The organism is Actinomyces weissii (assembly GCF_016598775.1).
GTDB classification, from domain to species: domain Bacteria; phylum Actinomycetota; class Actinomycetes; order Actinomycetales; family Actinomycetaceae; genus Actinomyces; species Actinomyces weissii.
In genome coordinates this window covers 2190506-2421191 of sequence record NZ_CP066802.1, presented here as the reverse complement: position 1 = coordinate 2421191, position 230686 = coordinate 2190506, and the positions used below count along the sequence as shown (strand labels likewise).

Sequence of the window (230686 nt, the reverse complement as noted above, 5' to 3'; positions counted from 1 at the left end):
GGGCGAGACTACGACCTCAGCATCGAGCCGCTGCGAGGCGGCCAGCCCCTGCCCGGCGGCCAGGTCATGGCCCTGCGCAGCAAGCTGCCCGACACCTGGGCCCGGCCCCTGCCGGCCACCGACGTGACGGTAGCGGACTCGCGTATGCGCCTGCGCTCTCCCAGCCCGGCGGACTGGCACCACCTGGCCGTCACCACGACGGCGGGCACGCCGGTCTTCTCCGCCACCCGCGGTGAGGGCGGGCTGGGGGTGCAGGCCACCAACGAGCGCCTGCAGGTCCCCTTCGACGTCTCCAGCCACCTGAGCGACGGCGCCGGCATCTTCGAGCTGCGCCTGACCGACTACGCCGGGAACGTCTCAGAGCCCACCGTGGTCACGGTGAAGGACGGCCAGGCCGTCCAGGTCACCCAGCCTGCCGACGTCGCCGAGCAGGGCTGCGTGCCGGGGGCAATCACCGACCCCGCCGACCCGGAGCCCACGCCGCGCCCCAGCCCGAGCGGCACGCCGTCGGCCCCCGCCCCCGGCGGACAGCCCGACCAGCCGCAGCCACCCACAGGCAGCATGCCCGCCTACGTGGCCCGCGTGCAGGAGACCGGCAAGGGCACCCTGCTCTTCGGCGACTGGGACGGCGACGGTCGGACGAGCTGGGCCGTGCGGGTAGGCAGCCGCGTGGTCTTCTACACCGAGAACACTGCCGACGCCCCCGTATACGCCTCGATCAGCCTGGGCCGCTCCACGGACGAGGTCTACGTGGGTGACTGGGACGGGGACGGCTACGCCACCCTGGCCCTGCGCCGCGGCAGCCGGGTCATGTACCAGTCCCAGCTGACCTCCACCGCCACCACCGTGGGCCAGGTGGACCCTAAGGCCAGGCTGGTGGTCACCAAGGTCGAGGGCAAGGACGTCCTGGTGGCCGGGTAGGAGACCAGGGACCCGCCGCCAGCCCGCTTCAGGGAGCGGGGTGGGCTGGTGCGGGCCCCGCCAAGCGGGCCGCGAGGAGCGGGCACGGCTCAGGCCGTGACCCGGGACGCGGCGGCCCACGTTTTTGCTAAGTTCAGCAGCACCGGCCCGGCTGCGACCGCCCGGGCAGGAGGTACAGGGTCGAGGAGGACTCATGGGACTGGGATGGTTTGGCGCCCCCGAGCACAACCGTTGGCTGGCGCAGGAGACGCACGCCCTGCTGCGTCTCGCCCGCGCCGCCAAGGTGCCCGCCGGATTCGGGTGGATCGGTGAGGACGGCCAGGTGGACACCAGCCACCCCGTGGAGACCTGGATCACCGGTCGCATGACCTTCGCCTTCAGCGTGGGCACGCTCCTGGGGGTGCCAGGCTGCCGCCGCTACGCGGACCACGGGGTGCGGGTGCTGCGCAACGTCCTGCGGGACCGGGTCAACGGCGGCTGGCACTCGGCGGTGCGCCACGAGCTGGACGAGCAGGGCGCCGGGGTGGCCGTCCAGGAGGGGGCCCGCAAGGAGTGCTACCAGCACGCCTTCGTGCTCTTCGCGGCGGCGGCGGCCACCGCGGCGGGGCGGCCCGGGGCGCACGACCTGCTGGTGGACGCCATGGAGGTGTACGAGCGCTACTGGTGGGACGAGGTGCGGGGCCTGCCGCTGGAGGCCTACAACACCGACTTCAGCAAGGCGGAGGACTACCGGGGCATCAACGCGGCCATGCACACGGTGGAGGCCTTCCTGGTCACCGCCGACGTCACCGGCGACCTCAAGTGGCTGGAGCGCGCCCTGCAGATCATCGACTTCGCCGTCAACCAGCAGGCTCGCGCCCACCAGTGGCGGCTGCCGGAGCACTACGACGCGCGCTGGCGGCCCGTGCTGGACTACAACCAGGACCGGCCCGCTGACCCCTTCCGCCCCTTCGGGGTGACCCCCGGGCACGGCCTGGAGTGGGCGCGGCTGACCGTGCAGGCCATGATGGCCCTCAAGGCCCGCGGCAAGGAGGCCCCCGAGTGGATGCTGGACGCCGCCGAGGCCCTGTTCGACCGGGCCCGCTCGGACGGCTGGCGGGTGGACGGCGCCCCCGGCTTCGTCTACACCACGGACTTCGAGGGGCAGCCGGTGGTGCACGAGCGCATGCACTGGGTGGTGTGCGAGGGCGTGTCCGCGGCGGCGGCCCTGCGCTGGGCCGCGCTGGAGCAGGGGCGCCAGGAGATCGAGCTGGAGCACTTTGAGCACTGCTACCGGGCCTGGCTGGACTACGCCGAGGAGTACCTGATCGCGGAGCCGGGCCGCTGGTGGCACGAGCTGGACCAGGACAACCGGCCCTCCACCCGCACCTGGAAGGGGCACCCGGACGTCTACCACGCCCTGCAGATGACCCTGCTGCCGCGCCTGCCTGTGTGGCCCGCTATCCCGCAGGCGGTGGCGGCCCGGAAGCTGGACGCGCCTGCGCCGGCCCGGCCCTCTGGGGCGCGCCAGGAGGGTGGCCGAAGCCGCCAGTGGGGGTTCTTCGGCTACTGAGCCGAGCAGTCGGGCGGGACCTAACAGCAGGCCGAGCAGGCCAGGTAGCTGGCGCCTGAGCTGAGCGTGCCGCGCGCGCCCGCCAGCGAGGTGCTTCAGGTGCTGACCTGAGTGCGCTGGCAGGTGCCGCCAGAGGGGTGCTTCAGGCCCTGACCTGCCTGTGCCGGGTGCGATCGCCAACGGGGTACCCGGTGGTCAAGCCGCGTGTGCCGCGCGCTGCCGCCTGGGGGCTGGTACAGTGCGGGACTGCTGCCGGGCCCGCCCGGCAGCCTGGGAGAGATGACAGAGCGGCCGAATGTGACGGTCTTGAAAACCGTTGTGCGCCTGGCGCACCGGGGGTTCGAATCCCCCTCTCTCCGCCCTTCTCTCGCGAGACCGGGACATCGGTACCGCGAGACCGGGACATCGGTACCGCGAGACCGGGACATATGGCTCGCGAGACCGGTAAGGACAGCCTTAGTCTGTGGACAACTTGGCTGCCGCTGAGAGGGCGGCGCGTTGGCGCGTGGTTATGCCGACGACGGCGTCCCGGTCCGCTGCTGCTCCGCCCTGCTGACGGCGACCTGTCTCGCTGTTGTCCCGTCTCGCTGCCGCCCCGCCGTCAGTTCACCAAAACTCTGACGAGACGGTAGCCCGTGCCGCATACTGTGACCTAGGTCCTACAGGCCTGAGGCCTGCACCCCGGTGCGGGCCGTTGAGCGAAGGGCTCCAACCAGCCGCCAACGACGTCGCGAGGTCCCCGGATGAGCACGCCCATCACACACGAGTCAACCAGCCACTCCACCGGCAACGAGGCCACCCCACCCACCGGCACCCAGCGCGGGCGCCGCCTGGTGGGCCTGCTGGGCGGCCTGCTGCTGGCAGTCTGCGCCTACTACCTGCTGCCCGCCGACGCCATCGACCAGGTCGTGGCCGCCGCCGGGCCCGAGAAGGCCAAGGGCATGACCGAGCACGGCCTGCGCCTGACCGCCGCCGCCGCGATCCTCATGGGTGCCTGGTGGATGACCGAGGCCATCCCCCTGGCCGCCACCGCCCTGGTGCCCCTGGTCATGTTCCCGCTGCTGCAGGTGGACAGCTTCAAGAACACCGCCGCCCCCTACGCCTCCGGCACGATCTTCCTGTTCATGGGCGGGTTCATGCTGGCCCTGGCCATGCAGCGCTGGAACCTGCACCGGCGCATCGCCCTGCTCACGGTCCTGGCGGTCGGGGTCAGGCCCCGGATGCTGGTGCTCGGCTTCATGGTGGCCACCGGCTTCCTGTCCATGTGGGTCTCCAACACCGCCACCGCCGTCATGATGCTGCCCATCGGCACCTCGATCCTCATGCTTACGGGACAGCTGGCCAAGGGTGGTGGCAAGCAGAACAACTTCGCCACCGGGCTGATGCTGGGCATCGCCTACGCCGCCTCTATCGGCTCGCTCGGCACGATCATCGGCACCCCGCCCAACACGCTGCTGATCGCCTACCTCAAGGAGAACCACGACATCACCATCGGCTTCGGCCAGTGGATGCTGGTGGGGGTGCCGCTGGCCGTCGTCTTCATGCTGCTGGCCTGGTGGCTGCTGACCTACGTGCTGTTCAAGCCCGAGCTGGACGAGATCCCGGGCGGCAAGGAGCTGATCCGCAACGAGCTGCGGGCGCTGGGGCGCTGGTCCAGCGGGGAGGTGGCCGTGGGGATCATCTTCGTGGGCGCCGCCCTGTCCTGGTCCCTGCTGCCCACGCTCCTGCCCGGCTCTGGCGTCAACGACGAGATCATCGCCATGGTGGTGGCGCTGCTGCTGTTCATCCTGCCTGCCCCCGGCCACCACGGTGTGCGTCTGCTGGACTGGGAGACCGCCAAGGACCTGCCCTGGGACGTGCTGCTGCTCTTCGGTGGGGGCCTGGCCCTGTCCTCCGAGTTCTCCAAGCAGGGGCTGAGCCTGTGGATCGGCGAGGGGGCCAAGTCCCTGTCCGCCCTGCCGGTGGTGCTGGTGGTCGCAGCGGTAGGGGTCATGGTGATCTTCCTGACTGAGCTGACCTCCAACACCGCCACCGCCGCCGCCTTCCTGCCCATCATGGGCGGGGTGGCTGTGGGGATCGGGGCGGACCCGCTGCTGCTGGTGGTGCCGGTGGCCCTGGCCGCCACCTGCGCCTTCATGCTGCCGGTGGCCACGCCCCCCAACGCCATCGCCTACGGCTCGGGATACGTGGAGATGGGTGCGATGATCCGCGCAGGTGTGTGGCTGAACCTGGCTGGAGTGGCGCTTATCACCTTGGCTGTCATGCTGCTGGGTGTGCCGGTGCTGGGAATCGCCCTCTAGCTGCTCGACGACGCCGCAGGCCGGTCCCGGGGCTGGTGCCCTGCGGCGCGGGGCGGCTGCGTGGCCCAGTGTGTCTGGGGCCGCACCCCGCCGCGTTTTGCCGTGGGGCGGCTGGACCGGTAGGCTGCTGCTGCTCATGCAGCGCAAGGAGACGTCGCATAGTGGCCTAGTGCGCCTTCCTGCTAAGAAGGTTGGGGATAAAACCCCTCGGGAGTTCGAATCTCCCCGTCTCCGCCAAACGTTGGAATCACAACGAGAATCACCCCAGATGGGGTCCGCTGAGTGAGGCCCCTGGTATCTGCGGCGGGCGCTAGGCTCGCGTCCGTGACTATGGTGGCCTACGGCGAGTAGGGCGTGCGGCGTCGTGGCGCTCCCTGAGCCGGTCGGGTGCGTTAGGTGGGGGTGTGTCGCTCCAGCACGCTTACGGCGCTAACGAGCCGCGTCTTTGGGGGCCGGACTCCCTAGGCGCCGCCGCCGGTCACCTGCCATAGTCCGGGCATAGCCTCATCTCCTGCGCCACCCCACCGCAGGACCGAAGAACGGACTGACATGACCCAGCTCCCCAAGCGGCCGCTCCGCTGCCTGGCAGCCAGCCTGCTCGCTGCCCTCCTGGTGGCGGGTTGCGCTGTCCAGCCCGCCACTGACGGCTCGGCCACCGCCTCCCCGACCGACGCCGGTCTGCCCGAGGCCCCCAGTGGCCAGGGCGACCAGGGCGCCGACGGGCCGCACGCCGCCCCTGACCGCGCCCCTGCGCCCTGGTCGGTCACCGACAGCGCGGACGGCAGGTCCAGCGTCATCGACGTCGACTTCGGCAACGTGACCGCTGGCAGCTACGCCGCCCCGGCACGCGGCCAGGTCATCACCCCCAAGGAAGCTGACGCCGCCACCCCCCTGGTGGTGGTCTCGCACCTGCGCGCGCCGAACTGTGCCGACGGCACCCTGGCCTACCCCTGCCCGGAGGGCGTGGCAGAGAACCGCTACGACCACGGCATGGGCTACCTGGGGGAGGCCCTGGCCGCCGCGGGATACACCGTGATCGTCCCGGACCTGGGCGGGTTGTTCATCGGCGCCGACACCGCCGCGCCCTACGACCAGAAGCAGATGTGGCGGGAGGTGGTCGGCCGGTTCGTGCAGGAGCTGACCGCCCCCGCCGCCGCCCAGGGCCTGGGCGTGGAGCTGCCCGCTGGGGTGGACACCCAGAACGTGGGCCTGGTGGTCCACTCCCGTTCGGGCCAGGTGGTGGCGCCCGCCCAGGAGCTCTTCGGGGCTGCCGCCCTCAAGGCGGTCCTGGCCTACGGTCCTGCATATGACACGGTAGAGCTCTCGGAGATCAGCCCCGCCCCCGCCGACGTCCCTTACCTGGCGGTCGTGGGTGAGGCCGACGCCGACGTCGGCGCCTCCGCCAACCTGTGGCTCGGCCACTACCTCAACCAGCCCCGCCAGCACCCGGCTGCCGTGGCCACCGTGCCCGGCCTGGGGCACATGTACGTCAACCGGACGGCCAGCAGCGCGGGTACGGACGACCGGCTCGGCTGCGACGAGCGGGACTGCCCTGACGCCGCAGCCCACGAGCGGTTGCTGGCCGCCGTCGCGCTGGACTGGCTGGCGGCCAACCTGCAGGGTGCCCAGACGGCCCTGCCCCGCCACTCCGACCAGCCGCTGCCCACCACCCTGGCTGACCTGCCGGTGCGCTGGCTGGCGGCCACCCCCGGGGCGCTGGCCTGGGTCGACGCCGCCCAGTTCACGGCCAGCGGCACTGACAGCGCCCTCCTGTGCACCCACGCTGACCCGATGGACCCCGAGCCCCCGGCCGACGCCTGCCCGGAGCCGGACAGCGGAGTCGTCCAGGTCCTCACGACGGTCAACCGGCTGACGGACGCCACCGCCTCCGTAGAGGTCAGTGGCGCGCGGGGCATGGCCCTGCACGTCTCGCCCTCCGGCACCTACCCCGGACCGGGCTCCGCGCTGACCGTCACGCTCGGGCTGGCCGACGGCGGCGAGTACGTGCAGGTGGTTGAGGCCACGGACCCGGCCTTGCGGAACCGGGCCACGCAGGCGGACAACGGCGTGTACCAGCTCGGCACGGTCCGCCTGGAGCTGCCTGAGCGCGTCACGGCCACGACGGTCACCAGCGTGCGGGTGCAGGCCCTCGATCACCCGGTGGAGCTGCGCGGCGTGGACTTCCGTGGCTAGAAGCGGGCGAGGCGGCGGCGTCGGCGGGCTGTGGGCGGGGGTGCACGACTGACGGTGGCGTGGGCCGTGAGCGCTTAGGGGGCTGGCCGGGGCCGCGGCTGGACAGGCCGTGCTGGGACTGGCCGGGGCCGCGGTCCGTCCCTAGGGCCGGAGGGCGAGCCGGGGCGGGTTTGTGCCACGGTTCACGGCCTGGCGGTTTGGTGGGAAACGTGGACGCGGGTAAAGTCTTCCGCGTCGGAAACGACATGCGCCAGTGGCTCAATGGATAGAGCATCTGACTACGGATCAGAAGGTTGGGGGTTCGAGTCCCTCCTGGCGCACCAACGCCCTGCTATCGGCTGCAACAGTCGGAAGCGGGGCGTTTTCCATTCTCCCGGCTGCTTAAGGCCCGCCAGCGGGTGCGGGTTCAGTCCCGTTGACGTGCTTTCTGGGGGTAGGCGCGGGTTCAGTCTTGCTGAAGCGGGCCGGTTGCGTGGGCGCGGAGTGCGTTGCGCCGATGTGGCTTCGGGCCGCGTCGGGAGCGTGAAACCCGGGCCCGGACCCGTGAAACCCGCGCTCGCACCGGTGAACCCGCGCTCGCACCGGTGAACCCGGGTTATCGGTGTGAATGTGTGTGGTTCGGGTGTGGTGGGGTCGTGCGGTCCGGTGTTGGCTGGGTCGGGTGGGCGTGGGCTGTCCCGGGGGCATTTTGTGGCGCCTGTCTTGGTCTGGTGGGTCTTGTGGTGCCTGGGTGGGCGCGTTTTGTCACTGGTGGAGGCTTAGAGCACTTCCCGGGTGCTGGGGTGGGGGAGTTTTTGGCTTGATTCCGCGGTGGTTGAAGGTTCAGTGGTCGGTGCCAGGGCTTCTAGCCCTCCGCCAGTGACAGCTCCCGCGCTGCCCAGCCCACCAGGGGCAGCCGGGGTCGTGCCCGTAGGACGAGCCGGAGCCGCATTCACCTGATACTGCCCACCTCTTGCAGTCAGGCCGCCCGGCGCTCTAGCCTGACCCCCATGCGCATGATGCTTGTCTTTGTCTGAAGGCGCTCCGGCACGTCCGGACCGCCGCCAACGCCCTCGCTGCCGCTAAGGCCGACGGCGTGACCTAAGCGCACCCCAGCCAGCTGAGCCCTGCTCGCGCCCGGGTGCGGAAAAGCCAAGGACCAGTAAGGACAGTTATGCCCGCCACCCCCGGAACAAGTACGCCCAAGACACCACCCGTGCCCCCGCAGGAGGACACTGCCACCGACGCCACCACGGCCGACGGCAAGACCAGCGCCGTCACTGACGGCAAGACCAACGCCACCGCCACGGGCCGCAGGGCCGCAACCACCGCCCCGGGCACCATGCTCGCCCGGGACTCCGCCCAGGTGCCTGCCGCCGTCGGAGCGTCCCCCGAAACCCCCGAGACCACCAGCGCCGCCACAACCTCCCCAGCCCCCACCGCTATCCCCCTGGCGTGGATGCCCAGCCGTTGGCCCGGCTTCCTGCTGGTGCCTGAGCAGCCCGTCCCGGCCCTGACCGCCGCCTTCGCCAACCGCCCCTCGGCCTGGTTGCGGGCGCTGCTGCGCGCCTCCGCCCCGACGCTGCTGGCCGCGGCCCTGATGAGTTCCTTGGGCTACCTGGTGGCGGCCTTCGTCCCACCCGTGCTGGGCTGGCTGGTGGACAACGGCCTGGCCCACGGCCTGAGCGCCCGGCTGTGGCCGGGCCTGGCCGCCCTGGTCGGGCTGATGCTCCTGGGCGTGCTGGCCAGCGCCTCCGGCGAGGTGCTGGGCATGGGTGCCTGGAACCAGGGCTGGCAGCCCACCGCCCGCGGGGTGGCCCACCGCCTGGGCCGTTACCCGCGTGCCGTCACCCGGCAGATCCCCAGCGGCGACGTCGTCTCCACGGCGGTCTCGGACTCGGACTGGCTGGGCGCGCTGCTGTTCTTCCTCATCAACGTCACCGGCTCCCTGGTCTCCACCGTGGTCGTCGGCGTCCTGATGATCCGCCTGGACCCGGCCCTGGGGGCGCTGGTGCTGCTGGGCCTGCCGCTGGTGCTGCTGGGGGTGGGGGCCCTGGTCCGGCCCCTGAACCGCCGCATGTCCGCCCAGCGTGAGGAGCAGGGGCGGCTCACCACCGTCACCACCGACGTCGTGGCCGGGCTGCGGGTGCTGCGTGGGATCGGCGGCGAGGACATCTACTCCCAGCGCTACGCCCAGCAGTCCGCCCGTGTGCGCGACGCGGGCTTCCAGGTGGCGCGTACCACGGCCGCCCTGGCGGCGATCCGCAGCGGCGCCCCGATGCTGCTGACCGCCGTGGTGGTGGGGGCCACCGCCCAGGCGGCGCTGAGCGGGCGCATCAGCGTGGGTGAGTTCGTGACCTTCTACGGCTACACCACCTTCCTGATCTGGCCGCTGGGGGCGCTAGCGGACCTGATGCAGTACATGACCCGCGCCTGGGTGGCCGCCAAGAAGACCACCCAGGTGGCCGCCGTGGAGCCCCTGGTCTCTGACGACGCCGTGCGGCCCGGCACCCGCCTGGACCCGCGCGGTGACCTGCTGGACGCCACCACGGGGGTGCGTCTGCGCGGCGGGCTGATGACCGCCCTGGTCTGTGCCCAGCCCGCGGTCTCTGCCGCCCTGGCGGAGCGCCTGGGCCGCCCCGACGACGAGGCCGCGGTCACCCTGGGCGGCACGGACCTGCGCCACGTGCCTCTGACGGAGGTGCGCTCCACGGTGCTGGTATCCGGGGCGCACGCGGAGGGCTTCGCCGGGCCGCTGGCCGCGGAGGTGCTGGGGGAGGCGGTGCCGCTCGCCCCGCAGCGGGAGCTGGCCACGCTGATCCCCCAGTACTGCGGGGCGGTGCGCGACGAGGCGGAACAGCTGCCGGTGGAGCTCACTGACAGCCAGCGGCAGACGGCGCAGCGTGCGCTGCACGTGGCCGCCGCCGGGGACGTGCTGGACTCCTTGGGGGGCCTGGAGGGGCAGCTCACGGAGAAGGCCCGCAACCTGTCCGGGGGGCAGCGCCAGCGCCTGGCCCTGGCCCGCGCGGTGGCCCGCCGCAGCCCGGTGCTGGTGCTGGTGGAGCCCACCAGCGCCTTGGACTCGCACACGGAGGACCTGGTGGCGCAGCGGCTGCGCGCGGAGCGGGCAGGGCTGACGACGGTGCTGGTCTCCACCTCCCCGCTGCTGCTGGGGCGCTGCGACGAGGTGGTGCTCCTGGAGCCGGGCGGGGAGGGGCCGCCCCGCGAGCTGGCGCGCGGCACCCACCACCAGCTGTCGGCCCTGGCGGCCTACACCGCGGTGGTGGGACGCGGGGCCGAGCCAAACCAGGCCGTTGCACCGCTTGAGGGAGGTCAGGCATGAGCACCAAGAGGCTGCCGGTGGCTGACGGCCCCGCCGTCCGCCGTCGTTTCCTGAGCCTGCTGGCGGAGCACCGGCGCGCCGTCGTCGTGGTGGCGCTGGTGCAGCTGGCGGCTGCGGTGACCGCGGTGGGGATCCCCCGCCTGCTGGGTGCCATGGTTGACGCCGTGTCCGCCGGTGGGGCGGGTGCCGCCAGCCAGCTGCGGGTCCTGATCGTCCTGGTGGTGGCCCTGGCAGCAGGCAACGCCGCCCTGACCGGCCTGGGGGAGTACCAGGCGCGGGTCCTGGGGGAGCGGTTGTTCTCGCAGATGCGTGAGCGGCTGGTCCACACGGTCATGCACCTGCCGCTGAGCGTGGTGGAGGCCGCTGGTACCGGTGACCTGCTAGGGCGCACCAGCCATGACCTGGACTCGATCCGCCGGGTGGTGCAGCGCGGGATCAGCCAGGTGGTGGTGATCGCCCTGACTATCGGCTCGGTGGTGGTGGCCGCGCTGCTCACCTCACCGCTGCTGGGGCTGGGCATGCTGACGGCGGCCTTGGCGGTGCCGGTGGTGCGCTGGTACCTGCGCCGCGCCGTGCCCGCCTACCAGGCCATGAACGCCCTGTGGGCGGAGGTCAACGGCGCGATCGCGGAGACCGGTGAGCAGGCGCAGACCGTGGACGCCCAGGACCTGGGGCGGCGTCGCAACCAGGTGACGGACCGCCTGATGGCGGAGGTCTGGCAGGCGGAGCGCTACACCATGTGGCTGCGCTGCCTGCTGCTGGGGGCCTTGGAGGTGGCCTCGGCCCTGCCGCTGCTGGCGACCCTGGTGTGGGGTGCCTGGCTGCACGGGCAGGGCCAGGTCAGCCTGGGGGCGGTCACTGCGGTGGCCCTGTACTCGGTGGCCCTGCGTGGGCCGGTGCACGAGCTGACCTTCTGGGTGGACTCCTTGCAGACTGCCTCGACGGCGCTGGCCCGCGTGGTGGGGGTGGAGCTGGTGGAGCCGGACCGGCAGCCCACCTGCGCGCACGCCCTGCCGGCGCCGCCGCGTCTGCGCGGGGTCTCCTACGCCTACCGGGAGGGACACGACGTGCTCCACCAGGTGGACCTGGAGCTGGTGCCGGGGGAGCGCCTGGCGGTGGTGGGGCCCTCAGGCTCAGGCAAGTCCACCCTGGGGCGGCTGCTGGCCGGGGTGCACCCGCCGACGGCGGGGCGGGTGACTGTGGGCGGTGGCTCTGCGGACGGTCCTGGCGCCGACGGCCAGGACGCGGGCGGCCAGGGCACAGGTGACCAGGGCACAGACGATCAGGGCGTGGACCTGACCTCCCTGACCGAGGCGGCGCTGCACCGGCAGGTAGCCCTGGTGACCCAGGAGCACCACGTCTTCGCGGGCACCTTGGCCGACAACCTGCGGGTGGCCTGCGCCACGGCCACGGATGAGCAGCTCAACGCGGCGCTGGACGCGGTGGGCGCGCTGCCCTGGGTGGCGGGGCTCTCGGACGGGCTGGAGACGCTGGTCGGGGCCGGGGGCGTGCCCCTGGACCCGGGCCAGGCCCAGCAGGTGGCGCTGGCCCGCATCGTGCTGCTGGACCCCGGCACCCTGGTTCTGGACGAGGCCACCAGCCTGCTGGACCCGGCGGTGGCCCGCTCGGCGGAACAGGCCCTGGACGCCGTGCTGGCGGGGCGCACCGTGGTGGCGATCGTCCACCGCCTGGACACCGCCGCGGCTGCCGACCGGGTGGCCGTGGTGATCGACGGGCGGATCGTGGAGGTGGGTACCCACGCCGAGCTGGTGGCCGCCCGGGGCGAGTACCACCAGCTGTGGGAGGCCTGGACCAGCCACTGAACGGTGGGCCGGTCCCTGGGCGCAGGGGTGCGTCAGGCGGGGCTGCAGGCGGGGTGGCAGGAAGGGGGGCCAGCTCTCCTTGCAGCCCCGCCTGCAAACCTTGCAGCGCATTGCAAAATTGACCGCCGTGACGTAGTCTCGGCTGATCCCTGGTAGTGAGAGGGCGCACACTCCCCGGTGCTTCCTCCTCTACCGGTTTCCCCGCGTTGTGACGAAGGAGTCCGAAGGCTTATGCGACGTTTGCGAACCCTCCTGTCCGGGCCTGCTCGGCGGCCAGGGCTGGCTCGTGCCAGCGCGCTGCTCAGCGCCGCCGCCCTGGCCCTGACCGGCGTCGTCACCTCCACCACGGCCACCAGCCCCGCCCGCGCTGAGGACGCCATCAGCTCGGTGACGCTGGTGGGCAGCCTGCAGAACGAGCTGGGCTGCGCGGAGGACTGGGCCCCCGCCTGCACCACCACAGCCATGACCGACCCCGACGGCGACGGCGTCTACAGCTACACCGCCGACGTTCCCGCCGGGAAGTACGAGATCAAGGTGGCCCTCAACGGCACCTGGGACCTGTCCTACGGCAGGAACGGCGCCGCAGGCGGGGAGAACATCCCCGTGACGCTGGCGGGCCCTGCCAAGCTGACCTTCACCTGGGACCGCACCAGCCACCGCCTGGGCCTGCGCGCCGCGGAGCCCACCGGCGCCTACACCGCCGCCGACGACGCCCTGGTGGCCGCCCCCGTGCGTCAGGGCATGAACGAGCACTTCTACTTCGTGCTCACCGACCGCTTCGCCAACGGCGACCCCAGCAACGACCAGGGCGGCCTGACCGGCGGGCCCGGCGTCACCGGCTTCGACCCCACTAACGAGGGCTACTACCACGGCGGCGACCTGCGCGGGATCATCGACAAGCTGGACTACATCCAGTCCCTGGGTACCACCGCCGTCTGGCTGACCCCCTCCTTCACCAACCAGCCGGTGCAGGGGGAGGGGGAGAACCAGTCCGCTGGCTACCACGGCTACTGGATCACCGACTTCACCAGCATCGACCCGCACCTGGGTGGCAACGCCGCCCTGGCCGAGCTGCGTGACGCCCTGCACGCCCGCGGCATGCGCCTCTACCTGGACATCGTCACCAACCACACCGCGGACCTGATCGACTACCAGGAGAAGACCTACACCTACGTAGACACCGCCACCAAGCCGTACAAGGACGCCTCCGGCCAGGTGGTGGACGTCTCCGCCCTGGCCAACACCGAGCCCTTCCCCACCCTGGACGCCGCCACCTCCTTCCCCTACACCCCGGTGCGCCGCGGCCAGGTCGTCCCCGAGGCCCTAAACGACGTCACCCTGTACCACAACCGGGGCGACTCCACCTGGGCGGGCGAGTCCGTGACCATGGGCGACTTCGTGGGCCTGGACGACCTCATGACCGAGAACCCCAAGGTGGAGCAGACCTTTGAGGAGGTCTACAAGGCCTGGATCGACTTCGGGGTGGACGGCTTCCGCATCGACACCGCCAAGCACGTGAACTTCGAGTTCTGGCAGCAGTGGACCAAGGCCATCGACGCCCACGCCGCCACCAAGAATCCCGGCTTCTTCACCTTCGGTGAGGTCTACGACGCCGACGCCACCAAGACCAGCCCCTACTCGCGCCGCACCGGCATGGACGCCACCCTGGACTTCGCCTTCCAGGCCAGCGCCCTGGGCTTCGCCAAGGGGCGGCCCACCAACAACCTGAGCAAGCTGTTCAGCACGGACGACTACTACACCACCGCCCACTCCTCCGTGTACGCCCAGCCCACCTTCCTGGGCAACCACGACATGGGCCGCATTGGCTACCTGCTGGCGGGCGGGGCCGGCTCCGCCGAGAACCTGCAGCGTGACCAGCTGGCCCACTCCCTCATGTACCTGACCCGCGGCCAGCCGGTCGTCTACTACGGCGACGAGCAGGGCTTCGCGGGCACCGGCGGCGACAAGGCCGCCCGCCAGGACATGTTCGCCACCCAGGTGGCCGCCTACGCCAACCAGCCCCTGGTGGACGGCAGCAACGCGGGCGCCACGGAGCGCTACTCCACCGCCACCCCGCTCTACCAGCACATCTCCGCCCTGGCTACGCTGCGCGCCAGCCACAAGGCCCTGGCCTCCGGCAGCCAGGTGGAGCTCTACGCCCACGACGACGCCGGGGTCTACGCCCTGGCCCGCGTGGACCGCACCGAGAAGACCGAGTACCTGGTGGCCCTGAACAACTCCACCGAGGCCGCCACCGCAACCTTCAGCACCCTGACCCCCGGCGCCACCTACACCGCGCTCCACGGTCGCAGCGAGAGCCTCAGCGCCGACGCCGCTGGCTCCGTGACCCTCACGGTCCCGGCCCTGTCCGCGGTGGTCCTCAAGGCGGACCGGCAGGTGGCCTCAGGCAGCCCGGAGGTCACCTTCACCACCCCGGCGGGCGCCGACCTATCCGGCCCCACCGCGGAGGTCGCCGCCACCACCACCGCCCACCGCTGGGCGGAGACCACCTTCTCCTACCGCCCCCTGGGCACCAGCCAGTGGACCACCATCGGCACCGCTGAGGACGACACCCCGCGCGTCTTCGCGGACCTGTCCGCCCTGGCCACCGGCACCGTCCTGGAGCTGCGGGCCGTGACCGTGGACGCCGCAGGCGGCAAGGCGGCCGTGTCCACCACCGCCGTCGTGGGTGCGGACCTCACCGGCGTGGCCCCACCGGCCCCGCCCGCCGCCCCCATCGACGGCCTGGAGGTGACCGTCCCCGGCAGCCACAACACCGAGATGGGCTGCGGCACCGACTGGGCCCCGGACTGCAAGGAGGCCCGCCTCACCCAGGACCCTGAGTCCAGGCTCTACACCGGCACCTTTGAGATCCCCGCCGGGGAGTGGGACTACAAGGTCGCTATCGGCGGCTCCTGGGACGAGAACTACGGCGCGAACGGCGTCGCGGGCGGCGAAAACATCCGCTACCGCTCCCCGGGCGGGAAGGTCACCTTCTTCTACGACGCCCGCAGCCACCGTGTGTGGAACAACGCCACCGACCCGGTCATCACCCTGCCGGGCTCCTTCCAGAAGGCCCTGGGCTGCACCCAGGGTGACGGCAACTGGCAGCCCGCCTGCCTGGCCAGCGTCATGACCCCTAACGGTGACGGCACCTGGACCTTCCGCACCGACCAGATCCCCTCCGGCTCCTACGAGGTCAAGGTGGCCCACAACCAGTCCTGGGACGAGAACTACGGGGTCGACGGCGTCAAGGGCGGCCAGAACTACTCCTTCTCCGTCACCGGCGGCAAGGAGGTCGTCTTCACCTACACGTTGGCCACCCACCTGCTCAAGATCGAGGCGGCTGACCCGCCGCTGCCCGGCGCCGGCGAGCAGCGCGCCTACTGGGTGGACGAGCAGACCCTGGCCTGGCCGGTCTCCCTCCTGCCGGAGGGCGTCACCCGCGAGCAGGCGGTAGCCTCCGGCAACGCCGGGCTGAGCTGGAAGCTGGTCGCCTCCAGCGACGCCAGTGCCGTCGCCACTCCGGAGGGGGTCACCGGCGAGGTCACCAGCACGGACCTGACCGTCACCGGCGACCTGCCGGAGGACGCCGTCAAGGCCCGCCCGAACCTGCTGGGCTACATCGCCCTGAGCACCGGTGGCGTCCTGGACCGGGCGGCCGTGGAGAAGGCCCTCAGCGGCCAGCTGCTGGTCACCCAGACCAAGGACGCCAAGGTCCAGGCCGTCACCGGCGTGCAGACCGCGCCCGTGCTTGACGCCCTGTACGCCCAGGCCGCGGGCCAGGCGCCCCTGGGAGTCACCTGGGACGGGGAGCGCCCGGACTTCGCCCTGTGGGCCCCGACCGCCCAGGCCGTCACCCTGCTGACCTGGGAGACGGGCCAGGCCACCGGCTCCGCCCCCCTGGCCGCCGGTGACGCCGTGCGCCACGAGGCCGTGCGCGGCCAGGACGGCCGCTGGACCGTGGCCAACACGGACGGCAAGATCACCGCTGGCAGCCAGTACCTGTGGGAGGTCAAGGTCTACGCCCCCACCACCGGCAAGGTTGAGGTCAACACCATCACCGACCCCTACTCGGTGGCCCTGACCGTGGACTCCACCCGCTCGGTGGCCGTGGACCTGGCCCACCCGGAGCTGGCCCCCGAGCAGTGGCGCAGCGCCCAGGCCCCCGCCGTCGTCAACGACTCCGCCCGCAGCATCTACGAGCTGCACGTGCGGGACTTCTCCGCCGGGGACCAGAGCGTCCCCCAGGAGGAGCGGGGCACCTACCTGGCCTTCACCCGCAGCGACTCCCAGGGCATGCAGCACCTGAAGGCGCTGGCGGAGGCCGGGATCAACACCGTGCACCTGCTGCCCACCTTCGACATCGCCACGGTGCGCGAGGACCGCAGCCAGCAGCAGACCGCCCAGGTGCCCCAGGCTGGTCCCGCCGACGAGGCCCAGCAGGCGGCGGTGGCCTCCACCGCGGAGACCGACGCCTACAACTGGGGCTACGACCCCTACCACTACTCCGCCCCGGAGGGCTCCTACGCCACCGACGGGCACCAGGACGGCGGGGACCGCACCTACCAGTTCCGCCAGATGGTGGGGGCGCTGCACGCCACCGGCCTGCAGGTGGTCCTGGATGAGGTCTACAACCACACCACCACCTCCGGGCAGGCGCCCACCGCGGTGCTGGACCGGGTGGTGCCCGGCTACTACCAGCGCCTCAACGCCAAGGGCGCGGTGGAGACCTCCACCTGCTGCTCCAACACCGCCACCGAGAACGCCCTCATGGAGCGGCTCATGGTGGACTCGGTGGTCCTGTGGGCCAAGCAGTACAAGGTGGACGGCTTCCGCTTTGACCTGATGGGCCACCACTCGGCAGGCACCATGCAGCGGGTGCGTGCCGCCCTGGACCAGTTGACCGTGGAGGCTGACGGCGTGGACGGCAAGGCCATCTACCTGTACGGCGAGGGCTGGAACTTCGGTGAGGTCAAGGACGACGCCCTGTTCCCGCAGGCCCGCCAGGGCCAGCTGGACGGCACCGGCATCGGGTCCTTCAACGACCGGCTGCGCGACGGCGTGCACGGGGGCGGCCCCTTCGACGCCGACCACCGCGTGAACCAGGGCTTCGGCACCGGCCAGTACACCGACCCCTCCGGCCTGTCCGGCCGCACCGAGGAGGAGGAGCGGGCGAGCCTGCTGCACAACACGGACCTGGTCAAGCTGGGCATGGCGGGCAACCTCAAGGACTACGAGCTGGTCACGGCTGACGGCTCGGTGAAGAAGGGCTCCGAGCTCGACTACAACGGCCAGAGCGCGGGCTACGCCAGCCAGCCGCAGGAGAGCGTCAACTACGTGGACGCCCACGACAACGAGACCCTCTACGACCTGGGGGTCTACAAGCTGCCGGTGGGCACCTCCATGGCCGACCGGGTTCGCATGAACACGGTCAGCCTGTCCACGGTGGCGCTGGGCCAGTCCCCGGCCTTCTGGGCGGCGGGCACCGAGATCCTGCGCTCCAAGTCCCTGGACCGGGACTCCTACAACTCCGGCGACTACTTCAACGCGATCGACTGGAGCGGCCAGGACAACGGCTTCGGCAAGGGGCTGCCGGTGGCGGGCCCGAACAAGGCCAAGTGGGAGCTCATGCGGCCCCTGCTGGCCGACCCGTCCCTCAAGCCCGGCCCGGCGGATATCGCGGCCTCCAAGGCCCAGGCGCTGGACCTGCTGCGCATCCGCAGGTCCACGCCGCTGTTCTCCCTGGGCTCGGCCGAGCTGGTCAAGGCCAAGGTGACCTTCCCCGGCTCCGGGAGCCACGCCCAGCCCGGCGTCATCAACATGCTGGTGGACGACCGGCCTACCGCAGAGCGCTCCGCTGACGGCGACGTCGACCCCAGGCTGGCGGGCGTGCTGACGGTGGTCAACGCCTCCGCCAAGGAGACCACCCAGACCCTGCCGGAGCTGGTGGGCCGCCGCTTCACCCTGCACACCGTGCAGCTGGAGGGCGCGGACGAGGTGGTCAGGTCCGCCACCTTCGACCTGGCCACCGGGACCGTGAGCGTGCCCGCGCGCACGACCGCCGTCTTCGTGGAGGTCCAGGAGGGTGGGCAGGCGGCCCCGCAGCCCACGCCCACCCCCACGCCGCTGGCCACCGCCCCCGGGACCCCGCTGGCCACCGCCCCGGCCACCCCAGGTGTGGGCGCCCCGGGCCAGTCCGGCAAGCCGGGTAAGGGGCTGCCGGTCACGGGTGCGAACGTGGTCGGGCTGCTGCTGGTGGCGGGTGGCCTGGTGGCCGCCGGGACGCTGGCGGTGCGACGGCGGCGCCGGGCCTGAGCCCAGGTCGGCGGTCCGCGGGCCGTCTGGTACGCCTCGGCGCGAGCAGGGTGGTTGGGAACCCTGCTCGCGCCGCGGTGTATATGTCGGCAAGGCTTATAGGTGCTTCAGGCACAGTCCTGTTTTGGCGCAGAACTATGCGGTTGTAACGAGTTACAGCTTGTTGCAGGCGGTGTTGCAGGGCGTTACCTTGTTGACGATCCCGTTACCCCAACGGGTTTGCACAAGGTAGTTCGAGGAGGAACTATGCCCTTGCCCGCTCCCAAACCGCCAGCAGGGTCCAGGCGACGCACCCGCGCCGTCAGTGGCCTGCTGGCTCTCTCCCTCAGCCTGCTGGGCGCCGTCGTCGTACCCGCGGCGCAGGCTCAGCCGGCAGCCTCCCCAGGGGCGACGGCGGTGGCCGCCACCCCGGAGGTCTCCCGCGCCGGAGGCGTGACCGCCACCCTGTTCCAGTGGCCGTGGAAGGACGTCGCCGCCCAGTGCACCAACGTGCTGGGCCCCGCTGGCTACGCCTACGTGCAGGTCTCCCCGCCCCAGGAGAACATCACCGGCTCCGAGTGGTGGACCAGCTACCAGACCGTCTCTTACAAGATCGGCAACAAGCTCGGCTCCGAGGAGGAGTTCAAGCAGATGGTCAACGCCTGCCACCAGGCGGGCGTGAAGGTCATGGCCGACGCCGTCATCAACCACATGACCGGCCGTGACATGGACAAGAACCGGGGCGGCAAAGGCACCCTGGGCAGCTCCTTCGAGTGGCACCGCTACCCCGGCATCTACGAGGCCGACGACGACTTCCACGCCTGCCGCCAGAACATCACCGACTACGGCAACAAGGAGAACGTCCAGAACTGCGACCTGGTGGGCCTGGCCGACCTCAACACCGGCAAGGAGTCCGTGCGCCAGCGCATTGCTGACTACCTCAACTACCTGACCGTCGACCTGGGGGTCGACGCCCTGCGCATCGACGCCGTCAAGCACGTCTCCGCCGAGGACATGGCCGCCATCACGGCCAAGCTGACCAGGCAGGACGTCTACATCCAGCAGGAGGTGATCGGGCACGCCGGGGAGGCCGTCTCAGACACCGAGTACACGGCTATCGGCAAGGTTGACGAGTTCGAGTACGGCCACCGCCTGCGCCACGCCTTCGCCGAGCGCCTGGCGGAGCTCAAGCACCTGACCGAGGGCGAGCAGATGCTCCCCGCCGAGCGGGCCCACGTCTTCATCGACAACTGGGACACCGAGCGCGACGGCGGCTCCACCATGACCTACCACTGGGAGAGCGTCTACACGCTGGGCAACGTCTTCATGCTCGCCCACCCCTACGGTGACGTGAACGTCTACTCCGGCTACCGCTTCAACAAGGACAACCAGGCGTCACGTGACCAGGGCGCCCCCCAGGACGGGCAGGGCAAGGTGCTCACCCCCCGCTGCCAGACCGAGGAGGGCGTCGGCTACGGTGACGGCGTCTTCACCTGCGTGCACAGCTGGCAGCCGGTCACCGGCATGGTCGGCTTTCGCAACGCCGTCGGTGACGCCCCCCTGCGCAACTGGTTCGACGACTCCAACCGCCTGGTGGCCTTCAGCCGCGGCGACCGGGGCTTCGTCGTCCTGAACAACTACGGCGAGGCCCGCACCCGCGAGCTGGCCACCGGCCTGCCCGACGGCACCTACTGCGACGTCGTCAGCGGCGGCGTGCGTGACGGCGCCTGCGTGGGCACCACCGTGGAGGTCAAGGCCGGTAAGGCCAGCCTCAACGTCCCGGCCCAGGGCGCCGTGGCCATCCACGTGGCCCCCGGCTCCCTGCTCAAGGCCGCCGACCCCGCGCCCGTGAGCACCATGCGGGTCTACCTGGAGGGCACCGGCTGGAGCGAGGCCAACATCCACTACCAGCTCCCTGGCGGCTGGACGGAGTCCCCCGGCCCGGCCATGACCGCCTCCGCCTGCACCGGCTCCTTCTACGCGGACGTCGCCAACAACGGCCAGGACGTCGTCGGCCTGTTCAACCGTGGAGGCCAGGACTGGTACAAGCAGAGCGGCGGCGGGGACTTCACCTGGCCCGCCACCGCCCGCTACATCACCGTCAAGGACGGTGTCGCCACCCCCTCCACCACCAGCCCCTGCGCCGCGGACCTGGCGGACGAGCCGCAGCCGCCAGCCACCGAGCCCCCGGCCGCGGAGGTCATCACGGTGGCGGGCAGCTTCCAGGCCCAGGCCGCCTGCCCCGACACCGTGGGCCAGGGCGGCAACTGGGAGCCCGGCTGCACCGCCACCCGCATGACCCAGGCCGCAGCTGACCCCGACACCTGGACCTACACCTCACCCGCCCTCAAGCAGGGCAGCTACCAGGCCAAGGTCACCCACGGCGGCAGCTGGGCCGAGAACTACGGGGTGGACGGCCAGGCCAACGGCAGGAACTACGAGTTCACCGTCCCCGAGGGGCGGACCGTCACCTTCACCTACCACCGCAGCACCCACCGGCTGGAGGTCACCGTGGAGGGCGTGGCCCCCGGCAACGGTGAGCTGCGCGCCTACTGGGTGGACGAGCAGACCCTGGCCTGGCCGGTCTCCCTCCTGCCGGAGGGCGTCAGCCGTGACCAGGCGGTCGCCGCCGGGAACGCGGGCCTGAGCTACCAGCTCGTGGCCTCCCCCGACGCCACCGCCCGCGTCGTCGGCGGCCAGGTGACGGGCACCGTCTCCACCACCGCCCTCACGGTCACCGGTGACCTGCCGGAGGCCGTCACCAGCGCCCGCCCCAACCTCAAGGGCTACGTCGCCCTGAGCACCGGCGGCTCCCTGGACCGGGCCGCCGTGGAGAAGGCCCTGAGCGGCCAGCTGACCCTCACCCAGGTCAGGGACGGCCAGGTCGTGGCCGCCACCGGTCTGCAGACCGCCCCGGTCCTGGACGCGCTCTACGCCCAGCAGGCCGCCCAGGCCCCCAAGGGCGTCAGCTTCACGCAGAGCCGGCCCTCCTTCGCGCTGTGGGCCCCCACCGCCCAGGAGGTCAGCCTGCTGAGCTGGGACGCTACTGGCGCCGGTGAGCCCACCAGCCACCCGGCCACCCGGCAGGCGGACGGCCGCTGGACCGTGGACAACGCCGACGGCGCCGTCGCGGCCGGCTCCCAGTACCTGTGGCGGGTCAAGGTCTACGCCCCCACCACCGGGCAGATCGAGACCAACGACGTCACCGACCCCTACTCCGTGGCCCTGACGCTGGACTCCCAGCGCTCCGTGGCCGCCGACCTGAGCAGCGCGGACCTGGCCCCCCAGCAGTGGCGGGACGCCCGCGCCCCCCAGGTGCGCAACGACTCCGCCCGCAGCATCTACGAGCTGCACGTGCGCGACTTCTCCATCGCGGACCAGACCGTCCCCGCTGAGGACCGCGGCACCTACAAGGCCTTCACCCACGCGGGATCCGCGGGCATGAAGCACCTGCAGGCCCTCGCCAAGGCGGGCATGAACACCATCCACCTGCTGCCGGTCAACGACATCGCCTCCATCCCGGAGAACCGTGCCGACCAGCGCAACCCGGAGGTGCCCCAGGCCGGTCCCGCCGACGAGGCGCAGCAGGCCGCCGTCACCGCCGTCGACACCCAGGACGGCTTCAACTGGGGCTACGACCCCTACCACTGGATGGCCCCGGAAGGCTCCTACGCCACCGCCGCCAACCAGGAGGGCGGCAAGCGCACCTACGAGATGCGCCAGATGGTGGGGGCGCTGCACGCCACCGGCTACCAGGTGGTCCTGGACCAGGTCTACAACCACACCTTCGCCGCCGGGCAGGACTCCAAGAGCGTCCTGGACCGGGTGGTGCCGGGCTACTACCAGCGCCTCAACGCCCAGGGTGCGGTGGAGACCTCCACCTGCTGCTCCAACACCGCCACCGAGAACCTCATGACCGAGCAGCTCATGATCGACTCGGTGCTGTGGTGGGCCAAGCAGTACAAGATCGATGGCTTCCGCTTTGACCTGATGGGCCACCACTCGGCAGGCACCATGCAGCGCCTGCGCGCCGCCCTGGACGCCCTGACCGTGGAGGCCGACGGCGTGGACGGCAAGGCCGTCTACCTGTACGGCGAGGGCTGGAACTTCGGGGAGGTCGCGAACAACTCGCTGTTCACCCAGGCCACCCAGGGCCAGCTGGACGGTACCGGCATCGGCACCTTCAACGACCGGCTGCGCGACGGCGTCCACCACGGGCTGCTGGCTGGCCGCCCCCAGGACGCCAGCTCCAAGGAGCTGATCGAGGTGGGCCTGACCGGCAACCTCAAGGACTACGAGTTCGTGGACGGGCCGCACCGCTGGACCGGTGGGCAGGTCCGCTACGGCGACGGCAAGGCCGGTTACGCCAGTCAGCCCCAGGAGAGCGTCAACTACGTGGACGCCCACGACAAGGAGACGCTGTACGACACGGCGGTGCGCCACCTGCCGGTGGACACCCCCATGGACCAGCGCATCCGGCTCAACACCCTGTCGCTGGCCACCACCGCCCTGGGCCAGTCCCCGGCCTTCTGGCACGCGGGCACGGACATCCTGCGCTCCAAGTCGCTGGACGTGGACTCCTACAACTCCGGTGACTGGTTCAACGCGATCGACTGGTCGCTGCAGGACAACGGGTTCGGCAAGGGCCTGCCGGTGGCGGGCAAGAACCAGCAGGACCACTGGGCCGCCCAGCGGCCGCTGCTGGCCAACCCGGCCCTCAAGCCCAACGGAGAGCAGATCCGCCAGGCCCACGCCCAGGCGCTGGACCTGCTCAGGATCCGTTCCACCACCCCGCTGCTGACCCTGGGCTCGGCCGACCTGGTCAAGGAGAAGGTCAGCTTTGTGAACCCCGGTCAGTCCCAGGCCAGCCCCGGAGTCATCACCATGCTGGTGGACGACACCAAGGGGAGTGACGTGGACGACACCACCAAGCGGGTCGTCGTGGTGCTCAACCTCAACGACCACCAGGTGACCCAGACGGTGGCGGGTGCTGCTGGTGGGGCCTTCGCCCTGCACGGGGTGCAGGCCGGTGGGGCCGATGCGGTGGTCAAGGCCGCCCGCTTCGACGCCGGGGCAGGCAGCTTCACGGTGCCCGCCCGCACGGCCGCCGTCTTCGTGGAGCGGCAGGAGCCCCCCCAGGCTGAGCCGGAGGGCACCAAGCCCGCCTACGTGGCCGCCGTCGAGGCCAAGGGCAACGGCAAGTTGCTCTATGGTGACTGGGACGGTGACGGCGACGACAGCTGGGCTGTGCGTGTGGGCACCCGCGTGGTGTTCTATGCGGACAACCGGGTGGACGCGCCGGTGTACGCCTCGATCTCGCTGGGGCGCAGCACCGACCAGGTGCTGGTTGGTGACTGGGACGGTGACGGGTATGACACCCTGGCGCTGCGCCGGGGGACCACGGTGCTGACCCAGAAGAAGCTGACGAGCACGTCCACCGAGCGGGTCAAGGTCGAGGGGATCACCCGGACCAGCCCCCTGCAGGTGGTCAAGCGGGTGCCCCCGGAGCAGGACACCATCGCGGTCAGGCCCTGAGCGGTTAGGACAGGTCGGGCCCCGGCAGTAGCGTTCTGCGCTGGCTGAGGTACAGGTCCGAGCCGGTTAGGGATGGGTCCCGTGCTGCTGTGCAGCACGGGACCCATCTCGTCGTGGTCCTGTGATGCTGCTGCGGGCGGGGCGTGATACGGCCTGGTGGCTGCCTGCTGCTTGGGTTTGTGTGTGTTTTCGATGGCTCTTGGTAGATGCGTACCGGTCTGGTGAGCCATATGTCCCGGTCTCGCGAGACCGGGACATCGGTACCGCGAGACCGGGACATATGCACCACGAGATCTGAAAGCACCGAACAGCCTGTGGACAACCATCCGCATACCATCTGGAGGAACCGCCCTCCCCTCCCGGCGAAGATGGGACTTTTCATCTATGGCGACTTGCTGTCAGGCATGTCACAGTTGAGTCATCCAAAAGAGAGGTGACCCATGTCCGGAGCCCGGTCCCAAGCAGTACCGCAGCACGCCACCGGAGGCGCCACCCCCTCCCCGGACACCCGGGCGCCCGCGCCCACCCCACCTCCCCAGCCCCTGGGCCACGCCCGCGCCATCTGGCTGGAGCCGGACCTGCTCGCCTGGCCGCGCCAGCACCTGCCCGCCCACCTGGCCCAGGCCACCGGCGCACAGCTCGCCCAGGCCCCCGACCTGGCCTTCTCCCTGCTAACCTCCCCCGACGGCGGCCTGTGCCTGAGCGCAGGAGTAGCGGTCCTGGACTACCAGGAGGCGGAGGTCCCCCTGCGGGTCACCGGCGACCTGCCCCCCGCCCAGCTGTCCCGCCACCCGCACCTGCAGGACTACCTGGCGCTAAGCCTTACCGACACCGACGGCACCCCACGCTTTGAGGTCGACGACGTGCGCAGCCTGCTCACCGGTCAGCTCGCCGTCGCCCTCCGCAGCCACCGGCCCCTGCCCGCAGGCGGGCAGACCATGCTCACCGGCGTGCAGATCTGGGCGCTGCTGGACCACTTCTACGGGGCCGCCGCGGACCGCCGTGAGCCGCTGGGGGTGACCTGGCACCAGGGGCGGCCAGCCTTCCACCTGTGGGCCCCCACCGCCCGCGCCGTCACCCTGCTCACCTGGGACACGGGCGACCCCACCGGCTCCGCGCTCCTGGTGCCCGGGGAGAGCGCCCGCACCCCCGCCACCTTGGGGGAGCACGGCATCTGGTCGGTCGCCGCCGGGGCCGCGGAGGCTGGCTGCCAGTACCTGTGGGAGCTGGAGCTGCACGTGCCCGCCACCGGCCGCACCGGCGTAAACCAGGTCACCGACCCCTACGCCCGCGCCCTGACCACCGACTCGCGCCGCTGCGTGGCCGTGGACCTCGACGCCGCCTCCGGCCCGCTGGTCCCAGAGGTCTGGGCCGCCACCCCCGCCCCTGCGGTCAACAACGACTCCGCCCGCGTGATCTACGAGCTGCACCTGCGTGACTTCTCCGCCGCCGACCGCACGGTCCCCGCGGAGCTGCGCGGCACCTACCGGGCCTTCAGCGTGGACAGCGCGGGCACCCGCCACCTGCGCGACCTGGTGGAGGCGGGCGTGGACACCGTCCACCTGCTGCCGGTCTTCGACTTCACCACGGTGCCCGAGGACCGTAGCGAGCAGCTGGTCGCGCGCGTGCCCGAGCACAGCTCACCCGCCACCCACCGGCCCCAGGGGGAGATCGGGCGCATCCGCCACCGGGACGCCTACAACTGGGGCTACGACCCGTGGCACTGGATGGCGCCGGAGGGCTCCTACGCCACCGCTGGCAACCAGGACGGCGGGGCGCGCGTGGCCGAGCTGCGGGAGGCCGTGGGGGCGCTGCACGCCCTGGGCCTGCAAGTGGTGCTGGACCAGGTCTACAACCACACGGCTGCCTGCGGGCAGAACCCCTACAGCGTCCTGGACCGGATCGTGCCCGGCTACTACCACCGCCTGGACGCCGACGGCGCCGTCTGCAACTCCGCCGCGGGAGCCAACGTCGCTACGGAGAACGCGCTGGCCGAGCGGCTCATGATCGACGCCGCCGTCGCCTGGGTGCGGGACTACCGGGTGGACGGCCTGCGCCTTGACCTCATGGGCTACCACAGCGTGGAGACCATGAGGCGGCTGCGCCAGGCCCTGGCGGAGGTGGAGCACCTGGTGGGCCACGAGGTGCTGGTCTACGGTGAGGGCTGGAACATGGGGGAGGTGGCGGACAACGCCCGCTTCACCCAGGCCACCCAGGGGCAGCTGCCCGGCCTGCGCATCGCCACCTTCAACGACCGGCTGCGTGACGCCGTGCACGGCGGCTTCATCGGCGACCGTGACCCGCGCACCCACCAGGGATTCGGCAGCGGGGAGCTCACCGACCCCAACGGCCACGACGAGCGCCCGGACGCCGTGGTACGCCGTGACCTGGCCTGGCGCACCGACCTGCTGCAGGCGGGTCTGGCCGGGAACCTGGCTGACTACCAGCTCACCGACGCCGCCGGGCGGCAGCGGCGGGCGGCCGACCTCGGCTACGGTGGCGGTCCGGCGGCCTACGGCACGGAGCCCTACGAGTCGCTGGCCTATGTCTCCTCCCACGACGACCACACGCTGTTCGACCTGCTGGCCTATAAGCTGCCGGTGGACACCCCCATGAGCGAGCGGGTGCGGATGAGCACCCTGAGCCTGGCCTGCGCCACCCTGTCCCAGTCGCCGGTGCTGTGGGCGGCGGGCTGCGAGCTGCTGCGCTCCAAGTCCCTGGACCGGGACTCCTACGACTCCGGGGACTGGTTCAACGCGATCGACTGGTCCGGCCAGGACAACGGCTGGGGCCGGGGCCTGCCTGGGGCCTGGCGCAACTTTGACCGCTGGCTCACCCAGGCTGAGCTGCTGATCGTCGAGGGGCTGCGCCCTGCGCCTGCCGATATCGCCGCCGCCCGGGCCGGGGCGCTGGAGCTGCTGCGCCTGCGTCGCTCCACCCCCCTGTTCAGCCTGGGCTCGGCCGCCCTGGTCCAGGAGCGGGTGTCCTTCCCCTGCGCCGGTCCGGAGGCGAGGCCGGGGGTGGTGGCCATGGTGATTGACGACGGTGCCGGGGAGGGGGACGTGGACCCGGCCCTGGACGGTGTGCTGGTGGTCTTCAACGCGACCCCCCAGACGGTGGAGCAGCGGGTGACGGCCCTGGTGGGGCGGCGTTTCACGCTCAGCCCGATCCAGGCCGAGGGGGCGGACGCGCGCGTGCGCCGTAGCAGCTTCGACCCGGAGACGGGAACCTTCTGCGTGCCCGCCCGCACCGTGGCCGTCATGCTTGAGCGCTGAGGCGGGCTGGGCCCTACGCTCGGGGCCCTACGCCCGGGGCTCCTGGGGCGGGACGCTCCAGGAGTGGTCCGCGCTCACAGCCGGGGCCCTGGGCCAGGCCGCCGGGCGGCTCAGTCCACGATGCCGTAGAGGCGGTCCCCGGCGTCGCCCAGGCCCGGCACGATATAGGCCTGCTCGTTGAGGCGCTCGTCCACGTGGGCGGTCACGATGGTGACGTTGGCGCGCTCACCAATGGCCTCCTCCAGGGTCTTGAGCCCCTCCGGTGCCGCGATCAGGCACAGGGCGGTCACGTCCCGCGCCCCCCGCTGCAGCAGGTACTCGATGGCGGCGACCAGGGTGTGCCCGGTGGCGAGCATGGGGTCCACGATGAAGCACTGGCGGCCGGAGAGGTCGTCTGGCAGGCGGTTCGCGTAGGTCTCCACCTCCAGGGTGTCCTCGTCACGCTTCATGCCCAGGAAGCCGACCTCGGCGGTCGGCAGCAGGCGCGTCATGCCCTCCAGCATGCCCAGGCCAGCGCGCAGGATCGGCACCAGGATGGGGCGGGGGGCAGCCAGGCGGCGGCAGTTGGCCACGGCCACGGGGGTCTTGATCTCCACCTCCTCGGTGCGTACCTCCCGGGTGGCCTCGTAGGCCAGGAGGGTGACGAGCTCGTCAACGAGCTGGCGGAAGACCGCGGAGGGGGTCTTCTCGTCGCGCAGGACGGAGAGCTTGTGGTCGATCAGCGGGTGGGAGGCAACGTGCAGGCGCATGGGACCAGACTACGGCGTCGCCACCGCCTCGGTCACGGTCGCCGCCCTTGGTGCTGCTTACACGTGGCACTCCCCCGCCGCGACGACGGCGCCGGGCGCTCCCGTCCAGCGCGCACAGCGGGCCGCTGGCGCACCCATCCACTACGCCGCCCCCGCCCCGGCCTGCCCCTAGGCGCTTACGGTGCTGCTGGTGGCCAGGTACTCCAGCCAGCGCTCGTAGTGGTCCAGGACGTCGTGGGCGACCTGGTCCGCGGACCAGTCCATGACGTCGTAGCCCTGGCCGCCGCGCAGCGGACGCACCTCCAGGCGCACGGACAGGTCGTCGGCCTCGTGCACCACCGCGCCGTAGGAGGGGGCGGGCACCTCCACCATCCGCACCACGTAGCGGAAGACGTGTATGCCGCTGGCCCGCTCCACCTGCTCGGTGACGGTACGCCCCTCCTGGGCGGCAGCCTGGGCGACGTCGGGGCTGGTGACCACCAGGGAGGCCCGCCCCAGGAACTGCCGCTCGTCGTCGGGGTCCTGGGCCTCAGGGCCCTCCACCAGCACCTCCGCGGTGAGGTCCTCCTTGCGCAGCTCGGCGGCCACCGCCTCCAGGGCGGGCACCACCCGGTTGTCCAGGGCCCGTTTGGCGCGGGCGGGGCTGACCAGGTCGAAGGTGTGGGACAGGCGGTCGCGCCAGGAGGTGCGGGCCCGCCCGGCCGCGGAGCCGGAGGCCGCCAGCAGCCGGTTGCGGTGGGCGGCCTTGCGGGCGTCCTCGTGGCGCAGCTCCGCCCGCAGGGCCTTCCACAGCCCCGCCATCACCGCCAGCACCACCAGGGAGAAGGGCAGGGCCATAACGATGGTGGCCTGCTGCAGGATCGGGATACCTCCCGCCACCAGCATGGCGACGGTCAGTGTGCCGGTGAGCGTCGCCCAGAACACCCGTAGCCAGGCGGCGGCGTCCTTGCGCTCCTGGCGGGCGCGGCTGCACAGGTTCGCCATGACCAGGGCCCCGGAGTCGGCGCTGGTCACGTAGAACAGGATCCCCACGAACAGGGCCAGCGCGATCAGCCCCGGCCCCCCGGGCAGGCGGCCCAGCAGCTCGTACAGGCCCTGCTCGGGGGCCTGGGTGGTGGCCTGCGCGAAGCCGGGGGCCTCCCCGGAGCGGATCAGGGCCAGGGCGGAGTTGCCAAAGATCGAGACCCACATGAGCACGTAGCTGAAGGGCAGCACCAGGGAGCCCAGCACGAACTCCCGGATGGTCCGCCCCCGGGAGATCCGGGCCAGGAACATGCCCACGAAGGCGGCCCAGGTGATCCACCAGGCCCAGAAGAACAGGGTCCAGGCCGCCAGCCACTCAGTGGGGCGGTCGTAGGGGTAGGTCTCCAGGGTCAGCTGGGGGAACTGGGTGGCGAAGTCCCCGATATTCGCTACCAGGGCGTCCAGCAGGAAGGCGGTGTCCCCGGTGAGCAGCACCCACAGGGCCAGTCCCACCGCCAGCAGCACGTTGATGTTGGACAGCGCCCGCACCCCCCGGTCCACGCCGGAGATGGCGGAGACGGTGGCCATCAGGACGCTCAAGGAGGTCAGGCCGATCTGGGTGGCGGTGCGCTGGGGCAGGCCCAGCAGGAGGCTCAGGGCCACGTTCAGCTGCACCACCCCCACACCCAGGGAGGCGGCGATCCCGAAGACCCCGCCGATCAGGGCGGCGGCGTCGACGGCGTCGCCCAGGCGGCCGTCCACCCGGTCACCCAGCAGCGGGCGCAGGGTGGAGCGGACGGCCAGCGGCTGCCGGTGGCGGTAGGCGGTGTAGCCCAGCGCCATCCCGACCAGCGAGTACAGGCCCCAGCCGGAGACTCCGTAGTGGAAGAGAGTGAGTACCACGGCCTGGCGGGCGGCCTGGCTGGTGCCGCCCTGGCCGGTGGGAGGGGCCAGGTACTGGGAGACGGGCTCAGCCACCGCGTAGAACATGATGGCGGTGCCCACGCCAGCCGCGAATAGCATGGCCGCCCAGGAGAAGGTGGAGTAGTCCGGGGTGGAGTTGTCCGGCCCCAGCCGGATCCGGCCGAAGCGTGACAGGGCCAGGACCACCACGAACACGAGCACCGCCGTCACCAGCAGGATGTAGAAGGAGCCGAACCAGCGGCTCGTCCAGTCCACCGCGTGGCCGAACAGTTCCTGCACGGTGCCGGGGGCGACGATCGCACCCACGGCCACCACCAGGATCACTGCGGCGGAAACCAGGAACACCGGCAGGTTCAACCCTTCCGGGGCGGGCGGTAAGGCGGGGGCGCTCGCGGGGCCTGAGGGGGCTGCGGGGCGCGCTGCGGGGCCGTCTGCCGCGCGGGGGCGGGCGGCGACGGCGGGGGCGGGGTGAGTCTCAGGGTTACTCATAAGGAACAGGTCCATCCTTCATTCAGGTCTCTTTGAGCCTTCCAGGAAGTTGGGGCGCTTGCAACAGGGGGTGGTGTGCGCCGGGGCTGGTGGAGAGCAGGATCGCCCTGTGCTGGCAGTGGTTCCGGGGTTCTCAGGCTGCTGTCCTGGTGGCGGTGCGTAGAGGCGGTGGGAGGGGAGGCTACGGGTGCTGGCCGGGTCGGGGACGCCTGCGGGCGCGTCGAGGGGGACGGGCGCTGCGGCTTGTGGCTGACGGTGTCGGGCGGGCACGCTGGGGAGGTGAGCACTGTTGAGCCGAACACTGCGCCGACCTCGGCGTCGGGCCTGGTGGCGGAGCGCTACGACCAGGCCATGAGGCGGGCGCTGGCGCTCGCGGCGCAGGCCGCCCGGGCGGGTGAGGTGCCGGTGGGGGCGCTGGTGCTGGGGCCTGACGGCACCGTGCTGGCGGAGGCTGCCAACTCCCGGGAGGCGGAGCACGACCCGACGGCGCACGCGGAGCTGCGGGCCCTGCGGGCGGCCGGGGCGGCGCTGGGCGACTCGCACCTGGACGGCTGTACCCTGGTGGTGAACCTGGAGCCTTGCACCATGTGCGCCGGGGCCCTGGTGCTGGCTCGGGTGGCGCGGGTGGTCTTCGGTGCCTGGGAGCCGCGGACCGGGGCCTGCGGGAGCGTGCGCGACGTGCTGCGCGATCCGCGTGCCAACCACCAGGTAGAGGTGCTCTCCGGGGTGCGTGCGAGCCAGAGCGAGGGGCTGCTGCGGGAGTTCTTCGGGAGACGGCGCTGAGGGGGCGCGGGTCCGGCTCCGGCAGGTGCGGGCGAGTGCGTGAGCGACCTCGCACAGCCTTGCGATTGGGCGGAATGCCGGGCGCCGTGTAACCTCGGTGGCTGAGGTAGCGTGTCCGAGCGGCCGAAGGTGCAGATCTCGAAAGTCTGTGTGGTTCATAGCCACCCTGGGTTCGAATCCCAGCGCTACCGCCAGGGCGAGGCCCGGTGCTCTATTGGGGCGCCGGGCCTCGCTGGTTGTGGGGCTGGTTGTTTGTCACTGGTGGAGGATTTCAACGGGGCTGGAGGTTGTGGGCGGTGGGGTGATTGTTGCAATCACGCGCTTTTCCTGGCTACGCCGTTGCTAGTGGGAGGGGTCTAGTCCTCCACCAGTGACAGCTTTGGTACTGAGGCTCCGGTAAGGCTGGTGACCGCCGAGCCTGGGGCCACCTGGACTCCTGCGCGCGGGTGGGGTGCGTCCAGCCCGTGACCCCCTGCCGATCCTTGGGGACTCCTGCGCGCGGGTGGAGCGGGTGAACCTGTCCTAGGTAGCGCGAACGCCGGGCCCTGTGTCGACACAGGGCCCGGCGTTCACGTCCGCACGGCACCGTGATGCGGGGGCCTGACTGGTGCCGCGCGCTCGCGGCTGCCTGGCACCTGACGTTGGCCGGGCTGAGGCTGGCTTGGGTGCGCCGCCCCGCCAGCCCTAAGGCACGACGTCGACCCGCCAAGGGCGTGGCCGTGAGGTAACCGCGTGCGGTAGCGCATACACGTGGGGCGTGGTGCTGGCTGACGCCGGTGCCCCGCCCCCGTCGCAGCCATGGCCGCGCGCAAGCACTTGCTGCCGCTGGCGCGGGCAGGCCTGGCATTGCAGGAGGCGCCTCCAAATGGGTACGCACGAACGCGTCCCCTTCCAGGCCGCCTTAGGGGCGTGGCTGGCCTGGGGAGCTGGTAGTGCTTTGGCCCGCCCCTAACCGCCCCCAGGGGGTGCCCCAAGCCAGAAAGGCCACCGGACCGCCGGGGAGGGCTGAAAAAGGTGCGCAGGGTTCAAAACTTTGAGGCGGTGGGTCGGGTCGACGTCGACATCCTCCAGCGTCCGGGTAAGGGCATGGAGAGGCGTCTCCGTCGTACTTTGGTGTTCGTTGAGTCGGGAGACTGGAGTCCGTTCCAGGGGTATCGGGCCTACTGTCCTACCGGGGAAATGGTGGGAGGAATAGGGTGCGAACTCCAGGTAGCGCGCCCTCGGCGGCTCTGCGTGCCCCAGTGTCCAAGGTGGCCGCTAGTCTCACTTCCATGACTGTGATGGCCTATGGCGATGAGAGCGTGCGGCGCCGTGGCGTGCCCGAACCTGTGTACCTAATGGGCGCCTACGTGCATGACACCAGCCAGGCGGACCCGGTTGCGGCCCTGTCCCGCTTCCAGCACACGCGCAAACTGCACTGGCGTGACGCCAAGCCCAAGGACAAGGTGGCGATCTGCCAGGTCATCGCCGCTCACGGCGGGAAACACCTAGTTATCGCGGCTGCGCCCCTGGAGGTGGGCGTGCGTGAGGAGCGCGCACGCCAACGGGCCCTGGGGATGTTGCTGGTCCTCTTGGAGCAGGACTATGGCGTCACCCGTTTGGTCCTTGAACGCCGTGACCGGGCGCAGGATGACAAAGACAGGGCAGTCTGCTCTGTGATGACGCGATCCGGAGCCGTGAGTGATGCGATGGTGCTGGAGCACGCCTACGGGGTCGCTGAGTCCCGCCTGTGGGTGCCGGATCAGGTGGTTGGGGCCTACGGTGACGCGCTGGCCGGAGACCGGTCCGCATGGAGCCACCTGGAGGCGCGCACCCGGGTGGAGCGTGTGAACCTGTCCTAGGTAGCGCGAACGCCGGGCCCTATGTCGACACAGGTACTCCGGCGTTTACTTCCGCACCGCACCTTGATGCGGGGGCCTTACGAGTATCACGCAGTAGCGGTTGGTGGGTCAAGAGCGACTACCGGCACATCTGGGCTTTTCGTTGGCGTGCCTGGGGCGGTGTAACGAAACCCGGTGCCCGCGAGCGCGCACAGGGCCACGGGCGGGCCTATGGGGTCCAGGCCGTGCCAGGTGCTGGCAGGGGCCCGTAGGTGCCTCCAGGGGGCGGGGCTGGCCGATAAAACAGACGGAAAACCCTGCACGCAGGGGCGGGGCTGCTATCCGGCGGTGGGGGGCTTAGGCGGGGTGGGGGAGTGCCCCCCAGGGGGTGGGTGGCGGTTGGGTCAACGTCGACGGCGCCGATGCGGTGGGTGAGGGCGGCGGTCCGGCACCCTCACTTGAACTGAGGGCACCGGGCTGCTTGTAGCCGGTTCAGGCTGAGAGGCCTCCTGTCGGTCTGGCTGGCAGGGTTGGTGTCTGCCCTTGTGCGGTTGTGGCCGGCGGGCAGGTTGGGTGCCGCCCGTTGTCACCCGGATAGGGGGTGCGGGGCAGGTGGCAGGTGGGACACCAATAGCCGGTGACCGCGATGACAGCCTGTGCCAGTGGTGTGCCTGGGGCGTCGTCGACGACGTAGGGCAGATGGTTGTAGTGGCCTCGGATCAGGTACGGGCTCATGCTGCGCCCCCGTCGAAGCCGTCGAACTCAGTCTCGGGGTGGGGTTTCGCCTCTCCCTCCCTATCAGGGGGTGAGGAAAGTGCGGAAAGTACGCAAACCGGGTGTGGGTGTCCCGGTTCCGTTTCCACAGTTTCCGCACTTTCCACACGCCCCTTAGGGGGAAGGTGTTGGCTTCGTAGAGGCCTCTGCCCACCTTCCTGACCCGCCCTTGCTCGGCGAGTCGCCCCAGCTGGGAGCCCACATACTTGGAGTTGTCTAGCCCAAGGGACTCGGCGACAGCCTTCGGCGTTAGGGGACGGTCCGCTTCCTCCAGCACACTGACGATGCTGATGGAATGCTCCCCAAGCTGCTCCCTCGCCTTCGCTGCCGTTGCAGCCTGGGCGGCACTGGCGAGGCTGCCCCCGGTAAGGTTCCATGGCCCACCTTCGGCCCTATGGACCGCACAGGTTCCGCCCGTCACGTCCCGGCCCGTAACCGAGATAGTGGCTTCGTTGGTCTCCCGATCAGCGAACAGGCCAAAGGTGAAGTCCGCAGCTCCGTTGACGCCGTTAGTTCCTGACGTTCCGTCCATCCAGTCTTGGGAGGCCATCTTGCGCACGTGGTGCACTGCCAGCAGCGTGCTTCCCGGATGCGCACCGGAAATGATTTTCAGGGCCCCACCAAAGCGGTAGTCCCTTTGAAACTCGCTCTCCCCGGTCGCTTCTCCGGCATGACTGTGCCCAGCGTGTCCAGGACAACCAGCGGCTTGAGGTGACCGTACTGGGACATCCAGCAGGGGATGATCTCGCCAATGACCTCCGGCCCCCTTTGCGTGTAGAGGTGCAGGTCTTTCGGGATCGGAATGCCCGCACCTAGCAGTGTGCGGCTGCGAGCCTGTAGACGTGACAGCCCAGCCTCTAGCGCCAGGTACAGCATGGGGCGTCTCGTAACTGGCATGCAGCCCAGCGCGATGCCGCCAGCGGCCACGGCCAGGGCGATCCCCAGCACGGTCCACGACTTGCCCACTTTCGGGCTGCCGATGAACAGGCCGTAACCCTCAGGGATCAGGCCCGGCACCGTCCACTCCAGTGGCGGGAACTCCATCGAGTCCAGGCGGTCGCCCGTGATGATGTTGGACAGGAGGTACTCGCGACGGTCATTCAGGTCATGCTCCGGCTGGTAGCTCTCGCTCACGCGACCACCTCCTGCCCCTTGGCCAGGGCGCGCGCCGCCTGGGCACGCCCCGGCTCACCACGCCGCTCACACAGCTCTGCATGAGACGGCCCAAGCCCCAGACTGATCAGGGCACGGTTGGCCTACTCCTGAAAGGTGGCCCAATGGGCCGCGAGCGCAGCCAGAGTCTCGGCCTGCGCCTGTGCGTAACCGGCGGCGTGACCTATGCGCTCTCCCATGGACAGGGTGCGTGAGACCTGATCCAGGGCTTCGGCGTTCATGGTGTCGGTGCGGCCAGCCCACTGCCGCCTGAGCCCTGGCCCAGTCGTCCGCCGGGCCTCTGGTAGCGAAGGTGCTTGGGGCGCTGATCCACTCCCCAACCTGCGGCGGCTCTACCCGTGGGTCCCGGTACCTGGCTCGCCATGACTTCGCTCAAGGCTTCGGGCTGTGCTCCGGGTCTGCCTTCCACGCCTTGTAGGCCTTGAGCGGATAGCGAGGTTCAACTTGCACGTTGAGTTTCCTGTGAGGTTGCAACGCTATCTCTCGCTTTCCGTGGGTACATGGTGGGTACATGAGGATGGGCTAGGGAAGGTTTTCATGGTACTTGGTGGGCTATCCTAGATGCGCGCCAACGAACACTTTTCAGCGGCACACCAACGAAAACCGCACATCGGCGGGGTAGAGCCCGGGAGCCCGAGAACACGTCGCCCCCGATTCGAATCCCAGCGCTACCGCCAGGGCGAGGCCCGGTGCTCTATTGGGGCGCCGGGCCTCGCTGGTTGTGGGGCTGGTTGTTTGTCACTGGTGGAGGATTTCAACGGGGCTGGAGGTTGTGGGCGGTGGGGTGATTGTTGCAATCACGCGCTTTTCCTGGCTACGCCGTTGCTAGTGGGAGGGGTCTAGTCCTCCACCAGTGACAGCTTTGGTACTGAGGCTCCGGTAAGGCTGGTGACCGCCGAGCCTGGGGCCACCTGGACTCCTGCGCGCGGGTGGGGTGCGTCCAGCCCGTGACCCCCTGCCGATCCTTGGGGACTCCTGCGCGCGGGTGGAGCGTGTGAACCTGTCCTAGGTAGCGCGAACGCCGGGCCCTGTGTCGACACAGGGCCCGGCGTTCACGTCCGCACGGCACCGTGATGCGGGGGCCTGACTGGTGCCGCGCGCTCGCCTCTGGTGGGGCAAAGGCCGCGACGGGGCTCACGAAGGCTGCCTGCGTAGGGCCTCCCGGGAAAGGGGCTCGGTGCCCCATGCAGGACTGTCCGCAAGATCAGCGGCAGGCAGTGGTCCTGGGAAGTGGGTCGTCTGTGGACGACTGCGCCCCGGCGCTGCATCCCGGTCTTGCACCCGGGCGTTACGGCCCAGTGCTGCCGCCTGGCACGGCAGCCGCCCACCGGCTGGCCGGGGTTACTGCACGCCCCGCAGGACGCCCTGCTTGTGCAGCGCGTCGGCGAGCTGGGGCCAGGTGTCGGCGTGGATGCCGTTGGACTTGTTCACGCCGATGGCTCCGCCCATGATCGCGGAGCCGACGGTGGAGGAGTAGGTGACCGTGCTGCCGCCGTCAGGGGTGTCGGCGAAGTCGACGTAGTGGGAGAGGTACAGGTTCTTACCCGCCATCGCGCCAAACAGGAAGCTCATGGTGCGGCTGCCGCGTTCCAGGCGGAGGTTGCCGTTGGTGTCAGCGGACACCCGCCAGCCGTTCTGGGAGAAGAACTGTGTGGCCCGGTCGCGGGCGGTTGGGGAGGGGACGCTTAGGGAAAGGGTCTTTGAAGCCATGCGAGAAGGCTAGTACCTGGCTCTCACAGGTCTATGGGGTGGCGTACCCATGAGACCTGAGAACCTGCTGCAGGACTGGCCGCGGTAACTTGGCGTGGAGGTCGCGTATGCGCATTACAGGCTCCCCACCTTGATGCCAGCCTCACGCAGTACGACGGCGATCTGCTGGCTGAGCTGGTCGTGGCTGCGGGACTCGCGCTCGGCCCCGTAGATGCCGCCACGGGTGATGGCCTGGGCCCCGGAGGTGGGGTAGTCGATGCGCGTGATAGTCGCAGTGACGGCGGAGCCGGGGGCCGCAGGGTTCCTGGTGGCGGGAGGGTTCTCAGTGGCCCCGCTGGCTCTGGTGCCCGTGCTGCTGGCAGCTGCGGTGGACGCAGGTTCCGGGGCGTCTGCAGAGGCTGCCGCCGTCCCGGGCTCCGGGCTGGTTCCTGGCCGGGCTGGAGCCAGCAGGGGCAGCCCGGCGCTCGGTTCCGCCACCGGTGTCAGGAGGAGGCGGTGGTGGAGGTAGAAGCTCTCCCCGGCGCCGCCACCTAGCAGGAGGGTCCGTAGCCTGCTGCCGCGCCGGGCACTGAGCCGCACCGCCTGCGGGCTGGTGCCCGCAGGGCTGGATACCACCTGCCAGCCCGCCTCGGTGAAGACCTGCGCCACCAGCGGCTGGACGACGTCGAGTGGTGCGTAGGCCAGGTAGGTGGTCAGCGTAGGCATGTGCTGAGCCTAGGCGCTGCCGCCACCCGGCCGCCTCGGCGTCACAGCGGCAAGGAGCCCTGGTGGAGGGCTCTTTACTGGCGCTGCGTGAGGCCAGGGGCCTGAGCCGGGCCCAGCCGGGCGCGGAGGTCGGCGTCTCCCGTCAGTGGAGCAACGCCATCGCGAGAGGGAGGTTACGCGCCTTCCCTGCCCCTAGCCATTGCCACGCCTGCTTCTTCGGGCGGGCTGTTGAGGAGGCCCTCCATCCCTGAGAACCACTACCGCAGGAAGGCCTGCTGCCAGGGCACGGCACGCACCCTCTGAGCAGGAAGCATCTCGGTTGCCTGCGCATTACTTGTGCCTGGCGGTTCTGTAAAGAAGCTGCCGATGGCGGGGTGGGTCCACGTGACGGCGCAGGTTACGCGCTAGGCTCGCTGCTGCGCATCATTCGCGAACCTGGCCGGGCCCCTAACAGGGTGAGCCTGTGGCTGTTTGCGCTGTGTGTCCTCCGCGCACGAGCGGGCGTCTTCTGGAGAGGTGGAGCAGGCATGACGTCTCATTCCCGGACCGTCTGGGAGGACGACCCTGACGGGGCCTCGATCCTCCTGGCCACCGGGCGTGCCCGCCACGACCTCCTGGTGGTGGCCGAGCCGGCCTTCCTGACCGAGGTCGACGCCGAGTGGGGCCGCCCCATGACCAGGGCCCGCCTCTCCTTCCTGCCGGGGGTCGCCGTGCCCGGGGTACGCGGCCAGGCCGACGACCTGCGCAGCTATGAGCGCGACGGCATGGGCATCCTGGTGGCCCGTGGCCGCAGCGCCATCTTTGAGGGCAAGTCCTCCCACCGCATCCTGGCCCTGGCCCGCCTGGCGGCCTCCGCCCGCGTGCGCGGCGCCCTGCTGGTCGGGCGGGCCACCTCCCTGGGGGAGCCCCGCGTCGGTGAGGTCCTGCCGGTGGCGGACCACGTGAACCTGACCGGCGCCCCCCTGTTCACCTCCAAGGGGCGCGTGCGCACCGGCTGGGACGAAGGCTGCCTGAAAGCCGTCTCCGGGATCGAGGGCATGGGCGCCCCCACCGGCGTCGCCCTGGTGCCCGGCCCCACCCTGCCCACCCCCCTGGAGGCCCGGGTGCTCTCCGGCCTGGGGGTGGACGCCGCTGTCACCGACTCCGTGGCCGAGGCTATGCTCCTGTGCTCCCGGGGCGCGCGGGTAGCGGGCCTGGCCATCGTGGACTCCCAGGTCTCCTCCTCGTCCGGGTACCGGGGCAAGCGGGCCTCGGTGCGGCCCGAGCGGGCGGAGACCGTCGCGGACCCCACGGTGCTGGTGCTGGCCGCGATCGAGGCCATGATGCGCAGTCTGCGCGAGCCGCAGGACTGAACAGCCTGCCCTGTCCGTGCCGGTGGCTGGGCTGCTGGGGGCAGGGGCCGTACAGGTTGCCCCTAGTGCTTGCCGCCGTCAACCGGCGCACCAGGCCCGGTCTGTGCTTTAGGCCTCGTCCCAGGTGCCAGTCCTGGTGCCAGCCTGCGTAGCGTCAGCCTGTCCGCCGCGCCAGCCCACGGCACCATCTTGTCCGCGAGCCTGAGCCGCCGCGCCAGCGCCCAGGCGCCTCATCCCAGCAGCAGCCGCGCCGTCGTCGCCAGGACCTGGCTGGTGCCGCCTTCAACCCGCAGGTCAGCGGCCTCGTCCACAGCCGTGGGGCCGCGGTTGACGACGGCGAGCCGCGCCCCCTGGGCCACCGCCTGGCGCACGATCCACAGGCCCGTGAGCACGGCCAGGCTCGTGCCCGCCACCAGCACCACGTCACAGCCCCCTGCGGCCTCCATGGCCAGGTCCATGGCGGGCGGCAGCCCCTCCCCGAAGAACACGATGTCCGGCTTGAGCAGGCCCCCGCAGTCCTCGCAGTACAGGGCCGTGAAATCGCAGGCGGCAGCCGCCACCGGGTCAGCCTCCGGCGTGATCTCCACCCGGCGTGGGTCGGTCTCCCGCGGGTAGCCGGGGTTGGCGGCCGTGAGGCGCTCGTCCAGGCGGGCGCGGCTGCTCGGCGCCCCGCACCCCAGGCACACCACCCGGTCGTAGGCCCCGTGCAGCTCCCAGACCGTGGCCTGCCCGGCCCGCGCGTGCAGCCGGTCCACGTTCTGGGTGGCCACGCCCGTGAGCAGGCCCGCCTCCTCCAGGGCGGCCAGGGCCCGGTGCCCGGGGGTGGGTGCCAACGGGTCCAGCAGCCGCCAGGTGGCGTGGTTGCGTGCCCACACCCACCGGTACCACAGGGGGTCGGCGGTGAACTGGCTGTAGCTCACCGGCGAGGTGGGTGTGGTGCCCACGCCCCGGTAGTCCGGTATCCCGGCGTCGGTGGACAGGCCCGCGCCGGTCACGGCCAGGGTGCGGCGCCCCCGCAGCAGCTCCGTCAGGGCCTGCGCCCCGGCCTGCTCCACCGCGCTGGGGCGGGGCGACGACGGCGTCGGCTGCCGCTGGCTCACGGTGGGGCCTCAGACGCGGGCGAAGTGCGTCACGAAGTTGCGGATGATCCGCCCGGCCTGGTGCTCGGTGGCGGTGCGGGCGGACTCGATCACGTCCTCCGTCAGGCCGGGGTAGCCGTAGCCGGCGTCGGCGTAGATGGAGGCGCGCTGCGCGAACTGGTGGCCGTCCAGCTCCGGGTTGAACTGGGTGCCGTAGACGGCGCGCCCCACCCGGACCATCTGCACCGGGCAGTCGGCGGAGGAGGCCAGCAGGGTGGCGTGCGGGGGCACGTCCACCGCGCCCTCGTGGTGACCCACCAGCACGGTGAAGGTCTGGGGCAGGCCCGCCAGCAGGGGGTCCTGGCGGCCCTCCTCGGTCAGGAACAGCTCGGTGGTACCCAGGTCCTCACCAAAGTCCGGGCTCATGGTGGCACCCAGGTAGGTGGCCAGCACCTCCAGGCCGAAGCCGGTGGCGAGCACCGGCACCCCCTCCTTGAGTCCCATGGCCAGGATCTCGCGGACCTCCTCCTCCACGAGCAGCTGGGTGCGGGTCTTGGAGCCGTCAGGGGTGGAGGTGTCATAGGGACTGCCCCCGATGATGACGCCGGAGACGTCCTGCGGGTGAAGGGGGGAGAGCACGTCCAGGTCGGTGATCTGGACGTGCTGCAGCTCCTCACGGCTCAGGCCACCCTGGTTCAGGAAGGACTCGAACTCCGCCTCTGCCGCCTCCTGCTCGGGGCGGGTGGACACCATGATGAAGGGCTTCATGGGCCCCAACGATACGGAATCGGGCTGGCAGATGCCTGGTACCTGGGCCAGGAGGGTTGTAGCGGAGCCGCTAGAGGTATATCAGCACCCAGACCCAGGCCCAGGCCACGGTGCTGGCCAGGCCCACCACCACGCCGGTCCAGGCCATGGACTCGCCGGTGGCCCAGCTGTTGCGCAGTCGCCGCAGCCCCCAGAACCCCAGCCCGGCGGCTACCAGGCCCACCAGGGGCGTGGGGGACAGGACCGCGGCCACGAGCGCGGCCACGCACACGGGGTCTGAACGCACCGGGGGAGGGGAGTACCCGGGGCCGGAGAACACGCTGGACGGGTCCAGGCTCTCTGTGCCCGGGAAGGGCGCAACGGCCCCGGTGCCTCCGGGGGCCTGGGTGCTGGGCGTCGTGGTCATGCGCCCATGATGCCGTGAGCGCCCCCACGCGCCCATCCTTCTGCCGTAGGAGTCCGGCGGCCGCGCTCCCTGCGCCCCTGCGCGCTCCACACCCACCGGGGGCCCATCGCACATTGAGTGCGACCTGGCTCCGGGTGAGTGCGCGTCACACCCACCGGGGGCCAATTGTTGCGGGGGAGTGAAGTGCGGACCTCCTACACTGGTGGCCTGGCAGGTTCTGCCAGGTTCTCCTCCAGGTCCTGCCGCGAGACGTCAGTGAGTTGTGGTTGGGGAGAAAGCCACTGCAAGGCACGGCGTCGCTCCCCAGTAACCCCACCGCGACAGGAGACCTTGTGCCCACCTCAACCTCCCCCGAGCGCACCGCCTGGAAGGGCTGGCGGCTCCACGGCGACGGCCGCTCCATCGCCCCCGGTGAGGTCGTCAGCCCAGACGAGCGCCTCACCTGGCCGCGCACCATCGGCATCGGTGTGCAGCACGTCGTCGCCATGTTCGGTGCCACCTTCCTGGTGCCGCTGCTGACCGGCTTCGACCCCGCCACCACCTTGTTCTTCACCGGCTTCGGCACCCTGCTGTTCCTGCTGGTGACCTCCGGGCGCCTGCCCTCCTACCTGGGGTCCTCCTTTGCCCTGATCGCCCCCATCGGCGCGGTCACTGGCTACGTGGCTGACGGCGGCGGGCCTATCGACTCCGCCAAGGCCTCCCTGGCGCAGGGCGGGGTGATCGCGGCCGGGGCGTCCCTGGCGCTGATCGGCGCGGTGGTCCACTTTGCAGGCACCCGCTGGATCGACGCCCTCATGCCCCCGGTGGTGACCGGCGCGATCGTCTCCCTGATCGGCTTCAACCTGGCCCCGGCAGCCTGGAACAACGTCAGGTCCGCGCCCGTGACCGCCGTGGTCACTATCGTGTCCATCCTGCTGATCACGGTGCTTTTCAAGGGCATCGTGGGGCGCCTGGCGATCCTGATCGGCGTGCTGATCGGCTACGCCACCGCCTGCCTGCGCGGCGAGGTGGACTTCTCCGCGATCTCCTCCGCCGGGTGGGTGGGGGTCCCGACCTTCCGTGCCCCCAGCTTTGACGTCTCGCTGCTGGGACTGTTCGTGCCGGTGGTGCTGGTGCTGGTGGCGGAGAACATCGGCCACGTGAAGTCCGTGGCGGCCATGACCGGCCAGAACCTGGACGACGTCACCGGGCGCGCCCTGCTCGCCGACGGCCTGTCCACGGCCCTGGCTGGTGCTGGCGGCGGCTCCGGCACCACCACCTACGCGGAGAACATCGGCGTCATGGCGGCCACCCGCGTGTACTCGACGGCGGCCTACGTCGTCGCCGCGCTCACCGCCCTGGGCCTGTCCATGCTGCCGAAGTTCGGGCAGGTGATCGCCACGATCCCCCCGGGTGTCCTGGGTGGGGCGGCCACGATCCTGTACGGCATGATCGGCATGCTGGGGGTGCGCATCTGGGTGCAGAACCGGGTGGACTTCGCCGACCCGGTGAACCTGAACACCGCCGCCGTCTCCATGGTGGTGGCTATCGCGAACTACACCCTGGTGTGGGGCGAGATGACCTTTACCGGGATCGCCCTGGGCTCCCTGGCCGCGATCGCCGTCTACCACGTGATGCGCTGGATCTCGAACCTGCGCGGCACCAACCTGGAGCAGGCCTCCCCGGCCTCCGCCCCGGCCGGCGCCGACCTGGACAGCCCCTCCTACCGGGAGCGTCACCGCAAGGTGGCGCCGCAGGAGTAGGTGGTTACCGCGCGCGACGGCGGGCCTGGCACCACGGGGTGCTGGGCCCGCTGGCGTTCTGGGCGGCTGCTGCGGCCGGGGCGGGTGCGCGGTGGGGCTGAGTGCAGTAGTGCAGGTAACGCGGTGTGGTGAGTGCGCGGCGGGGCTTCGCAGTGGTGCGGGTGCGTGGTGAGGCGGGGCACTGAGAGATGGTTCCAGCCGTCCGGAGGCGGTCTCCGGCGCAGGCTGCGGCTCTCAGGGCTCAGGGCTCAGGACTCGGACGGGGCGGCGGTGGGGACCGCGGGCGTGCAATTGTCCGGGGCCATGATCGGGTCCCCCGCCGGGATCGCGGCAATGGCCTCCTTGGTCTTGATGCTCTGGGAGTAGCTCTTGCCGAGCACCACGTTCACGGTGACGTCACCGGCGGCCACCGTAGGGTCCACCTCCACGTAGACCTCGGCGTCGAAGGCCTTGGCGATGGTGTAGGCGTTGGCCAGGCCGTCCACGCCGGTCGTGATGAGCACGTCGCCGTTGAAGGTGCCACGCGGCCAGTCGGCGGTGGTGGGCACGTTCAGGCCCGCGTCCTGGAGCCGGTCCGCCACGCCACCAGCCAGCCCGGCCAGGTCGGTGCCGTTGTAGACGTTGGCCTGGATCTGAGCGATGTTGGTGGTGACGGCGTCCTCCGGCGGGCAGGTACGCACCCGCTTCTGGGCCACGGGCGCGGGGGTGGAGAAGCCGGGCTCATAAGGTGCGGGCACCAGGCCTGTCCACACGGAGGTGCCCGCCAGCACGATCACGCCCATGGCGACCAGTACCGAGCCGATGACGGCGGTCTGACGGTGCTGCAGGCGACGGCGGTAGGCGGCGCGTGGATCAGAGGAGGTCACGCCCAGAGTTTAGTAGATGTGTCGAGCCCTGCACCCGGAAGCCGGTGCGCGCCCGCCGTCAACGCGCCTGCTGTGCCCGGTGCGTGCCCGCCGTCAACGCGCTTGCTGTGCCCGGTGTGCGCCTGCCGTCAACTGGCCTGCGAGGGCTGCCCTGCCCAGTGCGCCCAGCAGGACTGGCGCCCGGCAGCCGCCCAGCCGGTGTCAGCCGTGCCCACCTCCCCGGTGCGCGCCGACACCACCAGGGCTGCCAGGCTGGGCTCGTCGCGCGCCCGGCAGTCGTGGCCGAGCATCCACAGCAAGGGCCCCATGTGCCGGGGCAGCACCGCCCGGTCCAGGGCCTCGCTCAGCTCCCCGTAGGTGATGACCTCCCGGTGTGCCGCCACATCCACCAGGACCTCCCGGGCGGCGGCCACGGCCTCAGCCAGGCGGGGGCTGAGCCGCTGCATGCGGTCCTTGACGGGGTAGCGTTCGCCCACTGTGAGCGCCAGCACCGCATCGCGTCGTCGGCAATCAGTGTCGCTAAGGGCGGACTGTTTACACATGTGCTCAACCTATTGCTAGTGGTGGTTTGCGGCTGCCCTCTGGAGCAGGGCTGGCTGGCCGCCAGCACGTCCGGCAGTAGTATCCCGGATACTAGAAAAGCCTTGCCAATGCGGGAACGTGGTGCCCTCCTTCCCGCTGGCGTGCCGCCCGGACCGCGCTTTCGACACAGGTCGGTAACCACTGTGTCCGCTTTGACTCGCACCTGCAACAGCCGCGCGCACTAACCTCAACCGCAAGGTCATATCGCTCCGCTAGCCTTGCCTTATGAACCCTGAGGAAAAATTCGATGATGGCACCGAGTTGCCACCCCGTATACGTGCCACCGTCGCAGTCCTCACCTTCCACCGGCCTGACCAGATCCGCGAGACCGTGCGCCAGCTGCTCTCCCAGGCCATGGCCGCCCCCCGCTGGTGCGAGGTAGACGTCCTGGTCGTCGACAACGACCCCGCAGGCTCGGGACGCGACGCCGTCGAGTCCCTGGGGCGGGGCGGCGTGCGCTGCGTGATCGAGGCCACCCCCGGGATCGCCGCGGCACGCAACCGGGCGCTGGACGAGTGCCAGGCCGCGCAGCGCGACGTCCTGCTCTTCATGGACGACGACGGCCGCCCCGGCTCCGGCTGGGTGGTCCACCTGCTCAAGCGCTGGCGCAAGACTGGGGCCGCCGCCGTGGCCGGCTGGGTGGACACTCGCTACCTGGGGGAGCCCAGCCCCTGGATCCTGGCTGGCGGCTTCTTTGAGAGGCGCCGCTTTGCCGACGGCGTGGAGCGTCCCGCCGCCGCCTGCGGCAACCTCCTGCTGGACCTCAAGCAGGTGGGCTCCCTGCGCTTCGCGCGCAGCCTGGGGCTCAGTGGCGGGGAGGACACCCTCTTCACCCGCATGCTGGTGCAGCGGGGCGGGAGGATCGTCTTCGCACGGGACGCCGTGGTCGTGGACCAGGTGGCGGTGGACCGTGTCAGCCGTCGCTGGGTGCTGCAGCGCCAGCTCAGCCAGGGCAACAACGCGGGCCTGCTGGACCTCTACCTGGAGCCCGGGGCCGGCACCCGCGCCAAGGTGGTGGCGGGAGGGGCGGCGCGCACCGCCGTCGGCCTGGCCAAGGCAGGGGCCGGGCTGCTGTGCCACGACCTGACCAAGGACGCACGTGGCTGGCGCCTGGCCGCCCGCGGCGCTGGTATGACCCTGGCGGGCCTGGGGCTGTCCTGGAACGAGTACGCCCGGGGAGGCAGGCGGCTGGCCCGGGCACCACGCATCAAGGTGGAGGCTGGCCCGGTGCGCCGCAGCAGCCAGCCGGGTGCCCCGGCGGGGACGCCGCGACCGGGGGCGCGCGAGGCTGATGGCAGCAATGAGGGGCAGGCAGCGTGAGCGCCGTCGCCAGTGCGAAGCGGCTGCTGCGCCAGCCGGTAGACGCCGCCCTGGGGCCCGCCCTGGGCTCGGTGGTGCGAGTGCGGGGACTGGAGCGGCAGGTGGTGCTGACCTTCGACGACGGCCCCCTGCCCGGAGTGACCGAGACCCTGGCGCAGGTGCTGGGGGACCACTCGATGAGCGCGACCTTCTTCATGCTGCTCACGCGGGCCCGCCAGGTGCCCTCCCTGGTGCGGGACCTGGCGGCGGCGGGACACGAGGTGGCCCTGCACGGCCTGGACCACCGGCGCATGACCACCCTGCCGCGCCGGGAGGCGGCCGAGTGGCTGCGCCGAGGGCGGGAGGAGCTGGCGCAGATCGCCGGGCAGCCGGTGCGCTGGTTCCGGCCGCCGCACGGGGCCCAGACAGTGGGCAACCGGGTCACGGCCGGACGGCTGGGGCTGGCGCCGGTGCTGTGGTCGGGAACCACCTGGGACTGGAAGGACGTCAGCCACGAGCAGCGGGTGGCCAAGGCCCTGCAGGGGGCGGTGCCGGGCGCGATCCTGCTGGCGCACGACGGCGCCGCGGACAAGAGCGACCTGGCCTCGGTCCTGCCGGTCAGCGGCGTGGACAAGCCGCGCCTGCTGGAGGAGATCGCCTGCGGCCTGGAGGAGCGGGGGCTGGGTGCCTGCTCCTACGGTGCGGCGCTGGCCGCTGGCGGGGTGCCGGTGCGGCGCTTGAGCTTCGCGCGCTGAGGGGTGGGGCGGAGTTTTGTCACTGGTGGAGGATTAGGGAGGTTCTCAGGTCTGGTGGCGGGGGTGTGGTTGTTGGAATCACGCGGGTTGTGTGGTTTGGGGTGTGGGTGTTGGCTGCTCTAAGCCTCCGCCAGTGACAAACCGGGTGGGTTGGTGGGGGCCGGGGGTGCCTGGTGTGCCGCTGGTTGGGCCTTGCGTGAGGGGTCGGGCTGGTTCCTGGGTGCCGGTGCAGCGCTTGAGCTTCGCGCAGCGAAGGGGCTGACGCTGGGGGCCGGGAGGCAGGGACGAAAAAGCCCGGAACCTGGGCGGCTCCGGGCTGGTGGCGGAGGATGGGGGATTCGAACCCCCGAGGGCTTGCACCCAACACGCTTTCCAAGCGTGCGCCATAGGCCACTAGGCGAATCCTCCAGGCGCTCCACGTACACAGGCACGTGCAACGGAACGCGAATATATCGGAAGGGGGCCAGGTGGGGCCAGTCTGCCGGGGTGGCATCGGTCACGCGGGGGGAGTGGGGGCAGGCTGTGCTGGTTCCGGCGGGGTCTGGCGTCGGGTACACTCTCACCCGGCCCCTCGTGCGGCGTCATCCAGTGAATCCCCCAGGACCGGAAGGTAGCAAGGGTAAGCGGGCTCTGGCGGGTGCACGGGGGGTCCTTGCGTCTCGGGCCGGGTTGTGCCGGGGGGCGAGCCTCTGCGAGGCCGGTCGGTGGCCCGTGGTCCTCGGGCGCGGCGGTGTCAGGGTCCGGAGGCCCCGATACTGTTACTGCGGAACCGCGGCAGGCGGTGGTTCGCGTCGGCGCTCCCGTTTAGAGTCGGACTGTGACCACCGCGCTCTACCGTCGCTACCGCCCCGACACGTTCCAGGACGTGATCGGGCAGGACCACGTGACCTTCCCCCTGATGGCGGCCCTGCGCGGCGATCGCGTGACCCACGCCTACCTCTTCTCGGGCCCGCGCGGCTGTGGCAAGACCACCTCGGCCCGCATCCTGGCCCGCTGCCTGAACTGTGAGCAGGCCCCCACGGACACCCCCTGCGGCACCTGCGCCTCCTGCCGGGACCTGGCCACGGGCGGCCCCGGCAGCCTGGACGTGGTGGAGATCGACGCCGCCAGCCACAACGGTGTGGACGACGCCCGGGACCTGCGTGAGCGGGCGGTCTTCGCGCCCGCCCGGGACCGCTACAAGATCTTCATCCTGGACGAGGCGCATATGGTCACCCCGCAGGGCTTCAACGCCTTGCTGAAGCTGGTGGAGGAGCCTCCCGCGCACGTGAAGTTCATCTTCGCCACCACCGAGCCGGAGAAGGTCATTGGCACCATCCGCTCACGCACCCACCACTACCCCTTCCGCCTGGTGCCGCCGGACCTGCTGGAGGGCTACCTGGCCCAGCTGTGCCAGGCGGAGCGCGTGGAGGTGGGGCCGGGGGTCTTCCCCCTGGTGACGCGCGCGGGGGGCGGCTCGGTGCGGGACACCCTCTCAGTCATGGACCAGCTGATCGGCGGGGCGCTGGACGGCTCGGTGGACTACCAGCGCGCCGTGGCCCTGCTCGGCTACACGGACACCACCCTGCTGGACCAGTGCGTGGACGCGATCGCGGCGGCGGACGGCGCGGGCGTGTTCCGGGTGGTGGACCGGGTGGTCTCCTCAGGGCACGACCCGCGGCGGTTCGTGGAGGACCTGCTGCAGCGTCTGCGGGACCTGCTGGTCATCTCCTTGGCGGGGGAGCAGGCTGGTCCGGCGCTGGGCTCCTTGCCGGTCGATGAGCTCTCCCGCATGGAGGTGCAGGCCCGTACCCTGGGCGGGGTGGCGCTCTCGCGGGCGGCGGACGCCACGGCCACGGCCCTGGGGCAGATGGTGGGGGCTACCTCCCCGCGCCTGCAGCTGGAGCTGCTTATGGCACGTCTGCTGGTGCCGACGACGGCGGGCGGCGCCGTGGGAGGTGCTGCTGGTGCGGCACCGGTAGCCGGTGGGTCCGCAGGTGGCCCTGCGCGCGTGGTGGCGTCCTCGGAGGCGCGCCGGGAACCAGGCTCGCCCGCGGCTGGCGGTCCCGCGGGGACCTCGGCGGCTGCCGGCAGGTTATCCACGGCGCCAGCGGAAGGTAGCGAGGGAGGCTGGGAGCCCCGGCAGAGCACGGACGCAGCGCCCGCAGGCCAGGACGTCAGCCCAGTACGCACCGCTCCCGCAGGACGTGCCGCCGCAGGGGCGGCCGAGCGTCCGGGGTCCCCGGTAGCGCCCGCTGCTGCGGGGGCCTCAGACGGGTCTGCGGGCAGACCGGCAGCGGAGTCCCCGCAGTCTGCCGGACCCTCCCAGGGGAGCGGCACGGCGCGCTCCGGCGGGGAGCGGGCCGCCAGCAGCCGGGCGTCGTCGTCGATCCCGGGCAGGGCGGGTGGTGCCGGGCGCGGCCAAGGCTCGCCAGAGGGTGCTGCCCGGGCCCAGGCGGCGCCCGCAGGACCTAACCCCTTTATGCGTGAGTCCCGCGAGCCTGCCGCCGCGCCCGCTCCGGCAGCGTCCCCGGCCCCGGCTGGTGGGGCGGCGGAGGCGGAGATGATCCGCCAGCGCTGGGGCGAGGTGCTGGAGGTCATCAAGCGTGAGCGCCGCATGAGCTGGGCGCTGGTCAGCCCCTACGGGCAGCCCGGCACCTTGGAGGGGGGCGTGTTCTCCCTGCTGCTGCCCTCTGCCGGGCTGATCAACACCTTTGACCACGGTGGTCACGCGGAGGTGGTGGCTAGTGCCCTCTACCAGGCGCTTGGCGTGCAGGCGCAGGTGCGGGCAGTGCTCTCCGGCGGTGACGGCGGCCCGAGCGGTCCAGGAGGTGGTGACGGCGGTCAAGGTCCTGGCGGTGGTGGGCCCGGCGGGCAGGCCCCTCAGACAGACGGCGGCTGGGGAGGAGCGGCGACGGCGGGCTCGGCGTCCCCGACCGAAACAGCGCCTGCGGACGTGCAGGCTGACGGCGGCTCCGGCTGGCCCCCGCGTGCTGGCGTTCCAGGTGCCCCTGCCGAGTCAGCCGCAGGCCGTAAGGGAACGGCTCTCTCTGGGGCTCAGGCGGAACAGGGCCCCACCCGGCCCCCACAGCGACCGGAGGGCCAGGGTGCCGCTGGTGACTGGGAGGCAGCCCCGGACTGGAGCGGGACAGACGCCGTTCAGCCTCGGGCGGGCCGCGGGCCGGAGCGGTCCGAGAGTCAGCCTGGTGCTCAGCGGGCTGCTGGTGCCTCGGTGCCAGCACCAGACCGGGGCGGGGCAGGTGCCGCTGCCAACCGGAACGGGGCGGGGTACGTTGAGCACCAGACGGGCCGTGGCTCGGAGAGCTCCGGGCAGGGGCCTGCCAGCCACGCCGCCCGGCGCTCCCGTAGCCCGGCAGAAAGGGACGCGGTAGGTTCCAGGTCCTCGGCCCGCCCTGGCGGTACAGCGCTTTCGGGCAGGGATCACGTGGTCAGTGGCACCAGGGGCGCCCCCTCAAGTGAGCCGCACCTTCCTCGGTCACCCGTCCCAGAAGCGGAGCAGAATCCCTTTACGCGCCAAGCCGTGCGGGAGTCTCCGGGCAGGCTGGAGCCTGAACCTGAGCAGACTGCTGCTGTCCACGCTGAGTCCGGGGCCCGCACGGGAACCGGGCTCAGTCCTGCTATCCGGCCAGCAAGCCAGGCCGCAAACGGTAAGCCTCAGGCCGCGCCCCCTACCGCTTCGGCTGCTTCCCCGGGAGCCGTTGCGGGCGCAGTGCGCCAGGGCTCCCCCGCGAGGGCTTCCAGCCCGGCGCACGTCACGGCCCCAAGTGGTACTCCCAGCCCGGCGCACGCCGTCGGTCCTGCGCACGCCGCCAGCCCGGCCAGCCCGGCCAGCCCGTCCAGGTCTGCCAAGCCCCTGCGCGGGGGCGGGTCAGACCAGGGGGAGGCTCCCCTCGGGGCTGCCAGCGCCTCGGACGGCCTCACGTCCCCAAGCGTGTCTTCCAAGCCCCGTAGCAGCGCGGTCCACGGTGAGGACCCAGGCTTCAACCCCAGGTACGAGCAGGAGTCAGCCTGGGAGGCGCCGCCCCCACCAGAGGACTGGTTCGGTCCAGAGCACGACGCCGCCAGCCCCTGGTCGGGCAGCGAGCCTACTGGGGCTGCCTGGGAGGTGAGCCCGACAGGGCACGCGGTTTCACCAAGCACCTCCGACCGCCCCGGGCTGGACCAGGGCACAGCCCGACCAGTCCAAGACGGCCCTGGTACCGGTTCCGCCCGGAACAGACAGTCCGCAGGGAGTGCCACGGTCCTCCGCCCCACCCAGGGGACCGCAGGTTCCCGTCCTGGTCAGGACGCGGACGCGTCCTGGTCTGGGGGTGATGAGACAGCCGGGACTGGCTGGAGGGAGGGCAATGCCGGGCGCAAGGTCCCACCGGCTGACGCCGAGCCCCCGGTGGGTACCAGGTCAGCCGACCCGCCCCACCCGGATTCGCCGGACACCCCCGACCGCCCCACCCAGGGGACCACGGTGCCTCAGGCGGAGCCCGGCGCCCCAGGACCCAGCAGGGGGCCCGAGCCACAGCTGGCCAGCGTCCACCGCCTGCACGCCCTGCCGGACCTGCCCCCGGCCCACCCGGCCGTGCAGGCCGGTCGCCCGCACATCACGCTCGCCCACCGGGAGAGCCAGGCGGCCCAGCCACCCCGTTTCTCTCCCCTGGCGCCGGTCTCCTGGAACGACCCCGCCCAGCCCCCAGCCGCACCAGAGCCGGCAGGAACCGACGCCGCTTCTGGCCCCAGCAGCCCCGCCTCCGGCGCTCCCGCTCCCAGCTCCCCCAGCGCCGGTAGCCCCAGTCCGGCCTCCGCCCGCACCCCCCGCCCGGCTGCCGCCCGCACCGCCGCCCAGGTCCGGTCCCTGGCGGCACGCAAGCCAACGGTCTCCCTGGAGGAGGACCTGCCCAGCGAGGACGACGAGGACGCCGAGGAGGCGGGCGCCGTCGGCATCGAGGTCGTAAAGCGCCTGCTGGGTGCCGTCGTGATAGAAGAGGTCGTCGTGACCCAGGAAGGCAGCTGATACATGCCCGCTATCTACGAAGGTGCCGTACAGGACCTTATCGACGAGCTTGGCAGCCTGCCCAGCATCGGCCCCAAGTCCGCCCAGCGGCTCGCGTTCCACATCCTGTCCATGGACTCCGCCGACGTCGAGCGTCTGGTACAGGCCCTGCACGCCGTCAAGGCCAAGGTCCGCTTCTGCGAGACCTGCGGCAACATCGCCGAGTCCTCCCAGTGCCCCATCTGCCGCGACCCCCGCCGCGACCAGGCCGTCATCTGCGTGGTGGAGGAGCCCAAGGACGTGGTGGCGGTCGAACGCACCCGCGAGTACCGGGGCCTCTACCACGTGCTCGGTGGAGCCATAAACCCCCTGGCCGGAGTGGGGCCGGACGACCTGCGCATCAGGCAGCTCTTAGCCCGCCTGGGCGGCGGGGTGGAGGAGGTCATCCTGGCCACCGACCCCGACGTCGAGGGGGAGGCAACCGCCGCCTACCTCACCCGCATGCTCTCCACCCTGGAGGTGCCCGTCACCCGCCTGGCCTCCGGCCTGCCCATGGGCAGCGACCTGGAGTACGCCGACGAGGTCACGCTAGGCCGCGCCTTTGAAGGACGCCGCCGCGTAGACGCCTAGGCGCCTAAGGGGCACACCTCCCGCAGGGACGCCTCAGGGGCGTAGCAACGGTAGTCACCTAAGCGTCCGGGAGGCACCGTGTCCAGGGCGGCGCAGGCACAACCGCCCTCACAGCCCTCGACCGGAGCCTGTGAGCCCCTGCTAGCGCAGCCCAGGATGCGCGGTACCAGCCAAGCAGAACCAGGCGCACAGCTGCGCACGCACCCATGCTCTACATGGCGCCCCGCCGCCTGCCCGGCTCAGGCCACCCGGGTGCCACGGTGCAGCCTACGCACCGGGGTGCGCAGGGAGCGGGAGGCAGAGACCGTGGACCACAGGGCCAGCACCAGCATCACCGCCAGCGTGGCCGGCCAGAACCGCAGGTGCGGTTCCGCCTCCGCCACCGTGGCGGCCTCAGCCACCTGCAGGCCCTGCGGGTCGCAAGGATTGACCACCACCTGCTCCGGCTCGTCGCGGCGCAGGTCGTTGACCGTCACCCCCGCAACCGTTAGCGGGGACCAGCTCAGCCAGGTCGAGCCCGCCGCAGGCCCGGGAGCCCGCAGGGAGATGTCCCCCAGGGCCATGAAGGGGTTCGCGGCCAGTACCCACCAGACCCGGTCCTCGTGCATGATCTGCGAGGTCGTGACCTCCGGGTCGGGCAGGCACACCTGCCGTTGGCTCGTGGAGCTCGCGTAGTCCAGCTTGTAAGTGACCTGCTGCTGCTCACTGCGCACCAGTGGGGAGGCCACCGCCAGGGCCAGCGGTGTCCCCACCACCAGCACCGCGACCACCAGGTAGGTGAGCACCGTGGAAGAGGAGGGGCGCGCCGTCGCCGCCGAGCAGCCCAGGCCGACGGCGCAGACCGCCCCCAGCGTCACCACCAGGACGATCACGTGCGCCAGCAGGGCGCGCCGGGAGGTGCCGCCGTAGACCATCAAGGTCACCAGGAACGGCATGGCGATCGCCAGGAATGCCAGGACCGCCAGCCAGGCCGCCACCAGCTTGCCGACCACGATCTCCCGGGAGCGCAGGGCCGTGGCCTGCAGCAGCGCCAGGGTGGCGTCAGCCCGGTCTCCGTTGATGGCTGAGGCGGACAGGGTAGGGGCTACCACCAGGCCGATGCCCAGCACGAAGCACACCACCAGGTCGTACAGGAGCGGGGCGAAGTTACCGGCCCCGTCGTCGTAGGCGCCTGCCAGATAGCTGAGTCCCCCGGTCACCAGCATCAGGACGATCGCCCAGACCACCAGCATGACCCGCCAGCGCGTGGAGCGGACACGTTGACGCAGCTCCAGCACCGCCACGGTAAATATCGCGGACAGGCTCATCGGCGCTCCCCCTCAATAGACAGGTAGATCTCTTCCAGGCTTCCGCCCACCGGCCCGAATGACACCACGTGCACCCCGGCCTCCACGGCCTCACGCAGCAGGCGGGAGGCCGTGACGTTGTCCGGCACGTCCAGCCGCAGGGAGCCGTCCGGGCCTGTACCGGTCTCCACCTCCAAGGTCGCGGCCCAGGAGGCCAGCCGCTGCGCGTTGAGGGCCTTCATCCCCCACTGCGGGTGGACCAGGCTGGAGAGCTCCTGCTCGTGCGGGTCAGGGAGGTGCGGGTCGCCTACAGAGGTCGCGTCGTTGTCGGTGCCTTCATCGGAGTCGTGGACATGCTTGCCCTTCTCCCTGCTGGTGAACGGCTTCGCTGGCTTGCCCTCGGACATGAACACTACGCCGTCCACCATCTGCTCCAGCTCGGCGAGGATGTGGCTGGAGATGAGTACGGTGACGCCGTCGTCCGCCAGGTCCCGTAGGAGGTTACGCAGGTCGGCGCGAGAGCGGGGGTCCATGCCTGCGGCAGGCTCGTCCAGCAGCAGCACCTGGGGGCTGTGGATCAGGGCGCGGGCCAGGCCGAGGCGCTGCTTCTGGCCGCGGGACAGCACTCGGGCGGTGGTGCGGGCCATGTCGTCCAGGTGCACGGTGGAGAGCATCTCCTCGGTGCGGGCCCTGGCGGTGGCGCGGTCCAGCCCCTGGGCGGCGGCGAAGGTGTGCAGGATCTCCGTGCAGGTCAGGGTGTCCCAGGTACCGAAGGTGTCCGGCATCCAGCCGACGGCGCGGTGCACCTGCCGGGCCTGGGTCACCGGGTCAAGTCCCGCCACCTGTATCTCGCCCGTGTCGGGTGCCAGCAGGGCCGCCAGCATCAGCAGCAGGGTGGTCTTGCCTGCACCGTTGGGCCCGACCAGGCCGGTTATCGTGCCTGCGGGCACAGACATGTCCATCTGCCAGACGGCACGGGTGGAGCCGAAGAACCTGGTGACTCCGCTGACCTCGATGCTCATTCGGCCATGTTACGAAATCGCGGCCTTGCGATCCCGTAGGCTAGCTCGGCGGTTTGTGGTGGTGCGTGCTGAGTCTATGCCACCGGCAAGTTAATGTACCTGGGGTTGCTATGCCCGGGGTGAGGCAGGTGTCCTGCGGACGACGGCGCGCCCACCGCGGTCCCGAAGGACCTTGGTGGGCGCACCGTCTCAGGCGGTTGCGTAACGCCGCGATGCGTCTCAGCGCTTAGCTGCCTGACGACGGCGGGAGATGATGAACCAACCGGTTCCCGCCAGTGAGATAGCCAGGACGCTCAGGAGACCTGCTCCGGTACCGGTGCTGGCGAGTGAGCGCATCTTCTCGACAGTGGACCCAGGGGTGCTCTTCTTGGGCTGCTCCGGTCCAGTGCCGGTGCCTGGACCGGCCTGTGACTGCGAGCTGTTGCCGGGGGTGCCGGGCTGGCCGCTGTCACCACCGGGGGCGCCGGGAGCACCGGGCTGGCCGCTGTCACCACCGGGGGCGCCGGGGGTGCCGGGCTGGCCGCTGTTGTCACCGGGCTTACCGGGAGCACCAGGCTTGCCATCGTCACCACCAGGGGCACCGGGGTTGCCGGGCTTACCGGGAGCACCGGGCTGGCCGTCGTCACCACCGGGGGCACCGGGGTTGCCGGGCTGGCCGCTGTTGTCATCGGGCTTACCGGGAGCACCAGGCTTGCCATCGTCACCACCAGGGGCACCGGGGGTGCCGGGCTTACCGGGAGCACCGGGCTGGCCGTCGTTGTCACCACCGGGGGCACCGGGGGTGCCGGGCTTACCGGGAGCACCGGGCTGGCCGTCGTCACCACCGGGGGCACCGGGGTTGCCGGGCTCGCCATCGTCACCACCAGGGGCACCGGGGTTGTCGGGCTTACCGGGAGCGCTGGGCTGGCCGTCGTTGTCACCACCGGGGGCACCGGGGTTGCCGGGCTGGCCGTCGTTGTCACCAGGGGCACCGGGGTTGTCGGGCTTACCGGGAGCGCTGGGCTGGCCGTCGTCACCACCGGGAGTGTCGGGCTTACCGGGGCTGCTGGGCTGGCCGTCGTTGTCACCAGGGGCACCGGGGATGCCGGGCTTACCGCAGCCTGCCTCAGGAGCCTTAGGGGTAGCTGGAGCCTCAGGCTTGTCGCAGTCTGTGGCCGGAGCCTCAGGGGCAGGGGCAGGGGCCGGGGCTGACTGGTTCTGGCCTGCGCCAGCCTCGCTACCGTCGGAAGAGCCTTGGTCCTTACCCACGTTACCTAGGATGCCTCGGCTGACAGGCACACCGGCGTCGTAGCCAACAGCCTTCGCTACGTGTTCGGGTAGGGGCGCTCCAGTGCCATCCGCCGGGCCGCCCGGCTGCGCCCGCAGGTTGTAGTCGTTCCAGGCGGTGGGATCAGCGGGCTCGTTCACCACGACCGTGTTCTTAGAGCTTGAGGCAGTCAGGTCCAGCCCGTTGCCCTCACGGCCCGCGACAGTGACGTGCTCACTGCTGGTGAACTCCTGCAAGCTTGACGCCTTGAGCACCTGGGAGGACAAGTCCGGCCCGAAGTGCCACAGGATAGCGAAGGAGGGGTTGGAAGAGGACTGCCGGTAGTAGACGTTGTGGTCGATACCAGAGACCTCGTCGTTGGCGTACAGCGCGGAGGATCCATCGTGGTCCTCACCGCCGAGGACGTTCAGCATAGCTGCGTCGGTCTGCTGCTCTGAGGAGAAGATGTTGTTGTAGATCCGGGTGTTCGTCAGGTCCCAGGCGAGACCGTTTTTGATTGACCACTCCTCGGAGGCGACGCACTCACCGGAGGAAGAGCGGTGGTTGCAACCGAATGAGCGCTTGTCCTCATAGAGGTGGAGGCTGGTGCGGGCGTGGCTGACGCTGTTGTTCCAGACCTCGGTGTCGGTGGAGCCTGCCACCTGAATGCCTATACCGCCCCCGATCACCTCGTTGGAAGCGATTACTGAACGGCTGGAGAGCTCATCGAACACGGCGATCGGCACGTTGATGAACTTGGAACCCACGATCTGCGAGTCCATGACACCCTCGTCGAACCATATGCCGGAAGCACGGTTCTGTTCCCAGGACTCTGTGGTCGCGTGATCGGTGCTGCTAGCCGAGTAGTCCACCGTGTTGTGGGCATACCTGAGGGACCGAGAGTGGGTCACCTTCATGTCGGCAATACCGCAGTAGGCGCCGCAGGAGGTGGTGTTGAAGCCCTCAGTATTGTTGTTGGCAAAGTAGTTGCGCTCCACGACGACGCCGGTGCTCTGGTTGGCCCCCAGCCCCGTGCCGCCGTTGTCGGAGACCGTGTTGCCGGTGACGGTGGCATTGGTGGAGGATGCCAGGAACAGGGCGGCTCCTGCGGAGGAGTAGCGGAAGGTCGAGTTGGTGACCTTCATGTTGTCGCCCTGGACGAATACCATGGCGGCACCGGTGTTGTAGTGGATCTCCGGGTCCGGGTAGTCCCACCGCTGGACCGGAGCGTACTTCTCAACCGTGATCCCGTTGAGTGTGGTGCCACTGGCCAGGAGGCTCAGTGCACGTGAGTGCTGCACCACCTCGATCTCGTGTGCGGACGGGTTGGCGCCGATCACGTAGCGGGCGCCACGGTGGTCCTTGACCCTGTACCCCGCTGAGCGGTTGCCTTCCTGCTTCAGGGAGACCGGATCAGGATCCTCCACGAAGAAGGTGTCAGCCGTGACCTCTGCGCGTGAGAGCACCTGCCGCAGGGGCTTGCCGTCCACGAACACCTGCTCGGGGTAGGCGGCAATGCCCTCCACTGAGGGGTCGTTGTTGGTGGTGCACTTGTCGCAGAAGCGCACCATGCTGCCCCCGCTAGACCAGGTGCCGTCACTGTTGGCGGTCCAGGAGCGCGGGGTCTGGGCGCCGTTGAGCACGGGCTTGGCCCCTGGAGCTGCTGTGATGGTCACCCGCCTGGTGACGTCAAGATTGCCTTCGCGGTAGATGCCGTTGGCCAGCTCGATCGTGTCGCCGTCCTTAGCGGCTCCTAGCGCATCGGCCAAGGAGTTGTAAGGCGCGTTGGCCGACCCGTTCCCCCCGCTCGCAGGAGCCGAGGCGTTCACGTGGATCGTGTTCCCGGTCTCAGCTGCTGCTGCGGGAGCCGTTACCGTTGCTAGCGCAGGTAACGCTGGTATCAGGGTCAGTGCTGCTGCGGTCATGGCGGAGAGTGTTGAAGCGCGCATGACTTATAGCCCTTTCTTCGGTTTCAGGGACAGCTGCACCGTAATGAGGTTCACTTAAAGATCCATAGGTTTTACGCATAGAGCGAAGGGCTCAGGAGTGGGGTGCTTGGAAGCTCGGGGCGGGTTTCGGGCAGGCTGGCGGGGGTTTCGGGGTTCCCTGCGGGGTGGGAGCCTTCGCGGTGGGTGTCGCTGGAACGCGGGTGCTTTAAGGGGGCAGGGAGGTGCTCTGCCCCGCCGCCCGGGACCGTGGGCGTCTCGGCATAGGGGACCGCCCGCGCCTGGCGGGCGGGTGCGGCCTATGCTGGTGACGATGTCACGTCTCCGCGTGGCCCAGGGTGCGGCCGCACCCCGCCGCAGCCAGGAACGTGACCCCTAAGGTCGCCGTCGAGCCCCGCACGCCCTCCCCTGCGTGTGGCCGCCTCCCTAACGGGGCGGGAGCCCGCCGGGGCCCCGATCAGGAGGAGCTCAAGCTATGGCACTGGTGGTGCAGAAGTACGGCGGCTCGTCGGTCTCCGACGTCGAGGCCATGCGGCGCGTCGCCAAGCGGGTCGTGGCCACCCGCAACGCGGGCAACACCGTCGTCGTCGTGGTCTCCGCCATGGGTGACGCCACCGACGAGCTGCTGGACATGGCTGACGCCCTCACCACCGACCCCCCAGGCCGGGAGATGGACATCCTCCTGTCTGCCGGGGAGCGCATCTCCATGGCCCTGCTGGCCATGGCCATCAACGAGCTGGGGGTGCCCGCCCGCGCCTACACCGGTGCGCAGGCCGGGGTGCTGACCGACTCCCACTACGGCCGGGCCTCGATCGTCGGCGTGCTGCCTGAGCGGGTGGCCCGCGCCGTCCAGGAGGGGGCGGTGGCGGTGGTCGCCGGGTTCCAGGGCCTCAACGAGGTCGAGGACGTCACCACCCTGGGGCGGGGCGGCTCCGACACCACCGCCGTGGCCCTGGCCGCTGCCCTGAACGCGGACGTGTGTGAGATCTACACCGACGTGGACGGCCTGTTCTCCGCCGACCCGCGCATCGTCCCCACCGCCCGCCGCATCGAGGCCCTCTCCAGCGAGGAGACCCTGGAGCTGGCCGCCCACGGCGCCAAGATCCTGCACCTGCGGGCTGTGGAGTACGCGCGGCGCTTCGGGGTGCCGATCCACGTGCGCTCCTCCTTCTCGGACAAGACCGGCACCTGGATCTACGACGGCTCCCGGGGCGAGGGCTTCACCCTGCCCGCCGTGGCCAAGCACCTGGACGAGGTGGTGGACGCCGACAACGAGGCCCACCCCGCCGACTCCCGCCCGCGCGCCGCCGCCCAGCCTGGCGCTGCCGCCCAGCCTGGCGCCGCCGTCCGGCCTGGTGTGGCTCAGCCCAGCCCCGCCAGCTCCCTGGACACCCTGGGACCAGCCAGCATGGACGCCGTCACCGGGGCCGTGGTGGCCCCCGCGGACGCGGAGCAGCCCAACCTGCGTAACGTGGACGCCGCCCACCAGACAGCTATCGCCGCCCGCGCGGGCGCCCGCGCCCGCAAGCCAGCCAAGGAGAACAATGTGGAAGCCCCGGTAATCTCTGGAATCGCCCACGACCGCAGCCAGGACAAGATCACCCTGGTGGGGGTGCCGGACGTGCCCGGGGCCGCCGCCCGCATCTTCGCGATCGTGGCCAGCGCGGGCACCAACATCGACATGATCGTCCAGGACGTCTCCGCCGAGGGGACCGGCCTGACCAACATCTCCTTCACCTGCCCCGACGGCGACTCCGCCGCTGCCTGCACGGCCCTGGAGCAGGCGCAGCCCGAGCTGGGCTTCAAGTCCCTGCACTTCAACCCCAGCATCGGCAAGCTCTCCCTGGTGGGGGCGGGCATGCGCTCCCACCCGGGCGTCTCTGCCCGGCTCTTCTCGGCCCTGTCCGAGGCGGGGATCAACATCCACATGATCTCCACCTCCGAGATCCGCCTGTCCGTGGTGGTGGACGACGCCGTGCTGGACGAGGCCGTGCGCGCCGTCCACTCCGCCTTCGGCCTGGACGCCGACACCGCCGAGGCCGTCGTCTACGGCGGCACCGGACGCTGAGCCCACCGCCACGGCCTAGCCAGGCCCGGCCCGGTGGTGAAGCCCGCCACCCAGGACGCCAGCGGCACAGGCCCACAGACGACGGCCCCGCCGTCTGCGCCACCACCGCCTCCGGCACCACCGGCAGGCGCCGGACACCAGCCAGACCAGAGCAGTTACAGCCCACCAGCCGCAGAGCACAGACCGCTAGGAGCATCCCATGAGCAACGCCTCCGTCAACGAGTACCAGGGACCAGCCGACGGCGTCGTCGTCGCCGTGGTGGGCGCCACCGGCCAGGTGGGCCGCGTTATGCGCACCATGCTGGAGGAGCGGAGCTTCCCCGCTCGGGCCGTGCGCTTCTTCTCCTCCGCCCGTTCCGCCGGCACCGTGCTGGAGTTCCGCGGCGCCAAGGTTGAGGTGGAGGACGTGGCCAGCGCGGACCTGGCGGGCATTGACGTGGCCATCTTCTCCGCGGGTGGGGCCGCCTCCAAGGAGCACGCCCCCAGGTTCGCGGCCGCGGGGGCCGTGGTGGTGGACAACTCCTCCGCCTGGCGCAAGGACCCCGAGGTGCCGCTGGTGGTGGCGGAGGTGAACCCGGAGGCGCTGGCGCGGCGGCCCAAGGGCATCATCGCCAACCCCAACTGCACCACCATGACGATCATGCCTGCGCTCAAGGTGCTGCACGACGAGGCGGGGCTCAAGCGCCTGGTGGCCTCCACCTACCAGGCGGTCTCCGGCTCCGGGCGGGCGGGCGTGGCCGAGCTGGCGGGGCAGGTGCGGGCCGTGGTTGACCAGGACCTGGAGGGGCTGGCGCTGGACGGGCGGGCGGTGAGCTTCCCGGACAAGCAGGTCTACGTGGACACGATCGCGTTCAACGCGGTGGCCTGGGCCGGGGGTGACGCGGGGGACGGCTCCGGGGAGACCGACGAGGAGCAGAAGCTGCGCCACGAGTCGCGCAAGATCCTGGGGATCCCGGACCTGCTGGTGAGCGGCACCTGTGTGCGCGTGCCGGTGTTCAGCGGGCACGGGGTGAGTGTCTCGGCGGAGTTCGAGCGGGAGGTCAGCGCGGAGCGGGCCCGTGAGCTGCTGCGCGGGGCCCCGGGTGTGACCTGCGAGGAGGTGCCCAGCCCCTTGCGGAGCGCTGGGCGGGACGGCACCTTCGTGGGGCGGGTGCGTGCGGACCAGGCCTATGAGCCGGGCCGCGGGATCGCCCTGTTCGCGGTGGGGGACAACCTGCGCAAGGGGGCGGCGCTCAACGCCGTGCAGATCGCCGAGCTGGTGGCCGCTGAGCTGCGGGCCTGAAGGCGGCCTGAACTGCCTGCCTGACGGCGGTGTTGGCCACGGCGCTGCAGGTGGTTGTCTTGCGTGGGTTTCTGCTGGGGCTTTCGGGTGCGCTGCTGACGGCGCTGCTCACCGTCTCCTTCTGACCGATCCTTCCGACCGGTCTCGTGGTGCATATGTACCGGTCTCGTGAGCCGTATGTCCCGGTCTCGCGAGACCGGGACATACGGCTCACGAGACCGGTAAGGTAAACCTTAGTCCGTGGATAGTTTTTGGGTTGAGTGAGGGCGGTAAGTAAGTGGGTGCTGGTGGTGTGAGTGTGTTGGCGCCCTTGACTGGTCCGGTGTGGGCTGGGAGCTATGCGCGGGATGTTTTGTAGCGGGTTGGTTCTGATATTCATCGGGTGTTTCCTGAGGGTGTGGTGGCTGCTTGGGAGGTGGGTGAGGTGGTGGTGGACCAGCCCCACCGGCTCTCTCTTAGGAAGGGTGTTCTGGAGCCGCTCGTGGGTGGGTGGTGGGAGTCGCGGTGGCGGCGGGTGTTCCCGGTTGGTTTTGATGCGTGGTTCTCTCCGGAGCGGGCGGGGGCGTGAGCGTGGGGGTGTGGCCCTCTTTCCTGCAGGGGCCGGTGCCGGTGTCGGAGCATGTTCCGGTTCAGTGACCTGGAGGCCTTGGACGCTTTGGTGGGGCCGGTGCGCTTGGATGAGCTGGAATACGGAGCGCACCTCGCGGGTTGGCCTGGCTGTCACGCCATCGTTTTGAAAGGACCACTCATGGCTACCATCAACCTCACTGGGGAGCAGTTCAACGAGACCGTGCGCGGTGAGGGCATCACCATCGTGGACTTCTGGGCCACCTGGTGCGGCCCGTGCCAGCGCTTCAGCCCCGTGTTCGAGAAGGCCTCCGAGGCCAACCCGGACATCACCTTCGCCAAGGTGGACACCGAGGCCGAGCAGGGACTCGCCACGGCCCTGGGCATCTCCTCGATCCCCACGCTGATGGTCTTCCGTGACGACGTCCTGGTCTACCGTGAGGCTGGCGCCCTGCCCGCCAAGGCCCTGGACGCCCTGATCACCCAGGTGCGCGAGCTCGACATGGACGAGGTCAAGGCCAAGGTCGCCGCCCAGGAGTCCTGAACCCAGTCCTGAGCCTGCAGGCTGCCCCAGCAGCAGCCACCACGACGCCGACGGGCGCCACCCCGCATCCCACCGGGGGTGGCGCCCGTCGCGCGTCTTCCGGGCCACGGCGCGGCGACGCCGTCGCCCGGCCACCTGGTGCCAGGCAGTCAGTCGGCGTCAGGCATGAGGATCCAGGCCACCACGTACGCGACCCACATGGGGCCGGGCAGCAGGGCCAGCAGGACGGCCGCCAGACGGACCAGCGTGGGACTGATCCCGTTAGCCTCGGCGATACCGCCACAGACACCAGCGATCAGGCGCTGGCGGGAGCGGGGCGGCAGACCGGAACGGAAGGACTCGGTGCGCTGCGAGAAGGAGCCAGATGGGTACTGCTGTGTCATGAGACCAGCATGGGCCCACGGCGGGCGCGCCGGTATCCGTGGGCACCCTGATCCGCCCCTGAACGCCGCCCCCTCAGCCCCTGAGGCCCCGCCGTGCCGCTAGGCCTGCGCCGCGCCTACATCCACTGCCGTCGTGCCCGCGCTGACCGCCGCCTGGCCCGCACGCCGCTCGCGCCACCGCACCACCAGCAGCACCGTCAGCAGCACCAGGGCGTCCACCACCGCCATGGTCGACGCCGTCGCCAGGTCCAGCACGTAGGCGGTCCAGAAGCCCAGCAGCCCCGCGAAGGCCGCCACGCCCAGGCTCACCGCGATCATCTGCGGCAGGGAGCGGGCCACCAGCCAGGCCGTGGACGGCGGGATCACCATCAGCGCCACCACCAGCACCGCCCCCACCGTGTCAAAGCCCACCACCACGGTCAGGGACACCAGGGCCATCAGCCCCAGGTCCACCGCGCGCACCGGAAGGCCCAGGGTGCGGGCCGTGGTCGGGTCAAAGGTCGAGAGCTTCAGCACCGGGAAGCACGCCACCAGGTAGAGCGCCGTAAGGGCAAGCACACCCAGCAGCCGCCACATGGTGGCCGGCCCCAGGTCCACCGCCCCGTCCAGCACCAGCACGTGCTCCGGGGCCAGCGCCCGCAGGTTCAGGTCACCCGTGAGCACCGTGTCCTCGCTGATGTGCACGTTAGCCAAGGTGGTGGACAGCAGGATCACCCCCAGGGCAAAGAGCACGGGGAAGATCAGCCCCTGGTCGGCGTCTCCCGCGATCAGCCCGGTGGCCCGCAGACGGTCCGAGCCGATAACCACAACCAGGCCCATCAGGCAGGCCGCCACGATCATCAGCGGTGAGTGGGTGGTCCCTGACAGGATCGCCCCCACCACGATCCCCGGCAGCACCGCGTGGCTCATGGCGTCAATCAGCATGGACTGGTGCCGCAGCACCAGGAAGGTCCCCGGCAGGGCACAGGTCACGGAGGTCACCACCGCCAGCAGGGCCACAGCAGTCAGGAAAGGCATCAGGCTACCTCCTCCACCTCAGCGAGCAGCCGACGGCGCTGCGCCGCCCGGGCTCGACGTCGTTGCAGCAAGGACCGGTCCGGCGCGGCCAGCAAGGACACCGCCAGCACCAAGAACAGGACGATCACCACCACCGGGCCGGTAGGCACCTTGCCCAGGTTCACGGCCAGGTAGGAGCCTCCCAGGCCCCCGATCCCCCCGAAGGCGGCTGACAGCCCCACCATGGACCACAGGTGCCCCGTCCACTGGCGGGCGGCCGCCGCCGGCATGATCGCGAAGGCGATCATCAGGATCAGCCCCACCGCCTTGATCCCGATAACGATGGCCAAGGTGGCCGTCCCCAGCAGCAGGGGGCTCAGCAGACGCGGCGAGAAGCCGGAGGTGGCAGCCAGCACCGGGTCGAAGGTGTAGACCTTCAGCTCCTTCCAGAACACCAGCATCAGCGCCAGCGCCAGCGCCCCCAGGACCGCGATGGTGACCATGTCGTCAGTGGTCAGCGTGGCGGCGTTGCCGAACATGTACTTGTCGATGCCCCCACGGTTGCGCAGGTTGGAGTGCACGATCACCCGGAACAGCACGATCCCGCCGCCGTAGAACAGGGCCAGGCAGGTGGCCATAGCAGCGTCCACCCCCACCCGGGAGCTGCGGGCGATCCAGTTGGCCAGCAGTACCGCGGCGGTGGAGGCGATCACCGAGCCGATGGTCAGCACCAGCATGGAGCGCCCGTCGATCCCCAGCACGGCGGTAGCCACGATAAAGGCCCCAGTGACCCCCAGGGCGGCGCTGTGCCCGATCACGTCCGAGACCAGCGACTGCTTGTGCAGGTACAGGAAGGCCCCTAGCGCCCCGGAGGTGGTGCCCACCGCGGTCGTGCCCACCGCCATCGTCCGGTACGTGTAGGTGCTCAGGAAGTCGGCAGGTGAGACCAGGGTGGGGGCAGCGGGCAGGCTGCCGACGGCCAGGTGGTGCACGGCGTCACCTAGGAGGGTGACGCTCAGGCCGGGAAAGGCTGCGGGCAGCACCGCCAGCTCCTGCCCGAGACCGGCTGCGGCAGCGGCGACGACGTCGAGCAGGCCTGGCCCCAGCAGGCTGGAGGTTGCCAGCGCCGTCAGCAAGGCTAGGGCCGCGACCACCCCGCTCATGAGCGCCCCCCTAGGCCCGCGTGGGTCCGGTCCTGGGGATGGGCACCACCCAGGGTCTCCTCGGTCAGGCCGTAGGCACGGTGCAGGTTGTCATGGGTGAAGGACTCCTCCAGAGGGCCGCAAGCCACCAGCTCGCCCTGGTTCAGGATGGTGGCCCAGGTGCAGAAGCTGCGCACCGTGGCCAGGTCGTGGTGCACCACCACCACGGTCTTGCCAGCAGCCCGCAGGTTCGTGAGCACCTTGGTTATGGCCTTCTCAGAGGCCACGTCCACACCCGCGAAAGGCTCGTCCATGATGTACAGCTCCGGGTCCTGCACCAGGGTGCGTGCCACGAAGGCCCGCTGCTTCTGCCCCCCGGACAGGTGCGAGATCTGCCGGTCCGCCAGGTCGGTGATGCCCGCGGCCTCCAGGGCGGCGTCCACCGCCTCCCGCTCCCTTGCCCCCGGGCGGCGGAACCAGCCCAGGCGCCCGTAGGTGCCCATGGTGACGACGTCGCGCACGGTGGTGGGGAAGTCCCAGTCCACCTCTGCGGCCTGGGGCATGTAGGCCACCTTGCGGCGCGCCTCGTCCAGGGAGGTACCAAAGAAGCTCACCTGGCCGGTGAGGGCAGGCACCAGCCCCATGGCGGCCTTAACCAGGGTGGACTTGCCGGCGCCGTTAGGGCCGATAACCGCCATGGTGTGCCCGGCAGGCACGTGCACGTCCACCCGTTTCAGGGCTAGACGGTCCTGGTAGGCGACGGACAGGCCGGTTACCTGCAGGGGATAGGAGTTGCTGGCAGTGTTTAGCACGGCGCTCCTTGGGGCTTGCTAGATGGTCGGGACAGGAGGAACGGGGCAGGGCGGACCTGGAGGCTGGGCCTGGTGGCCTGGTGGCCTGGTGGCTGACCAGGGTGGCGCGTGACCAGCAGGCGAGGCCAGGTGCCCGTGTCCCGAGGCGGATGCTGAGGCTGCGGGCACCAGGGGCTGGACCAGGAGACCGGAGCGCCCGAGCCTGGCGGGACCGGCGTGGCGGCCGGGCGCCGTCGTCGGCCGGAAAGCGCCCCGCCCCGCTGCGCGACGGGAAGGGTGCCGAAGCAGCGGGGCGAGGCAAGATGGCGCTCCCGGAGAGAACAGGATGCTGCCGGTCTGGTCAGGCCTTCGGGGTGAGGGCCTCGGCGATGGCCTGCGCGTTGTACTCGAAGACCCCCAGGTAGGTGTCCACCGGGGCGGCCTCGCCCAGGGAGTCGGCGTACAGCGGCTTGTCGGAGACCTCCACGTCCCAGCCCTTGGCCTTGACGGCGTCCTTGACGTGGTTGATGGCCTCGGGGTTCTTCAGGTTGTCCTGGAAGATCACGGGGATCTTCTTCTCGGCGATCAGGGTGGCCAGCTCCTCGATGTCCTCGGCGCTCATCTCGGAGTCGGAGGAGACGAAGTCAGTGGCCTTGATCTTGATGTCGTAGGTCTTGCCCAGGTAGTTGAAGGCGTCGTGGCCGGTGACCAGGTAGCGGTTCTCGGCGGGGATCGGCTCCAGGACCTTGCGGGCGGCCTCCTTGGCCTCGTCGATCTTCTTGTTGTAGGCCTCCGCGTTGGCGGTGTAGGTGGCGGCGTTGCCCGGGTCGATCTCGGCGATCTTCTTGGCGCAGGCGGTGACGACGTGCTTCCAGTTGTCGGGGGAGTTCCACACGTGCGGGTCGAAGCCCTCCACCTTGCCGTCCTCCTCCCAGGGCAGCAGGTCGGACTCGGGGATGGCCTCTGCGGCGGGGACCTGCTTGCTGCCGAGCTTGTCCAGCTGGTCGCGCATGTGGTGCTCCATGTCGTGGCTGGTCCACAGCACGACGTCGGCGCTGCCGAGCTTCTCAGTGTCCTTGGTGCTGAGCTCCTGGGTGTGCGGGTCGCCGCCGGGGCCCACCAGGACGGTGATCTCGGCGTCGGGGGCGATGTTCTTGGCGGCGTCGCCCAGGTAGCCGGTGGTGGCGACGATGGTGAGCTTGCCGGACTTCGTGGCGCCGCTGCTGGCGTCCGCGGCGGGGGTGGCGTCGGTCTTCTTGCCGGTGGCGCAGGCGGCCAGGGTGACGGCCAGGGCGGCTGAGCCGGAGATCAGGGCGGAACGGCGGGAGATCAGCATGGGAACCTCAAGCTTTGCGTAGGGAAGCCTAACTTTGGGAAGCCTAAGCGGAGGTGGGGTGGGTTCTCAACTGGTGTGACAAAGTGTCGTGAAAGCTGGTCTGGTTGGGGGCCGGTGGGTGGTACGGCTGGTGCGGGCGGGCCGGGGTTCGGTGGGGGCTCAGGGGGTGGGGTGGATCGAGGGAGAGGCGGTCTGGGAGGACGGTGCCAGCTTGGGCTCGATGTGGGGTCAGGTTGGGCTCGACGCGGTAGCACGCCTGCCTCCACCCCCCTCTCGCGAGACCGGGACATATGCACCGCGAGACCGGGACATATGCACCGCGAGACCGGTAAGGATTGCCTTAGTCATGGATTGTTCGTGCGTGCTTGATGGTGCCTGGCAGGTCTCGGCTGGGCCGGGACCTGCTGGCGGTGCTGCCTGTGGGTGCTGGCTGGCCGAGACCCCGCTGGCTCGAGCGTGAGGGCTGGGGCGGGTGCGGGCGCGAGGCAGCGAGCGGCCTTGAAGGGGTAGTTGAACGGCTGGGCTAGGGGGCCCTTGTGCTGGGGCTGGGGAGCTGATTGCACACATGCAAGGAGCGCGCCCGGGTCCTGCTCTGGCTCTCGCTGTAACTACAGGTAATGTCCTGAGAAACCTTTTGGCCTAGCTGGTCGCTCGACCTGGCTGAATGTGCAAGGACGACGCCGTTGCGCACCTCGCGCCGCCTTCGTGTCATCTGGAAGCCAGAAACGGTGGAGTCCCGGCACTGACCTTGTTCTAGTGTGTGCAAAAGGGGCCCGCTGCCTTGTCGGGCTCGCTGGCGACGGGTTGCCGACGGCTGGGACAGCAATGGTTAGCGTGACGTGCTGTCTCTGCCGACGCAAAGGTGACGGGCGCTTTCGTCCACCGTCACAGTCATCCCCTCCAGGGCGCCACCAGCCCACAGGTTGTCCACAGCTAAGGCAAGCCTTGCCGGTCTCGTGAGCCATATGTCCCGGTCTCGCGGTACCGATGTCCCGGTCTCGCGAATATGACAGGGGTTAGCGGCGGGGGAGGCCTAGCTGGCGCTCTGCGATGAGCGGCATTATCAGTCCCAGGCTGACCAGGGCCAGCGGAGTCACCAGGTTCAGCGCCAGCTTGCCCCACCAGGAAGCCGTCCCGAAAGGCACGTTGACCGGAATCATCCCCAGCAAGCAGGCCAGCACCGTGAACACGAAGCACCACGCCCCCATGGCCACCGCCAACCGGTCGGAGCGCACCAGGCGCGTGTCAGGCCCCAGGGCGGGGCGCCGCACCAGCCTGCGCATGGCGATAAACGCCACGAACACGAACAGGTAGCGCATGGGCATAACCACGGCGTTAAGGTCCAGCAGGTCCGTGAACAGCTCCGTCAGGCTGTCCACCCCCAAGACGGGCAGCAGTAGCAGCGGCGCGACCAGCGCCGCCGTCAGCAGGTAGCCGTTGACCGGGGCACCGTGCTCATTGAGCCTACGCAGCGCCTGTGGCACGTGCCGCTCATCGGCCTCGGCCAGCATCATCCGCAGCGGTGCGTCGATCGAGATCAGCAGGATCGCCGCGTGCACCACCAGGTTCGCCGTCGCCTGCGCCACCATAAAGGCGTTGCCGACGCCGTAGTACTGCCCGAGCTTCTGGAAAGCCAGGTACTGGCCGTTGGTCTTGAAGTCGGCCAGCGTCTTAGCATCCATGTGGTTGACGTCAAACATCATGCCCATGGCCAGGGAGCCCAGCACCGCTGAGAAGGCCACCAGCATGGCCATCGCGATCAGCCCCTGGGGGAAACCTCGGCGGGAGTCCCGCATGCTGGCCGCGTAGGGGGAGAGCTTCTCGGCGCCACCCACGGCCACCACCAGCAGGGCGATGCTCGTGAAGTAGCTCAGGTCCAGGTGCGGTAGGTAGGTGGATAGGGAGGTCATGCGTGGGGTCGCCACCTGCGCGCTACGCAGGGCAGGCGCGGCAAGCATCAGCAGGATGTACAGCAGGCCCATCAGGAAGGAGGCGGCCCCGGCGGCGGTCCCCAGCACCTTCACGGGGCGGATGCCTCTGGTGGCCAGCCAGATGAAACCCAGAAGCACCAGCAGCGCCGCCAGCTGCACGCCCCACACCGGATAGCGTGCAAGCGTGCCGCCCGCGCCCTGGGTCGCCCAGTCCGCCGCCACCAGCAGGGACAGTGGCTTGTACGCCAGGTAGGGAATGTGTACCACCCAATAAGTCCATCCGCACAGATAGGCCCATCCGGAGCCTAGGGTGGAACGGATCCAGGCCGCCACCCCGGACCTGGCCTCCGGGAACCCTGCGCCCATCTCGCCGACCATCAGCGTGTAGGGCAGGAAGTATGCCGCCATAATGATGATCCAGGAGAAAATGACCGACAGTCCCTGGTTGGCAAAGTTGGTGACGACGTTGCTGAATCCCCAGACCACAGCAAAGCTCATCAGGGCCAGGTGCTGCCAGGCCAGCGCCCGCGGGCTTGCTGGCGTGTGGTCTGTGCCCACGGTGTGTACGGGGGCTTTGTGGGCAGCGGTCTGGATAGTCATCGCTGATCCGTCCTCCTACAGGGATGGCGTCGGGATCTTGTGCAGCCTCAGGGCTAGGGGCACTTGTGAATGCTATTTGTAGCAAATGCGTGCTTTGATAGGTAATCCAGGAGAATGTCGGATTTGCCTGGAACTCCAGGTAGATTTCCGGGCCGTTGCGGGTTTGTGCCTGGTTTCCAGGCAAGCGGCTATCTGATGTGTCGTGGGCCTCAGGTGATAGTGTGGCCAATAACTCACCCGGAGCAGGCGGCTCCGGCCGCGGCGGCTGCTCGTGCTGCCACCGGTGCCGCCAAAGATATCCGCTCCAGCTCCTGCTCGCCGTGGGCCGCGGACAGGAACCAGGCCTCGAACACGGAAGGCGGCAGAGCCACCCCCGCCTCCCTGAAGGCATGGAAGAACGGGCTGAACCGCCAGGTCTCCTGCGCCTTGGCCTGCTCGTAGTCCCGCACCCCGACGGCGGCCGCCTGCTCCCCCAGCATCACGGAGAACAAGGACCCGGCCCGCTGCACCCGGTGGGGTACGCCCGCAGAGGCCAGTGCCGCCCCCACCAGGTCGCCCACTGCCTGGGCCTGACCGGCGACCTGCGCGTACACGGAGTCGTCAGCCAGCTCCAGGGTGGCCAGGCCGGCCGCCGTCGCCAAGGGGTTGCCGGAGAGTGTTCCCGCCTGGTAGACGGGCCCCGACGGTGCCAGCAGCTCCATGACCTCCGAGCGCCCGCCCAGGGCCGCCAGCGGCATCCCCCCGCCCACCACCTTCCCGAAGGTGAACAGGTCCGGCACCCAGGCGGCCCGCTCCCGCCAGTCCGCCGTCGGCCAGCTGGGGGCGGCGGCCAGGCGTGCTGCGTCAGGGTGCTCGCTGGACCAGCCGTCCAGCGCCTCCAGCCCCCAGAACCCGGCCGGCCCCACCCGGAATCCCGTAAGTACCTCGTCAGCGATCATCAAGGCGCCGTACCGGGAGGTGGTACGCCGGATCGCCGCGTTGAAACCAGGCGCAGGCGGCACGATCCCCATGTTGGCTGGGGCAGGCTCGGTGATCACGGCGGCGATCCGCTCCCCCTGCTGCGCGAAGCAGTCCTCCAAGGCGGGCACGTCGTTGTACGGCAGGACCACCGTGCAGGAGGTGACGGCGGCAGGCACTCCTGCGCTGGCAGGCAGCCCCCCGGTGGCCAGTCCCGAGCCCGCAGCGGCCAGCAGGCCGTCAGAGTGCCCGTGGTAGCAGCCCGCGAACTTCACCACCAGGTCCCGGCCGGTCGCCCCCCGGGCCAGCCGGATAGCCGTCATGGTGGCCTCCGTGCCCGTGGACACGAAACGCACCCGCTCGGCGGCAGGCACCCGACGGCGTACCAGCCGGGCCAGTTCCGTCTCCGCCGCGGTGGGGGCCCCGTAGGACAGGCCGCGTGAGGCCGCCTGCTGCACCGCCTGCACCACGGTGGGGTGGGCGTGTCCCAGCAGGGCCGGGCCCCAGGAGCCCACCAGGTCCACGTAGCTGCGGCCCTCCACGTCCGTGACCTGGGCGCCCCGGGCCGAGGCGATAAAGGAGGGGGTGCCGCCCACCGCGCCGAAGGCGCGCACCGGGGAGTCCACACCCCCCGGGATGACGCGGCGGGCGGCGTCGAACAGCTCGGCGTTGCTCTGCTTGCTCATGGCTCCTCCAGTAGGCGCTCGGAGAAAAAGGACAGCGGTGGGGCTAGCAGGCCCGCAGGCGCTCGGCGAGCTCACGGGCCCAGTAGGTCAGCACGCTGTCCGCCCCGGCCCGCACGATCCCGGTCACGGACTCCATGATGACGCGCTCGCGGTCCACCCACCCGCGTTCGGCGGCGGCCTCCACCATCGCGTACTCGCCACTGACCTGGTAGGCGGCCACCGGCACCGGGCTGTGGGCGGCGACCTCAGCCAGCACGTCCAGGTAGGGGCCGGCAGGCTTGACCATCACGATGTCGGCCCCCTCAGCCACGTCCAGCAGCGCCTCGCGCAGGCCCTCCCGACGGTTGGCCGGGTCCTGCTGGTAGCTGCGCCGGTCCCCCTGCAATGTGGAGCCCACCGCCTCCCGGAAGGGGCCGAAGTAGGCGGAGGCGTACTTGGCGGAGTAGGCCAGGATGCTGACGTCCTCGTGCCCGGTGGCGTCCAGGGCCGTCCGGATCGCCGCGACCTGCCCGTCCATCATCCCCGAGGGGGACACCATGTGCGCCCCGGCCTCCGCCTGCGCCACCGCCATGGCCTGGTACAGGGGCAGGGTGGCGTCGTTGTCCACCTCCCCGGCGCGCGGGCCGCCCGCGGGCCGCAGCACGCCGCAGTGCCCGTGGCTGGTGAACTCGTCCAGGCAGGTGTCCGCGCACACCACCAGTGCGTCACCCACCTCCGCCCGCACCGCCGCCACCGCCCGGTTCAGGATCCCCTCCTGCGCCCAGGCCCCCGAGCCGACGGCGTCCCGGGTGGCTGGCACCCCGAACAGGTCGATCGCCCCCACCCCGGCGGCAGCGCAGGCGGCCGCCTCCCGGCGGATGGAGTCCAGGGTGTGCTGGAGCTGGCCAGGCATCGCCGCTATGGGCTGCGGCTCCGTGATGTCCTCACGCACGAAGGCTGGGTAGATCAGCTGCCCGGGCCGCACCTGCGTCTCCGAAACCAGGCCCCGCAGGGCCGGGGTGGCGCGCAGGCGGCGGGGCCGCACGGTGGGGGCCGCCGGTGCGGGCACGCCCCGGTCCTGCAGGAAGCTTGCGGCGGTGGAAGGGATCTGGCTCATTGCTGCTCTCCTGGTTGGTGGACGGCGGCTACAGCCGCCACGAGCGAATCGGGGGTGGGCTGCTGGGCCACCGCCGTCGGAGGGACCGGCAGCCCCAGGGCCCGGGCGGCCTGCGCGCTAGGCTCACCGAGCGTAGCCAGCACCGTGCCCGCCGGTGGGGCGCCCAGCAGCGCCAGGAGCGCCTGCGCCCCTGAGCCAGCGGTGACCACCACGACGTCGTAGCCACCCGCCCGGTAGCGCCGGGCCAGCCCGGTAGGCAGCTCCGTCGGCGGCAGGGTCTGCGTGGTGTACAAGGGCAGCACCTCCACCCGCCAGCCCCTTTCCCGCAGCCCCTGGGCCAGGTGGGGGCCGGAGAGGGCGGAGCCCGGCAGCAGCACCTGACGGCTTGTGCCCGGTCCGCCTGCCAGCGGCTCCGCCAGCTCTGCGGCTGCTAGCAGGGAGGACGCGCTTCCACCAGCCACCAGGTCGACGGGGCGCCCCAGGGCGGCCTGGGCCGCCTGGGACGTGGCCTCACCCACGGCCCCCACCCGCGTGCGCGGGTGCAGGGCCCCCAGGTCCAGGTGCGCCACCGTGCGGGCGGAGGTGAGCAGCAGCCAGGCGGCCTCACCGGCGGCCAGGTGCGCCTGCGCCCGTTCCCGCACGGGGCCGGGGAGGCTGACCGTGCGGGTCAGGGCCACCGTCTCCACCTGGGCCCCTGCCTGGCGCAGCGCCCGGGCCAGGCGGTCTGGTGCCCGGCGGCGGGTCAGCAGCACCCGGCAGCCGCTGAGCGGCCCGCTCACGCCCGCCCCCGGGGGTCCTGGTGCCGCGGCGTCCTCGTGGCCTGCAGGTCCGCTACCTGAGCGGCCCCCTGCGCCAGCAGCGCCGCCGCCGCCCGGGCCCCTAGGGTGGCCGCCTGCGCGGCTGGGCCCTGCTCCCTGACGGTCACCCGCCGGGCCCCGTCCAGGGAGACGACGGCCGCCTCCAGGTCCAGCCGTTGCCCCTCCACCTGTGCCAGCGCCCCCACCGGGGCGGCGCAGCCCGCCTGCAGGCCAGCCAGCACCGCCCGCTCCGCGATGGCCGCCGCCCGGGCCGCTGGATCGTCCAGGGCCGCGAGCGCCGTAGCCAGGGCAGGGAGCGTCTCGGCCACGTCCGTGCGGGTCTCCACAGCCAGAGCGCCTTGGGCGGGGGCGGGGAGCATGAGCGGGGCCCCCGTGGTGGCGGCCTGCTGCGTGGTGCCCGCCAGTACCAGGCTGGCCCAGCCTTCCAGGCGCAGACGGCGCAGCCCCGCCAGGGCCAGCACCACGGCGTCCAGGTCCGGCTCTTGCACGGCTCCCAGGCTGCCGTCCGCGCTGAGCGCGGGGCCGAGCACCCGGGACAGGCGGGTGGGCACGTTGCCTCGTAGGTCCACTACCTGCAGGTCGGGGCGCGCGGCCAGCAGCTGTGCGGCCCGGCGCGGGGAGCCGGTGCCGACGCGCGCCCCCGGGGGCAGCAGGCCCAGGCCGGGGGCGGGTCCGGCAGGCTCCGAGAGGCCCGGTACGGCGCGGCCCCCAGGCTCCGGGGCGGCGCGGCCCGCCAGGTCGGGCCGGGCGCACAGGGCGTCGCGCGGGTCCTGGCGCAGGGGCACGGCGGCGACCGTCAGGCCGGGTACGGGCGCGGTAGGCAGGTCCTTGAAGGAGTGGACGGCCAGGTCGCAGCCACCTGCCAGCAGGGCCTCGCGCAGGGCCGCCGCGAACACCCCGGTACCACCCAGCCGGGACAGGGAGGTGGGGTCGACGTCGCCGCGTGTGCGCACCGGCACCAGCTCCACCTGCAGCGGCACCTCGGCGCGGGCGGCTGCGGCCTCCAGGTCGCGAGCCACCATCTGGGACTGGGCGGTGGCCAGGGCGGAGGAGCGGGTCCCCAGCCTGACCGTCAGCGTGGGGGTCACGGCTCCTCCTTGATGCTGCTGGTGCCCGCTTCCGGTGGGCGCGATTCATAGGTTGCTGCCAGACGGGCCGCCTGGGCGCGTGCGTGCGCCACCACCGAGGCTATGCCGCTGCCAGCCACCCAGGCCCCGGTCAGCCCCAGCCCGGGCCGGGCCTCGGCCTGGCCGACGACGGCCCGCGCCTGTTCCAGGTAGCTGGCGCTGATCGGCGGCAGGGTGCCGTCCCAGCGCACCAGCTTGTGGTCCACCACCTGCTCCGGGCTGATCCGCACCCCGGTCAAGGCCTCCACGTCCGTCAGGGCCTGGACGAGGCTGACCTCCGGCCGGGGCTGGCCGGGCCGCCCGTAGGACAGGCGCAAGGCATGGGTGTGCGGTCCGTGCAGACGACGCAGCTCCCGCCCCACCCAGGGCCATTTCCGGCTCAGGTGCGACAGGGCCTTGGCCGCTACCGGAGGGGTTCCTGCGGAGACCGGGGCCACCAGCAGTCCCGAGCCCACCGGGGCGGCGTCCAGGCCCGGGCTGCGGGCCACCAGGGTGAGGCGGGCGATGGGGGAGCCTTCCGGCACCGACAGGTCCGCCGCCACCCCGGCCCCCCGCAGCAGGCGCTGTGCGGCCTCGGCGGAGCAGGCCACCACTACCAGGGGGGTGCTCACCAGCTCGGGGCCGCCGGTGGGCACGGGCTCCGCCGAGGGGGTGGGGCCCGGTCCGGTGGGAGTGAGCTCGAGCTCCCAGCCGCCGCTGGCCGCTGGCCGCAGCACCTGCGCGCCGGTGCGGGTGCGGACCTGCCCGCCAGCTTCCTGGACGGCGGTACGCATGGCCTGGGTCAGGGCGGAGAGGCCGCCCACGGTGGTCACGTCCACGGTGCGTCCGCCCTGGCGGGCGCGTCGCTGCGCCAGCAGCTCGGCCACGGCCGCCTGCAGGCTGCCCAGACGGCGGGTGGCGTCCCGCAGTCCGGGGGCCACGTTGTCCGCAGCCAGGTCGGCGGGGTCCGCCGTGTGTATGCCCGCCACTATGGGGCGTACCAGCCGCTCCAGCACCGCCTGCCCCATGCGGGCGCGCACGAACGCGGCCAGGTCGGCAGGGTCCTGCGGGCCGGTGCCCACCAGGGGGCCCAGCCGGGCGTCCTGGGCGGCCCGGCGCGCCCCGTGGGGTCCGAGCACCTGGCGTACGTCGGCTGCCTGCGGATCGGCAGGGACCCCCAGGAAGGAGTCTGCGGGGAAGGGGTGCAGCTCCCAGCCGCCTGCCGGGTGCCTGTGGGGCGCACGGGTCGCGCCGGGCAGGGGCGGGAGGAACAGGTGGGCGCCGCCGCCGCTGGGGGGCACGACCTCCAGCCCGCAGGCCTGCGCGATCTCGCTGACCGCGGTGCCACGCAGCACGAAGCCCTCCGCCCCCAGGTCCAGCGCCACCCCGGCCACCTCTCCCCGTGCCACCAGGCCGCCGGTGTAGCCACGGGCCTCCACCAGCAGGGGGCGCAGGCCGTGCTGGCACAGCTCCCAGGCGGCTGCCAGGCCAGCGGCGCCACCACCGACGACGACGGCGTCGTGGTGCACGGGGCGGGCGCGGCCCCCGGGGTCCTGGGGGGTGTGGGTGCTGTCTGTCAGGCGGGGGGACGGGCTCAGGACCATGGGCGGGGCTCCCAGGTCTGTGCGGCCAGCTCCTGCCACTGCGGGTCCTGGTGCGCCTGGGCCACCACGCGGGTGAGCACGGACGGGTCGGTGCCGGGCGGTACCCCGTGGCCCAGGTTGAGGACGTGCCCAGGGGCGGTCCGGCCCGCCTCCACGCAGGCGGTCACCGCCTGGCGCAGCGGTCCGGGGCCGGCAGCCAGCAGGGCGGGGTCCAGGTTGCCCTGCACGGGGCAGGGGCCGGAGCGGGCGCGGGCGAGGGCCTCCAGGGCCTCGGCCAGGCTGGTGCGGTCGTCCACCCCCACGGCCTGCGCCCCGGCGTCACGCATGTCGGCCAGGATCCGGGCGGTGCCGGTGCCGAAGTGGATCAGGGGGGCGGGGGCCCCGGTGGTGGGGGAGACGGCCCGGCGGGCCCGCTCGATGGCCAGCGCCGAGTAGGGGGCCACCCGGCTGCGGTAGTCCTGGGGGGACAAGGCCCCGGCCCAGGAGTCAAAGAGCTGGGCGGCGCTGGCCCCGGCCTCCACCTGGGTGGCGATGAACTCTCCCGTGACCTGGGCGCACCAGGTCAGCAGCCGCTCCCAGGAGGCGGGGTCGGCGTGCATGAGGCTACGGGTGGTCAGGTGGTCGCGGCTGGGACGGCCTTCAACCAGGTAGGCGGCCAGGGTGAAGGGGGCTCCGCCGAAGCCCAGCACGGGGGTCCACCCGGCGTTACCGGCACTGTGGCGCAGGCCGGCCAGCTCCCGCTCACTGAGCGCGCGCCCCAGGGGGGTGGTGGCTGCGTCGCTGGCTGAGGCTCCGGGGGAGGAGGGGCCGCCCAGCTCGCGCACGGCCTGGGTCACGGCCTGGGCTACGGCCTGCACGCCGTCGGCCCAGCGGCCCTGGCCGTAGCCCTGGGAGGTCAGCCGGGAGACGGCGGCGGCGTCGCGCACCGGGTTGGTGACCACGGGGCCCAGGCCGGGCTCAATGCGCACGTCCACCCCGGCCAGGAGCAGCGGCACCATGATGTCGGAGAACAGCACGGCGGCGTCCACGCCGTGGCGGCGCACGGGCTGGAGGGTGGCCTCGGCGGCCAGCTCGGGGCGCAGGCAGACGTCCAGCATGGGGAGGGCGGCCTGCTCCCGCAGCGCCCGGTACTCGGGCAGGGAGCGTCCGGCCTGACGCATGAACCAGACCGGGGTGCGCTCGGGACGCTCTGCGTCCAGGGCGCTCAGCAGTGCCGGGCGGGGGGATTTAGGTGCGACCATGCTTGCGGAATACCTCATGAATGCCGATAAACTGACAGGGTGTACTGATAAATGATGTTGTGTAAGGGCTCCGTCCCTGACGTCTCGTGCCTGGCGGCTGTCCGGAAAGGCCCTTGAGCCCGCAGGCGCAGCGGTGCCCGCCGCCGTCCCCCGGCCGGAGGATCACGACACCATGTCCACAAAACCCTTGGGGCAGCTGGACTCTATTGTGCCCTGCCCGGCGGCGGGTGCTTGAATGCACGCGCTGTGATCCACCTGCTCTCCGCCGACCACCGTACCCACGGGCTGGACCTCGTCGCCCACCTGGGGGCTGCCAGTGCGCGCCTCGGACCCGACCTGTGCGCCGCCCTGCCCGCAGTGCGCGGCGCCATCGTCCTGGCCACCTGCAACCGCCTGGCGCTCCTGCTGGACGCCGACGACGCAGCCGGTCCCAGCCTGCGCCAGCAGGTCACCGCCTTCCTGGAGCAGCGCGCCCGCCGCACCTCCGGTACCCAGCACCCACAGGACGCTGGCCCGCCCCCCTACCCCCGCCTGAGCCACTGGGGCGGGCAGGAGGCGGTCGCCGAGCTCTTCGCCACCGCCGCCGGGCTGGAGTCCATGGTCGTAGGGGAGCGGGAGATAGCCGGGCAGCTGCGCCGCGCCCACCTCCGGGCCCTCCAGGAGGGCACCACCACCGGTGAGCTCACCCGCGCCGTCGAGCACGCCTCGGCCACCTCCCGGCGCGTGTCCACCAGCACCAGCCTGGCGGGCAACGGACGCAGCGTGGTCGCCGTCGGCCTGGACCTGGCGGCCGCGCAGCTACCCGCCCTGGAACGCTGCCGGGTGCTGCTGGTGGGCACCGGTGCCTACGCCGGAGCCACCGCCACCACCCTGCGCGAGCGCGGAGTCCAGGAGGTAGAGGTCTACTCCCGCTCTGAACGGGCCGCAGCCTTCGCCGCCGGGCACGGGCTGCGGGCGCTGCCTGCCGACGCCCTGCCCGCCGCCCTGGCCCGCGCCGACCTGGTCATCACCTGCCGGGGGCTGGGGGTGCCCGTCATCAGCCCCGACCTCGTGGCCGAGGCCACCCGGCTGCGCCAGCCGCAGGCCCTGCACAAGGTCCCTGTGCAGGACGCTGGCGCCGCCCCCTACCCCGCCACCGGGCGCCCCCTGGTGATCCTGGACCTCGCCCTGCAGCGCGACGTCGACACCCAGGTCGCCGCCCTGCCGGGCGTGACCCTCATAGACCTGGCCGCCGTGCAGCAGGCCGTGCCCGCCGCCGAGGCCGCCCAGGTCCGTGCTGCCCGCGCCGTGGTGGCCCAGGAGACGCAGGCCTACGCCCGCGCCCAGCAAGGACGACGCATGGGCCCTGTGATACGGGAGCTGCGCCAGCACGTGGACGCCGTCGTGCAGGACGAGGTCTCCCGCCTGCGCCCGCGCGACGGACTGGTGGACGCCCAGGACGCCGAGCGGGCCCTGCACCACCTGGCCGCCCGTCTTCTGCACCACCCCAGCGTGGCCGCCCGGGAGGCCGGGCGGGCCGGACGCCAGGACGAGTACCTGGCCGCCCTCAGCCTGGTGCTCGGCCTGGAGCTGGACCCGCAGCCGGGCACCGCGGCCCCCGACCCCGCAGGCTGCCCCGACCTGCCCACCAGCCCAGGGACCCGCCCGACGCTGCCCGCCGTGCAGCCACCGGTACCCGGCCCCTGCCCCGTCCGCACCCGCACCCCGGAGCCCCAAGGAGCCGCCCGATGACCCAGACCGACCCCCTGGCCCCCTACGACGCGGTCCTGGTCCTGTCCTACGGCGGCCCACAGGGCCCCGAGGACGTGCTGCCCTTCATGCGTAACGCCACCGCCGGGCGCGGCGTGCCCGATGCACGGCTCCTGGAGGTATCCGGCCACTACGCAGGCTTCGGCGGCGTCTCCCCGATCAACGCCCGCAACGCCGAGATGCTCACCGCCCTGCGCGCCGAGCTGGCCCGCCGTGGCTCCCGCCTGCCGGTGGTGATCGGCAACCGCAACTGGCACCCCTTCGTCTCCGAGTCGCTGCGCTCACTGGCCGAGGCCGGGGCCCGCCGCGTCCTGAGCATGACCACCGCCGCCTACGGCTCCTACTCCGGCTGCCGCCAGTACCGGGAGGACACCGCCGCCGCCCTGGCCCAGCTGGCCGCAGGCACCGACGGCAGCACCGGCCAGGGCCGTGAGGCCGACGCCGCCGCCCGCGTGGGCGGAGCCGGGGGTGAGCCGGTCAGCCTCACGGTGGACAAGACCCGCCCCTTCTACAACACCCCCGGCATGCTCACCGCCAACGTGGACGCGATCGTGGCGGCCTTCTCGGAGCTGGAGGCCCAGGGCGTGCCCGCTGCCGGGGTCCGCCTGGTGCTCGTGACCCACTCCGTGCCCGTCGCCATGGAGGAAGGCTCGTCCCCCGGAGCCCTGGGGGCTGCCCGCGCAGGCGTGCCCGGGCTGGTGGAAGCACCGGAAGGAACCAGCGGCGCCGATAGTAGCCAAGGCCACTGCCTCCAGGCCTCCGGGCCTGAGACGGTGCCGCCCGAGCCGGGCGTCGCGGCGGACCTGTCCACGGAGATCAGCTACGTCGAGCAGCACCAGCGGCTCATCGAGGTGCTGGTACCAGAGGTCACCCGGCGTCTCGGCCTGGACCACCCACCCCACCACGACCTCGTCTACTGCTCCCGCTCCGGCCCCCCGCAGGCCCGCTGGCTGGAGCCCGACGTCAACGACCACCTGGAGGCGCTGGCGGCAGGACGCCTGGTGGACGGCAGCCCGACGCCGGTGCCCGCAGGCGTCGTCGTCGCCCCTGTCGGCTTTGTGGCAGACCACATGGAGGTGGTCTACGACCTGGACACCGAGGCCAAGGACACCGCCGCCCGCCTGGGCCTGCCCTACGCGCGAGCCGCTACCGCCGGCAGCCACCCGGCCTTCATCACCTCCCTGGCGGACCTGCTGCTGGAGCGCGCCGCCGTCGCCCGGGGAGAGACGGTCACCCCCGCCTCCACCACCGGCACCGGCCCCTTCCACACCGTCTGCCCACAGGGCTGCTGCCGCCCCGCAGCCAGCCAGGCAGCCCACCAGCCCAGCAGCGCCCGTCCCGGGCAGCCGCACCACCCCGCAGAACCAGCCGCTCACCCACGCAACGGAGGTAAACCCATGACCGAGCACCCCAACCAGCCCTCTGGCCACCACGCTGCTGGCGCCACCCACCCCCACGCCCCTGCCCCGGAAGGCACCGGCCCCGACGCCGCCGGCATCCACCGCTTCAACGACGAGGTCCGCCGCCCCCACCACGACCCGCGCGACGCCACCGACGTGGACTTCGACGCCGTCAACAACCAGAAGCACTACGCCCTCTACACGGTCTTCCGCCTCCAGCGGCCCCTGCCCTCCCTGGAGGACGTGCGCCGCAAGCTGGTCGGGGAGTCCACCTACTTCGTCGAGCAGTCCGAGGTGACCACCCGCGGCTGGTACGACGTGGCCGGGCTCCGCTCCGACGCCGACCTGCTCATCTGGTGGCTGGACGACGACCCCGAGAAGCTCCTGGACGCCAACCACCGCCTGCGAGCCTCCGCACTGGGACGCTACCTGGAGCCCGTGTGGTCCTGCATGGGCCTGCACACCCCCGCCGAGTTCAACGCCAAGCACATCCCAGCCTGCTTCGGGGGAGTGGCCCCCCGCGACTGGCTGATGGTCTACCCCTTCGTGCGCTCCTACGACTGGTACCTGCTGCCCGCTGAGGAGCGCTCGCGGATCATGGCCGCCCACGGCCGCAACGGCTTCTCCCGGTACCCGGACGTCAAGGGCTCCACCCTGGCGGCCTTCGGCATGAGCGACTACGAGTGGGTCCTGGGATTCGAGGCGGACAGCCTGGACCGGCTGGAAGGGGTCATCCACCACCAGCGCTACACCGAGGCCCGCCTGCACGTGCGCGTGGACACCCCCTTCTACACCGGGGTGCGTGTCAGCCCCGCCGAGTGGGCGGAGCGCCAGCCCCGGTCCTGAGCTCGCCGCCGCCTGCCGCCGGGTGCCCGCAGGGCCCTTCCAGCACCTGCCGGGCACCCGGCTCCGGGCAGGGAAACCGCCTCTGCCCCAGGGGCCAGCCTGACCCCGAGGCGTACCAGGGGCCTTAACGCCCCAGCTGCACCGCCGTCGGGTCCGCCAGCCAGGCTAGCGCCGCCGCGACCCGCCCCCGGGAGGACTCCTGCAAGGGCTCCGGCAGGGCGTCAGGAGGGAACCAGCCCACCTCGGTGGACTCCTCGTCGCCTACGCGGGTGGCCGCCACCTGCTCCTGGCTGGCGCGGGCCACCAGGGTGATGTCCATGAAGGTGCAGCGGTCCCCGTTGGGGAAGGTGATCTCCCTCCCCGCCGTCACCCCGGCCAGCCCCAGCACCTGCGGCTCCACGCCGGTCTCCTCCAGGCACTCGCGCCGGGCACAGGCCGCGGGCTGCTCACCGGGCTCGGGGATGCCGGAGACCACCGCCCAGCAGCCGGTGTCGCTGCGGCGCCCCAGCAGCAGCCGACCCTGCCCGTCCAGCACCACCACGCTCACGCCCGGCAGCCACAGGGGGTCGTGCCCGATCTTCTCTCGTAGCGACAGGATGAACTCAGGAGTTGGCACGGGCCCACCCTAGCCCGCGCGGGCGTCAGGTACGTGACGAGGGCGCCCGTAAGCGGCTGAGCCGGGGCGTGCTTGGGTCCGCCAGGCACGCGGCGGCCCGGCGCCCTGCATCCAACGCGCCCGCGCCCCCGCGCCCCCGCAGCCCGGCACCCAGCTCCCCGCGTTCCGCAGCCAGGCCGCCTAACGCGGACGGGAGGCAGCCACCTCGCGAGCCCGCTGCGTCATCGTGGCCAGGTCCACCGGGGCGGACGGCGCCAGCACGTCCAGGGGCGCCGGGTCCCAGGTGCCGCCACCGTGCCGCACCGCCCGCTCCAGCAGCCAGTCCGCCACCGCCGGGTTCTTAGGCAGCAGGGAGCCGTGCAGGTAGGTGCCGATCACCTGGTGGACGCGCGCCCCCTCCGTGCCGTCCTCACCGTTATTGCCCTCGCCGCTGCGCACGTGCCCGAAAGGCCGGGTGCCAGCCCCCAGGCGGGTCACCCCCGAGTGGTTCTCATAACCCACCACCTGGCCGAAGTCCTCCGACTCCAGCACGATGTTGCCGATCATGCGGTGCGCGCCCCCCACGGTCTCGGCGTCAAACAGCCCGATCCCAGGTATCACGGAGCCCTCCGCAGTGACGAAGCGGTGCCCGAACAGCTGGTACAGGCCGCAGATCACCAGCATCGGCACCTCCGCCTGCGCCCACTCGCGCAGCCGGGGCCCCACCGCCACCAGGTCGTCCTTGATGCGCTCCTGCCCGGAGTCCTGGCCGCCGCCACCTACCACCAGGTCCACGGCCGTGGGCAGCTCGCTGCCCATGTCGTAGGAGTACAGCTCCACGTCGTAACCGGCCCAGCCGGCCCGCCGCAGCAGGGTCAGTGTGTTGCCCCAGTCGCCGTAGATGTTCATGTCGCGCGGGTAGAGCTGCAGCAGGCGCAGACGGCCCCGCGCGCCGCCGTCGATCTGGGTGGGGTACAGGACCGGGGCGCTCACTTCATGACCTCCTCGACGTCGGTGAGCTCACCAAGGCGGGCGCGCAGGGCGAGCATGGCGGTGTAGGTGGTGAACACCCGCACGGGCCGGTCCTGGGCGGCGGCCCGCTCCCGCAGCCGCTCCAGGGCCCGGTTCAGGTCCGGTTCCACCACCTCCACGGGCACGCCGTCGTAGCGCAGGCGCAGGGCCATGTCCCAGCAGCGCACGCCGGTCACCACAGCCACCCCCTCCTGGCGCAGGGCGGAGAAGTCCACGTCCCACAGCCAGGACATGTCCCGGCCGTCGGCGTACTCGTCGTTGACGGCCACCATCACGGTCTCCGCGCCGCCGGAGCGCACCGCCTGCTCCGCAGTCAGCAGCCCCATGCGGAAGCCCGCCGGGTTCTTGACCAGGGAGAGCTCCACGTCCCGGTCGTCCAGGCGCAGCACCTCGCCGCGACCGAAGGCCGCCTCCACCCGGGCCAGGGCGGACAGCAGGGGCTCCAGCCGTGCCTGCTCACCAAGCACCTCCAGCACCAGGGCCAGGGCGGCGCAGGCGTTGAGCTGGTTGTGCACGCCCGGGATCGCGAAGGACACCTTGTGGCGGGCGCCGTCGACGCTCACGACGGCATCGCGGCCCTGCAGGGACTCCAGGCGCACGCGCGGGGCCGGGCAGAGGCGGGTACGCCTGGCGGTGGGGTCCGTCTCGGCGGTGCTGCGGGCGGCGGCCGCCTTCGCCTCCGCCTCCGGGTCCACCGGGGCGTGCGGGTCGGTCAGGCAGGCGGAGCCGACGCGCAGGTCGTCGTCGGAGAGGAAGAGGTCCCGCAGCTCCTCCCCGACGCCGAAGGAGGTGACGCGGGCGGTCAGGTGGCGCAGGAAGCGGTTGGCGGACAGGCGCGGGTCGTCGGCGTTGACCACCACCGCGTCGCTGGTGGAGCGGGCCACCTTGTACAGCAGGGAGGCGGTGTAGTCGATCTCCCCGAAGCGGTCCAGCTGGTCGCGCATGACGTTGAGCAGCAGGGCGGCGCGGGGGCGGACCCGCTGGATGAAGCGTACGGCGTGGGCCTCGTCCAGCTCGAGCACGGCGACGTCGGCGTCCACCCGGCCGCTGGCGTCCACCTCCATGAGCAGGGAGGCGAGCACGCCGCGCACGAAGTTGGAGCCGGTGCGGTTGGTCAGGACCTTCAGGCCCTGGCTGCTGAGCAGCTCCACGACCATCTTGGTGGTGGTGGTCTTGCCGTTGGTGCCGGAGACCACCACCACGCCCAGGGGCAGCTGGTCCAGGGTGCGCTTGAGGAAGCCGGGATCGGTGCGCTCCATGACCAGGCCGGGCAGGGCGGTGCCACCGGTGCCGCCTGACCGTAGGCGTACGGCGGTGCGGGCCGCCCGGCCTAGGGCGACGGTCAGGCCCGAGCGCAGGGACGCGGCTGCGGACAGTGTCATGGCGGCTCTCCTGGCGACGACGACGGAACAGCCCCAAGTCTATGGCCCCACCGCCCCTTTCTCGCGAGACCGGGACATATGGCTCGCGAGACCGGTAAGGGTGCCCTTAGCTGGGGGTGGTTCGGATGCGCTTGGCGGCTGCTGGTGCTCTCGACGACGACGGCGCTCGCTGGGCGCGCTGTAGGTAGGGGACGGCCTGGTGCCGTGCAGGGTGCGGCGGCTGGGCGTCATGGAACGGGGACCGGGGCGCCCCCAGGGCGTGCAAGGCGCGGTTGCACACACGGTGAGGAGCGGCCCAAAGGTCGGAGAGGCGCCTTGCTCTGAAGTTACAGGGAATACTCCCTGGAGTATTCCAGCTTGGCTGCTTCCTGGGCCTGGGTTGAATGTGCGACGACGACACTGTTGCGCACCTCATGCCGCCCTGCCCACCACCGGCTAGCCAGAGATGTTGGAATCCCAGTACCGGCCTGGTCCCAATGTGTGCGAAAAGCACCTGGGCGGCAAGCTCCCGCCCGCTCCCTGGGGCGCTGGGCTCCAGTGCGGGGATCTGGGGCTCCGGGGTGCAAGGGTCCCGCCCAGCCTTCGGCCGTGCTGACATCTAGTGCCCCTGCGCCCTCTTGGACGCTCGGGCCGCGAGGCCCGAGGCCCCGAGGCCCGGTCCCCGAGGCCCCAGACCGCCAGAGGTCTATGGCCCTGGGGCGCCCACGGAACCCAGTCGTCCCAGCGAGAGCGTCATCTGTGTCAGGTAAGGGGTGGGCTGAGCCGCAGTGCCTGCAGCCACGTCTCCTAGTGACCGGCCCCCCAGTTATCCACAGCCAAGGTCATCCTTACCGAACTCGCGGTACATATGTCCCGGTCTCGCGGTGAGAGAGCGGGGTTACTGGGGGACGATGACTCGCAGGGTGCCAGGCTCCACCTCTACCTCCAGCCGACGCACCTGCCCGGCGGTGTCGCCGTCGATCTCGAAAGGCACTGGCTCGTCGGCCTCGATCACCACCCGGCGCGCGCTCGCCAGGGTGAAGCCCTCCAGCTCACGGCCCGTGAGTATCTGCGCCCCCAGCCTGGCCCAGTCCGTGACCCGCTCCGGGCTGGCCAGCAGCAGGTCCACCCGCCCGTCATCCGGCTCGGCCTGTGGGAAGAGCGTCATCCCGCCGGTGATGGTCCCGACGTTCCCGAGCAGCGCCATCACCACCTCCTGCTCCTGGGCGGGCTCGTCATCCAGGCTCACCCGGGCCTTGAACGGGTCGGGCACCGCGTTGGCGACGGCGGCCACCGCGTAGGCCCCCGAGCGGATGACCTTCTTCAGGTCGTCGTCGGTGTCCTCCATGATCTTGGCGTCCAGCCCCATGCCGGCCATCACCACGAAGCGCTCCTCGGTCTCCCGGCCCTGCTCGTCCTGGGCCCGCAGGCGCACGACGTCAACGGGGCGACTGCGCCCGTGCAGGGCCAGCCGCAGGGCCGAGTCGGTGTCCAGGGGCACCATCAGGTTCCGTGCCAGCAGGTTGCCTGTGCCCGCAGGCACCAGGGCGACGGCGGTGCCGGTGCCCGCCAGGGTGGTGCACACGGCACGCACGGTGCCGTCCCCGCCAACCACCATGACCAGGTCCACGCCCTCCTCCAGGGCCCGGGTGGCCGCCTGGGCACCCGCGTCCTGCGGGGTGGTCTCCAGCCACAGCGTCGGCTCCCAGCCCGCGCGCAGGACCTCAGACTCCACCCGACGGCGCAGCAGGGACAGGTCGTCGACCTTGGTTGGGTTGAGCACCACCGCCGCACGCTTGCCGGTGCGTTCCTCGGGCAGGCCGAAATGTGCCCAGCCGGACAGGATCGTCTCAATGCCCCCTATGAACAGGCCCAGGTTGGCTACTGCCGTGCCGAGCAGCACCCCGCCCAGCAGGTCGCTGGTGCGGGCCATGCCGGTGGACCACTGGGCCAGGCCGGTCAGGGCCACCGCCCCCGCCGCCAGCAGCGTCCGCCCCAGCACCCAGGTCTGGGGACGGCGGTGCGCCCGCGTCAGGGTGACCAGCACCCAGCTGCCTAGCAGTACCGCGGTGACGTGCCCGTTGGGGAAGGAGCCGGGCAGGTAGAAGGAGACTGAGTCCGCGAAGTGCGTCTGCGGGCGGGGCCGGTCGATCCAGGCGGCTAGCAGCAGCTGCAGGGGAATGCCGCTGGCGGTGATGGCCAGGGCCACGGTCAGACGGCGCATCCGCTGCTTGAAGCTCAGGGCCGTGGCCACCAGGATCGCCGCGAGCATGACCAGCGGGTGGGTCAGCAGGCTCAGGGCCTCGGCCACCTGGCCCCAGGCGGAGCGGGGGGTGAACAGGACCTGGCGGGAGCCGACATCGAGCTCGTGGGACTGGCCGGAGACGATGAACCAGGTGAGAGCCGCGAAGGCGACTGTGCTCGACACCACGAGCGCCGCCTCGAGGCGCGGGCGACGCATCCGGGCGCGTGAGCTGCTTGGTGCGGTTCCTGTCATGCTGGCGGTGGGTTCCTGGGGCTGGTACTGGCGTTGTAGCAGGACCAGGGTAGTGCGGTGGGGCGCTGGGCAGGCGGACCCGACGTCGGCGGTGCGGCTGGGACGGCTTGCGCGGGGGTTGTCACTGGCGGAGGGATAGAAGCCCTCGCAAGGGTTGCTGATGCTTCAACTACCGCGGAATCAAGCCAGAATCTTCTTGGGCGTAGTGTCGGGGGGCTGTTCTAGTCTTCCACCAGTGACAGAACGTTCCTGCTCAGGTGGGGAGGGGGCGCGCTTCCTGTCCCGCTGCGCCTGGCGCAGGAGGAACGTGCCTGCTCTGGCGGGGAGGGGGTCCGCAGACAGGCGGATCGCCAGAGCAGACGGAACACCAAGCGTCCGGACCAGTCGGTACTGCCGTGGACACCAAGCTAAAGGGTGCCCATGAGCTTGCTCATGGGCACCCTCCTGGTTGGGGTACTCGACCGGACGGTCTCTTAGACCTTCCTCCTCGGAGGTCTCACGAGCAAGCTCGCGGACTTCCTCATCGTCGGGGTGGCGGGATTTGAACCCACGACCTCTTCGTCCCGAACGAAGCGCGCTACCAAACTGCGCCACACCCCGTGTGCAGCGGTGGCAACTATAGCCACTGGCGCGCGCCCAAGGAAATCCAGGTCGGTGAGTACTGCGTCACCTAGCGGCCTCGGAGGTGGGGCGCGGTCCCGGGCCGGTCCCTCAGGACGTAGCCCGACGGCGGCCCGGTTTCCCGGTGGCGTACCCGCCTTGCCTTGTGTCTGTACGGCTCCGTGGGGCTGTCGCCGTCCAGCGTCCCAGAGGGGTCGGCTGGTGGGCCCCTGCCCCTGTGCCCGCCCACTAGGGCCGGCTGGTGCGAGGTTCGGCTGTGCTACCGGGGCCGTCTGGACCGGCACCTGTCCGGCGGCGGGCCTGGACTCAGCAGCCGTCCCGTGCCTGTCCGGCAGCCGGGTGCAGGACGCTCAGCCGCCCCCGGGCCGCTCAGCCAACCTTCCCGGTCACTGCGGGGCGGCCACCAGGGTCAGCAGGGTGGCCTCAGGGCGGCAGGCCAGGCGCACCGGCGTGAACGGGCTGGTGCCCAGCCCCGCGCTCACGTGCAGCAGCAGCGACTCCGGCCCGGCCACGCCCTCACCAGGCGCCCCCGCCTGCAGGTGCTCCGGCCAGGCCGAGACCCCGGAGGCCCGCGAGCGGTCCAGGTCGCAGTTGGTCACCAGCGCCCCGAATCGCGGCAGGCACAGCTGTCCACCGTGGGTGTGGCCCGCCAGCAGCAGGTCGACGCCGTCCTGACGCATGGCCTCCAGCACCCGCAGGTAGGGGGCGTGCGCCAGGCCCAGGCGCAGGGGACGCCCGCTGACTGACAGCACCGTCTCGCCGTCCTCCGCCGGGGCGCTGGGCCCTGCCCCGGTGGCAGCGGCTGGGGGGAACACGTCCCGGTCCACGTGGGCGTCGTCAACCCCCACCAGCTCCAGACGGCGCCCACCCGTGACCAGGTGCCCCCGGGTGTTGGTCAGCTCCACCCAGCCCGCCCGCGCCTGCAGGTCACGGATCTCCTCCCAGGGCAGGACCTCCTGGGCAGCCAGCTGCTCGGGGTCGTCGGCGGTGCGGGGGTCGGCCCGCAGGTAGCGCGTGGGGGACTTGAAGACGGTGGTGTGGTAGTCGTGGTCTCCCAGCACGAAGGCCCCCGGGAAGGCCGTCAGGGGCTCCAGGGCCTCCCGCAGGGGCTCCAGGCCGTCCGCCAGGGCCAGGTTGTCCCCGGTGTTCACGACGACGTCGGGCCGCAGGCGCGCCAGGTCCCGCACCCACTCCACCAGCCAGGTGCTGTAGGAGGACAGGTGCAGGTCGGAGACGTGCAGGATCCGCAGGGGGGCCTGCCCGGGCGCCAGGCAGGCTATCTCTACCTGCCGCAGCACCGGCCGGCGGGCCTCCAGCAGGGACCAGCCCAGGACTCCCAGGCCCAGGCCGGTCAGGGCGCCCGCAGTACGCAGCAGGCTCCGGGGGCGGGGGCTCAACGCTCGTCCTCCTTGCGGTTCTGGAGGCTGAGGCTGGAGGTGCTGCCCGTGGAAGCGCCCTGGGAGCCTCCTGGCCCGCTGGCGTTCGCCTGGGCCGGGGTGCTGGAGGTGCCGGGGCTGGCGGGTGCCTGCCCGGAGGCGTCCTGCTTCTTCTTCGGGGGGGCAGGCGCCGGCGCGGGCTTGTTGCCCAGGCTGACCTGGTTGAACTGCTGCACCTCAGAGTTGGCCAGGGCGGTGGCCATGTAGTCACGCCACATGGGGGCGGCGATGGTGTTGCCGTAGACCTGACCGTAGTAGCGGCCGCCGATCATCTGGTGGCTCAGCGAGTAGTCGCCGTCGGAGTGCCCCACCCAGGCGGCGCTGGACAGCTGCGGGGTGTACCCGACCATCCAGATGTTGTTGGCGTAATCGGTGGTGCCGGTCTTGCCTGCGGCGGGACGCCCGGGCAGTGCGGAGTTCGCAGCGGTACCGCCTCGGGCGAACACGGAGGTGAGGGTCATAGTCACCTGGTCGGCGACCTTCGGGTCGATCACCTGGCTGCAGTCGCTGCTGGGGACCTCCAGCGAGCTCCCGGACTTGTCCGTGATGGAGGTGATCGCGACCGGCTTGCAGTAGACGCCGTGGGCGGCGAAGGTGGCGTAGGCGTTGGCCATGGCCAGAGGCGGGGTGTTCATGACGCCCAGGATGATGGAGGGCAGCGGGTCCAGCTCGCTGCCGTCCGGCTTGGTGACCCCCATGGTGGAGGCCAGCTTGGAGACGTCGCAGATGTCCAGCCGGGTGAGCATCTCCGCGAAGCCCACGTTGATGGACTGGCTGGCGGTGTCGTAGACGCTGCGCCTGCCGTTCTCGCTGGGGTCTGAGTTCTGCACCGGCCAGGGCTCTACGGTGCCGGGGCCGCCACAGATCCGCCACTCGCGGTCGGTGAAGGTCCGGGGGTTGGTGTTGACCACCTCGTAGGCGGAGCGCCCTTGGCGGAACCACTCTGCCAGCACGAAGGTCTTGAACACCGAGCCGGGCTGGAAGCCGTTGGAGGTGGTGCCCTCGTGGGCGGCGTCGGCGCTGAAGGAGATCTGGGTGGAGGTGTCGCCTGGCTGTGTCGGGTCACCGAAGCTGGTGTTCTGGGCCATGGCCGTGATCCGGCCGCTGCCGGGCTCGACTGAGACGACGGCGGCCTTGGCGTTGGAGGGGTCCCCGGTGGGCACCCAGGACTCCACCGCCCCCTGGGCCGCCTGCTGGTGCTCCATGTTCAGGGTGGTGGTGATGGTCAGTCCGCCCCGCAGCAGCAGCTGCTTGCGGGTGGCCTTGTCCTGGCCGTAGAGCTCGGAGCTGAGGATCTCGGAGGCCACGTAGTTGCAGAAGTAGGCGGCGGAGCCAGCCGCCCCGCAGCCGCCGACGGTCTTGGTGACGTTGAGCAGCTGGTCGATGGGGGTGGCCTTGGCCTCGTCGTACTGGGCCTGGTCGATGAACTGCTCGTGCAGCATCTTGTCCAGCACCCACTGCATACGGTTCGCGGCCTGCTCAGGCTGGGTCACGGGGTCGTAGGCGGCGGGCGCGTTCGTCAGCCCCGCCAGCAGCGCCGCCTCCGCCACCGTCATCTCCTTGGCGGAGTGGGAGAAGTAGTGCTGGGCGGAGGCCTCCACGCCGTAGGTGGAGGGGCTGAAGGCGGCCAGGTTCAGGTAGCCCTCCAGGATCTTCTGCTTGGGCAGCTGCTTCTCCAGGGTCAGGGCGTACTTGATCTCCTTGAGCTTGCGCGTGAACGTGCCAGCGCGGGCGGCGGTGATGGCGGAGTCGTCGCCGGACTGCAGGCCCGCCTCGATCAGCACGTTGCGCACGTACTGCTGGGTCAGGGTGGAGGCGCCCTGGGTGGACTCGGTGGAGGCGTTCTTGACCAGGGCGCGCACCATGCCGACGGGGTCCACTCCCTTGTGCTGGAAGAACCGCCGGTCCTCCACGGCCACTACCGCGTTCTGCATGTTCGGGCTGATCTCGCTCAGCGGCACCACGATGCGGTTCTCGGCGTAGAAGGTGGCGATCTGGGTGCCGTCCGCGGCCTTGATGACTGAGACCTCGCTGGGTTCCAGGACGTTGAAGTCGCTGGGGAGCTCGTCGAACATGGCCTGGCTGGCCTTGGTGAAGGCGGAGGCCGCCCCTACCAGGGGCATCGCGAATCCTGCTGAGAGCACGCCACCGGCTGCGGCGACCAGGGTGAAGACCAGCAGCATGGAGATGATCTGGGAGGGCTCTAGGGACCTTCCGCGGGAGGGTGCAGACGGCAACATGCACCCAGCGTACGTGCAAGTGCGTGAAATGGCTTGTGGCGTCTGCCGGTTTGCGCCGCTAGCGTGCGTGGATCGCCTGGGTAGCACGCACCGTTTTGATAATCGGGCCGCTATGGCTTACGGTTCTGGTGTGACGTGGACGACAACGATGTTGCCCGCCGACCAGCGATGGAGTTGAGACATGACGGACACTGCGGACCAGACTTGGGCCGCCCGGGCAGCATGTGCCCAGGTGGCGCCGGACCGGCTCTTCGGCAAAGGCGCCGAGCAGCGGGACGCCCGGAGTCTGTGCTTCTCCTGCCCGGTACGTATGGAGTGCCTGGCGGAGGCCCTGGACTCGGAGTCCTCCTTCGGGGTCTGGGGAGGGCTCACGGAGCGTGAGCGCCGGGCCCTGCTGCGCCGCTTCCCGGAGGTCACGGACTGGGGGGCCTGGCTGGAGCGGGAGGATGACGAGCTGGTCGCGGAGATCCACGCCCGCCGGGCGCCGCGAATCCTGGCGCGGGTGCGTTGAGCGACCGCGGTCCTCTAGGCTCGCGCCATGACTAAATGGGAGTACGCCACGATTCCGCTCATCACCCACGCCACCAAGCAGATCCTGGACCAGTGGGGGGCTGACGGCTGGGAGCTGGTGCAGGTGGTGCCCGGCCCGGCGGGCTCGGACAACCTGGTCGCCTACCTCAAGCGCCCGGTCAGCGCCTGAGTCCTGCCCCGCCTGCGGGCGGCGGCGGTTCCAGGAAGGCAGGCTGTCTCGGCGCTGGCGACGGCGTCCACGCCGCTGGTGCTGGCCTGGGCCGTGCCGGTAGCGGTAGTCGGGCTGCGGCTGACCACGTGCCGCAGCCTGTGCCGTCTCGGCGGCTGGTGGCTTCCGGTCGGCTCTGCTGGTGCGCCGGGACGCAGGTCTGCTGCCTCTGCGGGGCGGATTAGCAGGACGGGGCGCCTGGCCACCAGCTGGTGGCCAGGCGCCCCGTCTCCTGTCTGTGCTGGCGCTCGCCGTAGGCTCAGCGGGCGCGACGGCGCAGCCGGTCCACGTCCAGCAGCGTCACGGCTCGCCCCTCCAGGCGGATCCAGCCGCGGGAGACGAACTCGGCCAGCGACTTGTTCACGGTCTCGCGGGAGGCGCCCACCAGCTGGGCCAGCTCCTCCTGGGTGAGGTCGTGCGGGACGTGCACGCCGTCCTCGGTGGTGGAGCCGAAACGGTCCGCCAGGTCCAGCAGGGCCTTGGCCACGCGGCCCGGCACGTCAGAGAACACCAGGTCCGCCAGGGCCGTGTTGGTGCGGCGCAGGCGCTGGGCCAGGGCCCGCAGCATGTCCTTGGCCAGGGCCGGGTGCGTCTCGATGAAGCTCATGAGCTGGCCGTGCTCCAGGCTGAGCAGGTCCGTGGGGGCCACGGCGGTGGCCGTGGTGGAGCGGGGGCCCGGGTCGAACAGGGTGAGCTCGCCGACGACCTCGCCGGGGCCCAGCACCGCCAGCAGGTTCTCGCGCCCGTCGACAGCAGCGTGCCCCAGCTTGACCTTGCCGGAGAGAAGAATGTAGAGCCGGTCCCCGGCGTCGCCCTCGTTGAAGAGGATCTCGCCACGGCGCAGGGTGGTCTGCGACATCATGGCGCGCAGCTCCTCCTGCTCCTCGGGACCCATGCCCTCAAAGAGGGGGATCTTGCCGATGATGCTGTCTTCCACGTGGGTCCTCCTGCTCTGGGTTACTGAAGCCATTCAAGCACTATCCTGCCACGTCTTGTGACCTGTGGCACGCAGTCGGGCATTGTAGTCTCTACAATGTGATGGTCAAATCCGTAAAGTCGCTGGCAGCGAGCGGAAAACCTGCAGGACGAGCCAAGGCTGCCGCGGCGGCCTCCTCCTCGACGGCGGGCGCGGCGGCCCCGCCGTCGACCAGTCCCAGCAGGACGGCAGACCAGGCTGAGCCCTCCCAGCGGGCCTGCGCCGTCGACGACCTCCTGACCCGCCTGTACCCCGACGCCGCCTGCGCGCTCGTGCACGAAGGCCCCTTCCAGCTGCTGGTGGCCACCGTCCTGTCCGCCCAGACCACCGACGCCCGCGTGAACACGGTGACCCCCACGCTCTTTGCCACCTTCCCGGACCCGGCCGCCCTGGCGGGCGCGGACCTCAAGGAGCTGGAGTCCCTGCTGCGCCCCCTGGGGATGCAACGCACCCGCGCCGAGAGGCTGATCGGGCTGGGGGCCGCACTGGCCGCCCACCACGGCGGGCAGGTCCCCCGTGAGCGCACCGCCCTGACCGCCCTGCCTGGCGTGGGGCGCAAGACGGCGAACGTGGTGCTGGGTAACGCCTTTGGGGTGCCTGCGATCACCGTGGACACCCACGTGGGGCGCCTCTCCCGCCGTCTGGGCTGGACCACCCGCACTGACCCGCTGGGGGCGGAGCGGGACATTGCTGCCCTGCTGCCGCCGGAGCGCTGGACCGACGGCTGCCACCGGCTGATCGAGCACGGGCGGGCGGTGTGCCGGGCCCGATCCCCACAGTGCGGCCAGTGCGCCGTGCTGGAGGCCGGGCTGTGCCCGCAGGTGGGGGTCTGAGCGGCAGACGGCACTGGCCCCGGGGCTCAGGCGTTCTCCGCCAGGAAAGGCAGCAAGGCCGCCACCAGCGCCTCCGGCTCCTCCTCCTGCGGGAAGTGCCCGGCCCCCCGGACCGTCACCTGCTGCAGGCGCCCCGCCGTGTAGCGCGAGTCGCGGGCGTGGGCCTGGGCTGGCTGCACCGGGTCCAGCTCGCCCAGCACCGCCAGCACCGGGTCGTGCACCGGCTTGCTCAAGGCGGACACCTCCCTGCGCGACAACCGGCCCCGGCGCAGGTGGTGCAAGGCGGTGGCGGCAGCACCCGGCCGGGACAGCAGCTCCGCGTAGAAACCCGCCTGCGCGCCGACTAGGTCGCGATGGCGTGGCGCGGCCCAGGAGCGCAGCAGCGCCTCCATCCCGCCCGGGGTGGCCAGGGAGCGCTCAGGCAGCACCGGCACCCGCAGGGACAGGCGCTGCAAGGCGGAGCCGGACAGCAGCCGGCCCCGCAGGGAACGCACCGCCAAGGGGTGCGGGGAGCCCACCGGCACGATCGCCTCCGTCAGGGTGGGGGCCACCCGCGCCATGGCCCAGGCGACCTCGCCTCCCAGGCCGTTGCCCACCACCACCGCCTTCTCGTGGCCCAGCCCGCGCACCACCGCGGTCACGTCCGCGGCCAGGGTCACCAGGTCGTAGCCCGTGGGCGGGCGGTCCGAGCCGCCGAAGCCCCGCAGGTCCACCGCCGCCACGCGGTGCCCGGCCTGCGCCAGCGCGGGCAGCACGTGCCGCCAGGTCCACCAGCACTGCGGGAAGCCGTGCAGCAGCACCACCAGGGGGCCAGCCGCCTCCTGCGGGGACTCCGGGCCCGCCAGGGCCGCGTGGAAGCGGGTGCCGCGGGCGGAGACGTCGCGGTGGGTCCAGGGGCCGGGCTGGTTGACATTCACAGGCACCGGCCCAGGCTACCGGCGGCACCCCCGGAGTACCCCGGAACTGGGGCACCAGCCGGGGCGTGGCCGCCGTAGCCAGACGCCCCCGCCCGGCCGCCGTGGCGGGCGGCGTGGTCGGGCAGGGGCGTCTGGACCGGGGCAGGCAGGCGGTTCAGCGCTTGGCGCGCGCCATGATTTCCCGCTCGCGGCGTCCGGCCCGGCGGGTGGAGTGGGCCACCACGCCCACGGTGACCATCACCAGGCCGAGCAGGATGAAGGTCCCGGTGTAGCCGTCCATGATGAAGAAGCGCACCAGGTTGGCCCCGATGGTGGACTGGTCGGTCAGGCGGGTGGCCAGGGGGGCCAGGAAGTCCCAGGTGGCCCCGGGAGCCACCAGGAAAGGCACGCCCAGCAGCACGGAGACCAGCCCCACCAGGAAGGGGCCGGAGGCGGACTTACGGGCCACCAGCAGGGCCAGCAGCAGCGCCAGCAGGCCCCCGCCAAGCTCAACCAGGCCGACGACGTCTAGCCCCGGGGTGAAGGTGCCCCCAGGGGTGGGCAGGTTGTCCGCCAGGCGCTCCTTGCCCGCGTGGCACAGGTACCAGGCGAAGGGGAACAGCAGCAGGGCCAGCAGCGCCCCGCCCCAGTGCCAGGCGGCCCGGGAGGCGGGCTGGCCGATCACCGAGGAGCCCTCCAGGAGCACGTCGGAGTCGTTACGGCGCTCCTTGGCGGGCACGGTCTCCGTGACCCCTGGCCAGGCGGGACGCTCGCCAGGCTGGCTCGGGAAGCCGCCCGGAGCGGCCACCGGCGGATGGCCCGCGGCGGCTGCGGACGGCAGGGGGGCCGGGAATACGGGTGCCGCGCCCTCCACGCTCGTACCAGCACCAGTACCGGCGCCCGTACCACTGCCGGTGCTGGGGGGCGCCGTAGTACCGGCACCGCCGCTGCCCGGCAGGCCCCAGGAGGAGCCCGCAGCAGCCTCGCTGGCGGGTCCAGGGGCGGGCGGGGCGGCCGGACCGGGGGACGACGTGCCCAGCAGGTGCTCAGTCGGGCCGGTACCCGGCTGCTCCACGGCGGACTGCGCCGTCTGGGGGGAGACCTGCACCGTCTGCGCAGCCGCCCCCCAGCGGGGCTCCTCCGTGGCCGGGGCGGCCGCCACCGGCTCCGGGGATGGAGCAGGCGCCAGGTTCGCCCCCGGCGGGACCACCTCCGGGCGCTGTAGGGACAGGTTCACGGTGGCCTGCTCGCTGGACGGGTAGGCCGCCTCCAGCGGGAACAGGGCACGGCGCGGCGAGGCGGGCGTCTCCAGGGACTGGGTCTCCTGGGCCGCGTGCAGCACCTGCGGGTTCACGGCCACGGTCTGGGCGCTGGGGTCGGAGCTCAGGGAAGGGATCTCCAGGGACTGGGCCAGCTCCTCCAGGTCCGCGCCCCGGGGCAGGACCATCTCCTCCGGGAGCACCAAGGGCTCGTCCTGGGGCGCCTCAGACGCAGCGCCTGCCACGACGTCGTGCTCGGGTACGGTCCCAGCCGGGGACTGCCCCTCGGGGGACTGGCCGTCCAGGTCCGGGTCTTCCGCTGGGCGGGGGTGGTTGTCTGTGCTCACGTGGACCTCCTTCATCCTCCAAGGTAGCGGGGTGGTGTCGACGCCGAGTGGAGGCGTGCCGCAAGGAGGCTCAGCCAGTCACGGCCAGCCGGCGTCCAGGTCCACACCCGCGTGCGTGCGTCCCTGCTTCCGGGCCAGGTGCAGGCCCCAGCCCAGGGCTCCCAGCACACAGGCCAGGGCCACGGCCACCACCGGGCTCAGGCCGGGCAGCGCCAGGGCCAGCAGCTGGTGGCCGGGCACGCCGTCTCCCCCCAGGGCGGGCAGGGCCAGCACCCCTAGGGTGAGCGCCGTGGCCCGGGCCCCCAGGGAGGACCAGGCGGAGGCGGCGGCCGCCACCAGCAGCAGCGCGAAACAGCCTGCCACCAGCACCGCGTTGGCGGAACCAGGGGCCTGCGGCTCCACCAGCAGCCGGTACTGCCCCGGCAGGACCCGCAGCACCCCCCAGGTCACAGCCAGCATCAGGAACAAGGTGAACAGGTGGGCCCCCCGGCGGGAAGGCGGCGGCTCCGGGACGCTGCCAGGGTCCTCGTCAGCCTGAGCCAGCGCAGCCTGGGCCCGGGCCTCCGCCCGTCCCGCCCGCCGCGCCAGCCGCATGGCCCACGAGCCGCCCAGGAACCAGGCGGCCAGCACCAGCAGGGCCCCCGAGGGCAGCACCTGGCGCGCCCAGCCGTAGGGGAGGCTGCCGACGCCGTCGGGCGCCACCAGCACCAGGACCTGCGCCACCAGCGCCACCAGCCCAGCCACCAGGTTCCCCAGGCTGGAGCAGTAGGCGAAGCACGCCTGAGCCAGCACCGACACCCCCAGCAGCACCGCCAGGAGCAGCCAGCCCCAGCCGGGCCCCTGCTCCGCCCCGCCGCTCAGGGCCAGACCGGTCAGGAACAGGGTCGCAGGCGGCAGCCCGGCACCCACCAGGCTGACCAGCAGGTGCGCCCGTCGACGCCCGGGGGGCGCCGCCTCAGCAGGGAAGGTGGCGTCTGGGGTAAGGGAGCTGCTGGCTGGGGTGCCGACGCCGGGGACCGGCGTGGAGGGGAGAACCTCGCCAGGGTCGTTGCTTGTCACAGGAAAGACTGTAACCGGGAAGGGTCCCGGCGCAGGCCCGCTAGCCGCAGCCGCCCCGGCTAGAGTGCCCGGATGACCCCCACCACCGTGCCTCTGAGCCCGGGCAGCCCCGGGCCTGCCCCACGCCCCCGGCCGACCGACCCGGCGCTGCTGGCCGTGCTGCGCCGGCTGGACGCCGACCCGCGGGTGCAGGCGGCGAGCGCGGCACTGCGAGAGGCCAGTGCCGAGCTGCGCTGGAGCCAGGTGCTGCGCCGCCGCTGGCGGGAGGCCCGGGCGGAGGCGAACCTGTGCTGCGCCGTCGCCTCCGGGGCCGTGGAGGGGGCGGTGGTGCCGCTCGGGCTGCTGCGGGAGCGGGTGGCCCGGGCCGAGCTCACCCAGGCCGCCAGCGGGGACCCCGCCCTGGACGCCGTCACCGCCCTGTGGCGGGCAGGCACCCACCTGAACGAGCTCATGCCCGACCTGGGGGGTGCCGGTGGCGGGCGGCGGGTGCCCTCCCGGGAGCTGCTGGCAGGCCTGCACCGCGACCTCGTGGCCCCGCTGGTGGCCAGCGGGCAGCTCACCCAGCGGCAGGTGGCAGCCCCCCGCCGGGACGGTGAGGAGCCCCTGGAGGGAGGTCCCGGGCAGGCCCCCCAGGGGTTGGAGCTGCGAGCACGCCTGGAGGGGCTGCTTGACCTGCTGGACCTGCCGCAGGCACCGGCCCTGGTGCGGGCGGCCCTGGTGCACGCCGAGCTGGTGACCGCCCGCCCTTTCGCCGCCGGGAACGCCGCCCTGGGGCGCCTGCTGGTGCGCCACCTGGTGGTGCGCGACGGCCTGGAGCCCACCGGCACGGCCGTGGCGGAGGCATACCCGGCCCGTGCCCCTCAGGCGTACCGGGAGGCGGCCAGCGCCTACGCCAGCGCAGACCCCGACGGCGTCGCCGCCTGGGTGGTGTGGCAGGCGGAGGCGCTGCTGGTGGGCCTGGAGGAGGCCCAGGTGCTGCTGCGCCGGGTGCAGGCGGGCCGCAGCCGGTGAGGGCTGGCGGTCGGTCGGTACGTGCTGCGGCGCGCCGCTGCGCCAGCCCGCAGGTCAGGACGGCGTCGGCCGTCCGGCCCGCGGCGGGCCTCGTCTGCCTCTGCTGGCTCAGGGGCGCTTTGGCAGGCGGTGGGTTAGCAGGTACCCCGCCGTCGCCGCCCCCGCCAGCAGCAGGCCGCCGGCCACCAGCGGGACCACCGGGGCCACCGGCACCTGCGGCCGCCTGACCGCAGGCAGCGAGGGGGCGCTCAGCCGCGGGTGCGGCAGACGGCGTCGGGCGGACGGACGCCGGAAGTCCCGCACCGGCCAGCCGCGGCGCTGCGCCTCCGCGCGCAGCTCCCGGTCCGGGTTGGTGGCCACCGGGTGCCCCACCGCCTCCAGCATGGGCAGGTCCGAGACCGAGTCCGAGTAGGCCCAGGAGCGCGACAGGTCCACGCCGTGGCGGCGCGCGTCCTCCTGCAGCGCCACGACCTTCTCCGAGTGCAGCAGGCAGCGCTCTATGCGGCCGGTGTAGAGGCCGTCCACCGTCTCCATGCGGGTGGCCACGAAACGGTCCGCCCCTACCAGGCGGGCCACCGGCTCCACCATCTCCTCGATGGAGGCGGAGACCACCACGACGTCGTGGCCGGCCCGGTGGTGGCCGGAGACGATGTCCAGGGCCTCGGTGTAGAAGGCGGGCTCGACCGCGGTGGGCAGGGCCTCACGCACCACCTCCAGCACCCGGCTGCGCTCCACCCCCGCACACATGGCGGCGACCCGGTTCATCAGGCGGATGGTCTGCTCCTCGTCCGCGCCGACCAGCAGGTAGGGCAGCTGGGCGACGATGCCGCGCACCATGGTGGAGGCGGAGATCACGCCGTGACGGCGCATGGGGGTGGACAGGGCCATGGTGGTGGAGGTGGCCAGGAGGGTCTTGTCCAGGTCGAAGTAGGCGGCCACGCGCGGGGGCTGGGGTGTCTGTGGCAATTGGGGTCTCCCTCCTCGGAGGGGCTGTGGGGGCTTTCCCCGAGCCTACCGACTTAGCCGCCTACGCGCCCTAGAAAGACCTTAGGCGGCTGGGCTTTCTCCGACACCTACCGACTGGCCGGCTGGCGCGGGGCCTGTGCGTGGGGGAGCTCTGCCAGACCAGTTCGCTCCGGGTGGGGTGGGATGAGCCGGCGGTGACACTTATCCGCTCCGAGAAGGCCGGTCCGCCCCGGGTGGGGTGGGAGCGTGCCCTTGTGGGCCGCCAGCCGCTAGCCCTGCCTAGCCGTGCGCCTCCGTGCCGGGGCCTCCCAGCCGCCGCTGGCAGGCTCGCGCGTCCCCGCGTCCTGGGGCTGCTCCGGACTCCTCCGCTTTCGCGGCTCGCGCGTCCCCGCGTCCTGGGGCTGCTCCAGCTGGGGAACTCCACAGGTCCTCAGGTGCCAGGGGTGTCCACCACGGAGCAGCCGCCGGGGGCTGGGGGCGGCAGCCTGGGGGCAGCCTGGATGCCCGCCCACCGTCACCGCGCCCGGCAGGCGTGCGGAGCCAGCAGTGGCGGCCCAGAGGCAGGCAGCCGCCTGAGCCGGGCCCGCTGGACCGCGCCCCCCTCCACGCGGTGCGGCCGGGCACGCAGGTTTCAGCAAGCAGGAGGTGCCAGGTGGTGCACAGGCAGTCGGGCGGCAGGCGTACCCAGCCGCCCTGTTCTCCCGTCGGTTCTCCCGTCGGTGAGGGCCAGGCGGTAGCGCCCCGCGTCCAGGGCGTGCTCCAGCAGGGGGAGGGCCCCTGGTGGCAGGAGGTGGGGCGGGTCCTGGAGGACTGCACCGGCTCCCCCTGCTGGAGCCTGGACCTGGGTGGCGCCCTGGCCGGGCAGGAGGCGGAGGTGGTGCAGGCGGTGCGCCAGGCCCGTAGCGCGGCGGGCACGGAGGCGGGCCCCAGCCTGGTGGTGGTGCGGGCCGCCACCGGCCTGCGGGACCTGCACGACGGCGACGTGCACCTGCTGGCCCTAGGGGAGCAGGTGGAAGCAGAGCACCTGGTGGCCGCCGCCGTCGCCCTGGAGCACCCGCGGCGCGCCCAGCTGGTGAGCCTCACCGGCAGCAGCGGGGGCCTGGGCGTGAGCACGCTCCTGGTGCGGGTGGCCGCCGAGCTGTCCCGCCTGGGCTGGGCCGTGGCCGTGGCGGACCTGGACCCTGGCGGCGGGCTGGGCCTACTGCTGGGCGACCGCCCCCTGCCGGGGCTGCGCTGGGCGGACCTGGACCCGCAGGAGACGGTCTTCCTGCCCCAGCGCCTGGTGCAGGCCCTACCCTCCTGGCGGGGGGTGACCGTGCTGACCGGGGACTCCCGCGGCGGGGCTCGGGGCGCGGTGGCGCAGACCGTCCTGGAGGCCCTGGCCGCCGTGCACGACGTCGTGCTGCTGGACCTGCCGCGCGGCCAGGCCCCACCGCCCGGCTGCCTGCCGCTGCTGGTCACCAGCCTGGACCTGCGCAACGCCACCGCCGCCGAGGCGCTGTCCCGGCACCTGCCAGCCGCGGCGGCCCGCCGGCTGCGCCTGGTGGTACGCCAAGGGGGCCTGGACCTGGACGTCGCCGAGCTGGAGGGCATGACCGGTGGCGCGCTGCTGGGCGTACTGGGGTACGACCGGCGCGTGGCCAGCCGCCAGCAGCGCGGCGAGGACCCCACCCGCTGCCGGGGTGCTGCGGGGCGCGACGCCGCCCGCCTGGCCCGGTCCCTGCTGGCCCTGCTGGAGGCGGAGCCGGATACGGAGCGGGAGCCATGAGCCTGCCGGGCCCGGAGCTGAGCCGGATGGGCGGGGAGCGGCTGCGGGTGGCCCGGGGAGAGCTCGCGCGCGGGGCCAGCCTGCCGGGGGCGGTGCTGGCCGCCACCGGTGCGGGCACCGGAGCCACCGGGGTCATCCGCCTGGCTACCGGGCTGCGGGCGGAGGCCCAGGGGGCCGGGGCGGTGCTGCAGCCCCTGCTGGAGACCCCGGGGGTCACCGACGTCCTGGTGGGTGGGGGCCGCACCTGGGTCGACCGGGGGCGTGGGCTGGAGGAGGTGCCGGGGGCCCGCCTGGAGGAGCCGCAGGCACGGGCGCTGGCCGTGCGGATGGCGGCCGCCTCCGGGCGGCGGCTGGACGAGAGCAGCCCCGTCGTGGACGCCTCCCTGCCTGACGGCACTCGCCTGAACGCCGTGCTGCCGCCCCTGTCCACGGACGGCACCCTTATCTGCCTGCGCACCAGCCGCCGCCGGGCCCTGACCCTGCCTGAGCTGCGGCAGGCTGGCACCGTCCCGGCGGGCCTGGACCAGCTGCTGACGGCCCTGGTGGAGCGGCGTACCTCCTGCCTGGTCACCGGGGCCACCGGCACCGGCAAGACCACGCTCCTGGCTGCCCTGCTGGGGCTGGTCAGCCCCACTGAGCGGATCGTGTGCATAGAGGAGGTCAGCGAGCTGCGCCCCGACCACCCCCACGTTATCCACCTGCAGGAGCGGGGCCAGAACGTGGAGGGTGTAGGGGCGGTGCCTATGAGTGCCCTGGTGCGCAACGCCATGCGCATGCGCCCGGACCGGATCGTGCTGGGGGAGTGCCGGGGACCCGAGGTGCGGGAGGTGCTCTCCGCCCTCAACACCGGGCACGAGGGCGGGTGGGCCACCTTGCACGCCAACTCCCCGGTGGACGTGCCCGCCCGGCTCACCGCCCTGGGGGCGCTGGCAGGCATGAGCGAGCACATGGTCACGGCCCAGGCCGCCAGCGCCCTGGACGCCGTGGTGCACCTGCGCCGACTGGCCTCCGGTGCCCGGGTGGTGGAGTCCGTCGGCCTGCTCTCCCGGCACGCCGGGGAGCTGGTCTGCCAGGAGGCGCTGGTGCGCCTGCCTGACGGCGGCTACCGGGCAGGGGAGGCAGCCACGGCCCTGGGACGGCTGGTGGGCCCGCAGGCGTTGCAGGCGGCGCTGGGCGGGGCAGAGGCGTGCGGTGGCCGGGACCTGGGGAGGGCAACATGCCGGGGCTGAGCGCCTGGACGGCGGCGCTGCTGCTGGCGCTCGCGGTCGCCCTGCTCCTGCTGCCGCCCAGACGTCGCCCGCCAGCGGCCCGCCCTGCCCCTAGCGGTTCCGGGTGGGGCCGGGCAGGCAGAGGCTGGCGCCGGTCCCGGCCGCAGGAGGCGGATATCGGGATGGTCCTGGTAGAGGTGGCCGCGCTGCTGCGCGCGGGGCTGCCCACCTCCCTGGCCTGGCAGCGCGTCCTGGGGCGCCGCTGCCTGGGGCCGCAGGCGGACGGTTCCGGCCAGGTGCCCGGCCCCCGGTGGCAGACGGATGCGGGGCAGTCTCCGGTCGGGCAAGCCTCCGACGGGCAGATCTCCAGCGGGCAGGTACCCGTTGGGGTGGTACCGGCCCCGCTGCTCGCCCTGGCCCAGTCCCCACCGCGCCGCTGGCTGCCGCGCAGGCACGGCGGGAGCTGGCGCTGGACCCCGCCCTGGCCCCGCCGTCGGGCGGAGCGGGAGCAGGCGCGGCGGCAGGCGGCGCGCGGGGCGGTGGCGGCCTGCCGCCTGGCGGAGGCCGTGGGGGCGCCGCTGGCCAACGTGCTGGAGGCGGTGGCAGGCGCGGTGTCTGATGCGGGCCGGGCGCAGTCCCTGCGGGACACCGCCCTGGCTGGGCCCCGCAGCACCGCCCGCCTGCTGGCGGCCCTGCCCGCCGCTGCCCCCGTGCTGGGCACGGCTGTGGGGGCGGACCTGTGGGCCTACCTGTTCTCGGGTCCCCTGGCCGTGGCGGTGCTGGTGTCCGGCGTGGTGCTCATGGTGCTGGGCCACCTGCTCACGCAACGGCTGCTGGCGGCCGCCCGGGCGGGCGACGGCGTCGTGGACGAGGCGCTGGGCCTGGACCTGGCCCGGGCGGCGCTGGTCTCCGGGGCCACAGTGCCCGGCACCCTGGCGGCGCTGGGGGAGGTGCTGGAGGACGAGGGGCTGGTGGTCGTCTCCCGGGCGCTGCTGCTCGGGGCGGACTGGCCGGAGGCCTGGGAGACGGCCTCAGGGCTCGGCGGGGCGGAGCCGCAAGAGGGCTGGGCCGGGCCGGAGAGCCAGCTGGCCTCCTGCCTGCGGGTGGCCTGGGAGGAGGGAGCCTCCCCGGTGCCCCTGCTGGAGCGAGCGGCCAGCGCCGTGCGGGAGGGCCGGGCCGCGGCGGCTCAGGAGGCCGCGGAGCGGCTGGCGGTGCGCCTGGTCCTGCCCCTGGGGCTGTGCCACCTGCCCGCCTTCGTGCTGCTCGGTGTGGTGCCGGTGGTCCTGGACGTGGGCGGCAGCATGCTGCGAGGTGGCTGAGCCGCAGGCTGGGAAAAGGGGACGCGAGCCGGAGGCACGGCCCGGGTGAGGCTGGCAGGAGCAGGGACGAGCGCAGGAGGAGAGACGGAGGTAGAGGGCGGAGGCGGGTGCGGACGGCGGATCTGGGCGTGCCGGGGCGCTGAGAGACGCTGCTCTTGCGGCGATACCCTGGCGGATGCTGGCAGACTGGGGGCCATGGGTATCCCGAACAAGCTGCTCAGCCAGGATGAGGTGGTGGTGCGCCACATGCACCGCCACTGGAAGGTCCTGCTGTGGCGTTACCTATCAGTTCTGCTAATGATTATCGCGGCGACGGCGGCCACCGTCCTGCTCCCGGACGGCGAGTGGCGGCGCTGGGTGGTCCTGGCGATCTGGGTGCTCGTGGCCGTGGCGAGCGTCCCGGTGCTGCTGGTGCCGTGGATCAAGTGGGCCAACGAGACCTTCACGATCACCACCAAGCGCGTCATCACGCGCAAGGGCGTGTTCAACAAGACCGGGCACGACCTGCCGCTGTCGCGCATCTCCGACGTGCAGCAGCAGCGCAGCATGTCTGACCGCATCTTCCGCTGCGGCACCCTGAGCCTGCAGACCAGCGCTGACGACCCCCTGGTGCTGGACGACATCCCCGCCGTCCAGATGGTGCAGGTGGAGATCTCCAACCTCCTCTTCCACGACGTGCAGGGAGCCATCGACGCCGACCCTGACGCCTGAGCCACCACCTGCTACGGAAGGCGCTGGGGCGGCCGCGTCCCCGGTGCGACGGCGGAGGGTGCCGTCGCAGGGGCGCCAGGGCGCTGACCGCCGTGCCGGACGGAGCAGGCGGTTCAACGGGTAGCGTCGCTGCCATGACCAGCAACGCGACCAGCACAGTGCCCAGCATCCTGACCGGCGCAGCGACCAGCAGCGCGCCTCTAGCCAGGCCAGTGCCCGCCGCCACCCCCGCGCAGGCGCAGCGTCTCCGTGCTGACCTGGAGGACAGCGGCTGGGGGGTGGACGCTGTCGCCAGCCTGCTGGGGCCGGTTGCCGACGCCGCCCTGCGCCGTGAGCAGAGGCTGCCCGCCCTGCGTGCGCTGCGGGCGCACACCGCCCGGCGTCGTGCTGCAGGCCGCGCCCCGGACCCGGTGGCCACCCTGACGGCCCTGTTTATGCTGGGCCAGGGCGTCAGCGCCACCGACCTGGACGCCGCCCTGCCCCGCACCGGCACTGCCGGAGCCCTGGAGCTTGGGCTGGTGGAACTGGTGGAATCCGTGCTAAGCCCCGCCGACGGCAAAGCCCCCGCTGGGTCCAGCAGCACTCCCAGCGGCGGCCAGGACACCGCTCCTGCCACGGCAAGCGGCCAGGCCACCACGTCTGCCGCGGCTGCCACGCCTACCCCGGCCAGCGGCACCCCCGGGCTGGTCACCCAACCGGTCGCCGGGCCCAGCCCGTCCCCGGGGCCCCGCCCGGACGCGGTACGCGCCGCCGTCGACCTGCGCCCCCACGAGGCCACCGACGACGCCGGGCCCGTGCGCTGGTGGGTGGCCTCCGACCTGGGCGAGCTGGAGACCGGGCGCGAGCTGCCGCCGGACCACGTGCTCGGCATCGGCGGCGCGGGCCTGACCCTGGCGGCCCTGACCCCGCGCCGTCCCGTCCGCACCGCCCTGGACCTGGGCTGCGGCTGCGGTATCCAGACCCTCTACCTGCTGCGCCACTGCCAGCAGGTCACCGCCACCGACATCTCCGCCCGCGCCCTGGCCTTCACCGCCTTCAACACGGCCCTGGCCGGGGTGGAGCCGGGCCGCCTGGAGCTGCGGCAAGGCTCCTTCCTGGAGCCCGTGGCGGGCCGCCGCTTCGACCTGGTGGCCAGCAACCCGCCCTTCGTCATCACCCCGCCCGCCGTGCGCGCCGCCGGCCTGGCCCTCATGGAGTACCGCGACGCCGGCGCTCCCGTGCTGCCCGCCCTGGTCCCCGCCCTCGGTGAGCACCTGGCCCCTGGCGGCACCGCCGTCATGCTGGGCAACTGGGAGCACCACCGTGGCCAGGACTGGCGCGCGCTCGTGACCGCCTGGCTCCCGGCGGACGTAGACGCCTGGGTGGTCCAGCGCGAGCAGCAGGACCCGGTGGAGTACGCCACCATGTGGCTGCGGGACGGCGGCTCCACCCCCGAGCGGGACCGGGCCGGTTTCGAGGCCCGCCTGGAGGCCTGGATCGCGGACTTCGAGCAGCGCGGGGTGGAGGCGGTGGGCTTCGGCTACCTGGTCCTGCACCGCCCCGCTGCCGCAGGGACGCGCGCCCCCTGGCGGGTCCTGGAGGAGGTCACCACCAGCGGCAACGGGTCCCTGGGGGAGCACGTGGCCCAGGTGGTGGAGGCCCGCAGCCGCCTGGCACAGCTGGACGACGACGCCGTCGCCGCGCTGCGGCCCGTGGTCGCCCCCGACGTCACGCAGGAGCGGCACCTGCGGCCAGGGGCCACCGAGCCCACCGCGATCCTGGTGCGCCAGGGCGGGGGCCTGGGACGGGTGCTGCGGGCCGGTACGGCGCTCGCGGCCCTGGTGGACGTGGCGGACGGAGAGCTGAGCGTGGCCCAGGTGGCTACGGCGCTGGCCGCCCTGACCGCGGTTGACGGCGAGCAGACCGACGGCGGCCCTGGAACGGAGGCGAGCGCTGGCGGGGAGGCGAGTACTGGTGCGGCCTCGGAGCGGGCGCTCGCCCTGCGCCAGGAGCTGGTGGACGCCACCCGTGAGCTGGTGGGGGCGGGCTTCCTGCTGCTGGACTGAGACCCGCGCCTGCCTGGGGGTACCGCCCTGACCCGGGTACGTCCAGGCAGACCAGTGCTACGACCCGTGCCTGCCTGGGGGCGCCTGCTGGGCAGGTGCCTGGCCGGGTCTGGGCGGAGGCCAGCATGACGGCTGCCAGGTGCTCACTTCGGCGCTGCCACTAGGCTGCCCGGCCGGAAGCAGCCTGCCCCGGGCGTGGCGCCTACTGTGCGTTACCCCACTAGGACCTGGTTATTTGCTTGCAGTACAGAGGCTTGCCAACTGCCTGCCGGGGTGTGCGGGAGGGTTTATAGCCGACGGCCATGGAGTACCCAGGAACGGCCCATAGCATCCAGGCCGTGACACCGAGGACCCAGGAGGTGGCCCGCAGCCACCCAGACGCTACCGACGCGACAGCCGGTGCGCCCGCTGGCGCCTCCAGCACCGCCACGCCCGGCTGGGAACCTGGGCGGGCCCCGGCGTGGACGCCTCGGGGTGGTGCCGCAGCTGAGGCGCCTACGAGGCTGCCATCTAGCCCCGCAACGGTTGGCAGCGCTAAAGGTCTCCACTGGTTGGACGGGGGCGGAGCGGAAGCCAGCGGCTTCGCAGGGACGCTGCACTGGCTCGATATCGCCACTGAGACTGAGGCCCCGACAGCCCTGGGGAGCCCCGCTGCGGCAGCGGCCCCAACATCCGTCGTGATCCCCGCCGCCGCAGGAACCCCCACCACCGCGTTAAGGAACGGCCCGGCTGTAGTTAGGGGCGCGCACCGGGTGCTGGCCGGGCTGCTGGCCGGGCTCTGCTTCCTGGGGGTGCCCGCCTTATGGGCGGCCCTGGTGCTCACCCGCACCGGGCAGCTCATGGAGCAGACGGCGTTGAGCGGCTCACTGATCGGGGCCCGCTTCGTCTCCGGGCACGCCCGCAGCCTGTTGCAGGTGATAACCATGCCGGGCCTGGTGGCCCTGATCCTGGCGGTGCTGCTCCTGGCGCTGTGGCGGGGGAGCCGACGGCGGGCCTTGTGGGCCGCGGGCGTCGTCGTGGCCACGAATGTCTCTACGCAGGTCATTAAGCACTGGGTCCTGTGGCGGCCCGAGTTCGGTCTGTCGCAGCGGTGGGACGGCGCCAACACCCTGCCTTCGGGGCACACCGCCGTGGCGGCCTCCGCGGCCGTGGCCCTGGTGCTGGTGACCTCCCGGCGCTGGCGTCCCCTGGCCGCCTGGGCGGGGGCGCTCGTGGCGGTGGCTGTCGGCTACTCCACGCTGGTGTGCCAGTGGCACCGTCCCGCCGACGTCGTGGCCGCGCTGCTGCTCGCCCTGGGCTGGGGGGCCTTGGCGGTGGCGGGTGGCTGCTGGCAGGACGAGGGCCCGGCTAACGGTCCTGGGGGGCGGGGGCGGCACTGGGGTTCCGCGGGGATGACGGCCCCCACCCTGGCGCTGCTGCTCGTGGGCCTGCTGGCGGGACTGGCGTCCGTGCCGCTGGAGCTGTGGACCCTGTGGGGGGCCGAGGAAGCCGCCTCCGTCCCGGACGAGCTCATGGCCTATGCGGCCGGTGCGGCCGCTACGGTCGCCACCGCCTGCGCCGGTATGGCGGTGCTGGTGCTGTTGTCTGGGCCCGCGGCAGCCTCCAGGCAGCGGCGCTAACGCTCATTGGACCCTTACTGGCTGGGCTGGATATCTAGGCAGGAGACAGTCCTGACGCTTATGGGATTGGCACTCGACCTTGCCCGTTGGCTCCCCGAGTTCTGGGGGTGAGAGTGGCCTGTGGTTTCTTTGGGGTCGTGTTGTCCTGGGTGGGGTGAAGTGCCTTTGTGCTGGGGGTGGGTGGGGTAGCGTTCTTGGGGTGGGTACTGCTGGGATCCCTTTCTGGGAGGTAGGAGGTTGTGGTGGGTGAGGTGGTAGAGCCGGTGGGGCAGAGTTTGCCGGAGGGGCCGGTGGGCCAGGGGCAGCCGGAGCCGGTTCCTGAGGGGCGGGTTGCTGAGGAGGGGGTTGCTGGGAGGCTGGTGCTGGATGACGGGACGGTGCTGGTGGGTCGTGATGGTGAGGACCTGCGGGCGCTTGCCTTGGAGTTTCTGGCTCCGATTGAGGAGGACCGTTTGAGCCGGGACCTGCTGGCGCAGGGGCTCAGCCCCCAGGAGGTAGCCGAGCGGGTGGGTACCGAGCTGTGGCTGGTTCTGTCTGTCCAGCGGGACATGGAGCGGGGTGAGGAGATCCGTCCGGTCACGCCTGTGGAGCTGGGGTGGCGGCGGGCTGCGGGTCAGATCAGTACCCAGGAGATGATGGAGCGGTTGCGGGTCTGGCCCTACACCTTTGGGCGGGTGCGGGGCTATGACGGCTACGACCGCGGCAGCTGGGAGGACATTGAGAGTCTCCGCTTCAACAGGTTCCTCACCTTGGAGGAGTTCGCGGAGCTGGATGACATAGCCCAGAGCCTGCCCCAGCCCCCGGAGGCGCCTTATGGCAGTGCCGAGTTCTGGGGGTACTGAGCCCGAGGGGCCCGTGGCGTCTGGGCAGGAGCGGGCGGGCGTGCTGGGGCGTACGGGGGCGCAGGTGGCTGAGGTGGTCCGGCGGTTGTCGCAGGAGCACTGCCTGCCCGCTAAGCCTGCTAAGGGTTCTGCCTGGTACGAGCTGCGGGAGGCGGTGGTTGCGGCTTACGTGGCGCGGGCGGGTGCCTGTGGTTCGCGGCGGGGGCGGGCGATCATTATGGCGGGGGCGCCGGGGGCGGGTAAGTCCCGGGCGGTGGGTGTGGCCGGGGGTGTGCTGGGGGCGGGTGAGTCTGGGCGTATGGGTCTGGACGAGGCTGGTTTCACCACGGTGGACGCTGATGACGTCAAGCAGCTGCTGCTGGGTAACCGGGTGGAGGGGCTGGAGGTTGACCAGGGGCTGCTGGAGAGGGCCCGGGCGCACTGGGACGCCTTGCTGGCGCGGCACGCGCCGCAGGTGCTGGTTGACGGGCGGCCTGTGGTGCGTGGGGAGCTGGCGACGCTGGTGCACCAGATGTCCACCGACACCGCGGACCTGGTGCGCTTCGAGCTGCTCAAGAAGCGGTTTGACGTCAAGATCGAGGGGACCTTGCAGTGGATGGAGTCTCCTGCCCGGGGGCAGGGCCCGCGCCTGCTGGAGGAGCTCAAGGCAGCCAAGTACGGGCAGGTGGTCGTGGTGGTGGCGGACACGCCGCGGCAGGTGTGTGAGCGGGGAGCGTTCCAGCGGTGGGCGGGTCCGCGTTCGCGGGGGGAGGTGGGGGCTCGTTTCACGCCCAGGAGCGCGGTGGCGGGCGTGTTCCAGGCTACTGGGGAGGGGGAGGTGTGCCGGTGCACGGATAACGCCCGCATGACCTTCCAGCTGGCCCTGGAAAGAGGATTTCCGCAGGTGGACCTGGTGGTGGTCACTAGGCGGGAGGACCAGCCCACGCTGGTGGAGCACGTGGACCGCTGCGGGCAGGCGCACCGCCACGAGGTCCCGCAACAGGCACCACGGCAGACCCCGCAGCAGGGGCCGCAGCGCTCTGCCAGCCAGCAGGCGTCCCGCCCGGGCCAGCCCAAGAAGCTCTCGCCCCAGCAGGTGCTGGCCTCTATCCAGCACACCGCCGCCACCCGCCACCAGGGCGCCCGCCCGCCCCAGCACGGCATGCCAGGCCCCCGCAACACCCTAGGACGCTAGAACAGGCCCTGGCGGGAGGACCGTCGCTCCACCGTGAGCGACCTCCTGGAACTCCCTCGTTCCTACGGCCTTGTAGGCCGCCTACCGACTCCAGGGCTGCTTGCAACCGGCTGGTGGGTTACAGTCGGGCTGCCCCGTCCGGTGCGGCTGCCGCGCCTGGACCCGTCCTCACGTCTCTGCCGTGCCCGCCAGGAAGGTCGTCATGACCACCAAGCTTGTGATCGTTGAGTCCCCCAACAAGGTCCGCTCAATCTCCGGCTACCTAGGACCGGAGTTCGACGTCGAGGCCTCCGTGGGGCACATCCGGGACCTGCCCCAGCCCTCCGAGCTGCCCGCCACCATGAAGAAGGGCCCTTACGGGCGCTTCGCGGTGGACGTGGAGGACGGCTTCACCCCCTACTACGTGGTCAACCCCGACAAGAAGAAGACGGTCACCGCCCTCAAGAAGGCCCTCAAGGAGGCGGACGAGCTCTACCTGGCCACGGACGACGACCGTGAGGGGGAGGCGATCGCCTGGCACCTCAAGGAGGTCCTCCAGCCCAAGGTGCCGGTGCGCCGCATGACCTTCACGGAGATCACCAAGGAGGCGGTCACCCGGGCGCTGGCCTCCACCCGGGACATCGACATGGACCTGGTGGACGCCCAGGAGACCCGCCGCATCCTGGACCGCCTGGTGGGCTACGAGGTCAGCCCGGTGCTGTGGCGCAAGGTGCGGGCGGGCCTGTCCGCCGGGCGCGTGCAGTCGGTGGCCACCCGCCTGGTGGTGGAGCGGGAGCGCGAGCGCATGGCCTTCACCGCCGCCGCCTACTGGGGAGTGGTGGCCGACCTGACCACCGTGCTGTCCAAGGTGGACGCCGCCGCCCGCCAGGAGGCCACCTTCACGGCCCGCCTGGCCACCCTGGACGGGCGCCGCGTGGCCACGGGACGGGACTTCACCGACGCCGGTGAGCTCAGTGCCGCCGCCCGCAAGGCCCAGCTGATCCACCTGCACGAGGGCGGGGCCAAGGCGGTGGCCGCGGCGCTCAGCCGGGCGACGGCGCAGGTGGCCAAGGTGGACGAGAAGCCCTACCGGCGGCGTCCGGCGGCCCCCTTCACCACCTCCACCTTGCAGCAGGAGGCCTCCCGCAAGCTGCGCATGAACCCGCGCGAGACCATGCGCGTGGCCCAGGGCCTTTACGAGAACGGCTACATCACCTACATGCGTACCGACTCCACGGTGCTGTCCGGGCAGGCGGTGGCGGCCGCCCGCGCCCAGGTCGCCGAGCTCTACGGCCCCCAGTACGTGCCGGACAAGCCGCGCGTGTACGCCACCAAGTCCAAGGGTGCCCAGGAGGCCCACGAGGCGATCCGCCCTGCTGGTGACCACTTCCGCACCCCGGCGCAGGTGGCGGGCTCCCTGACCGCCTCCCAGTTCAAGCTCTACGAGCTGATCTGGAAGCGCACCGTGGCCTCCCAGATGGCCGACGCCGTCGGCTCCACCGCCACCGTGCACGTGGAGGTACCGATCGCGGGGGTCCTGGGTGAGGCGCGTGACGCCGGGGCCACCTTCAAGACGGCGGGGCTGACGGCCTCGGGCACGGTCATCACCTTCCGGGGCTTCCTGGCCGCCTACGAGGAGGGCCGCGACGCCGAGCGCTACGAGGCGGCGGAGGGCGGCGCCCGCGCGGACCGGGAGGTGCGCCTGCCCGCGATGGTGGCGGGCCAGGAGCTGGACACGGTGCAGGCCGAGGCCTCCGGCCACGAGACCACACCGCCGCCCCGCTACACCGAGGCCTCCTTGGTGCGGGCCCTGGAGGAGCGGGAGATCGGCCGCCCCTCCACCTACGCCGCCACCATGTCCACCATCTCCGACCGGGGCTACGTGGACCACCGGGGCCAGGCGCTGGTGCCCACCTGGCTGGCCTTCGCCGTCACCCGCCTGCTGGAGGAGAACTTCGCGGAGCTGGTGGACTACGACTTCACGGCCTCTATGGAGCGGGACCTGGACCGGATCGCCGCTGGTGAGCTGGACCGGGTGGCCTGGCTGACCCGCTTCTACAAGGGCGCCGGGTCGGGGCAGGAGCCGGTGGGCGATGCCGGGGAGGGCGGACGCCTGGGCCTGGCGCAGATGCTCGCGGGCCTGGGGGAGATCGACGCGCGGGCCGTCAACTCCGTGGAGATCGGGGAGGGCATCACCCTGCGCGTGGGGCGTTACGGCCCCTACCTGGAGGACACGGAGGGCAAGCGCGCTAACGTGCCCGCGGACGTGGCCCCTGACGAGCTGACGGTGGCGCGGGCGCGGGAGCTGTTCGCGCGGGCCGCCGACGACGGCCGGGAGCTGGGGGTGGACCCGGCCACAGGGCACACCATCATCGCCAAGGACGGCCGCTACGGCCCCTACGTAACCGAGGTGCTGCCGGAGCCGCCAGGTGAGGCTGAGGAGGCTGACCAGCCCAAGAAGCGCAGCACCAAGAAGGCGGCGGGGCCCAAGCCGCGCACGGCCTCCTTGTTCAAGAGCATGGACCTGGCCACCGTGACCCTGGAGCAGGCCCTGGACCTGCTCAGCCTGCCGCGGGTGGTGGGCCAGGACGCGGAGGGCGTGGACATTACCGCGCAGAACGGGCGCTACGGGCCCTACCTGAAGAAGGGCACGGACTCGCGCTCCCTGGAGAGCGAGGAGCAGCTGCTCACGGTGACCCTGGAGCAGGCGCTGGAGATCTTTGCGCAGCCCAAGCGGCGCCGCGGGCAGGCGGCGGCCCGGGGGCCGTTGCGGGAGCTGGGCACGGACCCGGTCTCAGGCCGCCCGGTGGTTATCAAGGACGGGCGCTTCGGCCCGTACTTCACGGACGGGGAGACGAACGTGACCCTGCGCCGCGACGACGACCCGGCCACGGTGACCCCGGAGCGCGCCTACGAGCTGCTGGCGGAGAAGCGGGCCAAGGGGCCAGCCAAGAAGCGCAGCACCACCAAGCGGACCACCACCAAGGCAGCGAGCAAGACCGGTAGCAAGACGACCGCCAAGAAGACGGCTGTCAAGACCACTAGTACAGCTGCTAAGACTGCCAGCAAGACGGCTGCCGAGTAGACGGCCAAGAAGACGGCTAGGCAGGCGTCCGCCGTCCAGGTAGCAGGTAGCCGCAGGCAGCCGGGCGGGAGCCTGCGGCCACCTGCTGCCTGCGTGGCGGGAACGGCCTGACCGGTGGGCCGCGTGGCGGGTGGGCGGTTGGTGTGCAGCCAGGTCGTGCTCAGCCAGGCTGCGGCTGGGGCGTCAGCGGGCCGCCCGCCAGCTGGTGGACGGTGGGGCGGGCGAGGTCAGCGCTCAGGGCCTCCAGGTCCTTGGAGCTGCGGCCCGACCGGGACAGCAGGGCGATGTACATGCTCAGACGCCGTAGCAGGGAGCGGGCGGTCTCCTTGACGTCCCGCTGCTCACTGAGGGCGGTGACGGCGGCGCCGTCCACGGCGGCGATCACCACCTCCGCCGTCGCCGGGAGGCCTAGCGCGGCGATGAGGCGGTTGACGGCGGCATTGAGCTGCTGGCGGCCCTCCCGGTAGGCGCGGCCCACGGGGGCGGTGTCCCCAGCGGAGATCAGCTGGATGTAGTGCCCCAGGTAGGGGCCCTCGGCGGGCAGGGTGGCTGCCAGGATCAGCTCGATGCACTCCTCCAGGTCCGGCGGCTGCGCCAGGGCCTCAGCCTTCTCCGCGGCCCGTTCCGCCCGGCGTGCCCACCTGCGGATATTGGCCATGCCCGCCTGGTAGAGCAGGTCGTCCAGGCCCTTGAAGTAGTAGGTGGTGGCGGACAGGGAGCAGCCAGCCCTCCTGGCTACGGCCCGGTGCGTGACAGACGCGGGCCCCGACTCGTGGATGATAGCGGCGGCGGCAGAGATAATGGCTTGCCGACGGGCCTCACCCTTTGAGGTCGGGGCACCCGGTCTGGTCTCGCTGTCCATGGTCAGCAATGGTACGTAGCCCAAGGAGGGCTGAATTAGTCGTGCGCCTCAAGGTCGCGGTGCGGGTCCACGTGGGAGACCAGCAGGGTCAGCAGGGCCAGCGCCGCGACTGCGGTCAGGTAGAAGGCTGGCGCCAGGCGGTAGCCGGTGGTTGCCGTCAGCCAGGTAGCGATGAACGGGCAGGTCCCGCCCAGGATCGTGTTGGCCAGGTTGAATGACAGGGCGAATCCGGAGTAGCGCACCTCTGTGGGGAAGCTCTCCGCCAGGAAGGACGCCAGGGTGCCGTCATTGGCGGTCAGCACCAGGGCGAAGGCGATCTCGCACAGGATGATGACCAGCAGCGAGCTGTGGTTCATCAGCGTGAACAGGGGCACGGACAAGACGATGAAGGCCAGGCAGGCGATGGTCAGGACCCGCCGCCTGCCGAAGATGTCAGAGACGTGCCCCATGAAGAAGATCGCGCCTACGTACACCGCCAGGGTCACGGAGGTGGCCAGGGTGGAGCGGGTCTCTGAGAAGCCCAGCTCGTGCTGCACGTAGGTGGGCATATAGCTCAGCAGCATGTAGAAGGCGACGGCGTTCAGGCAGCTGACCCCGAAGCAGGACACCACGGCCCGGCGGTGGTCGCGCAGGAGGATGCGCAGGGGCTCAGCCCAGTGCTGACCGCGTTGGCTGGCGGGTACATTGCCCTCCGCCTGCGCCTTGCTGGCGGAGGCGGCCACCAGGGCCTGGTAGACGGGGGAGTCCTCCAGGTGGACCCGGATGTAGCGTCCGACCAGTCCCAGCGGCCCAGCCAGCAGGAAGGGCACGCGCCAGCCCCAGGCAGACATGGCCTGGTCGTCCAGCAGCCAGTACAGGCCGGAGGCGAACAGCGAGCCGACCAGCAGGCCGGCGGCGGTGGAGGCGGGCACCAGGGACACGTACACGCCACGCCTGCCGGGCGGGGCGTACTCGGCCAGGAAGGTCCCGGCCCCGGCGTACTCACCGGAGGCGGAGAAGCCCTGGCACATGCGCAGCAGCACCAGCAGGACGGCGGCCCAGATACCGAGCTGGGCGTACCCGGGCAGCACCCCTACCAGGAAGGTGGCGCCGGACATGATGATGATGGACCACGACAAGGCCCAGCGGCGTCCACGCTTGTCGCCCAGGATCCCCCAGATGACCGCGCCTACGGGGCGCAGGAGGAAGCTGGTGGCGAATACCGCGAATGAGGACAGCAGCCGGGCGGTAGGGGTTAGCTCTGGGAAGAATACGTTCCCGATCACGGCGGCCAGGTAGCCGTAGGAGGCGTAGTCGAACCACTCGATGAAGTTACCAATGAAGGAGGCCTCGGCCGCACGGCGTACAGCCACGGCGTGCTCATGGTCCTCCTGGGTGGTATGGCCAGGTTTAGAACGGACGGTGGTGGTCATTTGAGTCTGCTCCCGTCAGGTGTGCACGGTTCCGGTGCGGTCGCGTGCCGGATAGTTTTCAGTGGGCCGGGTGCTGGTCCCGCCCGCAGGGGACCGGCTGCGGGCGGGACCAGCACCCTGGGCTGTCATCAGGGAGTCTGGGCAGCGGTGGCTCCGGTGCCGGCAGCTACCTCACGACGGCGGTTTACGGCGTCGACGACGATCGGTGCGAAACCACCGCCGATAATCAGCAGACCTCCTAGGGCGCCCATGGGGGTCAGGGTCTCCTTGAAGAAGAAGAACCCGCAGATGATGGCCACGACGCACTCCCAGTAGGAGATGGTGGACATCTCCACGGCAGGCAGGTTGCGTCCGGCAACCACCAGGAAACCGAGTGCGAACAGTCCGCAGAAGAAGAACAGGCCGAAGGCCCACGCCCAGTTGGTGGCGGTGAAGGTGGACACGCCGTGCCAGGGCCGCAGGATCAGGGACATGCAGGCGGTGGCGGCTACGGCCCAGGCAAAGTTCCAGGTGCCGCGGACGAAGGAGTCCACGTCCTTGCGGTACCCGTTGAAGAACAGGGCCATGCCGTAGAACACGCCGGATAGCAGCCCGAAGAGGTCTCCCAGGGGCTTGCGGGGGTACTCGGCGGAGGCGGTGGACAGGTCCAGGCCGAAGGTCAGGGAGCCGTTTTCATAGTTGATGATCTGGATGGTGAGCAGCATGCCCACGAACACCAGGAACAGGAAGAACCCGTTGATGAGGTCCACCTTCTCCTTGCGGAAGATGCGCGCGAGGATGGTGCAGAAAAGCGGGCCGGTATAGATAAGGAAGACCGCGTTGGCGATCGAGGTCATCAGGGTGGAGGAGATGTAGAAGCCTAGGGACAGGCCGATGCTGATACCTCCCATGGCGATTGCGGGACTGAGCCGGGTGGTCCGGAACAGCCCGGTCTTCTTGAACATGAAGAGCATCAGCGTGAAGCCGATCAGTCCCATGCTCATGCGCCCAAAGGCCAGGAAGGAGCCGATAACGGACTTGTCCTCCGTGGCCAGGCCGAGGGTCGCGCCGCGGGAGAGGGTGCCCACCAGGCCCATGCCCGTGGCGGACAGGACCATGGCTAGGGCGCCAAGCTTCTTGTTCATGACGTACTCGCCGGACGTCGTTGTCTCGGCAGGGCTCGTGTTCATGTTGTTCCTTGACGTTCAGGGGGTGGTGAGGGTGGGGGCGGGGTGGGGCGGCGGGCACGCCGCCCCACCCCGGCACGGTCCCGCTCAGACGAGGGTCGGGTCCTCGACCTGGTTGGGGAAGTAGTCCTCGCAGGTGCCCTCGCGGTAGACGTCCGCGGTGGCGCAGTGCAGGCCGCCACCGAAGGCGTAGGCGTCGCGGAAGGGGACCGGGATGACGTTCATGCCCAGCTTGTCCATCTGCTCCATCTGGTGCACCTCGCTGGCCTCTACGCACACGGTCTTGTGGTCGATGACCAGGCAGTTCATGGACAGCCACACGGAGGAGTAGCACAGCGGGGGCGGGGTCTCGTGGGCCGGCTGGGCCGCGTCCACGATCTGCCAGTCGTTGGCCTCGAAGATCTTGCGCTGCTCCTCGGGCAGGCGGCGGTGCGGGTTGTTGATGATCAGCCCGGGCCGCAGCGGCACGAAGGTCGCGTCGATGTGGATCGGGTAGGGGTCACCGGGGAAGTTCACGGCGTGCACCCGCAGGTCGGGGTAGTAGCGCTTGAACCACTCCATGGCCTTGCGGTTGGTGGTCAGGCCGTGCTGGATGAACAGGTCCTTACCCACGCGCATGACGTCGGCGGCGTCCCACAGGGGCTCCACCTCGGTGGTGACGAAGTCCTTGGCGGCGGTGCGCTCCAGGCGCTCCTCCAGGGAGATCTTCTCGTCGTAGTAGTTGTGCTTGTAGGACTTGTCGGTCAGGCGGGGGCGCGGGGCCTGGGTCCACTTGAACTCGGGGTCCTTCTCGAAGTACTCGTTCATCAGCGGCCAGTAGGCCAGGTACTCGAAGTAGCGGCAGCGGAAGGAGTTGGCCGAGGCCATGATCTCGTCACCGATGGTGAGCAGGATGTCACGGGGAGGCATCTGGGTGAAGCCGGACTCCGTGCGGAAGTCGGGCGTCGTGATGGCCTGGTTCCACTGCAGCGGGGTGGGCCGGTCAACCTTGACGCCCAGGCCCTCAAGGATCTTGGCGTAGTTGTCCAGCTGCTCGTTGGCGGCCTCGACTGTGGCGGTGGGGCGGGGGCCCCACATGCCGCGCATCTCCGAGTCGATCGGCACCTTCTCCGAGGTGGCGGGCTCCTCCGGAGGGATCACGGAGAAGTCGGCGCGCCCGACGATCACGTGCTTGAGCGGGTCGAAGTCGTTCCAAGAGTTGACGATCTTCGTCATGTTGTTCACTCCTTTGTGATGGTTTCTCTGGTGTCTTGACACGGTCTCTGGTGGAGGGGGCTGCTGGTCTCCGGTCTGGGTTGGCTCCTCCCTTTGCGACGGGTGACGGACTGCACGGGCTCAGGAGGAGCGCAGGCGGTCGTGAGTGGGTTCCGGCAGCGGCGGGCGGATGTCGTCCGGGCCGCCGTAGTTGCCGCCAGCGGTTACCACGGTGCCCGCCGTGCCCTCGATGAGGGCGGCGGCGTCCTCCAGGCGTCCGATCGCCGCCATGTCACCGGTGAGCTCGACGAAGCGGCACACGGCCTCCACCTTGGGGCCCATGGACCCGGCGGGCAGGTTCATGGCCCGCAGCGAGGCGGGGGTGGCCCGGTCCACGCGCTTCTGCGCGGGGGTGCCGAAGTCCGTGCAGACCCCGTCGACGTCGGTGAGGATCAGCAGGACGTCGGCCTCCAGGTGCTCGGCGAGCACGGCGGCGGTCAGGTCCTTGTCCACCACGGCCTCCACGCCCTGGAGCTTGCCCTTGGCGTTACGGATCACCGGTACGCCGCCACCGCCGGAGCAGATCACCACGGCCCCGGCGTGGAGCAGGGTGCGGGCCAGGCGGGTCTCGATGACCCGCTGGGGCCGGGGGGAGCCGACCACACGGCGCCAGTGCCTGCCGTCCTGCTTGACGGTCCAGCCCTTCTCCGCGGCCAGGGCGTGGGCCTCCTGCTCCTCGTAGACCTCGCCCACGAACTTGGTGGGGTTGGCGAAGGCCGGGTCCCCGGCCAGGACCAGGGTCTGGCTCACCATTGAGGCCACGTGGCGTCCGGGCAGCGCGTTCTGCATGGCCTGCAGCAGCCAGTAGCCGATCATGCCCTGGGTCTCAGCCCCGATGGTGTCCAGGGGGTAGGGCTCGGAGAGGCGCTCGTCATTGGCTGACTGCAGGGCCAAGGTGCCCACCTGGGGCCCGTTGCCGTGCGTGATGATCAGCTCGTGCTTCTCGGCGATAGCGGCCAGCTGCCGGGCGGCCACCTCCACGTTGGCGATCTGGGTGCGGGCGTCGGGCTTCTCCCCCCGGCGCATCAGGGCGTTCCCGCCCAGGGCGGCGACGACGCGCATGCTCAGTCCTCCCAGCTGCCCAGGGTCGCCACCATCACGGCCTTGATGGTGTGCATACGGTTCTCCGCCTGGTCGAAGGCGATGTTGACGTCGGTCTCGAAGACGTCGTCAGTGACCTCCAGGCCGTCCAGGCCGGTCTTGCTGTAGATGTCCTCGCCGACGGTGGTGAGGCGGTCGTGGAAGGCAGGCAGGCAGTGCAGGAACTTGACCTGCGGGTTGCCGGTGAGCCTCACCAGCTCGCCGTTGACCTGGTAGGGCCTGAGCAGGGCGATGCGCTCGTCCCAGACCTCCTTGGGCTCACCCATGGAGACCCACACGTCCGTGTACAGGAAGTCCACGCCCTTGACGCCTGCGGCGACGTCGTCGGTGATGGTGATCCTGGCGCCGGACTCCTGGGCCAGGCGCTCGGCGTGGGCGATGACGTCCTCGGCGGGGTGCAGGGCCTCCGGGCCGACCAGGCGCACGTCCATACCCATCAGGGCCCCCGCCACCAGCAGGGAGTTGGCGACGTTGTTGCGGGCGTCTCCCAGGTAGGCCAGGGACACGTTCTTCAGGTCCTTGCCGGAGTGCTCGATCATGGTGAGCTGGTCGGCCAGGGCCTGGGTGGGGTGCCACTCGTCGGTCAGGCCGTTCCACACCGGCACGCCGGAGAGCTCGGAGAGCTGCTCGACGTGGTCCTGGCGCTTGCCGCGGAACTCGATGCCGTCGAACATGCGCCCCAGCACGCGGGCGGTGTCAGCCACGGACTCCTTGTGGCCCATCTGGCTGCCGGAGGGGTCCAGGTAGGTGACCTGGGCGCCCTGGTCGTAGGCGCCGACCTCGAAGGCGCAGCGGGTGCGGGTGGAGGTCTTCTCGAACAGCAGGGCGATGTTCTTGCCGGTCAGCCGTTTCACCTCCCTGCCGGCCTTCTTGTCGGCCTTGAGCTGGGCGGCGAGGTTCAGCAGGATGCTCCACTCCTTGGCGGTGAAGTCGATCTCCTTGAGGAAGCTCCGGCCGGAGAGGGGGTGTGGCATTTGGGGTCTCCTTCTTAACTGGTTGCGGGGTGGGTGGGTTGTCGCCTAGGCGAGAGGCTTGCGGGACACGGGGCAGCTCATGCAGTGCGGGCCGCCGCGGCCGCGCCCGAGCTCGGAGCCGGGGATGGGGTGCACGGTGACGCCCTTGGAGGTCAGGTACTCGTTGGTGTTGACGTTGGACTCGTAGGTGATGACCACGCCGGGGGCGATGGCCAGGGTGTTGGCGCCGTCGTTCCACTGCTCGCGGGCGGCGGCGCGCAGGTCCTGGGGGGTGGTCAGGGTGCTGATCGAGTCCAGCCCCAGGGCCTGGGCGATGACGTCGTTCATGGCCTCCGGGGGGTTCTCGGTGGTGTGGATGCTGCCGTCGTCATTGGGACGCAGCGTGTAGGTGGGCATCATCCCGGCGCCCACGTACTTGGTGAAGGTGCCGTGGTCGACCATCGTCATGATGGTGTCCAGGTGCATCTGGGCCCGGTTCTTGACCATGTGCACGGCGATCACCTGCTCCACCCCGCCCTTGAACAGGGCGGCGCTGAGCTGCTCGACGCCTTGGGAGGAGGTGCGCTCAGAGACCCCGACCATGACGGCGCCGTTGCCGATTATCTGGATGTCGCCGCCCTCCATGGTGGCCCCGGGGCTGGCCTCACCGTCGCACCACAGGGGGAAGTCCTGCCCGGCAAACAGCGGGTGCCAGCGGTAGATGGCCCGGTAGCTGAGGGACTCGCGACGGCGGGCGGGGTGCTGCATGGCGTTGATGGACACGCCCTGGTAGACCCAGCTGGAGGAGTCGCGGGTGAAGAGGTGGTTGGGCAGCGGGGACAGCAGGAGGTCGTCGTCGCCCATGGCTGCCAGGGTCATGGAGGAGACCGTGGGCAGCTGCTCCAGGAGCTCCTCCTTGGTGATGCCGGCGATCAGCACCTCCGCCAGGTCGGTGGGGGAGAGGCGTTCCGCCCAGTCCTGGACGCTGCTGTCGCTGCCGCAGCCGCTCTCGCAGGCGCTCAGGACCTCCTTGACCAGGTAGCTCCTGGCCTCGGGGACCTCGAGGGTCTGGGAGAGCAGGTCGCGTAGGTAGAGGACCTGGGCGCCGTGGTCGGTCAGGACCTTGGCGAACTGGTCGTGCTCCTCCTGGGCGCGTTCGAGCCACAGGACGTCGTCGAACAGCAGGTCGTCCTTGTTCTCCGGGGTGAGTCGGAGCATTTCTGTGCCGGGGCGGTGGAGGATGACGGTCTCCAGCTCCCCGATCTCTGAGCCGATATAAGGTCGCATGTTCTCGTCTCCAGCACGTCTTTGTGCCTGGTGGGTGGGACTGTTGCAGATGTGGCACCACCTGTGTCGTGGGCCACCGATCGAGTAGTACAAGCGTACCAATGTTGTGACAAACCACGAGTGGTTCTACAGAAGAAGTGATGCATCTGTCCGAAAGTGACGAAAGTCATTGCGGGGTTTCTGCAACTTTTTGCAGCGAGGCCGCCAATGCAACCCTTTGTCCACGGAAGTAACGTTCTAGTCTCTTGCAGGCTACTGATGGATATTGTATGAATCCACAGTTCTGTTGCTGGTGGAAGTTTAGGTGTGGGCTGGGTGGCTGGAGGGCGGTTTCCGGGTGCCTGCCGGGCGGGGTTGTCACTGGTGGAGGCTTTCAGTGGCTCGGCGGCAGGTGTGTGGGGACGTGGTCGTTGGTATCCCGCGGTTCCTGGCATGGGCGTGTGTGGGTAGGTGTCTTCTAGGCCTCCGCCAGTGACAGGTTCCCGCTGGTGCGCCGCCCCCGGCCTCCTGGTCCGGGGCCTGCCGCTCCTGCCAGTCCTAACCTGTTCGTCCAGTCCTGTCAGTGCCCACAGATACACTCACGGAGTGACTGTGATCCCGTCCTCCCGCCCCGGGCAGCCGCGCACGGGCCTGCTCATCACCTTCGAGGGGGGCGACGGCGTCGGCAAGACCACCCAGCTGGACCTGCTGACCAGCACCCTGGCGGCGGCGCGGATCAGCTGCCGGCGCACGCTAGAGCCGGGCGGCACCCCGCTCGGCCAGGAGATCCGCCGCCTGCTGCTGCACGGCGGCGAGGTCACCCCCCGTGCAGAGGCCCTGCTCTACGCCGCCGACCGCGCCCACCATGTGGACACGGTGATCCGCCCCGCCCTGGAGGAGGGGGCTGTAGTGGTCTGCGACCGCTACCTGGACTCCTCCGTGGCCTACCAGGGGGCGGCCCGGGCCCTCGGCCCCACCGAGGTACGCGACCTCTCCCTGTGGGCCACCGGCAGCCTGCTGCCGGACCTGACCGTCCTGCTGGACGCCGACCCGGCCCTGGCCCGGCAGCGCACCGCCGTGCGGGGCGCCAAGGACCGGCTGGAGCGCGAGCCCGGTTCCTTCCACCACGCCCTGCGCGAGCAGTTCCTGGCCCTGGCCGCCGCCGAGCCGGGGCGCTTCACGGTTATAGACGCCTGCCAACCCGTCGCCCAGGTGGCGCAGGCCGTGCACCAGGCGGTGGGCAGGCTGCTGGCCGCGCACCCCGGGCGCGTGCGCCAGGCGGACGGCAGCCGGGAAGGAGCAGCCGTGGCCTTCGCGGAGGCGGCCCGCAGGTTGCAGGAGGACCGCCTGGAAGGTGGGGAGCAGCCATGAGCGTGTGGGAGGACGTCGTCGGCCAGGAGCCGGTGGTCGCCCAGCTGCAGGCCGCCGCCCAGGCCGCCCGCGCCGCCGCCGAGGTGCGGGAGGCAGGTCGAGCCGCGCCAGGGGCAGGCCCCGCCCCGGACAGCTCGGCCATGAGTCACGCCTGGCTGGTCACCGGCCCACCCGGCTCCGGGCGCTCCACCGCCGCCCGGGCCTTCGCCGCCGCCCTGCAGTGCACCGGCCCCGTTCCCGGCTGCGGCCAGTGCAAGCCCTGCCGGGACGTCACCAGTGGCAGCCACCCGGACGTGATCCGCCTGGCCACCGAGAAGCTCATCATCACCATGGAGGAGGCCAAGGAGCTGATCGGGGAGGCCCAGCGCCGCCCCTGGACCGGCCGCTGGCGGGTGCTCCTGGTGGAGGACGCCGACCGCATGGCGGAGCGCACCACCAACGTGCTGCTCAAGTCCATCGAGGAGCCCCCGCCGCAGACCGTGTGGATCCTGTGCACCCCCAGCGCTGACGACGTCCTGCCCACCATCCGCTCCCGCTGCCGCCTGGTGTCCCTGCGGGTGCCCCCGCCGCAGGCTGTCGCGGCCCTGCTGGTGCGCCGTGACGGCGCGGACCCCGAGCTCGCCGCCCGGGCCGCCCGCGCCAGCCAGTCGCACATCGGCCTGGCCCGCCACCTGGCCCTGGACGAAGGTGCCTGGGAGCGACGCCGTCGCCTGCTGCTGTCCCCGGTGAGCCTGCGCTCGGTGGGGGACGCCGTACTGGCTGCCGCCGACCTGGTGGAGGGCGCGGAGGCCGAGGCCAAGGACACCACCGCTGAGCGGGACGCCCGGGAGAGGGCTGAGCTGCTGCGCGCCCTGGGTATCGAGGCTGACAGCAAGGTACCGCCCGCCATCCGCGCCCAGGTGCGCCAGCTGGAGGAGGACCAGAAGCGCCGGGCCAAACGGGCCCGCACCGACGTGCTGGACCGGGCCATGACCGACCTGCTCTCCTTCTACCGGGACGTGCTGGCCACCCAGATGGGATCCGACGTGGAGCGCGTGAACGTGGACCTGGACCAGACGGTGGAGCAGGTGGCCCGCAGCACCACCGCCGCCCAGTCGCTTACCCGTATCAGTGCGATCGAGGAGTGCCGTGAGCGTCTGCGCACCGCCGCAGCGCCCCTGCTGGCGGTGGAGGCCCTGATGGTCCAGCTGCGCCCCCAGGCCTGAGCGCGACGGCGGGCGCGGCTAGCGCTGCGCTCGCGGGGCCTGCGCCCAGAGGCCCTAGTGCCTGCGCGGGGTGCCCGCAGGCTCCTCCACCTGCCCTGGCCCCGTCGTCGCCCGCGGGTGCCTGGGGTGGCAACCACCCGATAGACGCGGCGGTGCTGAGCGTGCCTGTCACCCGGGGCGGCAAACTCGGCCTGCAGGAGGATGGGCATGCGCGGCAAGTCGACGTAACCTGCCAGCGTGCTCTCACTAGCTGCTCCCTGCCGTGCCCGTCGTCGGAACGCCGCTCGTGGAACTGGTCTGCGTGCGCTGACCGGCGTGTTGGCCGTGTCCACCCTGGTAACCCTCGGGGCCTGTGGCGGCCTGCCCGGGCCCAAGGACGCCGCCGTCCCCTCCCCGGTGCCCGCGGAGGCCAGTGGTACAGCTGAGGTGCCCGCAGGCCTGGAGCCCTTCTACTCCCAGCAGCTGGACTGGCAGGACTGTGAGGCGGGACCGGGCCAGGACGCGAACAAGGTCAAGGGCATGAAGTGCGCCCAGGCCAAGGTGCCCCTGGACTACCAGGACCCCTCCGGACCCACCATTGAGCTGTCGCTGAACAAGCGCCCCGCCGCGGGCAAGCCGATCGGCAGCCTGTTCCTCAACCCGGGCGGCCCCGGTGGCTCCGGCACCGAGCTGGCCGTCAACTCCAAGGGCTACTTCTCGGACCGGCTCCTGGACTCCTACGACATCATCGGCTTCGACCCGCGGGGTGTGGAGGGCTCGGCCGCCGTCCAGTGCCTGAGCGACGCCGAGCAGGACACCACCCGCGCCGGGGAGGTCGTGGCGGAGCTCAAGGGCACGGAGGCGGATGTCCCCACCACCACGGAACCGGCCTCGCAGACCGCCCTGACGGCGGTCGAGAAGCAGATGGCGTGGCTCTCCAAGCGCTGCGCCGAGCGCACCGAGACCCCCGGCCTGCTGGACCACGTGGACACGGTCTCCGCGGCCCGCGACCTGGACGTGCTGCGCGCCGCCGTCGGCTCCCCCACCCTGACCTACCTGGGCTTCTCCTACGGCACCTACCTGGGGGCCACCTACGCGGAGCTGTTCCCCGGGAACGTGGGGCGCATGGTGCTGGACGGCGCCCTGGACCCCTCCCTGTCCGCCCGGGAGGTGACCCTCGGGCAGGCGGCCGGCTTCGAGGCCGCGCTGCGGGCCTTCGTGGAGGACTGCCAGAAAGGTGCGGCCTGTCCCTTGAAGGGGGACGTGGACTCCGGGGTGCGCCAGGTCCAGCAGCTGCTGGAGTCGGTGCGCACCGCGCCGCTGCGGACGAGTGACCCTGCACGGCCGCTGACCGAGGCCCTGGCCTCCTCCGCGGTCATCAACGTGCTCTACCAGTCCGAGGCCTGGCCGGTGCTCAGCCAGGGCCTGGACCAGGCCATGAACCAGCAGGACGGCACGATCCTCCTGTTCGTGGCGGACACGGTCGCCTCCCGTAACGACGACGGCACCTACACGGGCAACGGCTCCGAGGCGATCCTGGCCATCAACTGCCTGGACTACCCGGTGGAGGGGGACGTACAGGCTTGGCTCAAGGACGCCCAGGAGCTGCAGTCACTGTCCCCCACCTTCGGCCGCTACCTGGCCTTCTCTGACGCCTCCTGCCAGGCCTGGGGGCGCCCTTCCAGCCGTGAGCGCGCACCGATCCGGGCGGAGGGGACGCCGACGCTGCTGGTGGTGGGCACCACGGGTGACCCCGCCACCCCCTACCAGTGGTCGCAGGCCCTGAGCAGCCAGCTGGCCTCTGCCCGCCTGCTCACCTGGGAGGGCCACGGGCACACGGCCTACGGGCGGCGGGACGCCGGTCCTTGCGTCACGGACACGGTTGACGCCTACCTGTTGGCGGGCACGCTGCCGGAGGAGGGCAAGACCTGCAAGGGCCAGGAGTGAGGTCGACGGCCTAAGACAATCGACGGCCTAAGACATCTGCCAGGACGGGTGCCCGGGGTCAGGCCCCCGTACCGGTCAGCGGTGTCTCCTGGCAGCAGGCGGCGCGGCCGGCTACAGGTGCGCCCGGTGCCCGGCCCCTAGCGGCCTCCGTCTGCTTCCGGTTCAGTCCGCCACGGTGAGCTCGCCGCAGAGAGGACGGCCCACGGCCTGCGCCAGCTGGGGGCCGTGCAGCCCCTGGGAGAGCAGGAACTGGAGCTTGGTGTACAGGGCCTCCAGCGTCATGTCCCCGCTGCCCACGGCCCCGGCCCGGGCTACGGCGTCGCCAGCCTCATAGTGCCCCAGCAGCACCTGCGCCTGTGGGCACTGGGAGGCGACGACGACCGCCGTCCCCGACTGCACCGACTGGGCCACGACCTGGGCCAGCCCCGGCTCGGCAGCGGGCACGTTTCCCACCCCGTAGGCGCGCAGCACCACCGCCTCCGGGGCGGGGTCCAGCAGGGCGGCCAGCCGCCGCGCGGTTATGCCGGGCACCAGGTCCACAACCACCACGTCGTGACGGCGGTAGGGCCGAGGCCGGCTCCCCCCGGGCGCGGGCGCCTGCCCGCTGGGGGCGGCCCACTGCCAGGGGGCACCGGCCACGGCCAGCGGCGGCGCGGCGGGGGAGGTGAAGCCGGTGAAGGACCAGGAGCTGGTCTTGGTGGACCGGTTGCCCACCAGCAGCCTCTGCCCGAAGAACAGGCTGACACCCTGGGCCCGGCCGCTGGTGGCGGCCTGCAGCGCCCCCAGGGCGTTGGCGGCGGCGTCGGAGCCCACCACCCCGAGCGGCAGCTGGGAGCCGGTGAGGACCACCGGCTGGGGCAGGTCGGTCAGGGCGTAGGACAGGGCGGCGGCCGTGTATGCCAGGGTGTCGGTCCCGTGGAGCACCACGAAGGCGTCCGCGCTGCTGGCGTGCTGGCGCAGCTCGTCGATCACGGCCTGCCAGGACTCGGGGGTGGCGTTGGCGGAGTCGATCAGGGGCTCCAGGGAGCTGATGGTGGCCCCCGCCAGGCTGGTGCCCGCCAGCTGGCCCTCCAGCCAGGCGGGCAGCTGCGTGCCAGGCACCAGGCCGTGGGCGGACTCCACCATGCCGATGGTGCCGCCGGTGTACACGATGTGCGCGCGCATAAGCTGCTCCTGATGGTCCTGTACGGGGGCTCAGCGCCCGGGGCGGGGGTTCTCTTCTCCGGCGCCGAGCACGTCGTCGAGCAGCTCGGAGCGGATCTGGCCGCGCACCTTGTACCAGCCAAGCACCATCAGCACCACCACGACGGCGAACAGGCCCAGGGTCCACCGGCCCGCAGGGCTGGTTAGGTTAGAGAGCACTACGACACCGAAGAACAGCAGGGCCGCGTAGTTGGTGTAGGGGGCACCGGGCATCCGGTAGCTGGGGCGGGTCTCGCGGCCCTCCTTGACCCGCTTGAGGAACACCAGGTGGGTCACCAGGATGGCCGCCCAGGTGCCAGCGATGCCGATGCCTGCCAGGTTCATGACTATCTCGAAGGCGTCCTCGGCCAGGAAGGCGTTGAGTACCACGCCCAGCAGGCCCAGGGCGGAGGTGATGGCGATGGCTGCTGACGGTACCTGGTGCTTGTTCAGCCCGGCTGCCAGGCGGGGCCCCTCACCGGCGATCGCCATAGAGCGCAGGGTGCGGCCGGTGGCGTAGAGCCCGGCGTTCAGGGAGGACAGGGCTGCGGTGAGCACGACCACCTGGATGATGTCCCCCGCGTGCGGGACGCCGATACCGCTGAAGAAGGTGACGAAAGGCGACTCGTTCTTGGAGTAGGCGGTGTATGGCAGGACCAAGGTCATAAGGGCTACGGAGCCTACGTAGAAGACGAATATACGCAGGATCATAGAGTTTATGGCCTTGGGCAGGACGGCTACCGCGTCCTTGGCCTCCCCTGCGGCCACCCCCACCATCTCGGTGCCGCCGAAGGCAAAGATCACCCCGAGCGTCAGGGCGAGGACGGGGGCCAGTCCCTTGGGGAACAGGCCGCCGTGCTCGGTGATGTTGTGCACCCCGGTGGTGTACTGCATCCCGGTGCTGGTGCTTTCTACGGTGGCCCCGGTCAGGATCGCCCAGACGGCGATGAGCATGAAGGCCATGATCGCGGCCACCTTGACGGCGGCGAACCAGAACTCGGCCTCGCCGAACATCTTTACGTTCAGCATGTTGAGGATGAACACCAGGGCCAGTGCCAGCAGTGCGAACACCCATTGCGGGACCACCTGGAGCCCCTTCCAGTAGTGCAGGTAGACGGCGACGGCGGTGATGTCCGCCATCACCGTGACCGCCCAGTCCAGAAAGAACATCCAGCCCGTGACGTAGGCCCCTTTCTCTCCCAGGAACTCCCGGGCGTAGGACACAAAGGCCCCGGAGGAGGGGCGGCGGATCGCCAGCTCTCCCAGGGCTCGCACCATCAGGAAGGCGAACACGCCGCAGACGCCGTAGGCCAGGGCCAGTCCGGGACCACCTTCTGCCAGGCGCCCACCTGCTCCCAGGAACAAGCCGGTACCGATGGATCCACCAATGGCGATCATCTGCAGGTGGCGGCGTTTGAGCGCCTTGTTGTAACCGGAGTCGCCGGGGTCGACGTGATCGGTTGCGGGGGTGCGGGACTGTTCAGGCATGGTTCTTACTCCTCAGTCTTCTCCGTTGCCAGGGCAGGGAAGCGGGTGACTGGTCTGGTCCTGTGACCACGGGTACGTGATTGTAGTGGCAGGCGGCTGCCGCAAGCAGGGGTGGTTCCGGGCGGGGCCGGGCCAGGGCTGGGCGCGGCGGGGCGGTCCGCTGGGTGGCCTGCCAGTTCCGGGTGGCTGGGGCTGTGCCTGCTGGGAGCCTGTCTGCCGGGGTGGGGCCTGCGGAGTTGCGTTGCGCGGTGCCGCCCGGTAGCGTGTGCTCCGCTGCTTTAGCGGCGCGCCACCTTAGCTCAGTAGGCAGAGCGATTCACTCGTAATGAATAGGTCGTGGGTTCGATTCCCACAGGTGGCTCCAGGTCGGCCCCGGTGCAAACGCACCGGGGCCCTTTGGTTTCTGGGCCGCTTTGGCGGCCTGCCGACGTCGGGGCGGGCGTGCGGGGCCCGAGGCGAGGCGGGGCGGCGCCCCGGTCCCCCGAAAATGCTGGGGTGGTAAAGGCGTCGACTGTGATGCTGTTCTCTCATGGGGTGTGGGTGCCTGTCCGGGGACTTTGGGTGCAGCATGGCTCACTTCAAGGACGGGTCTGGTGGTCCGGCGGTAATGCCGGAGGTCACGTAATGCGGGAGACGCGGGTTTGGGGCCGGGTGGATGCGGGTGTGCTGATAAGTGGCTGGTGCCTGTGGCCGTACTGAGAAGCACTAGAAACCGACTTGATAAGTAAGTTGGGTCTTTGGGATCGCATCGTGCTCATTGGGGCTGCCCCGGCTGTTGCGGGAATGGGTGCACGTACCTTACTGTTGTAGCGATCAATTCCGTGAGGCACGGAATCTGCGGAGGACGCACGAAAGGAATAGTGAGATGGCACGCAAGACCATTCAGATGCTTGTTGACGACATTGACGGGTCTGAGGCGACCCAGACGGTCACCTTCGGCCTGGACGGCGCCACCTACGAGATTGACCTCAATGACGAGCACGCTGCGGCCCTGCGTGAGTCGATGGAGGAGTGGGTGGCCAAGGCCCACCGCGTGGCTGGCCGCGCCAGCCGTCGTCGGGGTGCCGCGGGCCGCTCCAGCGCCTCGTCCTCCGAGAACCAGAAGATCCGTGACTGGGCCCGGGAGAACGGCATCGAGGTCTCTGACCGCGGTCGTATCTCCGCCGAGATCCGTGAGGCCTACGCCGCCGCCACCAAGTGACGTGATCTTGTAGACGTCGTAGGCCCCGGCCCGTTACGGGCCGGGGCCTCGCACGTTCTGCGCCGTCCTGGCAGGATAGGGCCCATGGCTTACACCCTCGTACTGCTCCGCCACGGCGAGAGCGACTGGAATGCAAAGAACCTCTTCACCGGCTGGGTCGACGTCCCCCTGTCGGAGAAGGGACGCGCCGAGGCCGTCCACGGAGGTGAGCTGCTCAAGGAGGCCGGGGTGCTTCCCGAGAAGCTCTTCACCTCCACGCTGCGCCGCGCCATCATGACGGCCAACCTGGCCCTGGACGCCGCTGACCGCCACTGGATCCCGGTGGAGCGCCACTGGCGCCTCAACGAGCGCCACTACGGTGCCCTGCAGGGCAAGAACAAGAAGGAGATCCGGGACGAGTACGGTGACGAGCAGTTCATGCTCTGGCGCCGCTCCTACGACGTCCCCCCGCCCGCTATCGAGGCTGGCTCCGAGTTCTCCCAGGACGCCGACCCCCGCTACGCCGGTGAGCCGATCCCCATGACCGAGTGCCTCAAGGACGTCCTGGAGCGCCTGCTGCCCTACTGGGAGGGCACGATCGTCCCCGAGATCAGGACCGGCAAGACCATCATGATCGCCGCGCACGGCAACTCCCTGCGCGCCATCGTCAAGCACCTGGACGGCATCTCCGACGAGGACATCGCCGCCGTCAACATCCCCACCGGCATTCCGCTGGTCTACGAGCTGGACGAGGAGACCCTCAAGCCGCTCAAGAAGGGGGGCCGCTACCTGGACCCGGAGGCCGAGGCGAAGATCGCCGCCGTCGCCAACCAGGGCAAGTGACGCCGCCCGCGCCCCCACCGCAAAGGGCGCAGTGACAGGTGGTAGCGGGCCGTTCCCCCAGGGGTGCGGCCCGCCGCCGTGCCGGGCAGCTTGGTGGTCAGGCCACGGGGCGGCGCCTAGGCTGGGCGGGTGACCTCTGCAACTCTGTTGAGCGTGGTTCTGGGTGCCTGCCTGGGCACCGCCCTGACGCTGCTGCTCATCCGCTTCTCCCGCCGGGGGCGGGAGCGTGCCCGCGCCGAGCAGGTCGCGCAGGTCAGCGCCCTGGACTCCACCCTGCTGCCGCTGCTGGCGGCCCTGCCCAGCATCGTCGTGCTGCTGGACGAGGACGACGAGGTGCGGCGTGCCTCCCAGGCCGCCTACAACTTCGCCATCGTCAAGGATGACGCCGTGGTGGAGCCGCGGGTGGCCGCGATGGTCGCCCTGGTGCGCTCCACCGGGCGGGTGGTGGAGAAGGAGCTCACGGTCAAGCGGGGGCCCGCCCGTGACGCCGGCTGGTTCTACCTGGCGGTGCGGGTCGCGGCCCTGGGCGGCGGGCGGGTGCTGATCCTGGTGACCGACCGCACCGCGGAGCGCCGGGTGGAGGCCATGCGGGCTGACTTCCTGGCCAATGTCTCCCACGAGCTCAAGACGCCGGTGGGGGCGATCTCCCTGCTGTCTGAGACCCTGGCCGCCAACAGCCAGGACGCCGCGCTCGTGGCCGACTACGCCGGGCGCGTGCTCAAGGAGTCACGCCGCCTGAGCGTGCTGGTCCAGGAGATCATCGAGCTCTCCCGGCTGCAGAACGGTGACGCCCTGGCGGATCCCGTGGACGTGGAGCTGGACGCGGTGGTGGCGGAGGCCCTGGACCAGGTGCGGGTGGAGGCCGCCGCCCGGGAGGTGGAGCTGGTGCGCACCGGCAGCCCGGGCCTGGTGGTGCGTGGTGACCACGGCCTGCTGGTCACCGCCGTGCGTAACCTGCTGGACAACGCCATCCGCTACTCGGACCCGCGCACCCGCGTGCAGGTGGCGGTGGGGGCGGACCCGCAGGACCCCTCGCTGCTGCGCCTGGCCGTGACGGACCAGGGCATCGGCATCTCCGAGACCGACCGCCAGCGGGTATTCGAACGCTTCTACCGGGTGGACAAGGCCCGCTCCCGGGCCACCGGCGGCACCGGCCTGGGCCTGAGCATCGTCAAGCACGTGGCTGCGGACCACGGCGGCACCGTAGAGCTCAGCTCCCAGCTGGGCCAGGGCTCCACCTTTACCCTGGTGCTGCCCCAGGCCGCTGAGGCGGGGCTGGCCGACGGCGGGGCCGCCGCTGCCGCCCGGGCTGCGGGCGCCCTCCAGGGGGGTGCGTCATGATCCGGGTGCTGCTGGTGGAGGATGAGGAGAACTACCGCGAGCCCCTGGCCTACAGCCTGCGGCGGGACGGCTTCGAGGTGGTGGAGGCGGAGGACGGCGCCTGTGCGGTGGAGGCGTTCCAGACGGCGGCCAGAGCCGGGGCGCCCATCGACCTGGTGCTGCTGGACCTGATGCTCCCGCGCCTGAGCGGCGCCGAGGTGTGCCGTCGCATACGCCGCCTGTCCCAGGTGCCTGTAATCATGCTCACCGCCAAGGACACGGAGGTGGACAAGATCCAGGGGCTGGAGGCCGGGGCCGACGACTACGTCACCAAGCCCTACTCCTACCGTGAGCTGCTGGCGCGGGTGCGCGCCGTCCTACGGCGCACCCGCGGGGAGGCGGAGCCGGTCAGCCTGCTGCGGGCCGGACGGGTGGTCATGGACGTGGAGCGCCACGAGGTGACCGTGGACGGGCAGCCGGTGGCGATGCCCCGGCGGGAGTTCGCGCTGCTGGAGCTGCTGCTGCGCAACGCGGGCCACGTGCTCACCCGTGCCCAGATCATCGACCGCGTCTGGGGCGCGGACTACGTGGGCGACACCAAGACCCTGGACGTGCACGTCAAGCGCATACGCGCCAAGATCGAGCAGGTCCCCGGTGAGCCGCGGCTGCTGACCACGGTGCGGGGACTGGGCTACAAGCTGGTGCCCCCTGGCTGAGCCCCGGGGTGGCTGCGGGCCTGGCGGACCGGGGCCCGCGGGTGTCTGCGCTGTGACCTTCCTCCCCGGCTAAGCCTGTCATTCCAGTGATATCCTTAGGGCTCTGCTTTCCTCGGGAGATATGTCGGACCATGACCTTCACAATCGGTGAGACCGTTGTCTACCCCCACCACGGGGCCGCCCGGATCATTGACATCCGCGAGCGCAAGGTCCGTGGCGAGGTCAAGACCTACCTCCAGCTGGAGGCAGCCCAGGGGGACCTGTCCATCCTCGTGCCCGCAGACAGCGTAGAGCTCATCGGGGTGCGTGACGTCGTAGACGCCTCCGGCCTGGAGAAGGTCTTTGAGGTCCTGCGTGCCACCCTCACGGAGGAGCCCACGAACTGGTCCCGGCGCTACAAGGCCAACCAGGAGAAGATCGCCTCCGGCGACGTCATCAAGGTGGCCGAGGTCGTGCGTGACCTCTCCCGCCGGGACACGGACCGTGGCCTGTCGGCCGGGGAGAAGCGCATGCTCTCCAAGGCCCGCCAGATCCTCGTCTCCGAGCTGGCCCTGGCCCAGAAGACCAGTGAGGAGGAGGCCGAGTCTCGCCTGGACGAGGTGCTCGACTCCGACCACGCCGCCTGAGCCCGTGGCCCCTGCAGCCCTGACGCGCCCGCACCCGGAAACGGGGGCGGGCGCCGTCGTAGCGGTGCTTACGGCCGCTGGCTCCGGCACCCGCCTGGGGCAGGGCGGCCCCAAGGCCCTGGTGCAGGTTGGAGGCCGCAGCCTTCTGGCCCGGGCGGCGCAGGCCCTGGCCGCCAGCGGGGTGGTGGACCAGGTGGTGGTGACCGCCCCGCCCGACGCCGTCGCCCGTTTTGCTGCCGAGCTGCCCGGCTACCTCCCGGCAGGCACCACGGCAGACCCGTCTGCGGTGCCGGTGGGGGTGCAGGTGGTGGCGGGCTCGGCCGCCTCCCGCCAGGCCAGCGTCTCCCTGGGGCTGCAGGCCGCCCTGGCCGCCTGCCCTGACGCCCAGGTGGTGCTCGTGCACGACGCGGCCCGGGCCCTTACGCCCCCGCAGGTGGTGCGCCGCGTGGTGGAGGCGGTGCGTGCGGGCTGCGACGCCGTCGTCCCCGCCCTGCCGGTCACGGACACCGTGAAGCAGGTGGCCCCGGTGGGGGAGGGGCGGCAGGACCAGGAGCAGGTGGCCCCGGAGCAGGTGGTGGCCACCCCGGACCGCTCCTGCCTGCGTGCCGTGCAGACCCCCCAGGGCTTCCGTCTGGAGGTGCTGCGGCGCGCCCACGAGCAGGGGCGGCACCGGGCTGACGACGAGGCCGCCGCCGCCAGTGACGACGCCACCCTGGTGGAGGCTGCCGGGGGTGCGGTGCACGTGGTGCCGGGTGACCCGCTGGCCTTCAAGGTCACCACGCCCCTGGACCTGGCCCTGGCCCGCCTGCTGGTGGAGCAGCGCTGAGCCCGTTACCGGGTTTGTGGTTGCCGGTGAAGTAGTGCTGGTGGTCGTCGACCAGCCAGCCATCCCCCGACTTGTGCATTTCGGCGCGAGTGGTGCCGGAATACCGCACCACTCGCGCCGAAATGCACAAGTGGAGGCGGCGGGGGAGACGGGGCCGGTGACGCAGACCGGGTGAAGCGGCCGCCCGGGAGGCTGGCAGCTGGGGGAGGCCGTCTCAGCGGGGTCGTCCTACCCAGGGGGTTTGCGCCACTTTTGGCGGATTCGTTTCCACCATGCGGCCCATCACCTCGTAGGCTCACGCTATGACCAGCGCTCCACGCACCCCTGGTGACCCAGAGACCGGCTCCGCCGCCGCCGTGGGCACCGCACCCCACGCTCCCGCCCGCCGCGGCAGGCTGCTGACAGGACCGGTCCTTGCCTGGGGGCTGTGGGACTGGGGCTCCTCCGCCTTCAACGCCGTCATCACCACCTTCGTGTTCACGGTGTACCTGACCAGCTCCTCCTTCGGGGACAAGGCTGACAACGAGACCGCACTGTCCCTGGGCCTGACGGTCGCGGGCTTCCTGATCGCCGCCCTGGCCCCCGTCACTGGCCAGCGCTCCGACCGGGCGGGCCGGACCGTGTTCTGGCTGGGGGCCTACACGGCGGCGGTGGTGGCCGTCAGCGCCGGGCTGTTCTTCGTGCGGCCCGCCCCGGACTACCTGTGGCTGGGGATCGTGCTGCTGGGCCTGGGCAACGTGTTCTTTGAGCTGGCCTCGGTGAACTACAACGGCATCCTGTCCCAGCTCACCACCAGGGACCGGATCGGGGCCGTCTCCGGCCTGGGCTGGGGGATGGGCTACCTGGGCGGGATCGTGCTGCTGCTGATCCTGTTCGTGGGCTTCATCAACCCGGAGGTCGGCTGGTTCGGCGTCACCTCCGAGGACGGCATGAACGTGCGCGTAGCCATGCTGGTGGCCGCGGCCTGGTTCGGCCTGTTCGCCATCCCGGTGGTGGTCACGCAGTCTGGGGAGCGGGGGCGACGTCGTCGCCTGGTGGTGGCCCAGGACAGTGAGCGCGGTGAGGACCGGGGGCTGGCGGGCCTGGAGTCTGAGCCCACCGAGCCGGTCTCCGGCAGGTCCAGCGTGATGCGCCGCGAGTCCGTCTGGGCCTCCTACCGGCGCCTGTGGTGGACCCTGGTGTCCCTGTTCCACTCCCACCCGGAGGTGCTCTGGTTCCTGCTGGCGGCCGCGGTCTTCCGGGACGGGCTGGCGGGCGTGTTCACCTACGGGGGCGTGATCGCGCAGAACACCTTCGGCTTCTCCAGCGGGGACGTCATTATCTTCGCGATCGTCGCGAATGTGGTGGCGGGTGTGGCCACTATCGCCTCGGGGCGGCTGGACGACCTGCTGGGGCCGCGCCGGGTGATCCTGGGTGCGCTGACCCTGCTCGTGCTCTCCGGCATTGGCGTGTTCTTCCTGCACGACCAGGGCCAGGTGGTGTTCTGGACCCTGGGCCTGGTGCTCTCCGGCTGCGTGGGGCCCGCCCAGTCCGCGGCCCGGTCCTTCCTGGCGCGGGTGATCCCCGAGGGGCGTGAGGGGGAGATCTTCGGCCTCTACGCCACCACCGGGCGGGCGGTCTCCTTCGTGGCGCCGATGATGTACGGCATCGCGGTGTGGCTGGGAGGTCGCATCGTGGGCGAGGGTGCCCAGTACTGGGGCATCCTGGGGATCGCGCTGGTGCTGGCGGTGGGGCTGCTGATGATGCTGTGGGTCAAGGACCCGCGCGGGGACCTGCAGACCTGGGAGGACGAGCAGTCAGCCTGAGTACGGCTCTGGGAGGCCTCTGAGCTGCAGCCGCTGGGGCGCCTTCTGAGTGCGGCTTCCGAGCGCGCCTCTGGTGCTTTTCCTAAGCACGGTTCCAGGTGCGGCAGCCTAGTGTGGTCAGGGCGTAATTTGCCTTGAGAGCCTGGGGCGTGCTATCCCTTCCCCTGAGAATGAGATCGACTCTCATTAGCGACTGGAAAGGCTGCCCATGACCTCCCCCGCCGTCCACCCCTTGTCTGGGGGGCGCCCCTGTGCCTCCCAGCACCTGGCTGGAAAGCTGACCAGCCTGCTGGTCGTAACGGCCCTGGCCCTGCTCGGCCTGGCCGTACCCGCCCTGACGACGCCCACGGCCCGCGCCGCCGAGGGCGTGGTCACCAGTGGTGAGGTCTCCTTGTTCAGTCTCGCTGAGGCCGACGACGGGGCCGTGCCTTACGTGCTGGAGCTGGGAGTGGACGGCGCCTCCGCCGATCCCGGCAAGATCTCTGTGGGCGTGCCGGACTCCCGCCTGTCCCAGGTCACCGACCCGGCCCTGGTCAAGGCGGGAGCCGTCAGCGGCTACCTGGTGCCTGCTAAGGGCTCCCCCCTGCGCCTGGGCTGGGACGCTGAGCAGCTGGCCGTGGACGACAACGGCTACCTGGGGGCCCGTGTGAGCCTGAGCTGGACCGGCCCCGAGGGCGCCCAGGTGTTCGTGGCGCGCTCCGGCCCGCAGGACCAGGCCGTCTCCTTGCAGCCCAGTGGCTCCTTTGAGGTGCTGCCTGCCCCTAAGGACGCCAGCCGGACCGCCGAGGCAGGTACCGAGCTGGTGTTCGGCCAGGTCTCACATTTGGCGGAGGAGGCCGCGGCCCCGTTGAAGGGTGCGGCCACCTGGCTGTTCACCAAGCCCGGCACCTACCTGCTGACCGCCACCGCCGTCGCCAGCAACCCGACGCAGTCCCAGGAGAGCCCCCGTACGGAGCCGGTCACCTACACGGTCAAGGTGGGTGACGCCGCCATCGCCGGACAGGTGCCAGCAGCGCCCGCCCCGGGTGACCGCCCCGCCCCGGGTGACAGCCCCGCCCCGGGTGACAGCCCCGCTCCGGGTGACAGCCCTGCCCCGGGTGACACTGGCTCCTCTGACAAGGAGGCTGAGGGCCAGGACGGCGCGGCGGGACTGAGCCTGGACATTCCTGAGACCATCGCCCCGGGTGGCAGCCTGGACCCCTGGGCCAGCGGCTTCCCGGAGGGGGCCCTGGTGGAGTTCGTGCTGGACGGTCAGGTCATCGGTAGCGTGGTCTCAGAGCACGATGACGCCGTACTGGGGTACAAGCTGCCTGACACCACCAGCCCTGGGGAGCACAGGCTGACCGCCCGCTCTGGGGCGCTGAGCATCACCAAGAGCTTTACCGTGGCTGGTAAGCCGGCCGCCCCGGGTCCCTCTAAGCCGGTGCCCCCGACGGCCAGGCCCACGCCCCCGGCCAGCAAGCCGGTGCCGCCGGTGACCAAGCCCACGCCCCCGACGGCCAAGCCCACGCCCCCGGCCAGCAAGCCGGTGCCGCCGGTGACCAAGCCCACGCCCCCGACGGCCAAGCCCACGCCCCCGGCCAGCAAGCCGGTGCCGCCCGCAAGCAACTCTGCCGCTCCCGCAGACACCTGCACCGCCCCCGCGGGCACCGAGGTGACCCTGGACTCCGGCCACGTGGACCTCTTCCACCTGGCCTCCGAGCCTGACGGCAGGCTCAGCCTGCACCTGCGGGAGGACGTGACCGGCTCGGGCGTCCTGCACGAGCCGGAGAAGGCCCTGCTCAAGGTCAAGGAGGCGGCCAAGGCTCCTGTCAAGGAGACCGTCGCCGCCGGTGAGTGGGCCGTCCCCAGCGCCGTCGCCAAGCAGCTGGGCCTCAGCGAGACCAGCGTCTACTACCTGCCGGAGGCCCAGAACCAGGAGCGGGCGCTGCTCTGGCCAGGCTGGGACGTGCTGGCTGCCCGCCCCGGCGGCTACGAGTCCGCGACCTTCGACGTCTCCTTCAAGGGCCCTGAGGGCGGCCGGATCCTCACCTTCAACGCGGGCACCTTCGGGGGGCTGACCTCCACCCTCAAGGACGGCTCCTGGGAGATCCGCGCCTCCGGCTCCACCATCGACCAGCCCTACCTGGCGCACAAGCACGTGAACTGGCTGTTCACCAAGGCCGGGCGCTACCAGCTCTCGGTCACCGCTCACGCCAGGAAGGGCGACGGCACCGTGCGCTCCCTGCCCGCCCGCACCTACACCATCGACGTCGGTGACAGCTGCGCCAGCGGCCACCAGCCCGGTGCCCGCAAGCAGAGCCAGCAGCCTGGCGGCGGCACCCAGCCCCCCGGTGGCAACGGTGGGCAGGACCAGGACGGCGGCAAGGCCCTGAACGTGAACGACGGCGGCCAGGCCGGTCTGCTGGGCGGCACCGGCGGCTCGGGCCTGGGCGGAGGCACCGGATCCGCAGGCCGCTCCGGCGGGCCCGCCGCGGAGGTGTGCGTCCCCACGGAGATCACCCGTGAGGCCACCGAGGAGGAGGCCAAGAAGCTGGCCAGCGGCGGCGCCAGCGCCACCTCCAAGGGCGCCAGCAGCGGCAGCGCCAACAAGGCCACTACCACGCTGAGCTTCAGCGTGGGGCCGGGAGCCTCCGGCAACGCGACTGACGGGCACTTCGACCTGGGCCCCGCCATCGAGAACGGCACCCTCTACGCCCGCGTGAAGGACGACCGCAACCAGCCCGCCAGCTGGGTGGACCCCGCCACCCTGACCTTCGCCCTGGGGGACAAGGCGGCCCTCAAGGCTCCTAAGGCCCTGTCCTTCGTGGCCACCGAGGGCAAGGAGGTCTGGATGGTGCCCTCCACGCAGGTGGCCGGGGTGCCCTGGCTGGGCATGAACTCCCAGCGACAGGAGATCGTCTCGGGCACCACCGGTGAGGTCGTCTTCACCCTGGAGGCCGTCAACGGCCCCGGCAAGGTGGCCGTGTTCAGCGCCGGGGGCCTGGGCAGCGGGGTGGGCGCGCACGTCTTCGACGGCGCCGGCTCCTCCTACACCCTGCCCAAGAACACCCACGCCCACCAGAACTGGGTCTTCACCGAGCCGGGCAGCTACCAGCTGACCATCTCCATGACCGTCAAGCCCACCAGCGGCGAGCTCAAGGGCTCCGGCGGCGCCGGCGCCGCAGCCACCGCCAGCACCGGCCCCACCCTGAAGGTAGTGCCCGGGGAGAAGGGCAAGAACGGCCGTCCGATGGTGAAGGCCACCGTGGGCCGCACCCCTTCCGGGGCGGAGTGCGACCTGGCGGCTGCCGCCAAGGCGGGACGCCTGGCCCGCACGGGGACGGACACCTACAGCCTGCTCGGGCTGACCAGCCTGCTGCTGGTCGCCGGGGCGGTGGTAGCCGCCGCCAGCCAGCGCCGTCGTCGGGCCCGAGCGTGAGGCTGCCCACCTGCCTACGCCTCGCCAGGGCGGTGACGGTGCTGGCCGTCACCGCCCTGGCGGTCGGCGGTTGCGGCCTCAGCGCCCGCCCCCTGCCCCCCAACGAGGACGGCGAGCTGCGGGTGGTGACCACCACTGGCATCCTCGCCGACCTGGTGCGCCACGTGGCCGGGGACCGGGCCACCGTCTCCCAGATGGTCCCCGACGGCGCCGACCCCCACTCCTGGGAGCCCTCGCTGCGCTCCGTGCGCGACGTCGCCTACGCCGACCTGGCCTTCTCCAACTACCTGCTGCTGGAGGAGCACGCCATCATCCGGGCCCTGGACGCCAACCTGCCCGCCACCTCCACCTCCGTGTCCGTGGCGGAGGCCGCCGCCAAGGAGGGGGCCACGATCCTGCCGCTGGTGGAGGACCGCAGCCTGGACACTGTCTGGCTGGGGATGCGCGTATCCGGTGACGGCAAGCAGCACGGGGCCGACCGCGCCTCCACCGTGGACCTGACCGCCACCGCGGTGGAGGGCCCCGGGCACGCCGCCGCCTACCTGACCACCTCCTTCGGGCAGCCCGACATCGGCTTCTCTTCCGCCGACGGCTTCAACGCCGGTGACGGCTACGCCGCCGACACCAGCGTCCTGCCTGCCGACGCCCACCAGCACATGAGCTGGGCATTCACCGCGCCAGGCGTCTACCGGGTCAGCTTCCAGGCCCGCCTGCGCCCCACTGAGGCCGCCACCCCGGTCCTGCTGGAGCCCGCCACCGCGGTCTTCGCCGTCGGCGTCAGCGCCCAGGAGGTGGCCCAGGCCGAGGGCCGGGAGGTGCTGTCCGCCGGGCACGCCGACATCACCGTTGACCTGGACGCCGGAGGCGTGGACCTGAAGGTGGACGCCGCCAGCGGGGCGGGCAGGCTGGACACCAGGAGCCTGGAGCGCACCGTGATCGAGGTGCCCAGCCGCGCCCTGACCCAGGTGCCGGGTGCCTCCGGCTTCCGCTTCCTGGGGGAGCCCGGCGCCTCCGTATACGTGCTGCCCCAGGCGGTGCTGGGCAAGCACGTGCACGGGGAGATCGACCCCCACCTGTGGCACGACGTCCACAACGCCGCTGCCTACGTGCGGGTGATCCGTGACTCCCTGGAGCAGGTGGACCCGGCCGGAGCCAGCACCTACCGGGCCAACGCCGCCGCCTACCTCAGCGAGCTGGAGGCCCTGGACGCCGAGGTGGCCAGCACCATCGGCGCGATCCCCGCGGAGCGGCGGCGGCTGGTGACCACCAACGACGCCTACGGCTACCTGGCGGCCGCCTACGGGCTGGAGGTCTCCGGCTTCGTGGCCCCCAACCCCAGCGTCGAGCCCTCCGTGTCCGACCGCATCCGCCTGTCCGCCACCCTAAAGGACCTGCAGATCCCGGCGGTGTTCCTGGAGCCCAACCTGGCCCGCACCCGCTCCACGCTGCGCACCACCGCGCAGGACGCGGGGGTGCAGGTCTGCCCCCTGTACGGCGACACCCTGGACTCCGGCGCCCCCACCTACGTGGAGATGATGCGTTTCAACGCGCGCTCCCTGGCCCAGTGCCTCGGAGGTGCCGCCGCGAGCCCGTGAAACGCCCCGCCCGGGCAGCCCGGCTACGGCGCCCCCAGCAGCTGGTGTGCGCCCGCAGCTGGCGGGCCCGGCCCCGGCGCTGGTCACCGGCCCGGCCAGTCAGTACCTGGGCACCTAGGCTGAGCGCCGACCCGGGCCCACCGCGCTAGCCCTAGGCCCAGGCCACCGGCCCTAGGGGCCGTCCCGGGCGGCCGCCAGGCGTCCGCCCCAGACAGACCCTGCACCTGCCCTCCCAGAGATGCAGGCGCTCCCCACCTCCCAGCAGATCGGAACCCGAATGCGACTCCACCGCCCCCAACTGACCACCCGCCCCGGCCCGGACCGCCGACGCCGTCGCCCCGCCGCCCTGCTGGGAGCGGCCCTGCTGGCCGCCCTGCTGCTGCCTCTGCCGATCCCGGGGGCGGTGGCGGCCCCCGGGGACAACGCCACCGACCCGGCCCTCCAGCAGACCGTCAGCGCCGACGAGACCGTCTCCCAGGAGCCCGCCGTGGTCGGCTCAGGGCACGTGGACGTGGGGCCGCGCGTGGTAGACGGCCAGTGGTCCGTGCAGCTGCGCGACGACTCCGGGGACCAGCCGGTGTGGCGCGACCCCGCCAGCACCGTCATCCAGGTCAGTGACGCCGCCCTGCTGGACGCCCCCACCGAACCCGCCTACTCCTTCATGGGCGGCCAGGCCGGTGAGCGCTGGTACGTGGTGCCCCAGACCCAGAACCCCGAGGTCGTGTGGCTGGGCTGGAACACCCAGGACCCCAGCGTCACCGGCCTGGTGGACCGGGGGGCGACCATGAGCATCGGCCCGGTAACCGGCCCCGGCAGGTCCTGGATGTTCCTGCAGAACGGCACCTTCGGGGAGCCTCTGCTGCTGGTGGACGGGCAGAAGCCGCAGGCCCAGGACGTGTGGGTGGACGTGAACACGCACGTGCACGCCAACTGGGTCTTCACCGAGCCCGGGGTCTACCTGGCCCGCCTGACCTTCTCCGCGCAGACCGTGGACGGGCAGACCCTCTCCGCCAGCTCCACCCTGCGCTTCGCCGTGGGCAGCCAGACCTCCACCGAGGAGGCCCTGCAGGCCCCCGTCCCTGAGGACGGTGCCGCCGCGCAGGCCCCCGGCCAGGCCACCGGCGCCCCGGCCACCACCGGTGGGGCCGCAGAGTCCCCCGCGACCGGCTCCGCCGCCGACAGCCCGACCCGCTGGTACCTGCTGGGCGCCCTTGCCCTGGCGCTGCTGCTGGGAGGCGGCGTGGTGGCGGCACGGCTGCGCCGTAAGGCCGCCGCTGAGCGCGCCGCCGCGATCGCTGAGGTGCGTGCCGCTGGCCGCGCCGCCGTCGGTCCGCAGGACGCGCCGCGCGAGACCACCAGCAAGGCCAGCAGTGAGCCCGCCAGCGAGGCCGCGGACCAGGACGGCCAGGCATGAGCCAGCCGGTGCTGGAGGTCAGCGGCCTGGCGGTGGACCTCGGCGGCCGGCAGGTCCTGCACGACGTGGACCTGGGCGTGCGCCCCGGCGAGCTGGTGGGACTGATCGGACCAAACGGCGCGGGCAAGACCACCCTGCTGCGGGCGGTGCTGGGCCTGACCCCCAGGCGGGCCGGGCAGGTCCGTGTGGAGGGGGAGATCGGCTACGTGCCCCAGCGCCACGAGTTCGCCTGGGACTTTCCCATCAGCGTGCGCGACGCCGTGCTGGGGGCCGTGACCGTGCGCCTGGGCCTGCTGCGCCGTCCCCGCAAGGAGCACCACGTGGCGGTGGAGCGGGCCCTGCTGCGCACCGGCATGGACGCCCTGGCGGAGCGGCCCGTGGGCGAGCTCTCCGGGGGGCAGCGCCAGCGCGTGCTGGTGGCCCGGGCCCTGGCCCTGGAGCCTGCTGTCCTGCTGCTGGACGAGCCCTTCACCGGCCTGGACATGCCCACCCAGGAGCTGCTGATGGACCTGTTCAAGGAGCTGGCGGGTGAGGGCTGCGCCGTGCTCATGACCACCCACGACCTGATCGGGGCCCGCGCCCAGTGCGACCGCCTGTGCCTGGTCAACCGCACGGTGGTGGCGGACGGCACGCCCGCGGAGCTCTCCGACGCCCAGACCTGGATCCGCACCTTCTCCGTGCGCCCCGACAACCCCCTGCTGGCCGCCCTAGGAGTGTCCGCGTGCTGACCCCCCTCGACTTCATAAACGACCTGTTCAACCCGGTGCTGGCCTTCCTACCGCGGGCGCTGCTCATGGCGGTGGTCTGCGCCGTCGTGTGCGGCGTGGTGGGGGTGCACGTGGTGCTGCGGGGCATGGCCTTTATCGGCGACGCCGTGGCCCACTCGGTGTTCCCCGGCCTGGCGGTGGCCTTCCTGCTCTCGGGCTCCCTGGTGCTGGGGGGCGCCGTGGCGGGCGTGGCGACGGCGGTGCTGGTGGCCCTGCTCAGCCAGAACCGGCGGCTCAAGGAGGACTCGGTGATCGGGGTGCTCTTTGTGGGGGCCTTCGCGCTGGGGGTGGTGGTGATCGCCCGGGCTCCGGGATACGCGGGCAGCCTGCAGGACTTCCTGTTCGGGTCCATCACGGGGGTGCCGGCCTCGGACATCCCGGTGGCCCTGGGCGGGGGCGTGCTGGTGGTGGTGGCGCTGGCCCTGTTCAACCGGCCGCTGGTGGCGGTGAGCCTGGACCGGGAGACGGCGCGGGCCGCGGGCCTGCCGGTGCTGGCCCTGGACGTGCTGCTGTACGTGGCGGTGTCGCTGGCGGTGGTGATCTCCGTGCAGACCATCGGCAACGTGCTGGTGCTGGCGCTGCTGGTGACCCCGGCGGCCACCGCGCGGCTGCTCACCGACCGGCTGGCCACCATGATGCTGCTGGCCCCGGCTATCGGCAGCGGCGCCGGGGTGGTGGGCCTGTACCTGTCCTGGTCCGTGGACGTGCCCACGGGGGCGACGATCGTGCTGGTACTGACCACCTGCTTCGCCCTGGCCTGGCTGCTGGCCCCCCGCCACGGCCTCCTCTCCCGCCACCGCCTCTCTCGCGAGACCGGGACATATGGACCGCGAGACCGGGACAACGGGCTCACGAGACCGGTACCTGTGGACAGCTAGGCGCCGGGCGGGGCAGCCTGCGCACCGGGGGGGGCGGGCCTTGCACGCCGTCGGCGTACAGGCGGGGCCGGGGTGGCGGGCGTCTTGCACTCTCGACCCGAGAGTGCCAGCATTGCGGTTAGCACTCAGGGCCGTCGAGTGACAGCCCGGGGTGAGCCAACCCAGCCGGAAGGTGAGGGGCGGCGCCAGCCGTGACGTGAACGGCTGGGGCTGTCTCGTCCGTCGCGGGCACCGCCCGGCCCCACCCTCAGTGGAGGAAACCAATGCCCAAGATCATCGCCTTCAACGAGGAGGCCCGCCGCGGTATGGAGCGGGGTCTGAACACCCTGGCCGACACCGTCAAGGTCACCCTTGGCCCCAAGGGCCGCAACGTCGTCCTGGACAAGAAGTGGGGCGCCCCCACCATCACCAACGACGGTGTGACCATCGCCAAGGAGATCGAGCTCGAGGACCCCTACGAGAAGATCGGCGCCGAGCTCGTCAAGGAGGTCGCCAAGAAGACTGACGACGTCGCCGGCGACGGCACCACCACCGCCACCGTGCTCGCCCAGGCGCTCGTGCGTGAGGGCCTGCGCAACGTGGCCGCTGGTGCGAACCCCATCGCCCTGCGCCGCGGCATCGACAAGGCCGTGGAGGCCGTCGTCAAGCGCCTGCTGGCCGACGCCAAGGAGGTCGAGACCCCCGAGGAGATCGCCGCCACCGCTTCCATCTCCGCCGCTGACGAGCAGATCGGCAAGCTGATCGCTGAGGCCCTGGAGAAGGTCGGGCACGAGGGCGTCGTGACCGTCGAGGAGTCCAACACCTTCGGCCTGGAGCTGGAGGTCACCGAGGGCATGCGCTTCGACAAGGGCTTCATCTCCCCCTACTTCGTGACCGACGCCGACCGCCAGGAGGCGGTCCTGGAGGACACCTACGTCCTGCTGGTCGAGTCCAAGATCTCCAACGTCAAGGACCTGCTGCCGCTGCTGGAGAAGGTCATGCAGACCGGCAAGCCGCTGGCGATCATCGCCGAGGACGTCGAGGCCGAGGCCCTGGCCACCCTGGTGGTCAACCGCCTGCGCGGCACCTTCAAGTCCGTGGCCGTCAAGGCCCCCGGCTTCGGTGACCGCCGCAAGGCCATGCTGCAGGACATGGCGATCCTGACCGGTGGCACCGTGATCTCCGAGACCGTCGGCCTCAAGCTGGAGACCGCCACCCTGGAGGACCTGGGCAAGGCCCGCAAGGTGGTCGTCACCAAGGACGACACCACCATCGTCGAGGGTGCTGGGGACAAGGAGGCGATCGACGCCCGCGTCTCCCAGATCCGCGCCGAGATCGAGAAGTCCGACTCTGAGTACGACCGTGAGAAGCTCTCCGAGCGCCTGGCCAAGCTGGCCGGCGGGGTCGCGGTCCTCAAGTCCGGTGCCGCCACCGAGGTCGAGCTCAAGGAGCGCAAGCACCGCATTGAGGACGCCGTCCGCAACGCTAAGGCCGCCGTGGAGGAGGGCATCATCGCCGGTGGTGGCGTGGCCCTGATCCAGGCTGCTGAGGCCCTGGCCTCCCTGGAGCTCTCCGACGACGAGGCCACGGGCGCCAACATCGTCAAGGTAGCCCTGGAGGCCCCGCTCAAGCAGATCGCTGTCAACGCGGGCTACGAGGGCGGCGTCGTGGTGGACCGCGTGCGCAACCTGCCCGTCGGTGAGGGCCTGAACGCCGCCACCGGCGAGTACGTGAACCTGCTGGCCAGCGGCATCGCCGACCCGGTCAAGGTCACCCGCTCCGCCCTGCAGAACGCCGCCTCCATCGCGGGCCTGTTCCTGACCACCGAGGCCGTCGTCGCCGACAAGCCGGAGCCCCCGGCCCCGGCCGCCGGTGGCCACGGCGAGGACATGGGCGGCATGTACTGAGCCAGGCGCTCAGCACAGGCTGCCGGTAGGTTCCAGCCGCTAGGCTGAGCCGGAGCCGTAACCGACGACGGCGGGCCGTCCCCTGCGCAGGCAGGTGGGCGGCCCGCCGTCGTCTCCGTTAGGGGCTCAGCTGCCTGAGCTTTTTGCCTCGCTACAGGTGGCCGAGACGGAGCTGCGACCCCGAATTACCTGGCGCCTGCGGGGGACGCCTGTAGACAGCCTCGCAGGTACTGAGCAACAGCCGTAGTGCGCCTGCGCCTCCCCAGAGGAAAAGCACCCACAAGGCGTAGAGCGAGACCATCTCGACGTTGTAGTCCGGGTGGTGCATTACCGTTGCCAGGCACAGGACCATCAGCCCTACCAGGAAAATTATCGCGCCCCCGCCTAGCGCGAGAGCCAAGAGAACAGCGCAGACCTTCCGGGACACGCTCTTCAGCGCCGTCAGGTCCAAGGCGTAGGCGCTGTTAATTACGATGAGGCACCCTGCCGTGAACTGGAGAGCCTTTATGGCAAGCGGGGCCGCGCCGTCGTAGGTGGTGCAGTTTGTCCACAGCTCGTGCCAGGTGAAGGAGCGCCCGTCAGCGATCGAGCGACCTTGTATGTTGTCGATGGACATGCCGTGGGCAAGCCTGAAGGCGGAGTACGTGCAGGCGAGCAGGGCTCCCTGGGCGAGAACGTGCGCGATGAGCCTGAACGGTGGTGCCTGCCTGAGGTGCTTCCAGTGCCGGAGCGTCTGGTCTGCCGCATTGCCGATGCGCTCCCTGGTCTTCTTAATGAAATTAAGCCAATCCATTAGGGAGAATGCAAGCTGGAGCGGAAGGAGTACCAATGTCGGTATCCCTATCCACCTTAACAGGCTGAAGAATACGTCGGCGGGTGACGGGGTGTTCATGAGACCATAGTGGCATGGCGGCCGGTGGGGGCCTGGCATAAGAGGAATTGCTGGACATTATTGTTCTCCCTCGAGAGTGCTTCTCGACGACGGCGGGCCGTCCCCTGCGCGGGCAGGTGGGCGGCCCGCCGTCGTGCTGCTGTCGGCCGGTGCAGCGAGACGGACAGACCTGGCAGGGCGGGCAGCCGGGCAGAGCCGACAGCCAGGCAGGTCAACCGGCTTTACCGGGCGGCCAGCCGGGTGCCTGGAGAGCGCAGGCCAACCCGTTCGGGGAGCGGCACCTCAGGCGGGAATGAAGCGGTTGCGGTTGGCGGTCTCGGCGTCGTCGTAGGAGACAGCGGCCTGGTCCAGGGCGGAGCCGATGTAGTCCAGGCTGGACTGCACCTGGAGCTGGGTGACGTGCCACTGCGCCCCACAGTCCCCCATGGAGGCTGAGGCCGACCCGGTCCAGGAGGACTGGAGGGTAGCCAGGTCAGTGTTCATGGCGTCAACCTCCGCCTGGATGGTGGAGATGCGGGTGCGGGTACGTGCGGCAGTGGCGGCTACGGCAGCGGTGTCGACGGTGTAGGTGCTCATGGTGGGCCTTTCTCTGTGCCACCCCGGTGGTGGCCTCAGGTTCCACGCTAAGGGCGGGCCCGGCCCTGCAGCAGACACCAGGCGGCTCGCTGTGGACTACCGCTGCGCCAGAGCCCCTGTGGAGCGCTGGAGGTCGGCAGGGAGCCTTGGGCCAGGGCGTCAGGGCAGGACCCGGCGACGCCAAAGGCTCCGCCAGGGCCCCTGCGCCTTGAGCAGGCACAGGGGAGGTCCTTGGGCAGCACAGGGTCTCACCAGCACCAGCACCAGCACCAGGGCCCGGAGCTCAGGACTCCTCGGCGTCCTCGTCCTGGTCCAGGTCCGCCGAGCTGGCAGACAGGGCGGCGGTGCGGGTCTCCCGCAAGGCCTTAGCCGCCTCGCTCTTGGCCTGCACCAGCTGGCAGACCTTGGCCCGGTGTGCCTCCGCCAGCTCCTGGCGGGTACGCGGAGAGGCCGGGTTGACCGGTTTGGCCAGCAGCTCCTCCAGGTCCTCGGCACAGGACTCCATCGACGTCGTGTGCACGTTGCTGCCAGAGTGCCGGGGGCGCTCCGGGCGCGGCTCGTCCCGCTCCGGCTCCTCCACCCGTGGCAGGTCGTCGCGCTGTGCCTCAGCCCGGCGCTGTCCACCGGCCTCCGCGGGGCTGGCTACCCGCCCCGGGCTCAGGGCGGAGGCGGGGCTCATGGCAGTCGCAGGACTCACTACCGGCTCGGCGCTGGCAGCCGACCTGGGGGTGACAGCCCCCACCGGGGAGACAACGTCGCGGCCCCGCTCCGGCAGCACCGGTGGGGCGCTGAAGGAGGGCTCCTGGGGTGAGGTGTGCTCGCCCTCGTCAGCCGAGGCGGCTGAGACGGCAGGCCGGGTGCTGCTGCTCCCGGCAGCCGGGGCGGTGGGTGCGGTCGCCTCCAGCTCCGCCAGCCGGGTGCCGATCTGCCGCAGCTCAGACTGCAGGTTCTCCCGGGCGGGCAGCTCCCAGCGGGCCCCCAGCGGGGAGGCGAAGAGCTTGTCCCGGCTGAGCAGCTTGGTCACGATCTCCCGGCGGGCCTGGTAGTAGTCCAGGTCCGGGATGTGCTCGTACTCCGCGCGCACCAGGTCACGGTAGGAGCGGTAGAGCTGGGGGTTGACGGCCAGCGTCCCCAGGTCGGCGTCGTTGAGCACCATGGCGTCGATGTCGTCCACCAGGTTGTGACGCTTCAGGGACAGGATCAGGTTGCAGATCCGGTCCACGGTGGGAGCGGGCACCCCCAGGGTGGGCAGGTCCCGGGCTGCCTCGGCGGCAGAGGCCACCTCGTCCTCCCCGCCGTTGCGCCGGTAGGTGTCGCGCAGCGCCAGGGAGAATACGCAGCCGTGGTACCAGGTGGCCACCCGGATCATGTCCGGGTTGTGGGACTCGTCTGCCAGCTCGTCCACCCGCGCGAGCATGTCGATCACGTGGCGCACGTTGTGGAAGCGACGGTCCGGTGTGGACCAGCGCCTCAGCAGGGCCTCGCAGGACTCCTGGACCTGCTGCTGGTCAGCAGTGGCGCCCAGGGCGTAGACCGAGCGGGTGAAAGCCGGGAGAAGCCATTGCGGCGCGTCAATCACGCCCATAGAAAAGCCTCCGAAACTGACATAGGTACCGGCTCATCGTATGCCTCCTGGGTGGGTGGGGCGATTCCTCCTGCAGGAGGAGCGTCGGCGCGTCTCCACCAGCCTGTGGTGGAGCTAACAGCCCCTAGGTTGCCTGTTGGCTAGTAGGACATTGTGATTACAGCGAAAAGTCCTTAGGGAAGAGGGAAGGTCATGCGGACCGTGGCCCCGCCGCCCGGAGTGGTGAGCATTCGCACAGTGCCGCCGTGGGCGCCCACGATCGTGGCCACGATAGCCAGGCCCAGGCCTGAGCCGCCGGTCTCCCGGTTGCGGGAGGTGTCGGCCCGGTAGAAGCGCTCAAAGACCCGCTTGGCGTCGGTCTCGGTGACGCCGGGGCCGTGGTCGCGCACCTCCACCACCGCCCGGGGACGGGGGTCGGCCAGCAGGGAGGCGGCCTCCACGCCCTGCACGCCCCCGTCGACGTCGTCGGCCCGTAGGGGACGCGCCCCCAGGGCGATCTCCACCGGGCTGTTCTCCGGCGTGTAGCGCACGATATTGCCTAGCAGGTTGGTGAGCACCTGGGAGAGGCGGTCCCGGTCCCCGACGACCACCAGCGGCTGGGTCTCCGGACCGTCCAGGCCGATCAGCTCGCATTCCCGGTCCGGGGCGAGCACGCTCATGTCGGTCAGGGCGGCCGCCGCGACCTCACGCAGGTCCACAGGCGCCATGTCCATGGGCCGCCCCTGGTCCATGCGCGCCAGCTGCAGCAGGTCGTCAACCAGCCGCCCCATACGGCTGGCCTCGGACTCGATCCGCCCCATGACCTCCTGCGTGCGCTCCGCCGGGACCCCGCCCATGCGGTAGAGCTCCCCGTAGCCGCGGATGGCGGACAGGGGGGTGCGCAGCTCGTGGGAGGCGTCCGACACGAAGCGGGTCATGCGCTCCTGCGCGATGGTCTGCACGTCAAAGGCGTGCTCGTTGCGGGCCAGCATCTTGTTCAAGGAGGACTGCACAGAGCCGACCTCCGTGGACGGCGGCTCCGAGGTCGGCACGCGGGCGGACAGGTCGCCGTCGGCGATCCGCCCGGCCACCGACTCGATCTCCCGCAGGGGCCGCAGGGCGCGCCGCACCAGGAACATGGCCGCCAGGCCGCCCAGGAGGACCACGCACAGGGAGGTGAAGGCCACCACCAGGCGGGTGCGCTCCACCGTCTCGTCAATGTCCGCCAGGGGCAGGCCGATCGCCACCACCCCCAGGTAGCGGGGGGTCTCCTGGCTGCCGGAGACGCCGTCGGTGACCCCCAGGATGATGACCCGCCACTGCCGCCCGGGGATGTCGGATCCCACGGTGCGCAGGATCAGGTTGTCCTCAGCCAGCTTCACGTCCTCCAGCCGCAGCTCGCCCACCACGGGGGTGCCGTAGGTGCTGGCGGTGCCCGCCGAGACGAGCGCGTCCTGCTCCCCGCTCAGGTACTGGACCTGCAGGTAGTAGGTGGAGGGCATGGAGGTGGCAGAGCCGTCACGCATCTGGGCCAGGGCCTGGGAGCCGATGGCCTGGGCGGTGGACTGCAGCTGCTCGTCCACCTGGCTCAGCAGGTGGGTCCTGAGCAGGTAGGTGGAGGCGGTGGAGACCGCCACCAGGCCCACGGTGATGAGCAAGGTGGTGATGGTGACCAGTCGGGCCGCCAGGGGCAGCGCGTGCCACCGGTGGCTCAGGACGTCCCGGGGGCGCCCCTTGCGCGCCTCAGGGCCAGGTTGCGTGCGCCGCGGCTCTGCCTTGTGCCTGCGGGACGCAGCGGGCTGGCTGCGCCGCGCTGCCACCTGCACCTTCAGTCCGCCTTGGGCTCGCGCAGCATGTACCCCACCCCGCGGCGGGTCTGGATCAGCGGTACCACGGCCTTGCCTTCGGCGTCGTCGATCTGGTCCACCTTGCGGCGCAGGTAGGAGATGTAGGACTCCACGATGGCGGCGTCCCCGTTCCAGTCGTACTCCCAGACGTGGTCCAGGATCTGGGACTTGGAGACCACCCGCCCGGCGTTGAGCATCAGGTAGCGCAGGAGCTTGAACTCGGTGGGGGACAGGTCCACCTCCACCCCCGCACGGTGCACCTCGTGGGCGTCCTCGTCCAGGACCAGGTCCGCCACCCGCAGGGTGCCGTCATCCTCCGACTCGGACGCGTGGGTGCGGCGCAGGATCGCACGGATGCGGGCCACCACCTCCTCCAGGCCGAAGGGCTTGGTGACGTAGTCGTCGCCGCCGACGGTCAGGCCCTGGACCTTGTCGGCCATGTCGTCGCGGGCGGTCAGGAAGAGGATCGGGGTGGTGACGTCGCGCTCACGCAGACGGCGGGCGACGGTGAAGCCGTCCATGTCCGGGAGCATCACGTCCAGCACCACCAGGTCCGGCTGGTTCTTCTCGACGCCGTGCAGCGCACCGTTCCCGTCTGCGGCGGTGCTCACCTCGAAGCCTGCGAAGCGCAAGGAGGAGGCGAGCAGGTCGCGGATGTTGGGCTCGTCGTCGACGACGAGGAGGTGGGCCTCGGTCCGGGTCTGATCCATGAGCGTCACCCTGCCGCCGCTGGCTGAACGTTTGCTGAACGTATGGTGGGTGTGGGGGCAGGGCGACGGCGGCGCAACGGCTCCGCTGGCGGCGGTGCGCGCGGGCGCGCCGGGGCCCTCAGATGAACTTGGTCGGGTCGAAGTCGCTCAGCGGGATGATACGGACCCGGGGCAGGGCGATGGTGAAGGCGTCCACGTCGGACTCCAGGTCGTGGACCCGCAGGCCCCGGTCCTCCAGGGCCGCCAGCTGGCTGGAGAGGAACTCGCGGAAGCACAGCACTCCTACGCTGCAGCCGGAGTCCAGCAGCCGCTCCACCTGCGGCACGTAGTCGCCGTCGTGGGAGCCGAGCAGCACGTTGGCCTGGGTGCCACGGTCAGCGATGGCCTCCAGGGTGCGCTGGATACCGATGTCGACGACCTTCTCCTCCGGGCTGCCGGAGCCCTGCAGCGGCACGGGACGGTAGTCCATGGCCATAAGCGCCTGCACAAAGCCCATGGGCATGTGGCCGCTGGTGGCGTTGAGGAAGAACAGGGCGTTGGTGTCCTCGGACTCGTCCACCCAGGCGCGGTCACAGAAGTCGAGCACCCGGTCCCAGCGGGGACGCTCATCGGGCTCGGGGCGGCGTCCCAGGACGCTCATGCCCAAGGTGGCGTCGATGTTCTCGCCATCGACCAGGAGGTAGCTCGGGGTGCTCATGGGCCAATGGTATCGGTAGTGGTGCTGCTTGCCGGACGGCGTGCGGGCAGCCATGCGGTACCTCACCGGTCTCGCGGTACAAACGTCCCGGTCTGGTGGTGCGTATGTCCCGGTCTCGCGAGACCGGGACATACGCACCACCAGACCGGTAAGGGCGTCCTTAGTCTGTGGACAAGTAGGAGGCCGGGCGGCTGGCAGGTGGCTGGTCCGGTACCTGGTCAGGCCCCCGGCAGGCAGCCGGGCACCCAGGAAGTCAGGCAGCCGGACAACTGGTCAGCCAGGTGTGCAGCTGCTCCGTACCTGGTCAGCAAGCCAGGCGGTCAGGTAGACACCCGGCATCTCCTCAGGCAGTTATCTGGACGACGAAACAGGGCTGCCCCGTGGAGCTTTCCACGGGGCAGCCCTGGGCCAGGCGGCGCGCACCGCCCGGCAGCGCCCTCAGCGGGCCAGTGGCCCTCAGTAGTAGGAGGGACCGTCGCTGCTCGGGCTGGCCCCGCCGTCGGTGATCTGCACCGGCGGCTTGCCAGCCTTCAGCGCGGCCAGGCGGGCCTCCGCCTCCAGGGCGTCACCGGAGGACTCCAGCTCCGCGAACTGCTGCTCCAGGGAGGCCCCGGCGATCTCCATCTGCCCGGCGGCCTGCGCCTCGACCCGGCGGACCTGGTCCTCGTAGCGGGCCAGCTCACTGGTGGGGTCAAGGACGTTGATGGAGCGGATGGCGCCCTGGACCTTGACCTGTGCCTGGGCGCTCTTCTGGCGGGCCACCAGCTGGTCACGCTTGCTCTTGAGCTCGATCAGGCGCGACTCCATCTGGTTCAGCCCGGTCTTGAGCTGCTCCACCACCTGGCGCTGGGAGGCGATCATCGGCTCAGCGGCCTTGGCCTCGTTCTCGGCGCTGATCTGCTTGGTGATGGCGATCTTGGCCAGGGAGTCCCACTTGTCGGCGCCTGCGGTGTCACCGGCGGCACGCAGCTGGTCAGCCTTCTTGGAGGCGGCCAGGGCCTTGTTGCCCCAGTCCCGGGCCTCGGCGACGTCGGCGTCGTGGTCCTTCTCGGCCAGGCGCAGGTTGCCGATGGTCTGGGCGACGGCGTCCTTGGCCTCCGCGATGGAGGAGGTGTAGTCGCGCACCAGCTGGTCCAGCATCTTCTCGGGGTCCTCGGCGCGGTCGAGGAGAGCGTTGATGTTGGCGCGCGTGAGCTGGGCGATGCGACCCAGGATCGACTGCTTCTCGGCCATTTTTGGGGATTCCCTTCTGTGGTTCGCTCGGGCGGGCCCGGAGGCGGGTGCCTCCAGCCGACCAAGTGCTTGGTTGAGGTTGGGCTCGTACTTGCGTGATGTTGTCAGAGTTGCTGGTGACGCCGTGGCAAAACAGGCCACCGAATCGCTTAGTGCGTAGAAACAGCTAAGGCAAGAGGGGAGGTGCCGCCCCAGCCTGCCAGGCCGCCGGGACCGAAGTCAGAATCGTCCGCCGAAACCACCACCGAAGCCGCCGCCGTCGCCGCCTCCGCCCAGGATGTCTCCCAGGTCGAAGTCCCAGTCACGGTCGCCGGAGGAGCCCCAGCCGCCGTAGCCGCCGCGCCCACCCCCCAGCAGGATCCCTCCCAGGACCAGGGAACCCAGGTCGATCCCGCCGCCGCGCCCGCCGTTGCCCCCGAAGGGCCCGTGACCGCCTGAGCCCCACGGGCCCTGCTGGTAGGAGCTGTGGCGCACGTCCGCCTCAGCCAGGCTCTGGGCCTGCGCCACCAGCGGCTCAGCGGCGGCGACCTCCGCCAGGGCGGCGCTCGGCTCGCTGCGCTGCTGGGCCGTGGCCGTGGCCAGGTGCCGGGAGGCCTCGGACAAGGCGGTACGTGCCTGCGGCCCGACCGCCCCCCGGTTGGTAGTGATGTAGGTGGTAACCGCCTCCACCTGGCTGCTCAGCCGACTCAGACGGCCCGCCAGCTGGGTGGCGGCGCGCCGGTCGTTCTCCTCAGCCTCCCGGGCGGAGGCCAGGGCCTGGTCCAGAGCCGACTCCGCCTTGGCCAGCCGGTCCAGCGCCGCCAGGGGGTCACTGTTGCTGTCGCTCCCACTGGCCTGCCTGCCTGCGGCCACCGCCTGCTCCGCGTCCTTGACCAGGGGCTCCAGGACGGCGGCAGGAACCCGCTGCTCCAGTCGCTTGGCGTCCGTGAGGTCGGCGGAGATCGAGCTGATGGCCTGCACCAGCGCCTGGGCGGCCCCCTCTAGCCGCTCGCGGGTGGAGGTCACCTGCGCGGCCAGGGTGCCCGCCTGCCCGATCGAGGCCTGGGCGATCCGCACCTGCTCCACCGCCGCGGCCTGCTGCCCGGACTCCACCGAGGTCTGGGCCTGTGCCAGGGCCGTGCGGGCGGCGGCCAGCAGCCGCTCCGCCTGCTCGGGGGCGGAGGCCACGGAGGCCAGGGAGCTGGTCGGGTAGATGGCCTGCAAGGTGACCAGGACGCTGCGGGACTGCTCGATAGCCCCCGCCGTCTCCTCCGCCCGCTGGCGCGTCTCCGCCAGAGCGGTGGGCAGGTTGGCCTCGATCCCGCGCCTGCGGGAGAACTCCCCCTCCTGCGCCTTGAGCTCCTGGTGGGCGGACTCGCAGCGGCGGATGATCTCACCGAGCATGGCGCGCTGCTGCTGCTCGGTCTCGGGGACGTCGTCGTCCAGGCGCTTGCGCAGCTCGAAGGAGGCGGTCACGTGCTCCTGGGCCCGCTCCAGGGCCTGGCTGAAGGAGTCCGTGGCGGAGAGCCCGAACTGCGCCTGGGCGTAGGCCAGCTCCTCCGCCGCGGCGCGCACGGCGTTGTCCGTAGCGACCAGCGCCGCCCCGGCCTGCTTCTGAAGCTGCTCCGTGGAGACCTGGCTACCGTCAGCCGGGACGCCCGGCCCTGCGGCCTGCTTGCGCTTGCGGGCGCGCCGGTAGGCCATGACCCCGCCCACGGCCGCGGCCCCGCCCCCCAGCGCCGCAGCGGCCCCGACCAGGGCGCCGCCGTCAATCGCGGACTCGTCTGAGGAGTCGTCCGCGGAGCGGTCGGAGGAGCCGCCCGCGGACCGGCCTGCCTTGGCGACGGCGGCCACGGCGTCGTCGTACTCACCCTGGCTCAGCTTCTCCTGGATGGCGGCGGCCGCCTGCTGCCGCTTGGAGGCGGACCACACCGAGTTGTTCCTGGAGCCGTCAAAGGAGAAGGTGTTGACGCCGCTGTCGGGCACGTTGATGACCAGCAGCAGGTCCTGGGTGCCGAAGCCCGAGTCCTCCCAGGCCCGTGCCGCCCACTTGTCTGCCGTCGTGCTGCTGTCCCGCATGGTGACCACCCACAGGGCGGCACCGTCCTTGCGGACCTGGGCCACGACCTCCGCGGCCTCCTCCCGGTCCAGGATGCCTGCGTCGTCGGTGACGTGGCCCTTGACCGTCGTGGAGGTGGTCCTGTCGGCAGCCAGCACGGTGCCCTGCACCGCGACGGCGGCGCCGGCAGGAGCCGCGGCCGCGGCAGCCGGCGGCGCGACCAGGAGCGGGGCGGTGGCGAGCGTGGCACAGGCCAGTCCCAGGGCCGTTTTACGGGGGACGGCGGTGCGCGGAGGCTGGTTCTTCGTCATCGTGACCATCGTCTCCTGGGAGGGCGGGGTGGGCAAGGTGGCGAGTGTCTGTTTCGCCCCCAGCGGCGCGCACGGCGGGTCGCTGGGGGCTGCTGCCGCGCAGGCTGTGCCACTCCCGTGTCCCGGTGCCCCGCCCTCTGCCCCCGCCTGCCGTGCAGGCCAGCGCCGAGGCTGCCACCTGGGGCGCTGGTGAGGGAGGGGCGGGGGCAGGCAGACCTCACAGGGAGTCGGCGTCGATAACCTGGTAGGAGTAGCCCTGCTCGGCCAGGAAGCGCTGCCGGTGCGCGGCAAGGTCCTGGTCCACGGTGTCGCGCGCCACCACCGTGTAGAAGTGCGCCTGGCGGCCGTCCTCCTTGGGGCGCACGATCCGCCCGAGCCGCTGGGCCTCCTCCTGGCGTGAGCCGAAGCTCCCCGAGACCTGCACCGCCACCGTGGCCCCGGGCAGGTCGATGGAGAAGTTCGCCACCTTGGACACCACCAGGGTGCCCACCTCCCCGGCCCGGAAGGCGTCGTAGAGGCGCTGCCGCTCACGCACCGTCGTCGCCCCGGTGATAACCGGCGCCCCCAGCTGCTCAGCGAGCTCTGCCAGCTGGTCCACGTACTGGCCGATCACCAGGGCGGGCTCCCCGGGGTGGCGGGCCAGCAGCTGGCGCACCACCTGGTTCTTGGCGGGGCTGGTGGCGGCCAGCCGGTAGCGGTCCTCCGCCTCCGCGGTCGCGTAGGCCATCCGTTCGGCGGCGCTGAGGGTCAGGCGTACCTCGGTGCACCTGGCGGGGGCGATCCAGCCCTGGTTCTCCAGCTCCTTCCAGGGGGCGTCGTAGCGTTTGGGGCCGATCAGGCTGAACACCTCCTCCTCCCGGCCGTCCTCCCGCACCAGGGTGGCGGTCAGCCCCAGCCTGCGCCGGGCCTGCAGCTCCGCCGTCATGCGGAAGACCGGGGCGGGCAGCAGGTGCACCTCGTCGTAGACGATCAGCCCCCAGTCGTGGGCGTCCAGCAGCTCCAGGTGGGGGTGGACGCCTTTACGGCGGGTGGTGAGCACCTGGTAGGTGGCGATGGTGACGGGCCGGACCTCCTTGCGCGAGCCCGAGTACTCGCCGATCTCCTCCGCGCTCAGGGTGGTGAAGCGCAGCAGCTCGTCCTTCCACTGGCGGGCGGAGACGGCGTTGGTCACCAGCACCAGGGTGGTGGTGGAGCTGCGGGCCATGGTGGCCGCCCCCACCAGGGTCTTGCCCGCCCCGCAGGGCAGCACGACGACGCCGCTGCCCCCGGCCCAGAAGGCCTCCACGGCCTCCCGCTGGTAGGGGCGCAGCGTGAAGGCCCCGGCCTGCCCGGCGGCGGCGCCAGCGGGGTCCTCGTGCAGGGAGATGGGGTGGGCCTCGCCGTCCACGTAGCCCGCCAGGTCCTCAGCGGGCCACCCCAGCTTGATGAGCACCTGCTTGAGGTGGCCACGCTCGGAGGGGTGCACGAGCACGTCGGACTCTCCCAGCCTGCGGCCCAGCAGCCCGGCGGTGCGCCGCGAGCGCAGGACCTCCTCCAGCACCGCCTGGTCGTGGGCGTGCAGCACCAGGCCGTGGGCGGGGTCGGAGACCAGCTGGAGCCGCCCGTAGCGGCCCATGGTCTCGGCGACCTCGGTGAGCAGGGAGTGGGGCACGGGGAAGCGCGAGTAGGTGATGAGGGTGTGCACCACGGTCTCGGCGTCCAGCCCGGCGGCGCGCGCGTTCCACAGGGCCAGGGGCGTGATGCGGTAGGTGTGCACGTGCTCGGGGGCCCGCTCCAGCTCCGCGAAGGGGGCCAGCGCGCGGCGGGCGGCGTCAGCCTGCGGGTGGGCGGCCTCCAGCAGCACGGTGCGGTCTGACTGGACGATCAGGGGGCCGTCGGGCAGGCCGGGCGTCGTCGGGGTGGGCATGGGGGCGAGTATCACCCGCCTGACGTCGCGGACGGTAGGAGCGGATATCCATGTGGGGGCGGGCGTTCACCTTGCAGCTCGTGAAGCCTCGTCAGCGCGCGGTCGCCCGTGTGGGGCAGGGCTCCTACTCGCCGTGCTGCCGGGAGATGAATCCGGCCATGCCCGGGACGGTGAAGGCGACGACGCCGTGGTCAGGCGCGTACACGATGCCTTTGCGTATGAGGGAGTTGCGGACTCTGCTCTGGCTGGTCTTGTGCAGCCGGCTGGCGACCTCGCCGCTGCCGATGCCGTCCTCGCCCTCGGGGCACATGGCCCGCAGGTAACGCTTCTCGGCCTGGGTCGTGCGGTCCCAGCGGACACGGAAGAACCCATTGTCGAGCTGGCCGAGCCCTGAGACGACGCCAAGCTCGGCCGCTTGCACGTCGATGTGCTTCCCGGTTGCGGCGTTCCACGCCTCCTGCCCGAACTGCTGGATGAAGTACGGGTAGCGTCCGGAACGGTCCACGACGTGCGAGAGGGCCGCGTCGTCCCACACCACTGCGGCGGGGCGGCGGGCCGCTCCGGGGACGTAGGGGTTTAGCACGGGGTCCATAGGCACCCTCCAATCTACAGATCTATGTGGGAGTATGCCGTTCTTGCATACGTCTGTAGATATCTGCAGATGTGTTGGGATGGGCCGCGTCGGCCTCCGGGGGTGGGCCGCAGCACGGTGCCCTCTGGCTGGGCGGTCAGGGGTGTGTCAGGGCTGCCTGCCGAGGCAGGTGGCGGAGCGTCGCAGTCCCGCGCAGCCCTGGACAGGCGCAGTACCTTGGGGCGGTGAGTGGTCTGGAGCCGGAGGCAGTGGTCCCACCTGGTGCGGACGGCGGTGCAGCAGCCCCCGGGGGCGCGCCTTCCCTGCCGGGGCAGGCGCCCGCACGGGTGGTCTCGACGGCGGGGCTGGCGGTGCACCTGGCTGCCCTGCCTGACGCCGAGGTAGCGGTGCTGCTGCGTGAGCGCCCCGACCTGGCCGCCCCGGCGGTCTCCAGCTTCACGGCGCTGGCGGCCCGCGCCGGGGGCCGCAGCAGCGTCGAGGCGGTGCTGGCACGCCTGGACGGGCCCACCCTCGCCGTCGCCCAGCAGGTGGTGGCCGACGCCCAGCAGACTGCACCAGCCGCCGGGACTCCCGAGGCGCAGTCGCCTGACGCGCGGTCCCGTCCGCCGGAGGAGGCCCCGTCGCCCGCCCGACCCCCTGAGACCCTCGAGGCGGCCTCAGGGGCCCGGAGCACTGCCCTCCGCGGCCCTCAGCAGTCCCAGGCCGCAGCCGTACAGTCCCCCACCCAGGCCTCTGCGTCAGTCGCCGCTGCCCCCCAGGACCAGTCCCTCTGCGCAGAGCGTCCCGTCCGGCTCTCCCAGCGCCTGGGCCTGGAGACCACCGCCGCTGCAGCCAGCCTGGCCCTGCTGGAGCGCCTGGCTCTGCTGGCCGACGGCGCCCCCGTGACGGGGCTGCTGGAGGCCCTGGCACCAGCGGCAGGCGCGCCCCCACGCCCCTACCCGGTGGTACCCCCGGACACTGAGGCCCTGCTGCGCCTGCCCGCGGAGGTGGTGGCGGCCGAGTCCGCCCGCCACGCGGAGGAGGCCGTGCGCCTGGTGGCGGCGCTGCTCGTGGAGTGGGGGCAGGAGGGCGGCACCATCCTGCGCGGCGGCGGCGTGGGTGCCCGCGTCCTGACCCGCACCGCCCAGGCCCTGGGCGCGGACCAGCCCACCACCGCCACCGTGATCGAGCTGGCGGCGGCTGCGGGACTGTTGGGCCTGGACGAGGAGGGCAGCAGCTGGGTGCCCTCCGCGACGGCCCGGGACTGGGCGCAGGCCAGCGTGCCGGAGCGCTGGGCGGTGCTGGCGGCGGCCTGGGCAGGCAGCCTGCGCACCCCCTGGCTGGTCGGCTCCCGCGGTGATGAAGGCTCCCTGCGCCCGGCCCTGCACGACGGCGTCGAGGCGGCCTGGGCGGGGGCGCTGCGCCGTCGCCTGCTGCGGCTGCTGGCCTCCCTGCCGCAGGGCGCGGCGGTAGACCCCGCCTGGGTGCGGGCGGCCCTGACCTTCGCCCGGCCCCGCCGTCCCTTTCCGCCGGGATCGGTGAGTGCGGTGCTGGCGGAGGCGCGGCTGCTGGGCCTGACCGGGGCGGGCGCCCCCTCGCGTGCTGGCCTGGCGCTCGCGGCCGTGACGCTGCCGGTGGCAGGCAGCAGCCCGGAACAGGTGGCGGCGTGCGGTCTGTCTGGCTCAGCCGCGGCCGTGGCTAAGGTGACCGACGCCGTCCCGCACCGTGCTACCTGGCCGGACGAGCCTGCCGACGCCGTGCTCACGCCCCTGGAGGAGGCCCTGGCTGCGGACCTGTCTACCCCGGTGGACCTGCTGCTGGTCCAGTCGGACCTGACGGCGGTGGTGCCGGGCCGCCCCGTCCCTGAGCTGGCGGCGCTGCTGGAGGTGGCGGGGGTGGTGGAGTCCCGCGACCCGGCCCTGACGGTGCGCTTCACGCCCGACTCCGTGCGCGCCGCCCTGGACCAGGGCCACACGGGCCGCTCCCTGCTGGCCGCGCTGGCGGAATTCAGTCCCGCACCGCTGCCTGGTGCCCTGGAGGTGCTGGTGCAGGACGTGGAGCGCCGTCACGGCGGGGTGCGGGTGCGGGCGGTGGCGGCGGTGCTACGGGTGGCGGACCCGGCCACCGCGGCGGGCCTGTTGGCTGATCCCGGCCTGGCCGGGCTGGGGCTGACGGAGGTGGCCCCCGGGGTGCTTGCGGCCACGGCCACACCTGGCCAGGTGCTGCGGGTGCTGCGCGCCAAGGGCCTGGCCCCGGTCCTGGAGGACGCCGCCGGGCAGGTGCTGCTGGCTGGCAGAAACCCGGTGGGGCGACGGCGTGCGGCGCCCCCGCCCAGCCGCCCGGGCGGCCTCCTGGAGGCCCGTCACCGCGTGCAGGGCGAGCGTGAGCTGGTTGCCTTCGTGCGGCGGCTGCGGGCTGGGCAGGCTGAGCTGGAGCGTGGTGGGTCCGCGGCGGGGGCGGCCACGGACCCGGTGCACGCCCTGGCGCTGCTGCGCCAGGCCCTGGCTGCCCGCACCCCGGTGCGGCTGGTGGTGGCGGACCCGGCCGGGGGCACGCAGGAGCGGCGGGTGCGTGTTCTGGCGGTGGAGGAGGGCCGGGTACGCCTGGCGGACCTGTCCCGGCAGACCGAGCTGACTGTGGCGGTGCACCGCATCGTCTCCGTCAGTCCCCGGTGAGCCTGTACTCGGCCAGCGCCTCTGATGAGCCCGCCCCCAGAGGGCCCGTGACCGGCCGCGCTGCCGGTTCCGGGGCTGGTGGTATACGCGCCAGCGCCTGCCCGCTCGCGGCCTTGGCGGTGGCCCCTCTCCACCACGCCCGGACAGCTCCGCGCCCGGGCAGTACCGGGATCGGTCAGCACCGGGCCGGAGGACGCCGCGCTCACACCTCGTCAAGGCTGACGGTTCCTGGTCGGCTGCGCTGGGTGCGGGCCACGTCGTCGTCGCCCCGTACACTGGGCGGGTGACTGACACCGCCACGCAGAAGCCGACCTCAGACGCAAGGACCCCGGGCATCGAACGCCCCGGCTCCCTGCCCACCCCGGCTGAGCGTGCGGCCGCCGCCAAGGACAAGACCCTGACCTCGGCCGCCGCCGTCGAGCTGGCACGCCAGGCCCTGGGGGAGATCACCGAGCCCCTCTCGGTCGGCCTGTTCGCCGCCTCCAAGGGCTCCCAGGAGCGGCTGGTCACCCACCTGTTCGAGTGCAACCTCTCTGGTTACCGGGGCTGGCGCTGGGCCGTGACCATGACCCGCCCGCCGCGCGGCCGTACCGCCACGATCTGTGAGATGGAGCTGCTGCCGGGGGAGGAGGCGCTGCTGGCCCCCGCCTGGGTGCCGTGGGAGGACCGCCTGCAGCCGGGGGACGTGAGCCGTTCGGACCGCCTGCCCAGGCGGGAGACCGACGAGCGCCTGGAGCCCGGCTGGGAGGCCACGGGGGAGGACGCCGACGCCGTCGCCCTGGACGTCCTGGACCTGGGGCGGCCCCGCGTGCTGAGCGCCGAGGGCATCCAGCGGGCCGCCCAGCGGTGGTACGACGGCGAGCACGGCCCGGAGGCCGAGGGGGTGCGCAAGGCCCACGCCACCTGCTCCACCTGCGGCTTCTTCCTGCCCATGTCCGGGCCGATGCGCAACGTCTTCGGGGTCTGCGCCAACGAGTGGGCCGCCGACGACGGCACGGTGGTCTCCCTGGACCACGGCTGTGGGGCGCACTCGGAGACCGACCTGCCCGACCAGGGTCCCGAGTGGCCGGTCACCCCCTCCCGGCTGGACGAGGCGGCCCTGGAGGCGGTGGCCACTGACGGCCTGGACCTGCGCGCGGGCGTGACCCTGGAGGAGCAGCAGGCCGCTGAGCGGGACGCCGCTGCAGCCCAGGAGAGCTCAGTGCCCCAGGTGGCGGACCAGCGGGAGGCGGACGGGGCTACGGCGTCGGAGCCGCGGGAGGACCCGGCTGCCGCACCTGCCCCGGCCAACGCCCCGGAGCAGGAGGAAGCCGGGGAGCAGGTCGGGGACGGTGCCCCAGCGTCCTCAGCGCCTACGAAGCCCAAGGGCGGGGCCAAGGCCAGGCGGGTCACCCGCTCCAGGTCGGCCGCTAGGACGAAGACGGCGGCACCGGCTGCGTCTACCCAGGAGGAGCCCCCTGCGGAGGCCGCCAGCGAGCAGGAGCCAGCGGCCCCCCGCCCGGCCCGGGGCCGACGCCGGGGCCAGGGTGGCGGCGCACCGGCCACCTCCCCGCAGGCGCAGGTTGAGGACCAGGTCGAGGACCGGTCTGAGGCAGGTGCAGAGGCCCCGGAGGCCTCTGCACCACCGGTCCAGGAGCCGCAGACCGCCGATACCAGCCAGGACGCCGTCGCCGTCGTCGCCCCGGAGCCTGCTGCGGACCAGCCGGTCGCGCAGACCGGTGCCGACGCTGCCAGCCCTGCTACGGCGGAGCCGCAGGAGCACCCTCGGCTGCTGCTGGAGCTGCCGCAGGCGGTAGCGGACGCGGCCCAGGCCCGCCGTCGGGCCAGCGACCCCGAGGCGGCCGCCAAGGCGCTCGCGGACCTGGAGTCCTCCCTACCGACCCGCTGAGCCTGACGCGCCGCGCCCGGGCCGCGCGCCTGGCAGCGGGTCCCAGACTGGTACGCGCCGCGTTTCAGGCTGGTCACAAGATGTCTGGCAGCATAGTGTCGTGAGTAACACTTCTCCTTCTCGCACGACCACGGCGGAGGCTAGGTTCCCCGCCCTGGACCGTTTCTTCCACATCTCGGAGCGTGGCTCCACACTCGCCCGTGAGGTCCGTGGCGGATTCGTCACCTTCTTCACGATGGCGTACATCCTCGTGCTGAACCCGCTGATCCTGTCCACTCCTCACGACGGGGTCGCCCCCTTGGGTACCACGGAGCAGATCGCCGCCGGCACCGCCTTCATAGCGGGTGTCATGACCATCCTCATGGGCGTGGTGGCGAGGTTCCCGATGGCGCTGGCGGCCGGTCTGGGCATCAACGCCATGATCGCCTACACGATCGCTGGGACCCAGGGCATGACCTACGCCGACGCCATGGGCCTGATCGTGATCGAGGGCGTCATCATCCTGGTGCTGGTGCTGACGGGCTTCCGGGAGGCGGTGTTCAAGGCGGTCCCCGCCTACCTGAAGACGGCGATCTCGGTGGGCATCGGCCTGTTCATCGCGCTGATCGGACTGGTGGACGCCAAGGTGGTGCGCCCGGGCGGCACGCCCCTGGAGCTGGGCCTGGGCGGCAGCCTCCAGGGCTGGCCGGTGCTGGTGTTCCTGCTGGGGCTGTTCCTGATCCTGGTGCTGCACGTGCGCCGGGTGAAGGGGGCGATCCTGATCGGCATCATCACCTCCACCTTGCTGGCGGCGCTTATCGAGGCGGTCCTACACCTGGGGGCCTTCAACGACGACCCGGAGCGCGGCCCGGTGAACCTGACGGGCTGGTCGCTGTCGGTTCCTTCCTTGCAGGGCTCACCGGTAGAGCTGCCCAGCCTGGCCACCCTGGGGCACTTCAACCTGCTGGGATCGGTGGAGAAGGTGGGGGTGGTCAGCGTCGTGCTGCTGGTCTTCTCCCTGCTGCTGGCTGACTTCTTTGACACCATGGGCACGATGGTGGCCATCGGCTCCGAGGGTGACCTGCTTGACGAGCGGGGCAACCCGCCGCGAACCCGGGAGATCCTGGTGGTGGACTCCCTGGCGGCGATCGCCGGTGGTGCTGGCGGGGTCTCCTCCAACACCTCCTACATCGAGTCCGCGGCGGGCGTGGGTGAGGGGGCGCGCACGGGCCTGGCCTCGGTGGTCACCGGCCTGCTGTTCCTGCTGAGCATGTTTATCGCCCCGGTGGTCTCGATGGTGCCTTACGAGGCGGCCACCCCGGCCCTGGTGGTGGTGGGCTTCCTGATGATGACGCAGGTTACGGAGATTGACTGGAAGGCCCCGGAGGTCGCCCTGCCAGCCTTCGTCACGATCATCATGATGCCTTTCTCCTACTCGATCACCAACGGGATCGGCGCGGGCTTCGTGGCCTACCTGGTGATCCAGCTGGCGCAGGGGAGGGCCAAGGCCATCCACCCGCTGATGTGGGTCTCCTCCTTGCTGTTCATCGTCTACTTCACGCTGACGCCGATCAAGGAGATCCTCGGCATCGGCTGACCCCACCTCACCCCCTCCTAACAACCCCCTCCCTCACCGCGAGACCGGGACATATGTACCGCGAGACCGGGACATATGTACCGCGAGACCGGGACATATGTACCGCGAGACCGGTAGGTAGGGGCGGGTGAAGGGCAGGACAAGCGCACCGCAAGGCAGGGGCGGGCCCGGGTTCCTCAGGACCGGGCCCGCCCCTGCTTCTGCTGACCCGCTGGGTATAGGGTGCTGCCGGGGCCGGAGACGGGCGGCAGCAGGCAGGTAGTGACGGCGTAGGCCGGGGTCGGGGACGGCGCAGACGGCTCTGGCCTGGCTGAGACGGGCCAGGTCGACGTCGTCGGCAGGCCCGTGGCCACGGCCCCGCTGGCCGTCACTGGTGGCCGCCGCTCGGAGGCCGCAGAGCGCGAGACGTAGGAGGTTGACAGGGGGTGCCGGTTGCTCAGGCTGCTGCATAGCACGTTCGAGTCCTTGGCGATCCGCAACTACCGGATCTGGTTCCTGGCCGCCCTGGTCACCAACACCGGCACCTGGATGCAGCGTGTGGCCCAGGACTGGCTGGTGCTGCGGGTCCTGACCAACGACTCCGCCTCCGCCACCGGACTGACCACCGCCCTGCAGTTCCTGCCGGTGGTGTTCCTGTCGGCCCACGCCGGGGTGGTGGCTGACCGGGTGGACTCCCGCAGGCTGCTGCTGGTCACCCAGCTGGTGCTGGCGGCGGTCTCCGGTGCGCTGGCCCTGGACGTGCTGCTGGGGCACGCCCAGCTGTGGCACGTCTACCTGGCGGCCGCGCTGACGGGGGTGGCGGCGGCCTACGACGCCCCGGCCCGGCAGGTGTTCGTGGCCCGGATGGTGCCGCCTAGCAACCTGGCGAACGCCGTGGGCCTGAACTCGGCCTCCTTCAACGCCGCCCGCCTGCTGGGGCCGGCGGCTGCCGGGGTGGCGGTGGCCTGGGTGGGGCCGGGGTGGGTGTTCCTGCTCAACGCCGTGTCCTTCCTGTTCCCCACCGTCTCCTTGCTGGCGATGCGCGTGGACGAGCTCTGCGAGGTGCCGCGCGCGAGCCGTGCCAAGGGCCAGATCCGGGAGGGGCTGTCCTATGTGCGCCAGCGCCCGGACCTGCGGGTCATCATCGTGGTGGCCTTCCTGGTGTCCATGCTGACGCTCAACTACCAGCTCACGATGGCGGCCATGGTCCGCAGCGTCTTCGACCTACAGTCCCAGGCCTACGGGACGGTCTCATCCGTGTTCGCGGTGGGTTCCCTGGCGGGGGCGCTGGTGGCGGCCCGACGGCGCGCCCCGGACCTGCGGATGGTGCTGCTGGCGGCGGGGGTGCTGGGGCTCATGAGCCTGTTGCTGTCCGTGATGCCTACCTTCTGGTCCTTCGCGGCGATGACGGTGCCTACGGGGCTGGCCATGCTCACGCTGCTCACGGCCGCCAACCAGACGGTGCAGCTCACCACGGATCCGGAGGTGCGGGGCCGGGTGCTGAGCCTGTACATGCTGGCGTTCCTGGGGGCGACGCCGTTGGGGGCGCCGCTGATCGGCTGGGTGAGTGACATGTGGGGGCCGCGGTGGGGGATTGCGGTGGGTGGCTGGGCGGCTGTGCTGGTCGCGGCGGGGGCGTGGCTGTGGCTGCGGCGCTCCGGCACCCGCGTCTGAGCGCGTGGGGGCTGGACCTTCCGGCTATCCTGTGCGCGTCCTGGCAGTCCCGCCGGGGCAGGGCTGGCGCCGGGGGTCGGCGCGTGCGGCGCAGGAGTTAGGGGGAGCCCGGATGAGTGAGCTCATTGACACCACTGAGATGTACCTCAAGACCGTCTACGAGCTGGAGGAGGACGGCGTTCTGCCTTTGCGCGCAAGGATCGTGGAGCGTCTGGACCACTCGGGCCCGACCGTCTCCCAGACCGTGGCCCGCATGGAGCGTGACGGCCTGATCCGGGTCGGTGAGGACCGGGCGCTGGAGCTCACGGAGGAGGGGCGGCGTAGGGCGGCGGAGGTGATCCGCAAGCACCGTCTTGCTGAAAGGCTGCTGCTGGACGTGATCGGGATGGACCGCAGGCTGGTCCACGAGGAGGCCTGCCGCTGGGAGCACGTGATGAGTGAGCAGGTGGAGGACCGGCTCGCCCAGATCCTCAAGGCGGTGGACACCGACCCCTTCGGCAACCCGATCCCGCAGCGTGACGACCTGCGCCCCGGCCCTTCCGACAATGAGGTGCCGGCGGACCGGGCTTCCCGGGACGGCGAGGTCACGGCGGTGGTCAAGCGGGTGGGGGAGCCGATCCAGGCGGACGCTGAGCTGCTGGCCCTGCTGGAGGAGGCTGGCGTGGTCGTGGGGGCTCGGGTGGTGGTGCGCCCGGTGAGCCAGGGGGTCCGGGTGGCGGTCGACGACGACGAGCCGGTGGTCCTGCGACCGGACCTGGCGCGGCACCTGTTCCTGGAGCGCTGAGGCGGCCTGGCTGCTACGGGTCCGCGCGGCAGGAGACGGGCTGGCCGCGGGGCAGCAGCCTGCTGACGACCGTCTGCGCCTGCGCCTGCCCTTCTGTGCCTGACCTCATGTGACTTGCTGCCTGCGCCGTGCACGGTTCGTGATCGTTTCGGGGTGCGGAAACCGGCCTGTATCAGTTTGCACGTACTTGCAAGAGCATCTGGGTGCCTGTGCGGCTTTATGTTTGCTTTGGGTTGCCTGTGTCTGGTTTTCCTTGCTAGAACGGTGCAAAGTCTCCGCCGAACAGGCCTGTGCGAAACTGTGCGGAAGTCCGAGATGCTACATAAATGTGGTCTGCGTCACCGCAATGTGGGTCACTACGCGATGACAAGGTGGTCAAGTCCCAGGTAGGTTGCAGTTGTTCGTTTGTCAGACCTCGAGTCGGCAGAATCTGCAAGGAGATGAGAGATGACCGCCACGACAAAGGCACGCCACCGCAAGGCGACCAGGGCCCTGACCCCCCTGTCGGAGGTCGCACCCTCCGCACGCCTTGGCCTCGCCGTCGCAGCCACCTCCGGACTGGCTATCGCGATGGTCGGCTCTGGTGCCGCCGTCGCCGCCTCGACCGCTACTGAGGTCGGTGAGTCCGCTGGCTCCCTGGAGGCCGGTATCGGCGCCCTTGCGGCCCCAGTTCGTGAGGCTGTCACCGTAAACGAGGCCGTGACCGTTGCCGCTGACGCTCAGTGGCAGGGCTCCGCCGTCGCCGAGGCTGTGGCTGAGGCTGCGCCCGCCCCCCAGCCCCAGGCCGTTCAGGAGGAGGAGCCTGAGCAGGCGCGTGAGGAGGCTGCCTCTGAGTCCAGGACTGCTGGTCAGACGGGAGGCTCCGAGCGTCAGTCCGAGGCCGCCCCGGCTGCCGCGCGCTCCTACGAGGTCCCGGCCTCCGCCGCGGGCAGTAGCGTCGTGGCTATCGCCTCCCAGTACCTGGGCACCCCCTACGTCTACGGCGGCTCCAGCCCCTCGGGCTTCGACTGCTCCGGCCTGGTGCAGTTCGTCTACAAGCAGGCGGGCATCTCCCTGCCCCGTACCTCCTGGGCCCAGGGCGCCGCGGGCACCCACGTCTCTGCTGCGGAGGCCCAGCCCGGTGACCTGGTCTACTACGGCCACCACGTGGGCATCTACGCGGGCAACGGCATGATGATCCACGCCCCCAAGCCGGGCGACGTGGTCTCGCTGGTCCCGGTCTACGACTCCCCGAGTTACGTGCGTATCGGCTGATACGGCACCGAGTCAGCAGGAGGCGGTCACCTGGAGGGTGGCCGCCTCCTTTTGCTGTACCTACGTCCTGCTTGTCCACTCCCACGCAGGCAGATTCGTGATCTGGTGAAGAATCCCGGTTGGAAGCGTACCCGGATGGCTGAGGCCTACGGCACAATGAGGTCATCGGTTCTCTAGGACCAGGAGGTTCGGTGCGATGGCTGAAGACAAGGTTGTGCTCGTTGGGGTGGACGGCTCCCCCGAGTCGCTTGAGGCGGTGGACTGGGCGGTAGCGCGCGCGGCCAAGGCTGGTTGGCGGGTACATCTGCTGTGCGCCTACTCCTTGCCCTCCTTCACCACCGCGTCACTCGACGGCGGCTATGCCGCGCTGGACGACTCCGCGATCCGCGGCGGCGCCCAGAAGGTGATCGACGAGGCCGCCCAGCGGGCGGTCGGCTCCGGGGTCAAGGTCACCAGCTCCCTGGAGACCGGCGACCCGGCGGGGGTGCTGGTGGACCTGTCCGACGAGGCCACTATGGCGGTGGTCGGCACCCGTGGTGGGGGAGGTTTCGCAGACCGCCTGCTGGGGACCGTCTCCTCGGCGCTGCCAGCCCACGCGCACTGCCCCACGGTGGTGGTGCCGCGCCACATGGAGGGTGCGGACTTCACCCCGGTCAGGCGCATCGTGGTAGGTGTAGACGGTTCCGAGTCCGCCCGCCGGGCCCTGCGCTGGGCGGTGCGGGAGGCGGAGGTATGGGGGGCGGAGCTGACGGCGGTGGCTGCCGTGCCGCTGGCCTCCGGCACCGGGGCCCTGGCCTGGCTGCCTGCGGCGATCGACCGGGAGCAGGTGCTCGCTGACGTGCGCGGTGGGCTGGACCGGGCGGTGGCCGTGGCCCTGGAGGGCCACCCTGGTGTCAAGGTGCGCAAGCACGCGCTGGACGGCAACGCAGCCGAGCTGATGGCTGAGTTCTCCACGGCGGTGGACCTGGTGGTGGTCGGCTCCCGGGGCCGGGGCGGCTTCGCGGGGCTGCTGCTGGGATCCACCAGCCAGGCGGTCCTGTCCCACGCCGTCTGCCCGGTCATGGTGGTTCCTAACCGTGCCCCTGAGGAGGGCGCGACTGGTCGAGTGCAGAAGCCCTGGGGGCGTGCCTGATCCCTGGCTGCCCGGCAGGGCTGCGCGGCCAGTGGTCGCAGGTGCCTGCCGGGCACTGGTAGGCTGTTGCCTGAGCCCTCGTAGCTCAGGGGATAGAGCACCGCTCTCCTAAAGCGGGTGTCGGACGTTCGAATCGTCTCGGGGGCACCAGGTGACCGGGTCCAGCCAGCGTGCTGGGCCCGGTCCGTCCTTGCGGGGCGCCTTCCGGCCCCGGCGCTCTGGCGGGTGGGGTGCCGCCTCCGGTACGACCAGCCCCCGTGGGCGCCTCCTGGCGGGGTGACGGCGGTGCCCGTACGGTTGCGGTTGGGTAAACATCTGTCCGCTGGTTTCCGTGCCGCCGAGTCTGTGGGCATTCTCGGCCTAGGCCCGATATGTTGATCGTATGACGCCTGCTGCCTCCCCCTTCGACCGGATACGACGCGCGCTGTCCAACCGCGGGGCCGTGCAGAAGACGCCAAGACCCTCCGCGCCTGCCACCAGGAAGCCAGGGCCCTCGGCCTCGGTGACCGGCGGCCAGGAGGCGACGCCGTCGTCCGGGACCGAGACTGAGGTGGGACCGCAGCCGCAGGCGGAAAGCCCCGGCAGTAGCCCGGTCACCTCAGCGAGCCCGACTGCCTCCGCCTCCAGCCCGGAGCAGGCCACCGCGGTCCCGGAGGGCGACGACGCCCGCCTGGCACGCATCGACGCCACGCTCAGCCGGTGGCGGGAGGATCTGCTGGACCTGGGTGGGGTAGTGACCGACTCTGATATCACCATGCTGGAGGAGGGTGTGGTGGACCTGACCGCCGCCCACCCCTCCGGCCTGGCCCAGCTCTACGCGGGCCGCCCCACGCAGCTGTCCTCCCTGGTGCGGGAGCGCTCCGCCTTGCTGGCCGCCCGCCAGTCCCTGCGGGAGGTGGCTTCACGCACCCAGGACCTGGCCCGCCAGTTCGGGGTGGCGCCGGTCTTCCTGGCGGTGGGGGTGGCTTCCTGGACGCAGACGGGCCCCAGCCCGAGCGCGGCGGAGTCCAGCTCGGCCCGTCCCTCCTTCGCCCGGCGTGAGCCTGGTGCCGACACCCCGGTGGAGACCGTGAACGCGCCGGTACTGCTGCGTCCGGTCCGGCTGACGGGGGCCACGGGGGACGCCCAGCTGGCCCTGGACCTGTCCGTGGAGGTCAACCCGCTGCTGGTTAAGGCCCTGCGCGCACACGGCTGCCAGGCCGATGTCGCGGGCATCGCCCACTCGGCGGTCTCCTCGGTGGGTTTCACGCCGCGGGCCGCGCTGGCCCGCCTGGCCACCCTGGGGCGCGAGTACCTGCCCGGTTTCGCCCTGCACGAGCGCCTGGTGGTGGGTGCCTTCGTGCATCCGGGCCGTGCCTTGGTTGAGGACTTCGACGCTGTGCGGGAGCGCTGCCGGGCCTCGGCCCTGGTGGCGGCCCTAGCGGGTGACGGGGCCGCTTGCGCAGCCCTGGACGTGGAGCTGCCTGCGGCTGAGCCGCGGGACCGTTACCCGGAGAACGAGCGGGGTGCGGGGGACCTGGAGGCGGCGGAGCTGGACGCCGTGGAGGCGGTCGGATCTGGAGCCTCCCTCTTGCTGGACGCGCCCCCTGGCGCGGACGTCCCAGGTGTCCTGGCCGCGGTCATTGCCGACGCCGTCGGCTCGGGGCGCACCGTGCTGCACGTGCCCGCCAGCTGCGCGGAGGGGCACGCGGTGGCGGAGAGGCTGCGGCGGCTGGGACTGGGGGACCTGGTCATCGACCTCACCGAGGACCCGGCCTGGCGGCGGCACGCTGCGGAGGCGGTCAAGGAGGGCATGGGGGTCAACCCGCCTGAGGTGGACGCGGAGTCCATCATGGAGATGCGGGAGCGTCTGGTGACCGTGCGCTCCCGCCTGCAACGCTACGTGGGGGCGCTGCACGCCACCCGTGCGCCCTGGGGGGTGTCAGCTTTCGAGGCCTTGCAGAAGCTGGCGGAGATGACCTCCTCGCGCACCCGGGCCCGGACCACCGCCCGGATCGTGCCAGGCCACCTGGAGCAGCTCGACGCCGCCGGCCTGGCCCGGGCCCGCCGGGTGCTGGAGCGGGCCGAGCAGCTGGGCATGCTGGTGCCGCGTACGCAGCCTTCAGCCTGGGAGGCCCTGGCGGTCACGGACCTGGACGAGGTCACTGACACCTTGACGGTGCTGCGGGAGCTGGACGAGAACCTGCTGCCAGCCCTGACCAGGCACGTGCAGGACGGCGCCAAGGACACCGGCATGCTGCGGGCGCGGTCCCTGCGGCAGTGGCAGGAGCAGCTGGAGGTGCTGGACGGGGTGCGGGACTCCCTGGACGTGTTCCGCCCTCAGATCTTTGAGCGCTCCGCCGCGGACATGGTGATAGCCACCGCCACGCGCCAGTGGCGTGAGGAGCATGACGTGGAGATGAGCGCCTCGATCCGGCGTCGTTTTCAGCGGCAGGCCCGTGAGCTGGTGCGGCCTGGCCGGGTGGTGGAGGACCTGCACGAGGAGCTGGTGCAGGTACAGCGTCGGCGCGAGACCTGGCGGCGCTACGCCCCAGAGGGAGGGTGGCCGCGGCTGCCCGCCAGCCTGGATGACATGGCGGGTGTGGCCCAGGAGGTGTGCCAGCGGCTGGAGCAGGTGCAGGTGCTGTTCGACCGCACGCCGGGGGCGCCCCAGCTGCTGGACCTGGTGCTGGACGACCTGGTCTCCCAGGTCGGCGTCCTGGTCTCCCAGGACAACGAGGCTATGCGGGTGCCTGAGCTGAACCAGGTCATGGCGGAGGTACATGAGCTGGGGCTGGGGCCGCTGCTGGAGGACCTGACGGCCCGGGCTACCCCGGCTAACCAGATCGAGCTGGAGCTGACCTACTGCTGGTGGTCCTCAGTGCTGGCGCAGGCGCTGCGGGACGACCCGGACATGGGTGGTCTGGACGCGGCGGCCCTGGCGGCCTTGGCCCGCTCCTTGCGGGAGCTGGACAAGGCCCAGGCGGCCTCCCTGGCGCTGCCGGTGGCGCAGGCGCACGCCCAGCGGGTGCGCAACCAGGTCAATGAGAACCTGGAGGAGGCGCGGGAGCTGTACAAGGCCCTGGTGCGTGAGGAGGGCGCGGGCCTGAGCGAGCTGATCGAGCGCTACCCGCTGGCGCTGGTGGCCAAGCCGGTGTGGATCGTCCCGCCCATGCTGGTGCCTCAGGTGTTCTCCGCCAACGCCTTGCTGGACCTGGCGGTCCTGGACGCCTCGGCACCGGTGCCGGTGGCGCAGGTGCTGCCCGCGCTGGTGCGGGCTGAGCAGGTGCTGGTGGTGGGTGACCCGCGCCGGGCCGAGACGGGCCTGGCTGCTGAGCTGGGGCCGCTGCTGCCCAAGGTGACGCTTCCTACCACCCGCCACAGCCTGGATCCCATGATCGCCGGATTCCTGGCCGCCAACGACTATGAGGGCATTATCGAGGCCGTTCCTACCCCGCCCGGGTCGCAGTCCCTGCGGCTGGACCTGGTTGACGGCCGGGGGGCGGCTGCTCCCGGTGAGGTGGCGGTGGAGACCGTCTCCGCGGAGGTCAACCGGGTGGTGGACCTGGTGATCGAGCACGCCTTGAGCAGCCCGGAGCTGTCCCTGGCGGTGGTCGCCCTGAACACCCGGCACGGGGACGCCATCCGGCAGGCGGTGATGCAGGAGCTCAGTGGCTCCCCGGCCTTGGAGAGGTTCTTCAGGGACCAGGGGCTGGAGCCTTTCGTGGTGGTGGACCTGGCTGACTGCCGCTCCCTGCGCCGCGACCACGTCATTCTCAGCGTCGGTTACGCCAAGACCGTGCACGGCCGCACGATCCACCGTTTCGGCTCGGTGGCGCAGAAGGGCGGCATGGTGGCCCTGGTGGAGGCCCTGTCGGCGGCGCGCGAGCGCACCACCGTGGTCTCCTGCCTGACGGCGGCTGACCTGGACCCCACCCGGCTGACGACGGCTGGCTCGCGGTTGCTGCGTGAGCTGCTGGAGCAGGCTGAGAGCGGTGGGCAGGACCTCTCCGCCGACGGCCTGGCCCCGGACCCGCTGCTGGTGGACCTGGCGGAGTACCTGTGGCGGCGGGGGCTGACGGTGCGTCCGCGCTACGGGCTGGAGGGGGGCGTGCGCATCCCCCTGGCGATCGGGCACCCGGACTATCCGGGTGAGCTGTTCGTGGCGGTCCTGACTGATGACGCCGACTATGTGGCCGAGCCGAGCCTGCGCCGACGCGACCGGCACTGGGTGGAGCGGCTGGAGCAGCGGGGCTGGCTGGTGCATATGGCGTTCTCCGCCGGGGTGTTCGTGGACCCGGAGGCGGAGGCCCGGCGCGTGGAGCAGCTGGTGGCCTCGGTGGTTCGGGAGCGTCGGGTGCCGCCGCCTCCGCCGCCCCAGGCGGTGCCGCAGGAGGTGCCGGTGGAGGCCTGGGAGGTGGCGGAGCCGGGGTCAGCCTCGGAGGCTTCTGTGGAGACGGCGGACGCTCCGGACACGGCGGACTCCGCGGTCAGCTCGGTCACGGCCTTGAGCGCCACGACGGCGGACGCGGCTCCGGTGGAGCCGCAGCGGGCCCGGCGCCCTCCGATCGCTGCGGGGCTGCCTCTGCAGGCCTACTCGGACGACCAGCTGGACGACCTGGTCGCCTGGATCCGCTCGGACGGGGTGGTCAGGGACGAGGCTGCCGAGATCGCGGAGCTGCGGGCCACCTTGGCCCTGCGGCGGCGTGGGGCGGGGGTGGACGCTGTACTGAGCAACGCGGTGCGGCGTTCCAAGTGACGCCCCGGTGGCCTGGACGCCTAGTGGGTGGCCAGGTGTGAGCGCCGGGGGCAGGCGCCGCAGGCGCGTGGTGGCCCTGTCGGTGCAGGACGCTGCGCGGGTGGCGCGGGGTGAGCCCACTGAGCAGGAGGCTGAGGACCGGCGGCGGCGCGCCTTGGATGCGCTGGCGGACTGTCCTGCTGGTGAGGACGCTGCTGCGGGCCAGGGGGCGGCTGGTGGGGGCGCCAACGACGCCCGGCTGCTGGCGGAGGTGCCACCCCACTGGCAGTAGGCCCCGACGAGGCCCGGCTGCTGGTGCAGGTGCCGCCTCACCGACAGTAGGAGCTTGCGCCTGCGCCTGTAGGACCGTGTCAGGGTGGCGCAGTCTGCCCGGGCGGGGCGCGGTGAGGGCTTACCGGTGGCCGTGCCGGGGACGGGGCAGCTGAGACGTGTACGCGGAGGGGCCCGCAGACCAGGTGGTCTGCGGGCCCCTCCGGCTGTGGTGAGTGGGGTCTCAGCGCTTGGAGAGCAGGTCGCGGATCTCGGTGAGGAGCTCGACGTCGGTCGGCTCGGCGGGGGCGTCGGCCTCGCCAGCCTTCTTCTTCTCGTTGATCTTGTTCATCGGCACGACCAGGAAGAAGTACAGGGCGAAGGCGATGAGCAGGAAGTTGACGAGTGCGGTGATGATCGCACCAGGCAGGACCTCGGCGCTGCCCACCGTGAACTTGCCGAGGGAGTCGAAGTTGGGCTGGCCGAAGATGCCACCGATGAGGGGGTTGAGGACCTTCTCCACGAGGGCGTCGACAATAGACTTGAAGGCCGCACCGATGATGACACCGACGGCGAGGTCAATGGCGTTTCCGCGGGAGATAAAGTCCTTGAATCCCTGGAGCATGAGTTGCCTTTCGTTGTGGCGCTCTGATGCGGGCGCATCAGGGGGCGCCGGAGAGGAGTTAGGAAAGCCGGAATCGGTCCGGCTCGCGGCGTCAGGGGCTCAGCATGATGCCCAGCTGATTGTGCGAAGCCGCGCCAACTACAAGGCTAGCGGTCTGTTGGGGGACAGCAATAGTGATGTATGTGATACTCGTCTCACCATCCCAAGGTCCTCCCCTAGTTTGACTGCGTGTGCTAAGCACCCGGGCTCCACGACCGACCACCTGGGCGGAGCCCTCACTGCCAAAGGAATCCGGCCCCACGGCCACGACGTCCACGCGGGCTCCGGGGGTGGCCAGCTCGGCACCGATCTGCACCGGAACCTCCACCAGGCGCTCAGTCTCAGCCAGGCGGGCGGCTGCGTCTCCGCTGGTCATGGTGCGGGTCAGGACCGTGCCCTTCTCCAGGCGGATCGCCGCCCGCTGCCCCAGTACGGTCTCGTCCGCCAGGCCGCTGGCGGGCACCGCGCGCTGCGGCAGGGTGGCCCGTTCCACGCTCCCGGTGCCAAGCTCTTCCCCGGCCTCAACCGCACGGGAGACCACCAGCACGCTGACCCCCGACGGCGGGGGCGGGGCCAGCGCGCTCAGACCCACCAGCACGGCGGCTGCCAGGCAGGCTGCGGCCAGCAGGTGCCGGTACCGCCCCCACCACAGGCGCAGCCGCAGGGGCCGTCTCCGAGCGCTCTGAGGACGGCGGGAGGGCAGGCGCCGCCCACGGCGACTGCGCGGGCCGGGGTCCCAGTCAGCTTCATCTGCTCCCTGGTGGCGGGGCGGGGTGAGTGCGTGCGTCCCTGACATGCCTCCAGGCTCGCACCGGCACCGGGCCCTTCGGGCACCGCCAGCAGCTCTGGTGGACGGTGAGGCGGCTTGCCCACCTGTGGAGCGCGGACGCTGCCTGGACGCGCTTCGAGATCGGGGCCCGGTGGAAGCCTGCCTGTGGAACGCGGCCGCTGCGCCGTCGTCGTCAGTCCTGGTGCCGGTGCGGAGCATGCCACCCACCGGGCTGCCGGCTCAGGGGCCCACCCGTCGGGCAGACGTACTTGATGAGAGCATGCCGCGCCGGGCCGCTGGCACCGGTCCCGCCGCCGGCTCAGGCCTGAGGCGTCGCAAAGCTGGAGCCCTCCAGCAGGAACCAGGACTCGGTGGTGAGCACCGCGTCCACCTGGTGGTCGTGGGCCTCCACCGGCAGCGGCGTGCGCACCAGCTCGTCAGGGTGCAGCACCGCCAGGACGGTGGCAGCCGGGTGCACCAGGGGCAGCACCCGGTCGTACCAGCCTCCCCCCTGGCCCAGCCGGTGCCCACGGCGGTCGACTGCCAGGGCGGGCACCAGGAGCACCTCGGCCAGGGAGACCGCCGTAGCGTCCAGGGCCGGGCCGCTGGGCTCCGGAGGACGGCGGGGGGCGCGCTGCGCCAGGTCCTCCAGACCCTTGAACCAGCCCCAGGAGCGGGACAGGCGCGGGCCGAGCACCGGCAGCAGCACCTTGGTGCCGCGCGCCTGCAGCTCCTCCAGCAGCAGCCAGGTGCAGGGCTCGTTGCCCGTGGAGACGTAGCAGGCCACGGTCCGGGCCGTGCCCACGGCCTCCAGCGCGTGCTCAGTCAGGGCGTGGCAGGCGGGGGCGTGCCCACGCTCAGGGTGACGGTGGTGCCGGTTCCGGTGCTCGCGCAGCACCTGCCGCAGGCGGGACTTCGCGTCGGCGTTCTCTAGCCAGGAGGTGTTCGGCAGCGTGGGGGCGACGGTCATAGGCAGATTGTCTCAGGTGAAGGCGGCGCTGGCTGGTTGGCGGCATCGTCAGCGCTCCCCGGTCGGGTAGGCGGTGCTTCTGTGGAGCGCGGCGGGTGGGACGCCTCGGTGGGGCGGGTGTGATGCCCTGTCGAGGTTTCAGGAGGGCGGCGTAGGGGATCCTGTACGTCATGAAGGCCGGGGCCCTGGTCGAGGGGCGATGGCCCTGAGCCTCGGGGTGCCTGCCTGGGTCTCCTTAGCGGCCCGCGCCTCCCGGGGCGCAGCCGCCAAGATGCTTGCTCGCTAGCGTCCAGGTAGCCTGGGGGAGAATTTAATACGGAGGAGCGTAATGAGAAGTGTCGCCGAGCACCTGGACGCCTGCCTGGAGATCGCGCAGGCGGCTGCCCCGCTGGACGTGCCACTTCCAGACGCCGTGGGCTGCGTGCTCGCGGAGGACGTCGTCGCCAGGACGGACATGCCTGAGGTGGACCTGGCAGGGGTGGATGGGTACGCGGTGTCAGCGGGGCAGCTGGCCCGCTCCGGCCCCGGGCAGGTGGTGCGGGTGATGGACGCCGTCCGGGCGGGTGACGTGCGTCCTGTCACCCTGGTGGAAGGCACGGCCGTGCTGATCGACTCCGGAGCGCCTATGCCTAGAGGGGCCGACGCCGTCGTCCCGTGGCTGGACACCGACCGGGGCAGCGCGCAGGTGCGGATAGAACGCCTGCCGCTGGTGGGGGAGAACGTACGCCCTCGGGCCCAGGAGATGCGTGAGGGGGAGAGGGTGCTGCGCCGTGGCTCGCGCCTGAGCGCCCGGCAGGTAGGGCTGCTGGCGGGCATGGGCCTGGCGCGGGTGTGTGTGCACCCGGCACCCCGCGTGGTGGTGATCTCGATCGGCGACGAGCTGGTGGAACCGGGTACCCGGAGGCCCCTGGGGGACGTGTACGACGCGAACGGCCACGCCCTGGCCTCGGCGGTGCGGGACGCGGGCGGGCAGGCCTTCCGGGTCTCGGCGGTGCCTGACGAGGTGCGCTCCCTGACTGAGGCGATCGAGGACCAGCTGGTGCGGGCGGACGTGGTGGTCACCAGTGGCGGCCTGTCCAGCGGGCAGGGAGACACCGTCAAGTCGGTGCTGGCCCCGCTGGGGACCGTGCGCTTTGACCAGGTGCAGATGTCTCCTGGCCGCCAGCTGGGGGTGGGTACTGTAGGTGACGGCGTGCCGATCTTCTGCCTGCCGGGGGAGCCGGCAGCGGCCTTGATCGCCTTTGAGGCCTTTGTGCGCCCGGTGCTGCGGCGGATCGCGGGCTGGGCGAGCCTCCACCGCAGCAGCGTCCCGGCGGTGGTGGGCTCCGGCTGGGAGTCGCCACGGGGACGGCGCGAGTTCGTGCCGGTGCGGGTGGCGGGCACCCCGGCGGAGGGCTACCGGGCCACCCCGGTCGGCACGGGCTCCCGGGCACTGGCGCGGGCCAACGCGCTGGCGGTGGTACCGGAGGAGGAGACCGTGGTTACCACGGGCAGCACCTTGTCCTGTCTGCTGCTGGACTCATGAGCGGCCTGCTGCGCTGGCTTACCGGGGCCCCGGCGCGGCCCCGTTTCACCTGGCCGGTGGTGCTGGAACAGACCGGGCTGGATCGCCGCGGACTGTGCCGTGGGGTTGACACCGTGCGCCTGCGGCCGCTGCGGGCCACGGACCAGGATGCCTGGCGGCGGCTGCGCGTGGCGGAGGCGGAGCGCCTGGCCGCCTGGGACGCCACTTTCCCTCCGGAGTCGGGGGAGGCGGGGATGTCCTTCGGGACCTATGCGCGGGACCTGCGCCGTCAGGCCCGCGCGGGCACGGCCATGCCCTTCGTCATCGAGGTGGACGGTGCCTTCGCGGGGCAGCTGTCGGTGGAGCCGATTGCGTGGGGGGCGCTGCGTTCGGCGGCCCTGGGCTACTGGATCGGCGCGCGCTGGCAGGGACGCGGGGTCATGACCCTGTGCGTGGCCATGACCTTGGACCACCTGCTGGGCGCGGAGGTCGGGCTGCACCGGGTGGAGGTGAGCATCCGCCCGGAGAACGCCGCCAGCCTGGCGGTGGTGCGCAAGCTGGGACTGCGGGAGGAGGGGCTGCGCCTGCGCTACATGCACGTGGCGGGCAGCTGGGCGGACCACCGTGCTTTCGCGGCGACGGCGGAGGAGCGGGGCCCCGGTTACGTCCAGCTCCTGGTGGACCGCGCTGCGGGGGCTTCAGGAAACACGCAGCGTTAAGTTCTGTGGCTGCTGGGGACAGTGTGACCTACTGGGTCCTGTGGGAATCAGTATGCGAGGTCTGGGGAAGAATCACGCAGGCGTGCTCGGCGCGCCGACGTTGTGGAGAGCCTCCTGGGACATACCGTTTTCTTTGTGGGGATCGAGATCTGGGTGCTGCTGGTACTCGCCGCGGTCCTCTCCCTGTACCTGCTGCCCACCCTGGTTAGACGTCGCGAGATGATGGGGAGCTCACGGTCAGAAGATCGCTACTCAGCAGGGCTGAGGATCCTGGCCACCAAGGCTCCCTCATCTGAGGAGGCCTGCTCGGCCGGGCACGGGCACGCGCAGATCTTTGAGAGCCGACCGGAGGTGAAGGTCATGGACAGGCCGGATGTCAGGACCGTCCGCGCGCTTCGCGTGGAGCGGGAGCTCCGTGAGGTCCGGGCCAACCACCTGGCCGCTCGTGCCCGGCGTCGGCACGCGGCGGAGCGGCGTGCCCTGGTGGTGCTCCTGCTGCTGGCCGCCTCAGTGGTGATGGCGTTGGTGGCGGCGCTGACCCCGCTTCCCTGGTGGTACGCGCTGTACGCTCCCGCCCTGGTCGTCCCGGCCTTTGCCTACGGCCGCTGGGCCACGACCCGCGACAAGTCTGACGACTTGCGGGAGGTGCGCCGGGTGGCGGAGCTGCGTCGCCAGCTGCGTGCGGTGGGTGGGGTGGAGCGGTCCGCTGGCGAGCCTGCCCCGGCGCACGGCCCTAAGGTGACGTCTGTAACTGCTGCGGAGGCTGGGGCTGGTGGCGGGGCTGTGCCCTCCGGGGTGGCTGGTCCTACGGGCCGGTCCCGGGGTGCTGTGGTGGTCTCTGCCCGGAGCGCGGTCTCTGCTAGGAGTGCGGTCTCTGCCCGGAGTGCGGCCTCTGCCCGGAGTGCGGCCTCTCCGGCGCGGGCGGTGGACGACGTCGTCGTCCCCCAGGCCGCTGAGACGCTGCGGGTGGTGGCAGCGGAGGCGAGGCCGCTGCCAGCGGGTCGGGCGACCGGCCGGGGGGTGCCGACGCCGCCGTCTGTGGAGCTGAACGCAGCGACGCCGCCGCAGGGCTGGCGGCCCGTGAAGGTGCCTGCACCCACCTACACCTTGGCGGCGCGGGCCCCACGCCGGGTGGTGGAACCGGTGCTGGTGGACCTGGAGGAGCCAGGCGATGTGCGGGTGCCGCAGCGCCCCAAGGCGGTGCGCTCCTATAACTTGGAGGGCATCGGGATGGAGGAGCAGGTCTTCCAGCCCATCGACCTGGACGCCGTGCTGGCACGCCGTCGCGCGGTGGGGGAGTGAATCCCTTACCGGTGACGCCCAGGAGATCGGTGCTGGCGTGCCGTCGCACCGTGGCGGCATCGTGGTACTGAGGTAGGACACCTGCGGGCCTGTGCGTCGTCAGGGTGCTGCGAGTCGTGAGGATGTATGTGAGCCGACGGGCCAGCAGCCCTGGTCTCCAGGTCAGTGCCGCATTGTGAGGATGCGAGGCCTGTTGGTGGTGACCAGCAGGTCCTGTCCTGGTGTCACACCCCAGGCCGTGAGTAAGTGCGACGGCGCGCTGTCGTGGTCGGTGACCGCAGTCGGCGCACCCCAGGGATTCGGGGGCGTGAGGCTTGACGGTCCCTGCAGGCCGTCCGTGGGTGTTGCGGCTCACCGGTGGCTGACTTGCGGCCAGGCCTTGCCGTGGTGCTAACATCGGCCTGTACCTGGGGCTATGGCGCAGTTGGTAGCGCGTCTCGTTCGCAATGAGAAGGTCAGGGGTTCGAATCCCCTTAGCTCCACTTAGTTACAAGGTCCGAGCCTGGCGCCAGTTCTGACGTCTGCAGTTCGGACCTTGTTCGTTTACCTGGGGCGGTGCCTGCGTAGCGGCAGTGGTCGTAGGCCTGGAGGGACCGCTCCCCGGGGCGGCGGTGCTGGTGCGGCGAGACCTCTCGCTGCGGCCTGAGCAGACAACGGCTCCCGGGGGCGGCGGTGCTGGTACAAGGGACAGCCTCCGGCCTGTTGGGTGGGAGCAGCTGTGGGGCCTGGTCTGGGAGCGGGGCAAACGTGTCCTGTGTCATGCTCTGGGGATTTGACTTGGTGGTCGGGTCTCGGGCTAAAGTCTTCCCCGCTGCCAGGGGTGAAAGCCCAGGGGAGCGTGGACCGGGAAGTGGTAAGCGCCAGATCCCTGGGCCTGAGGTCGAGAGACGAGGGTCACGGGGAACGGACTTGACTGGCCAGAAGCCTTCTGCTTAACCTAGTCCAGTCGCCTTGAGGCGGGAACCGAGTTTCTCGGGGAACTCTTATGGGTGTGTTGTTTGAGAACTCGATAGTGTGTCATGTTTTTTATGCCATAGTGGGATGGCTGGTTCTTGGGGCCTTTTGTGGTTCTGGGGGTTGGTTGTCTTGTTTTGTTTTGGTTTTGCTTGCCCCTTTCTTTTGTTGGGGGTGGGTTGGGCCTGGAGTTTTCTCTGTTTGGTTGTCTTGGCTTGTTTGCTGGCTGGTGGTTCTGGGCTCTGTGTGGGTCTGGGGGTGTTGGCTGGTTTATGGGTTGTGATGATTTTTTTGGAGAGTTTGATCCTGGCTCAGGACGAACGCTGGCGGCGTGCTTAACACATGCAAGTCGAACGGTGATGCCTGGCTTTTGCTGGGTGGATGAGTGGCGAACGGGTGAGTAACACGTGAGTAACCTGCCCCCTTCTTCTGGATAACCGCCTGAAAGGGTGGCTAATACGGGATATTCTGGCCTGCTCGCATGGGTGGGTCTGGAAAGGTTTGTTTCTGGTGGGGGATGGGCTCGCGGCCTATCAGCTTGTTGGTGGGGTGATGGCCTACCAAGGCTTTGACGGGTAGCCGGCCTGAGAGGGTGGACGGCCACACTGGGACTGAGACACGGCCCAGACTCCTACGGGAGGCAGCAGTGGGGAATATTGCACAATGGGCGCAAGCCTGATGCAGCGACGCCGCGTGAGGGATGTAGGCCTTCGGGTTGTGAACCTCTTTCGCCAGTGAAGCAGGCCGCCTCCTTGGGGGGTGGTTGACGGTAGCTGGATAAGAAGCGCCGGCTAACTACGTGCCAGCAGCCGCGGTAATACGTAGGGCGCGAGCGTTGTCCGGAATTATTGGGCGTAAAGAGCTCGTAGGCGGCTGGTCGCGTCTGTCGTGAAATCCTCTGGCTTAACCGGGGGCTTGCGGTGGGTACGGGCCGGCTTGAGTGCGGTAGGGGAGACTGGAATTCCTGGTGTAGCGGTGGAATGCGCAGATATCAGGAGGAACACCGGTGGCGAAGGCGGGTCTCTGGGCCGTTACTGACGCTGAGGAGCGAAAGCGTGGGGAGCGAACAGGATTAGATACCCTGGTAGTCCACGCCGTAAACGTTGGGCACTAGGTGTGGGGGCTCTTTCCGGGGTCTCCGCGCCGTAGCTAACGCATTAAGTGCCCCGCCTGGGGAGTACGGCCGCAAGGCTAAAACTCAAAGGAATTGACGGGGGCCCGCACAAGCGGCGGAGCATGCGGATTAATTCGATGCAACGCGAAGAACCTTACCAAGGCTTGACATGGGGGTGGCGGGGCCGGAGACGGTCCTTCCCTTCGGGGCGCCCTCACAGGTGGTGCATGGTTGTCGTCAGCTCGTGTCGTGAGATGTTGGGTTAAGTCCCGCAACGAGCGCAACCCTTGTCCCGTGTTGCCAGCACGTAGTGGTGGGGACTCGCGGGAGACTGCCGGGGTCAACTCGGAGGAAGGTGGGGATGACGTCAAATCATCATGCCCCTTATGTCTTGGGCTTCACGCATGCTACAATGGCCGGTACAGAGGGCTGCGATACCGTGAGGTGGAGCGAATCCCTTAAAGCCGGTCTCAGTTCGGATCGGTGTCTGCAACTCGACACCGTGAAGTTGGAGTCGCTAGTAATCGCAGATCAGCAACGCTGCGGTGAATACGTTCTCGGGCCTTGTACACACCGCCCGTCACGTCATGAAAGCTGGCAACACCCGAAGCCCGTGGCCTTACGGGGAGCGGTCGAAGGTGGGGCTGGTGATTGGGACGAAGTCGTAACAAGGTAGCCGTACCGGAAGGTGCGGCTGGATCACCTCCTTTCTAAGGAGCAACATGTTGTTGTGCGCCCGCCCGCCGGGTGATCGTCTACCGCCCTGTCAGTGGGTGGGGGGCCTGGTGGGGTTGGGTGCGTCCTTATTCGGGACGCTGTGGCATAGGAAGCCGTCTCCTGCGCGTTGTCGTGCGGGGGCGGCCTTCGTGGCTCCGGTGCCGTGCGCGCGGCCTGCTCGTCCTTGTGGTGGGTGGGGCTGGGTGCGTGGGCCTGGGGTTGTGGGGGGCGTGGCACGCTGTCGGGGCCTGGGGCAGCTCGCCTCGGTGCCTGGCCCTTCGGGCCTGTCCTCCTGGTGGGGGTGGGTCTGGGGGTGTGGGTGGGTTGGTTGTGAACTGTATAGTGGACGCGAGCATCTTTGTTCTTTGTGGGCTGCTAGCACTGTTGGTGCTGGTGGTCTTGTGTTTTGTTTGTTTTTATGAGCGTTCGGTGGATGCCTTGGCATCAGGGGCCGATGAAGGACGTGGTGGCCTGCGATAAGCCTCGGGGAGCCGGCTGACGGGCTGTGATCCGAGGGTGTCCGAATGGGGGGACCCGGCACGAGTCATGTCGTGTCACCCGTACCTGAATCCATAGGGTGCGGGGGGTGACGCGGGGAAGTGAAACATCTCAGTACCCGCAGGAGAAGATATTCCGTTAGTAGTGGCGAGCGAACGCGGATGATGGTTAAACCACGGTCGTGTGATACCCGGCAGGGGTTGCGGTCGTGGGGTTGTGGGGCGTGTTCTTCTGCCATCTGCCGGTGGTGGGCGCGGTGACAAACCTGGCTGGTAGCCGAACCCTCTGGGAAGGGGGGCCGTAGAGGGTGAGAGCCCCGTAGGCTAAACTGGCCGGGCCGTGCGGGCACGACCCCGAGTAGCACGGGGCCCGTGGAATCCTGTGTGAATCTGCCAAGACCACTTGGCTGCCTGAATACTTCCTGATGACCGATAGCGGATCAGTACCGTGAGGGAATGGTGAAAAGTACCCCGGGAGGGGAGTGAAACAGTACCTGAAACCGGGCGCTTACAAGCCGTCAGAGCCTTGAGGGGTGATGGCGTGCCTTTTGAAGAATGAGCCTGCGAGTCAGTGCCGTGTCGCGAGGTTAACCTGGTAGGGGGAGCCGTAGCGAAAGCGAGTCCGAAAGGGCGCCTATGAGTGGCACGGTCTGGACCCGAAGCGGGGTGATCTACCCATGGCCAGGTTGAAGCACGTGTAAGAGCGTGTGGAGGACCGAACCCACTTCAGTTGAAAATGGAGGGGATGAGCTGTGGGTAGGGGTGAAAGGCCAATCAAACTCCGTGATAGCTGGTTCTCCCCGAAATGCATTTAGGTGCAGCGTCCCGTGCTGCCCGGCGGAGGTAGAGCTACTGGGTGGCTGATGGGCCCCACAGGGTTACTGACGTCAGCCAAACTCCGAATGCCGTCGGGTGCAGCGGGGCAGTGAGACCGCGGGGGATAAGCTCCGTGGTCGAGAGGGAAACAGCCCAGATCGCCGGCTAAGGCCCCTAAGCGTGTGCTAAGTGGGAAAGGATGTGCGGTCGCGCAGACAACCAGGAGGTTGGCTTAGAAGCAGCCACCCTTGAAAGAGTGCGTAATAGCTCACTGGTCAAGTGATCGTGCGCCGACAATGTAGCGGGGCTCAAGCACACCGCCGAAGCCGCGGGCCTGCCACGTGTTCCTTCCGGGGGGCTTGACCCCCCTTGGCAGGGGTGGCAGGTGGTAGGGGAGCGTCCCGCACCGGCAGAAGCCTCGGGGTGACCCAGGGGTGGACGGTGCGGGAGTGAGAATGCAGGCATGAGTAGCGATACCAGGGTGAGAAACCCTGGCGCCGAATGACCAAGGGTTCCAGGGCCAGGCTAGTCCGCCCTGGGTGAGTCGGGACCTAAGGCGAGGCCGACAGGCGTAGTCGATGGACAACGGGTCGATATTCCCGTACCGGCGAAGCACCGCCCATGCTGACGCGCGGGTGCTGACCCACGCCCTGTAGCACAATCAGCCCGGCAGCCTGCTTCGGTAGGCTCTGGACTGGTGCCACGGGGTCTGGGGACCCTCCGCGCAGGTAGGCAAGCGTATTAACAGGGGTGACGCACAGTGGTAGCCTCGCGGGCCTAATGGCTTGGCCCGTCTAAGCGCGCAGCCTGGTACCCAGGCAAATCCGGGTACCTGCCCTCAACGGCACAGGCCAGGCGTGATGGGGAACCCACCCAAGGGGTGGGGGAAGCAAGGTGATCCTGTGGTGCCAAGAAAAGCCTCGACGCGATGGTGCCAGCCGCCCGTACCCTAAACCGACACAGGTGGTCGGGCAGAGTATGCCTAGGCGCACGAGATAATCATGGTGAAGGAACTCGGCAAAATGCCCCCGTAACCTAGGGAGAAGGGGGGCCCAGGCCCTGAAGCCCCACGCGGGCTAGGGGTGAGGGCCGCAGAGACCAGGGAGAAGCGACTGTTTACTAAAAACACAGGTCCGTGCGAAGCCGCAACGCGATGTATACGGACTGACGCCTGCCCGGTGCTGGAAGGTTAAGAGGAACCGTCAACCCCCTACCGGGGTGAAGCGGTGAATTCAAGCCCCAGTAAACGGCGGTGGTAACTATAACCATCCTAAGGTAGCGAAATTCCTTGTCGGGTAAGTTCCGACCTGCACGAATGGCGTAACGACTTCTCTACTGTCTCCACCATGAGCTCGGCGAAATTGCACTACGAGTAAAGATGCTCGTTACGCGCAGAAGGACGGAAAGACCCCGGGACCTTTACTACAGCTTGGTATTGGCGCCCGCCCTGGCTTGTGCAGGATAGGTGGGAGACCGTGAAACCGCCACGCCAGTGGTGGTGGAGTCGTCGTTGAAATACCACTCTGGCCATGGCGTGCGCCTGAACCTCGGCCCGTGACCCGGGCCAGGGACAGTGCCTGGTGGGTAGTTTAACTGGGGCGGTTGCCTCCTAAAAAGTAACGGAGGCGCTCAAAGGTCCCCTCAGCCTGGTCGGCAACCAGGTGTCGAGTGCAAGTGCACAAGGGGGCTTGACTGCGAGACCGACAGGTCAAGCAGGTGCGAAAGCAGGAACTAGTGATCCGGCGATCCCGAGTGGGTGGGTCGTCGCTCAACGGATAAAAGGTACCCCGGGGATAACAGGCTGATCCTGCCCAAGAGTCCATATCGACGGCATGGTTTGGCACCTCGATGTCGGCTCGTCGCATCCTGGGGCTGGAGCAGGTCCCAAGGGTTGGGCTGTTCGCCCATTAAAGCGGTACGCGAGCTGGGTTTAGAACGTCGTGAGACAGTTCGGTCCCTATCCTCTGCGCGCGCAGGATACTTGAGAAGACCTGTCCCTAGTACGAGAGGACCGGGACGGACGAACCTCTAGTGTGCCAGTTGTCCCGCCCGGGGCACGGCTGGTTAGCCACGTTCGGAAAGGGTAACCGCTGAAAGCATCTAAGCGGGAAACCACCTTCAAGACAAGGTATCCACACCCACACGGGTGGAAGGCCCCCAGCAGACCACTGGGTAGATAGGCCGGAGGTGCAAGACCCGCAAGGGCCGCAGCCGACCGGTACTAATAGGCCAACACAAACAACACACAACCCCCAACAACACACCAAGGGGGGCAGGAACACCCACGCAAGCGTCCACTATACGGCCCACAACCAACCAACCCACAAGCACCAACCACGAGCACCACAAACACCCCACACAACGTCTCGGTGGTCACAGCGGGAAGGCAACGCCCGGCCCCATTCCGAACCCGGAAGCTAAGACTCCCAGCGCCAATGGTACTGCACCCGCAAGGGTGTGGGAGAGTAGGACACCGCCGAGCACAAACCACACCGCAGGCCCCCAACCAACAGGCTGGGGGCCTACGGCCACCCCCAGACACTTATCACCCACCCCACCCGACACCCACGCAACACCAACACCTACCCCCACCACCCCCACACACCCCCACCACCCCCGCCTCCACTTGTGCACTTCGGCGCGAGTGGTGCGGTTCTCCGGCACCACTCACGCCAAAACGCACAACTCAAGGCAAGGCAGGCACACCCCACCACACCCAGGATCGGCACGTAGCACCCAGGGCCGGTCCTCGAACCGCACTGCGCGCCCAGAACCGGGAGAAGCCCAGCCCCTGTGCAGCCCTCAGATCCAGCTATAGGGGTCAGATCCAGCTGTCAAAGAGCATGTGCCAGGACCAGTACTGGTAGGTCACGGTCTGCCCGGTCCACAGAGGCCACCACAGCACCGCGAACACGATCGCCGTCGTCACTACTGCGCCGATGAGCAGGATCCCCGCAGGCTTGGGCTGCAAAGGTGGCAGCCCGTCACCCGGGAGCAGCTCTGGCACGGCCTGCCCGCTAGGCGCGGGCCTGGGCGGTGCCACCAGCACCGTGCCGTCACCTGTGGTCTCCTCGAAACGCGGACGGTTGCTGCCATCCGGCCACTCGGCAGCAGGCCGGGTGATGATTGAGGTCCGCAGCGGGGACCGGTCCCAGAAACGCCACCGCTCCAGGAAGCCCCCTGGTACCTCATGGGGACGGGGCAAGGGCGCGAGCAGCCCGGCCGCAGCCCCCAGCGGCAGCACCAGGGCCAGCACCACCTCCGGTACGAAGCTGACCGTGTAAAAGGTAAAGATCGTCCGGTCCGGGTAGAGGAACCAGGGCGCGTACAGCCCCAGGTAGCCCGCCAGCGGCACCCAGGCGCGCCAGTCCCGCCGGTAGAGCGCCAGGCAGCCGATCAGGGCCGCCAGCCCCAGCAGCGCCGCCCACCAGATCGGGATGTTGCCGATAGAGGTAATCGCCTGCACGCAGCTGTGGTTGACACCGCAGGCCTGATCCTGCCCGATAGCCCGTAGGCCCTCCTCACCAGGCCAGTAGAAGGAGGTGGGACGCTGCTGCACCAGCCAGCCGATCGGCTTGGACTGGTAGGGGTGGGAGGCGTCCAGGTTCACGTGGAAGTTCCACATCACCAGGTGGTACTCCACCAGGTCGTTCAGCTGGTCCGGCAGCCAGGACCGGGCTACCGCCCCGCCGTGCGTTGCCCGCTGTGCCGCCGCCCAGCCGTGGTTGTAGGCCTTGGGCTGCAGGAACCAGGACCACCAGCCCGCCACGTACACCAGTACCGCCACCACCACCAGGTGCACGAAGCTGTTCACGGCCCCGCCCAGCCAGGTCAGCAGCGCCCGCCCCGCCTGCAACGCCCTGAGCGCCGTAAAGTCCCACACCACCACGATCAGGCCGACCACGGCCAGCAGGTAGATCCCGGACCACTTGATCGAGCAGGTCAGGCCCAGGCTGACCCCCGCAGCCAGCAGCCAAGGCCGCAGCCGCAGCAACCGGGCGGCCCGGCCAGGCTGCGTCCCCGCCAGCTCCCGAGCCAGCCGCTCCCGTAGCCACTGGCGGTCCCGCACCAGGCAGTACAGGCTCAGGAGCCCGAACAGGCCCACGAACACGTCCAGCAGGCCGATACGGGACTCGGTCAGCGCCACGCCGTCGATCGAGAGCAGCAGGCCAGCGACCCCCGCTAGCGTCACCGAGCCGGACAGCCGCAACGTCAGCCGGATCAGCAGCAGCACCGTCAAGGTTCCCGCGATCGCCGTCGCGAACCGCCAGCCCACCGGGCCGGTACCCATCAGCTGCATACCCCAGGCGATCAGCCACTTGCCCAGCTGCGGGTGCACCACGAAGGACGGCTCAGTGGTCAGCGCGGAGAAGTCACCGGCAGCAAAGAGCTGGTCGGCGCCGTCGTTCCACTTGGACTCGTAACCGTTCTGCCACAGGGCGTAGGCGTCCTTGACGTAGTAGATCTCGTCAAACATCAGGCCCTTGGGGTGGTTCAGTCCGACCAGGCGCAGGGTGGCCGCGAACAGGGTCACCACCAGCGTCACCAGCCAGCCCAGCCGGTTCGCTAGGGCCGACGGCGCCGCTCCTAAAGGCCGCAGCAGCAGCGCCGCGCGCAAGGACTCGGTGTCGCGTGCCGTCGTTCTGGGGGGCGGTGCCGCTCCCGGCTCCTCCGTAGCCGACACCACGCCCGCCTCGTCCGCGGCAGGGGCCGGGGCAGGGACCTCACCGGGGGAGGGAGTGGGCGCGGAGCCTGCTGTGAGTACGGGGGCGGACGAGGCCAGGGGCTCTGGGGTGCTCTCGCTAGGGCCTTCAGAGTGCGGGCTCGTATTAGTCACCCGCCGAGTCTAGGCCGCAGGACATACTGTCGCCCATGACGAGCACCGATAATTCTCCCCAGGAAGAAGCCCTGCCTCGGCCTGACGCCGCAGCGCGCCCGCGGGCTGGAGCCATCACGCTGGTCGCCACGCCCATCGGTAACACCCAGGACGCCTCGGCGCGTCTGCTGGCGGCGCTGGTGCACGCCGACGTCGTCGCCGCGGAGGACACCAGGCGCCTGCTGGCGCTGGCAGGCAGGCTGGGGGTCAGGGTCGGCGGCAGGCTGGTTGCGGTGCACGAGCACAATGAGCGGGGCCGGGCCCCCGAGCTGGTCACGGCGGCACAGGCCGGGCAGGCGGTCGTCCTGGTCACGGACGCAGGTATGCCCTCGGTGTCGGACCCCGGCTACCGGGTGGTGGAGGCAGCCCACCAGGCTGCCGTCCCCGTGACCGTGGCCCCGGGTCCCTCAGCGGTGCTGACGGCGCTGGCCCTGTCCGGGCTGCCCTCTGACCGCTTTTGCTTCGAGGGTTTCCTGCCGCGGCGTCCGGGTGAGCAGCAGCGGCACCTGCGCTCGCTGGCGGAGGAGACCCGCACCATGGTCTTCTTCGAGTCCCCCCGGCGCGTCCACGAGACCTTGCAACGGATGACGGACACCTGGGGGAAGGATCGTCCCGCCGTGCTGTGCCGTGAGCTGACCAAGACCTATGAGGAGGTGCGGCGCGCCACCCTGGGCCAGCTGGCCCGCGACACCGCGGCGGAGGAGGTGCTCGGTGAGGTGGTGCTCGTGGTGGGCGGGGCCAGCGCCTCAGCGGCGGACCCGGAGGCTGCCGCCCGGGAGGCGCTGAGCCGTAGCGACCAGGGGGAGCGGCTGAAGGACGCCGCCGCCCAGGTCGCCCAGGAGGCCGGGTTGCGTACCAACCAGGTGTACCGGACCGCCCTGGCTCTAAGAGAGGCGCGGGACTGAGCGTCAACCTGGTGGAGGCCCCCAGCGGCCGCCACCGGTGCTGCACCCGTTCCGGACGAGCCCCCGGGGCTCAGTAGCCGCCTAGCGGTCGGCTGCCAGCAGGCCCTGAGCCTCAGCAGCCAGCTCCGTTTCAGCCCTGTGGCCCGGTCAGCGTTCGTCCTGCAAGGGGACCGCCCGGTAGACCACCTGCTTGGGGGCGATACCGTAGGCACCGGCCTGGGCTCCCGAGGTTGGTGAGGTGCCTACGGCCTCAGCGTCTGCCTGCACCGGCAGGGAGGAGAAGGTCGGGGCCGAGGCTGCGGGGCCCACCGAGGCTAGCTGCCCGTAGCCCAGGGGACTGGTACCTGCAGGCGCCACCGCCCCGAAGGCCGAGGGCTGCCCGGAGGCGGCAAAGCCTCCCAGGGGCGCCTGCCAGCCCGGAGCCGTGGGGGAACCGCCCTGGGCGATCAGCTCCATACGGGTCCGCAGGTACGCCCGACGCCTACGCCTTCCCCGCAGCAGCAGCACCACTCCGGGTACCAGGACCACGAACCCGGTCAGCATGCTGAAAGGTAGTAGCTTGAAGGCGGTCAGGGCACGCATGTAGTCGTCGTCCAGTGCGGACACGTTCAGCTCTGCCGGCAGTGAGGAGCTGCAGGAGACCTGGTAGGGGCGCTCCGCTGGCACATCGAAGTAGTAGGCCTGCTCCGGCTTGACATAGGTCCGCTGGGTGGCCCGCTGCAAGGGGACCGCAGAGCCGTCGGACAAGGTCACCGAGCAGCTCAGGTCAGGGGCGTCGCTGTAGATGCCCCACTGGTCGGCCTTGAGGGTCACTGTCTGCGGGGTCGGGCTGAGAACCTTCTGGGTCTGGGGGGTGGGGCCCGTGCTGGTGGCCATCAGGAGGATGAACACGATCAGGTAGCCCACGGTGAGCAGCAGGCCCGTGCCCACAAGCAGCAGCGGGTTGCGCAGACTGGGCGGACCTTGGTGCGGCAGGGTGTTGTTCATAGGGAGGACCACAGGGGACTAGGAGGGGCGGACTGGGTGGCGAGCAGGGAGAGGCCAGCAACCTGGGTGCCGACGGCACACGCCCGCCAGGGCAGGCAGGCGCGCGTCGTCGGTGTCATAGGCACAGGGTACGTGGCTTCTGCCTGCAGGCTAGGGCCCAGGCGCGGATAGTGCTGCCCGGAACCGCCCCCGTGCCGGGGCTCAGCGCCCCTGGCGGGAGGCCCGGGAGACCCGCACCAGCAGCCAGACCAGCCCCACGACGCTGACGACGAGGCTGAAGAACATCCCGGTGCCTGCCAGCAGGGCGTAGCCCACCTTGCCCAGGTCCTCCGCGGTGAAGAGCGCCTCTCCGTAGTAGACGGGCGGGTGGAGGCCGTCGCCGCAGGTGATCTGGTGCGTGCCGTCCCTAAGGGGCTTGAAGGTCAGCACCATGCGCTGGTCCTGCAGCTCGATATCCGTGGTCACCGGGTCCAGGGCCAGCGTCTGCCCCTCCGGGTCGAGGACCTCGCAGTGCCTGAGGTGCGTGTTGGTGTAGATGGCGTAGGTCTTGGAGGTGCTCAGCTGCGCGGTGGTGCCGTTGGCCTGGTCAAGTGGGGTGAGCCGGGTGTCCCTGACCCCGGAGGCGATGGTCGCCGCCAGCAGGCCGGTGCAGACCAGGCCTAGCACCAGGCCACAGACCAGTGTGATGACCGGGCCCTTCTTTCCCGTGGGGCGGCCGGCCGGGGCAGAGCCCGGGGCGGCTTGGGGGTAGGCCGGTGGTTGCTGGTTCTCGGCGGGCGGCATGGTGGTCATTGAGTCTCCTGGGGCGAGTGGGTCGGCTGGGGCGGGACTGGTACAGGGTCTTCCCATGTTAGGGCCTGAGGCTGGGAGCGGCCTGGCCTCCGCGTAGAACTGGGCTGGGGAACGGCTACTGTTGACCCATGAGCCACATCCTCTCCGCGGTCGCCTGGCCCTACGCCAACGGCCCCCGCCACATCGGACACGTCGCAGGCTTCGGCGTCCCCTCGGACGTCTTCTCCCGCTACATGCGCATGGCGGGTCACGAGGTCCTCATGGTCTCAGGGACCGACGAGCACGGCACCCCGATCCTGGTGGCCGCCGACGAGGAGGGCATCAGCGCCCGCGAGCTGGCGGACCGCAACAACCGGCTGATCGTCGAGGACCTGGTGGCCCTGGGCCTGTCCTACGACCTCTTCACCCGCACCACGGCCGGCAACCACTACCACGTGGTCCAGGAGATGTTCCGCGCCGTGCGGGACAACGGCTACATGGTGGAGCAGGTGACCCGCTCCGCCATCAGCCCCTCCACCGGGCGGACCCTGCCCGACCGCTACATCGAGGGCACCTGCCCGATCTGCGGCACCGACGGCGCTCGCGGCGACCAGTGCGACGCCTGCGGCAACCAGCTCGACCCTACCGAGCTGATAGACCCCCGCTCCCGCATCAACGGCGAGACCCCCGAGTTCGTGGAGTCGGCGCACTGGTTCCTGGACCTGCCCGCCCTGGCCCAGGCCCTGTCCGCCTGGCTGGACGAGCGCGAGGAGTCCGGCTCCTGGCGGCCCAACGTCATCCGCTTCTCCCAGAACATCCTCAAGGAGATCCGCCCCCGTGCCATGACGCGCGACATCGACTGGGGTATCCCCGTGCCCGGCTGGGAGGACCAGCCCACCAAGCGCCTGTACGTGTGGTTCGACGCCGTCATCGGCTACCTGTCGGCCTCCATCGAGTGGGCCCGCCGCAGCGGGGACCCGCAGGCCTGGCGCCGGTGGTGGAACGACCCGCAGGCCCTGTCCTACTACTTCATGGGCAAGGACAACATCGTCTTCCACTCCCAGATCTGGCCCGCCGAGCTGCTCGGCTACAACGGCCAGGGCGCCAAGGGCGGCACCACCGGCGAGCTGGGCCCCCTGAACCTGCCCACTGAGGTCGTCTCCTCAGAGTTCCTGACCATGGAGGGCAAGAAGTTCTCCTCCAGCCACGGCATCGTGATCTACGTGCGTGACTTCCTGTCCCGCTACCAGGCGGACGCCCTGCGCTACTTCATCTCCGCAGCAGGCCCGGAGAGCGCGGACGCCGACTTCACCTGGGCCGAGTTCGTGCGCCGCACCAACGGGGAGCTGGTCGCGGGCTGGGGCAACCTGGTCAACCGCACCGCCAGCATGATCCACAAGCGCTTCGGGCAGGTCCCCCAGCCAGGGGCGCTGGAGCCGGTGGACCAGGCGCTGCTGGACGCCGTCGAGGCCGGCTTTGGCACCGTCGGGGACCTGATCCGCCGTCACCACCAGAAGGCGGCGCTGGCGGAGGCCATGCGGCTGGTGGGTGAGGCGAACAGGTACGTGGCCGAGACCGAGCCCTTCAAGCTCAAGGGCGAGGACCAGCTGGAGCGCCTGGGTACGGTGCTGCACACCCTGGCCCAGGTGGTCACGGACCTGAACCTCATGCTCTCGCCCTTCCTGCCGCACGCCGCCAACGACGTCGACCGGGTGCTGGGGGGCACTGGGCAGATCGCCCCCATGCCCCGGATCGAGGAGGTGGCTGACCTGGACCCGCAGGTCCTGCCCGCCGCCTTCGAGGGCCGCGCTGGCTATCCGGTCATCACCGGCGACTACACCACCGCCCCGACCTGGGGACGGCACGCCGTCCAGGTGGGCCGGCCGGTGGCCAAGCCCACGCCGGTGTTCGTCAAGCTGGACGAGTCGATCGTGGAGGAGGAGCTGTCCCGCTACGCCGGCTCCGCCCCCGACGACGTCACCGGCGCCTGAGCCGCGCTGTCACCGGTGCCTGAATCGGGCCCGGCCCCGTGCCCGGTGCCGCACCCAGGTGGCCGTAGCCCGGCCGCAGCGCCCCAGGAGGAAGCAATGAGCCGCAAGCACCGTGACCGTTCCTGGCCGCCCCTGGAGGCGGTGGAGCCGCTGGCCGTCCCGGTGGTGGACAACCACACCCACCTGCCGGTCCCCGGCCTGGCCGAGGGCGGACCTGGCTCCCAGGAGCCCCTGGACGCCAGCGAGCTTGTGGCCCGCGCCGCCGCCGTCGGGGTCACTGGGGTGGTTACCTCCGCCTGCGAGGTACCCACCTGGGAGGGCAGCCTGCAGCTGGCCCGCCAGCTGGAGGGGGTGCGCGTGGCCCTGGCCGTCCACCCCAACGAGGCGGTGCTGCACGCCGGGGTGCGGGAGGTGGGGCCTGACGGCCTGGAGCCCCCGGTCCGCCCCCACCACGCCCAGCCCCTGGACGAGGTCATGTCCCAGCTGGAGTCCCTGCTGCGTGCCCACCGGGACGTGGTGGTGGCGGTGGGGGAGAGCGGCCTGGACTACTTCCGCTCCGGGGAGCGCGGCAGGCAGGCGCAGCGCGCGGCCTTCCGGGCCCATATCGCCCTGGCCAAGGAGCTGGACCTGCCCCTGCAGATCCACGACCGGGACGCGCACGCCGACTGTATGGAGCTTCTGCTGGCTGACGGCGCCCCCGCCCGCACCGTCTTCCACTGCTTCAGCGGCGGGGCGGAGCTGGCACGGGCCTGTGCCGAGCAGGGCTGGTACGCCTCCTTAGCCGGGACCGTCACCTATCCGGCGAACACCACGCTGCGTGAGGCCCTGCGCCTGCTCCCCCCGGAGCTGCTGCTGGTGGAGACGGACGCTCCCTATCTACCGCCAGCCCCCTGGCGGGGGCGTCCGAACGGCTCCTACCTGCTGCCAGCCACGGTGCGGTTCCTGGCCGCTGAGCTAGGGTTAGCAGAAGCAGCCGCCTGCACGTTGCTGAACGGCAACACAGAACGGGTCTACGGCTCCTGGCGAACGGCCTAACGCCGTCTAGGGGCCTTTGAGGCTTGAGATCACGGGGTAACAGCCCGGTGTCGCGGGTGGCTGTGGCGGGTGCCTGACTGTGAGCAAAGGCATTGCCGTGCCCTGGAGCTGTCGGTTAGCGTGCATACCTGTTGTCAACCGTTAGGAAGTTCCACAGTGGGTCGTCACTCACAGAGCAAAGCAGGGCTAGGGTCCTCCCTGAGCGATCTCGGCCTAGCCGTCGCCTCTAGCCTGCACCGCACCCCTGCCTCGGGGCGCCGGGCTGCCGCCCCTGCCAAGATCATGGTCCCGACCTCGGTCTACCGTGCTGGTGGAGTGGCTGCCGCCGTGTCCCTGGCGGTCTCCTCCGTGGCCTACGCCGCCGTCCAGTCAGACGCTGGTCAGCCGTCCCTCAACAGCCGCGCCCGGGCCGCCCTGGACCTGAACGGCCTGGAGGCTGCCACCACCGGCCAGGACGGGCAGGCCCGGCAGGTCTCCTTCACCCTGGTGGTGGACGGTGCCAGCACCCAGGTCACCACCAAGGCCGCTACCTGGGGGGAGGCGCTGGTCGGTGCCGGGGTGGTCGTTGACGGCAACGCCGGTGACACCGTCTCCGTGCCCCTGACCGAGGCCCCGGCAGAGGGCACCACGGTGACGGTCGCCCACGCGGGCACCACCACCCAGACTGCGGACACCACCGAGGCCCACGGCACGGTCGAGAAGCAGACTGACACCCTGCTGCAGGGTGAGAAGAAGGTTGAGACCCCCGGTGTCGACGGCGTCAGCCGCACCACCTACAAGGTCAGGACCGTGAGCGGCCAGGAGGTGGGCCGTGAGGCCCTGTCCACCACCCAGATCTCCAGCAAGGTCGACGAGGTGGTGCTGGTGGGCACCGGCAGCCCGCAGGACGTGGCGGTGGCCCAGGCCGGGGACGGCAAGTCCGTCTCCTCCGCCCAGGCGATCGCCAAGGCGATGCTCCGCTCCTACGGCTGGGGCGAGGGAGAGTTCTCCTGCCTGGTGAACCTCTGGCACCGCGAGTCCACCTGGAACTACCAGGCCGAGAACCCCTCCTCGGGTGCCTACGGTATCCCCCAGTCCCTTCCGGCCTCCAAGATGGCCTCCGCCGGGGCTGACTGGCAGACCAACCCGGCCACCCAGATCAAGTGGGGCCTGGGGTACATCCAGGACCGTTACGGTTCGCCCTGCTCCGCCTGGGCGCACTCCAACGCGACTGGCTGGTACTGAGCCGCCAGGCCGGGCCTGGTGGCTGGAACCACCGCCAGGACAGCCCCGCACACAGAATCCAACCGGCAGCAGAACACCTGTCGGCTAGCCCCACACGCCCCGAGACGAAGGATGGTCACATGACTTACGAGCGGGAAACGGACAAGGACTACGACGGCGAGGCCCCCAGCGTGCACACGCTGGTCGGGGCCGAGGCCCGGTCATTCACCTCCACCGCCCTGCGTGCAGGTGCCGTGGCGGCCGTGCTCTCCATGGCCGTCTCCGGCGTCGCCTACGCGGCGGCCGTCAAGGCCACTCCGGAGGCCCCCACGCCGGGGGTGGTCGAGGCGGCCCTGATGCTGCCCGCCGTGGGTGAGCCCAGCAGCACCCCCCAGGCCCAGGCTGTCACCTTCCAGCTGGTGGTTGATGGGCAGGGGCGTGAGGTGTCTACGTCTGCTGGTTCGTGGGGGCAGGCTCTGCTGGAGGCTGGTGTGGGGGTGGACACGGCTGCGGGTGACCGGGTGTCGGTGGCGCTTGATGGCGTGCCGTCTGCTGGTGAGACGGTGGTTGTGGACCGTGTGGTGGTGTCTTCTGAGTCCAAGGAGGACAAGGAGGCTTATGCCACGGTGGAGGAGGAGACTGATGAGCTCGACAAGGGTGAGCGCAAGGTCAAGACTCCTGGTGTGGATGGGGTGACTCGTACGACCTACACGGTGCGTACGGTTGGTGGTCAGGAGGTCTCGCGGGAGGTTGCCGCGCAGGTGGTGGCCACCGCCAAGGTCGACGAGGTCGTGCTGGTAGGCACCAAGGAGAAGAAGCAGGAGACCAGCAGCTCCGGCTCCCAGACAGGCAACCGGAGCGAAGGATCTGGCTCCGGCAGCTCCGGGTCGTCCGGCTCCGAGGCACCCGCCCCGGCACCCGCTCCCGCGCCTTCCGGCACCAGTGCCGCTGACGCCCAGGCCACGGCCCGTTCCATGATGGCCTCCTACGGCTGGGGCGAGAGCGAGTTCTCCTGCCTGGTAGCCCTGTGGAACCGGGAGTCCGGCTGGAACTACCGGGCCGAGAACCCCTACTCGGGCGCCTACGGCATCCCCCAGTCCCTGCCTGGCTCCAAGATGGCCTCCGCTGGCAGTGACTGGCGGACCAACCCGGCCACCCAGATCAAGTGGGGCCTGGGCTACATCCAGGGACGCTACGGCTCGCCCTGCGGTGCCTGGAACCACTCTGAGCGAGTCGGCTGGTACTGACCAACCAATAGCAGCCGGTGACGGGCGTGCCACTCCAGACGGAGTGGCACGCCCGTCACTGGTGAACTAAGCCCCAAGCCCTGCGGCCGCCAGGGCTTTGCCGGTATCGTGCCGTGCAGAGTCCCGATCCGAAGGGTGGTGCCATGACCGGCGCAGCAGACTTCTCCCCACAGGCCGCAGCCCAGGCCCCGCGCCGCCGGGTCCCGTCACGGTCCTCTGTAGCGCGGGCAGGGGCGGTGGCCGCTGCAGTGTCCCTGGCCGTATCGGGAGCTGCTTACGCTGCCGTGCTACAGGCGCGTCCAGCTGGCTCGGCAGCAGGCGCGGACGCCGTCGCCGCTGCCGTCCTGCCAGCAATCGGCCAGGGTGCGACGCCGGCTGCCAACACGGTGACCTTCCAGCTGGTGGTTGACGGGCAGGGGCGTGAGGTGTCTACGTCTGCTGGTTCGTGGGGGCAGGCTCTGCTGGAGGCTGGTGTGGGGGTGGACACGGCTGCGGGTGACCGGGTGTCGGTGGCGCTTGATGGCGTGCCGTCTGCTGGTGAGACGGTGGTTGTGGACCGTGTGGTGGTGTCTTCTGAGTCCAAGGAGGACAAGGAGGCTTATGCCACGGTGGAGGAGGAGACTGATGAGCTCGACAAGGGTGAGCGCAAGGTCAAGACTCCTGGTGTGGATGGGGTGACTCGTACGACCTACACGGTGCGTACGGTTGGTGGTCAGGAGGTCTCGCGGGAGGTTGCCGCGCAGGTGGTGGCCACCGCCAAGGTCGACGAGGTCGTGCTGGTAGGCACCAAGGAGAAGAAGTCCTCCAGTGCCCCGGCTGGCGCGGCACAGGCCCTGGCCAATGACGACGGCAGCCTGGACGACGACTTCGCCCGCCTGGCCCAGTGCGAGTCCGGCGGCAACCCGCGCGCCGTGAACCCCGCTGGCTACTACGGGCTCTACCAGTTCTCCCTGTCCACCTGGGCCTCTGTGGGTGGCACCGGCAATCCGATCGACGCCAGCCCGGAGGAGCAGCTCATGCGGGCCAAGATCCTGCAGGCACGCTCCGGCTGGGGACAGTGGGGCTGCCCCCACTGACGGCAGGGCTCGTGGCCTGCTCTGAGGCCGCTGTCCAGCTGGCGGCGCCGACGGCGGGGCTGCCGCCGCGGGATGCTGTCAGCGCCTCCCGGTAGGCTGTGACCATGCCAGAGAGCCTGCCCCGGAACAGTCCGCAGCACCCCGCCGCCGGCCTGCTGGGCCCGGCGGAGGTGCGCGCCCTGTCCGCCGCCCTGGGCATCCGCCCCACCAAGACCCTGGGGCAGAACTTCGTGCATGACGCCGGCACCGTGCGGCGCATCGTGCGCAGCGCCGCCGTCACCCCCCAGGACACCGTGCTGGAGGTCGGCCCCGGCCTGGGCTCGCTGACCCTGGCCCTGCTGGAGACCGGTGCGCGCGTGGTCGCCGTCGAGATCGCCCCACCATTGGCCCAGGCACTGCCGGGTACCGTGGCCACCCGCATGCCGCAGGCCACGGGCCGCCTGCACGTGTGCCAGGCCGACGCCCTGACCGTCACCAGCCTGGACCGGCTGCGGCTGCCGCCAGGCTGGCCCGCCCCCACCCGCCTGGTAGCCAACCTGCCCTACAACGTGGCCGTGCCGGTGCTCCTGACCCTGCTGGCCTCCCTGCCCAGCCTGCGCACCGCCACCGTCATGGTGCAGGCGGAGGTCGCCGACCGGCTGGCCGCGGGCCCCGGCAGCCGTACCTACGGGGTTCCCTCCGTGAAGGCCGCCTGGTACGCGGCCGCCCGCCGCACCATCACCATCGGCCGCACCGTGTTCTGGCCCGTGCCGAACGTGGACTCCGCCCTGGTGGAGCTGGTGCGACGCGAGCCCCCTGCCACCACCGCCAGCCGGGAGCAGGTATTCGCCGTAGTGGACGCCGCCTTCGCCCAGCGCCGCAAGACCCTGCGCAAGGCCCTGGCAGACCTGTCCGGCGGGCCGGAGCAGGCCGAGACCGCCCTGCGGGCCGCCGGGGTGGCGCCCACCGCCCGGGGGGAGACCCTGGACGTCCAAGCCTTCGCCCGCGTGGCCGAGGCGCTGGTCCAGCAGGGCAGCCTGCCCCCGGCCCCGCCCGCCGTCAGCCCCGTCGACCAGGAGGACCGCCGTCCATGAGCCACTTGCGTGCAGTTCCCGCCGCTCCCGGCAGCCCGGGCCGCCACGGCTCCCCGGCCTCGGTGCGGGTGGAGGCCCCCGGCAAGGTCAACCTGTACCTGTCCTGCGGGGCCCCCGGGCCGGACGGCTACCACCCCCTGGTGACCGTGTTCCAGGCCGTGCGCCTGATCGAGCGGGTCACCGCCCGCCGGCAGAGCGCCGACGCAGTGGGACGCATAACCATCAGCCTGGAGGAGCCGGACCCCCGGGTCCCGCTGGACGGCTCCAACCTGGCGGTGCGGGCGGCCCGGCTGCTGGCCGAGCACACCGGGGTCACCGAAGGCGTAGACCTGCTGGTGCGTAAGCGTGTGCCCGTGGCCGGGGGAATGGCCGGGGGATCTGCTGACGCCGCGGGGGCGCTGCTGGCCTGCAACACCCTGTGGGGCACCGGCCTGGACAGCGAGGAGCTGATGTGCCTGGCCGCCCGGCTGGGGGCCGACGTGCCCTTCCCCCTGGCTGGCTTCACGGCCCTGGGGCACGGCCGGGGGGACAGCCTGAGCCCACTGATGTCCCGTGGACGCTTCACCTGGGTCTTCGCCCTGGCCAAGTGGGGGCTGTCCACCCCGGCGGTGTTCGCGCGCTTTGACGAGCTGGTGGCGGACGGGAGGCTGCCCGGCGGCCCCCGGGGAGCGGAGCCCGCACCGGCCCCGGAGGCGCTTACCGCGGCCCTGCGCACCGGCGACGTCGCAGGTGTGGCCGCTGGCCTCCACAACGACCTGCAGGCCGCTGCGCTCTCCCTGCGCCCCGAGCTGGAGAGCGTCATCGCCACCGCTGAGCGGGCCGGGGCGCTGCGGGCTATCGTCTCCGGCTCCGGACCCACGGTAGCGGCCCTGGTCACCGACGCCGGGGCGGCAGTGGTGGCGCGGGCCCTGGAGGGCCTGCCCGGGGTGGTCGGCACCGTGCGGGCGGACGCGCCCGTGGCCGGGGCGCGGGTGGTGCGCTGATGGCGCACCTGCTCGGGGTGGAGGGCCTGCGGCTGGAGGTCGGCTCCCGGCTGCTGCTGGACGAGGTGACGCTAGGCATCGAGGACGGCACCCGGGTGGGGGTGCTGGGCCCCAACGGGGCGGGCAAGTCCACCTTCCTGCGGGCCCTGTCCGGGCTGCGGGAGGTGGACGGGGGCCGGGTCACCCGCTCCCGCGGCACCCAGCTGGTCATGCTGACCCAGGCGGATGAGCTGGCTCCGGGGACCTCGGTGGTGCAGGCCGTGCACCCCGGGGTGGCGGAGCACGTGTGGGCCTCGGACCCGGCGGTGCGCGACATCCACGCCGGGCTGCTCAGCGACGTGCCCCTGGACGCCGACGTCGCCACCCTCTCCGGGGGGCAGCGGCGCCGCGTGGCCCTGGCCGCCGTGCTCACCTCCAGCGCCCAGGTAGTGGTGCTGGACGAGCCCACCAACCACCTGGACGTGGAGGGGGTCGACTGGCTGGCCCGCCACCTGCGGCAGCGTTTCGTGGGCGCTGGGGGACGGGACCAGGGGGCGCTGGTGGTAGTCACCCACGACCGCTGGTTCCTGGACGCGATCTGCACCAATATCTGGGAGATCGTCCCCGGCGTGGACCCGGGCGGTGGCCGCCCCCAGGTGGCAGGCCGGGTAGAGACCTACGACGGCGGCTACGCGGCCTACGTGCTGGCCCGGGCCGAGCGTGCCCGTCAGGCCGCCGTGCAGGCCCAGAAGCGGGACAACCTGCTGCGCAAGGAGCTGGCCTGGCTGCGTCGGGGCGCCCCGGCCCGCACCTCCAAGCCCCGGTTCCGCATCGACGCGGCAGAGGCGCTGATCGCGGACGTGCCCCCGCCCCGTGACTCGGTGGAGCTTATGGCCATGGCCACGGCCCGGCTGGGCAAGAAGGTGATCGACCTGGAGGAGGTCAGTGTCAGCTACCCGCTAGGCGGAGGGGCGGGCACGGAGGGCGGCGGTGAGCGCCAGGTGCTGTCCAAGGTCACCTGGCGACTGGCCCCCGGTGAGCGGGTGGGGGTGGTCGGTGTCAACGGCGCGGGCAAGACCACCTTGCTGCGGCTGCTGGAAGGTACCCAGGAGCCCACCAGCGGGCGGGTGGTGCGCGGCAGGACCGTCAAGGTGGCGACCCTGTCCCAGTCCACGCACGAGCTGGACGCCCTGGCCCAGGAGCGGGTGGTCGACGCCGTGGCGCTGGTTGGGGAGCACGTCACGGTGGGAGGCAAGGAGCTCTCCGCCTCCCAGCTGGTGGAGCGCCTGGGCTTCACCCGCCAGCGCGCCTGGACGCGGGTGGGGGAGGTCTCCGGCGGGGAGCGACGCCGTCTGCAGCTGCTGCGCCTGCTGATGACCGAGCCCAACGTGCTGCTGCTGGACGAGCCCACCAACGACCTGGACACAGACACGCTGGCCGCCATGGAGGACATCCTGGACTCCTTCCCCGGGACCCTGGTGGTGGTCTCCCATGACCGCTACCTGCTGGAGCGGGTGACAGACCACCAGGTGGCGCTGCTGGGGGACGGCGCGCTACGCAGCCTGCCTGGCGGGGTGGCGCAGTACCTGGAGCTGCGCCGGGATGCTTCCAGGGCCGGATCAGCAAGTGAGATGAGTGGTCTGGGCGGGGCAGCGGGTGCTTCGGCGGCGCGGTCTGCGCAGGGGGCGGCCCTGAGCGGGGCACAGCGCCGGGAGGCGGTCAAGAACGTGGCCCGGATCGAGCGCAGGCTGGAGCGTGCGGATGCGTTGATCGAGGGGTTGCACACCCGTTTGGAGTCTGTTTCCGCCGATCCGGGGCGGGTGGCTGAGCTGGTTGAGCTGGGGCGGGAGCTGGCGGCAGCGCAATCGGAACGAGACGCACTTGAAGAGGAGTGGTTGTCGGCCGCGGAGCTCCTGGAGGACTAAAGTTGTGGTGCGCAAATAACGTGCACGTTTAATTGCGGCTAGCGTGTGGGTTCCAAGGGGTGCCGCACGCTTCCGCAGGTCTTGACCAGTCTCCGCATGAGTCCCGCACGGGCTCCAAGAGCGCTGGGCTGGTGGGGTACGTTTCAAACGCTTCATCTTCCGACTCCCGCAGTTTTGCGGGGAATCCAAGGAGTATTTGGATGTCTGAACGTCTTACTGCTGGCACTGCTGTCCAGTGGGCTGAGGGCAGCTGGACCGCTGTCGTCACCCCCAACGGTCTCATGCTCCTTCCCCCGGAGGTCTCCGACGAGCTGGTCAACCGCGTCTGGAGGCTGCTCCGCTCGGGCAGCGCGACCATGACCGACGTCCTCGACGAGCTGCTGGTCGCTCAGGGTGGGCGCATCGCCTCCATCCCGGACTTCGCCCTGCTGCTGCTGAGCGACAACGGCGACGTGCACCTGGCGCTGCGCGGTGTTCCGGCCCTGGAGGTCGACGGCGAGATCGTCGACGCCCGCGCCGTGTCCACCTGGTGCGAGACCGTCCTGCCCGCCCCCTCCTCAGTGCAGGTCCGCGTGCACGAGGCCCCCGGTGCGCGTATGCGTCCGGTGGTCGACGGTGTCGTCGCGGCCTCGGTGGTCCGCCTGGGAGACCAGCGCACCGCCGCCGTCGTCATCGACGAGGCCTGAGCCTCTTCTCCGAACCGCGCGGCCGGTCGGCCGTCACAGGTGCGCACGCGCCGTGGGACGTGCCGGAATGTTGGCGATGATTGCCCATTCTGACGCTTGTTCTCAATGTGGCGGCCGACTGGTCTGCGGTACTGTGGTCAGCATTCGTCATGTTCTGACCTAAAGCAATCCAGTTGTCGAAGGAGTCCCGGATGTCCACAGGTCTTACCACTGCAGGTGCTGTTCAGTGGGTGGGCGGTAGCTGGGTGGCCGTGGTAACGCCCCGTGGAGTCATGCTTCTGCCTCCCACCGCCGATGACGACATCGTCACCGACCTGTGGGAGCTGCTCCGAGCCGAGGGCACCTCGATGGTCGACCTGATGGACGCCCTGCTGGTCAGCTCCGGTGGGCACATCGGTTCCCTGCCGGAGTTCGCCGCGGTGATCGCCGAGGAGCCCGGTGCTATGCACGTCCTGGTGCGCGGTCGACCGGTCGTCTTCGTGGACGGCTCCAAGCTCGACTGTGAAGGCGTGGAGACCTGGTACGAGACCACCTTGGGGGCCGCCCAGGACGTGCGGGTGATCGCCCCCGAGGAGCTGCGGGGCCGCACGCGCCCGGTGGTCGACGCCATCGTCTCGGCGGCCGCGCTGCTGCTGGGGGGCGCCAAGGCTGACGGAGACATCATTCCCCAGGCCCCGGTGCCAGGCGAGCAGCCGGCCCCGGAGGAGCAGCCCTCCGCTGTCTCCCTGGCACCCGCCCTGGCCGAGGAGCCGGAGGCTGCTCAGGCGGAGGACGGGCTGCCGGAGGCCGTGGCCGAGACCCCCGCCTTCGTGGAGGAGCTGAGCGCTGCGGCGCTCGCCCCCGTCGTCACCGACCACGACCAGGCCGCGGCGGAGCCGGAGGAGGCCCCGGAGGGGGACTCTGCGCCGGAGGCGGCCGACCCTGAGCCGCAGGAGGAGGGTGCCCCGGCCCCCCAGGACGAGGACCTGAGCGAGCCCGTTGACGAGGTCGACGAGCTGGCGGACTCTATCCACGCTGAGCCTGTCACGCCCACCGAGGACCTGGAGGACGGTGCACCTGAGCGGTCGGAGGACTCCGCACAGGAGCCTGCCAGCACCGACGACCAGGCCAGGACCGAGACTGACGCGGAGCTTGGTACTCAGGTAGAGGTCGAGGCCGGCCAGCCTGGCACCGGCTCGGCCGACCTCATGTCCGGGACCGAGGCTGCCGCGGAGGCGGAGGCTGAGGCTGTGGCCGCGGACGAGACCGACCAGGATGACAGCGAGCAGGCCACCGAGGTCGATTTCGAGACCGGCGCTGCGGAGGCGCTACAGGCTGCCCCTGAGGCCGTGCAGGACACTGAGACCGCCCAGGACGAGGCTGAGACCCCCCAGGCTGACAGCGAGCAGGCTGACAGCGACCCGGCCCCTGGGGCCGAGGTCGCCGCTGAGACCGAGCACGACGCCGTGGAGGCTGACGCCGCAGCGCCTGCCCGTGGCTCACGTCCCAAGAAGGGACGCAAGAACGCCAAGGGCAAGAAGCCTGAGACCGTGCAGGCGCAGGAGCCTGAGGCCCAGGCGGCACCGGCTCCCGAGGCTGAGACCGTGCAGGCGCAGGAGCCCGTCGCGGCGCCCCTGGTCGGTCAGGTCCCGGCTGACGAGCTCGAGTACGAGCCGGAGGCGGAGCTCGGCCCCGGCATGGACTTCGTCGACGACTTCGACGACTTCGACGAGGAGGGCCCCGCGCCTGCCGCAGTCGCCTCGCAGCCTGGGGCCGAGGCTGACGGCCAGGTGCTGTCCTCCACCATCATCTCCAGCACCATGGACCAGGACCTGCCCGAGGCCCTCCTGGCTGAGCTGGACGCCGAGTTCGGCGTCGACCTGGACGCCGCCAGCAGCAACGAGCTCTACGAGGACCGCTACGTGCTGGCCTTCCCTTGCCCGAAGGGCCACGCCAACCCCACCAGCCGCAGCCACTGCCGTGTCTGCGGGGAGGAGCTGGTACTGCCCGCGCAGCGCATGGCCTGCCCCTCCCTGGGGACCGTGACCATGTCCTCCGGTGAGGTCATCTCCCTGGACCGCGACCTGGTGGTAGGCCGTCAGCCCGACGTCACCTCCTTCGCCATGGGGGACGTGCCGCCGCTGGCCGTGGTGGTGCCGAGCCCCGAGCGCCTCATCTCCCGCAACCACGTGCACATCATGCTGGAGGAGTGGGCCGTGCTGGTCGAGGACCTGGCCACCCGCAACGGCACCATCCTGTGCCGTGACGGCGAGGACCCGGTGCGCATGGCCCCCGGCACCTCCGTGCTCATCCGCAACGGCGACGAGCTGGTCCTCGGCGACGGCCAGTCCCTCGTCTTTGAGGACCTTCCGTGACCAAGGCCCAGGCAGAAGCCAGTGTCCCCCCGGGGATCGCTGGCTTCACCTACCTCCGGGAGATCGGCACTGGAGGATCGGCGCACGTCTACCTGTACGAGCAGCAGATGCCCCGGCGGCAGGTCGCCGTCAAGGTGCTCGACGCCGGAGGCAACAGCGGCGCCAAGGCCCGGATCGAGTCCGAGGCCAACCTGATGGCCAGGGTCTCCACCCACCCCGCGATCCTCACGATCAATGAGGTGGGGGAGACCTCTGACGGGCGGCCCTTCCTGGTAATGGAGTACTGCCCGCCGCCAGCACTGAGTGCCATCATCGACAAGGACCCGCTCAGCGTCGCCGAGACCCTGAACATCACCATCCAGATCGCGGGCGCCGTCGAGACCGCCCACCGGGCCGGAATCGTCCACCGGGACATCAAGCCCGCCAACATCCTCTTTACCAGCTACGGGCGGCCGGTCCTGTCCGACTTCGGTATCTCCGCCCTGTCCGACCCCAAGGGGGACAGCGAGCTGCGCGGCATGAGCGTGCCCTGGGCGCCGCCCGAGCAGCTGCTCGGCTCCCGCGTGCCGGTACCTGCCTCCGACATCTACTCCCTGGGTGCCACCGCCTACGCCATGCTCACCTGCCGCAGCCCCTACGAGGCGGTCGGCGGCGACAACGGCGTCTACGAGCTCTCCCGACGGATCGTAAAGGCGCCCCTGCCCCAGATCACCCGGGAGGACGTGCCACCATCCCTGCAACGGGTCCTGTCTACGGCCATGGCCAAGAAGCCGGAGAACCGCTACCCCAACGCCCTGGCCTTCGCGCGTGCCCTGCAGCAGGTGGAGAGCGAGCTCAGCCTGCCGATCACCACCATCGACGTGCTGCGGGCCTCCAACTCCGTGGAGGTCGCGGGTGCCAGTGACGACGACACCGCTGACGACACCGACGGCGGCACCACCAGGTTCGGGGTCTACGACGTCATTGACGTGGACAAGCCCCAACGGGCGGAGGGGACGCGGTCCAGGCCAGGCTCGCAGCAGGCCCCGGCGGGTCTGGAGGAGCTGGACCTGGATGGTGCTGCCGAGCCGCACCGGCCCCGGGGACGTCGGTGGATGGTGCTGCTGGCGGCAGGGACGGTCGTGGCCGCCTCCGCCGGGGGCTACCTCCTGCTGCACAGGCAGGAGCCGCCGCCAGCGCAGCAGGGGGGAGCGGGGCTTTCCACCATAGCGCCCGGACCCGGCGGGGCGATCGGCTCCACCGTGCCCTCGCCCCGGCACCTGGAAGGCACACTGGGGCAGGACGGGAGGGTCACCTTCACCTGGGAGGCCCCCACAGACTCCTGGCAGGGCAGCTACCTCTACGGCGTGGACCGTCCCGGTACGCAGCCCGCCCTGCTGCAGGTCAGCGAGCCCAAGGTCGTGGTGGACGCCGAGCCGGCCCGTACCTGCCTGGAGGTACGGGCGGTGCAGGCCAACGGCAAGGCCTCCCAGCCCGTTACCGCCTGCGTGAACACGCCTGCCCAGTAGACGGCAGGACGCCGGAAGGCACAGACGCTCAGGTACAGGCGGCTCTGCCTGTACACAGTGGTGCCCGGCGGGAACTGGTTCCTGCCAGCCCGCCGGGCACCTGCTCGCTCAAGGGCGCTGTCGGCCGCCTGCCCAGGCTCTCAGCGCTGCACGCGGTAGGCGGTCTGCCCCAGGAGCACCACACCACCCTCGTGCACCATGACGGCGACGTCGGTGGGGATCCGCCGGGCCTTGCCCGCCCGCACCACCCGGGTGCCGTTGCTGGAGCCTAGGTCCGTGACCAGGACGCCGTGATCGGTGGGCATCATGGCGGCGTGGGTCTTGGAGACGGAAGGCGCCTGGTCTCCCAGGGCCACCAGCTTGGCCTCCGGGTACCTGGAGGTGTTCAAGGGGGCACGCCCGATAATGATGGGGCCCGTGATGTGGATGGCCCGGCCGGTGTTGGTGAAGGGCATGAGCCGCATGACCGGCTCGCTGCGGTCGTCCACGAAAGCCGGGTCCGGGCCCTCTGTGCCCTCTGCGGAGACCACCTCGTCCGGGGCGGAGTCGGCGGAGTCGGCGGACAGGGAGTCGTCCTCGGCGATCAGGGCCTGGGCGAAGTAGCTGTCCAGGGACTCTCCCTCGGGCACCTCGATCATGGGCTCGTCGGTGGTGTGGCCGTCCACCAGGCTGGCGTCAATGAGGGTGTCGTTGACCGCCTTGGTTCCCTCCTCCGCGGGGGCGGTAGCGGGCTCCGGCGGCTCCGGCTGGTCCCCGGGCAGGACGACGGCGTCGGTGGCCGCGGCGCTGGCGGCTGCCGTGGCGTTGCGGGCGGCGGCCCGGCGGCTAAGGACCTCCTGGACCAGCTCGTAGTGGTCGTCGCTCTCAGAGGGTGAGGGAGCAGAACGGGGGGCGCCTATAGCCTCGTCGCCCGGCACCACCATGAAGGGGGAGTCATCCAGGTTGGAGAAGGCGTCCTGGTCAGGTACGGCCACGAAGTCGGAGGCAAAGGCGCTGTCGGCAAGATCCTGATCCTGCAGGCGTCCGTAGTCCTGGCCGTGCTCCGGCAGAGGCGGCACGACCTCACTGTGGTAGGCGGGTCCGGCGTGCTGCTCGACGGAGGGCTCAGCAGCCTCGGTGGAGGTCAGCTGCGTCTCCAAAGCGGCAGCGGTGACCAGGACCTCGTCAGCCTCTTCAGGCTCGTCTACGGCCTCGTCCGTGCCCGCCGCAGCACCTGCGGCTGCCTCCGCGGCCGCGGCCTCCAGGCTGCCGGGGGTGCCAGCCTCGGATCCCTCTGGGACCTCAGTGAGCTCGTGACCGGTGTCCGCCGCCTCCCCGGCCCCAGCACCGACAGGCTCCGGGGGAACGGTCTCGCTGGCCGACGCTGTCACGGTACCGCTTTCCACGACGGGCGCGGGCTCAGCAGGCACGAAAGCAGGAGCCGGGGCAGGCGGTGCCGCCGGGGCCTGCGTGTCAGTCAGGCCGTGCTCCGTCGTCTCCGGGTGCTGTGCGTCCGTCGAGCCTGCCGTAGCAGAGGCTGCCGCGACCTCCTTGGCGGCCTCGACGTCCTCCACCTCGGTGGCCGCCGGGGGCGGGGGCGCGGCAGCCGCAGGTGCGGGGGCGGTGTCCGCCGGGGCCGCCTCCGGCGCGGCGACGGGCTCCGGTGGCACAGAGCCCTCCACAGCCGGTGCCGGTACGGGGTCAGCGGGCACGAAGGCCGGAGCCGGATCAGCTTGTGCCGCCGGTGACGGCACGGCAGGCAGCCCGGCCTCCGGGACGGCCCGGGCAGGCTCAGCGGAAGCAGGCTGCGCAGCCTCGGCCGGGGGAGGAGGCGCCGTCCCCAGGTCCGCAGGCTCCTGCCCGTCAGCCTGGTACAGGTCCTCAGGCACCTCTGTCAGCGTGCCGGAGGACACCAGGGAGCTGGCCGAGATCTCCTCCTCATCCTCCAGGCCCGGCTTGGTGCTGAGCGCCATAAGCCCGGAGATACGGTCGTGCCAGCCCCGTCGGTCCGGGCTCTTGGCCGCCGAGCTCAGCAGCAGCAGGGAGCCGAAGCCCAGCGTCGGCACAATGGTCACCAGCACCAGGTCAGCGTGGAAGAACATCCCGATACCGGGCGCGCCACCGGTGCGTGCGTCCACGAAACGGACTCCCGCCACCCGGCCGCCCACGCTGTAGCCGGTGAGTGTAAGGTCTGCCTCGCGCACTAGCAGGATCACCACCAGGATCGCCACCAGCAGCCCCAGCTTGGGCTCGTTGAGCACCAGGATGGACACACCCATAAACAGCACTGCCAGTATGCTTATCAGCACGCAGTCGATGATTACCGCGCGCGCACGAGCCCCCGTGCTGGCGGGCACCCACTGGGCGTTCACCAGAGTCTCATCGTTTGGTCGCGTAAGCGTCATCGTGGATATCTCCTGGAGATGCGGCGGCCACGCGAGGTGCGGCCAGCCGGATGGACTAGGGAGGCCAACGAGACCCGGGCGCGGGCGCGTTGGAAGCGGCTTCTGCCAGTTCCCATCGCAGGAATACTAGCCTCCACCGCGCGCCAGATGGCAGCAGCCTCCTCCTCTGCGGGCTTTTCACGCCCGAATACGGTTCTGTCAACATCCCGCGACAAAGGCAGCAGACCCGCATCGGGGAAGCGTGCTTCCAGGTCTGTGGCCGTCTCCTGACGGGTCCGCCCACAACCTTGCTGCACACCCAGGTCACGGGCCCGGTCCAGCACCTCGTCCCAGGCGCCCTCCACCCGGTCCCCCGGGCTGCGCAGACGCCGACGCCGACGCCGTCGCCAGGCCTTGAGCACCAGCACCAGCAGGAAGGGCAGCAGCAGGATCCCGATGCCGCTAACCACGAACAGGGCCACGTAGGAGCTCTGCTGCTGGGGGTCGTCCGGATCACTCGGCGGCTTGTCGTCCTGGTAGCTGGGCGGCAGCTCCGCCGGGTCCTGCTGCGTCAGCGGCGGCTGCAGCACCTGCGGCAAGGGGTTGGACACACGGTTCTCCGTCTGCTGCTGCGGTATCTGGTCCCGGTTGGGGGTCACGTCAAAAGGCACCCAGCCAGCGTCCTTGAAGGCGATCTCCACCCAGGCGGTAACGTCAGCGCCCGATACCTGCTTGTCGTCGCCGTCCAGCGACGGGTCGAAACCCATCACCACACGCGCGGGGATGCCCAGGGAGCGGCACATGAGCATCATCAGCACCGAGTACTGCTCAGCGTCACCGACCAGCTCCCCCTCCTGCACCATGGCGCTGAGGCGGGCCGCACCGTGGCCAGAGGGTGAGGGGCTCTTGGTGCCGTCCGAGTAGTAGCTCCCCCGCAGCGCCTGCTGCAGCGCGCGGATACGGCCCAGGTCCGTGCTCTCCGAGCCGATGATGGTGGCCGCGCGGGTAGCGATCGTCACCGGCACCTCATCGACCTTTCCAGGTGCCGCCTTGTCCAGCTCCAGGGTGGACAGCACCGCCTCGCTAGGCACCTGGTTGGGGACCACCTCCTGGGTGAACACGTCCCCGGACTGGGTACCCGCTGTGGTCAGCAGGGTCCCGGAGAGGGCGTCCAGGAACATGGAGCCACGCAGCTCGTTCTCGCGCGGGCCACTGACCTGGACGGTGCGCAGGTCACGCACCGTAGGTATCCAGGTGAAGGAGTAGTCCTTCAGCTCCAGCACCACCGTGCGCACGGCGTCAGGGTCCAGGTTGCTTAGCACCGTGCCGTCACCCACGGGGCGGAAACGTGCCACCCCGGAGGCGTCCTCCCCGATCGAGGCCACCACCCCGTCGTAGGAGTCCAGGGCCGCGATCCGCAGCCGCACCCCAGCAGGCGCCTCCTGCAGCGCGATCAGCTCGGTGTCCGCCAGCTCGGTCTCGATCACCCGGGTCAGGGACAGGGGAGTGGCGTACTCTGCCAGGTTCAGCGGAGGCACAAAGCTGTCACGTAGCAAGGCCCGGGAGACAGGTGCGGAGGGGCTGGCCACCAGCGCCACCGCCATGGCCGCCGTCACCACCGCCACGCCCAGCAGCCCGGAGCGCCGGTCGGTGCGCACGACGCCGTCGTCGCCCACCTCCATGGCCTCCGCGATAGAGCCACGGCGACGACGGCGCGCGTGCATGCTCCACAGCAGCACCAGGGCCCCCGCCAGAGGCGGGCAGGTCAGGGCGGGCAGGTAGGGCTCAGGCACCCCCCAGACCAGGGCCACGAGTGGGGGGAGCAGGCAGGCGAGCCCCCCCACGTGCGGGTAGCCGGCCAGCACCAGGCGCGTAGACAGCAGGCCCGCGCCCAGCCCTGCCAGCCAGGGCAGGACCGTCATGCCTGTGAAGGCGGTCAAAGGAGGAGAGAGGGTCAGCGCGTCACGCCACACGCTCAGGGAGGACACCGCCACCGTGCGGAAGGCGCCCAGGCCGGAGCCGACGTCCGGCAGGATCAAGGGGGCCAGCCCCAGGTGTACCAGGGCGGCAGCCAGGAAGGTGGGCAGCGGCCCCCAGCGCCAGCCGTGGCTGAGCCAGCCGATCGTCAGGCCGATCACCGCGCCCACGCCCGCCGCCACCGGCCCGATCATCCCGCCCCAGGCGGGCGCGAAGTGCACAGTACCCAGGACCAGCACGAACAGGATCATGCCTAGGTCCTGGAAGGTGGCGAAGCAGAACATCGCGCTGGGGCGCGCCCCCGTCTGCGTGGTCATACCGACACCACCGCCCGCACCGCCCGCGGCAGCTCCTGAAGCTCGTGCACGTCTACCACCGGCAGCTGTCCCACGTGGGAGCGGCTCAAGGAGCGGGTACCGCACTGCACGGCGAAGGAGGTGACACCCAGGGGCAGCATCCGGTGCACACGCGCCAAGGTCGTTGACTCAGTCGCCTGCCCGGTGACCGCAGCCAGCACCGACAGGGCCGGGAAGCTGCGGACCGCCTGGCCTGCCAGGTCCTCCAGACCGGTGAGCGCGGTGGCCTCCACCAGGCAGGAGGCGTCCAGCAGCCGTTGGGGGCTGGCGGTGGGTAAGGGGCCGTTCTGGGTGAGCAGGTGGACCTCCCGGTTGGCGGAGACGGCGTCCAGTGCCAAGGAGCAGGCGCAGGAAACTGCCGTCTCGAAGTCGTCCTCGGTGGCGTAGTCCTCCATCCGGGTGGACAGCAGCACCACCAGGCTGGCGCGGCGGGTCTCCTCGAACTGGCGGACCATGAGCCGGCCGGTGCGGGCGGTGGAGCGCCAGTGCACGTTGCGGCGGTCGTCACCGGGCACGTAGTCGCGCAGGGCGTGGAAGGAGACGTCCGAGCTGGACAGCTCCTGGGTGACGGCACCCTCCACGTCCCGCATGGTGCCGTTGAGCTGTATGCCCAGGTGGACGGTGCGCGGGTGGATGTGGACGCTCTGCGGGGTGGTGCGCTGCCGCTCGTGGCGCAGCAGCCCCATAGGGTCCTGGTCCACGGTCAGGACCGGGCCGACCTCCACCACGCCCCGCCGCTTGGTGGGCAGGATGAAGCCGCGCTGGTTAGTGGCCTTGGGGACCAGCGCCGGCACCACGAACACCGCCTGGCCGCTGCCCACGTGCATCTCCATACGAGTAGGCATCAGCAGACGGTTGGTCGGGTTGGTGACCGTCACGTGGATGACAGCCCGGTCACCCACCTGCATACGCGGCTCCAGCAGCTCGTGCTCTACCAGGTGCCCGCCCTGGGGTATCAGCCAGACCAGGCTCGCTGCCAGGACCAGCCCCAGCACCAGGGCCAGGACGGCGGCCTCCTGCCAGCCCAGCACGGTCGTCGCCAGCACGCACAGCAGCAGCAGCGCCAGCACGGCCCAGCCCGCAGGCATGACTACCCGGGCCACCTGCCGGGCCCGGACCGGGACGGCGCGCAGGTGCTCGGACCAGGTGGGGACGACGGTCGCGGAGGCCAGGGTGCCGTACGTCGCTCCAGTGGTGGTGCTGCTCGGAGGGGACTGCTGGGTGGTTGAGATAGTCATAGGGCTCAGTTGCGGCTCGGCTGACGGTTAGCAGCGTCCTCAGGAGCGGGAGGTGGGGGCGGCGACAGCCGTCACGGCCTGGGTCACGACCTCCTGGGCGGTGGCGCCCGCGAACTCGGCGTCCGGGTCCATGACCAGACGGTGCGCCCACACCACCACGGCCAGGTCCTTGACGTCGTCAGGCAGCACGTAGGAACGGCCCTGGGCGGCGGCCCACACCTTGACCGCCCGGGTCATGGCGATAGCCCCACGGGTGGACACGCCCAGCTGCGTGGACTCGGCGTCCCGCGTGGCCTCGGCCAGGGCCCCGATGTAGTCAAGCACCGCCGTGCCCACGTAGTTCTCTGCCGCCATGTCGCTCATGGCGGTGACCTGGGCGGAGGAGACCACCGGGGTCAGGCTCTGGGAGCGGTCGGGGGCGGCGGAGCCCGCCAGGATCTCGGTCAGGGCGCTGCGCTCTGGGTAGCCGATGGAGGTCTTCATCAGGAAGCGGTCCAGCTGGGCCTCAGGCAGCTTGTAGGTGCCCGCCTGCTCCACCGGGTTCTGGGTCGCGATCACCATGAACGGCCGCCCCGCCTCATGACGCACCCCGTCCACCGTCACCTTGGACTCCTCCATCACCTCCAGCAGCGCCGACTGCGTCTTGGGACTGGCCCGGTTGATCTCGTCAGCCAGCACGATCGAGGCGAACACCGGACCCGGGTGGAAGTCCCACGACCCCGTCTTCTGGTCATAGATCGTCACACCCGTGATGTCACTAGGCAGCAGGTCAGGAGTGAACTGGATACGCGAGTGCGTCCCCTGCACCGTGGCCGCCAGCGCCCGCGCCAACGCCGTCTTACCCGTACCCGGCGCGTCCTCCAGCAGCAGGTGCCCCTCCGCCAGCATCGTGGTGAGCGCCAACCGGATAATGTCCTTCTTCCCCAGCAGCGCCAGACCAACATTGTCAACAATACGCGCGAAGTCGGCTGCGAAGCTGCTCGCGTTCTGCGGGGTCATAGCCATAGCTGCTGGCTCTCCTAGGGGTATTTCTGGTGGTCAGTTGGTTGGGGCGGTGACGTGGGGAGGTCCGGGCCAGCCGGACGCTCCCCGGCTTCTCCAACGGCTCCGACTGGTCTGGACGGAGCCGCTCCTGCTGGGGGCAGGTCTACTGCTGTGTGCACGGAACCTTGTAGGAAGACACTTTCTTCAGGTTGAGCCTGTGGGGGAAGACCCTGTAGGCAGAGCCGTCTGGCCCTATGCTCACATTCGCCTTGTAGTGGTGGTCATCGTCATCGTCGTCTCTGCTGGAGTACTTGTAGGAGCAGGTTACCGTCGAGTTCGGGTTGAACCCTTCCAGCTGTAGAACGATACGGCGGCAGTTCTTAGCGCTTATGCCGGTCTCCTGGAGGTCCCACTCCGAGCAGATAGCGTCAGGGGAGTCAAGCAGCGCCGGGAAACGGATCGTGGTGCCTACGGCTACCTTTGGCTTTGGGGCGTCCACGCGTCCGATGCCACAGGTCTGGTTCTGCCCCAGCGCGTTGCTGGCACGCACGCAGACCTCCATCTCACCTGCCTCGTCAGGGAACTGCTGGTCGGTGGTCCCGGAGGAGGCGGAGGAGATCGTCTCCCCGTTACGGGTGACGACGTAGCTGGTGCTAAGACCGGTTCCGGTGTCGGCGCTCCACTGGCAGGAGATGGTGCGGTCCGAGGTGTGGCAGCTGACCTGCCCCTGGGCCGGGGAGCTGACCGGGGTGGCCGGTGCGGACCAGGAGGTGGGATGGGAGCGGCTGCCGTCGGCTCCTACAGCCCGTGCCCGCAGCACGTAGGCCCGGCCGTTGCCCAGGCCCGTGATGCTGCCGCCCGGCTCAGGGGCAACCACCCAGGGGTTGCCGGTGGCGCCCACCAGGGCGATCTCGTACTCGATGTCCAGGTCGGCGGCGCTCCAGCCCCGGCCCGACACCGGGTTGGAGCGCGCAGACACCTCCAGCTGCCCCCGGACGTTGTTGGAGGCCAGGGCGGGGATGGACGGCGTCAGGGGCACGGTGGTGTGCTCGACCGACCAGGGCTCAGAGCTGCTGGAGCCGCCGGCGTTGGTGGCCGTGACCTTGAAGGTGTAGACACCGCGCCCGATGTCATTGACCCGCAGGTAGGTGCGGGAGCCTGCGTCAATGCTGGTGTTCATACCAGGCCCGCTGACCGACACCGAGTAGGTGACAGGGGAGCCGTTGCTGTCGGCAGGGCTCCACTGCAGGTCAAGCTGGTCATCAGAGTTGAAGGCTCCGCGTGGGGCGCCGGGCTTGCCGGGGGCCCCGTAGGCGGAGGCGGAGCTGGAGGGGGCGGACACCCCGGACTGCTCCCCGTTGGGGTTGTTCGGGATGGCCCGCACCGTGGCGTGGTAGGGCACCCCGACGGTGATCTGCCCCTCCTGGAAGGAGACGGAGGTGTCCGGCGTCTGCACGGTCACTGACTGCACCCCGGTGACCTCAGGGCTGAGCACCACCTGGTAGGTCACCCCGCCGGAGACGGCGGGCACCGCGCTCCAGGAGGCCGTGAGGGTACCTCTGCCGCCGCTGAGGCTGGGGGCGGAAGGCGTCTGGGGACGCAGCGTCAGCCTCACGGGCCCGGAAGGGGCGGAGGGGGCGGAGTCGCCCGCGTTGCTGTGGGCCACCACCTGGAAGGAGTAGCTGGCCCCGGGGGCCAGTCCGGTGGCCCGGCAAGGAGTGCTGGGGCAGCTCCAGGAGCCTGCACCACCGGTCTCCGTGAGGGTGTAGCCGGTGACCTGGCTGCCGTTGTCCCGTCCGACGGCCCAGGAGACCAGGGCGGAGGTCTCCGAGTCGGCCACGGCACGCACCCCGGTCGGGGCCGCAGGCGCGCCAGCGACCGCCACCACGATGCTTCCGGAGACGACACGGTTCGGCTTCTGCGGGTCGTCCGTCACTCGGAAGGAGACCACCAGCCGGCCGTGGAAGCCAGGGTCCGGCGTGACCGTGATCGAGCCTCCCTGGGCGGTGGCGCTGCCCTGGCCGGAGGTCACGGTGGGGGCACCCACCAGGGAGACCTGGGCGTCAGGCAGGGTGGTGGACACCAGGTTGCGTACGTCCACGGTCACCGGGCGGCCGTCAGAGGTCAGGGAGGCGGGCAGCACGGTGGGTAGCGCGTTGTCGTCCTGGTTGACCGACCGCAGGGGCAGGGAGCTGGAGACCGGGTTGGACTTGCCGTCCGAGATGGTCACGGGCAAGGCGCCCTGGGTGTTGTCGGCGGTCCCGGCAGGCGAGGAGACGGTCAGCTGGGAGCCAGCCTGGGAGACCGTGAACCCGGTGGGGGCGGGGCCGATGGTGTAGGTCATGGTGGCCAGGTCCGCGGCGTCGGCGTCCCGGGTCATGCTGGACAGGTCCGCGGTCACGGCGGGGCCGCCGGCGGTGACCGTCACCTGGGTGGGGGTGAACACCGGTGGGGTGTTCGTGGTGGAGTCCACTACCACGGGAATGGTCAGGGTGGAGCTCAGCGGGTTGCTGGCGGCGCCGTCGGTGACCTCGAAGGTCACGGAGGTGGCCCCCGAGAAGCCCGGCTCCGGCACCAGGCGCAGGGCGGTCCCCCCAGCCTGCGGGCTGGCGGAGGCCAGGCCCGGGGTGACCCGCGGGGAGGAGCTGTTGACCAGGGAGGGGCTGGTGCCGGCACGGGTGATCACGTGCCCGGCCAGGGGCAGGTCACTGGGCTGGTCCTGCGGGACGTGGACCGGCACCGTGCCGGAGTCCACCCGGGGCGGTGTGGAGGCCAGCCCCGGCACCTGGATCACGGCGTTGCCGGACAGGCCGTCCTGGTCGGTGACGGTGTAGAGCACCAGGCGCGGCTGGTCCTGGAGGGTCACTCGCACCTTGTCCTCCACCACGACGGCGGCCGGGTCGTTGGTGGACACGCTCAGCGTCCACGGGCTGCCGTCGTCGTCACGGTCGTTGTCCAGCACGGGGACCAGCACGGTGCCGTCCGGGTCGGCGTTGCCCATCTGCGCGTAGTCGTCCACTCCGACTGGAGCCAGCAGCGGGGCGGTGCTGAGCACCTGGAAGCTGGCGGTGCCGGTGTCGGTGCCACCCCGTGAGTCGGTGACGGTGTAGCGCAGCGTGTGCACCCCCTCCTGCGCGGGCAGGGTCACCACGGCCCGGCCAGCACGCACCTGGATCGTCAGGGCCGGGTCGTCAGTCACCGGGTCCTCCGCCAGGCTGAGGCTGTCGCCGTCCCCGTCCAGGTCGTTGGAGACCAGGTCCACGGCCACGGTACGCCCCGGTTGGGCGGTGATGACGTCGTCCACGGCCACTGGCGCCGCGTTGGTGGCTGCGGCAGGCGCGATACCCACCCGCACGCTGCCGGTGGACTTGGCCCCGTAACGGTCCTCCACCGTGTAGGTGAAGGTGTCCGTGCCGGCGGAGGTGGGGGCGGGGGTGTAGGTGAGCCAGGTGGCCTCGACATTGACCGTGCCCAGGCGGGGGGGCTGGTCCAGGCCGGTCAGGGTCACCGAGTCGCCGTCAGGGTCTATGCCGTCCAGGGGCACGGGGATACGCACGTCCTGGCCCGTTACGGTCTGGGCCTGCAGGGGCTCCGCGTGCGGCGGGGCGTTGGTCTCCGCGGCCGGGGCCCGCACCTCCAGGGCCGCGGTGCCGCTGCTCTGCTGGCCGTGGCTGTCGACGACGGTGTAGGTCAAGGTCGTGGGGCCGGGCACGTCGCCGGCCTTGAAGCGCAGGGTCCTGTCGCTGACCCAGGCGGTTCCCAGGGACTCCCCGATGGTGCTGGTCTCGGAGGCGAGCTTCAGCGGCAGCCGGGAGGGGGAGTAGTCGTTCTCCAGCACCGGGATGGTGACTATGTCACCGGCACTGACGACGGCGGTGTCCGGCTGGGCCACCGGCGGCTGGCTGTCGTCCTGGGAGGCGCGGACCACGGAGACCGTGCCCGTGGCGGTGGCGGTGCCGTTGGAGACGGTGTAGGTGACCGACAGGCCCTCCGGCACCACGTCCGTGGCAGCGACCTGCAGGTAGGCGTGGTCGATAACCGTCACCGAGACCCCGGCGGCGGAGGGCGCGGGGACCTCCTGGAGCACCAGCACCCCGCCAGCGGGGTCAAAGTCGTTCTCCAGCGGGGCCACGGTCACGGAGCCGCCGTCGCGCAGCAGGGCGGTGTCGTCCTCGGCCACCGGGGGCACCGAGGGGTCTGACTTCTCCAGCACGTCCACCCGCACCACGGAGGTGGCCAGGGCGGCGCCGCCGATCGCCCCGTACTCCAGGTAGTAGGTCTGGGGCACGTCGGAGGAGAAGGTGAAGGTCCCGGCCCGGCGGTCCAGGTCGATCTGGGTCCCGGCCGGGGCCTCCTGGAGCTGGGCCAGCTTGAGGGGCTCACCCGTGGGGGAGACGTCGTTGGTCAGCGGCGAGACGGTCACGGTGGAGCCTGCCACCACCCGCACGTGGTCGGCGTTCACCAGGGGGGTGACCTGGTCGGCGGGGGCGACCTCCACCACCACGGTACTGGCGGTGGTCTCCCGGCCGTCGGAGACCAGCACCTCGATACTGCGGGTGCCGGGGCTGGAACCCGTGTCGCGCACCGTGAGGGTGCCCTCCTGGGTGGTCTGCACCTCCACGTCGCTGCCGGAGGCGGAGACCAGGAACACGGGGTCGCCGTCGGGGTCATGCCAGCCGCCGAGGACGTAGGCGGAGATCGTGCCGCCCTGCGCCACGGTCAGCTCCTGGCGCTCCTTGCTGGCTACCGGTGCGGCGTTGGTGGACCAGTCGTGGACGGTCACGGAGGCGACGGCGGAGTCGGACAGGCCGCGCCCGTCGGAGGCGGTGTAGGGGAGCGCGGCGCTGCCGGTGGCGCCGTCAGGAACGGTGATCTGCAGGGTCCGGCCCGCCTGGCCGGTGGAGACCGTTCCCAGGGTGCCGCTGTAGGCGGAGGTGGCGGTGAGCACGTCCCCGTCGGTGTCGGCGTCGTTGGTCAGGACCGGCAGGACGGTGGTGCGTCCGGGGCGGACCCCGAAGGTGTCGTCCACGGCCACGGGGGCGTGGTTCTCCTCGCTGCGGTCCGGCTTGGCCTTCTTGGAGTCGGTGGCCTCGGCGGACTTGTCCTGCTGGTCGGCGTCGTCGTCGGACTGGGCGGTGGCGTCCACCCACTTGTCCACCAGCACCAGGTTCTCCTCCGGCAGCCAGACGTTGCCGCTGACGGTGTCGTTCAGGACGATGGCGGTGCGGTTGACCCGGAACACCGGGTTGTGGGAGGTGGCCAGGGCCTTGTCCGTCCTGACCTCCGGCGCCTCGTCCGGGCAGTGGCGGATGAACTGCCCTGAGGAGGTCCAGGCCCCGTAGGCGCAGCCCTGCAGGAGTACCGGCTGGGCGGCTACGCCGTCGGTGCTGGCGACCTGGTCCGCGCCGACCAGCGGGGTGGGGGCGCCGCCGTCCAGGGGCACGGACAGCAGGTTGGTGCGGCTGGCCACCAGCACCGAGCTGGCCTGCGGGCCGGGCTGCTGCAGCACGTAGCCGCTGCCGCCCAGGTCCGTCCTGACGCCCTGGGGCAGGTGGAGCACGCCGGTGCCGGTCTCCAGCACCACCGCCTGGCCACCTACCGCGGTGATCGCCAGGTCCCCGCCCTCGGGCAGGTCCAGCTGCTGGCTGCTGGGCTTGGCCCAGCCCTGGGAGGCGGCGGTGGCGGTGACCAGCCGGCCGGCGCCGGAGACGGCGTGCACGGAGCCGTCCTGGCCCACGGTGGCGGTGAGGCTAGGCAGCTTGTCCAGCAGGGGCTGCATGGAGGGCAGGGTGGTTACCTCGCTGGTTCTGGTGGCCCGCAGGGTGCCGTCCTGCGGGTCGTAGGAGATCACACGGTCCCCGCCCTGGACGAGCCTGGCGGTGGGCGAGACGTTGGTGGGGGAGACGAGCTCCACGAGGGCCGGGTTGATGGTGGACACCAGGGAGGCGTCGGCGTCGGCCATCAGCACCTCGTTGGCGTTCTGGGTGACGTCGAAGTGGGCGGAGGCGGTGCGGACGGCGGAGTCGATCTGCCGGGAGGGGTAGTTGACGCGGCCGACCAGGTGCTGGGCGGTGGAGGTGACCCACACGCCGCCGTCGTTGAGCTCCAGGTCCGTCTGGGACACGCCGGGGTAGGCCCAGGCGGCGCCGGCCAGGGCGATGGTCATGGCAACGGTGGTCAGTGCGGAGACTCTGCGGCGCGCACGGGTGCTGAAGCGTGCGAATCGGCTGGACGGCACGGATAACCCCCAAAAGATCCTTGGTAACGGGACACCGGTCAGTTGGCGGCGTTGCAGGGAGCGCCACGGTCTGCGGTCGTGCTATGGAGAGTACCTGCACCTATATATGTTGAGGATTGCAGGTACGTCTCGAAAGGCTTGCAGGGTAGGGGGCGCGTCACGCCGGGGTGGGCGGGTCCAGGAATCCGTTGCGCGGCCGGGGTTTGGTGGGCTAGGGCGCCTGGTCCGTGCCAGGTGACCCGGGTCATGCGGGAGGCCTCCGAAGCGCTCTTTCGTGACCGAAGTCTTGATGTGCAGTTGCTAGGATGTTACTACGACACCCGCTACTTATGGCCTCTGGATCGAGCCTCCTGGGCCGGGGACAGGCCCTCCAGCAGGACCGGGCCAGGGCCACCGTCGAGCCGGAGGGCGGTGGCTTAGACCAAGGAGAAGGGGGCCTGGCTGGCCTCTACCACCGGGACGCCTTCCACGACGCCGATCCCGGGTACGTTCAGGGCCACGCTGCTGCCCGTGACCGGCGGGAACACGAGGAAGCTCTCCGTCACCCGACGGCTCCGGGGTCCCGAGCCGCTGACCGGCGGCGGGGCGGGTACCGGGGCTTCCACCGCCCCGTCCTCCACCTTCAGCATCCGGGCGCCGTTGGTGAGCACGCCGCTGCTCTCCGTGACGCCCACGTCCTGCAGGGCCAGGGTGACCTCGTGGCCGGTGGCCACGCGCACGACCGTGTGCTTGCCGAGCACCGCCGCCGGGCCCACCAGCACGAGCCGGGGGTTGTCCAGGGCCTCCTGGGCAGCGGCCTGCGGGGAGGCCCCCACGGCCACGGCGGCGAGCGCACCGCCGGTAAGCAGGCCGAGCTCGCGGCGGCTGACACCTGGTAGGTGGCGGTCCTTCTGGTTTCCTGTATCGCGCATCACAGCACCATCCCGTCGATCTTCGCGCACATGACGCCTACCGCTCCCATCTCGAAGCAGCGGTCAATAGCCCGCTGGTTGGGGCAGATGTGACCAATAAGTGGTTTTCCATAGCTCTTGGCGGTGTCCCAGACCTGCTTGTCCGCCCACCAGGGCACGCCCACCAGGTCCCAGTAGGGGGCCCAGGTGGCGCCGCGGCCGTCCAGGATCTCCGCCGGGTACATGAACCCCCAGCACTTGAAGCCCTTGGCCCGCCAGATCGAGGCCAGCCAGGTGGCGTCCCCGTAGTACTTGAGGATCGTGCGCCTGGGGTCCAGGTGGGGCAGGTAGAGGTCGTGCCGGTTGGCGGAGTACTTGGGGTCCAGGAACAGCACGTGGTCCGAGCCGAAGGCGGAGAGCAGGGTCTCCAGGCGGATGAAGGGCTGGCCCTGGGTGCGGTACCGGCTGGCCTCGGCCCAGGTCATCTGGGTGATCGGGGTGTCCGGGGCGGAGGCGTCCACCCGCTTGATGCTCTGGTCGTGCAGGCCGATCAGGGCGCCGTCCCTGGTGGCCGAGAAGCTGAACTCCAGGGCGGGCACGGCCCGGCGGGCGGACTCGGCGTAGGCCTTGAGGCTCATCTCCGGCCAGTCGGCGGAGCCGCCGCGGTGGGCGATCATCCAGCGCTTGCGGGCCAGCAGGTCGTCCACCGTGGTGGCGGACCAGTTGCGCAGGCGCGCGGGCACGACCGGGGTCACGGTGCCGTCGGCCTTAGCCACGGCGAGGTCGAAGTCCCGGGTGGCAGGGGCCTCTGCGGCGGGAGGCTCGGCCGCAGGAGCCTCGGCTGCAGGCTTCAGGGGGATGGTGGCCCACACCACGGCGGCCCGCTGGGTCCCCTCGGTGAGCGTGCCCGCCTGGTCGGTCAGCACGGCGCGGACGGCGGACCAGGAGGCTGTGGAGGAGGCCTCCCCCGCCAGCAGCACCTGGCCGCCGCTGACCGTGAAGGCGTTCAGGGGGTCCCAGCGGGAGCCGTGCTCCTGGGCGATGACCAGCCCCGGCTCGACCTGGCGGGGGCGGGCCTTGGTCCAGCCCGCCGTGGCAGGCTCCGCCACGGTGTCGGCCCCGCTGATAGCCAGCAGCAGGCCCCGCTGGCGGGCGGCGTAGGTGTCCACCTCACCCCACCAGTGGTCCAGCTGCACGGTGGTGTCCTGCTGCGCCCGGGTCCAGGCGATAAAGCCGGAGCGTCCCGCGGTGGCCTGGCCGTCGGCGTAGACGTGCTGCCAGCCGGGGGGCACTGTCTTGTGCCCCACCGTGGCCCACTGGGAGGCGAGCACGAGCACCAGCAGGTCGCCCTTGCGGGCCTCAACCTGTAGAGGCGTGCCCTGGCCCAGGCGGGCAGAGGCGTAGGACTGCTGACGGACCTTTATCATGCGGGCGCCTTCCTAGTGCGCTAGAGACTTCGGTCAGCCTGCCGGTGATCGTTAGACAGGCTTGATGACCTGGGCGCTCACGGCAGGACTAAGTTATTAGAGCATAAGTAAGTATGAGAAACCTAGCGGTCGAGCCTGATCGTGACCCATGAGAGACTTACGCCGTGCTCGGCCCTGCCCGGCCGCTGGCACGATCCGCCCTGGTGTAGTGGCAGCACGCAGGCCTTTGGAGCCTTGAGGCCCGGGTTCGAACCCTGGGGGCGGAGCGGGTGGCCCTAAGCCCCTGCGGGGGCGGCGTAGGATCACCTCGTTCGGACTTCCAAGCAGTGAGAAGAAGAGGACCCGTGGGCTCCACCAGCAACCCGACCGCCGTCATCGTCATGGCTGCAGGCAAGGGCACCCGCATGCGCTCGGCCACACCCAAGGTCCTGCACCGCATCGGCGGGCGCAGCCTCCTGGACCACGCGGTCACCGCCGCACGTGGGCTGGAGCCGCAGCACCTGGTGGTGGTAGTTCGCCATGAGCGTGACGCCGTGGTGCGGCACCTGGCTCAGGTGGCCCCGGACGCCCGGCCCGCCGACCAGGACGAGGTCCCCGGGACCGGGCGGGCGGTGGCCTGCGGGCTGGCGGCCCTGCCACAGGACGCGACCGGGCCGGTAGTGGTGACCTCCGGTGACGTGCCCCTGCTGGACGCCGCCACCCTCCGCAGCCTCCTGTCCCAGCACCAGCAGCGGGGCGACGTCGTCACCCTGCTCACCACCACCCTGGACAACCCCAGTGGCTACGGCCGCGTGGTGCGGACGGTTGACGGCACCGTCGCCGCCGTCGTGGAGCACCGTGACGCCACCGCCGCGCAGCGGGAGATCCAGGAGGTTAATGCCGGCGTATACGTCTTCGACGCCGCCCACCTGCGCCAGGCCCTGAGCTCCCTGGGCTCCGACAACGACCAGGGGGAGGTCTACCTCACCGACGTCGTGGCGCAGGCCCACGAGGCGGGACTGTCCACCTCGGCGCTCACTGTCACCGACCACTGGCTGGTCGAGGGCTGTAACGACCGCGCCCAGCTGGCCGCCCTGGGGGCGGAGCTGAACCGCCGGGTGCTGGCTGCCTGGATGGAGCGCGGTGTGGGCGTCACCGACCCCGCCTCCACCTGGGTGGACGTGACCGTCACCCTGGCCACCGACGTCCGGCTGGAGCCCGGTGTGCTCCTGCGCGGCACCACCAGCGTCGGGCAGGGCGCCCTGGTAGGGGCCCACAGCGTCCTGGACGACGCGCAGGTCCCGGCCGGCGCCGTCATCGCCCCGCTGACCCGCCTGAGCGGCTCCCGCTGAGCCCGGTCCTGGCGACGCCGGGGCCACCGACCCACCAGTCCACCGACCAGCCGCAAGACACCAGGCCACCGCGGCCACCAGAAGGGAACACACCTATGTCGGGCATCATCACCACCGGCGAGAAGCAGCTCGTGATCGTCTCCGGGCGGGCGCATCCGGCCCTGGCGGAGGACGTCGCCAATGAGCTGGGGATCGAGGTCCTGTCCTCCACGGCCTACGACTTCGCCAACGGCGAGACCTACGTCCGCTTCAACGAGTCCGTGCGTGGCTGCGACGTGTTCGTCCTGCAGTCCCACGGTGACCGGGTCAATGACTGGCTCATGGAGCAGCTGATCATGGTGGACGCCCTCAAGCGCGCCTCCGCCAAGCGGATCACCGTGGTCTCCCCCTTCTTCCCCTACGCCCGCCAGGACAAGAAGCACCTGGGGCGGGAGCCCATCTCGGCCCGCCTGGTGGCCGACTTGTACAAGACCGCGGGCGCCGACCGCATTATGAGCGTGGACCTGCACTCCTCCCAGGAGCAGGGCTTCTTTGACGGGCCCTGGGACCACCTGTGGGCCCAGCCGGTCCTGGTGGAGTACGTGCGCACCCGGGTGGACCCGGCCAGCACCACCGTGGTCTCCCCGGACGCGGGCCGTATCCGGGTGGCGGAGCGCTGGGCGAACCAGCTGGGCGGTACTCCGCTGGCCTTCGTGCACAAGACCCGTGACGTCACGCGCCCCAACGAGTCCGTGGCCAACCGGGTGGTGGGCGACGTCGAGGGGCGCTCCTGCGTGCTGGTGGACGACATGATCGACACCGGGGGCACGATAGCCAAGGCGGTCAAGGTGCTGCTGGACAACGGGGCCAAGGACGTGATCATCGTCTGTACGCACGGGGTGCTCTCGGGGCCCGCGGTGGAGCGCCTGTCCACCTGTGGTGCCCGTGAGGTAGTGGTCACAGACACCCTGCCGATCCCGGAGGCCAAGCGCTTCAAGCAGCTGACGGTCCTGCGGATCGCGCCGCTGCTGGCCCGGGCGATCAAGGCGGTCTTCGACGACGGCTCCGTGACCTCCCTCTTTGAGGAGGGCTCGGTCTGATCCGGGGTGCTGGAGGCGGGCTGAGCCTAGACATATAGGCTCAGCCTCTGAAAGAAGCGGAGTGATGCGGGCGAGAAAAAACCGCAGGCAAGCGCACAAGTTCTGCTAGGGTGACCGTATAGAACCGCATGCGGATGTCCTGTTGGTCCGGTCCCTTTCGGTTCATGGGGTGCTGCCGCACCGGCTGCGGCTGCACTGTAGATATGGACCTATAGATCGCGCAGGGAGGCAGGGTGTACGCGCTTTACCAGCGACGCCTATTCACCCGGGAGATCGCGGAGCGGCTCCGCAACGGCCGAGGCTCGGTGGTGCTCGTATCTGCACCTGTGGCCGCAGGCTCGTGGTCCCTGGGGCCACGGCTCGCCGTGGAGTGCGCTGAGCGCGTGCGGGACGCCCGCATACTTGAGATCGACGGCACCGCCCCGACCGGGGTCTCCGGCCCGGAGAACCGCAACGACCCGGACGCGCTGCTGATCTCCGGGGTCACCCAGATCTTCGAGCACCTGCGTTTTGAGCCCACCCTGGACAGCCTCCGGGACGAGCTGCGGCAGCAGCGCGACGCGGTCGCTGCCGCCACCTCCCTGTCGGGCCGCGCCGTCGCCGCCGCCCGCTTCTGCGCCACCGCAGCCGACGCCGGGCCCCTGGTACTGGTGGTGGTAGGTATCTCCGAGGTGGACGAGCGGGCCCTGCTGCAGATGCGTCGCCTGGCCTCCTACGTCTCCGGCTTCCCGATGGCTCTGCTCATCATGCTGCCGCCCGGAACCGCTGCGGGCACCACGGTGCCGCCCCTGTACACCTCCTCCATCAGCCGCCTGGGCCTGGAGGACACCCGTGACCTGATCCGCACCGAGACCCGCGGCTACGTCGAGCCGGTCGTCGCCAGCTGGCTGGCCCGGGCCTTCGGCGGGCGCATCGCCGATATCGCGGTGGCCGCCTCCAGCCTCAGCGCCGGGGCGCTGTCGGGCCGCGAGATGCTGCCCTACGAGCTGCCCTTCTCGGCGGACACGCAGCGGATGGTCTCTGACAAGCTCGCCCAGCTCAAGCCGGAGGAGGTGGAGGCCCTGGTGGCCTCACAGCTCCAGCTGGTGCAGGACGACGTCGTCGTCGAGCGGGTGGTCGGCTGCCGCCCGGTGCGGGTGGTGGAGAACCTGTCCCCCGCCACGGAGGTGCCCGCCCACCCGGCCCCCATGGCCGTGACCCGCCTGGCGGTCCTGGCGCACGGTGACGGGCACCGGGAGCTGGCCCGGCGGCTGGCGGAGGCCACCCCCCAGGGCTCGCGCGAACGGGCCTGGTACCAGCTGGAGGCCGGGGAGGCCCAGGACTCGGACCTCGGCACCCTGGTTGAGTCCGCGCGCCACGAGCTCTCGCACGGCAGCCTGGACCTGGCCTGGCGGATCCTGGCGGCTCTGGAACCAGCGCCGCTGAACGACGCGCACCGGGTCCAGGTCACCTTCCTGACCGCGGTGCTGGCGCTCCAGCTGGGCTGCGCCCTGTCCGCCTCCACCCGCTTCCTGCAGCTGATCGAGTCCCAGGCCCTGAGCCCGGCTGACGAGCTGCTGGCGATCACCGGCTTCATCTCCGTGCGCGACGGCGAGGACATCAACGCCCACTCCGACCGGCGTATCGCCGCCCGGCTACGCCACCTGGCCGCCGAGGACCCGCTGTCCTCCGCCCGCTGCTTCGCCTACATGGCCGCCCAGGAGATCCTGGTGGGTGAGACCAACAGCCCCCTGGCCCACCTGGACGCCGCCGAGGAGCTCCTCTCCGGTGCGCAGACCGCTGAGGAGAACGAGTCCCTGCGCGTGATCCTGCGTGAGCTGCGGCGTCGACTCAACGGTCAGGCTGACGGTGCGGTGCGGGTCAATGACTTCCTGCTGGGGGTCCCCCAGGAGATGGGCCGCCTGGACCTGCTCAACTGGGGCGAGCTGGTGATCCGCGCCTACCTGGCGGTCACCAACGGAGGCCAGCAGTCCACGGCAGTGGTGGAGTCCTTCCTCTCCCAGCTCTCAGACGTCTCCCCCTACCTGGAGGCCCAGGCGGTGGCCCTGCGGGCCGTGCTGGACGAGCGCCGCGGCTGGACCGCCCAGATGCGTGAGCGGCTCGAGTCCGAGCAGGCCCAGGTGCCGGTGCGCTCCGCCCTGGCCGGGCGCGGTTCCGTGCTGGCCGCCCAGGCCGCCCTGCTCTTCGGGGACACAGTGGCCTTTGGACGCTGGTACAACGCCATGACCATTGACGCCGCCGGTGGCTGGACCGCCCCGCAGCAGCTGTGGGCCTCGATCCTGGAGGCGTCCTCCCGCCTGGTCTCCGGTGACTCCACACTGGCCTCGCTGGTTCTGGGGCCGGCCGTCTCCGCCCCTGTGCCCCGCAAGTACCTGGACGCCGTGTGGTCCTCGGTGGTGGACATGCTCATCATCGCCCCCGACATGCTGGACCGGGTTCCGGGGCTGCGCTCCTGGGTGCAGGCGGGGCTGGACGAGTCCAGCACCCAGGGAGCCGATGAGCGCGTGCTGGGGCTGGACGACCGGATCCTTGAGGTGCTGCTGGCCGACGACGTGGAGGCCACCGGCCTGATCTCCCGCCTGGTGCTGGACGCCGTCGTCTCCGGGGCGGCGATCTGGCAGATCCGCGCCAACGTGGCCTGTGCGGCCCGGCTGTCCGTCTCCCCGAGCCTGTCCATGGCCGGGCTGGGGATCGGGGAGGACGCCTCCTCCTCGGCCCAGGTGCTGCTGGCGCGCGCCTACGAGCTGGCCGTCACCAACGAGATGGCCTACTGGGTCACGGCCATTGACGCCCTGGGCAAGGAGACGAGCGCGCTGGTGGAGAGCGAGCCGCAGAGCCAGGTAGACGCCCCCGCCCTGACCGAGATGGAGCTGCAGGTGGCTCGGTTGGCCGCCCAGGGGTGGCGCAACAAGGACATTGCCGGGGAGCTGTACATGGCGGTGCGCACGGTAGAGCTGCGGCTCACCGGCGTGTACCGGGCCCTGGGCATCTCCTCCCGCAAGGACCTGGCGCCGCGCCTGGTGGAGTGCGGCCTGCTGGAGAAGTAGCAGCCCTGGAGAAGTAGGTGCCGGGCGAGAGGTCCCGGAGATACAGGAAGCGTCCTGCGTGCTGTCGCAGGACGCTTCCGTTGTCCGTGGCGGGGCTTGCCAGGTCCGTGCTCAGGCGCCGACGGCGACGACCTCGTGGAGGGCCTGGCGCAGCATGGTCGAGGAGGTGGACAGCGTGTAGGGCAGGTAGACGACCTCCGCGCCGACCTGCGCCATCTCCGCCTCCAGGCGGGCGCCCTTGGCGGTGCCCTGCCAGTCGGTGCCCTTGAACAGGACGTCGAAGTGGTTCTCCTTCCAGGCCTGGCGCTTGTCCTGGCTGTGGTCCGCCACCGCCACGTCCACGATGCCCAGGGCCTCGACGATGGCGCGGCGCTCCTCGAAGGTGATCATGGGGGCGCGCCCCTTCATGTCCACGAGGGCCTGGTCGGTGGCCACGCCCACGATCAGGCGGTCGCAGCGCTTGGCGGCCTCCTTGAGGATGTTGAGGTGGCCGATGTGGAACATGTCGAAGCCGCCGGGCACGTAGCCGGTCACGAGCTTGTCGCAGGTGTTGGAGCGCTGCATCAGTAGGCACCCTTTCCGCCCAGCACGGCCCTGAAGGTGGCTGCGGCAATGTGTACGTCAAGGAGGGAGGAGGAGTTGTCCACGTAGTACTGGTCGATGGCCACGGAACGCTCCCAGGACAGGTCGGAGCGGCCGGAGACCTGCCACAGGCCGGTCATGCCGGGGCGCACCAGGAGGCGACGACGGGCCTCGGCGTCGTAGGTGGCGACCTCCTCCGGCAGGGCGGGGCGGGGGCCGATCAGGGACATGTCACCCAGCAGCACGTTGAAGATCTGGGGCAGCTCGTCGATCGACAGGCGGCGCAGCACCTTGCCCACCGGGGTGATCCGCGGGTCGTCGGCGCTCTTGAAGAGCACCTCGTTGCCCTGGCCGGAACCGGCGCGCGCGGCGATCACGCTGGCGCGGCGGGCGTCGGCGTCGACGTACATGGAGCGGAGCTTGAACATCTTGAAGGGCTGGCCGTCCTTGCCCACGCGGGTCTGCGTGTAGAACATGGGGCCGCCGTCGGTCAGGCGCACCAGGACTCCGGCCACCGCGATGATCGGCAGGGCGACCAGGGTCAGCAGGCTGCCGACGCCCAGGTCCACGGCCCGCTTGGCCAGGGAGCGCTGGCGACGCTGGTCGACCTCCACGGCCCCGGTCCAGCCGGCGGCGGAGGGCAGCACGCGGATACGCTGGGAGGAGACCGCGGTCAGTCCGGGCATCATCACGAAGCGGGCCCTGGTGCCCTCGATGCCGCGCAGCACCTTGACCTGGTCCTCAGGGTGGACGGCGCCGACCAGGAGCACGACATCCACCTTGTTCTCCTGCACGATCTCGTGCAGCTCGTTGATGCTGCCCAGGCAGCGGGGCATGCGCGTGCTGGCCTCGGGGCTGCAGGTGGAGGGCACGGCGCCAACCAGCAGGAAGCCGTCACCGGGGTGCTGGCGCAGGCCGCGCAGTACCGGGTCGGCGCCGGTACCTACCACCACCAGGGCGCGGCGCAGGCCGTGGCCGTCCAGGCGGGTGTGGCGCAGGTACGCCTTCAGGGCCGCGCGGCCCAGGATCATGGCGGCCGTGCCCAGGGGAGCGGATAGCAGGGTGGCGCGCAGCGGCACGCTCAGCCCAGCCACCTGCGCCGCGAGCAGGGTGACCAGGACGGTGGTGGGCAGGGCCGCCAGGACGCGGCGCCAGCCGGAGGCGGCCTCGGCGAGCACCTGCTCGCTCAGGGCTCCGGAGCAGGCGGCGATGACTACCAGCAGGATGTTGGTGCTAAGCAACCAGGGTGCTTGAGAAGGCTCAGTGAGGGCCGCGACCGCTGCTGCGGTGGAGGCAGACAGCAGCAGGTCCTGGGAGACCATGCAGGCGCGCAGGATGCGGCGGTAGCTGGTCCAGGGGCGGCGCACGTGCACGTTGGCCCGGGCGGTCGTGCGTGCGCACTCGTCGGTGCTGGCAGCAGACGCCTTGGCAGGAAGAGGGGCCAGGAGGAGAGACATACGTGGCTTTCGTCGAAATCTTCAAGGGCAAGCTCCCCAGGTGGGAGCAGGTCCGGGGGAGTGGCGGTTGCGTCAACCGCGACCCGGCGTGATTCGAGTCTGCCGCTTTCGGCACCCCTGGGCCGTGCTCAGGGCCGTTGCCTTCGGGTGCCTGCGGGGGGCATACGGTGGGGTTGCGTGCGATCCGCAAGGCTTGCGGATTCAGTGTCTAAGGGGTGTCCAACGGTAGTTAAAGCGGTCATTACAGGGTGTTGCCTTGCTAGTCAGGGCTGACTGTCTGGTTCGTTACCCGGTTGTTATAATACCACCGCAAGGGCCGCAAAATCGACTTGCGGTCTTTTTGGAATCCGCAAGATCTGCTTGCGGAAGATAGAGTGAGCCCGGCGTCACGTCCGCGGCTCGTAAGGCAGGGCTCAGGCCGCGGCGTCCTAGGGTGGGCTACCCAAGAGACGGAAGGACCCCGATGGCTGGGCGAGGCAAGGTGGCGCTTAGAGGTGCGGGCATGTGGCGGGTCGTCGGCCGGACCGCTTTCGCGAAGATCCTGGTGATGGGGGTGGCCGGGGTCTTCGGGCTGGTCAACACCCGGCTGATAATCGGGCACTTCGGGGCGGACGCCTACGCGCAGTACGGGCTGCTGGCCACCTTCCCCAACCTGATCCCCTTCGCGGACCTGGGCATCGGCGCGGTCGTCATCAACGCCGTCTCCGGCTCGGAGGACCTGCCCGAGGACGCCCGGGTCCGGCGGACCTTGACCACGGCCTTGCGTGTGCTGATCAGTTCCGCCCTGGTGATCGCCAGCATCGGCGTCGCCATCGGACTGCTAGGGCTGTGGCCGACCCTGCTGGGGGCCAGGCTCCTGCCCGGTGGCGGTCTGACCGCCACCCTGTGCCTGCTGGTCTACGCGGCCGCGCTGCCGCTGACCATCGGGCAGCGCGTGGTCGTCGGCATGGGGCGGGCCGCCACCCAGGTGCTCAGCCAGGGCGTCGTCTCGCCCGCCTTCACCACCATGCTCGTCCTGGCCATCCTCCTGCGGCTCGACGCCGGTAACGAGCTGTCGGTCCTGTCCTACCTGGCCAACTCCCTGGTAGCGGTCATCTGTGTCACGGTGGCCTGGCGGGCCACCCGCCCCCTGCTGCGCGACGCCGCCCGTGACGTGCCCCGCCTGCGCTCCGTTCCCGGGGTGCCGATCGCGGGCACCGCCGGACCCCAGTTCGTCCAGGCCCTGGCCATCCCCCTGGCCTTCCAGACCGACCGGCTGCTGCTGTCCCACTTCGGGCGGCCCGACGACCTGGCCCAGTACACGCTGGCCGCCAGCCTCTTCCAGCTGCTCACCCAGACGCTCTTCGCCGCCTCCAGCGCCATGTGGCCGCTGTTCGCCAAGGCCCGTGCGCAAGGGCGGGTGGTCTCCCCGGCCAAGCCGACCCTGGTCTTCGCCCTGGGCGGGCTGCTGGCGGCCCTGGCCATGGCCGCGCTCACCCCCTGGGCGGCAGGCAAGCTCTCTGACGGCCTGATCGCTATCCCGGCGGTGCTGATCTGGGTGTGGGTGCTCAACGTGGTGGTAGAGGCCGCCAAGCAGCCGATCACCATGTACATGACCTCGCCGCGGGGGCTGCAGTTCCAGATGTGGCCCGTGCTGGTGCTGATCCCCGTGAACCTGGCCCTGTCCTACCTGCTTATCGAGCCGCTGGGGGCGGCTGGGCCGCTGCTCGGCTCCGCCCTGACCATCCTGCTCTGCCAGCTGCTGCCCTACGCCTGGTGGGTGCGCCGGGACCTGCGCCAGCGGCGGACTCCAGCGGCTGCGACGCCGCCCGCCGCGCAGGGCTGACGGAGCCCCGTAATGCCGGGGGCACGGGCCTGTGGCCCCGGCCCCGGCATAGCGGACCGTTACCGTTCAGCCAGCGTGGTGCCCCAGCGCCTGCGCCACCTGCGCCACCATCTCCTGGCGGTAGCGCTCCACCCCGAAACGGGTGGCCGCCTCCCGCTGCCCCTGCGTGGCCAGACGGCGGGCCAGCTGCGGGTCCCGGGTCAGCTCGAGCAGCGCCTGGGCCAGGGCCGCCGGGGAGTCCGGCTCCACCAGGAGCCCGGTTACGCCGTCGGTCACCACCTCCTGCAGCCCCTGCACCCGGGAGGCGACCAGGGGCCGGCCCGCGTGCATAGCCTCCACCGCCGTGTTGCCAAAAGGCTCCGCCCGGGAGGGCACCACCACCACGTCCGTCTCCTCCAGCTCCGGCCAGGTCGGGTGCACGTAGCCCAGCAGCTCGGCGTGGCCCGCCAGGTCTGCGGCCTGCGCCCGCTGCCGCAGC

General features: G+C 71.0%; 151 protein-coding genes, 10 tRNA genes, 3 rRNA genes and 1 other RNA gene (2 of these 165 cut by a window edge). 91 read left to right on the top strand and 74 right to left on the bottom strand.

The genetic code is table 11. The annotated features are described in order from the left end of the window. The 12 genes from JG540_RS09675 to JG540_RS09620 all read left to right on the top strand — a co-directional run. Positions 1-921 carry the 3' end of an endo-beta-N-acetylglucosaminidase gene (locus tag JG540_RS09675; RefSeq protein ID WP_200275655.1) on the top strand. It extends 2436 nt beyond the left edge of the window, so only the last 921 of its 3357 coding nucleotides appear in the window; the start codon falls outside the window, past its left edge; the stop codon is at positions 919-921. Positions 922-1114: 193 nt separating this feature from the next. Next, a complete protein-coding gene (locus JG540_RS09670; RefSeq protein WP_200275653.1) occupies positions 1115-2473 on the top strand; it encodes an AGE family epimerase/isomerase in 1359 nt (452 codons plus the stop codon). Positions 2474-2746: 273 nt separating this feature from the next. After that, positions 2747-2832, top strand: a tRNA-Ser gene (locus tag JG540_RS09665). Positions 2833-3216: 384 nt separating this feature from the next. Beyond that, complete coding sequence (locus JG540_RS09660; RefSeq protein ID WP_200275651.1) at positions 3217-4773, top strand: SLC13 family permease; 1557 nt, start codon at positions 3217-3219, stop codon at positions 4771-4773. 147 nt (positions 4774-4920) lie between these two features. After that, positions 4921-5010, top strand: a tRNA-Ser gene (locus JG540_RS09655). A 312-nt stretch (positions 5011-5322) separates the two neighbouring features. Beyond that, positions 5323-6966, top strand: coding sequence for a dienelactone hydrolase family protein (locus tag JG540_RS09650; RefSeq protein ID WP_200275649.1), 1644 nt, complete (start codon positions 5323-5325; stop codon positions 6964-6966). Positions 6967-7213: 247 nt separating this feature from the next. After that, positions 7214-7289 (top strand) — tRNA-Arg (locus JG540_RS09645). An 830-nt stretch (positions 7290-8119) separates the two neighbouring features. Beyond that, the gene (locus tag JG540_RS09640; RefSeq protein WP_200275647.1) at positions 8120-10288 is read left to right on the top strand and encodes an ABC transporter transmembrane domain-containing protein; all 2169 of its coding nucleotides are present in this window, start codon (positions 8120-8122) and stop codon (positions 10286-10288) included. After that, positions 10285-12111, top strand: coding sequence for an ABC transporter ATP-binding protein (locus JG540_RS09635; RefSeq protein WP_200275645.1), 1827 nt, complete (start codon positions 10285-10287; stop codon positions 12109-12111). Before JG540_RS09640 ends, JG540_RS09635 begins: the two co-directional genes overlap by 4 nt. Positions 12112-12342: 231 nt before the next feature. Beyond that, positions 12343-18429 (top strand): pullulanase-type alpha-1,6-glucosidase, encoded by a 6087-nt coding sequence (gene pulA, locus JG540_RS10680; protein ID WP_200275644.1) that lies wholly within the window; start codon positions 12343-12345, stop codon positions 18427-18429. Between the two features lie 246 nt (positions 18430-18675). Next, complete coding sequence (locus JG540_RS09625) at positions 18676-23943, top strand: alpha-1,6-glucosidase domain-containing protein (protein ID WP_200275643.1); 5268 nt, start codon at positions 18676-18678, stop codon at positions 23941-23943. Between the two features lie 440 nt (positions 23944-24383). After that, a complete protein-coding gene (locus tag JG540_RS09620) occupies positions 24384-27218 on the top strand; it encodes an alpha-1,6-glucosidase domain-containing protein (protein ID WP_200275642.1) in 2835 nt (944 codons plus the stop codon). 110 nt (positions 27219-27328) lie between these two features. Here the strand turns inward: JG540_RS09620 and upp are convergent, their stop codons facing one another. Together upp and betT are read right to left on the bottom strand one after the other, a co-directional pair. Then, positions 27329-27967, bottom strand: a complete 639-nt coding sequence (gene upp, locus JG540_RS09615; RefSeq protein ID WP_200275641.1) for a uracil phosphoribosyltransferase — start codon at positions 27965-27967, stop codon at positions 27329-27331. Between the two features lie 168 nt (positions 27968-28135). After that, positions 28136-30343, bottom strand: coding sequence for a choline BCCT transporter BetT (gene betT / locus JG540_RS09610; RefSeq protein WP_200275640.1), 2208 nt, complete (start codon positions 30341-30343; stop codon positions 28136-28138). A 351-nt stretch (positions 30344-30694) separates the two neighbouring features. Here betT and JG540_RS09605 point away from each other — a divergent pair, with 351 nt between their 5' ends. The 3 genes from JG540_RS09605 (at position 30695) to JG540_RS09595 (ending at position 32967) form a co-directional block, all read left to right on the top strand. Then, positions 30695-31126 (top strand): nucleoside deaminase, encoded by a 432-nt coding sequence (locus JG540_RS09605; protein WP_200278376.1) that lies wholly within the window; start codon positions 30695-30697, stop codon positions 31124-31126. A 105-nt stretch (positions 31127-31231) separates the two neighbouring features. Further along, a tRNA-Ser gene (locus JG540_RS09600) sits at positions 31232-31320 on the top strand. 1077 nt (positions 31321-32397) lie between these two features. After that, a complete protein-coding gene (locus JG540_RS09595; protein WP_200275639.1) occupies positions 32398-32967 on the top strand; it encodes a hypothetical protein in 570 nt (189 codons plus the stop codon). 1362 nt (positions 32968-34329) lie between these two features. On the opposite strand, the gene JG540_RS09590 is transcribed toward JG540_RS09595, so the two are convergent. The 3 genes from JG540_RS09590 to JG540_RS09580 form a co-directional block, all read right to left on the bottom strand. Next, positions 34330-34854, bottom strand: a complete 525-nt coding sequence (locus JG540_RS09590; RefSeq protein ID WP_200275638.1) for an AAA family ATPase — start codon at positions 34852-34854, stop codon at positions 34330-34332. Between the two features lie 1380 nt (positions 34855-36234). After that, the gene (locus JG540_RS09585) at positions 36235-36603 is read right to left on the bottom strand and encodes a hypothetical protein (protein ID WP_200275637.1); all 369 of its coding nucleotides are present in this window, start codon (positions 36601-36603) and stop codon (positions 36235-36237) included. A gap of 114 nt (positions 36604-36717) precedes the next feature. Next, positions 36718-37308 (bottom strand): nucleotidyl transferase family protein, encoded by a 591-nt coding sequence (locus tag JG540_RS09580; RefSeq protein ID WP_200275636.1) that lies wholly within the window; start codon positions 37306-37308, stop codon positions 36718-36720. Between the two features lie 527 nt (positions 37309-37835). On the opposite strand from JG540_RS09580, the gene JG540_RS09575 reads away from it, so the two are divergent. Further along, positions 37836-38660 (top strand): nucleoside phosphorylase-I family protein, encoded by an 825-nt coding sequence (locus JG540_RS09575; RefSeq protein ID WP_200275634.1) that lies wholly within the window; start codon positions 37836-37838, stop codon positions 38658-38660. A gap of 230 nt (positions 38661-38890) precedes the next feature. Here JG540_RS09575 and JG540_RS09570 read toward each other — a convergent pair whose 3' ends face one another. The 3 genes from JG540_RS09570 to JG540_RS09560 form a co-directional block, all read right to left on the bottom strand. Then, positions 38891-39715 carry a Sir2 family NAD-dependent protein deacetylase gene (locus JG540_RS09570; protein WP_200278374.1) on the bottom strand — a complete coding sequence of 275 codons (825 nt, stop codon included), beginning with the start codon at positions 39713-39715 and terminating at the stop codon, positions 38891-38893. Positions 39716-39769: 54 nt separating this feature from the next. Continuing rightward, the gene (locus JG540_RS09565) at positions 39770-40507 is read right to left on the bottom strand and encodes a glutamine amidotransferase-related protein (RefSeq protein ID WP_200275632.1); all 738 of its coding nucleotides are present in this window, start codon (positions 40505-40507) and stop codon (positions 39770-39772) included. A 70-nt stretch (positions 40508-40577) separates the two neighbouring features. Further along, positions 40578-40913, bottom strand: coding sequence for a DUF4190 domain-containing protein (locus tag JG540_RS09560; protein ID WP_200275631.1), 336 nt, complete (start codon positions 40911-40913; stop codon positions 40578-40580). Positions 40914-41245: 332 nt separating this feature from the next. On the opposite strand from JG540_RS09560, the gene JG540_RS09555 reads away from it, so the two are divergent. Next, positions 41246-42655, top strand: coding sequence for a uracil-xanthine permease family protein (locus tag JG540_RS09555; protein WP_200275629.1), 1410 nt, complete (start codon positions 41246-41248; stop codon positions 42653-42655). A gap of 248 nt (positions 42656-42903) precedes the next feature. Here the strand turns inward: JG540_RS09555 and JG540_RS09550 are convergent, their stop codons facing one another. Together JG540_RS09550 and JG540_RS09545 are read right to left on the bottom strand one after the other, a co-directional pair. Continuing rightward, entirely contained in the window at positions 42904-43521 is a 618-nt protein-coding gene (locus tag JG540_RS09550) for a LytR C-terminal domain-containing protein (protein ID WP_234042800.1), read from the bottom strand. A 128-nt stretch (positions 43522-43649) separates the two neighbouring features. Continuing rightward, positions 43650-44063 (bottom strand): hypothetical protein, encoded by a 414-nt coding sequence (locus tag JG540_RS09545; protein ID WP_200275628.1) that lies wholly within the window; start codon positions 44061-44063, stop codon positions 43650-43652. Positions 44064-44328: 265 nt separating this feature from the next. Between JG540_RS09545 and JG540_RS09540 the strand changes: the two genes are divergently transcribed. Together JG540_RS09540 and JG540_RS09535 are read left to right on the top strand one after the other, a co-directional pair. Continuing rightward, positions 44329-45423 (top strand): glycosyltransferase family 2 protein, encoded by a 1095-nt coding sequence (locus JG540_RS09540; protein WP_200275625.1) that lies wholly within the window; start codon positions 44329-44331, stop codon positions 45421-45423. Continuing rightward, positions 45420-46157 carry a polysaccharide deacetylase family protein gene (locus JG540_RS09535; protein ID WP_200275623.1) on the top strand — a complete coding sequence of 246 codons (738 nt, stop codon included), beginning with the start codon at positions 45420-45422 and terminating at the stop codon, positions 46155-46157. The genes JG540_RS09540 and JG540_RS09535 overlap by 4 nt, the downstream gene beginning before the upstream one ends. 320 nt (positions 46158-46477) lie before the next feature. On the opposite strand, the gene JG540_RS09530 is transcribed toward JG540_RS09535, so the two are convergent. After that, a tRNA-Ser gene (locus JG540_RS09530) sits at positions 46478-46565 on the bottom strand. Between the two features lie 154 nt (positions 46566-46719). On the opposite strand from JG540_RS09530, the gene ffs reads away from it, so the two are divergent. The 3 genes from ffs to recR all read left to right on the top strand — a co-directional run bounded on the left by ffs (position 46720) and on the right by recR (position 51771). Then, positions 46720-46814: signal recognition particle sRNA small type (gene ffs, locus JG540_RS09525), an RNA gene on the top strand. 160 nt (positions 46815-46974) lie between these two features. After that, complete coding sequence (locus JG540_RS10465) at positions 46975-51162, top strand: DNA polymerase III subunit gamma and tau (protein ID WP_234042799.1); 4188 nt, start codon at positions 46975-46977, stop codon at positions 51160-51162. Between the two features lie 3 nt (positions 51163-51165). Continuing rightward, positions 51166-51771, top strand: a complete 606-nt coding sequence (gene recR / locus JG540_RS09515; RefSeq protein ID WP_234042798.1) for a recombination mediator RecR — start codon at positions 51166-51168, stop codon at positions 51769-51771. A 239-nt stretch (positions 51772-52010) separates the two neighbouring features. On the opposite strand, the gene JG540_RS09510 is transcribed toward recR, so the two are convergent. The 3 genes from JG540_RS09510 to JG540_RS09500 form a co-directional block, all read right to left on the bottom strand. Next, on the bottom strand, positions 52011-53078 hold the full coding sequence (locus JG540_RS09510; RefSeq protein WP_200275620.1) for an ABC transporter permease: 1068 nt from the start codon (positions 53076-53078) through the stop codon (positions 52011-52013). Continuing rightward, positions 53075-54079 (bottom strand): ATP-binding cassette domain-containing protein, encoded by a 1005-nt coding sequence (locus JG540_RS09505; protein WP_200275618.1) that lies wholly within the window; start codon positions 54077-54079, stop codon positions 53075-53077. Before JG540_RS09505 ends, JG540_RS09510 begins: the two co-directional genes overlap by 4 nt. 219 nt (positions 54080-54298) lie before the next feature. Then, the gene (locus tag JG540_RS09500) at positions 54299-57250 is read right to left on the bottom strand and encodes a right-handed parallel beta-helix repeat-containing protein (RefSeq protein WP_200275616.1); all 2952 of its coding nucleotides are present in this window, start codon (positions 57248-57250) and stop codon (positions 54299-54301) included. Between the two features lie 496 nt (positions 57251-57746). On the opposite strand from JG540_RS09500, the gene JG540_RS09495 reads away from it, so the two are divergent. From JG540_RS09495 to trxA, 3 genes are all read left to right on the top strand, one after another. Further along, positions 57747-59339 carry an aspartate kinase gene (locus JG540_RS09495; RefSeq protein ID WP_200275615.1) on the top strand — a complete coding sequence of 531 codons (1593 nt, stop codon included), beginning with the start codon at positions 57747-57749 and terminating at the stop codon, positions 59337-59339. 199 nt (positions 59340-59538) lie between these two features. Next, on the top strand, positions 59539-60621 hold the full coding sequence (locus tag JG540_RS09490; RefSeq protein WP_200275612.1) for an aspartate-semialdehyde dehydrogenase: 1083 nt from the start codon (positions 59539-59541) through the stop codon (positions 60619-60621). A gap of 748 nt (positions 60622-61369) precedes the next feature. Continuing rightward, complete coding sequence (gene trxA, locus JG540_RS09485) at positions 61370-61732, top strand: thioredoxin (RefSeq protein ID WP_200275610.1); 363 nt, start codon at positions 61370-61372, stop codon at positions 61730-61732. A 149-nt stretch (positions 61733-61881) separates the two neighbouring features. Here trxA and JG540_RS09480 read toward each other — a convergent pair whose 3' ends face one another. The 12 genes from JG540_RS09480 to JG540_RS09425 form a co-directional block, all read right to left on the bottom strand. Beyond that, positions 61882-62115 (bottom strand): PspC domain-containing protein, encoded by a 234-nt coding sequence (locus JG540_RS09480; RefSeq protein WP_200275608.1) that lies wholly within the window; start codon positions 62113-62115, stop codon positions 61882-61884. A 99-nt stretch (positions 62116-62214) separates the two neighbouring features. Beyond that, positions 62215-63132: a metal ABC transporter permease gene (locus JG540_RS09475; RefSeq protein WP_200275606.1), complete on the bottom strand. Its 918-nt coding sequence runs from the start codon at positions 63130-63132 to the stop codon at positions 62215-62217. Continuing rightward, positions 63132-64274, bottom strand: coding sequence for a metal ABC transporter permease (locus JG540_RS09470; RefSeq protein ID WP_234042797.1), 1143 nt, complete (start codon positions 64272-64274; stop codon positions 63132-63134). Before JG540_RS09470 ends, JG540_RS09475 begins: the two co-directional genes overlap by 1 nt. Further along, entirely contained in the window at positions 64271-65065 is a 795-nt protein-coding gene (locus JG540_RS09465) for a metal ABC transporter ATP-binding protein (RefSeq protein ID WP_234042796.1), read from the bottom strand. The genes JG540_RS09470 and JG540_RS09465 overlap by 4 nt, the downstream gene beginning before the upstream one ends. Before the next feature lie 340 nt (positions 65066-65405). After that, a complete protein-coding gene (locus JG540_RS09460) occupies positions 65406-66380 on the bottom strand; it encodes a metal ABC transporter solute-binding protein, Zn/Mn family (RefSeq protein WP_200275605.1) in 975 nt (324 codons plus the stop codon). Positions 66381-67396: 1016 nt separating this feature from the next. After that, positions 67397-68911 (bottom strand): APC family permease, encoded by a 1515-nt coding sequence (locus JG540_RS09455; protein WP_200275604.1) that lies wholly within the window; start codon positions 68909-68911, stop codon positions 67397-67399. Between the two features lie 233 nt (positions 68912-69144). After that, the gene (hemL, locus tag JG540_RS09450) at positions 69145-70554 is read right to left on the bottom strand and encodes a glutamate-1-semialdehyde 2,1-aminomutase (protein ID WP_200275603.1); all 1410 of its coding nucleotides are present in this window, start codon (positions 70552-70554) and stop codon (positions 69145-69147) included. A gap of 43 nt (positions 70555-70597) precedes the next feature. Then, positions 70598-71650, bottom strand: a complete 1053-nt coding sequence (gene hemB / locus JG540_RS09445; RefSeq protein WP_200275602.1) for a porphobilinogen synthase — start codon at positions 71648-71650, stop codon at positions 70598-70600. Further along, entirely contained in the window at positions 71647-72429 is a 783-nt protein-coding gene (locus JG540_RS09440; RefSeq protein ID WP_200275601.1) for a uroporphyrinogen-III synthase, read from the bottom strand. Before JG540_RS09440 ends, hemB begins: the two co-directional genes overlap by 4 nt. Continuing rightward, the gene (locus JG540_RS09435; RefSeq protein ID WP_407648323.1) at positions 72426-73556 is read right to left on the bottom strand and encodes a hydroxymethylbilane synthase; all 1131 of its coding nucleotides are present in this window, start codon (positions 73554-73556) and stop codon (positions 72426-72428) included. The genes JG540_RS09440 and JG540_RS09435 overlap by 4 nt, the downstream gene beginning before the upstream one ends. Then, complete coding sequence (locus tag JG540_RS09430) at positions 73553-75178, bottom strand: protoporphyrinogen/coproporphyrinogen oxidase (RefSeq protein WP_200275600.1); 1626 nt, start codon at positions 75176-75178, stop codon at positions 73553-73555. Before JG540_RS09430 ends, JG540_RS09435 begins: the two co-directional genes overlap by 4 nt. Then, complete coding sequence (locus JG540_RS09425; protein WP_234042795.1) at positions 75169-76419, bottom strand: uroporphyrinogen decarboxylase; 1251 nt, start codon at positions 76417-76419, stop codon at positions 75169-75171. Before JG540_RS09425 ends, JG540_RS09430 begins: the two co-directional genes overlap by 10 nt. A 246-nt stretch (positions 76420-76665) precedes the next feature. On the opposite strand from JG540_RS09425, the gene JG540_RS09420 reads away from it, so the two are divergent. Together JG540_RS09420 and hemQ are read left to right on the top strand one after the other, a co-directional pair. After that, on the top strand, positions 76666-78150 hold the full coding sequence (locus JG540_RS09420) for a glutamyl-tRNA reductase (RefSeq protein ID WP_200275598.1): 1485 nt from the start codon (positions 76666-76668) through the stop codon (positions 78148-78150). After that, positions 78147-80414 (top strand): hydrogen peroxide-dependent heme synthase, encoded by a 2268-nt coding sequence (hemQ, locus tag JG540_RS09415; protein ID WP_200275597.1) that lies wholly within the window; start codon positions 78147-78149, stop codon positions 80412-80414. The genes JG540_RS09420 and hemQ overlap by 4 nt, the downstream gene beginning before the upstream one ends. Positions 80415-80538: 124 nt before the next feature. Here the strand turns inward: hemQ and JG540_RS09410 are convergent, their stop codons facing one another. From JG540_RS09410 to JG540_RS09380, 7 genes are all read right to left on the bottom strand, one after another. Beyond that, entirely contained in the window at positions 80539-81030 is a 492-nt protein-coding gene (locus JG540_RS09410) for an NUDIX hydrolase (RefSeq protein WP_200275595.1), read from the bottom strand. A 180-nt stretch (positions 81031-81210) separates the two neighbouring features. After that, the gene (locus JG540_RS09405; RefSeq protein ID WP_267977939.1) at positions 81211-82002 is read right to left on the bottom strand and encodes a type 1 glutamine amidotransferase; all 792 of its coding nucleotides are present in this window, start codon (positions 82000-82002) and stop codon (positions 81211-81213) included. Further along, entirely contained in the window at positions 81999-83423 is a 1425-nt protein-coding gene (locus tag JG540_RS09400; RefSeq protein WP_200275593.1) for a Mur ligase family protein, read from the bottom strand. Before JG540_RS09400 ends, JG540_RS09405 begins: the two co-directional genes overlap by 4 nt. Positions 83424-84300: 877 nt before the next feature. Then, positions 84301-85833 (bottom strand): diacylglycerol kinase family protein, encoded by a 1533-nt coding sequence (locus JG540_RS09395; RefSeq protein WP_407648322.1) that lies wholly within the window; start codon positions 85831-85833, stop codon positions 84301-84303. Positions 85834-86425: 592 nt separating this feature from the next. Further along, positions 86426-86499, bottom strand: a tRNA-Pro gene (locus JG540_RS09390). A 407-nt stretch (positions 86500-86906) separates the two neighbouring features. Beyond that, a complete protein-coding gene (locus JG540_RS09385; protein WP_200275592.1) occupies positions 86907-87917 on the bottom strand; it encodes a metallophosphoesterase in 1011 nt (336 codons plus the stop codon). Beyond that, entirely contained in the window at positions 87914-90196 is a 2283-nt protein-coding gene (locus tag JG540_RS09380) for a transglycosylase domain-containing protein (protein ID WP_234042793.1), read from the bottom strand. Before JG540_RS09380 ends, JG540_RS09385 begins: the two co-directional genes overlap by 4 nt. Before the next feature lie 181 nt (positions 90197-90377). On the opposite strand from JG540_RS09380, the gene JG540_RS09375 reads away from it, so the two are divergent. Both JG540_RS09375 and JG540_RS09370 read left to right on the top strand, forming a co-directional pair. Then, positions 90378-90707: a WhiB family transcriptional regulator gene (locus JG540_RS09375; protein ID WP_200275590.1), complete on the top strand. Its 330-nt coding sequence runs from the start codon at positions 90378-90380 to the stop codon at positions 90705-90707. 27 nt (positions 90708-90734) lie between these two features. Next, on the top strand, positions 90735-90896 hold the full coding sequence (locus JG540_RS09370; RefSeq protein ID WP_200275588.1) for a DUF4177 domain-containing protein: 162 nt from the start codon (positions 90735-90737) through the stop codon (positions 90894-90896). A gap of 298 nt (positions 90897-91194) precedes the next feature. On the opposite strand, the gene JG540_RS09365 is transcribed toward JG540_RS09370, so the two are convergent. Then, positions 91195-91872 (bottom strand): Crp/Fnr family transcriptional regulator, encoded by a 678-nt coding sequence (locus JG540_RS09365; protein ID WP_280527852.1) that lies wholly within the window; start codon positions 91870-91872, stop codon positions 91195-91197. Between the two features lie 101 nt (positions 91873-91973). Between JG540_RS09365 and nth the strand changes: the two genes are divergently transcribed. Then, on the top strand, positions 91974-92744 hold the full coding sequence (nth, locus tag JG540_RS09360) for an endonuclease III (RefSeq protein ID WP_200275584.1): 771 nt from the start codon (positions 91974-91976) through the stop codon (positions 92742-92744). Between the two features lie 26 nt (positions 92745-92770). Here the strand turns inward: nth and JG540_RS09355 are convergent, their stop codons facing one another. The 3 genes from JG540_RS09355 to JG540_RS09345 all read right to left on the bottom strand — a co-directional run bounded on the left by JG540_RS09355 (position 92771) and on the right by JG540_RS09345 (position 96305). Continuing rightward, positions 92771-93667 carry an alpha/beta fold hydrolase gene (locus tag JG540_RS09355; RefSeq protein WP_200275582.1) on the bottom strand — a complete coding sequence of 299 codons (897 nt, stop codon included), beginning with the start codon at positions 93665-93667 and terminating at the stop codon, positions 92771-92773. Positions 93668-93815: 148 nt separating this feature from the next. Beyond that, positions 93816-95246 (bottom strand): hypothetical protein, encoded by a 1431-nt coding sequence (locus tag JG540_RS10460; RefSeq protein ID WP_234042792.1) that lies wholly within the window; start codon positions 95244-95246, stop codon positions 93816-93818. A 78-nt stretch (positions 95247-95324) separates the two neighbouring features. Beyond that, the gene (locus JG540_RS09345; protein WP_200275580.1) at positions 95325-96305 is read right to left on the bottom strand and encodes a hypothetical protein; all 981 of its coding nucleotides are present in this window, start codon (positions 96303-96305) and stop codon (positions 95325-95327) included. Between the two features lie 72 nt (positions 96306-96377). Here JG540_RS09345 and JG540_RS09340 point away from each other — a divergent pair, with 72 nt between their 5' ends. Next, positions 96378-97316 carry a Fic family protein gene (locus tag JG540_RS09340; RefSeq protein ID WP_200275578.1) on the top strand — a complete coding sequence of 313 codons (939 nt, stop codon included), beginning with the start codon at positions 96378-96380 and terminating at the stop codon, positions 97314-97316. 108 nt (positions 97317-97424) lie between these two features. Here JG540_RS09340 and JG540_RS09335 read toward each other — a convergent pair whose 3' ends face one another. After that, positions 97425-98282 carry an HAD family hydrolase gene (locus JG540_RS09335; protein ID WP_200275576.1) on the bottom strand — a complete coding sequence of 286 codons (858 nt, stop codon included), beginning with the start codon at positions 98280-98282 and terminating at the stop codon, positions 97425-97427. 652 nt (positions 98283-98934) lie between these two features. Between JG540_RS09335 and JG540_RS10630 the strand changes: the two genes are divergently transcribed. The 9 genes from JG540_RS10630 to topA all read left to right on the top strand — a co-directional run bounded on the left by JG540_RS10630 (position 98935) and on the right by topA (position 112032). Next, positions 98935-100050 (top strand): cobalamin biosynthesis protein CobQ, encoded by a 1116-nt coding sequence (locus tag JG540_RS10630; protein ID WP_200275574.1) that lies wholly within the window; start codon positions 98935-98937, stop codon positions 100048-100050. Then, positions 100047-101279: a TadA family conjugal transfer-associated ATPase gene (locus JG540_RS09325; RefSeq protein ID WP_234042791.1), complete on the top strand. Its 1233-nt coding sequence runs from the start codon at positions 100047-100049 to the stop codon at positions 101277-101279. Before JG540_RS10630 ends, JG540_RS09325 begins: the two co-directional genes overlap by 4 nt. After that, positions 101267-102577, top strand: a complete 1311-nt coding sequence (locus tag JG540_RS09320) for a hypothetical protein (protein ID WP_200275572.1) — start codon at positions 101267-101269, stop codon at positions 102575-102577. The genes JG540_RS09325 and JG540_RS09320 overlap by 13 nt, the downstream gene beginning before the upstream one ends. A gap of 195 nt (positions 102578-102772) precedes the next feature. After that, positions 102773-103288, top strand: coding sequence for a PH domain-containing protein (locus JG540_RS09315; protein ID WP_200275570.1), 516 nt, complete (start codon positions 102773-102775; stop codon positions 103286-103288). Between the two features lie 134 nt (positions 103289-103422). Further along, complete coding sequence (locus JG540_RS09310; RefSeq protein ID WP_200275568.1) at positions 103423-105333, top strand: DUF7059 domain-containing protein; 1911 nt, start codon at positions 103423-103425, stop codon at positions 105331-105333. A gap of 677 nt (positions 105334-106010) precedes the next feature. Beyond that, a complete protein-coding gene (locus tag JG540_RS09305) occupies positions 106011-106952 on the top strand; it encodes a phosphatase PAP2 family protein (protein WP_234042789.1) in 942 nt (313 codons plus the stop codon). Between the two features lie 242 nt (positions 106953-107194). Further along, the gene (locus JG540_RS09300; RefSeq protein ID WP_200275566.1) at positions 107195-107794 is read left to right on the top strand and encodes a hypothetical protein; all 600 of its coding nucleotides are present in this window, start codon (positions 107195-107197) and stop codon (positions 107792-107794) included. Beyond that, positions 107766-108968, top strand: a complete 1203-nt coding sequence (locus JG540_RS09295) for a hypothetical protein (protein WP_200275564.1) — start codon at positions 107766-107768, stop codon at positions 108966-108968. Before JG540_RS09300 ends, JG540_RS09295 begins: the two co-directional genes overlap by 29 nt. A gap of 202 nt (positions 108969-109170) precedes the next feature. Continuing rightward, a complete protein-coding gene (gene topA / locus JG540_RS09290; RefSeq protein WP_200275562.1) occupies positions 109171-112032 on the top strand; it encodes a type I DNA topoisomerase in 2862 nt (953 codons plus the stop codon). A 160-nt stretch (positions 112033-112192) separates the two neighbouring features. On the opposite strand, the gene JG540_RS09285 is transcribed toward topA, so the two are convergent. From JG540_RS09285 to JG540_RS09255, 7 genes are all read right to left on the bottom strand, one after another. Beyond that, positions 112193-112894, bottom strand: a complete 702-nt coding sequence (locus tag JG540_RS09285; protein WP_200275560.1) for a TetR/AcrR family transcriptional regulator — start codon at positions 112892-112894, stop codon at positions 112193-112195. Between the two features lie 35 nt (positions 112895-112929). Continuing rightward, entirely contained in the window at positions 112930-114306 is a 1377-nt protein-coding gene (locus JG540_RS09280) for an MFS transporter (protein WP_200275558.1), read from the bottom strand. A 128-nt stretch (positions 114307-114434) separates the two neighbouring features. Then, the gene (locus tag JG540_RS09275) at positions 114435-115475 is read right to left on the bottom strand and encodes a DMT family transporter (RefSeq protein WP_234042788.1); all 1041 of its coding nucleotides are present in this window, start codon (positions 115473-115475) and stop codon (positions 114435-114437) included. An 84-nt stretch (positions 115476-115559) separates the two neighbouring features. Beyond that, positions 115560-116687, bottom strand: coding sequence for a serine/threonine protein kinase (locus JG540_RS09270; RefSeq protein WP_200275556.1), 1128 nt, complete (start codon positions 116685-116687; stop codon positions 115560-115562). Positions 116688-116807: 120 nt separating this feature from the next. Next, positions 116808-117788, bottom strand: coding sequence for a carbamate kinase (arcC, locus tag JG540_RS09265; RefSeq protein ID WP_200275554.1), 981 nt, complete (start codon positions 117786-117788; stop codon positions 116808-116810). Between the two features lie 2 nt (positions 117789-117790). Continuing rightward, the gene (gene argF / locus JG540_RS09260) at positions 117791-118801 is read right to left on the bottom strand and encodes an ornithine carbamoyltransferase (RefSeq protein WP_200275552.1); all 1011 of its coding nucleotides are present in this window, start codon (positions 118799-118801) and stop codon (positions 117791-117793) included. 45 nt (positions 118802-118846) lie between these two features. Beyond that, a complete protein-coding gene (locus JG540_RS09255) occupies positions 118847-120067 on the bottom strand; it encodes an arginine deiminase (protein WP_200275550.1) in 1221 nt (406 codons plus the stop codon). A gap of 585 nt (positions 120068-120652) precedes the next feature. Between JG540_RS09255 and tmk the strand changes: the two genes are divergently transcribed. The 3 genes from tmk to JG540_RS09240 all read left to right on the top strand — a co-directional run bounded on the left by tmk (position 120653) and on the right by JG540_RS09240 (position 124548). Beyond that, entirely contained in the window at positions 120653-121417 is a 765-nt protein-coding gene (gene tmk, locus JG540_RS09250) for a dTMP kinase (protein ID WP_200275548.1), read from the top strand. Beyond that, entirely contained in the window at positions 121414-122622 is a 1209-nt protein-coding gene (locus tag JG540_RS09245; RefSeq protein WP_200275546.1) for a DNA polymerase III subunit delta', read from the top strand. Before tmk ends, JG540_RS09245 begins: the two co-directional genes overlap by 4 nt. A gap of 324 nt (positions 122623-122946) precedes the next feature. Beyond that, entirely contained in the window at positions 122947-124548 is a 1602-nt protein-coding gene (locus JG540_RS09240; RefSeq protein WP_234042787.1) for an alpha/beta hydrolase, read from the top strand. A gap of 162 nt (positions 124549-124710) precedes the next feature. Here the strand turns inward: JG540_RS09240 and JG540_RS09235 are convergent, their stop codons facing one another. Together JG540_RS09235 and JG540_RS09230 are read right to left on the bottom strand one after the other, a co-directional pair. Then, positions 124711-125712 (bottom strand): asparaginase, encoded by a 1002-nt coding sequence (locus tag JG540_RS09235; protein WP_200275544.1) that lies wholly within the window; start codon positions 125710-125712, stop codon positions 124711-124713. Between the two features lie 30 nt (positions 125713-125742). After that, positions 125743-127218: an amino acid permease gene (locus JG540_RS09230; RefSeq protein WP_200275542.1), complete on the bottom strand. Its 1476-nt coding sequence runs from the start codon at positions 127216-127218 to the stop codon at positions 125743-125745. Between the two features lie 288 nt (positions 127219-127506). Between JG540_RS09230 and JG540_RS09225 the strand changes: the two genes are divergently transcribed. The 14 genes from JG540_RS09225 to groL all read left to right on the top strand — a co-directional run bounded on the left by JG540_RS09225 (position 127507) and on the right by groL (position 144495). Continuing rightward, a tRNA-Thr gene (locus JG540_RS09225) sits at positions 127507-127582 on the top strand. A gap of 501 nt (positions 127583-128083) precedes the next feature. After that, a complete protein-coding gene (locus JG540_RS09220; protein WP_200275540.1) occupies positions 128084-128419 on the top strand; it encodes a histone-like nucleoid-structuring protein Lsr2 in 336 nt (111 codons plus the stop codon). Between the two features lie 84 nt (positions 128420-128503). Continuing rightward, positions 128504-129241 carry a phosphoglyceromutase gene (locus JG540_RS09215; protein ID WP_200275538.1) on the top strand — a complete coding sequence of 246 codons (738 nt, stop codon included), beginning with the start codon at positions 128504-128506 and terminating at the stop codon, positions 129239-129241. A 129-nt stretch (positions 129242-129370) separates the two neighbouring features. Then, the gene (locus tag JG540_RS09210; protein ID WP_200275536.1) at positions 129371-130582 is read left to right on the top strand and encodes a sensor histidine kinase; all 1212 of its coding nucleotides are present in this window, start codon (positions 129371-129373) and stop codon (positions 130580-130582) included. Then, positions 130579-131277, top strand: a complete 699-nt coding sequence (locus JG540_RS09205; protein ID WP_200275534.1) for a response regulator transcription factor — start codon at positions 130579-130581, stop codon at positions 131275-131277. Before JG540_RS09210 ends, JG540_RS09205 begins: the two co-directional genes overlap by 4 nt. Positions 131278-131408: 131 nt before the next feature. Beyond that, a complete protein-coding gene (locus JG540_RS09200) occupies positions 131409-131903 on the top strand; it encodes a CarD family transcriptional regulator (protein ID WP_200275532.1) in 495 nt (164 codons plus the stop codon). Between the two features lie 4 nt (positions 131904-131907). Beyond that, the gene (gene ispD / locus JG540_RS09195; protein ID WP_234042786.1) at positions 131908-132729 is read left to right on the top strand and encodes a 2-C-methyl-D-erythritol 4-phosphate cytidylyltransferase; all 822 of its coding nucleotides are present in this window, start codon (positions 131908-131910) and stop codon (positions 132727-132729) included. A 302-nt stretch (positions 132730-133031) separates the two neighbouring features. After that, complete coding sequence (locus tag JG540_RS09190) at positions 133032-134534, top strand: MFS transporter (protein WP_200275530.1); 1503 nt, start codon at positions 133032-133034, stop codon at positions 134532-134534. Positions 134535-134742: 208 nt separating this feature from the next. Next, positions 134743-137955, top strand: a complete 3213-nt coding sequence (locus tag JG540_RS09185) for a TIGR03773 family transporter-associated surface protein (protein ID WP_200275529.1) — start codon at positions 134743-134745, stop codon at positions 137953-137955. 38 nt (positions 137956-137993) lie between these two features. Continuing rightward, a complete protein-coding gene (locus tag JG540_RS09180; protein WP_200278338.1) occupies positions 137994-139550 on the top strand; it encodes an anchored repeat ABC transporter, substrate-binding protein in 1557 nt (518 codons plus the stop codon). A 277-nt stretch (positions 139551-139827) separates the two neighbouring features. After that, a complete protein-coding gene (locus tag JG540_RS09175; RefSeq protein ID WP_200275528.1) occupies positions 139828-140964 on the top strand; it encodes a choice-of-anchor M domain-containing protein in 1137 nt (378 codons plus the stop codon). Further along, positions 140961-141692: an anchored repeat-type ABC transporter ATP-binding subunit gene (locus JG540_RS09170; protein ID WP_200275527.1), complete on the top strand. Its 732-nt coding sequence runs from the start codon at positions 140961-140963 to the stop codon at positions 141690-141692. The genes JG540_RS09175 and JG540_RS09170 overlap by 4 nt, the downstream gene beginning before the upstream one ends. Beyond that, complete coding sequence (locus JG540_RS09165) at positions 141686-142609, top strand: anchored repeat-type ABC transporter permease subunit (RefSeq protein WP_200275526.1); 924 nt, start codon at positions 141686-141688, stop codon at positions 142607-142609. The genes JG540_RS09170 and JG540_RS09165 overlap by 7 nt, the downstream gene beginning before the upstream one ends. 263 nt (positions 142610-142872) lie before the next feature. Beyond that, positions 142873-144495 carry a chaperonin GroEL gene (gene groL, locus JG540_RS09160; RefSeq protein WP_200275525.1) on the top strand — a complete coding sequence of 541 codons (1623 nt, stop codon included), beginning with the start codon at positions 142873-142875 and terminating at the stop codon, positions 144493-144495. A gap of 151 nt (positions 144496-144646) precedes the next feature. Here groL and JG540_RS09155 read toward each other — a convergent pair whose 3' ends face one another. The 10 genes from JG540_RS09155 to JG540_RS09110 form a co-directional block, all read right to left on the bottom strand. Then, a complete protein-coding gene (locus JG540_RS09155) occupies positions 144647-145387 on the bottom strand; it encodes a hypothetical protein (protein ID WP_200275524.1) in 741 nt (246 codons plus the stop codon). A gap of 282 nt (positions 145388-145669) precedes the next feature. Further along, the gene (locus tag JG540_RS09150) at positions 145670-145963 is read right to left on the bottom strand and encodes a WXG100 family type VII secretion target (RefSeq protein WP_200275523.1); all 294 of its coding nucleotides are present in this window, start codon (positions 145961-145963) and stop codon (positions 145670-145672) included. Between the two features lie 283 nt (positions 145964-146246). Further along, positions 146247-147548 carry a hypothetical protein gene (locus JG540_RS09145; protein WP_200275521.1) on the bottom strand — a complete coding sequence of 434 codons (1302 nt, stop codon included), beginning with the start codon at positions 147546-147548 and terminating at the stop codon, positions 146247-146249. Between the two features lie 173 nt (positions 147549-147721). Continuing rightward, a complete protein-coding gene (locus JG540_RS09140) occupies positions 147722-149353 on the bottom strand; it encodes a sensor histidine kinase (RefSeq protein WP_325132922.1) in 1632 nt (543 codons plus the stop codon). A gap of 2 nt (positions 149354-149355) precedes the next feature. Continuing rightward, positions 149356-150084 carry a response regulator transcription factor gene (locus JG540_RS09135; protein WP_200275519.1) on the bottom strand — a complete coding sequence of 243 codons (729 nt, stop codon included), beginning with the start codon at positions 150082-150084 and terminating at the stop codon, positions 149356-149358. Positions 150085-150202: 118 nt separating this feature from the next. Beyond that, the gene (locus tag JG540_RS09130; protein WP_200275517.1) at positions 150203-150781 is read right to left on the bottom strand and encodes an NYN domain-containing protein; all 579 of its coding nucleotides are present in this window, start codon (positions 150779-150781) and stop codon (positions 150203-150205) included. A 456-nt stretch (positions 150782-151237) separates the two neighbouring features. Beyond that, positions 151238-152014, bottom strand: coding sequence for a PspA/IM30 family protein (locus JG540_RS09125; protein WP_200275515.1), 777 nt, complete (start codon positions 152012-152014; stop codon positions 151238-151240). Between the two features lie 219 nt (positions 152015-152233). Continuing rightward, positions 152234-154363 carry a TPM domain-containing protein gene (locus tag JG540_RS09120; protein WP_200275513.1) on the bottom strand — a complete coding sequence of 710 codons (2130 nt, stop codon included), beginning with the start codon at positions 154361-154363 and terminating at the stop codon, positions 152234-152236. 217 nt (positions 154364-154580) lie between these two features. Further along, positions 154581-156269, bottom strand: a complete 1689-nt coding sequence (locus JG540_RS09115; protein WP_200275511.1) for a DNA repair helicase XPB — start codon at positions 156267-156269, stop codon at positions 154581-154583. Positions 156270-156393: 124 nt separating this feature from the next. Further along, the gene (locus JG540_RS09110; RefSeq protein WP_200275509.1) at positions 156394-156861 is read right to left on the bottom strand and encodes a hypothetical protein; all 468 of its coding nucleotides are present in this window, start codon (positions 156859-156861) and stop codon (positions 156394-156396) included. Between the two features lie 224 nt (positions 156862-157085). On the opposite strand from JG540_RS09110, the gene JG540_RS10625 reads away from it, so the two are divergent. The 10 genes from JG540_RS10625 to JG540_RS09060 all read left to right on the top strand — a co-directional run bounded on the left by JG540_RS10625 (position 157086) and on the right by JG540_RS09060 (position 172811). Then, positions 157086-159515, top strand: a complete 2430-nt coding sequence (locus JG540_RS10625) for a helicase-associated domain-containing protein (RefSeq protein ID WP_267977938.1) — start codon at positions 157086-157088, stop codon at positions 159513-159515. Positions 159516-159798: 283 nt separating this feature from the next. Next, positions 159799-161403: a DUF3027 domain-containing protein gene (locus JG540_RS09100; protein WP_234042784.1), complete on the top strand. Its 1605-nt coding sequence runs from the start codon at positions 159799-159801 to the stop codon at positions 161401-161403. Positions 161404-161503: 100 nt separating this feature from the next. Then, complete coding sequence (locus JG540_RS09095; protein WP_200275507.1) at positions 161504-162979, top strand: NCS2 family permease; 1476 nt, start codon at positions 161504-161506, stop codon at positions 162977-162979. A 444-nt stretch (positions 162980-163423) separates the two neighbouring features. Then, positions 163424-164632 (top strand): MFS transporter, encoded by a 1209-nt coding sequence (locus JG540_RS09090; RefSeq protein ID WP_200278331.1) that lies wholly within the window; start codon positions 163424-163426, stop codon positions 164630-164632. A gap of 112 nt (positions 164633-164744) precedes the next feature. After that, the gene (locus JG540_RS09085) at positions 164745-165416 is read left to right on the top strand and encodes a metal-dependent transcriptional regulator (protein ID WP_200275505.1); all 672 of its coding nucleotides are present in this window, start codon (positions 164745-164747) and stop codon (positions 165414-165416) included. A 447-nt stretch (positions 165417-165863) separates the two neighbouring features. Next, on the top strand, positions 165864-166670 hold the full coding sequence (locus JG540_RS09080) for a C40 family peptidase (RefSeq protein ID WP_200275503.1): 807 nt from the start codon (positions 165864-165866) through the stop codon (positions 166668-166670). A 196-nt stretch (positions 166671-166866) separates the two neighbouring features. Continuing rightward, positions 166867-167802, top strand: a complete 936-nt coding sequence (locus tag JG540_RS09075; protein WP_200275501.1) for a universal stress protein — start codon at positions 166867-166869, stop codon at positions 167800-167802. A 74-nt stretch (positions 167803-167876) separates the two neighbouring features. Further along, positions 167877-167952: transfer RNA gene (locus tag JG540_RS09070), tRNA-Arg, on the top strand. A 232-nt stretch (positions 167953-168184) separates the two neighbouring features. Beyond that, positions 168185-172540 (top strand): DNA helicase, encoded by a 4356-nt coding sequence (locus JG540_RS09065; protein WP_234042781.1) that lies wholly within the window; start codon positions 168185-168187, stop codon positions 172538-172540. Between the two features lie 37 nt (positions 172541-172577). Further along, positions 172578-172811, top strand: coding sequence for a transcriptional regulator (locus tag JG540_RS09060; protein ID WP_234042780.1), 234 nt, complete (start codon positions 172578-172580; stop codon positions 172809-172811). 222 nt (positions 172812-173033) lie between these two features. Here the strand turns inward: JG540_RS09060 and mscL are convergent, their stop codons facing one another. From mscL to JG540_RS09045, 3 genes are all read right to left on the bottom strand, one after another. Further along, positions 173034-173414, bottom strand: coding sequence for a large conductance mechanosensitive channel protein MscL (gene mscL / locus JG540_RS09055; protein WP_200275499.1), 381 nt, complete (start codon positions 173412-173414; stop codon positions 173034-173036). 91 nt (positions 173415-173505) lie between these two features. Then, positions 173506-174249, bottom strand: a complete 744-nt coding sequence (locus tag JG540_RS09050) for an SAF domain-containing protein (protein WP_234042779.1) — start codon at positions 174247-174249, stop codon at positions 173506-173508. Positions 174250-174541: 292 nt separating this feature from the next. Beyond that, positions 174542-175192: a 5-formyltetrahydrofolate cyclo-ligase gene (locus JG540_RS09045; RefSeq protein ID WP_200275497.1), complete on the bottom strand. Its 651-nt coding sequence runs from the start codon at positions 175190-175192 to the stop codon at positions 174542-174544. Between the two features lie 328 nt (positions 175193-175520). On the opposite strand from JG540_RS09045, the gene JG540_RS09040 reads away from it, so the two are divergent. From JG540_RS09040 to rrf, 7 genes are all read left to right on the top strand, one after another. Then, positions 175521-176717 (top strand): molybdopterin molybdotransferase MoeA, encoded by a 1197-nt coding sequence (locus tag JG540_RS09040; protein ID WP_200275496.1) that lies wholly within the window; start codon positions 175521-175523, stop codon positions 176715-176717. Beyond that, on the top strand, positions 176714-177415 hold the full coding sequence (locus tag JG540_RS09035) for a GNAT family N-acetyltransferase (RefSeq protein WP_200275494.1): 702 nt from the start codon (positions 176714-176716) through the stop codon (positions 177413-177415). The genes JG540_RS09040 and JG540_RS09035 overlap by 4 nt, the downstream gene beginning before the upstream one ends. Before the next feature lie 135 nt (positions 177416-177550). Next, positions 177551-178717: a hypothetical protein gene (locus JG540_RS09030; protein WP_234042778.1), complete on the top strand. Its 1167-nt coding sequence runs from the start codon at positions 177551-177553 to the stop codon at positions 178715-178717. Positions 178718-179126: 409 nt separating this feature from the next. Beyond that, a tRNA-Ala gene (locus JG540_RS09025) sits at positions 179127-179199 on the top strand. A gap of 760 nt (positions 179200-179959) precedes the next feature. Next, positions 179960-181495: ribosomal RNA gene (locus tag JG540_RS09020) — 16S ribosomal RNA — on the top strand. A 413-nt stretch (positions 181496-181908) separates the two neighbouring features. Beyond that, positions 181909-185059, top strand: a 23S ribosomal RNA gene (locus JG540_RS09015). A 121-nt stretch (positions 185060-185180) separates the two neighbouring features. Next, positions 185181-185297 (top strand): 5S ribosomal RNA (gene rrf, locus JG540_RS09010). The 16S, 23S and 5S rRNA genes sit together here, the layout of an rRNA operon. Before the next feature lie 339 nt (positions 185298-185636). On the opposite strand, the gene JG540_RS09005 is transcribed toward rrf, so the two are convergent. Next, positions 185637-187652 (bottom strand): dolichyl-phosphate-mannose--protein mannosyltransferase, encoded by a 2016-nt coding sequence (locus tag JG540_RS09005; RefSeq protein ID WP_200275490.1) that lies wholly within the window; start codon positions 187650-187652, stop codon positions 185637-185639. Positions 187653-187687: 35 nt separating this feature from the next. On the opposite strand from JG540_RS09005, the gene rsmI reads away from it, so the two are divergent. Beyond that, on the top strand, positions 187688-188596 hold the full coding sequence (rsmI, locus tag JG540_RS09000) for a 16S rRNA (cytidine(1402)-2'-O)-methyltransferase (protein WP_200275486.1): 909 nt from the start codon (positions 187688-187690) through the stop codon (positions 188594-188596). Between the two features lie 147 nt (positions 188597-188743). On the opposite strand, the gene JG540_RS08995 is transcribed toward rsmI, so the two are convergent. The 3 genes from JG540_RS08995 to JG540_RS08990 all read right to left on the bottom strand — a co-directional run bounded on the left by JG540_RS08995 (position 188744) and on the right by JG540_RS08990 (position 190375). Beyond that, entirely contained in the window at positions 188744-189583 is an 840-nt protein-coding gene (locus JG540_RS08995) for a hypothetical protein (RefSeq protein WP_200275485.1), read from the bottom strand. Next, positions 189580-189702: a hypothetical protein gene (locus tag JG540_RS10620; RefSeq protein WP_267977937.1), complete on the bottom strand. Its 123-nt coding sequence runs from the start codon at positions 189700-189702 to the stop codon at positions 189580-189582. Before JG540_RS10620 ends, JG540_RS08995 begins: the two co-directional genes overlap by 4 nt. A gap of 82 nt (positions 189703-189784) precedes the next feature. Next, entirely contained in the window at positions 189785-190375 is a 591-nt protein-coding gene (locus JG540_RS08990; protein ID WP_200275484.1) for a hypothetical protein, read from the bottom strand. A 128-nt stretch (positions 190376-190503) separates the two neighbouring features. On the opposite strand from JG540_RS08990, the gene metG reads away from it, so the two are divergent. From metG to JG540_RS08935, 11 genes are all read left to right on the top strand, one after another. Next, on the top strand, positions 190504-192345 hold the full coding sequence (metG, locus tag JG540_RS08985) for a methionine--tRNA ligase (RefSeq protein WP_200275482.1): 1842 nt from the start codon (positions 190504-190506) through the stop codon (positions 192343-192345). A gap of 96 nt (positions 192346-192441) precedes the next feature. Then, positions 192442-193380: a TatD family hydrolase gene (locus JG540_RS08980; RefSeq protein ID WP_200275480.1), complete on the top strand. Its 939-nt coding sequence runs from the start codon at positions 192442-192444 to the stop codon at positions 193378-193380. Between the two features lie 282 nt (positions 193381-193662). Continuing rightward, positions 193663-194604, top strand: coding sequence for an aggregation-promoting factor C-terminal-like domain-containing protein (locus JG540_RS08975; RefSeq protein WP_234042777.1), 942 nt, complete (start codon positions 193663-193665; stop codon positions 194602-194604). Positions 194605-194723: 119 nt separating this feature from the next. Then, positions 194724-195830, top strand: a complete 1107-nt coding sequence (locus tag JG540_RS08970; protein ID WP_234042776.1) for an aggregation-promoting factor C-terminal-like domain-containing protein — start codon at positions 194724-194726, stop codon at positions 195828-195830. Positions 195831-195973: 143 nt separating this feature from the next. Continuing rightward, complete coding sequence (locus JG540_RS08965; RefSeq protein ID WP_200275476.1) at positions 195974-196906, top strand: transglycosylase family protein; 933 nt, start codon at positions 195974-195976, stop codon at positions 196904-196906. A 104-nt stretch (positions 196907-197010) separates the two neighbouring features. Then, positions 197011-197979, top strand: a complete 969-nt coding sequence (rsmA, locus tag JG540_RS08960) for a 16S rRNA (adenine(1518)-N(6)/adenine(1519)-N(6))-dimethyltransferase RsmA (protein ID WP_200275474.1) — start codon at positions 197011-197013, stop codon at positions 197977-197979. Beyond that, positions 197976-198962, top strand: a complete 987-nt coding sequence (locus JG540_RS08955) for a 4-(cytidine 5'-diphospho)-2-C-methyl-D-erythritol kinase (RefSeq protein ID WP_200275472.1) — start codon at positions 197976-197978, stop codon at positions 198960-198962. Before rsmA ends, JG540_RS08955 begins: the two co-directional genes overlap by 4 nt. Continuing rightward, positions 198962-200866, top strand: a complete 1905-nt coding sequence (locus tag JG540_RS08950; protein WP_200275470.1) for an ABC-F family ATP-binding cassette domain-containing protein — start codon at positions 198962-198964, stop codon at positions 200864-200866. The genes JG540_RS08955 and JG540_RS08950 overlap by 1 nt, the downstream gene beginning before the upstream one ends. Positions 200867-201066: 200 nt before the next feature. Then, positions 201067-201552: a hypothetical protein gene (locus JG540_RS08945; RefSeq protein ID WP_200275468.1), complete on the top strand. Its 486-nt coding sequence runs from the start codon at positions 201067-201069 to the stop codon at positions 201550-201552. Positions 201553-201824: 272 nt separating this feature from the next. Continuing rightward, positions 201825-203906 (top strand): FHA domain-containing protein, encoded by a 2082-nt coding sequence (locus tag JG540_RS08940; protein WP_200275466.1) that lies wholly within the window; start codon positions 201825-201827, stop codon positions 203904-203906. Next, on the top strand, positions 203903-205414 hold the full coding sequence (locus JG540_RS08935; RefSeq protein WP_200275464.1) for a serine/threonine-protein kinase: 1512 nt from the start codon (positions 203903-203905) through the stop codon (positions 205412-205414). The genes JG540_RS08940 and JG540_RS08935 overlap by 4 nt, the downstream gene beginning before the upstream one ends. Before the next feature lie 140 nt (positions 205415-205554). Here JG540_RS08935 and JG540_RS08930 read toward each other — a convergent pair whose 3' ends face one another. The 7 genes from JG540_RS08930 to JG540_RS08900 form a co-directional block, all read right to left on the bottom strand. Further along, positions 205555-207765: an RDD family protein gene (locus tag JG540_RS08930; RefSeq protein WP_200275462.1), complete on the bottom strand. Its 2211-nt coding sequence runs from the start codon at positions 207763-207765 to the stop codon at positions 205555-205557. Between the two features lie 29 nt (positions 207766-207794). After that, on the bottom strand, positions 207795-210071 hold the full coding sequence (locus JG540_RS08925) for a transglutaminase-like domain-containing protein (protein WP_200275460.1): 2277 nt from the start codon (positions 210069-210071) through the stop codon (positions 207795-207797). Then, complete coding sequence (locus JG540_RS08920; protein WP_234042775.1) at positions 210068-211348, bottom strand: DUF58 domain-containing protein; 1281 nt, start codon at positions 211346-211348, stop codon at positions 210068-210070. The genes JG540_RS08925 and JG540_RS08920 overlap by 4 nt, the downstream gene beginning before the upstream one ends. 39 nt (positions 211349-211387) lie before the next feature. Then, on the bottom strand, positions 211388-212353 hold the full coding sequence (locus JG540_RS08915) for an AAA family ATPase (protein ID WP_200275458.1): 966 nt from the start codon (positions 212351-212353) through the stop codon (positions 211388-211390). Positions 212354-212495: 142 nt separating this feature from the next. Next, positions 212496-218498: an Ig-like domain-containing protein gene (locus JG540_RS08910; RefSeq protein WP_200275456.1), complete on the bottom strand. Its 6003-nt coding sequence runs from the start codon at positions 218496-218498 to the stop codon at positions 212496-212498. Positions 218499-218986: 488 nt separating this feature from the next. Further along, the gene (locus JG540_RS08905; protein WP_200275454.1) at positions 218987-219481 is read right to left on the bottom strand and encodes a hypothetical protein; all 495 of its coding nucleotides are present in this window, start codon (positions 219479-219481) and stop codon (positions 218987-218989) included. Next, entirely contained in the window at positions 219481-220887 is a 1407-nt protein-coding gene (locus JG540_RS08900; protein ID WP_200275452.1) for a glycerophosphodiester phosphodiesterase, read from the bottom strand. The genes JG540_RS08905 and JG540_RS08900 overlap by 1 nt, the downstream gene beginning before the upstream one ends. A gap of 194 nt (positions 220888-221081) precedes the next feature. On the opposite strand from JG540_RS08900, the gene JG540_RS08895 reads away from it, so the two are divergent. The 4 genes from JG540_RS08895 (at position 221082) to JG540_RS08880 (ending at position 226344) form a co-directional block, all read left to right on the top strand. Then, positions 221082-221153 (top strand) — tRNA-Gln (locus JG540_RS08895). 114 nt (positions 221154-221267) lie between these two features. Then, on the top strand, positions 221268-222218 hold the full coding sequence (locus JG540_RS08890; RefSeq protein ID WP_200278320.1) for a bifunctional UDP-N-acetylglucosamine diphosphorylase/glucosamine-1-phosphate N-acetyltransferase GlmU: 951 nt from the start codon (positions 221268-221270) through the stop codon (positions 222216-222218). Between the two features lie 95 nt (positions 222219-222313). Continuing rightward, entirely contained in the window at positions 222314-223297 is a 984-nt protein-coding gene (locus JG540_RS08885; RefSeq protein ID WP_200275450.1) for a ribose-phosphate diphosphokinase, read from the top strand. 233 nt (positions 223298-223530) lie between these two features. Next, positions 223531-226344, top strand: coding sequence for a helix-turn-helix transcriptional regulator (locus tag JG540_RS08880; RefSeq protein ID WP_200275448.1), 2814 nt, complete (start codon positions 223531-223533; stop codon positions 226342-226344). Between the two features lie 111 nt (positions 226345-226455). Here JG540_RS08880 and JG540_RS08875 read toward each other — a convergent pair whose 3' ends face one another. Then, positions 226456-226908, bottom strand: coding sequence for an adenylyltransferase/cytidyltransferase family protein (locus JG540_RS08875; RefSeq protein WP_200275446.1), 453 nt, complete (start codon positions 226906-226908; stop codon positions 226456-226458). After that, positions 226908-228383 (bottom strand): sugar transferase, encoded by a 1476-nt coding sequence (locus tag JG540_RS08870; protein WP_200275444.1) that lies wholly within the window; start codon positions 228381-228383, stop codon positions 226908-226910. Before JG540_RS08870 ends, JG540_RS08875 begins: the two co-directional genes overlap by 1 nt. A gap of 502 nt (positions 228384-228885) precedes the next feature. On the opposite strand from JG540_RS08870, the gene JG540_RS08865 reads away from it, so the two are divergent. Continuing rightward, on the top strand, positions 228886-230208 hold the full coding sequence (locus tag JG540_RS08865; protein ID WP_234042774.1) for an oligosaccharide flippase family protein: 1323 nt from the start codon (positions 228886-228888) through the stop codon (positions 230206-230208). Positions 230209-230274: 66 nt separating this feature from the next. On the opposite strand, the gene JG540_RS08860 is transcribed toward JG540_RS08865, so the two are convergent. Beyond that, positions 230275-230686, bottom strand: the 3' end of a protein-coding gene (locus JG540_RS08860; protein ID WP_200275442.1) for a glycosyltransferase family 4 protein. It continues 737 nt past the right edge of the window; only the last 412 of its 1149 coding nucleotides appear in the window; its start codon lies off the right edge, out of view; its stop codon occupies positions 230275-230277.

Bases quoted from the DNA above. Each gene is read 5' to 3' on its own strand.
- JG540_RS09670 (WP_200275653.1), top strand. From the start codon at position 1,115: ATGGGACTGGGATGGTTTGGCGCCCCCGAGCACAACCGTTGGCTGGCG.
- JG540_RS09660 (WP_200275651.1), top strand. From the start codon at position 3,217: ATGAGCACGCCCATCACACACGAGTCAACCAGCCACTCCACCGGCAAC.
- JG540_RS09650 (WP_200275649.1), top strand. From the start codon at position 5,323: ATGACCCAGCTCCCCAAGCGGCCGCTCCGCTGCCTGGCAGCCAGCCTG.
- JG540_RS09640 (WP_200275647.1), top strand. From the start codon at position 8,120: ATGCCCGCCACCCCCGGAACAAGTACGCCCAAGACACCACCCGTGCCC.
- JG540_RS09635 (WP_200275645.1), top strand. From the start codon at position 10,285: ATGAGCACCAAGAGGCTGCCGGTGGCTGACGGCCCCGCCGTCCGCCGT.
- pulA (WP_200275644.1), top strand. From the start codon at position 12,343: ATGCGACGTTTGCGAACCCTCCTGTCCGGGCCTGCTCGGCGGCCAGGG.
- JG540_RS09625 (WP_200275643.1), top strand. From the start codon at position 18,676: ATGCCCTTGCCCGCTCCCAAACCGCCAGCAGGGTCCAGGCGACGCACC.
- JG540_RS09620 (WP_200275642.1), top strand. From the start codon at position 24,384: ATGTCCGGAGCCCGGTCCCAAGCAGTACCGCAGCACGCCACCGGAGGC.
- upp (WP_200275641.1), bottom strand. From the start codon at position 27,967: ATGCGCCTGCACGTTGCCTCCCACCCGCTGATCGACCACAAGCTCTCC.
- betT (WP_200275640.1), bottom strand. From the start codon at position 30,343: ATGAGTAACCCTGAGACTCACCCCGCCCCCGCCGTCGCCGCCCGCCCC.
- JG540_RS09605 (WP_200278376.1), top strand. From the start codon at position 30,695: ATGAGGCGGGCGCTGGCGCTCGCGGCGCAGGCCGCCCGGGCGGGTGAG.
- JG540_RS09595 (WP_200275639.1), top strand. From the start codon at position 32,398: ATGACTGTGATGGCCTATGGCGATGAGAGCGTGCGGCGCCGTGGCGTG.
- JG540_RS09585 (WP_200275637.1), bottom strand. From the start codon at position 36,603: ATGGCTTCAAAGACCCTTTCCCTAAGCGTCCCCTCCCCAACCGCCCGC.
- JG540_RS09580 (WP_200275636.1), bottom strand. From the start codon at position 37,308: ATGCCTACGCTGACCACCTACCTGGCCTACGCACCACTCGACGTCGTC.
- JG540_RS09575 (WP_200275634.1), top strand. From the start codon at position 37,836: ATGACGTCTCATTCCCGGACCGTCTGGGAGGACGACCCTGACGGGGCC.
- JG540_RS09565 (WP_200275632.1), bottom strand. From the start codon at position 40,507: ATGAAGCCCTTCATCATGGTGTCCACCCGCCCCGAGCAGGAGGCGGCA.
- JG540_RS09560 (WP_200275631.1), bottom strand. From the start codon at position 40,913: ATGACCACGACGCCCAGCACCCAGGCCCCCGGAGGCACCGGGGCCGTT.
- JG540_RS09545 (WP_200275628.1), bottom strand. From the start codon at position 44,063: ATGTGTAAACAGTCCGCCCTTAGCGACACTGATTGCCGACGACGCGAT.
- JG540_RS09540 (WP_200275625.1), top strand. From the start codon at position 44,329: ATGAACCCTGAGGAAAAATTCGATGATGGCACCGAGTTGCCACCCCGT.
- recR (WP_234042798.1), top strand. From the start codon at position 51,166: ATGCCCGCTATCTACGAAGGTGCCGTACAGGACCTTATCGACGAGCTT.
- JG540_RS09510 (WP_200275620.1), bottom strand. From the start codon at position 53,078: ATGAGCCTGTCCGCGATATTTACCGTGGCGGTGCTGGAGCTGCGTCAA.
- JG540_RS09505 (WP_200275618.1), bottom strand. From the start codon at position 54,079: ATGAGCATCGAGGTCAGCGGAGTCACCAGGTTCTTCGGCTCCACCCGT.
- JG540_RS09500 (WP_200275616.1), bottom strand. From the start codon at position 57,250: ATGACCGCAGCAGCACTGACCCTGATACCAGCGTTACCTGCGCTAGCA.
- JG540_RS09495 (WP_200275615.1), top strand. From the start codon at position 57,747: ATGGCACTGGTGGTGCAGAAGTACGGCGGCTCGTCGGTCTCCGACGTC.
- JG540_RS09490 (WP_200275612.1), top strand. From the start codon at position 59,539: ATGAGCAACGCCTCCGTCAACGAGTACCAGGGACCAGCCGACGGCGTC.
- trxA (WP_200275610.1), top strand. From the start codon at position 61,370: ATGGCTACCATCAACCTCACTGGGGAGCAGTTCAACGAGACCGTGCGC.
- JG540_RS09480 (WP_200275608.1), bottom strand. From the start codon at position 62,115: ATGACACAGCAGTACCCATCTGGCTCCTTCTCGCAGCGCACCGAGTCC.
- JG540_RS09475 (WP_200275606.1), bottom strand. From the start codon at position 63,132: ATGCCTTTCCTGACTGCTGTGGCCCTGCTGGCGGTGGTGACCTCCGTG.
- JG540_RS09470 (WP_234042797.1), bottom strand. From the start codon at position 64,274: ATGAGCGGGGTGGTCGCGGCCCTAGCCTTGCTGACGGCGCTGGCAACC.
- JG540_RS09460 (WP_200275605.1), bottom strand. From the start codon at position 66,380: ATGCTGATCTCCCGCCGTTCCGCCCTGATCTCCGGCTCAGCCGCCCTG.
- JG540_RS09455 (WP_200275604.1), bottom strand. From the start codon at position 68,911: ATGACTATCCAGACCGCTGCCCACAAAGCCCCCGTACACACCGTGGGC.
- hemL (WP_200275603.1), bottom strand. From the start codon at position 70,554: ATGAGCAAGCAGAGCAACGCCGAGCTGTTCGACGCCGCCCGCCGCGTC.
- hemB (WP_200275602.1), bottom strand. From the start codon at position 71,650: ATGAGCCAGATCCCTTCCACCGCCGCAAGCTTCCTGCAGGACCGGGGC.
- JG540_RS09430 (WP_200275600.1), bottom strand. From the start codon at position 75,178: ATGGTCCTGAGCCCGTCCCCCCGCCTGACAGACAGCACCCACACCCCC.
- JG540_RS09425 (WP_234042795.1), bottom strand. From the start codon at position 76,419: ATGGTCGCACCTAAATCCCCCCGCCCGGCACTGCTGAGCGCCCTGGAC.
- hemQ (WP_200275597.1), top strand. From the start codon at position 78,147: ATGACCCAGACCGACCCCCTGGCCCCCTACGACGCGGTCCTGGTCCTG.
- JG540_RS09400 (WP_200275593.1), bottom strand. From the start codon at position 83,423: ATGACACTGTCCGCAGCCGCGTCCCTGCGCTCGGGCCTGACCGTCGCC.
- JG540_RS09380 (WP_234042793.1), bottom strand. From the start codon at position 90,196: ATGTTGCCGTCTGCACCCTCCCGCGGAAGGTCCCTAGAGCCCTCCCAG.
- JG540_RS09375 (WP_200275590.1), top strand. From the start codon at position 90,378: ATGACGGACACTGCGGACCAGACTTGGGCCGCCCGGGCAGCATGTGCC.
- JG540_RS09370 (WP_200275588.1), top strand. From the start codon at position 90,735: ATGACTAAATGGGAGTACGCCACGATTCCGCTCATCACCCACGCCACC.
- nth (WP_200275584.1), top strand. From the start codon at position 91,974: ATGGTCAAATCCGTAAAGTCGCTGGCAGCGAGCGGAAAACCTGCAGGA.
- JG540_RS09340 (WP_200275578.1), top strand. From the start codon at position 96,378: ATGACCCCCACCACCGTGCCTCTGAGCCCGGGCAGCCCCGGGCCTGCC.
- JG540_RS09325 (WP_234042791.1), top strand. From the start codon at position 100,047: ATGAGCCTGCCGGGCCCGGAGCTGAGCCGGATGGGCGGGGAGCGGCTG.
- JG540_RS09320 (WP_200275572.1), top strand. From the start codon at position 101,267: ATGCCGGGGCTGAGCGCCTGGACGGCGGCGCTGCTGCTGGCGCTCGCG.
- JG540_RS09315 (WP_200275570.1), top strand. From the start codon at position 102,773: ATGGGTATCCCGAACAAGCTGCTCAGCCAGGATGAGGTGGTGGTGCGC.
- JG540_RS09310 (WP_200275568.1), top strand. From the start codon at position 103,423: ATGACCAGCAACGCGACCAGCACAGTGCCCAGCATCCTGACCGGCGCA.
- JG540_RS09295 (WP_200275564.1), top strand. From the start codon at position 107,766: ATGGCAGTGCCGAGTTCTGGGGGTACTGAGCCCGAGGGGCCCGTGGCG.
- topA (WP_200275562.1), top strand. From the start codon at position 109,171: ATGACCACCAAGCTTGTGATCGTTGAGTCCCCCAACAAGGTCCGCTCA.
- JG540_RS09285 (WP_200275560.1), bottom strand. From the start codon at position 112,894: ATGGACAGCGAGACCAGACCGGGTGCCCCGACCTCAAAGGGTGAGGCC.
- JG540_RS09280 (WP_200275558.1), bottom strand. From the start codon at position 114,306: ATGACCACCACCGTCCGTTCTAAACCTGGCCATACCACCCAGGAGGAC.
- JG540_RS09275 (WP_234042788.1), bottom strand. From the start codon at position 115,475: ATGAACACGAGCCCTGCCGAGACAACGACGTCCGGCGAGTACGTCATG.
- JG540_RS09270 (WP_200275556.1), bottom strand. From the start codon at position 116,687: ATGACGAAGATCGTCAACTCTTGGAACGACTTCGACCCGCTCAAGCAC.
- arcC (WP_200275554.1), bottom strand. From the start codon at position 117,788: ATGCGCGTCGTCGCCGCCCTGGGCGGGAACGCCCTGATGCGCCGGGGG.
- argF (WP_200275552.1), bottom strand. From the start codon at position 118,801: ATGCCACACCCCCTCTCCGGCCGGAGCTTCCTCAAGGAGATCGACTTC.
- JG540_RS09255 (WP_200275550.1), bottom strand. From the start codon at position 120,067: ATGCGACCTTATATCGGCTCAGAGATCGGGGAGCTGGAGACCGTCATC.
- JG540_RS09245 (WP_200275546.1), top strand. From the start codon at position 121,414: ATGAGCGTGTGGGAGGACGTCGTCGGCCAGGAGCCGGTGGTCGCCCAG.
- JG540_RS09235 (WP_200275544.1), bottom strand. From the start codon at position 125,712: ATGCGCGCGCACATCGTGTACACCGGCGGCACCATCGGCATGGTGGAG.
- JG540_RS09230 (WP_200275542.1), bottom strand. From the start codon at position 127,218: ATGCCTGAACAGTCCCGCACCCCCGCAACCGATCACGTCGACCCCGGC.
- JG540_RS09220 (WP_200275540.1), top strand. From the start codon at position 128,084: ATGGCACGCAAGACCATTCAGATGCTTGTTGACGACATTGACGGGTCT.
- JG540_RS09215 (WP_200275538.1), top strand. From the start codon at position 128,504: ATGGCTTACACCCTCGTACTGCTCCGCCACGGCGAGAGCGACTGGAAT.
- JG540_RS09205 (WP_200275534.1), top strand. From the start codon at position 130,579: ATGATCCGGGTGCTGCTGGTGGAGGATGAGGAGAACTACCGCGAGCCC.
- JG540_RS09200 (WP_200275532.1), top strand. From the start codon at position 131,409: ATGACCTTCACAATCGGTGAGACCGTTGTCTACCCCCACCACGGGGCC.
- JG540_RS09190 (WP_200275530.1), top strand. From the start codon at position 133,032: ATGACCAGCGCTCCACGCACCCCTGGTGACCCAGAGACCGGCTCCGCC.
- JG540_RS09185 (WP_200275529.1), top strand. From the start codon at position 134,743: ATGACCTCCCCCGCCGTCCACCCCTTGTCTGGGGGGCGCCCCTGTGCC.
- JG540_RS09175 (WP_200275528.1), top strand. From the start codon at position 139,828: ATGCGACTCCACCGCCCCCAACTGACCACCCGCCCCGGCCCGGACCGC.
- JG540_RS09170 (WP_200275527.1), top strand. From the start codon at position 140,961: ATGAGCCAGCCGGTGCTGGAGGTCAGCGGCCTGGCGGTGGACCTCGGC.
- groL (WP_200275525.1), top strand. From the start codon at position 142,873: ATGCCCAAGATCATCGCCTTCAACGAGGAGGCCCGCCGCGGTATGGAG.
- JG540_RS09155 (WP_200275524.1), bottom strand. From the start codon at position 145,387: ATGAACACCCCGTCACCCGCCGACGTATTCTTCAGCCTGTTAAGGTGG.
- JG540_RS09150 (WP_200275523.1), bottom strand. From the start codon at position 145,963: ATGAGCACCTACACCGTCGACACCGCTGCCGTAGCCGCCACTGCCGCA.
- JG540_RS09145 (WP_200275521.1), bottom strand. From the start codon at position 147,548: ATGGGCGTGATTGACGCGCCGCAATGGCTTCTCCCGGCTTTCACCCGC.
- JG540_RS09135 (WP_200275519.1), bottom strand. From the start codon at position 150,084: ATGGATCAGACCCGGACCGAGGCCCACCTCCTCGTCGTCGACGACGAG.
- JG540_RS09130 (WP_200275517.1), bottom strand. From the start codon at position 150,781: ATGAGCACCCCGAGCTACCTCCTGGTCGATGGCGAGAACATCGACGCC.
- JG540_RS09125 (WP_200275515.1), bottom strand. From the start codon at position 152,014: ATGGCCGAGAAGCAGTCGATCCTGGGTCGCATCGCCCAGCTCACGCGC.
- JG540_RS09120 (WP_200275513.1), bottom strand. From the start codon at position 154,363: ATGACGAAGAACCAGCCTCCGCGCACCGCCGTCCCCCGTAAAACGGCC.
- JG540_RS09115 (WP_200275511.1), bottom strand. From the start codon at position 156,269: ATGCCCACCCCGACGACGCCCGGCCTGCCCGACGGCCCCCTGATCGTC.
- JG540_RS09110 (WP_200275509.1), bottom strand. From the start codon at position 156,861: ATGGACCCCGTGCTAAACCCCTACGTCCCCGGAGCGGCCCGCCGCCCC.
- JG540_RS09085 (WP_200275505.1), top strand. From the start codon at position 164,745: ATGAGTGAGCTCATTGACACCACTGAGATGTACCTCAAGACCGTCTAC.
- JG540_RS09080 (WP_200275503.1), top strand. From the start codon at position 165,864: ATGACCGCCACGACAAAGGCACGCCACCGCAAGGCGACCAGGGCCCTG.
- JG540_RS09075 (WP_200275501.1), top strand. From the start codon at position 166,867: ATGGCTGAAGACAAGGTTGTGCTCGTTGGGGTGGACGGCTCCCCCGAG.
- JG540_RS09065 (WP_234042781.1), top strand. From the start codon at position 168,185: ATGACGCCTGCTGCCTCCCCCTTCGACCGGATACGACGCGCGCTGTCC.
- mscL (WP_200275499.1), bottom strand. From the start codon at position 173,414: ATGCTCCAGGGATTCAAGGACTTTATCTCCCGCGGAAACGCCATTGAC.
- JG540_RS09050 (WP_234042779.1), bottom strand. From the start codon at position 174,249: ATGTCAGGGACGCACGCACTCACCCCGCCCCGCCACCAGGGAGCAGAT.
- JG540_RS09045 (WP_200275497.1), bottom strand. From the start codon at position 175,192: ATGACCGTCGCCCCCACGCTGCCGAACACCTCCTGGCTAGAGAACGCC.
- JG540_RS09040 (WP_200275496.1), top strand. From the start codon at position 175,521: ATGAGAAGTGTCGCCGAGCACCTGGACGCCTGCCTGGAGATCGCGCAG.
- JG540_RS09035 (WP_200275494.1), top strand. From the start codon at position 176,714: ATGAGCGGCCTGCTGCGCTGGCTTACCGGGGCCCCGGCGCGGCCCCGT.
- rsmI (WP_200275486.1), top strand. From the start codon at position 187,688: ATGACGAGCACCGATAATTCTCCCCAGGAAGAAGCCCTGCCTCGGCCT.
- JG540_RS08995 (WP_200275485.1), bottom strand. From the start codon at position 189,583: ATGAACAACACCCTGCCGCACCAAGGTCCGCCCAGTCTGCGCAACCCG.
- JG540_RS10620 (WP_267977937.1), bottom strand. From the start codon at position 189,702: ATGACACCGACGACGCGCGCCTGCCTGCCCTGGCGGGCGTGTGCCGTC.
- JG540_RS08990 (WP_200275484.1), bottom strand. From the start codon at position 190,375: ATGACCACCATGCCGCCCGCCGAGAACCAGCAACCACCGGCCTACCCC.
- metG (WP_200275482.1), top strand. From the start codon at position 190,504: ATGAGCCACATCCTCTCCGCGGTCGCCTGGCCCTACGCCAACGGCCCC.
- JG540_RS08980 (WP_200275480.1), top strand. From the start codon at position 192,442: ATGAGCCGCAAGCACCGTGACCGTTCCTGGCCGCCCCTGGAGGCGGTG.
- JG540_RS08975 (WP_234042777.1), top strand. From the start codon at position 193,663: ATGGTCCCGACCTCGGTCTACCGTGCTGGTGGAGTGGCTGCCGCCGTG.
- JG540_RS08970 (WP_234042776.1), top strand. From the start codon at position 194,724: ATGACTTACGAGCGGGAAACGGACAAGGACTACGACGGCGAGGCCCCC.
- JG540_RS08965 (WP_200275476.1), top strand. From the start codon at position 195,974: ATGACCGGCGCAGCAGACTTCTCCCCACAGGCCGCAGCCCAGGCCCCG.
- rsmA (WP_200275474.1), top strand. From the start codon at position 197,011: ATGCCAGAGAGCCTGCCCCGGAACAGTCCGCAGCACCCCGCCGCCGGC.
- JG540_RS08955 (WP_200275472.1), top strand. From the start codon at position 197,976: ATGAGCCACTTGCGTGCAGTTCCCGCCGCTCCCGGCAGCCCGGGCCGC.
- JG540_RS08950 (WP_200275470.1), top strand. From the start codon at position 198,962: ATGGCGCACCTGCTCGGGGTGGAGGGCCTGCGGCTGGAGGTCGGCTCC.
- JG540_RS08945 (WP_200275468.1), top strand. From the start codon at position 201,067: ATGTCTGAACGTCTTACTGCTGGCACTGCTGTCCAGTGGGCTGAGGGC.
- JG540_RS08940 (WP_200275466.1), top strand. From the start codon at position 201,825: ATGCTTCTGCCTCCCACCGCCGATGACGACATCGTCACCGACCTGTGG.
- JG540_RS08925 (WP_200275460.1), bottom strand. From the start codon at position 210,071: ATGACCACGCAGACGGGGGCGCGCCCCAGCGCGATGTTCTGCTTCGCC.
- JG540_RS08920 (WP_234042775.1), bottom strand. From the start codon at position 211,348: ATGACTATCTCAACCACCCAGCAGTCCCCTCCGAGCAGCACCACCACT.
- JG540_RS08915 (WP_200275458.1), bottom strand. From the start codon at position 212,353: ATGGCTATGACCCCGCAGAACGCGAGCAGCTTCGCAGCCGACTTCGCG.
- JG540_RS08910 (WP_200275456.1), bottom strand. From the start codon at position 218,498: ATGACCATCGCCCTGGCCGGCGCCGCCTGGGCCTACCCCGGCGTGTCC.
- JG540_RS08905 (WP_200275454.1), bottom strand. From the start codon at position 219,481: ATGCGCGATACAGGAAACCAGAAGGACCGCCACCTACCAGGTGTCAGC.
- JG540_RS08900 (WP_200275452.1), bottom strand. From the start codon at position 220,887: ATGATAAAGGTCCGTCAGCAGTCCTACGCCTCTGCCCGCCTGGGCCAG.
- JG540_RS08890 (WP_200278320.1), top strand. From the start codon at position 221,268: ATGGCTGCAGGCAAGGGCACCCGCATGCGCTCGGCCACACCCAAGGTC.
- JG540_RS08885 (WP_200275450.1), top strand. From the start codon at position 222,314: ATGTCGGGCATCATCACCACCGGCGAGAAGCAGCTCGTGATCGTCTCC.
- JG540_RS08875 (WP_200275446.1), bottom strand. From the start codon at position 226,908: ATGCAGCGCTCCAACACCTGCGACAAGCTCGTGACCGGCTACGTGCCC.
- JG540_RS08870 (WP_200275444.1), bottom strand. From the start codon at position 228,383: ATGTCTCTCCTCCTGGCCCCTCTTCCTGCCAAGGCGTCTGCTGCCAGC.
- JG540_RS08865 (WP_234042774.1), top strand. From the start codon at position 228,886: ATGTGGCGGGTCGTCGGCCGGACCGCTTTCGCGAAGATCCTGGTGATG.